Source organism: Kitasatospora sp. NPDC091207, from assembly GCF_044768625.1.
Taxonomy (GTDB): Bacteria; Actinomycetota; Actinomycetes; order Streptomycetales; family Streptomycetaceae; genus Kitasatospora.
The window spans coordinates 55,302-278,640 of the sequence record NZ_JBIVVS010000002.1; the positions used below are offsets into that span (position 1 = coordinate 55,302).

The window sequence follows — 223,339 nt, forward strand, 5'->3', positions numbered from 1 at the left end:
CCGATTTCTCGCCACTGGAATCACAGCTGGCCGCGCACATCCGCGCCCGCCTCGGCGAGCTGCGCGGCTCCGAGGCGCGGGTCGCGCAGGTGGTCCTCGACCGGGGGGCCGACCTGGTGCAGCTGAGCGTGAGCGATGTCGCCGCGCTGGCCGGCACCGCGTCCTCCTCCGTGGTGCGGGCGTGCCAGCGGCTCGGCTTCAAGGGCTACCAGGAGTTGAAGATCGCGGCGGTCCGCCAGGCGCCGGCCCCCTCGCCGGACCTCTCCGCGGCGGCGGACCCGGCGGCCCGCGCGCTGACCGACACCGTGCGCGCCGCCCGGGAGGCACTCGACGGGATCGCCACCACCCTGCCCGCGCAGGGCCTGCGGGCGGCGGCCGAGGTGCTGAACGCGGCCGACCGGGTCGTCCTGGCCGGCGCGGGCCTCTCCGGCGCGGTCGTCCTGGACGCCGCCTACCGGCTGCGCGCCCTCGGCATCCCGGTCGACTCCCCCGCCGACCCGCTCACCGCGCAGCTGGCGGCCGCCGGGCTCCCGCCCACCGGCGCCTGCCTGGCCGTCAGCCACACCGGCGCGACCCCGACCGTGGTCGACACCGCCCGCCGCGCCCGCGACGCCGGCGCGAGCGTCGTCGCGCTCACCAGCTACGCCCGCTCGCCGCTGAGCGAGGTCGCCACCCACACCTTGGTCGCCGGCGGGCAGGACCTCGTCTTCGGCCTCGAAACCACCGCCAGCCGGATCGCCCACCTGGCCGTGGTCGACGCGCTGACGCTGACGTTGCTGGCCCTGCGCGGGGAGGCGGCGGAGCGCGCGCTCAACCTCTCGGCGGACGTGACGGCCGATCACACCTACTGAGGCCGGGGCCCCCGGCGCGGAGGCGGGCGCACAGGGGTGGGGACGGGCGCACGGGGGCGGGGACGGGCGCGGGGCGCCGACGGCGCGCACCCCGGCGTCGGCGTGCACGATCCCGCCGGTGGTCCTCGGGAGCCGGTCCGGGAGCAGCGCCACCAGCGCCCGCGCCACCAGTGCCCGCGCGGCCGACCGCCCCCGAGCGGCTCGCCCCGGAGGCCCTGCGCACCGCCGGGGGCCAGGGCACGGCGACGGTCGCCGAGCGGCTCGGCCGAGACCTCGCGACCGGCGCCGGCCACCGCCCGGCGCCGCGTCCGACGGCGCACCCACACACCGGCCGTCCGGCACTTTCGGGCCTGGTCAGAGGCGGTGTGTAGGCTCGCGTGCATGGTGAGGGTGACGCGGGACGACGTGGCGCGGGCGGCGGGGACGTCGACGGCGGTTGTCAGCTATGTGATCAACGACGGGCCGCGGCCGGTGGCGGCGGCCACCCGGGCCCGCGTCCTGGCGGCGGTCGAGGAGCTGGGCTACCGGCCGAACCGGGTCGCCCAGGCGATGGCCCGGCGGCGGACCAACCTGATCGGCATGGTCGTGCCGGACGCCCGGCAGCCGTTCTTCGCCGGGCTCGCGCACATGGTCGAGCAGGCGGCGGCCGAGCGCGGCCGGCTGCTGCTGATCGGCAACTCCGACTACGCCGACGAGCGGGAGGCGCACTACATCCGGGCCTTCCTCGGGATGCAGGTGGACGGGCTGATCCTGGTGACCCAGGACCCGTCCGTGCCCGGCGTGGCCGGCTTCGAGGCCACCGACGGCACCCCCGTCGTGCTGCTGCACCACCGGGCGGAGACCGAGAGCGGGGTGGCCGTCGTCGCCGACGACGACGGCGGGGCGCGCGAGGTGGTCCGGCACCTGCTGGGCCACGGGCACGCCGAAGTGCACTGCTTCGGCGGGACGTTCGCACTCAGCCCGACCGACCCGGTGACCTCCCGGACCGCCGGCTGGGCGGCCGCCCTGGCCGAGGCCGGCCTGCCCACCGAGGGCCGGCTGACACCCGCGCCGTTCGACCGCGTCCGGGCGCACGCCGAGGCCCTCGCGCTGCTGGCCCGGCCCGACCGGCCGTCGGCGGTGTTCTGCGCCACCGACGACCAGGCGATCGGCCTGCTGCGGGCCGCCGACGACCTGGGCATCCGGGTGCCGGAGGACCTCGCGGTGGCCGCGTTCGACGACATCGCGGAGGCCGTCATCGCCGGGCCGCCGCTCACCACCGTCGCCACCGCGCAGGACGAGATGGCCCGGGCCGCCGTGGACCTCGTGCTGACCGCCAAGGCGAACGAGGAGCCCGTCCCGGCGGGCGCCCGCACCTTCCCCGCCCGCATGGTGATCCGCCGCTCCTGCGGCTGCCCGGGGACGGCCGCGTAGCGAACGCCGACGGCGCCCACCGTCCGGCGAACGTCGTCGGCACCGCCCTGCCTCGCCGGTCAGGCCGTCAGGCCGTCAGGCGACCTTCGGCCGCGGGCCGTCGAGCGGCTCGGCGCCCAGGAAGTCGAGCAGCAGCGCGTTGAGCTCCGCCGGCCGCTCCAGGGCGGGCAGGTGGCCCGCCCAGGGGAGGTCGAGGCGGCGGGCACCGGCGATGCGGTCGGCGAGGTGGTCGGCGATCCGGGTGAAGTCCGGGAAGTCGTGCGCGCCGGTGACGAGCAGGGTGGGCGCCGTGACGGCGGACGGGTCGGTGTCGACCGCGATCTGCCCGAACTCCTCCACGGCCGCCAGCTGGACCTCGAAGGCGTGCCGCTGCATCTGCCGCACCCGCGCCCGGGCCGCGTCGTCCGCGTCGGGGCCCAGCCAGGCCGCCACGTTGAGTTCGGTCGCTCCGGCGATGTCCCCGGCCTCGATCAGCGCGTCCTCGCGGTCGCCGAACGCCCGGAGCGCGGCGCTCGGCCGCTGCCCCGCCAGCGCCGTGCACAGCAGCGCGAGCGCCGTCACCCGCCGCGGCCACCGGGCCGCCACCGCCAGCGCGACCCGGCCCCCGCCGGATGCCCCGACCAGCGCCGCCCGCTCCACGCCGAGGTGGTCCAGGAGGTCCAGGACGTCCTGGGCGTTGTCGTACGGGCGGTCCGGCACGGGCGTCCCGCCGAAGCCCCGGAGGTCGCAGCGGACCACCCGGAGGCCGGCCCCGACCAGGGCGGGCACCTGCCCGTCCCACATCCGCCGGTCACAGACCGTGGAGTGCACCAGGACCACCACTGGGCCGCTTCCGGCCTCGTCATGAGAAAGGATCACCGCGCCACCTTAGGGGCCGACCGCGCGGGGCGCCTCCGGTTATCCCCCGCGGCGCGACACCCGCACCTGGCACGACCTGGGCCGACGCCGGCTCCGCCGGGCTGCGGCGCCCGACCGGCAGTGACCCGGCGCGGGGTGCGGCGTTGAACGGGGCGCGGGTGGAGCGGATCACCCGCTCCGGCCTCACGAAGGGCAGGTTCATGGACACCATCACTGCCAAGCGGCACATCTTCACCATGCTGGACGCGGACGGCGACGGCGTCGTCTCCCGGCAGGAGTACCTCACCCGCCCCGAACGGGCGGCCGCCGCACTCGGCCGGGACGCGGGCGACCCGCTGGTCCGCGCCGCGCGCTCGGCCCACGAGCGCGTGTTCGCGTCGATGGACGCGGACGGCGACGACAGGGTCACCTTCGAGGAGTACGCGGCGTGGGCGGGGGCCGGTGCCTTCGACGAGGTGTGCCGGCAGGCGCTGGGGTCGCTGTTCGACCTCGCCGACGCGGACGCGGACGGGGCCCTGGGGCGTGCGGAGTTCACCCGGCTCCGAGCTGCCCTGGGCAACTCCGCGGACAACGCCGCGAAGGCGTTCGACGCGCTGGACACCGACGGTGACGGGCGGGTCGACCGTGCCGCGTACCTGGCGTCGATCCGCGGGTTCGTCACCGACGGCGCGTCAGCCATGGCGGAGGCACTGCACGACCGCGCCGGCAGCCCCGCCTGAGGCCGGCGGCGGCAGCGGGCCGGCCCGGAGCGGTCCGCGCGGGCGGCCGTGCTCTACTGGTGGCCCGCCCGCCCCGTCACCGGAGGTCGTCCGTGGCCAGGCTCCTGCTCCGTCCCGGCATCGACCCCGACGAGCCGGACGTGCCCGTCGTGACGCTCGTGGTCGACCCGGACGGCCCGCCGGCCGAGCGCGCCGTCGCCCGGCTCGGGGACCACTGCTACGAGGGCGACGGCGTGTTGTACCTGGTGCGGACCGACGGTTGGGCCGAGCGCGCGCTGGACGCCGGCCGCCTGGTGGTCGGCATCGCCGTCTACCCCGTCGTGCTGGGGCAGGCCGGCGCGGACGCCGCGGCGTTCGCCGGCCGCTCGCCCGTCGACCCGGAGGCCGTGCTGGTGCTCCGCGCCGAGGCCCCGGTGGACCCGGAGCTGTACGCGCGGGCGGCGCCCGGGGCCGTGGTGTTCGCGGCAGGCCCCGAGGAGACGCTCGACGACCTGCTCGCCGCCGAGGAGGCGTGGCCGATGGTGGTGGCTCCCCCGCCCGAGCGATGAGGGAGAGCCCACTCCTCGCTGCCGCGGCGTGGGCCCCCGACGACTCCGAGCGACAGCGGACCACTCCCGGGCGCAACTTTCCGGTTGCACCTCGCCGACCCACGTGCAACTCTGGAGTTGCACACACTGGCAGCGACGAAGGAGCCCCTCATGAGCGAGGACCGGATCGAGCGCGAGACCCTGATCGCGGCATCCCCGGAGCGGGTCTGGACCCTGGTGGCCCAGCCCGGCTTCTGGGTGGCCGAGGAGGCGAGCCTGGCCGGCACCGTGGCCCGGGAAGGCGAGTCCACGGTGGCGAAGAACCCCGAGTACGGCGACTTCCCGGTGCGGGTCGAGAAGGTCGAGCCGCCGACCTACCTGGCCTACCGCTGGGCCAGCGCCTTCCCCGGCGAGGAGCTGCGCGAGGACAACAGCACCCTGGTGGAGTTCACCCTGACCCCGGAGGGCGACGGGACGCGGCTGCGCGTCGTCGAGAGCGGATTCGCGGCCCTGGCCGGATCCGAGCAGCTGCGCGACAAGGCGGTCGAGGACAACACCGGCGGGTGGCCGCAGGTGCTCGACGCGTTCCGCAAGCGCGCCGAGCAGCCGTCCGCATGACCGGCGGGGTCCGCGGCGGCGCCGAGCCGGCCGACCACGTCCTCGCCGCCCTCGCCGACCCGACCCGCCGTCACCTGCTGGACCTGCTGGCCGAGCGGGGCGAGGCCACCGCGACCGCGCTCGCCGAACGGCTGCCCGTCTCGCGGCAGGCGGTGGTCAAGCACCTCGCCGTCCTGGACGGCGCCGGACTGGTCACCGCCACCCGGGTCGGCCGCGAAGTGCGGTACGCGGTCCGCCCCGCGGCACTCGACGCGACGGCCCGCTGGATGGCCGCCCTCGCGACCGACTGGGACCGACGCCTGGCGACCGTCAAGCGCCTCGCCGAAGCGGCCGAGCGGGAGGGTCGGTAGGGCGGCGCCGCCCGTCCGCGCACCCGTGCGCCCGGCCCCCGAGGGGTCGGGCGCACGGGTGTCCCGCCACGTCGCGCCCGGCGCGGGTCCGCGACGACGACGTCCCGCCCGCGCGGGTGCGCGGACGGGACGGAGCATGGGGACCGGCGGGTCAGCCGCGGGCGTTCTTCCGGCGGCGGGCGACGAGGACGGCCGCGCCACCGAGGGCGACGGCGGCGGCGCCGGTGACCGCGAGCGGCACGGTGCCGGAGCCGCTACCCGTCGCGGCGAGGTGGCCGCCGGCGGCGGTCGTGGTGCCGCTGCCGGTGGTGCCGGCCGGGACGACACCACCGGTGGAGGTCGCGGACGGCGACGGCGACGCCGAGGCGGTCGGGGAGGCGCTCGCGGTGGGCGAGGTGCTCGTCGACGGCGTGGCGGTGGGCGTGGCGGTCGGCTCGTCGCGGAAGGTGACGCGACTGGTGGACGATCCGGTCAGCCGGTTGCAGGTGTACTTCACATTGGTGGGGCCGACCCCGTACGGGAGCACCTCGGAGCCGCCCGAGACGGTGAGGGTGTAGCCCTCGGCCTTGGCGGCACCGGCGGAGATCCGGAGCACCACGGTGAACATCTCGTGCGAGGGGATCCGGTGCGACCCGAGGGACACCGACCCGGTGGCGGGATCCACCGTGACCGGCGCCCAGACGGCGTCGCCCTGGAACTTCACCCCGGTCTGCGGCGGGACGGCCCCCGTCGCGCTCTTGATCACGGCGGTGATCCGGAAGTCGGTGAGCGTCGTCGAGCTGCTGTTGTAGAAGGAGACGGCCATGTCCCGGGTGGATCCGTCGGTGTCGAGGGTGACGCCGTGGACCGGCATGGCCTCCTCGCGGACGTACATGCAGCCCTGGGGCAGGGTCGGCGTGGCCGTCGGGGTGCCCGTCGGGCTTCCGGTGGGAGACGGCGTAGTGGTGGCCGACGGCGTGTCGGTGGCCGAGGGGGTGGCGCCGGCGGACGGGGTGCCCGTCGGCTCGGCCGACGGGGCGTCCGTCAGTACGGCGGACGACGTGGTGGCGGCAGGTGTCGGCACCGTCGCCGAGGGGCTCGGCAGGGCGTCGTCGGCGAAGGCACCGGTGGCCCCTGAGACCATCGCGCCCGCGGTGAGCACGAACAGGGCGGCGGTGGCCGCCAGACGGGAGGTGCGCACGATCGCGGCTCCGGCTGTGAGAAGTGACGGGATGACGTTCTGATGGGATGACGTACGAATGATGCGAACGGTTGTACGCACCCGTCACCCGGCCCCGGTCCCGGCTAACCGAGTTCGTCCGCCAGCAGGTCCATCAGCAGGTTGTCGTGCCAGGTGCCGTCGGGGCCGCGCTCGTACTGGCGCATGGTGCCCACCGGGCGGAAGCCGACCTTGGCGTAACAGCGGATCGCCGCCGCGTTGTCCGCCGCCGGGTCGATGATCAGACGGTGGTAGTGGTGGTCGGCGACGAGGTGCCGGGCCAGGGTGCGGACGGCGTCGGTACCCAGACCCCGGCCGTGGCGGACGGGATCGAGGTAGATGTCCATGCCCGCGTGCCGGTACTCGTCGTCGTTGTTGGCGTACCACTGGATGGCGCCGGCCACCTGACCGTCGACCAGGACCACCAGGGTCTCGGTGTCCGGCTCCTTGAGCTCGGTGGCGACGGCTTCGGCGAGGTCCTCCCCGCCGCGCCAGCGGGCGTAGACCTCGGGCGTGGCACGGATGGCCGCGAGCGCCGGGATGTCCTCCGCCGTCGCGGGGCGGAGCGTGACGTGGGTGCCGTGCAGGATCGTCCCCATAGAGGGCATGTTTGCACGGAAAAGGGCGTTCGGCGAGCATTTTCCGCATTGCACACACCCCCTCCCACCAGGGATGATTCGCCGCCGTGACACATTTCCTGATCGTTCTCGTGGCCGTCCTCGTCTACTTCGCGGTGAAGAAGTCCCGCGCCACCAAGTCGGCGGAGTGGGCCAAGACCCAGTTCGACCCGGCCGCCTTCGGTCTGGTCCCCCGCGAGCGGCTCGACCCGCGCCGCTCCGGGCCGCCGGTCTCCGACGAGCGGCGTCAGCGGTCGCAGGCGATAGCCGACGCCGCCTGGGGCGGGGACTGGCGTCCCGCCGCCGCCCATGTCGAGGCGGCCGGCCAGGACTGGGAGGAGCGCTGGTCGCGACTGGAGCTGCTGGCGAGCATCGCCAACGAGGGCGACGCCTGGCTGACGGCCTGGCGCGCCGCGGACCCGAACAGCTGCGACGCGGCCACCCTGGAGGCCAAACAGATGGTGCACCGCGCCTGGGCGATCCGGGGGTCCAAGTACGCGCACGATGTGCCGGCCGAGGACATGGCGACGTTCCGCGAGCTGCTGCCCGCCGCGATCGAGGCGGCCCGCCGGGCCACCCTGCTGGCGCCGGCGGATCCGGCTCCGTGGGTGGTCATGGTGACGACGGCGCGCGGCGCGCAGTACTCACCGGAGCAGTTCGAGCCGCTCTGGACCGGCCTGGCCGAGCGCGCGCCGCACCACTACGAGGCGCACTGGCAGGGCATGCAGTACTGGTGCGCCAAGTGGTTCGGCTCCGACAAGAAGATGCTGGCGTTCGCCGAGCGGGCGATGGACCACGCGCCGGCCGGGAGCCCGCTGCCGGGGATCTACCTGCACGCGCTGTCCGAGCTGGAGAAGCGCAAGACGCTCGACGCCACGCTGGCCGGGGAGAAGGCCAAGGAGCGGCTGAAGGCGGTGGCCACGGCGCTGGCCGCGGTCCCGGCCGACGACGAGCGGCTGCCGGCGCTGCGGCACCTGCTCGCGTACTACTGCGGCAAGGCCGAGCTGCACGCGGAGGCGCTGGAGCAGTTCCGGCTGATCGGCCGCTGGTGCGGGGCTCCGGTCTGGGCGGACCAGGGGGACCCGGTGACGGTGTTCGACCTCGCGCGCGGTGTGGCGGTGAAGCTCTCGGAGGCGCAGCCGCTGCCGCCCGAGCTGCGGCCCGCCAAGAGTCTGGATCATCACTACAACGGGTAATCATTTCATTTCGGAGCGTGCTGACCGGCCGTCATTTGGGTGTACCGTGACCGCCAGAAGCGGATCGTCCCCGAAGAATGGGGCGAGCCCGGCAACGTGTTGACGCACGCGGCCGGGCTCTTCATCCGCCGAGTGGTAAAGGCCCCACTGACGATGCTCCTGCATGCTATCGCGCCGTCGCGCGACTTCACCCAGATTGCCAACTCCCTGGTGTGGGACGACGAGTTGTCGGACTCCGCCTTTCGACTGCTTGTGCGAGCCCTGGCGCTGGGCCCCGCGAAAGCCCGCGCCACGACGGTGACCGCTCTGGCCGCCGGACTCTCCGGCGGCCGCATCACCACCGACCGCGCCCGCCGCCAACTCACCCGCGCCGGACTGCTCCACACCACCCGACGACGCGGGACGGCCGGGCAGGTGCGGACCGAATCCCTGGTCTCCAACGTACCGCTGGACACGGCGGAGGCGGAGCGGCTGTTCGACGAGCATTTCGAGCACACGAGTCGGGCGGGGGACGGCGGCCCGCCGGATGCCGGGAAACGCACTCGCGGCCCGTCGACCGTCCGGGCACTCGGCACCGCCCTCCCGGGGGTGACACCCAGGGTGAACACCTCCCCCCTCCCTCCCCCGCCGACACCCGAAGATGCCTCCGGTGCAGCGGAGTTCACCGAGGCCGAGCAGGTCCTGCTGGAACTCCGGCGGGCCGACCACCGACTGACCCTGGGGGCCCGCGAGGTACGGCGGCTGGCGCCGCTGGCCGCCGAGTGGCTGGCCAGGGGCGTGAGTTCGGCCGCCCTGCGTACCGCGCTGACCAGCGGCCTGCCCGAGCAGGTCAAGTCCCCTGCCGCACTGCTGCGGTGGCGCCTGGAGGGCAAGCTGCCCGCCCGGATCGATCCGGGCACGGTGGCGGCACCCGTCCCGTGCGACGGCTGCGACCGGGCCTTCCGCCCGGTGGACGGCGAGCGGCGGTGCGGGAGTTGCCGCACCGAAGCCGCCACGCGCACTGCCGTCGACGCACCGGCCGAACCGAGGCGGGTGGACTGGCGCACCCTCGTCACCCAGGTCGGGGCGACGGCGGGGTAGCGACGCGGCGGGGTAGCGGCACGGCGGGCCTTCACGGCACAAACGAATGGCGGCTCACCTGGACCCTTCGCCAGAATGCCCTCGTGAACGTGAACCCGCGCCTGAAGTCCGTACGGCCACTCCGAGTACGTGCCGAGCATGAGTAGGGTCGCCCCGGGGCATTGCTGGACCTGCGGACGCCCCTCCAGGAGCGTGCCGGCGCAGTTCCTCCGGGACGGAAGGTTCTCCTGGCGGGACACCCGGATCTGTCACGCATGCTCGGACCAGGGCTTCGACGGGATCGGCCCGGACTGGCTCCGGGATGCCGTCCTGCAGACCACCGGCGGTGTCGTTCTCACCCTTGCCGCCGAGCAGCCTGCCCGGGTCCACGTCCTTCGCATCCTCCGGCGGACCTACGGTGGGACGGTCGCCGAGACCGCCGCGATGCTGAGCGACCTGCTGGGCCGGGGCCTGCGGATCACACCGGCCGAGGCCGAGTTCCTGACCGCCGAGTTCTCCGCCCTGGGGCTCCTCGTGAGCCCGGCGGGGCCGCGCTGACCACCTGGGAGAGCTCCGAGGCCGTCAGGAGAGCGATCAACGGACGCGCCCCGCCAGACCCTCGCGGGCGCACGGTCGGCCGGCGGCCACGCCGACTTGACGCCGCGTCGACCCGTCATCGCCCGGCGTCGTCGAGCAGCAGCTTCGCGGCCACCGCCGCTCCGTCGGCACGGAACGCGCCGGCCACGGCGGCCGCCCGCTCGCGGGTCCCGGGCAGCAGCGCCACCTTGAGCGCGGCCGCCAGGGACTCGGCGGTCGGCGTCGGACCGTCGTGCGCCGCGCCGATCCCCAAGTCGGCCACCCGGCCCGCGAAGTACGGCTGGTCCGCCCCCTGAGGGACCACCACCTGGGGCGCGCCGGCCCAGGTGGCCGTCGTGGTCGTGCCCGCGCCACCGTGGTGCACGACGGCGGCCACCCGACGGAACAGCGCCTGGTGGTTGACCTCGCCGACGACGAAGCAGTCGTCGCGGTCGTCGATCAGCGCCAGGTCGGCCCAGCCCCGGGAGAGGACCGCGCGGCGGCCCTGCGCGCGGATCGCCTCGACGACCACCCGGGCGGCGCCCTCCGGATCCCGCATCGGAACACTGCCGAAGCCCACGTACACCGGTGGCGTACCGGTGTCCAGAAACTCCTCCAGGTCGGCGGGGAGCGGGCGTTCGTCCGGCAGGACCCACGCGCCGGTCTGCACCACGGCCAGACCCGCCGGCTCCTCCCACGGGGCCAGGGTCGGGTCGGCGGCCAGCCACGGCAGCTCGGTGAAGACGTGGTCGCGGACGTTGTCCACCGGCGGCAGGCCGATCGACGCCCGGTGGGAGTTGACCGCCTCGCCGAACACCTCCTGCGCGTCCAGGGCGTCCTGCTCCCACAGCAGCGCGTTGTCGGCCACGTCCGCACGGAGCGGCCGGCCCGGCCGGGGAAGCGGCGGGTGGTGCGGCGACGGCAGGGTGACCGGCTGGTAACTCGCGTACACGTACCGGATACCCAGCTTCTCGGCGGCCGCCCGCACCCCGGCCGCGGCCGGCACCAGGCCGGTCGCCACCAGCACCTCACACCCCTCGGCCACGGCGGTGACGTTGGCATAGAACGCGGCGACCAGCTCGGCCGCGCGTCGGGGCACGCCTCCCGGCGTCGGCGGCGTCTTACCGGTCACCAGGTCGCGCACCGACTGCCCGGTCGGCACCAGCTCCACACCGACCGCCGCCAGCCGCTTCGCGAACTCCTCGTCCGGCGGCGCGCACACCCGCACCTCCGCGCCGGATTCCCGCAGCCGCACCGCGAGTCCGACCAGCGGCTCGACGCCACCGCGCGAATCGTAAGCAGACAGCACCACACGCATTCAGTACTCCCGTTTCAATCCCGCACATTCGAGCTTCGAGCGGAGATTCTGCGGCATCACCGGGGCCTTGCCGCAAGGCCCCTCCTGCGCTATATGTTGAGAGTGGAAAGGAGTGGGTACGCCTCTTTCCCCGCCGTTCTTTCCCCGCCGTGGTTCACAGTTGACGGACCGCCCCCTCCTCTCGCCGGCTACCGCACGGCAATCACCCGACCGCACCCCGGCCGGGCAACAGAACGGCACCAAGGCCGCTCTCCCGCCGTGGAGTTGACGGCGGAAGTCGCTAGAGTCCGTGCATCGCCGTCGCCGAACCGGCGACGGCCGGGGCGAGGGGGTGGGCGGATGTCATCGGCCGCAACACGGTGGACGGTCGCGGTACTCGGGTCGGTGGTCGCCTTCGGGGCGCTGTTGGGGGTCGGGCGGCTCGCCGACTTCGGGTGGCTGCCGGACGGGGACGCCGGGTGGGGCGTCCTGAGCGCGCTGGCGGCGGTCGGCGCGGCCGGAGTCCTGGCCGCGCTGGGGTGGTGGGCGAGCCAGACGACGCCGAGCCCTCCTCCAGCGCCCGCGCGGACGGTGGACCAGCAGGCGGCGGCCACCGACCGGGCGCAGGTCGAGCAGGTTGGGGGCAACCGCTCCGCGCCGGGCGCCGGCGGCCCGTCGGGCACCGGCGGTGCCCCGCCCACCACCGTCCGGCAGCACGCCACCGCGAGCGGGGACGCCCGGATCGTGCAGGCGGGCGGTGACCAGCACCAGTGAACAAGGAGGACCCCGACCCCGGCGGCGTCGAACAGCAGGCCACCGCCTCCGGCTCAAGCCGGGTGAACCAGGCCGGGCGCGACCAGTACTTCGGCGGCGTGCACCACCACCATCCCGCCCCACCGGCCGCCGCGGTGAACAACTCGATGAGCGGCGGCGTCGTCAACGGCCTTGTGATCATGGCGCACACCGTCAATGGCGTGCTCCCGGTGGAGACTCCGCCCGCCCGACCCGCCCAGGCGGTGTTCGGTGTGATCCCGCCACCGGCGAGCGCCTTCCAGCCGCGCACCGCCATCCGCGCCGCCATCGACCGGGCCCGGAGCGTGGGCGACACCGTCGTGCTGACCCAACGCACCTCCGGCCTCACCCAGTTGCTCTCCGGCGGCGGCGGGGTCGGCAAGAGCCAGCTGGCCGCCTTCTACGCCCGCGAAGCCGTGGCGGACGGCACGGAGGTGGTGCTCTGGGCCGACGCCACCGAACCCGCGACCGTGACCACCCTCTACGCCCGCGCGGCCGCCGCCGTCGGCGCCCCGGGCGTGAGCGGTGCCCCGACCGCGACCGAGCAGAACGCGGCCTGCTTCCTCACCTGGCTCACCACGACCGACCGCAGCTGGCTCGTCGTCCTCGACAACGTCACCGACTTCACCGACGCCGCCCTGTGGCCGGCCGCCTCCCGGCACGGCACGGGCCGCGTCCTGGCCACCACCCGGCTCCGCACCGCCGCCGGCGGCGCGGGCGGGCGCACCCTCGTCGACGTCGACCGCTACACGCCCGACGAGTCCGCCGCCTACCTGCGCGAGCGCCTCGCCCCGGCCCTCCTGGACGACCGCGCCGCCGAACTCGCCGACGCACTCGGCCATCTGCCGCTGGCCCTCGGGCACGCCGCCGCCTACGTGCTCAACAGGCGTTGCACCACCGGCGAATACCTGGACCTCTTCAACCAGCGCGACCGCACCCTCGACGCCCTGCTCCCCCGGGACGCCGACACCGAGCACTACGGCCGCCCGGTCGCCGCCGCCCTGCTCCTCGCCCTCGACGCCGCCCAGCAGACGGAGCCGGTCGGCCTCGCCGTCCCCGCGATGCGCCTCGCCGCCCTCCTCGACCCGGCCGGGCACCCGCGAGAGTTCTGGACGACGGCCGCCGTCACCCGGTACCTCGGTGAGCAGCGGGCCGGGGCCGAACCCGGCGGGTGGTGGTCACGGCTGCGGAGACGCCGGACCGCAGCCCCGGCCGTCAGCCCGGAGGACGCCCTCGCCGCGCTCGCCGTCCTGCACAACTTCAACCTGCTGACCGACGCCGGCCCGGGCAGCGGCCCACGCGCCGTCACCATCCACGCCCTCACGGCCCGGGCGGCGTACGACACCACACCGGAGGACCGGCGGCCGTACCTCACCGCCGCCGACGCGCTCCTCGCCCTGTGGCCCGAACACGACCACACCGCCCGGGAGCTGACCGCGGCCCTGCGCACGGGCGGGGAGGCGGTGGTCCATCTCGCGGACGACCGGCTGTGGACCTCAGGTGGTGGGCACGGGCTCATCGCCCGAACAGGCACAAGCCTCCTGGATGCCGGCCTACACACTGCCGCCGTCGACCACTGGCACCGCACCGCTGCCCGGGCCGAGGCCGTCCTCGGTCCCCTGCACCGCAGCTCTCTGAGCGCCCGCGCCAACCTCGCCAGCTCCTATGCCGAGGCCGGACGTACCGACGACGCCATCACCATCAACGAGCAGGTCGTCGCCGCCCGCGAACGCACCCTCGCCCCCGACCACCCCCACACCCTCACCACCCGCGCCAACCTCGCAGCCTGCTACTGGCAGGTCGGACGCACCGACGACGCCATCACCATCAACGAACAGGTCGTCGCCGCCCGCGAACGCACCCTCGCCCCCGACCACCCCCACACCCTCACCACCCGCGCCAACCTCGCAGCCTGCTATTGGCAGGTCGGACGCACCGACGACGCCATCACCATCAACGAACAGGTCGTCGCGGACAGCGAACGCATCCTCGGCCCCGACCACCCCGACACCCTCAACGCCCGCGCCAACCTCGCCAGCTCCTACCTGCAAGCCGGACGCACCGACGACGCCATCACCATCAACGAACAGGTCGTCGCGGACAGCGAACGCGTCCTCGGCCCCGACCACCCCCACACCCTGACCGTGCGCGACAACCTCGCCATCGCACGGCGCGGCGGGATCTCCCGGCAGGACGACCACACCACCCCCGACACACCGCCGCCCGCCCCGGCGTGAGGGACGCCGGGGCGGGCGGCCCCTGCTGCACCTCAGGCGTGCGCCGCCTCCCCGCACACCCGGCGCCCGCCCGGCTCCACCTGGAGCGTCGCGTGGGCGATGCCGAAGTGGTCGGCGACGCAGCGGCGCAGGCGGGTGAGGAGGTCGGCGGCCGGGGTGTCGTCGGCGACCACGTGGGCGCTCAGGACGGGCATGCCGGAGGTGATCGTCCAGGCGTGCAGGTCGTGGACCTCGCGGACGCCGTCCTCGGCCAGCAGGTGGGTGCGGAGTTCGGCGAGGTCGACACCCTCGGGAGTGGCCTCCAGCAGGACGCGCAGGGCGTCGCGGCCCAGCAGGTAGGCGCGCGGCAGGATCATCACGCCGATGAGCAGCGAGGCGATCGGGTCGGCGTACTGCCAGCCGGTGAGCTGGATGGCGACGGCGGCCGCGATGGCGGCGACCGAGCCGAGGGCGTCGCCGAGCACCTCCAGGTAGGCGCCGCGCAGGTTGAGGCTGTGCTCCTTGCCGCCGCGCAGCAGCACGACGCCGACCAGGTTGGCGGCGAGGCCGATGAGCGCGACGGTCAGCATCAGGCCGCCCTGGACCTCGACGGGCTCGCCGAACCGGCGGACGGCGCCGTAGGCGACCCAGGCGAAGACGCCGATCAGCAGGACGGCGTTGGCGAGGGCGGCCAGGATCTCCAGCCGGTAGTGGCCGAAGGTGCGGCGCAGGGTGGGCGAGCGCTGGGCGATCTGGACGGCGAGCAGGGCGAGCGTGACGCCGGAGAGGTCGGTGAGCATGTGCCCGGAGTCGGCGAGCAGGGCGAGGCTGCCGGAGAGCAGCCCGCCGATGACCTGCAGGACCAGCACGGCGGCGGTGACGGCGATGGTGAGCAGCATCCGGCGGCGGTAGGCGCCGCTGACGGTGGCCGGGGCGGCGGCAGAGGGGGCGGGGCCGTGGTGCGCACCCATGTCAGTGCTCCTCTCGGGCGGGGTCGTGCGGCAGGACGGCGGCGAGCAGGTCCCGCAGGGCGTGGGCGAGGCGGTCGTCGGCCAGGTGGTAGCGGGTGCGGCGGCCCTCGGGGACGGTCCGCACCAGGCCGCAGTCGCGCAGGCAGGCGAGGTGGTTGGAAACGTTGGCCCTGGTCAGGCCCAGCTCCTCGGCGAGGTCGGCCGGGTAGTGCGGGGCGGCGAGCAGGGCGAGCAGGATCCGGCGCCGGCTGGTGTCGGCGAGGGCCTTGCCGACCCGTTCCATGGCCGCCTCCTGCGCCTCGGCGGGCAGGTGCGGGTTGCGGGGGTTCGCGGCGATCGGTTCCATGCCCTCAACAGTACAGTGATGGCTGAATTCAGCAAGGGATGAACTGTCTGCAGGGCGGATGCGAGCCCGTCGGGCCACTCGCCCTGGCAGCTGCGACGGGGCATCAGACCATTCCTGACCTGCGGTTTTCCTGCCGCTAGGGTGGGTGGCGGCACGATCGGAAACCCTCATTTCCCTGATCGAAAGTACGAGGCACCCCTCATGAGCCTGAGCATCCGCAACCAGCTGCCCGGCACCGTCACCGCCGTCACCACCGGCGAGGTCATGGCCACCGTGAAGGTCCGGCTCACCTCGGGGCAGGAACTCACCGCGGCGGTCACCGTGGACGCCGTCAAGGACCTCGGCCTCAGCGCCGGCAGCACCGTCCGGGCCCTGGTCAAGTCGACCGAGGTGTCACTGGCCACCGGACCGGTCGCCGGGCTGAGCATCCGCAACCAGATCCCGGGCACGGTGGCCGAGGTGGCCACCGGCGGGGCGATGGCCGGAGTGAAGGTCGAGGTCGCGGACGGCGAGCTGACCGCCGCGATCACCGCCGACGCGGCCGCCGACCTGGGCCTGGCGGCCGGCTCGACGGTCGTCGCGCTGATCAAGTCGACCGAGGTCTCGCTCGCCACCGCCTGAGGCCGCGAACGGGCCGGCGACACCCGCCGGCCCCACCCCCGGCCCCGACCCCGGACCGGGTCCGAACGGCCCAGCGCCCCCGGCTCAGTCCGGCGACCCGGTCCCCCGGCTCAACCCGTCGGCTCAGCCCGTCGGCTCGTCCAGCGGGCCGAGCCAGACGGCCGTGACGCCACTGACGTAACGGGCGCCGCAGTGGTCGTCCGGGACGACCAGCTGCGGCCCCGTCTCGTCCAGCGGGGTGCCGTCCATGCTGGTGGCGAGCAGCATCCGCCGGCCGCCGAACTCGGGGTCGATCTCGGCCCAGGAGACGACCGCGCGGTGGCCGTCGGCGCCGCTGACCGAGAGCAGGAAGCGCAGCCGTTGCTTGCGGCCGGTGAAATCGATCCGGGGGCCGGCGGCACGCAGCACGTCCCAGAGGGCGGGGCCCTCGTAGCCGTGCCGCTGCTCGCCCTCGGAGAGGCAGTCGAAGCGCACCCGGACACGGTGCGCGGGCAGGGCCCGCAGTTCCTCGACGGTCAGTTCGACGGGCCGGTCCAGGTGACCGTGCAGCCGGACCTTCGCGGACCCTCCCATGGCTCACGCTCCTCCCGGGCCGCGCCGGTGCACTCCGGTGCGCCCCGGGAGGAAACGTACCCGCGCGGACATCACCGCACTCGCAGATGCGGCCGTGAAAGCAAGAATTCAGTCGCATCTGCGATGGAATGGCACACTTTCAGATGGCATCCGCCGCCTGCGTGACGACCCCGGAGGCGGCCCGGGAGCCCCCGGGGGGGGCGAGACCCGGGGGCCGGGCCCCGTCGCCGTACGCGACGGGGGCTCCGCGCCGAGGGGCGCGCCGGAGGAGACACTGCGGCGCGCCCCGCACCGATTGAACCAGCGCGGCAATGGGGCGGACGACTGGTTCCGAGCACCATCCGCAGGGGTCCGCGCTGGAGGATCCACCAAGAGGGATTACCGGCCTTCTGGCTTGCATTTACGATGCCGGTGCACGGTCCAACCTTGCAGGTGCGAGCCATCTGCCGGGTGCGAGCTGCCGACCGCGCACTGCACGAGGAGCGAGAGATGATCGTCGGAGACCTGCTGGACCTGGACGACCTGGCCATCCGGTTGGCCTGGGGCACACCCGAGCTGCTCGCCCGCCAGGTCGCCGGGATCAGCTCCACCGACCTTCAGGACCCGGCCCGCTACCTCCAGCCCGGCGAACTGGTCCTGACCGGCCTGGTCTGGTGGCAGCCCGCCGACGGGTCGGGCGCGCTGCGCTTCGCCACCGCGCTGCGCAGCGCGGGCGTCGCCGCGCTGCTGGCCGGCGAGGGCACCCACGGCAGCGTCCCGGACAGCCTGGTGGACGCCTGCCGCACGCACGGCATCCCACTGCTGGCCGTCCCCGCCGGGGTCAGCTTCCGTGCCGTCACCGACCGCGTCTACCTGCGGCTCTGGGGGGACCTCCGGGCCGGCGCACAGGACGCGGCCGCGATACCGGACACCGTCCGGCGCGAACTCGCCGAACTGATGCACGCGGGCACCGCGCCCGGGGAGGTGCTGGCGCACGCGGTGGGCCGGCTCGGCGTGCCGGACTGCTCCCTCGTCACGGTCGGCGGGCGGCAGGTCGCCACCACCGCCGTGCCGGTGCCGCCCGCCGCCGGCCGGGGCGACGGCGGACTGGCGGTCGGCCCGCAGGACGGTTCGCCGTTCGACGGGTGGCGGCTGCGCCCGCACCTGCGCGAGGCGTCGGCCGAGCCGCTGCTCCAGGGGCTGGCCGAGCTGCTCGCCCCGCTGGCGGCCCGGGCCCACGCCGAGGCGGCCACCCGGCGGCGGGCGGGCGGGCAGTTGCTCGCCGCCCTGGCCGGGGACGGGCCCGCCGACCTCGCGGAACCGCTCGCCGCCTGCGGGCTGGCGCCGGTCGGCCCTCCGACGGGCCCCGGCCCGCAGACCGGCACCGGCGCCCAGGCCCTGGTCGCGGTGGCCGCGCGGATCGACCACGGCCCCGCCGGCGGGGTGCGGGGCGACGACACCCCGGCCGGGTGGGCGGCGCACGCCCTCGCCGAGGCACTGGACCCGCTGGCCGCCCCGTACACCGCCGGGACGGACCCGGCCGGGCGGGCGGCCGCACTGGTCGCGGCACCCACCGAGGCGGTCGCCGAACGGCTGCGCAAGGCCCGGCCCGCACTCCAGACCCGCCTCACCGGGCGCCGGACCCTGCGGATCGGGGTCGGCCCGGCCGCGCCGCCCGCCGCCGAACCGCTGCGAGCGGCACTGGTGCAGGCCCGCTACCTGCTGGACGGCTCGGCCGGGCCGGTCGCCAGCACCGCGGAGCTGGACTCGCTGGCCGGCCTGCTGCGCGGCATCCCGCCGGAGGTCACCGCCGCGTTCCACGCCCGGCTGCTGGCGCCGCTCACCGCCCACGACCGGGAGAACGGCGTCTCGCTGCTGGGCACCCTCGCGGTCTTCCTGGACCACGACGGGTCCTGGTCCCGCACCGCCGAGTCGCTGCACATCCACGTCAACACCGTCCACTACCGGATCCGCCGCATCGAGGAGCTGACCGGCCGCAACCTCGCCCGCCTCCAGGACCGCCTCGACCTGCGCACCGCCCTGCTCTGCACCCCGGCCCGCTGAGCCGCGAGGTGCACCCCGCCGGGCCGGTGCACCCCGCCGGGACCGGGCCGGCGCCCGCTGCGGTGGCCGCCCCCGGAATCTCCCGAAAGAATTCCGGGGCGGCTGTCGAAACGGCCGCTCCCCGTTCGACGCAGGGGTGAGAGGCGGGGAACAGCCCCGTTCTCCCGACCGAGGAGTCACCATGCCGCGCTTTATGTCGCTCATCCGTATCAACGAGCAGGACGCCCCGGACATGCAGTCGGCGGGCCCGGAGTTCGAGCAGCGGATGGGAGCCCTGTTCGAGGAGATCACCAAGGCCGGGGTGATGCTGGACACCGCCGGGCTGCTGCCGACCGCCGAGGGCACCCGGATCACCTGGGAGGGCGGGCAGCTGAGCCTCGTCGACGGGCCGTTCACCGAGACCAAGGAGGTCGTCGGCGGCTACGCCATCATGCAGTGCAAGGACCGGGCCGAGGCCGTGGAGTGGACCAAGCGGTTCCTGGAGATCCACCCGGTGAGCTGGACGGTCGGCGCCGAGCTGCGCCAGATCGACGGGAACGCCACCCCGCCGGAGGCCTGATACCCGGGGCTCTGTTCACCGGAGCTCCGATCCCCGACACCCGCCCGGCCGCCCCGGCCGCGTTTGCCCCGATCCCGTACGGCTGCTCTGATGGGTGGCCGTGACGGAGAGCAACGCGACCGCGGCGGTCGAGGCCGTGTTCAGGATCGAGTCCGCGCGGATCATCGCCGGCGTCACCCGCATCGTGCGGGACGTCGGCATCGCCGAGGAACTCGCCCAGGACGCGCTGGTCGCGGCGCTGGAGCAGTGGCCCGGGCAGGGCGTCCCGGACCGGCCGGGCGCCTGGCTGATGACCACCGCCAAACACCGCGCGATCGACCTGGTCCGCCGCAAGGAGACCTACGCGCGCAAGCTCGCCGAGGTCGGCCGGACCCTGGAGGACGTGCCGCCGCCGGAGCCGGCCGAACCGGACGACATCGACGACGACCTGCTGCGGCTGATCTTCACCGCCTGTCACCCCGTGCTGTCGGCGAAGGCGCGGATCGCGCTCACCCTGCGGCTGCTGGGCGGGCTCACCACCCAGGAGATCGCCCGGGCGTTCCTCACCACCGAGCCGGCCGTCGCCCAGCGGATCGTCCGGGCCAAGCGGACGCTCGCCACGGCGCGGGTGCCCTTCGAGGTGCCCTACGGCGAGGACCGGTCGGCCCGGCTCTCCTCCGTCCTGGAGGTCGTCTACCTGATCTTCAACGAGGGCTACGCGGCCACGGCCGGCGACGACCTGCTCCGGCCGGCGCTCTGTGAGGACGCGCTGCGGCTGGCCCGGGTGCTCGCCGGGCTGGCCCCGCGGGAGCCCGAGGTGCACGGCCTGGCCGCCCTGCTGGAGTTCCAGGCCTCCCGGACGGCCGCCCGCACCGGGCCCGACGGGCAGCCGGTGCTGCTGGCCGACCAGAACCGGGCCCGCTGGGACCGGCTGCTGATCCGGCGCGGCTTCGCGGCACTGCGGCTGGCCGGCACCGGCCCGTACTCGTTGCAGGCCGCGATCGCCGCCTGCCATGCCCGGGCGGTGCGCTACCAGGACACCGACTGGGCGATGATCGCCACGCTGTACGCGCGGCTGGCGGCGCTGACGCCGTCCCCGGTGGTGGAGCTGAACCGGGCGGTGGCCGTCTCGATGGCCGAGGGACCGGCGGCCGCCCTGGAGTTGGTGGACGCGCTGGCGGCGGAGCCGGCCCTGCGGACGTACCACCTGCTGCCGAGCGTGCGCGGCGACCTGCTGGCACGGCTCGGGCGGACGGCGGAGGCCCGGACGGAGTTCGAACGGGCGGCGGCACTGGCCCGGAACGCGCGGGAGCGCGAGCTGCTGCTGGACCGGGCCGCGGCCGCCGGTGCCCCCGCTACGCCCCGTCGTCGAGGCGCAGCCGGGCACTGACCTCGCCGAGGCCCTCGGCCAGGACGGTGAGCTGCTCGCGGGAGAGCACGTCGATCAGCAGCTCGCGGACCAGGGCGACGTGGCCGGGCGCCGCCTGGCGCAGCATGTCGCGGCCCTGCTCGGTGAGTTCGGCGAAGACCCCGCGCACGTCGCTCGGGCAGGAGCGGCGGCCGACCAGGCCCATCCGCTCCAGCTGGGTGACCTGGTAGGTCAGTCCGCTCTTGGAGGTGACCAGCTTGTCCGCCAGTTCCGTCATCCGCAGCGAGCCGGCCGGGGCGGCGGAGAGGTGGACCAGGATCTCGTACTGGGTGTGCGAGAGGCCCGAGTCCTCCTTGAGCTGGCGTTCCAGCCGGCGGTTCAGGAGGTTGCTCGCGGTGACGAAGCCCCGCCAGGCGGCCATCTCGTCGTGGTCCAGCCAGCGCGGGTCGTTCATGGAGGCCATGGGAGGAAGCGTACTCCTGTTGTTCAAATTCGAACCAGGGTGTACGGTCGATGTGTCGAGGTTCAAAATTGAACTACTTTGGAAGCGCGTGGGCCGCCCGGCCGCACCGGACGCGCCGATCGAACGGAAGCGGGAGAAGCCGTCATGAGCACCGCCACCCCCGGGCGCATGCCCGCCCTCTACCTCTCGCACGGCGCGCCGCCGCTGGCCGACGACGCGCTCTGGCCCGGCCAGCTGGCCGCCTGGTCCGCCGACCTGCCCCGCCCCACGGCCATCCTGATGGTCTCCGCCCACTGGGAGGAGGCACCACTGGCCCTCGGCGCCGTCACCACCGTGCCGCTGGTCTACGACTTCTGGGGCTTCCCCGAGCACTACTACCGGGTCCAGTACGCCGCCCCCGGCGCCCCCGCGCTCGCCGAGCGGGTCCGCAAACTGCTGCGCGCCCCCGGCACGCCCGTCCAGGACATCCCGGACCGCGGCCTGGACCACGGCGCCTACGTCCCGCTGGTGGAGATGTTCCCCGAGGCGGACATCCCCGTCCTCCAGGTCTCCATGCCCACCCTGGACCCGCAGCGGCTGCTGGAGATCGGCCGCCGGCTCGCCCCGCTGCGCGACGAGGGTGTACTGATCGTCGGCAGCGGCTTCTTCACCCACAACCTGCGGGCGCTCAGCTCCGACGGCCGGATCAGCTCGGTGATGGCCGAGTTCGACGACTGGGGCCGCCGCGCCCTGGACGCCGAGGACCTGGACGCGCTGCTCGACTTCGAGGAGAAGGCCCCCGCCGGGCGGCTCGCCCACCCGCGCACCGAGCACTTCGCCCCGCTGTTCGTCACCCTCGGCGCCGGCGAGGCCGACCTGGGCCACCAGCGCAGTGTGATCGACGGCTTCTGGATGGGCCTGGCGAAGCGCTCCATCCAGCTGGGGTAGCGGGCGCGCCCCGGCGAGCCCCGGCCGGGCACCCGGGTCACGGCCGCCGCCGCGGGCGTGACCCGACTCCGCCGCCGGTCTTCGCCCACCTGACCCCGCGCCACCGAGCCCGGGCCCTCGCCGTCGCCCTCGCCCACGGGACCGGACTCGTCGCGCCGGGCGGGTGAGAAACTGCCGTCATGAACGGTGACGACGTCCGGGCCGCGCTCGACGAACTGCTGCGCACCCTGGGCCCGTACGGCGGCGACGACCGGGCCTGGGCGGCGCCGGCCGGGCCGCTGGAGTGGAGCTGCCGGGAGACGGCCGCCCACATCGCGCACGACCTGCTCGCCTACGCCGGCCAGCTCGCCGCCCGGCCCACCGACGGCTATCTGCCACTCGACCTCACCGTGCGGGCCGATGCCGGGCCCGGCGAGATCCTGACGGTGGTGACGGCCTGCGGGCAGTTGCTGGCCACCGCGCTGGATGCCGCGCCGCCCGACCTGCGGGCCTGGCACCACGGGCCCTGCGACCCGTCCGGCTTCGCCGCGATGGGGGTGGCCGAGACCCTGCTGCACACCCACGACATCACCCTCGGCCTCGGCCTGCGCCGGCAACCGCCCGCCGGGCTCTGCGCGGCGGTCCTGGAACGACTCTTCCCCGACGCCCCGGCCGACGAGCCCGCGGCCGTACTGCTCTGGTGCACCGGCCGGGGCGAACTGAACGGCCGCCCACGCAGGGCCTCATGGACCTGGCAGGCGGCCGTACCCGACGGGTGACCGACGGGTGACCGACGGGTGACCGACGGGTGGGGACCCCACTGTTCAGGAGGTGGCGATCCGCTCGGCGGCGCTGCGCTCGACGCAGAACTCGTTTCCCTCGATGTCCGCCATGGTCACCCAGCCCTTGCCGTCCGGGGTCCGGTGGTCGCCCAGGACGGTGGCGCCCAGCGCCAGCAGGCGCTCCACCTCCTCGTCCCGGGTGCGGTCCTGCGGCTGGATGTCCAGGTGGACGCGGTTCTTCGCCGCCTTGCCCTCGGGCACCTGGATGAACAGCAGCGCGGCGCCCGGCGACTCCACCAGGGCCTCCTGGTCCCCCGGGTTGTCGTCCTCGCTCACCGTGCTGTCCAGCACCTTCGCCCAGAACTCGGCGAGTTCGAAGGGGGCGGCGCAGTCGATCGTCACATGTCGTACCAGAGAAGCCATGAGAGCCACTCTGGGCTGCGCCTTTGCCCCCCGTCCAGTCCTTCGGGCCGGACCGGGCCTACGCCCCGCCCCGGCCGGCCGGCGGCGCCGAGCGGCTGTGCAGGTGGCCGTCCAGGGGGTACTCCGGCGGCACGGCCCGCAGCACGCTCCCGAAGCGGTAGCCGGCCTTCTCGGCCACCCGGCAGGAGGCCGCGTTGTCCACCTGGTGGAGCAGGTCGAGCCGGACCAGTCCGTCCGCCGCGAAGGCCGTGAACGCCCAGTGGGTGAGCGCCTCCAGCGCGCGCGGCGCCACGCCCCGGCCGCGGGCGGCGGCGGCCGTCCAGTAGCCCACCTCGGCCGCCGCCGCGCCGGGCTCGCCCCGCTTGAGCACCACGTTGGCGACCAGCGTGGCGGGGCCGTCGCCGCTGCGGCCGTCCTCGGTGCGGTCGGCCCCGGCGGGCCTGTCGTGGGGCTCCAGGACGGCGAAGCTGTACCGCACGCCGTCCGCCCGGCCGCGGCGCTGCAGGTCCAGCCAGTGGGCCGCCTCCGCCAGGTCGGTCACCGGGGTCCGGGTGAAGTGACGCAGCGTCTCGTCCCGGTAGATCTCGACCAGGGCGGCCGCGTCCTCGTCCCGGAACGGGCGCAGCAACAGGCCCGCGGCGACGGGGAGTCCGGAGGCGGGTCCGAAGTTGAGTCCGGTGGTGACCGTCATCGCAGACCCTCCCAGCCCCAGCGCGGCGTCGGGCCCGGGTCACCGAGGTCCTCGCCGACGGGGGCCGCCGACACGTCCTTGGCGATCTTCGTGCCCCAGTCGAAGTACTCCAGCACCCGGCGGCGCAGCAGTTCGTCGTCGGGCAGCTCCCGGCGCACCGCGGCGCCCATCAGCTCCATCCAACGCCCGCGCTGCTCCTCGGTGATGGCGAGGCCGAGGTGCGAGCGGAGCAGCGACTGGTGCCCGCCCAGCTCGGCGGTGAACCGGGCCGGGCCGCCGAAGATCTCGGCCAGCCAGACGGCGACGTGGTCGATGTGGGTGGTGGTGAAGTCCGCGAAGACGGGCTTCAGGACCGGATCGGCCAGGACGCCCTCGTAGAAGGTGTCGCTGAGGCGGCGGAGCGCCTCCATGCCCCCCAGGGCGTCGTACAGGCTCTCGGGCCGTTCGTCGCTCATGTCTCTCTGCTCCCCGTTCGGTTGCGGTGGCACCTTCCTAGCAGCCTCCCCGCCGGCGGCCGCCCGCGGCCCGCGCCTGTTCGCGCCCGGCACAGCAAGCGGAGCCGGACGTTCCCACCCGGGCCCGACCCGGCTCCGGAAGGCGACTTGACCCTGACACTGGCGGCAGGGTCCGAGAGTGGGCCGCATGAACGAGCACACGCAGCAGCCGACGGACCTCCACGTCGTCCTGGTGACCGGCGCCGGGACGGGGATCGGGCAGGCCACCGCGCAGGCCTTCGCGGCGCAGGGTCCGCGGGTCCGGGTGGTGGCGGTCGGGCGACGGGCCGAACCGCTGACGCGGACCGCGCACAGCGCCCCCGGGCGGATCCACCCGCTGGTCGCGGACATCACCGGCGCCGACGCCCCGGAGGCGATCGTGCGCGAGGTCCTGGACCGGTACGGACGGCTGGACGTCCTGGTGAACAACGCCGGGATCGTCCGGGGCGGCGGCCTCGGCGCGCTGACCCCGGACGCGATCGCGACGCAGCTCGCGACCAACCTGACCGCCGCCGTCCTGCTCGGCCAGGCCGCCCTGGCGCCGCTGGAGGCGAGCCGGGGCGTGATCGTCAACGTCACGACCTCCGTCGGCCAACGGGGTTGGCCGGGCAACGCGGTGTACGCGGCGAGCAAGGCCGCGCTGGAGTCGGTCACCCGCAGCTGGGCGGTGGAGCTGGCGCCGCGCGGGGTGCGGGTGGTGGCGGTGGCGCCCGGGGCGATCGGGACCCCGATCGGCGAGCACTCCGGGCTCGACGCCGGGCAGCGGGAGGCCGTCCGGCGGTGGCAGATCGCCCACACCCCGCTCGGGCGGATCGGCCGGCCCGCCGAGGTGGCCTGGGCGATCACGCAACTCGCCTCGCCGCAGGCCTCGTTCGTCACCGGAGTAGTGTTGCCCGTGGACGGCGGCGCCGTCGTCGGGTGAGCCGGGCGCCGGGTCCGGGGGCGAGCCGGGACTCCGGTCCGGGAAGGGGCGGGCGGCGGTGCTGATCGGAGAACTGGCCCGGGCGACCGGCAGCACGGCCCGGGCACTGCGCCACTACGAGCAGGCCGGGTTGATCGTCTCCTCCCGCGCGGCCAACGGCTACCGGGTGTACGACGAATCGACGGCCGTCCGGGTCCGCAACATCCGCTCCCTGCTGGCCGCCGGGTTCACCCTGGAGGATGTCCGGCCCTTCCTGGCCTGCCTGGACGGCGACGTGCTGACCGCACCGGCCTCGGCGCGGGCCCTGCGGATCGCCCGGGAGCGGCTGGCCGTCCTGGAGCGCCGGATCGCCGTCCAGACCGAGGCCCGGGACCGGCTGGCCGCCGCGCTGGCGGCGGCCGGCGGCAGCTGACAGCGGCGGCCCGTCCGGGTGACACCCCCGATCGGGGGTGTGCAGGAAGGGACGGGCGGAGGACAGTGGGCGCATGCAGATTCCACTCTCCGTGATGGACTTCCTCGACCGGGCCGAGCTGGTCTACGGCGACCGGGTCGGCATCGTCGACGAGCCGGCGCAACCCGCCGAATCCTGGGGCGAGCTGAGCTACCGCCGGGTCGCCGAGCTGGCCCGGGCGCAGGCCGCCGGGCTGGACCGGCTGGGCGTCGGGCCGGGCGAACGGGTCGCGATCGTCTCGCACAACTCGGCGCGGCTGATGACCTCGCTCTACGGCGTGAGCGGTCACGGCCGGGTCCTGGTGCCGGTGAACTTCCGGCTGCGGGCGGAGGAGGTCGCGTACATCGTCGAGCAGAGCGGCGCTTCCGTGCTGCTGGTCGACCCCGAACTCGCCGAACCGCTGGCCGGCGTCCACACCCGGCACACCTTCGTGCTCGGCGCGGACAGCGACGCCCTGCTGTACGACTTCGACCGGGCACCGCGGCGCTACGAGATCGGCGAGAACGACACCGCGACGATCAACTACACCAGCGGAACCACCGCCCGCCCCAAGGGAGTTCGGCTCACCCACCGCAACATCTGGCTGAACTCCGTCCTGATGGGGCTGCACTTCGGCGCCAACGACCGGGACGTCTACCTGCACACCCTGCCGATGTTCCACGCCAACGGCTGGGGCCTGCCGTTCGCCCTCACCGGGCTGGGCGCGCGGCACATCGTGCTGCGCAAGGTGGACGGCGCCGAGATCCTGCGCCGGGTCGAGCGGCACGGGGTGACCTTCCTGAGCGGCGCACCCGCGGTGATCCAGATGGTGCTGGACGCGGCGGCCGACTGGGACGGGCCGGTCCCCGGCCGGGACAGGGTGCGGATCATCGTGGCCGGCGCCCCGCCGCCGACCTCGGTGGTGCAGCGGATCGAGTCCGAACTCGGCTGGGAGTTCATGCAGATCTACGGCCTGACCGAGACCTCGCCGGTGGTGACGGTCAACCGCACCCGCGCCGAGTGGGACGAACTGCCCGCCGGGGAGCGGGCGGAGAAGCTGGTGCAGGCGGGCGCACCGGCGCTCGGCAACCAGGTGCGGGTGGACGAGGAGGGTGAGGTGCTCGTCCGCGCCAACGTCGTCATGGACGGCTACTGGGAGCAGCCGAAGGAGACGGCGGAGGCGATCCGGGACGACTGGTTCCACACCGGGGACGGCGGCACCCTCACCGACGGCTACCTGACCATCTCGGACCGCAAGAAGGACGTCATCATCAGCGGCGGGGAGAACGTCTCCTCGATCGAGGTGGAGGACTGCCTCTACGACCACCCCTCGGTGGGCGAGGTCGCGGTGATCGGCGTGCCGGACGAGAAGTGGGGCGAGACGGTCAAGGCGCTGGTCGTGCTCAAGCCCGGGTTCGACGTCCTGGAGGCCGACCTCATCGCGCACTGCAAGCAGCGGCTGGCCGGCTACAAGTCGCCCACCTCGGTGGAGTTCCGGGACGCCCTGCCGCGGACCACCACCGGGAAGCTGCAGAAGTTCCGGCTCCGCGAGCCCTATTGGGCCGACCGGGACCGGCAGGTCAACTGACCAGCCCGGACTCCCGCGCCGCCAACGCGAGTTCGGTCCGGTTGCGGACCCCGAGCTTGTGCATGGCGCTCTTCAGGTAGCCGGTCACGGTGTTGCGGGTGAGGCCCAGCTGGGCCGCGATCTCCGGGTTGGTCCGGCCGGTCGCCGCCCAGCGCAGCACCTCGTGCTCGCGCCTGGTGAGCGGGACCGGCGGGACGGAGGGCGTCGGCGGCCGGGCGGGGTCCGGCCGCCGGGCCGGCGGGCCGCTCCAGGCGGCGGCGCCGGCCAGCGCCCGGGTCGCGGCCGCGGCGAGCCCGGTGACGGCGCCGATCCGGACGTCCCCGAACGGGACGACCGCGCGCAGCGACGCGTACAGCACGCCGTGCACCGCGCCGCCGTGCAGCAGCGGGACGGTGAGCATCGCGTAGAGGTCCTCGGCGGTGACGGCGGCGTCGTAGTGGTGCGAGATGGTGGTGGCGGCCCGGTAGTCGGGCACCCAGCTGGGGGTGCGTTCGGCCAGCGCGCGGCCGCCGAGGCCGGTCCCGGCGGGGACGGCGAGATCGTGCAGCAGCTCGGCCCGGGTGCCGGCCCAGTGGCGCAGCACCATGCGCTCGGGGCCCCGGCTGCGCCGGTCCGGTTCGGGAACGCCGACCAGGCCGACGTCGGCGCCGCACTCGGCCACCACCCGGCGGGCGAGGTCGCCGAGCACGGCGTCCCGGACCAGCTCGGCGGCGCGCGCGGCGAGGGCATCGGCCCCGCTGGGGAGGCCGGCCGGCCGGGCGGGGGTGTCCGCTGCCCTTGTCACCGCGCGATTCTCACACGCCGCGCGGCCGGTGGCGAGAGTCCTGACGTGCGTGTTCCGTGGAGTCCCGGGTGGTGGCGGCGGGCTCGGCGTAGGGTGCGGAACACGGGTTACCGGCGAGTCACAACCGAGGGGAACGGGGACACCCATGACGAAGGACGGTGCGGCGCCGGAGGCCACGGCCGTACTGACCGGCCTGCTCGACGACCTGCGGGCCGAGAGCGAGGGCCTGGACGACCTGGTGGCCGGGCTGGCACCCGGGGAGTGGGCGGCGGACACCCCCGCCCAGGGGTGGACGATCGCGCACCAGATCGCCCACCTGGCCTGGACGGACGACTGGACCGCGCTCTCCGCGCGCGACCCGGAGGCCTTCGTCACCGACTCCGGCCGGGTCTTCGGGGATCTGCTGGCCGCCGGCACGGACCCGGTCGACGAGGGCGCGGCGCGCGGCGCGGCGCAGGCGCCCCCGGTACTGCTGGCACGCTGGCGGGCCGGCCGGGAACGGCTGTGGGCGGCCCTCGCCGCGACCCCGGCCGATCTGCGGCTGCCCTGGTTCGGCCCGCCGATGAAGGCCCCGTCGATGGCGACCGCCCGGCTGATGGAAACCTGGGCGCACGGACAGGACGTCGCGGACACCCTGGGCGCGGTGCGCGAGCCGACCGCCCGACTGCGGCACATCGCCCATCTGGGGGTGCGGACCATGGGGTTCGCCTTCACGCTGCACGGGCGGCCGACGCCGCGGGCCCCGGTCCGGGTCGAACTGACCGCACCGGACGGCGGGTCGTGGACCTGGGGACCGGCGGACGCGACGGACCGGGTGAGCGGCCCGGCCCTGGACTTCTGCCTGCTGGTGACCCAGCGCCGCCACCGGGACGACCTGGCCCTGACCGCCACCGGCCCGACGGCGACGGCCTGGCTGTCGATCGCCCAGGCCTTCGCGGGCGCGCCGGGCAAGGGGCGCCCGGCGGGGTCCGACCTCTAGGTGATCAATCGTCAAATAACAGCGCCGATAGGCTAAACCACTCCTTTCGGCGATATACGGAGTTCGTCGACGAATGATGGAATTCCCCCATGATTCGTGCTGACGCCTTGCGCACCGTTCTGGCCGGCGCCGCCTTCGCCGCCCTCCTGGCGATCGGCGGCCCGGCCGCTCCCGCCCAGGCGGCCCCGGCCCTGCCCACCGATACCCCCGGCTCGTCCCGGGAGGTCCGGGCCGGGACGCCGGCCGCCCATCAGGTGGTCACCTTCGTCGAGGAGTACCGGCGGGCGGTGCTCCGCGAGAGCGGCGAGGCCCCGCGCGCCGTCCGCGACCGCTACCTCGCCCCGCACCTGAACTTCCGCCTCGACGCCTGGGCCGCCGAGCACGACGCCGACCCGGTGTTCCGCGCCCAGAACGTCCCGGCCCGGTGGTCCGGCCAGCAGGTCAAGGAGGAGTACGGCTTCGCCTCGGTACGCCTGACCGAGTACTGGGGCGGCGGCGGCAGCCAGGAGGTCTGGTACACCGTGCGCCTGGGCGATCTGCGGATCGTCGAGCTGAACGACACCCCGGCCTTCTGAACCCGCGCCCGCCCTGCCGTTCCCCCCCCCCCCCCCCCCCCCCCTCCAGCTCCGGCGTGGCGCAGGCGCCCCCACGACTGCGCCACGCCGGTATCCCGACACTCGCACTGTCAGCGGTGTCGGATTGAATCGCGGGATGAACGCACTGCTCGGCCGCCTGCCCTCGATCACCGACCTCCGCGACCGCTGCCGGGCGTTCGCCGTGCTCGACGCCGCCCTCAGCCCGGACGACCGGAACGGCCGGTCCTACTCCTTCGACGCGCACTGGGCGCCCGGCGAGCAGCTGGCCTCGATGCGGGACGGCTGCGGCAACGACTGGTTCCTGGTCTTCTCCCCCGCCGGCGCCTACGGCCGGGGCTTCGACCACGAGGCGCCGAACGCCCCGGAGCTGCTGACGACCGTCCCCGAGGTGTTCCGCCCGTACGCCGAGGAGCCGGCCTTCGCGGAGGCCGACGGCCCGATCGTCACCGTCTGCTTCTGGCGGCGGCCGGACGACGCGGCCTGGACCGTCGCGGCGGCCGCGCGGGGCGGCGAGGGCCTGTTCGAGCTGCTGGCCGACGGCTCGGCGCAGGCCTACCGGGAGTGGGCCGAGGAGTACTACGAGCCCGGGAGCCCGATCGATCCGGCGGCCGTCGCCGAGGTGCTGGCGCTGCGGCCGCTCACTCCGGCGGTGCTGGCGGGGCTCAATCCGGAGGCCGAACTCGCCGAGCTGGCCGAGGACATCGCCGGGATCGGCTACCCGGCCTGAGGGGCCCCCGGCCGGGTGTCCGCCGGGCGGGCCTCGGCGGGCTCGGTCCAGGCGGAGACGCCGAGCCGGCCCGTGGTGCCGAGATCGAGGTCGGCGGGGACGACCACCCGGGGGCGGCCCGGCAGCGGGGCGACCTCCAGGAAGCGCCCGTTGTCGGCCGGCCCCGTCCCCGCGGTGACGGTGTTGCGCCAGACCAGTTGGAAGGCCGCGTACTCGCCGGGGTCGAGCGTCACCGCCTTCGGCGCCGCGTCGAAGCCCTCCAGGGTCGCGATGCCCGCCGAACCGTTGCGGACGGTGATGCCCAGGGGTGCGCGCTCGGCGTCGAGGACACGGACCCCGGGGCGGCCGTTCAAGGTGTAGGGGCGGGAGCCGCAGTTGGTGAGGCGGATGCCCATCACCCGCAGGCCCATCGCGGCGTTCACCTCCTCGGCGGCCAGCGAGACCCCCTCCGGTGTGCAGGCCGCCGGGGGCGGGGCACTCGGGGTGGGGAGGGTGCCGAACGGGGTGACGGAGGCGTCCGGAGTGAAGGCGCCGAGCGTCGGTCCGGGGCGCACCGGCCCTCCCCCGCCCGCCGCCGTGACGTGCGCGCTCCCGCACCCCGCCACCAGGGCGGCGGCCGCACCGAGCAGGGCCACCCGTCCGAGGAGCGGTACCGGGCGGGCCCCGGTCCGCGGCATCGCGTTCATGGGGGCGATCATTGCACGAACGACCCGGCCGGGCCGGTCCCGGATCAGACCCCCAGCCGCAGCGGGGTGAGCCGGGTGGCGATCAGATTGGTGGCACCGCGGTCCCGCTCGATGTGGCCGTGCACCAGCAGGCCGGCCCGGTCGAGGGCGGTACGGCGCTGGGACTCCCAGACCGGGCGGCCGCAGATCACGTTGATCAGGCCGGTCTCGTCCTCCAGGCTGAGGAACAGGACGCCGCCCGCCGTCGGCGGGCGCTGGCGGTGCGTCACCAGGCCGCCGACCACCACCGCCGCGCCCGGTTCCACGTCCGGCAGTTGGGCGGCGGTCAACGCGCCGCCGTGCTCCAGACGAGCGCGCAGGTGCTGGACGGGGTGGCTGGTGGCGGAGGCCCCGGTGGCCCAGAGGTCGGCGATGGTCTCCTCCACCGGGGTCATCCCGGGCAGTGGCGGGGCCTCGGTGCCGGGCGTGGTGCCGGGGATCAGCGCCGCCGACACCCCCGCGAACGCCCCGGCGGCCCAGAGCGCCTGGCGCCTGCCCAGCCCGAAGCAGCCGAACGCGCCCGCCGCGGCGAGGGCCTCCAGGACCGGCGCGGGCAGGGCCGTCCGGCGCGCGAAGTCCTCCAGGTCCGCGTACGGCTGCCCGGCCGCGATCGCCTCGGCCTGCGGGGTGCCGACACCGCGGACGGTGACCAGGCCGAGCCGGATGGCCGGCTGCGGTTTGCCGGCGGTGAGCGGCGGCGCCGGGGTCGGCCCCCGGTACGGCTCCAGGGTCGGCCGGGGCCCGCTGGCGTTGACGTCCACCCCGCGCACCCGCACCCCGTGCCGCCGGGCGTCCGAGATCAGACTGAGCGGCGCGTAGAAGCCCATCGGCTGGTTGGCCAGCAGCGCGCAGGTGAAGGCGGCCGGGTAGTGGTACTTGAGCCAGGCGCTCGCGTACACCAGGTAGGCGAAGCTGATCGCATGGCTCTCCGGGAAGCCGTAGTTGGAGAAGGCCTCGATCTTGGTGTAGACGTCCTCGGCGGTCTCCGGCGGGATGCCGCGCTCGGCCATCCCGCTCAACAGCCGCTCGCGCAGCCGGGCGACCCGCTCGTGCGAGCGCTTGGAGCCCATCGCCTGGCGCAGCAGGTCCGCCTCGGCGGGGGTGAACCCGGCGCAGTCGATGGCCAGTTGCATCATCTGCTCCTGGAACAGCGGCACCCCGAGGGTCTTGCCGAGCGCGTTCTCCATCAACGGGTGCGGACAGCCGGCCGGTTCGGCCCCGGCCCGGCGCCGCAGGTACGGGTGGACCGAACCGCCCTGGATCGGGCCCGGCCGGATCAGCGCCACCTCGACCACCAGGTCGTAGAAGTGGTCCGGCTTGAGGCGGGGCAGGGTCGCCATCTGGGCGCGCGACTCGACCTGGAAGACACCGACCGTGTCGGCCCGGCGCAGCATCGCGTACACGCCCGGGTCGTCGTCCGGGACGGTCGCCAGGTCGTAGCGCGCGCCGTGGTGTTCGGCGATCAGGTCGCAGGTGTCGTGCAGGGCGGAGAGCATGCCGAGCCCGAGCAGGTCGATCTTGACCAACCCGGCCCCGGCCGTGGAGTCCTTGTCCCACTGCAGCACCGACCGCCCCGGCATCCGGGCCCACTCGGTCGGGCAGATCTCGGCGATCGGGTCCCTGGTCAGCACCATGCCGCCCGAGTGGATGCCCAGGTGGCGGGGCAGGCCGTGCAGTTGCCCGGCCAGCGCGAGCACGTCGGCGGGGATGACGGCGTCCGCGCCGGGCGGGGAGCGGAAGTCGCTCTGCCGGCTGAACGCGTCCACCTGGCCCTGCGGGTAGCCGAGCACCCGGGCGGCGTCGCGCAGCGCCAGCCGGGGCCGGTAGGTGATCACGTTGGCGACCTGGGCGGCGTGCTCGCGCCCGTAGCGGCGGTAGACGTACTGGATGACCTCCTCCCGGCGGCGGTGCTCGATGTCCAGGTCGATGTCGGGCGGCCCGTCCCGGGCGGTGGAGAGAAAGCGTTCGAACAGCAGCCGGTAGTGGATCGGGTCGACGGCGGTGATGTCGAGCGCGTAGCAGACCGCCGAGTTGGCCGCCGAGCCCCGGCCCTGGCACCAGATGGACTCGCGACGGCAGAAGTCGACGATGTCGTGGACGATCAGGAAGTACCCGGCCAGGTCCAGGTCCTCGATGACGTCCAGCTCCTTGGCGAGCTGCCGGCGGGCGGCCGCGTTCCCGGGCCCGAACCGGGCCGGGCCGCCGGCGGCGACCAGCGCGCGCAGATGGCTGATCTCGGTGTGGCCGGGCGGGACGGGGAAGCCGGGCAGTTCCGGGTCGAGCCGGGTGAAGTCGAACACGCAGGCCCGGGCCAGCTCGACGGTGGCCTGCCGCACGCCCGGGAAGCGGGCCAGCCGGGCCGCCATCTCGCGGCCCGAGCGCAGGTGCGCGGTGCCGGCCGCCCGCGTCCAGCCCGCCGCGTCCTGGAGCGTCCGGCGCTCGTGCAGGGCGGCCAGGCTCTGCGCCAGCCGGCCCTGGGCCGGGCCCGCGTGATGGGCGTTGGTGGAGGCGACGACGGGGAGGCCGAGCCGGGCCGCCAGTGCGGCGAGGGCGTCGTTGCGCAGGTCGTCGCCGGGCAGCCACTGGTCGATCAGCTCGACGTGGACGTTCTCGCGGCCGAACGCCTCGGTGAGGGTGCGCAGCCGGCGCTCGGCCTCCCGGGTGCCGGCGGCGGAGCCCGCGGCGACACCGGCGGGCCCGGCGGCACCGGCGGCGAGTGCGGCCGGTACCCGGCCGAGGCGGCAGCCGGTGAGCACCGCCCAGTGGCCGTCGTGCGCGTCGGCGAGCGCCGCGAAGTCGTACGCCGGACGGCCCTTGGCCCCGCCCGCCAGCTGGGCGGCCCCGATCGCCGCGGAGAGACGGCGGTAGCCGGCCGGGTCGCGGGCCAGGACGAGCAGGTGCTCCACCTCCTGGTCACGGCCCGGGTCGGGGCGCAGCGTCAGCTCCGCGCCGAACACCGTGCCGACACCCGCCTCGCGGGCCGCCTCGGCGAAGCGGACCGCGCCGTAGAGGCCGTCGTGGTCGGTGAGCGCGAGCGCCTCGACACCCAGCCGGGCGGCCTCCGCCACCAGGTCCTCCGGGTCGCTGGCACCGTCGAGGAAGCTGAAGGCCGAGTGGACGTGCAGTTCCGCCCAGGCCGGGTCACCGGTCGGCCCGGCCGGCCCGGGGCCCCGCTCCTCGGTGCGGCGGCGGATCGGCACCACCTCGCCCACGGCCGGGCCCGGCCGGCCGCCGGTCAGGCGTCGGTGCAGCTCGCTCCAGGGGAGCGTGGGGTGGCTGGTGAATCCCATCGGGGGTTGTCGCCTTCGGTCTCGCTCGTGTGCTGCCTCCCCCCTGTTCCTGCCGTGCCCCCGCCCCCGCCCCGCACGCCCGTGCCCGGCGCCCGTGCCGGTGTCAGTCGTAACCGGCCTCCACGAACCACTCACCGTTCTCCACCGTGAGCAGCAGCGCGCGACCGTCCGCCACCGTGACCTGGAAGCGTGCCCGGCGACGGGCCCGCGACTGGTCCCACCAGTACTCGACCGCCGGCCAGGGCCCGGTCCAGCCCTCCACCACCAGGTCCCGCCCGCGCACCGCGATCCGGGCCGGCCGGGCCGACACCCCCGCCCGGCCGTCCACCACCACCGGCCGCCCGGCCATGTCCAGCACCGCGACCGGCACCGGGGCGCGGTGCACGACCGCCGGCCAGACGTCCCGCAGCCGCCCCGGCCAGGGCGCGTCGGCCGGCGCCACCGGGTCGTACGGCTCGCCCCACGGCACCCGGACCGCCTGCTCGCCCGGCCCCCGCCCGCCGGCGGGCTCGATCCGGCGCAGCCCGGCATGCCCGAGCACCGCCTGGACCCGGGCCACCGCACGCTCCACCCGGTCGTCCGCGACCGCCTGCCCCCAGAGCGCCAACTGCCGCCCCTGGTCGGGCGAGAGGTCGTCGGGGACGAGCCGCAGGGCGGTGAAGCCCGCGTCGTGCGCGGGCCCGCCGTCCGGCACGGCGAACGTCCCCGCGCCCTGCCAGGCCTGGAGCTGCCAGCGGACGCGTTCGGCGAGCGCCGTCGCCGACAGCCGGCCCTCGTGCCGCCAGAGCCGCGAGACGGTCCGCCCGTCCGCGCAGACCACCTCGACGGCGACCCGCTGACAGGTCAGGCCCGCCCCGGCGAGCTGCCGGTGCACCTGCTCGGCCAGGGTGCGGGCGACGAACACCAGCGGTTCGGCGAGCGGCTCCGGCGGGTCGAAACACTGCTCGACGGAGAGGTCCGGACCCTCCGTACGCGGCACCAGCGGGCGCGGTTGCAACCCCCGGGCCAGCCGGTGGGCGGCCGTGCCCGGCGGGCCGAAGCGGTCCGCGACCGCCTCGGCGGGCAGCGCGGCGAACGCCCCGACGGTGGGCAGGCCGAGCCGGTCCAGCAGCTCCGCCAGCCCACCGTCACCGAGCGCGGCCACCGGGTAGGGCGCGAGGAACTCCGCCGTCCGACCGGCCGGCACCAGCACCCCCGCCCGGGCCGCCAGCACGGCGGCGAACAGGCCGTCGGCGACTCCGACCAGGGCCCGGGGAACCGACCGCGCCCCCTCGGGGTGCCCGGCCCCGGCCGACGCCCGCGCCGGGTGCGGCTCGGGCGGGTGCGGCTCGGGCGGGTGCGGCTCGGGCGGGCGGGCGAACCCGCCGGGTGCGCCGTCCCGGGCGGCGGGCGCGGCGGCGAACAGGCCGTCCGCCGCACCGGCCCGCCGCCGCGCCGCCGCACGGTCGGCCTCCGCCGGGTGCCTCCAGGCGGCATGGACGTCGGTGGCGGTGACGGAGTGGGTGTGGGCGTCGGCGCGGGCCCCCGGTGGGTGCGGGCGTCCGGCGGGCTCGGGGTCGGCGGGGTGGGTCTGCTGTTCCGACCCCTTCCCGTCCCGGGCCTCCTCCCCGTCCCGGTCCGCCGCACCGGCCAGGGCCGCCGCCACCGCCCGCTGCACCTTCGCCGTCAGCGCCTCCTCACCACCGAAGTACCGGCTCGGCCCCTTCATCGGGATCGCGCACAGGCCCGGGCGCAGCACCTCCACCCGGGGCGTGAACGCCTCGACGGCCGCGACCACCGGTTCGAACCGCCGGGTCTCCGCCTCCGGGTCGCGCTCCCGCAGCTCCAGCGCGGGGCAGAGCCGCTGGGCCAGCTTGAGCCGCTGCCCCTGCCGGACCCCGGCCGCCCGGGCCGGCTCCGAGCAGGCCAGGATCCGCCCACCGGCGACCACCGCCACCGGGGTGTCGCTCCCGCCGTCCGCCCGACCGCCGTCCGCCCGCCCTTCGACGGCCACGACCGGCCAGTCCGGGCACCAGACCACCAGCACCCGCGGCGTCCCGGGCTCCCCGGTTTCCACGGCCGCCCCGGGCACGCCGGCCGTCCCCGGCGCTCCGGGTACTCCGCTGCCGGTCATCTCACACCACCGCCATACGGTCGAGGCCCGTCCCGGCCCCCGACGTCACGTCCTCCCCCACCCCGGCCGGCTCGACCACCGACCGCACCTCGCCGTGCTCGTCCGGCAGCCAGAGCCGGGCGGTGCGCCCGCGCACCGCCGAACCGCGCCCCTCGGCCACCACCTCCACCTGCCGACCGGTGAGCTGCCCGTGCCCGTCCCCCAGCCCGAACCACCGGCCCGAGCGCACCTCCAGCCGCAGCCCCGCGCCCGGCCAGGGGCCGGCCACCAGCAGCACGCACCCGCTGCGCCGCAGCACGGCCGCCAGCCGGGCGGCCGGCTTCGGCGCCACCGGCCCGTCCGGGCGCAGCATGATCAACTCGACCGCCCCGGCCAGCACCGACACCACCTCGGCCCAGTGTGGCCCGGGGTCGTCCGCGACCAGCAGCCGCCGCAGGTCCAGCCCGTAGCCGGCGGCGGCGGCCAGCCCGAGATCCGGCAGCCCGACCGCCGCCGCCCAGCCGCCGTCCGACTCCCGCGCCCCGGCCGCCAGCGCGAGCAGCAACCCGGTGTCCCCGGCCCCGACCGACACCGTCGTTCCCCGCCGCAGCCCGCCCTCCGGCAGCACCGCCCCCAACGCGGGCAGCACCGGCAGCAGCCCACGCCGACCGCCGACCGCACCGGCACCGAGCGCAGCCGCCGACACCACCGGTCGGAGCGGCTGCCGCTCGGCGGTGGATTCGAAAACAGATTCGAAAACGGGCACACCCCCAGGATCGAACATTCGTTCGCAAAGATTCAAGTCTGCTTAACCCACCCCCGCGGTCACTCTCCGTGTCGACCCCGCCGTACCAAGGCTTTCCACCGACATCCGACGGCCGGCCGACCCAACCGGGAACAGCGCCCGGGAACGACGGCCGCCGGGAACGACGCCCCGGGGTCCGTGCCCCCGGGCCCACCCCGCCGCACGGCAGGAATCACGCGCGGCACGGACCATCCGTGTCACAACTCGCCGGGCTGCTTCGTCCAAGGTGCGCAAGCAACGGACAACGGCCACGGAGCAGATCATGGAAGCCCGCCTGAACCCCTTCACCAACCCCGTCCTGGGCAAGGTCTTCAAGCACATCAGCGCCGCGAACAAGGTCCTTGAGGACTCGACCCTGCCGGCCTCGACCCAGGAGCTGGTGAAACTCCGTGCCAGCCAGATCAACGGCTGCGGCTTCTGCGCCGACATGCACTTCAAGGACGCCGTGCACGCCGGGGAGTCCCCGGAGCGCCTCAACCTGGTCGTGGCCTGGCGCGAGGCCACGGTGTTCACCGAGGCCGAGCGCGCGGCACTGGAACTCGCGGAGGAGGCCACCCGCATCGCCGACGCGGCCGGCGGTGTCCCGGACCGGGTCTGGGCGAACGCCGCCCAGCACTACGACGAGGACCAGCTCGGCGCCCTGGTGGGGGTCATCGCCGTCATCAACGCCTTCAACCGCGGGAACGTCGTACTCCGGACGCCGGCCGGTGACTACCGGCCCGGCCAGTTCCACTGACCGCGAGCAGCACCCGACACGGCCGGGTCCGGCTCCGGACCCGGCCGTCGGGCCACCCGGCCGCGACGACCGGCACCGGCCGTGACAACCGCCACCGGCCGCGGGTGCCGCATGACGGCGGCCATGACGGCCGACATGACGGCCGACATGACGGCCGGGACCGGCCCTGAACCGCTGGGCCTCTGCGTGGTGGCCGATGTCGCCCGGGAGACCACCCACGGCGACGGCGGGCCGGAGATCCGCACCGGACTGCGGCACTTCGCCCCCGGCGCCGAGGTCTGGCTCGCACCGCCGCGATGGGACGGGGGCAGCCCGGACGTGCCCGTCGTCGGCCGCCACCGGGGCAACAGCCGGCGCCGCACCGCGATGGTGATGCCACGCCGGTTCCCGGAGAACTTCCGCGTCCAGGCCGTCCACAGTCCGGCCGCGCCGAACGCGCTCGGCGGCGGCCCGCTCTGGACGGCGGAGCACGCGGAGAGGTACGTGGACTTCCGGGGCGCGCCACGGCCGGCGACACAGCTCGAGGTCGAGGGGCAGGACTGGCCCCGCTACGTCCAGGCGGTCACCGATCCGCCACCGATGGAGCCGGAAAGCGGCGGCGCGACGTACTACTCGGCCCACTTCAACGCCAACCGGGCCCACTACTCGCCGCTGCCACCGCCCGTGGAGGCGCCCGCGCCACCGGCCGGGCCCGCCGGCGCCTGAGCCGCCCGCCGCGGTCGGGCGCACCTCCGCGGCCCCCACTCCGTGGCGCACGTCACACTGACGGACCGTCACATACCGCCGGGGCGGGGCGTCTCCCTGGCGCACGGGAAGAGGACGAAGGACCACTCGACCGAGGAGGACGCCCACCATGGAGACCATGACCGTCGAACGTGTCATCAACGCCCCCATCGACGACGTGTTCGACTGGCTCACCACGACCACCAACTACACGGCTTCGCCGCTGGTCCTGCGCTGCCGCCTCGCCCGGCGCGGCAGCGGGGCGCCCTACGGCGTCGGCGCCGTCCGCGATCACCTGTGGCTCATCGGCTGGTTCAGCGAGCGCGTCACCCACTACGACCCCCCGTACGCCACCGAGTACGTCGTCGACCGGAGTCTGCCGCCGTCCCGTCACGAGCTCGGCCGGATGACCTTCACGGAGGTCGAAGGCGGCACCCGGGTCCAGTGGACCACCCGTGCCGAGGTGAGCGTCCCGCTGATCGGCGGCCCGCTCACCCGCCGGTTCGCCCGGCCGGTGATCACCCGTACGTTCCGGAACATCCTCGACGCCGCCGCCGTCGCGCTGGCCGCCCCCGGCCGGACCGCGCCGCCGCGCTGAGTGCCGGCCGCGGCTCCCGGCCGAAAGGGGCCGGTGGCGCGGGCGTTGCCCCAAAAGCGGTGGACAGGGACCGCCGGAACGACAGACTGATCCACATGACCGGACCAGATGACAAGAAAGATCTTCAGATCTATCTGCAGGACGCCCGTGACGCCCTGCTCTGGAAGCTCGACGGGCTGTCGGAGTACGACCTGCGCCGCCCCATGACCCCGACCGGCACCAACCTGCTGGGGCTGGTCAAGCACGCGACCGGCGCCGAGGCGCTCTACTTCGGCGCCACCTTCGGGCGGCCGTTCGCCGGAACGCCGCTCTGGATCACGGGCGACGCCGAGCCGAACGCGGACCTGTGGGCGACCCCCGACGAGACGCGGGAGCAGATCGTCGGGCGGTACCGCGAGGCGTGGGTCCACGCGGACGCGACGATCGAGTCGCTGCCGCTCGACGCGGTCGGCCGGGTGCCGTGGGGGAACCGGAGCGAACTGACGCTCCACCGCGTGCTCGTCCACATGGTCGCGGAGACCCAGCGGCACGCCGGGCACGCGGACGTCGTCCGGGAACTCCTCGACGGGGTGACGGGGCTGCGGCCCGAGGACGACAACATGGCGCCCGGCGACCGCACTTGGTGGGAGGAGCACCGGAACCGGGTGGAACGGGCCGCCCTGGAGGCCGGGCGGCGCGCCTGACGCCCGCGCGCCGTCAGGCGCGGTCAGGAGCGCCCGGCCGCACCCCGCCGGGTGCGGCGCGGCCGGGCGCGAGGGAGCGGGCCACCCGGAACCCCACGTCGTCGACCCGGAAGCTCGGGTGGCTGCGGCGCCGCGCCGAAGCCCGGCAGCTCCAGTGCTCGTCGAACCAGCCGCCCCCGCGCAGCACCCGGTAGGTGCCGTAGACCTCGGCGTCGTAGACGTCCCAGCACCAGTCCCAGACGTTGCCCAGCATGTCGTGGAAGCCCCACGGGTTGGGCTGCCGGCCGCCCACCTCGTGGATCCGCTCCCGCGAGTTGCCGCGGTACCAGGCGATGTCGTCGAGCGGCCCGTAGTGCGGCCCGCTCGTGCCGGCCCGACAGGCGTGCTCCCATTCGGCCTCGGTCGGCAACCGGTAGCCGTCGGCCGCCGCGTCCCAGGTGACGGCCCCGCCGTCGGCCGCCTCGCCGTCGGTGTCCAGGCCCGCGTCCGCGCCCAGGCGGTAGGCCGCCGTGTACCCGTCGCGCCGGGAGAGGGCGTTGCAGAACCGGACGGCGTCCCACCAGGAGACGCTCTCGACGGGCAGCCGGTCCCCGCGCGCCGTGCCCGGTCGCCCGCCGGTGACCTGCGCGTACAGCGCCCTGGTGACCGGGAACGCCCCGAGCAGGTAGGGCGCGAGCTCGACCGCCCAGCTGCGCTCCGTCCGCCGGTCCGACAGCGTCACCCGCCCCGGCGGGACGGCGATCATCGTATGCCGCACATTCGGGTCCATGATCGGTCGATCCTACCGGGACGCCTGCGGTGGGAGCCCGGTGAGCGTCCGTCAGCCGATCCGGCACGCGCGGAGCGGGGCGCGCGGAGGCCGAAACCGGCTCGCGCCGCGGCGGTCGCGGACGGAAGGATCGCGGATGACCGAGCCGGGAGGGAACAGTGACGGTCGAACAGACGGTACGGATGGCGGGGCGCTGCGACACCTGCGGGGGTGCGACCGTGCGGCAGGTGAACCAGTTCGTCCTGGAGCGGGGGCTCTGGTGGGACGTGGAGGTCTCCTGCGCGGGCTGCGGCATCTCCTGGTGCGAGCACGCGGGGCCGGAACCCACGCCGGAGAGCGTCCGGACGGCGCTGCTCGCCGCGCACGGCCCCACCCGGCTCCGGCTGACCGGGCCGCTGCCGAGCGCGGTGGCGGCGATGAAGGCCTTCCGGGACGGCGCCGGCGTCTCCCTGGCACGGGCCCGGGAACTCGTCACCGAGCTGCGGAGCACCGGGCTGACGGGAACGGCGGCGGAGATGGAGTACTGGCGGCTGCGGCTGCGGGAGGCCGCCGTCCCCGTGGCCGCGCAGGACGGCCACGGGTGACGCACGGCCGGGCCGGGGGGCCGCCGGCCCCGGGCCCGCAGGTACGAACCGCCCGGTCAGACCCGCCCGGTGAGGACCGCGACCCGGACGTGCTCCGGGTACACCGCGGGGCCCGGCGGCAGGGCGGCCCGCAGCCGGGCCGCGAAGGCCGCCCGCTCGGCCGGGGCGGGCAGGGAGGGCGCGGGGACGGCGGAGCAGACGGTGCCGAGGAGCTGGTCGAAGGTCAGCTCGCCCTGGTAGTCGACGACGCTCTCCCGCACCTCGGTGAACCCGGCGGCGGCGAGGGCTCCGGCGTAGCGCTCGCGATCGGTGGCGACGGTGCCGCAGGAGACGGCGGGCGCGTAACCGAAGTACTCCTCCAGCACGGTGCGCAGCGCACGGGACCAGTCGCTGTCCTGGGCCCAGACCGGTGTGCCGTTGGCGATCACCGCGACGCCGCCGCCCGGGCGGGTGGCCGGGCGCAGTGCGGCGAACAGCTCCTCGTGGCGCATCCAGTGGATGGCGTTGCCGATCACCGTGAGGGCGAGCCGGGCGGGCAGCACCTCGGCGAGCGCCGGGACATCGGCGTCCGAGCCGAGCAGCCAGAGCCCGTTGCGGACGCCGTGGCGGGCGGCGGCCGCCCGGGCCCGGTCGAGCATGTCCGGCGCGGGGTCCATGCCGATCACGGTACGGACGTGGGCGGCGAGCGGGAGGGCGAGCTGGCCGGTGCCGCAGCCGAGGTCGAGGGCGAGGTCTCCGGTGGTGGGGTCGGCGTCCAGGGCGAAGGCGGACCGCAGCCCTTCGAGGACAGGCGGCGGGTAACCGCGGCGGAACTCCTCGTAGTAGGCGGCCACCTCACCGGAGAATTCCTGGCCGGGCCGGGGGTGGGCGGGGTCCGTACCGGGCAGGTCCCGGGCGGGCGGGGGTGTCGTCATGACGCTCAGCCTTCCCCGTGGCCGGGCCCGGCGGGCGGGCGATCGCTGCCGGCTGAACCCACCGCCCCGGGGCCCGGGTCGGGGTGCCTTCGACGAGCGGCGCACCACGTGACGAGTGACCCGCCGGCGTGACGAGTGACCCGCCGACGGCCTTCGGACCGAAGGCGCCGCGGGGTGGAGGGCGCCGGCCGCGCCCTTCCGGAGACGCCGCCCGGACCGGGCGGTCCCCGGAGCGGTGGCGATCACCCGAGCCGTGCGTCAGCCGGTGTACCCCGGCACCACCAGACCCGATTCGTACGCGATCACCACCGCGTGGGTCCGGTTCTGCGCACCGAGCTTGGCCAGCACGTTCCCGACGTGCGTCTTCACCGTCTCCAGGCTCACCATGAGCGACCGCGCGATCTCCGGGTTGGACAGACCCTTGGCCATCGACCGCAGCACCTCCTCCTCCCGTTCCGTCAGCGCCGCCTTCGGCAGCGCCTCGGCACCGTCCAGCGGGCGGGCGGCGACCATCCGGCGCAGGGCCGCCGGGAAGAGGATCGCCTCCCCCGCCGCCACCACCCGTACCGCCTCGGCGATCTGCGGGACCGGAAGCCGCTTCAGCACGAACCCGCTGGCCCCGGCGCTGAGCGCCGCGGTGACGTAGCCGTCGTTCTCGAAGGTGGTGATCACCACGACCTTCGGCGGTCCGGCCGACTCGGCGAGCAGCCGCCGGGTGGCCTCGATGCCGTCGCACCGCGGCATCCGGACATCCATCAGGACCACGTCCGGCCGCAGCAGCCGCGCCTGCTCGACGGCCTCGATGCCGTCGGAGGCCTCCCCGGCCACCGCGATCCCCGGCTGCGCCGCGAGCAAGGTGCGCAGACCGCTACGGGTCACCGCGTCGTCGTCCGCGATCAGGAGGGTGACGGGGGCACTGGCCGGGCCGGTGGCGAGGCCGGGACCGGTGGCGGGGCCGGGCAGGACGGCCGGGCTCGCGTCGGAGCCGATCACGCCGACACCCGTACCGGCAGCCGGACCGCCAGCCGCCAGTGCCGCGGCCCGTCCGGGCCCACCTCGATCTCACCGTGCAGCAGCCGCACACGCTCGGCCAGCCCGGGCAGGCCGTGCCCGGACACCGGGAAGGCACCCGCGCCCGTACGGATGCCCGCGCCCACCCCGTTGACCACACCGAGCTCCAGCCGGTCCGGCGCGACCACCACCCGGACCCCGATCGGACCGCCCGTCCCGTGCCGCAACGCGTTGGTCAGCCCTTCCTGCAGGATCCGGTACGCGGCCCGGGAGAGCGTCCCCCGCACCCGCGCCGGCTCGCCCGACAGTTCCACCTCCAGCACCGCGCCCGCGTGCCGCAACCGGTCGAGCAGCTCGGGCAGGTCGGCCAGGGTCCGGGTCGGTACCGTCTCCGCCTTCTCCTCGCGCAGGACGCCCAGGACGTAGTCCAGGTCCTCCAGCGCGGCCCTGGCCGACTCCTCGATGCTGCGCAGCGCGGCCCGCGCCGCTCCCGGGTCGGCGGAGAGCACCTCGCCCGCCACCGCCGCCTGGATCGTGGTCGCGGTCAGCGTGTGCCCGATCGAGTCGTGCAACTCGTGGGCCAACCTGTTGCGTTCGGCCAGCCGCCGCTCCCGCTCGGCCGCCAGCGCGAGCCGCTCGGCCGGCGAAGGACCCAAGAGCCTCGGCGCCAGCCACCGCAGCACGCTCGTCACCACCACGCACACGACCGCCGCCAGCAGCAGGCAGCCGAGCGCCGCCACCCAGCTCTGCCATCCGCCGTCGGACCGCAGCGTCCGGCCGAACAGGCTCAGCCCGGCTTCGGCACCGAGCCAATCCCCGGGGAAGGCGATCCCCAGGAGGATCAGCACACCGCTCGTCAGCGCCCCCGTCCACCCCAGCGCCACGTGCAGCAGCAGCCAGAGCGGGGTCCGCCAACGGCCCGCGCCGGACGGCACGTCAGGGCCCGGCGCGGGAGGAGCCGGCCGGGTGCCGCGGGAGCTCGCGGGCCGGCGTACGGTCACCGGGGCCGGCAACGGCACCCTCAGAAGGTGGCGGGCGAACGCGATCAGCGCCCGCCGCGTGGTGCGGGCCAGCCCGACCAGGCCGATCAGCGCTGCCCAGGCCACGAGGACCAGGGCGACACGCGCTCCGTAGGGAGCGGACGGCCACGCCAGTGTCGGCAGCAGTGCGAAAGGCACCAGTGGAAGGCTCGCCAACGCGCCGCAAAAGGCGAAGAGCATGCCCGAATACGTGGAGCCGCGCAGCAGCGGCCGGAGTCCCCTGATCATCATCAGCCCAGTATGACCAGGCAGTTCACCGACGGCCTCCCCCGATCGAGGGAGCACTTTCTCCCGCCTTCCCGCGATGCCCGCCCGCGCCCCCGGAAGCCAGGATCGTGCCCTGACCAGTCGACCGGAGGACCTCTGATGAACACGCAAGGACTGGAGACGCCGCCGCATCACACGGCATCGACGTGGGCCGCCGAGGCGGACCCGCGTTCCCCCGGCCCTCAGGGCCGCGGCTACGGCCCGCGGCCTCCGGGCGGCGGCAACGGCCTGGCCGGGGCCGCCATGGCGCTGGGGGTCATCGGCTTGAGCACGTCGGTCGTCCTCATCGGCGGCCTGTTCGGCGGCATCGGCCTGGTCCTGGGCGTCGTCGCCCTGACGACGGCCGGGCGGACCGGTACCGGCCGGGGCAAGGCCCTCACCGGCGTGGTGACGTCGGCCGTCGCGATCGTGGTGTCCGTCCTGGTCGCCGCCCTCTTCGTCTGGTACGCCGACCGGACGCAGGAGTGCTACCAGCCCGACAGTTTCCAGGAGTACACGCAGTGCGTCCACCAGCAGCTCAGCGGGAATTGACCGGCGACCGGCGACTTCATTGCCTCGACGGCCACGCCGCCCGTCCCGCCCGTCCCGCCCGGTCGCCGGCGCCGTGGCGGCCCTCCTCTCGGCACCTCCACCTGCGACGGCCCTTTCCGTGCGCGACGCTCAAGGTGCCGCTGGACTACGGCGATCCCGGCGGGACGCCCGGTCGAGCCGCTGCCGGCGGGCTGCCCGTCACGTGGTTCGCCGCCCGTCAGAGGCGCCCCGGGTTCGCCAGGCGGGCGGCGCGCAGGCTGAGGTGGTGGCGCTCCGGCAGACTGGCGGTGCGGCGGGCGGCGGCCCGGTAGTCGGCGACGGCGGCCTCGCGCTCCCCCGCCAGCTCGTGCAGATGGGCGCGGACCGCGTACAGCCGGTGGTGGTCGGCGAGGGCGGCCGGAGCACCGTCGAGGAGGGCGAGACCGGCAGCCGGACCGTCGACCATGGCGACGGCGACCGCCCGATTGAGGGTGATCAGCGGATTGCCGGAGATCCGCTCCAGCACCCCGTACAGGGCGAGGATCTGCGGCCAGTCCGTCTCGGCGGCGGTCGGGGCCTCGTCGTGGACGGCCGCGATCGCCGCCTGCACCTGGTAGGGCCCGACCGGTCCGCGCGGCAGGGCGGCCGTGATCAGCGCGACGCCCTCGGCGATCGCGGCGGCGTCCCAGCGGGTGCGGTCCTGCTCGGCGAGCGGGACGAGGTCGCCGTCCGGGCCGGTGCGGGCCGGGCCGCGGGCGTCGTTGAGCAGCATCAGCGCGAGCAGACCGGCCACCTCGCCGTCGTCCGGGAGCAGCGCGTGGACGGCCCGGGTGAGCCGGATCGCCTCCCGGGACAGCTCGACCCGCCGCAGATCGGGCCCGGCACTGCTGGTGTGGCCCTCGTTGAAGATCAGGTAGAGCACGTGCAGCACCGCGTCGAGGCGGGTCGGCCACTCGGCCGCGTCCGGCATCCGGAACGGCACGCCGGAGGCCTTGATCCGCTGCTTGGCGCGGCTGATCCGCTGGCCCATGGTGGCCTCCGGGACCAGGAACGCGCGGGCGATCTCCCCGGTGCCCAGACCGCCCACCGAGCGGAGGGTGAGCGCGATCGCCGAGGCGGGGGTGAGGGCCGGGTGGCAGCAGAGGAAGAGCAGCGTGAGGGTGTCGTCCCGGGCGGCCGGGTCCTCCTCGTCGGCGGCCGCCGCGACGGAGCGGTCCACCGGGACCCGCGCGGCCACCAGGCCCTCACGCCGGCGGCGGGCCTGCTCGTTGCGGACCAGCTCCGTCATCCGGCGCGCCGCGACCTGGACCAGCCACCCGCGCGGGTTGCCCGGCAGCCCCTCCTCGGGCCACTGGGTGGCGGCGTCCAGCAGGGCCTCCTGGACGGCGTCCTCCGCGGTGGCGAAGTCCCCGTAGCGGCGGGTGAGCACGCCGACGACCTGCGGCGCGAGTGCGCGCAGCAGGTCATCGACGGGCCCGGCGGGTGGTGTCACAGCTCGGCCGGCGGCGCGGACATCACCTGGCGCACCTCGATCGGCATGTTCAGCGGCTCTCCGCCGGGGCCGGGAGCGGCGGAGACACCGGCGGCGATCTCGACCGCCCGCTCGACACCGTCGCAGTCCACGATCCACCAGCCGGCCACCCATTCCTTGGTCTCCGGGAACGGGCCCTCGGTGACCACCGGCGCGCCGCCGCTGTGCGAGCGCACGAGCCGGGCGGTCTCCGGCATGGCCAGGCCCTGGGCGTCGACCAGCTCCCCGGCCTCGGCGAGCCTGCTGTTGGTCTCCTTCATGAACCGGATGTGCGCCGTGATCTCCTCGGGCTTCCACTCCTCGATCTTGGGGAAGCCGGCCGTCTTCTCGCTGAACTGCATCAACAACATGTACTTCATGGTCCTGCGCCTCTTCTCGGCTCGTTGTCCCTCGTCGAGGCCCCTGCTGGGCGCCTCTCACGGGTAGGTAGAAGCACGCCGCGCGATTTCGACATCCCCGGCGGAGAATCTGCGAAGAAGTTAGCGCCGCGGTGGGCGCGGGGCGCGCACCCACGCCCGGCGGCCGTGCCACCCGCCTCGTTGACCCGCCCACGACCGGTCCCTACAGTCGGCCCGTGCAACGATACGACTGGCTGAAGAAGATTCAGAAGCTGGACCCGGAGACCGAGTTCACCGAGATCTACCGGATCAGCAGCTGGTACGAATTCCCGTGGGACACCGTCCAGTCGCTCGGCTTCGCGCTCTACCGCACCTACGCGGTGCCCAGCATCGGCCGGCTGCTCGCGGGGACCGGCGAGTTCACCCGCCGCCCGCAGAAGCGCTACGACGACACCGTGCTGATCCTGGAGGCCGTGGTCGAGCACGGCTTCGACTCGGAGCAGGGCCGGGAGGCGGTCCGGCGGATGAACCGGATGCACCGCCGGTACGACATCTCCGACGACGACTTCCGGTACGTGCTCGCCACCTTCGTCGTGGTGCCCAAGCGCTGGCTGGACGACTACGGCTGGCGCCCGTACTCGGCGCACGAGGTGCGGGCCACCACCAACTACTACCGCGAACTGGGCCGCCGGATGGGCCTGAGCGGCATCCCGGAGACGTACGACGGGTTCGAGCGCCTGCTGGACGACTACGAGCGCGCCCACTTCGGCTACGACCGGGGCGGCCGGGACGTCTCCGACGCGACCCTCGGCCTGATGGCCTCCTGGTACCCGGCCCCGCTGCGGCCCTCCCTGCGGATGTCGTCCGTCTGCCTGCTCGACGACCCGCTGCGCGAGGCCTTCGGCTACCCCAGGCCGCCGGCCGCCCTCCGGCACGCCGTCCGCGCCGGGATGCGGCTGCGCGGCAGGCTCGTCCGCCTCCTGCCGCCGCGCCGCACCCCGCGCCTGGCCCGCGACGGGCGGCAGGTCCGCAGCTACCCGGGCGGCTACCGCGTCGCCGAGCTCGGCACCTTCGAGGACGGCGGCGGCCCGGCCGGCGGCTGTCCCTTCCCGTCCGCCGCGCCCCAGCGGCCCGCCGCCCGCCCGGAGGGCTGACCCCGGGGCCGCCGGGGCGCGGCGGCCCGGCCGGCCCGGCCCCGACGGCCGCCGTGCCGGTGAGCGCCTGCACGTGCTGGCCGGTCCCGGCAACCTCGACCAGGTGCTGGACAACGTGCTCTCCAACGCGCTGGAGGTCTCCCCCGACGGCGCCACCATCACCGTCCGGCTGGAGGTGGCGACCGGCGACGAGGTGGTGCTGGAGGTCCTCGACCAGGGGCCGGGATGTCCGCCGCCGAGCAGTCCCGCGCGTTCGACCGGTTCTGGCGCGGCCAGGGGCTGACCGGCCGGTCCGGCTCGGGCCTCGGGCTCGCCATCGTCAAGCAGTTGGTGACCGACGACGACGGCGCGGTGGCCCTGCGGGACGCGCCCGGCGGCGGGCTCGCGGTGCGGATCGGCCTGCGGACCGACACCCGGCCGGGACCGCGGCCGGCCGCCCGGCGGCCGGCCGGGTTCCGAGCCGCCGGCCGGTCCGGGCTCCACGGCGCAGGCCGGTCCGGCTCCCGTGGCGCGACGCCCCCGCGCACGGCGGGCTCAGCCCTCGGCGGGGAGCACCGAGGAGCGGTGGTTGACGATCAGCCACTTTCCGCCGCGCTTCTCGTACTCGTACGTGTAGCGGGCCTCGACCGCCTTGGTCGCGCCGGTCGCCGGGTCGGTGAGGTGGAAGCGGTAGAGCCCGGCGTCGATCGCCGAGTCGGCGTCCAGGATGTTGACCACCGAACGGATCTTCTCGCCGCGCGCCTTCTTCTGCAGGAAGTGCTCGAAGTAGTCGGTGATCTCCGCGCGGTTGGTGCGGATCTTCGGCGACGCGGTGGGGAGCAGTACCGCGTCCCGGGCGTAGCGGTCGGCGACCTTCGCCGGGTCCCCGGTCTGCAGGGCCGCGTTCCACTGGTCGAAGAGCCCCGCGATCTCGCGCTCGGTGACCTTGCCGCGCCGGCCCTGGTCGTCACCGGCCTGGGCGACCCCGACACCGGCGGTGAAGGTGCCGGCGGCGGCGACGGTGACCGCCGTGGCGATCACGACGCGGGTGCGGATCTTAGGCTTCATCAGGGCTCCTGCTCGGGAGAGTCGGCTGTTCCGGATCTGGATTCACTCTCGCGGCCGACGGGTTAGCACCCGTACAGCGGACGGCAAGGGCGCGGACAAGGCTCTGCCAAGATCGGCGGGCCGCCGGACTTGAAGCTGCCGCAGCGGCAGCTTCTACCGTCCTGTTCAGGGCCGGAGAGACCGGCCCGGTGAGACGAAGGTGTGAGGAGACGGCGATGGCCTGGCCGATCGCGGAGGTCGCACGCATGTCGGGTGTCACGGCCCGCACGCTCCGGCACTACGACGAGATCGAGCTGCTGCCGCCCGCCCGGATCGGCTCCAACGGCCACCGGTACTACGAGGAGGCCCAGTTGCTGCGCCTGCAGCAGATCCTGGTGCTGCGGGCGCTCGGGGTGGGCCTGCCCGAGATCGGCCGCATCCTGGCCTCGCAGGTGGACGAGCTGGCGGCCCTGCGCGGCCACCGGCAGCGGCTGCTCGCCGAACGCGACCGGCTGGACACCCTGGCCGCCACCGTCTCCCGCACGATCGTCGAACTGGAGCAGTCCAGGAAGGACGGCATTCCCATGACCGGTATCAACCGACCGGAGAACCTGTTCGAGGGCGCCCGGCCCGCCGACTACGAGGACACCCTGCGCGACTGGCCGGAGCTGGCCGCACAGGGCCGGCGGGCCACGGCGACGATGAGCGACGCCGAGATCGAGGCCGGGCAGCGCGATCGCACCGCGCTGATGATCCGGCTGGCCGAGCTGATGGCGGCCGGCGCGCCCGCCGACGCCGACGCGGTGCAGGCGGAGATCGACGGGCAGTACCGGGCGCTGACCGCGCTCTCGCCGGTCACCGCCGGGGAGTACCGCGCGATCGGGCGCTCCTGCGTCGAGAACGCGCGGTGGCGCGACGCCTACGAGGCGATCGCACCGGGCCTCGCGGCGTACCAGCGCGATGCCATCGAGGCCTACGCCGCGGCGCGCCTCGCCTGAACCGCCGGCCGCCGCCCCCGCCCCGCCGGGGCCGGGGGGGCGGCCGGCGCCCCCGGGGGGCGCGCCACTCGGGCGCGACCGCCGGGCGCCGCGGGCCGGGGGGGCGCCCCCGCGCGCCCCCTTGGCGCCCCCCGCGGGGGGGCCCCCCCCGCCCCCCGCCGCCCCCCCCCGGGGCGGGGGGGGGGCGGGGGCGGCGCCCGGCTCCCCGGTGGGTCGCGACAGTCGGGCGCGACGGCCGGGCGCGACGGCCGGGCGGGGGCCGCCCGCGCGCGGCCCCGGAGGGGCTCCGCAGGACATCCGCAGGGTCGATTGTCAGGAGCACGACATGAACCCGACGCACGGGTCTCCCCGCCGCTCCGACCGTCATTTAGGCTGGTGACGTGCTCATACTCGTTCGTCGTCTCCACGTGGACCTGCTCCGCGTGACGAGCATGTCCTGTCGACGCTCCGGCTGAACCTCGCGCCTCCCACCCTCACGCGGTCCCCACCGACCGCGTCCCCCCTCCTGGCCCCGGGGCTCCCGCCGCACCAGGCGTGGCCCCGGCGTCCCCGGTCGATCACCGGGAACGGCCAGGACGAGACCCAGCGGATGTCACCCATGACGCAGCAGCACCCCTCCACCTCCCCGTCGGCCGCCGCCCCCGCGGACGCCCTCCCCGTGATCGACCTCTCGCTCGCCGACGGCACCCCCGACGACCGGCTCCGCCTGCACGACGAGCTGCGGGCCGCCGCCACCGGCGTCGGCTTCTTCCAGCTCGTCGGCCACGGCGTCACCCCGGCCGAGACGACCGCCCTGATCGACGCGATGCGGGCGTTCTTCGCCCTCCCGGAGGCCGACCGGCTCGCCGTGAGCAACCTCAACTCCCCGCACTTCCGCGGCTACACCCGCACCGGCGACGAGCTCACCGGCGGCAGCCAGGACTGGCGGGACCAGCTGGACATCGGCGCCGAGCTGCCCCCGCACGTCCCGGGGCGGGGTGAGCCGCCCTACTGGTGGCTGGAGGGCCCGAACCAGTGGCCCGGGACACTGCCGGAGCTGCGGACCGCCGCGCTCGGCTGGATCGACCGCCTCGGCTCTGTCGCCCAGCGGCTGCTGCACGAGCTCCTCACCTCGATCGGCGCCGGCCCCGACTTCTACGACTACGCCTTCGCCGGCCACCCCCACCTGCGCCTGAAGCTGGTCCGCTACCCCGGCACCGCACCCGACGGCGCCGGCCAGGGCGTCGGCGCGCACAAGGACTACGGCTTCATCACGCTCCTGCTCCAGGACACCGTCGGCGGCCTCCAGGTCGAGCGCGCGGACGGCAGCTTCCTGGAGGTCCCGCCGATGGAGGGCGCCTTCGTGGTCAACCTCGGCGAGCTGCTGGAGGTCGCCACCGACGGCTACCTGAAGGCCACCAGCCACCGCGTGGTCAGCCCGGCCGGCGCCCGCGAGCGCTTCTCCGTCCCGTTCTTCTACAACCCCCGCCTGGACGCCCACATCGAGCCGCTCGACTTCCCCCTGGCACACCACGCCCCTGGCGCCACCCAGGACCCGGGAAACCCGCTCTTCGCCGAGTTCGGCCTCAACGAGTGGAAGGGCTACACCCGCGCACACCCCGAGGTCACCCGCCGCCACCACCCGGACCTCGCCGACGCCGGCTCCCGCTGACGACGACCGCTGACGCCGGCCGACCGGTCCACCGGGGCCCCTCCCGCCACCGGTCCGCCGCGCGACACCGGTGGACCGGTCGGCCGGGCACTGTCACACTGCTGCTGTTACAGCACTGGTGCGACAGGGTCGAAGGGGTGGCGGATGGCGGCGCGGGAGGGTGTCGAGATCCGGCTGACGGTCGACGAGCTGGCGGCGCGGGCCGGGGTGACGGTGCGGACCGTCCGTTTCTACGGGACGAAGGGACTGCTGCCGCCGCCCGAACTCGGACCGCGCCGGGTCGGGCTGTACGGCGCGGACCACCTGGACCGCCTCGGGCTGATCGAGGAGCTCCAGCGCCAGGGGCTCACCCTGGCGGCGATCGAGCGCTACCTGGCGTCACTGCCGCAGGACAGCACGCCGCTGGACCTGGCGATCCACCGGGCCCTGGTGGCCTCCTGGACCCCGGAGGCGGCGGAGGAGCTGAGCCGGGGGCAGTTGGAGCGGCGGGCCGGGCGGGGGCTCTCGCCGGAGCAACTGGCGCGGCTGGCGGCGATGGGCGCGCTGGAGCGGACGGCGGACCCGGAGGTCTTCCGGGTGGATCCGGGGCTGCTCCCGCTCGGGGTGCGGATCCTGGACGTGCCGATCCCGCTGGAGACCCTGCGGGCGGCGCGGGCGGTGGTCCTGGAGCACAGCCGGGCGACGGCCCACGAGCTGCAGCGGCTGTTCCGCGAGACGGTCTGGAAGCCCTACCGGGAGAGCGAACCGGCGCCGGCGGAGCTGGAACGGATGAAGGAACTGACGGACCACATCCAGCCGATGGTCGCGCAGGCGCTGGTGACGGCGTTCCAGCGGTCGCTGCGGGAGGAGCTGGGCGAGGCGGCGCGCTCGGTGGAGGCCGCCGACCCGCCCAGCCGTCCGGCCGTCAGTCGGTGAAGGTCCGGCCCTCGGCGGCGATCCGCTCCAGCAGGGCCGGCGGCGCGAACCGCTCGCCGTAGCCGGCGGCGAGCTCGCGGGCACGGGCCGCGAAACCGGCCGGGCCGCCCTCGTACCCGTTGATGTACTGGAAGACCCCGCCCGTCCAGGCCGGGAAGCCGATGCCGAGGATGGAGCCCACGTTGGCGTCGGCGACCGAGGTCAGCACGCCCTCCTCCAGACAACGGACCGCGTCCAGCGCCTCGCTGAAGAGCATCCGCTCCTTGAGGTCCTCGAACGGGACGGCGGCCCCGGCCGGGGTGAAGTGCTCGCGCAGGCCCGGCCAGAGCCGGCCGCGCCGGCCGTCCTCGCCGTACTCGTAGAAGCCGGCGCCGCCGCTGCGCCCGGGGCGGCCGAACTCGTCGACCATCCGGTCCACCACCGCGTCCGCCGGGTGGGCGGTCCAGGTGCCGCCGGCCTCCTCGACCGCGCGCCGGTACTCGTCGCGGATCTTGCGCGGCAGGGTGAGCGTCAGCTCGTCGAGCAGCGAGAGCACCTTGGCGGGGTAGCCGGCCTGGGCGGCGGCCTGCTCGACGGAGGACGGGTCGACGCCCTCGCCGACCATCGCCACGCCCTCGTTGATGAACTGGCCGATCACCCGGGAGGTGAAGAAGCCGCGCGAGTCGTTGACCACGATCGGCGTCCGGTCGATCTGGCGGACCAGGTCGAAGGCGCGGGCGAGCGCCTCGTCGCCGGTCCGCGGGCCGCGGATGATCTCCACCAGCCGCATCTTGTCGACCGGCGAGAAGAAGTGCAGGCCGATGAAGTCGGCGGTGCGCCCGACGCCCTCGGCGAGCAGGCCGATCGGCAGGGTGGAGGTGTTGGAGCAGAGCAGCGCGTCCGGCGCCACCACGTCCTCGATCTCCTGGAACACCTTCTGCTTGAGCTCGGGATTCTCGAAGACGGCCTCGATCACCACGTCGCAGCCGGCCAGATCGGCGGCCTCGGCGGTGGGGGTGATCCGGGCGAGCAGTTCGTCGCGCTGCTCGCCGGTGCTGCGGCCGCGTGCCACCGCCTTGTCCAGCAGGGCGGCGGAGTGGGCCTTCCCGCGCTCGGCCGCCTCGACGGTGACGTCCTTCAGCACCACCTCGATGCCGGCCTTGGCGCAGGTGTGGGCGATGCCCGCGCCCATCATGCCGGCGCCGAGCACGGCGACCCTGCGCACCGTCCGCTTCTCGACGCCCTGCGGCCGTCCGGCCCCGGAGTTGACCGCCTGCATGTCGAAGAACAGCGCCTGGATCATGTTCTTGGCGGTCTGCCCGCAGACCAGCTCGGTGAAGTAGCGGGCCTCGATCACCATCGCGGTGTCGACGTCCACCTGGGCGCCCTCGACCGCCGCCGCCAGCACGTTGCGCGGCGCCGGGTAGGGCGCGCCGGCCAGCTGCTTGCGCAGGTTGGACGGAAAGGCGGGCAGGTTGGCGGCGAGCGCCGGGGTGGCCGGGGTGCCGCCGGGGATCTTGTACCCCTTGACGTCCCAGGGCTGGACGGCGCTCGGGTTGGCCTCGATCCAGGCGCGCGCCCGGGCGGTCAGCTCCTCCGGGGTGTCGGCCAGTTCGTGCACCAGGCCGTGCTGGAGCGCCTGCTCCGGGCGGTACTGGCGGCCCTGGAGGAGCACGTTCAGCAGCGCGTCGGTGATGCCGAAGAGCCGCACCGTGCGGACGACTCCGCCGCCACCGGGCAGCAGGCCGAGGGTGACCTCGGGCAGGCCGATCCGGGCGGCGGGCGTGTTCAGGGCGATCCGGTGGTGGCAGGCCAGCGCGATCTCCAGGCCGCCGCCGAGCGCGCTGCCGTTGACGGCGGCGACCACCGGCTTGCCGAGCGTCTCCAGCCGGCGCAGCGCGCGCTTGATCCGCATCGACTTCTCGAAGACGGCGGCGGCGTCCTCGGGGCGGGCGGCGGAGAGCATCCGGAGGTCGCCGCCGGCGAAGAAGGTCTTCTTCGCCGAGGTGATCACGACGCCGCGCAGCTCGTCGCCGAGGGCGGCGAGGCGCTCGACGGTGGCGTCGAAGTCGGCCGTGAAGGCGTCGTTCATGGTGTTCACGGACTGGGCGGGGTCGTCGAGGACGAGGGTGACCACGCCGTCCTGGTCCTGCTCCCAGCGGATGGTGGTGGTGTCGCTCATGGGTTCGGGGTCTCCTGTGAGGGCCGGGACAAGGGGGGCGCCGCGCGTACCGCGCCGCTGGAGGGGGCGGCGGCGGGCGACCGGAGGCTCAGACGCGCTCGACGACGGTGGCGATGCCCATGCCGCCGCCGACGCAGAGGGTGACCAGGCCGAACTGCAGGTCGCGGCGCTCCAGCTCGTCGACCACGGTGCCGAGGAGCATCGCGCCGGTGGCGCCGAGCGGGTGCCCGAGGGCGATCGCGCCGCCGTTGACGTTCACCTGGTCCGGGCGGAAGCCGAGCTCGCGGACGAAGCGCAGGGCGACGGCGGCGAAGGCCTCGTTGATCTCGACCAGGTCGATGTCGGCGGCGGTCAGCCCGGCCTTGGCGAGCGCCTTGCGGGTGGCGGGGGCCGGTCCGGTGAGCATGATCGTGGGCTCGGACCCGGAGACCGCGGCGGAGACGATCCGGGCGCGCGGGCGCAGGCCGTACCGCTCGCCGATGCCCCGGTTGCCGATCGCGACCAGGGCGGCGCCGTCCACGATGCCGGAGGAGTTGCCGGCGTGGTGGACGTGGTCGACGGCCTCCACCCAGTGGTACTTCTGCAGGGCGACGGCGTCGAAGCCGCCGGCCTCGCCGATGCCGGCGAAGGAGGGCTTGAGGCCGGCCAGGGTCTCCACGGTGGTGCCGGGCCGGATGAACTCGTCGCGCTCCAGCACGACCAGGCCGTTGCGGTCGCGGACCGGGACGACCGAGCGGTCGAAGAGGCCGTCGGCCTGCGCCTTGGCCGCACGGGCCTGCGACTCGGCGGCGAAGGCGTCCACGTCGGTGCGGGAGAAGCCCTCGATGGTGGCGATCAGGTCGGCGCCGATGCCCTGCGGGACGAAGTGGTTCTCGTAGTTGGTCATCGGGTCCATCGCCCAGGCGCCGCCGTCGGAGCCCATCTTCACCCGGGACATCGACTCGACGCCGCCGGCCAGGATGAGGTCCTCCCAGCCCGAACGGACCTTGGCGGCGGCCAGGTTGACCGCTTCCAGGCCGGAGGCGCAGAAGCGGTTCTCCTGGACGCCGGCCACCGAGTCGGGCAGGCCGGCCGTGATGGCGGCGATCCGGGCGATGTCGGAGCCCTGGTCGCCGAGCGGGCTGACCACGCCGAGCACGATGTCGTCGACGGCCGCCGGGTCCAGCTCCGGGAAGCGGCGGCGCAGTTCGTGGATCAGGCCGACCACCAGGTCGATCGGCTTGGTGCCGTGCAGTGAGCCGTTGGCCTTGCCCCGGCCGCGCGGGGTGCGGATCGCGTCGTAGACGTACGCTTCGGTGGTCACGGTGGAGAGCCTTTCGGGGGTCTGACCGGGCGAGGGGGTGTCCGGGCGAGGAGGGTGTCCGGGCGAGGGGTGTTCGGGGCGCAGGCCGGTCGGCGAGGGGCGGACGACCGGCCGCGGCGGGAGCGGCGTCAGCCCAGCAGGGAGCGTCCGACGATCTCCTTCATGATCTCGGTGGTCCCGCCGTAGATGGTCTGGATGCGGCCGTCGGTGAACGCGCGGGCGACCGGGTACTCGCTCATGTACCCGTACCCGCCGTGGAGTTGGAGGCAGCGGTCGGCGGTGCGCTTCTGCAGTTCGGTGGCCCACCACTTGGCCATCGAGGCGTCGGCCGGGGTGAGCGCGTAGCGGTTGTGCTCGGTGATGCAGCGGTCCACGAAGGCGCGGGTCACCGCGCACTCGGTGGCCATCTCGGCGATCTCGAAGCGGATGTGCTGGAGCTTGGCGAGCGGCCGGCCGAAGGCCTCGCGCTGCTTCACGTACTCGGTGGTGATCTCGACCAGGTACTCGGCCCCGGCGATCGCGGCGGCCGCGATGGTGAGCCGCTCCTGCGCGAGGTTCTGCATCAGGTAGTGGAAGCCCCGGTGCTCCTCGCCCAGCAGGTTCGTCTTCGGGACGCGGACGTCCTCGAAGAACAACTCGGCGGTGTCCTGGGCCTTCTGGCCGATCTTGTCGAGGTTGCGGCCGCGCTCGAAACCGGGCATCCCGCGCTCGACCACCAGCAGGCTCAGACCGCGCGCGCCGCCCTCGGGGGTGGTGCGGGCGACCACCACGACCAGATCGGCCAGGATGCCGTTGGAGATGAAGGTCTTGGCGCCGTTGAGCAGGTAGTGGTCGCCCTGGTCGACGGCGTGGGTGCGGATGCCCTGGAGGTCGGACCCGGTGCCGGGCTCGGTCATCGCGATGGCGGTGATCAGTTCGCCGCCGCAGAACCCGGGCAGCCAGCGGCGCTTCTGCTCGTCGGTGGCGAGCGCGGTGAGGTACGGGCCGATGATGTCGTTGTGCAGGCCGATCGCCAGACCGGAGGCACCCGCGCGGGCGAACTCCTCGGCCAGCACGGCGGCGTAGCGGAAGTCGGCGGCGCCCCCGCCGCCGTACTCCTCGGGGACGGCGAGCCCGAGCAGGCCCTGCCGGCCGGCGGCGAGCCAGGCGGACCGGTCCACGATGCCGGCCCGCTCCCAGCGGTCGTAGTGCGGCAGCACCTCCTTGGCGAGGAAGGACCGGACGGTCGCCCGGTAGTCCTCGTGCTCCTCGGTGTAGATGTCGCGTTCCACGGCAAGCTCCTTATCGGGCCTCGGCGTCCGGGGTGGTCCGGGCGTCCGGGGTGGTCCGGGCGTCCGGGGTGGTCCGGGCGTCCGGGGGCAGCAGGGCGGGCACGCCCCAGTCGCGGGCCACCGCCGCGGTGTCGGCGCCCGGCCGGGCCGGCGGCCGGCGCAGCGTGCCGGGGGTGGCGGAGAACCGGGGCGCGGGGGCGGGCTGGGTCACGCCGTCCGCCTCGACGTACGTGCCGCGGGCCACCAGGTGGTCGTACGAAGCGGCCTGACGGAGCGTCAGGACCGGTTCCACGCAGGCGTCGGAGCCGGCGAAGACGGCCTCCCACTCGGCGCGGGTCCGGGTGGCGAAGCGGGCCGCGATCAGCTCCCGCAGTTCGGGCCAGCGGGCCACGTCGTACTGTCCGGGCGCGTCCGGTCCGAGCCCCAGCAGCCGGGCGAACTCGGCGTAGAACCGCGGCTCCAGCGCGCCGACGGCGAGGTCGCCGCCGTCCTTGGCCCGGTAGACCGCGTAGCAGGGCGCGCCGCCGTCGAGCAGGTTGACGCCCCGGCGGTCCTGCCAGCGGCCGGCCGCGAGCAGGCCCCAGAGCACGGTGGTGAGGTGGGCGGCGCCGTCCACGATGGCCGCGTCGACGACCTGGCCGGTGCCGGTCGCGCCGGCGTGGTGGAGGGCGGCGAGCAGACCGACGACCAGGTAGAGCGAGCCGCCGGCGTAGTCGCCGAGCAGGTTGGCGGGGACGGCGGGCGGCTGTTCGGGGGATCCGATCAGGCCGAGCACCCCGGCCACGGCCGCGTACCCGATGTCGTGACCGGCCCGGGCGGCCAGCGGGCCGTCCTGGCCCCAGCCGGTCATCCGGCCGTAGACCAGGGCGGGGTTGCGGGCCAGGCAGGCGTCCGGGCCGACGCCGAGGCGTTCGGCGACGCCGGGCCGGTAGCCCTCGATCAGCAGGTGGGCGCGCTCGACGAGGTCGAGCACCTGGCCGGGCCCCCCGGGGGACTTCAGGTCGACCAGCACCGAGCGCTTGTTGCGGTTGGTGACGTCGTAGGCCGGATCCTGGGCCAGCGGCGAGGGGTCGGGCCGGTCCACCCGGACCACGTCGGCCCCGAGGTCGGCCAGCAACATGCCCGCGAAGGGGCCCGGGCCGATCCCCGCGAGCTCGACCACCCGGACGCCGGCCAGCGGGCCGGGGCTGCTCGGGCCACGCACGGGCCACCACCCCTTCGGGGTTTGACAGTAAAGCTGTAACACTCGCGATGATAGGGATGCGACCCGCCGGTAACAAGACCCTTCGCCCGCCGACACGGCCCTGGCGCTTCCTTGGCGCGGACCGTGCAACCGGGGTGACGGAGGGTGCGTCGGTACACCTACGGGGCGGGCCGGTACGGTCGTCCTGCTGTCAAAGGGGTTCTGACCTCTCGTCGGAGGAAAGGAAAGAAGACGCACATGGTTTCCCCAGGGTTCACCACCGGGCCGGTCCAGCCGGCCTCCCCGCCGGGCGCACCTCGCAACCCGTCGCCGGACACCATCATCCCGATCTCGGCACCGGGCACGTCCCCGTTCGCGGCCGGGCCCACCCCGAATCCCGCCCCCGGCCCGCCGCCGTCCGCCCCCACCACCCGGCTGGACCGGCCGCACGAGCTCAACGCCTCGGCCGGCATCGCCCGGCAGATCGCCACCGACCTGGACAGCGCCAACGGCAAGGGCGGCAACAACCTCGCCGAGCACGCGAGCACCGCCGCCACCAGGATCCGCGGCTTCTCCTTCGGCGGCGCCCTCACCGGCTCCACCGAACGCTGGCTGCAGCAGTGCAAGAGCCTGCACGACAAGCTGACCGCCACCGCCGACAACCTCGACACCACCCAGCGCACCTACCAGGCCAACGAGCACGCCACCGCCGGCCAGTTCGGCCACTGAGCCCCCGGCCCCGAGAACCGAGAACTGACAGAGGAGCCCCAGAGGCATGGTGTCCTTCAAGGAACTGCACGAGGCCGACTTCTCCGGCGTCACCGAGACGGCCGAGGCCTGGACCAACATGGCCAAGGCGCTCACATCGCTCGACACCCGGGTCGGCACGGACCTCACCAACACCCCGCAGCGGGCGGGCTGGCAGGGCGCGGCCGCCGACGACGCGGGCCGCACGCTCAAGACCATCGACACCGACTTCACCCAGGCCTCCGGCGTCGCCACCGCCCTCGCGGCGATCATCCGCGACGCGGCCTCGGACTTCACCGCCGCCCGCAAGGACCTGGACGCGGCGCTCCACGACGCGGAGGGGCAGAAGCTCGCGGTGGCCGCCGACGGCACGGTCAGCTGGCCGCCGATGCCGACCGACTCCACCTCGCACAACGACCCCGACTTCCAAGAGGCCCAGCGCCAGTACCAGGGCGACATGAAGGGCAAGGCCCAGGGGATATCCGACCGGCTGACCAGGGCCGTCGAGAAGGCCACCGCGGCCGACCAGCGCGCCTCGTCCGCCCTGCAGACCGATGTCGGCACCAGCACGACCGCCTTCAACGCCAGCCCCTACGGCGGCGGCGACGTGGCCGACGCGAAGCGCGCCACCGACCTGCTGAGCAAGGCCGGCAGCCTCTCCGACGAGGAGCGCCAACGGCTGCAGAACCTGATGGCCGCCAACTCCGGCTCCAAGGACTTCTCCACCACCCTGCTCAACGGCCTCAAGGCGGGCGACAAGACCGGCCCGGACGCGCTGCTGGTGTACGCCAAGACCTACGGTGACCTCGCCCACGGCGACCGCAACGCCAAGGACTACCAGGACATCTACGGCAACCTCTCCCAGGTGCTCGCCACCGCCACCAAGGACGGCGGCATGGGCAAGGAGTGGCAGGACAACCTGCTCAAGGCCGCCCGCAAGCCCGGCGGTTCGGCCGCCGGGTTCAACGACAGCTACCCGGCCCTGACCGAACTGATGGGCGCGAAGGGCGACTACGACAAGGCGTTCCTGGAGAAGGTCGGCAACGACCTGGTCGACTACGAGAAGAACAGCAAGACCAAGGGCGAGCAGTTGTGGGGCCCGCTCTACAGCGGGGTGATGGACAAGCAGGGCGACCCGATGGGCGGCCTGATGCGGGCGATGAGCCGCAACCCGGAGGCGTCCAAGGAATTCCTCGACCCGGGCGCCAACAAGAACCTCGACTACCTGCTCAAGGACCGCACGTGGCCCAATCAGGGCTACGAGGACAAGCAGCTCGACAGCATCGCGCGCAACACCTCCCGCGGCGCCTTCGGCGACGCCCTGGAGGCCGCCGCCACCGGCCGTGACCCGCACGGCAACCAGCCGCCCGCCCGGCCCCACGACGAGGCGATGGCTCGGATCATGTCCGACACCATCACGCATCTCGGCGGTGACAAGGCCGGCCACGAGAACGAGCTGCCCGCAGGCCTGCGGCGCCCGCTCGGCAACATGATTGCCGACTACGCACCCGACACGTACGAAATTCTGGGCAAGAACGTCGGGGGCACCTCGGAGACAAGCAAGCTGACCATCGACCGTGATCAACTGATCCGGACCATCCGGGGAGTGGCCGAGGACCCCGAAGCGTTCAAGGCCATCCACTACGCGGAGACCCAGGAAGTCGCCCGTCGACTCGACACCTACCCGGCCGAGGCGTTCAGGCCTGACAGCACCGGCCGTCCGAATCACACGATCGAGGGATTCACCCAGGAGGCCGGTCAGGTCATGGGCGTACTCAGCGGTACCCGGTCGGATGTCATCACCGACCACCGCGACGACGAGGTCTTCAAGAACAATTGGCGCGCCAAGCTCGACTATCACGTCATTGGAACCCCTCTTACCGCCATACCCGTCGCCGGCGACCTGATCCAGCGACTCGTCGACGTCGGCACCTCCGACTACGCGAACGGGCTGAACGCCGAGGCCGACCTGAAGACCCAGGAAGAGCTGTCGAAGACGTTCTCGGGGGGCTACAACCAGCTTGATGCCATGATCCGGGAGCGGGCGAGCATCGCCGGGCTCTCGGACCAGGAGATCAAGGCCACGGGCGGCGTCACACAGTCCCTGCTCCATCAGACCGACCTCAGCTACCACACCGGGGTCAACGAGACCTACCGTAATGCACTGGGCCGGAGCTGAGATGAAGCACGCGGATCACCACGACGACCCGTCCGTCGACTGCGGGCAGGGCGAAACGCAAGGAGTCGGCACTCGGCTGGACACTGCGCTGACAGCCCGCGGCTTCACCACCCGGCGGCTGCGCCTTCGGGCGGCGGCCGTGATCGTGGCGATCACGGCCGGCGTCTCGGGGGTGCTGCTGTACAACCTGACGAACGTGCTGGGACCGGACAGCGTGTGCGGCGGTGCCGCGACGGCGGACGAGGTGCACGCGGCCCTGGGCCCCGGACGGATCAGCGAGGAGAAGAGCGACGGCTGGTCGCCCAGCACCTACGACGGGCCGGGATCGTGCGTAGCAACGGTCAGCTCCGGTCTGTTCGGAAAGTCAGAACGGTCCGCGTCCTTCCACATCGCTTTCGACGCGAAGACCGCAGACGGCCCGGCGGCGCCGGACGCGCGTCTGTTCTCCGGCGACGCGGTCGGTGGTGTGACCGGTTCCAAGGCCTGGGCGGTGCTTCCCGAGGGTTGTACCAAGGGGTTGCGGGCCGAGGTGGGCCTCAGCGACGACAGCGACAGGGTCGAAGGCCTCGCCCGGCTGGCCGTGGTGTTCGCGAACACGGCCGCCAAGGAGAGGAACTGCGGGGACGGAAGGACACTCGCGGTGAAGAGCCTGTCGGCACAGGGCGCCCGGATGCCCGTCGACTTCGCCGGGCTCTGCGGGCTCCCCGGTATGGCCCCGGCCAAGGCTCCCGACGCGAAGAACACCTACCGACAGCAGGCGACCACCGCGTTCACCCCGGTCTGGTCGTGCGCGATCACCAGCGACGAGACGTCCCGCCCGGTCGAGACCTTCTCGATCACCACCGAGCCCAGGGTCACCGGCGACCGCCCTGAGTACAGCATCGAGGCACCCGGGTTCGGGCGGGCGCGCTGGACTGCCGACCGCGCGAGCCGCGCGCTGGTCGTGACCTGCCAGGGCAAGCCGGTCTACTTCTCCATGGGCGACGGCTTCGCACCGGGGGTGGCGACGCACTACCTGTTCCCCGACCGGACCGACCTCTGGAAGCAGTTCCTCACCGCCGGCGGCACGGCGATCGGCTGCGAGCCGATCATTCCCTAGCCCGTCGCGGCCACCCGGCCCGGGTCTCCAGGGAGGAGACCCGGGCCGGCGGCTCCCCCCGGCGGGGGAGGCGGATCGTCGCCGGGACGGACGTCCCCGGCCGGCGCCGGGCGATGCCCGGACTGCTCACCCTGGTGCAGTCCGTCCAGGTGGTGGCCGGGCTGCTGGTGCTGGTGGTGGGCACCCTCGCCCTGGTCGAGCGGGCGGCGGCAAGCCCCTCGGGGGCCAAGGCCGCTGACGTAGAGTCGGCCCGGTGAACACGGGGGCGGGCACGGGACGGTGGGGGCCGCGGCGCGCCGGGAGCGCGCTGGCCGGCCGGCGGGCACGGCTGCGCTGGGTGCACCTGGTGCTCGGCGGCGCGCTGCTGATGCCCTACTGGATGCTGTCGACCGTGCTGCTCGGCGCGCTGAACCCGGCGCACGGTCCGGTGGTCCAGCTGCTCCTCTACTTCGCCGCGCTCGGCCTCTCGCTGCCGATGGCCGCCGTCACCGCCCTGGTCCCGACCGTCCGGGCGCTGGAGGGGGCGGCGGCCCGGGCGCTCTGCGCGCCGCACCGGGCCGAGGAGGTCGCCACCGGACCGGCCCGCTCGTGGGCGGCCCGGCGCCGGACCGCCGTCTGGTACGTGCTGCACGTGCTGTTCGGCGGGGTGGTCAGCGGGATGACGCTGGCCGGGACGCCGTTCGCGGTGGTGCTGGTGATCTCCCCACTGGGCGGGCCCGCGACGGACGACGTGGTGCGTTTCTGGCAGGACCGCGGGTTTCCGTCCTGGCTGCCCGGACCGCTGCTGGGCCTGTCGCTCCTGCTGCTGATCCTCGCCGTCAGCGCCGGGCTCGGCGCCCTGCTCGCCCGGTGGGCGCCCGTGCTGCTCGGCCCGGCCCCGGAGGAGCGGCTGGCCGCCGCCGAACGCCGGGCCACCGTCCTCGCCCAGCGCAACCGGCTCGCCCGCGAGCTGCACGACTCGGTCGGCCACGCGCTCAGCGCGGTCGGCATCCAGGCCTCGGCGGCCGCCCGGGTGCTGCGGTCCGACCCGGACTTCGCCGCCGAGGCGCTGCGGGCGATCGGCGAGACCGCACGGGCGGCCGTCGCCGAGCTGGACGCCGTGCTCGGCCTGCTGCGCGAGGAGGACCGGACGGACGCGGAGCCCGCCGGGCCGACCCTGGCCGGGCTGGACGACCTGCTGCGCCAGCTCGCCCGCACCGGCGTCGCGGTCGATGCCGAGCTGGCCCCCGGCCTGGACCGGCTGCCCGCCGCCCTGTCCCGCGACGCCTACCGGATCGTCCAGGAGGGGCTGACCAACGTGCTGCGGCACGCCGGGCCGGCGCCCGCCGGACTGCGGGTGGGGCGGGCGGCCGACCGGCTGGAGATCGAGCTGACCAACCCGCTGGGCCCGGCCCGCCCCAGCCGCCCCGGCGGCGGCCGGGGACTGCGCGGGATCGGCGAGCGGACGGCGGTGCTGCGCGGCGGGTACGCGGCCGGTCCGACGGACGACGGCACGAACTGGCGGCTGGCCGTCTGGCTGCCACTGGAAGGGGATCGATGAACGACACGACCGGAGCCGTCCGCGTGGTCATCGCGGACGACGAACGACTGGTGCGGACCGGCCTGCGGGTGGTGATCGACGCGGAGCCGGACCTCACCGTGGTCGGCGAGGCGGCCGACGGCGCCGAGGTCGTCCCGCTGACCCGCGCGCTGCGCCCGGACGTGGTGCTGATGGACGTCCGGATGCCCGGCATCGACGGCATCCGGGCCACCGAGCAGTTGGTCGGCGGGATGGCCGAGCCGCCCAAGGTCCTGGTGGTCACCACCTTCGAGCACGACGACCACGTGTACGACGCGCTGCGGGCCGGCGCCGCCGGGTTCCTGCTCAAGCGGGCCAGCGCGGAGGAGATGGTGCAGGCGGTGCGGCTGGTCGCGCGCGGGGACTCGCTGCTCTTCCCGGCCGCCGTGCGTGAGCTCGCGCTGCGCCAGGTGCCGGCCGGGCGGCGGACGGCCGGCGCCGGGCGCGGGCCGATCGACCGGCTCACCGAGCGGGAGGGCCAGGTCCTGCGGCTGATGGCCGCCGGGCTGAGCAACGGGGAGGTCGCCGGGCGGCTGGTGCTCAGCCCGGAGACGGTCAAGACGCACGTCGGCAGCGTGCTGGCCAAGCTCGGGGCCCGCGACCGCACCCAGGCGGTGATCGCCGCGTACGAGTCGGGTTTCGTCCTGCCGGGGTGACGGCCGAGGCCGGTGGCGGGCGCGCGGGCGGGCCGGCAGGCCGGCGGCTGAGCAGGCGGCAGGCGGGCAGGGCCGGTGGCGGGCGGGCAGGCGCCCACCACCTGCGGTGACGTTTCTTCCGTCCCGGCCCTACCAGCGAGTAGAGTGCGACCTTCCCCCCTCCACCGCCCGATACCTCCCGTATCGCCTGAAACGAACTGGTGACCGCATGTCAGTCCGGACCAGCCCCGCGCTCTGGTGGCGCATGGGCATCGTGCTCTCGGCGGGCCTCGGCCTGACCCTCCAGACCGCCCCGCTGGTCTACTTCACCGTCCAGAGCAACGTGATCGTGCTCGGCTACTTCATCGGCGCGGTCTACTGGATGGTCAAGCGCGGCACGGTGGACGCGCCCGCCCCCCGGCTGCGCGGGGCCGCCACGCTCTACATCCTGATCACCGGACTGGTCTCGCACATCCTGCTGGAGCACGGCGCCAACCCGCTGCCCGGGCTCTTCGACGGACCGGACAAGCTGCAGCACTGGTCGTCCTTCTTCCTCCACTACGTCACGCCGGTGATGGTGATCATCGACTGGCTGACCCTGAAGCCGCGCAACGCCTCCGCCTGGCGTGACGTCCCGCTCTGGCTGGCCTTCCCGCTCGGCTACGCGGCGATCGTGCTCGCCCGCAACGCGCTGTTCTCCAACTACCCGATGCCCTACCCCTACTTCTTCTTCGACCCGACGACCAAGGGCTACGGCTACGTCTGGGGCCAGATCGCGCTGCTGACCGTGGAGTTCGTCGTCCTCGCGGCGACGGTGATCGGCCTGGACCGGCTCGGCACGCTGGTCGCCGGCAAGCTGCGGCCGGCGACGGAGCCCAGCGGCGCCTGACCCCGCCCGGCCGGAAAGCCGGGTTGAGCCCCGGCCGAACCGGCCGAACCGGACCAGCCCGAACCGACCGAGCCGGCTCGAACCGAAACGGCCCGGACCGGCCCGGACCGGCCAGAAAGCCGGACCGGACACCGCAGCCACCACGGCTACATCGGCTCCACCGGCCGCAGTTCGCCGTCCAGCTCCAGCCAGCGGGTGATCCCGAGGCCGCGCAGGAACGGCAGATCGTGGCTGGCGACGATCAGCGCCCCCTGATAGGCGGCGAGCGCCTGGGTGAGCTGGCGGACGCTGGCCAGGTCGAGGTTGTTGGTCGGCTCGTCGAGCAGCAGGAGCTGCGGCGGCGGGTCGGCCAGCAGCAGGGCGGCCAGCGTGGCGCGGAACCGCTCGCCGCCGGAGAGGGTGGCGGCGAGCTGGTCGGCCCGGCCGCCGCGGAACAGGAAGCGGGCCAGCCGGGCCCGGATCGCGTTGTCCCCCGCCGAAGGGGCGAACAGCTTGACGTTCCCCGCGACGGTGAGCCCGTCGTCCAGCAGGTCGAGCCGCTGCGGCAGGTGGCGCAGCGGCACCGGGGTGGTGATCTCCCCCTCCAGCGGAGCGAGTTCGCCCGCGATGGTGCGCAGCAGGGTGCTCTTGCCCGCGCCGTTGCGACCGGTCAGGGCGATCCGCTCGGGCCCGCGCAGATCGAGGTCGGCGGTGGTGCCGTACGCCAGCCGGACCTTCTGCAGGGTGAGCACGGTGCGCCCGGCCGGCACCGCGGTGCGCGGGAGGTCGATCCGGATCTCGGCGTCGTCCCGGACGGCCTCCTCGGCGGCGGTGAGCCGCTGTTTGGCGTCCTCCAGCCGTTCGGTGTGCATGCCCTGGAGCCGCCCCGCCGTCTCCTGGCCCTGGCGTTTCAGCTTGCCGGCGACGATGTGCGGGTCGTTGCGGGTGACGGAGCGCTTCCTGCCGTAGCTGGCGCTGCGGTCCAGCTTGCTGCGGGCGTCGACCAAGTCCCGCTTCTGGCGCTGGACATCGGCCTCGGCATGGCGCAGCAGCCGCTCGGCGGTCTCCTGCTGCGCCGCGACGGTGTGCTCGTAGTCGGCGAAGTTGCCGCCGTACCAGCTGACTTCACCGTCCCTGAGGTCGGCGATCTGGTCCACGTGCTGCAGCAGCTCGCGGTCGTGGCTGACGATCACCATCACGCCGCTCCAACCGGCCACCGTCTCGTACAGCCGCTCGCGGGCGGACCGGTCGAGGTTGTTGGTCGGCTCGTCGAGCAGCAGGACGTCGGGGCGGCGTACCAGCAGGGCGGCCAGCCGCAGCAGGACGGCCTCTCCGCCGGAGAGTTCGCCGGTGGTGCGGTCGAGGGCCAGCCGTTGCAGGCCGAGCCGGTCGAGGGTGGCGCGGGCGCGCTCCTCGACGTCCCAGTCGTCGCCGACGGCGTCGAAGTGGCGCTGGTCGGTGTCGCCGGACTCGATGGCGTGCAGGGCCTCGCGGGTGGCCCGGATGCCGAGCGCCTCGTCGACCCTCAGCCCGGTGTCGAGGGTCAGGCCCTGCGGCAGGTAGCCGAGTTCGCCGCCGACCTTGACGGTGCCGGCGGTCGGGGTGAGCTCCCCGGCGACGAGGCGCAGCAGGGTGGACTTGCCCGCGCCGTTGAGCCCGATCAGGCCCGTCCGGCCGGGGCCGACGGCGAGGTGGAAGCCGTCGAGCACGGTCGTGCCGTCGGGCCATTCGAAGCCGAGGTCGGTGCAGAGGACAGCGGTGCTGGGTTGTGCCATGGAGGCCTCCCGGGTGGTTGCGAACGATCTGGGGAGCAACACGGGAGACACCGCGGGCGGTACGCGGGGAGCCTGGAGGGGGCCGGGGGCCTTCGAGGGAATCGGGCGAAGGGACGCCGGGCCGGCTCACCACTGAGATCGCGCACTCGCACACGCACACACCGCGCGCAGCAGGGCTGCGGGGCGGCGGGGGGCGGTGTCTCGGGACCTCAGTAGAGCAACGGCCTTCTCCTGTTCTGGCGGGTGACTCGGATCACGCTACGGAGGCCTCCGGGCCCTCGCAACCGATTAATTCGGTGCGGATCACGTGCCGATCCCGTGACAGCTCCGTTCCGGTCCGGTCCGCGGGCGGGGTCGCCTTTGCCCGCGTGGCAGACTCCTCACCTGCCACGCCTGCGGTTCGGGCGGTACGGCGTGTATCCACAGGGGGAACTGAACTCATGTCACCGATATCCCGGACGACGCGTGCCGCGCTGGGCGCCTCCGTCGTCGCGCTGACGATGGTGGTCGCGACCGCGTGCGGTCCGGACAACAGCGACGCCACCGGGGCCCAGACGGCGGCGCCGACCACCGCCGTGACCAGCGCCGCCGGTACGCCGGGCGCCGCACCGGTCAAGCTGCCCACCCTCGACGAGCTGAAGAAGTGGAAGTTCGAGGACTGGGACAAGTGGGCCCAGCAGAACGTGATCACCCCGGCCGTGCAGGGCTTCTGGGACCTCCAGAAGATCCTGAAGGCCAAGCCGGTCAAGCCCGGTCCGGGCGACTCGCCCACCGGCCGGCCGACGGCCCAGCCGACCGGGGCGGCGCCGAGCGGACCGGCCTCCCAGCCGCCGGCGGACAACGGCAACGACCCGTTGCCGAAGGTGGTCCAGGAGAAGCCCGTCCCGCACCCGTACGCGAAGAACTACCACGTGAACGGCAAGCTGTTCTTCCAGGACGGCAACCAGGACTACGTCTGCTCCGGCACCGTGGTCTCCGACCCGGCCAACCCCGGCAAGAGCAATCTGGTGTGGACCGCCAGCCACTGCCTGCACGGCGGCAAGGGCGGCAAGTCGCACACCAACATCACCTTCGCCCCGGCGTTCAACAGCACCGGCGCGGTGAGCGGCGGCAAGCAGGCCGCGCTGCCGCTGGCCGAGCCGTACGGCGAGTGGGGCGCGGTGGCCGGCATCGTCTCCCCGACCTGGGCCGACGAGGCCGACCCGGAGTACGGCGGCCCGTGGAGCCAGTACGACTTCGGCATCATCCGGGTGGCCAACCCGGACGGCAGCAACAAGTCGCTGGAGGAGGTCGTCGGCGGCTCCGTGCCGGTCTGGTTCAACGCCCCGCGCGACCAGATCACCGGCGTGAGCAGCTTCGGCTACCCGGCCGGCAAGCCGTTCGACGGCATGGAGCTGGAGCACTGCGACAGCGGCAAGCCGGTCCGCCACACGATCGACCCGAGCCGCCCGGCGATGCTGACCATCGGCTGCAACGGCACCGGCGGTGACAGCGGCGGCGGCTGGTTCGCGGCCAAGGACGGCAAGCAGGTGCTGGTCTCGGACACCTCGATCGGCGGCAACGACAACACCTGGGAGGCCGGCCCGTACCTGGACGACGTCGCCCAGCACGCGCTGGAGTACATGTCCAAGCGGAAGTGACCCCGGTCACGTCCTGGCCGGCCCGGCGGGCCGGCCGGCTCGTGACCCGGGCGGCCCGCCGGACGGGGTCCGCGGCCCGCGCGACCGCCGTCCGGACCCCCGGGGCCCGCGGCCTTCCCGCCGCGGGCCCCGGGGCGCTCTCCCGCTCTCCTAGAATCGGAGACATCATGAGCGCCACACTCGTAGTCAAGGACCTCGTCGCCGGCCACGGCGACCGTACTCTCTTCTCCGGCCTGGACCTGGTCGTCGCCCCCGGTGACGTGATCGGGCTCGTCGGGGCGAACGGCGCCGGCAAGTCGACGCTGCTGCGGCTGCTGGCCGGGCTGGACACCCCCGAGGGCGGTTCGCTGCGGCTCAGCCCGGCGGGCGCCAACATCGGCCACCTGCCGCAGGAGCCGGAGCGGCGCGAGGGCGAGTCGGTCCGGGACTTCCTGGCCCGGCGCACCGGCGTGGCGGCCGCGCAGGCGGCGCTGGACGAGGCCACCGAGGGCCTGGTCGAGAGCCGCCCCGGCGCCGACGACGCCTACGCGGCGAGCCTGGACCGCTGGCTGGACCTCGGCGGCGCCGATCTGGAGGAGCGGGCCGAGGAGGTCGCCGACTCGCTCGGGCTGAAGGTCTCGCTGGATCTGCCGATGACCGCGCTCTCCGGCGGCCAGGCCGCCCGGGCCGGCCTCGCCTCGCTGCTGCTGTCCCGCTACGACGTCTTCCTGCTGGACGAGCCGACCAACGACCTCGACCTGGACGGCCTGGAGCGCCTGGAGTCCTTCGTCAAGGGCCTGCGCGCGGGCACCGTGCTGATCAGCCACGACCGCGAGTTCCTGGCCCGGACGGTCACCCGGGTGCTGGAGCTGGACCTCGCCCAGCAGCAGGTCAACCTGTACGGCGGCGGCTACGAGGCGTACCTGGAGGAGCGCGCGACGGCCCGCCGGCACGCCCGCGAGGACTACGAGGAGTACGCCGACACCAAGTCGGGCCTGGAGGCCCGGGCGCGGATGCAGCGCGGCTGGATGGAACACGGGGTGCGCAACGCGCGCCGGAAGTCCTCCGACAACGACAAGATCGGCCGGGCGATGCGGACCGAGTCGACCGAGAAGCAGGCCTCCAAGGCCCGGCAGACCCAGCGGATGATCGAGCGGCTGGACGTGGTCGACGAGCCGCGCAAGGAGTGGGAGCTGCGGATGGAGATCGCCACCGCGCCGCGCTCCGGCTCCGTGGTCGCCACCCTGCGCTCGGCCACCGTGCGTCGCGGCGACTTCGCGTTCGGCCCGGTGGACCTGCAGATCGACTGGGCCGACCGGGTCGCGATCACCGGCGCCAACGGCGCGGGCAAGTCCACGCTGCTGGCCGCGCTGCTCGGCCGGCTCGAACTCGACGGCGGCAACGCCGTCCTGGGCTCGGGCGTGGTGGTCGGCGAGGTGGACCAGGCCCGCGGCCTCTTCCTGGGCGGGGAGCCGCTGTCGGACGCGTTCGCGGCCGCCGTACCGGAGTTGACGCCGGAGGAGGTGCGGACCCTGCTGGCCAAGTTCGGGCTGAAGGCGGCGCACGTCCTGCGGCCGGCCGCCACCCTCTCCCCCGGCGAGCGCACCCGGGCGGCGCTGGCGCTGCTCCAGGCCCGCGGGGTGAACCTGCTGGTGCTGGACGAGCCCACCAACCACCTGGACCTGCCGGCCATCGAGCAGTTGGAGTCCGCGCTGGCCTCGTACACCGGCACGCTGCTGCTGGTCACGCACGACCGGCGGATGCTGGACACGGTGTCGGTCAACCGGCGGATCGAGGTCCGCGGCGGGCGCGTCCACGAGAGCTGAGTGGTCTGGTCCATTCGGGCGGTCCGGACCCTTCCCGGACCGCCCGTCATGTGCTGTGCTGTCGGCCATGGTTGACAGTGCAGAGGCAGGGACGCCGTACCCGACCGTCCCGCTGACCCCGATGACGGTGCCCGCCCACGAGGCCGAGGCACGCAGCAGGTCCTTCCACGACGTGATGGCCCGGCGCCGGACCGTCCGCGACTACGCGACCCGCCCGATCCCGGACGGCGTCGTCGAATGGGCGGTCCGCACCGCGAACACCGCGCCCAGCGGCGCGCACGTCCAGCCCTGGCGGTTCGTGGTGATCACCGATCCGGAGCGCAAGCGGCGGCTGCGCGAGGCCGCCGAGGCCGAGGAGCGCGAGTTCTACGCGCACCGGGCCTCCGAGGAGTGGCTGGCCGCGCTGGCGCCGATCGGCACCGACTGGCAGAAGCCGTTCCTGGAGGACGCGCCCGCCGTGATCGTCGTCTTCGAGGTGCACAAGGGCCCGGGGTCGCCGCGCCCCTACTACACCAAGGAGTCCGTCGGCATCGCCGTCGGCCTGCTGCTCGCCACCCTGCACCAGGCGGGCCTGGCCACCCTGACCCACACCCCGAGCCCGATGAAGTTCCTCAACGAGGTGTGCGAACGGCCGGCCGAGGAGCGGGCCGCCTACGTCATCCCGGTGGGCTACCCGGCGGAGGGGGCGCGCGTCCCCGACCTGCGGCGCAAGGAGCTCGACGACGTCCTGGTACGCCTCTGACACGCCCCGGGGCGGCGCCGGCGCCCCGGCGGTTCGCCGGTGGTCGGCGCTCCGGGGCGCGCCCATAATCGCTGTCATGACACACGTCACGCCACCACCCAGCGAGGACGTCCGCCACCCCGGCCCCGCCACCCGACGGCGCGGGCCGGCCCCGGGCGAGATCTCCACCGGCCGGCCGCCGGAACTGCTGCGGCTGGCCGGCGGGATCTCCCTGCACCGCCGCTCAACCGCCTACGCGCGTGCGCTCAACGCCGCCGTCCGGAGCGATCTGGAGCACCTGCGGCCCTGGCTGGAGTGGGCGGCCGAGGCCCCCACCCTGGCGCAGACCACCGAGCTGGCCCGGGCCGGCGCGGCCGCCTGGGACGCGGGCACCGATTTCCTCTATCTGGTCGGCCTGGACGCCGAACCCGGCAGCGTGATCGGCTCGTTCGGCCTGCACGGCCGGATCGGACCGGGCGCGCTGGAGATCGGCTACTGGGTGGGTTCGCGGCACGGCGGCCGCGGCATCGCCACCACCGCCGCCGGGGCGCTGGCCGGGGCCGCGCTCGCCCTGCCCGGGGTCGGACGGGTGGAGATCCGCTGCGACCAGGCCAACGCCGCCAGCGCCGCCGTGCCCCGCAAGCTCGGCTTCCGGCTGGACCGGATCGCCGACGCGGTGGTGCGGGCACCCGGCGAGACCGGCCGGCAGCTGGTCTGGGTCAAGGAGGGCTGAGCGGGTCGAGCACGGCGGAGCGGGGGCCGAGGAGGGCGGAGCGGGGGGCCGCGCCGGTGCGGCCCGCCCGCCCCCGCCGGGCGGTCAGTGGCGCCGGACCGTCAGTAGCGCCCGCCGGTCGGCGCCGGCAGCGCGTCCAGCTCGGCCAGGTCGGCCGCCGGGAGCAGCACGTCGGCCGCCCCGGCGTTGTCCGCCAGGTAGCGCGGCGTCTTGGTGCCCGGGATCGGGAAGACGTACCGCCCCTGGGCCAGCACCCAGGCCAGCGCGACCTGCGCGGGCGTCGCGCCGACCCGTCCGGCGACCTCCCGCACCTTCTCCACCAGGGCCAGGTTGGCCTGCAGCGCCTCCTGCTGGAAGCGCGGCAGCGAGCGCCGGAAGTCGTCCGCCGGCAGCTCGTCCGCAGAGGAGATGCTGCCGGTCAGGAAGCCCCGGCCGAGCGGCGAGAACGGCAGGAAGGCGATGCCCTCGGCCTCGGTGTACGGCAGCACCTCGGCCAGCGCGTCCCGGGTCCACAGCGACAGCTCGGACTGCACGGACGCCACCGGGTGCACCGCCTGCGCCCGCTTGATCTCCTCGACGGTCACCTCGGAGAGCCCGATCCGCCGCGCCTTGCCGGCCGCGACGGCCTCGGCGAGCGCGCCCCAGGTCTCCTCGATCGGCACCTGCGGGTCGACCCGGTGCAACTGGTACAGGTCGACGTGGTCGGTGCCGAGGCGGCGCAGGCTCTCGTCAATCGAGCGCCGCACGTGCTCCGGCCGCCCGTCGTTGCCCACCCGCCGGTCGCCGGTGCCCGGCACCAGGCCGACCTTGGTGGCCAGCACCGCGCGCTCCCGGTACGGGCCGGCCAGGGCGGCGCCGACCACCTCCTCGTTGCTGTACGGGCCGTAGATGTCGGCGGTGTCGATCAGGGTGACGCCGAGGTCCAGCGCCTCCCGGATCACCCGGACCGAGGTCTCGTCGTCGCGGTTGCCCGGGTCGTAGGCCCAGGTCATCCCCATGCAGCCGAGCCCGACCACTCCGACCTCGGGGCCCTGCTGACCAAACGTGGCGGTACGCATCTTCCGGTGCTCCTTCGTGTCGTCGATCAACGGCACCAGCCTCTCCCTTCGAGTGCGCTCAAGGTCAAGCCCACTCGCCGCCCACCCACCCGGGCCAGCCGCCGGACAGCACGAGCCCGGCGAGGAACCGGTAGCCGGCGGCGCCCGGATGCGCCCCGTCGCCCGCCAGCGCCTCGGCCGCCCAGCCCGGGTGCGCGGCGACCGCGGCGGTCACGTCGACGAACGGCACACCGCGCCCGGCGCACAGTGCCGCGAGCTGCCCGGCGAGGTCCAGCAGGCGCTCCAGATGCTCCTCCCCCCAGCCGACCACCGGCGGCGGTCCGACCACCAGCACGCCGAGCCCGCGCTCCCGGGCTCCGTCCAGCACCGCGGTCAGGTTCGCCAGACAGCGCTCCGGCACCACGCGGGGCGCGCCGTCCTCCAGCGTGGCGTCGTTGCTGCCGACCGAGACCACCAGCCGGTTGTCCGCGTCCGGCCGGGTCCGCGCGTCGACCTCCGGCCAGATCCGGCGCAGCACGTCCGAGGAGGTGTTGCGCCGGACGCCCAGGTTGAAGGCGGTGAGCCCGGCGGGCTGCGCCAGGCCGGTCTCCTGGAGCACCCGGCCGACCCAGCCGCGGAACTCCGGATCCCCGATGCCCTGGGTGAAGGAGTCCCCGATGAAACAGATACGCAGGTCCTTGGTCATCGGGTCACCGTAGGGAGCCGCCGGGCGGCGGCGCGGACCTTTTCACAGGGCGGACAGCTCCGGCAGGCACGCGGACCGCGCCGCCGACGGGGAGCGTACGAAGCGGGACCGGGGCGCGCGGATGGATCGTGTGCAACGGCGGTCCGGCGCGGCCGCCCGCCCCGACGGCCCGCCGCACGCCGCCGCGCGGCGGGTCGTCCGTCCGGGCGCGGGGCGAAGCTCCTGGCCAGGGGCCCGGACGGGCGCGGCCGCGGGCCCGCGCCGGGCGGCGGCCCGGCAAACCGGCGCGCGAAAGCTCACCCGCCTCGCCCCGCACCACGAGGCGCCCGCGCCCCAGCCTGGCCCCGCCTCGCCGGGGGCCCCGACGATGAGCGCTGTCGGGCCCGGTCCGGGCTCCGCCACCGCTTCCACCCGGGAGGTCCCCATGTCGGTCCCGCGCACCCGCACCGCCGCCGTCGTCGCCGTCCTGCTCCTCGGCGGCGTCGCCGCCTCGACGGTCCCCGCCCAGGCCGCCGGCACCGCCGACCGCGCGGCGGCCCAGACCCGGGCCCTGAGCCGTTTCGACGACGGCAGCTTCGAGACCCCGAAGATCGCGGCGAACACCTTCGTCGACCTCACGGCCGGACAGTCGATCGGCCCGTGGCGCGTCACGACGGGGAGCGTCGACCTGATCGGCGCCGGCTTCTGGCAGGCCGCCGAGGGCGACCAGTCCGTCGACCTGAACGGCGGCGGCCCGGGCGCCGTCGCCCAGACCTTCACCACCACGCCGGGCGCCACCTACTCGGTGACGTACTCGCTGGCGGCCAACCCCGAGGGCGGACCGGCGGTCAAGACCGGCCGGGCCCTCGTCGACGGCCAGGACTTCCAGGACTTCTCCTTCGACAGCACCGGCAAGTCGCGGGCCGCCATGGGGTACGTGGGGCGCCAGTTCACCTTCGTGGCCGCCAACGCCTCCACCACGCTCGGCTTCGCCAGCACCACCGCCACCGGCTCCTACGGCCCGGTGGTCGACAACGTCCAGGTCCAGGAGTGCAAGCCCTGTCCCACCTGCTGAGCGGGGCGCGGGGCCCGGCGGCCCGGCAGGCCCCGGGCCGCCGGGCACGCGCGCGAGGAGGGCCCCGCTGTCCGGTCCGGGTGACGTCGAGCGGATGTCCGGTCGCGGCGGCCCGGGCGGCGGCGACTTCTAGGATCTGTGCATGGCAACACGACTTGTGCAGATCAATATGAAGGCCCTGGACGACTCGGCGCTCGGCCGGTTCTGGGCGGAGGCACTGGGCTGGGGCGTCGACAGCGAGGGACCGGGCGTGACCAACCTCGAACCCGTGGGCTTCGCCTACCCCGACCCCGTGGCCGTCTGCATCGACATCATCGCCCGCCCGGAACCCAAGACGGTGAAGAACCGGGTGCACCTCGACCTGGCCACCACCTCGACCGCCCATCAGGCGGAGTTGGTCACGCGCCTGAAGGACCTCGGCGCGACGCTCGCCGACGTGGGTCAGGGCGACGTCCCCTGGACGGTCATGGCCGACCCGGAGGGCAACGAGTTCTGCGTCCTGGAGCCCCGTCCGATCTACCGGGACACCGGACCGATCGCCGCGGTGGTCGTCGACTGCGCCGACCCGCGAGGGATGGCCCGGTTCTGGGACGAGGCGATGGACTGGACGCTGCACGAGGTCGCCGACGACCACGCGACCATGCGTTCCGCCCAAGGCGTCGGCCCCTACCTGGAGTTCGTCCGTACCCCCGACACCAAGAGCGGGTGGAACCGCGTCCACCTCGACGTCCGCCCCTACCCCGGTGACGACCTGGCAGAAGAGGAAGCCCGACTGCGCGCCCTGGGCGCCCACGACCCCGGTATCGACCGGTCCGCGATCTCCTGGACGGTTCTGGCCGACCCGGAGGGCAACGAGTTCTGCCTCCTGAGCCCTCGCTGAGCCCTCGCTGACCCTGCGCCATGGCTCCGGCCGCAGCGCAGGCTCCCCACCTCCACGTCCGTGACCGGGAGCCGGCGCCGCGGAAGACGCACGCGCGGACCGGACACCCGCCCGGGAGGAGGGCCCGCCTTAAACCGTTCCTAAAACCTTCCCCGCAGCCGCCTCTGATGTGCCGAAGGTGCTTGACGTGCACAGCTGGTCTAGTCCAGTTTGAAGCTGCACCGCGCACCTCCCCGCACCGGACCACGCCCCCACCGCCCCCACCGCACGCCCGCGCTCCCCCTCGCGTGGCGAGCCGCGGGGGCACCGTCCCGAGAGGCACCCCCATGCCACGCGCGCCCCACGACGCTCCCGCGCCCGACGCCCCCGCCCGGCACCGCCGCCCCGCCGGCCGGGTCAAGCTCCTCAGCCTCGCCGCCGCCACCGTGCTGGCCGCCGGTGGGCTCGCCACCCTCGCCGGGAACGCCGGCGCGGCCGACGGCAACCTGCTCGCCAACGCCGGCCTGGAGAGCGGCTCGGCGAGCCCCTGGAGCTGTTCCGGCACGACCGGCAGCATCGTCAACACCGGCGCGCACAGCGGCTCGTACGCGCTGAAGGGCGCCGTGAGCAGCAGCGACACCGCGCAGTGCGGGCAGACGGTCGCCGTCCAGCCCAACACCAAGTACACGCTGAGCGCCTGGGTCCAGGGCCAGTACGTCTACCTCGGCGCCACCGGCAGCGGGGTCACCGACCCGGCCGTCTGGACGCCCGGCGGAGCCTCCTGGCAGCAGCTCGCCACCACCTTCACCACCGGCGCGGCCACCACCAGCGTGACGGTCTACCTGCACGGCTGGTACGGGCAGGGCGCCTACCTGGCCGACGACATCACGCTCACCGGCCCCGGCGGCAACCCGACCACCCCGCCGCCGACTTCGGCCACCCCGACGGCGACCCCCACCCCGACCGCCACGGCGACGTCCACCACCCCGCCGCCGAACACCGCCGTCCCGGTGGCCCCGTACATCGACATGGGCGCCTGGCCGACCCCGTCGATGCCCGCGATGGCCCGGGCCGGCAACCTGAAGTCCTTCACCATGGGCTTCGTCACCGGCGTCGGCTGCAAGGCCAGCTGGTTCAACGCCTACGACCCGCGCACCGGTTGGGCCAAGGACCAGGTGGACGCGCTGCGGGCGGCCGGCGGTGACGTCAAGGTCTCCTTCGGCGGCGCCAGCGGCACCGAACTCGCCGCCGCCTGCACCACGGTGGACTCGCTGTTCGCCGAGTACGACGCCGTGGTCAAGGCCTACAACCTGCGCTACGTCGACTTCGACATCGAGGGCGCCGCGATCGCCGACACCGCCGCCAACGACCGCCGCTCCGCCGCGCTCGCCAAGCTGCAGAAGGCCAACCCGGGCCTGAAGGTGTCGTTCACCCTGCCGGTGCTGCCCGAGGGGCTCACCGCCGAGGGCGTGGCCATCGTCCGCTCCGCCCGGGACGCGGGCGTGAACGTCGACCTGGTGAACGCCATGGCGATGGACTACTACCGCGTCGGGGCCGACTACGGCGACGCGGCCGTGCAGGCGGCCCAGGGCCTCTACGGCCAGCTCAAGGCGCTCTACCCGGCGAAGAGCGACGCCCAGCTCTGGGCCGCGGTCGGCATCACCCCGATGATCGGGGAGAACGACGACCACCAGATCTACGACCAGGCCGACGCCCGGCAGTTGGTGGCCTTCGCCCAGCAGCACCACCTCGGCGAGCTGGCCTTCTGGGACGCCACCCGGGACGCCAACGCCTGCACGGGCGCGCTCTTCAAGTGCACCAACATCGCGCAGCAGCCGTACGAGTTCGCGAAGATCTTCGCCCAGTACGGCGGCTGAGCCCCCGTTCCGGCGGCTCCCCGAGGTGCTCAGGCCCCCGGGGAGCCGCCACCACCACAGCGGCAGCCGACCCCGACCCACCCCGCACAACCCACCGGCGCCCCCTGCCCGACCCGCAGTGACCGAGCACCCGGACCCCGGGGTCCTGCCCGCACAAAACCTCCCCGCCCGGCCGGCCCGACCAGCGCCCGGTCACCCTGGTCGGGCCCCCTCAGGTCGCCAATAATGTGATCCCACTTCTCCGGCGCAGTCGGTACAGTCCCCAGGCATCGCAGCACAGCGCACGAGGGGGCGGACATGACGGTCCGGAGCAACGACCACATCGCGGCCGACGAGGTCACCGCCGACGAACTGGCCGCCTTCAGCCGCACCCTCGGACGCCTGCGCGCCCTCCCCGCCGACAGCCGCGCCCGGCTGCACGCCGAGCGGCAGCTGAAGTCCTTCGTCAACGAGAGCCGCAAGCGCCGCCGCCAGGGCGCCAAGGACGAGGCCCGGCAGGCCGACGCCGACCTGCTCGCCGCGACCGCCACCGGGGCCCGCGACCGCCGCGAGGACGCGCCGCTGGCCGACGCCCCGGCCGGGCCGCTCGGCGAACTCCGGCTCGGCCGCCGCTGCTACGTCTGCAAACAGCGCTACCACCAGGTGGGCGCCTTCTACCACATGCTCTGCCCCGGCTGCGCCGCCGACAACACCACCCGTCGCGCCCTCGCCACCGACCTGCGCGGGCGCCGCGCGCTGCTCACCGGCGGCCGGGTGAAGATCGGTTTCCAGCTCGCCCTGATGATGCTGCGCGACGGTGCCGAGCTGATCGTCACCAGCCGCTTCCCGCACGACACCGTCCGCCGCTTCCACGCCGCCGCCGGCAGTGCGGAGTGGCGCGACCGCCTCACCGTGGTCGGCATCGACCTGCGCGACCCCCGCCAGGTACTCGGCCTCGCCGAGCGGCTCCGCTCCGACGGACGCCCGTTGGACATCCTGGTCAACAACGCCGCGCAGACCCTGCGCCGCCCGCCCGGGTCCTACGCGCTGCTGGCCGCCGGCGAGCGGGCCGCGCTGCCCGCCGCGTCCACGGCGGTCGTCCACGCCCCCGGCTTCCGCCCGATGCCCGCCCTCTCCGCCGCCTGGCCCGCCGCCGAACTCGCCACCACCGCCGATCCGTCGGCGTGCGGCCCGCTGCCGGAGCGGGCCGACGAGGCGGGTCTGCTGCCCGACCTCGCGCCGGCCAACTCCTGGTCCGCCCGGCTCGGCGCGCTGGACCCGGCCGAGGTGCTGGAGACCCAGCTGGTCAACGCGCTCGCGCCCGCGCTGCTCTGCGACCGCCTGCTGCCCCTGCTGCTGGCCTCGCCGCACCCCCGCCGCTACATCGTCAACGTCACCGCGGTGGAGGGCCGGTTCGCCGTCCGCAACAAGACCGCCGGCCACCCGCACACCAACATGGCCAAGGCCGCGCTCAACATGCTCACCCGCACCAGCGCCGACGAACTCGCCGCCCAGGGCGTCCACATGTGCGCGGTCGACACCGGCTGGATCACCGACGAGAACCCGGCCCCCAAGAAGACCCGGCTGGCCGCCGACGGCTTCCGCACCCCGCTCGACATCGTCGACGGCGCCGCCCGGGTCTACGACCCGATCGTCCGCGGCGAGGCGGGCGCGCCGGTGTCGGGCGTCTTCCTCAAGGACTACCGCGAGGCGGCCTGGTGAGGCCGGGCGCCGCCACCGGGTCCGGCACCGGGTCCACGCCGGGGCGCCGCGGGTCTGGGCAGGACGGGCCGGTCTCCTCACAATGAGCATGCCGGTGTCGTGCACCGGCCCACCACACCCGACGGGGGTACCCGACCGTGTCCGTGACCACGCGCACCCCGAACACCCGGGAACCGGCCGCGCCCACGCCGGCCGGGCAGCCGCCGATGAGCCGGCGCGCCTTCACCCGGACCGCCCTGCTGGGCGCCCTCACCGTGGCCGGCCTCGGGGCGACCGCACCCCGGGCGTCGGCGCTCGGCGTCCCGGCGGGGGCGGACTGGCTGGCCGCCGTCGACGCCCGGGCCCCGCTCGCCCGGCTCACCCTGCCCGGCACCCACGACAGCTGCGCCCGGTACGGCGGTGCGCTGGCCCAGACCCAGACGCTCGCCCTGCCGGACCAGTTCGCGGCCGGTGTGCGCTTCCTGGACATCCGCTGCCGCGCCGTCGACGGCGTGCTCGCGATCCATCACGGACCGGTCTTCCAGCAGACCTTCTTCGGCGACGTCCTCAACCAGTGCCTGGCCTTCCTCGGCGCGCACCCGGACGAGACCCTGGTGATGCGGGTCAAGCAGGAGTACTCCACGGTCTCCGACACCGAGTTCGGCGCGCTCTTCGCCGGCTACCAGGGGCGCTGGCCGGGCCTGTTCTGGACCGAGGACCGGCTCCCCCGGCTGGGCGAGGTCCGCGGCCGGGTGGTACTGCTGGCCGACAACTCCGGCCTGCCCGGCCTGCGCTGGGGCGGGCCCCGGACGGACGTCGAGGACGACTACGACATCGGCACCGTCTTCGAGATCGACTCCCGCAAGTGGCCCGAGGTCTCCGCCCACCTGGACGCCGCCCGCGCCGCCGGTGACCCGGGGCGGCTGTTCCTCACCTTCACCTCCAGCTCCGGCTGGGGCCTGTGGCCGCGCCAGGCCGCCGACGCGATCACCCCGAAGCTGCGCTCCTACCTCGGCGCCCTGGACCGCGCCGCGCGCCCGGTCCTCGGCACCGTCCCGCTGGACTTCGTGACCCCGGACCTCGCGCGCTCGCTGTACGCGCTCAACTTCGGCTCCTCACCCGGTGCCTGACCCGGCGCCCCCGGCCGGCCCGGTGCGGCGCCGCGCGCACGGGCCGGGCCCGCCACTCCGCCGCCGCGCGCGGGTCAGGCCCGCCCCTCCCGCCGCGAGCGCGCGCCGGCCCGGGCGAGCGGGCCCGCGAGCAGGCCGATCCCCGCGCCGAGGGCGAGCCCGGCCAGGTTGTCCCGGACGTCCCGGGCGTCGCAGGCCCGGCCGATCGCGGGCACCGCGTACTGGGCGAGTTCGACCGCGAAGGGCAGCGCCGCCGCGCCCAGCAGGACGACCGCCGCCCGGCGCCGGGTGCCGGCCAGCGCGGCGGCGAGGCCGACCGGGACGAACAGCGCGACGTTCAGGTCGGTGTGCCGCGAGGTCAGCCGGCCACCCGGCGCGCGCAGCCCGGCGCCGTCGAGGGCGCAGTGCCGGACGGCCGCCCGGGAGAGTTCCCGCACCGGCCCCTGGGCGTCGGGCAGCAGGGTCAGCGTCAGCACTCCACCGAGGGCCAGCAGCAGCAGGAACGCGACCGCCCAGTGCGCGCGCAGCAGGCGCCCCACCGGCTGGTTCAGCAGCGCGGCCGGCACCAGCGAGCAGAACAGCCCGGTCCAGAACATCGGCACGGAGCCGAGGACAGCTTTGATCACGCCTGAACGGACGCCTCGAACGCCCGCCCGGTTCTGGCCCGGCCGCCCCAACCCCCGGCCGCCCCCGGCCGCCACGGGGGCCGCCTTCTCCCGGCTCGGCCGGAGGCGCCAACTCCCGTATTTCGCATGACAATCATCTATCTCGCTCGATCGAGCGAACTATCTGCCTTATCCACATTTCCGCCTCCTGGTGGGGGAACATCAGCACGTCCGCGCCCGAACGATCCCCGGTCGGGCGGCACCAGCTCCGGCCTTTTGGATAATCCCGTGACTACCTCCGCCCCCGTGTGGGACTGCCCCTTCAACCACACCGAAGGCCTGGAGTTCGACCCCCTCCTCAAGCAGTTGCTCACCGAGGACCCGGTCGCCAGGATCCGGCTGCCGCACGGCGAGGGCGAGGCCTGGCTGGCCACCCGCTACGAGGACGTCCGTGTCGTCACCACCGACCGCCGCTTCAGCCGCGCCGCCGGCATCGGCCGCGACCTGCCCCGGATGACGCCCGCCCCGATCGCCCAGGTCGAGGCGATCAACCTGATGGACCCGCCGGCCCACAACCGGCTGCGCCGGCTGGTCGCCAAGGGGTTCACCAACCGCCAGGTCGAGCAGCTGCGGCCGAAGACCCAGCGGATCGTCGACGGCTTCCTGGACGACATGGAGGAGCACGGCTCGCCCGCCGACTTCGTGCACCACCTCGCGAGCCGGCTCCCGCTCGTCACCATCTGCGAGCTGCTGGACATCCCCGAGGAGGACCGCGCGGAGCTGCGCGGCCACGCCGTCGCGATGATGGCGATGGGCCCCGGCAGCGGAGCCGGCCAGGTCGACGCCAAGGCCGCGCTGCGCGCCTACTTCTCCGAGCTGACCGCCGCCCGCCGCCGCTCCCCCGGCGAGGACCTGATCAGCGCCCTGGCCACCGCCCGGGACGAGGAGGAGCTGCTGGACGACCAGGAGCTCGCCGTGATGGCCATGGTCCTGCTGGTCACCGGGCACGACACCAGCACCTACCAGCTGAGCAACATCACCTACACCCTGCTGACCCACCCCGAGCAGCTCGCCAAGCTCCGCGCCCAGCCGGAGCTGCTGCCGCGCGCCGTCGAGGAGTCGCTCCGCTTCATCCCGTTCCGCCAGGGCGTCGGCATCGCCCGGGTCGCCACCGAGGACGTCGAACTCGGCGGCGTACTGATCAGGGCCGGCGAGGCCGTCCACGTCTCCTACCTCGCCGCCAACCGCGACCCGGCGATGTTCGAGCGGCCCGACGAGCTGGACCTCGACCGCGGCTCGGCCAACCACATGGCCTTCGGCTACGGGACGCACCACTGCGCCGGCGCCCACCTGGCCCGGATGGAGCTCCAGGTGGCCATCGGCACCCTGCTGCGCCGCTTCCCGGACCTCCGGCTCGCCGTGCCGGCCGCCGAGCTGGACTGGCGGACGGGCTCGATCTGGCGCTACCCGCGCACCCTGCCGGTCGCCTGGTGACCACCTCCCCGCCGCGCCGGCCCGGCGCCCGTCCGACGCATCCGTAGGCCCTCCAGGGGAGACCCGTACCCATGGCAACACTCTGCCGACCCGCCATCGCCGTCCCCGAACACGTCATCACCCTGGAAGAGACCCTCGACCTGGCCCGCGACCTGCACGCCGAACACCCGCAACTCGGCCTGGCACTGCGCCTGATCGAGAACACCGGGGTCAGGACCAGGCATCTGGTCCAGCCCATCGAGGAGACCTTGCGCCACCCCGGCTTCACCACCCGCAACGCGGTCTACGAGCGCGAGGCCAAGGAGCGCGTGCCCGAGGTGGTCGAACGCGCCCTCGGGTACGCCGAGCTGTCCGCGCGCGAGGTCGACCTGATCATCTACGTGTCCTGCACCGGCTTCATGATGCCCTCGCTGACCGCCTGGCTGATCAACCGCATGGGCTTCCGCTCCGACACCCGCCAGGTGCCGATCGCCCAGCTCGGCTGTGCGGCGGGCGGCGCGGCCGTCAACCGGGCGCACGACTTCTGCCGCGCCTACCCGGGCGCCAACGTCCTCATCGTGGCCTGCGAGTTCTGCTCGCTCTGCTACCAGCCGACCGACCTCGGGGTCGGCTCGCTGCTCTCCAACGGCCTGTTCGGGGACGCCGTCGCCGCCGTCGTGATGCGCGGCCGCGGCGGCACCGGCGTGCACATCGAGCGCAACGGCTCGCACCTCGTCCCGCACACCGAGGACTGGATCTCGTACGGCGTCAAGGACACCGGCTTCCACTTCCAGCTCGACAAGCGCGTCCCCGGCACCATGGAGATGCTCGCCCCCGCGCTGCGCACGCTGGCCACCGAACACAGCTGGGACATCTCGGGCCTGGGCTTCTACATCGTGCACGCCGGTGGCCCGCGGATCCTCGACGACCTCTGCCACTTCCTCAACCTGGAGCCCGCCGCCTTCCGTTTCAGCCGCGCGACCCTCACCGAGCGCGGCAACATCGCCAGCGCGGTCGTCTTCGACGCCCTCGCCCGGCTCTTCGAGGAGGGCGGCGTCCCGGACGGCACTCACGGGCTGATCGCGGGCTTCGGTCCGGGCATCACCGCCGAGATGTCGCTGGGCAGTTGGGTCGGCGTCCCACTTGAGGCGACCATCCCGCGCCGCCCCCGGGCAATCGACGCGGCCGACCTCGCACTCGTCCAGGCGACCACGCCCCTGCTGCGTCCGGCCGGGACTACGATCACCGAATGACCGATACCACGGACCGGCCGGACATCTCCGACAGAGCGGCCCAACTGGCCGCACGCTTCCCCGCGTTGCACGCTCCGCAGTACTGGACGTGGGGCCGCTACGACGCCCAGTTCTCCACCGCGATGCCGCCGGACGAGCTCATCACCAACATCCACCTGGTGGGCTTCTCCGACGGGCTGGTAGTGCTCTGCCGGGACGACCGCGACCACTGGTTCCTGCCGGGCGGCACGCGGGAGAGCGGCGAGTCGATCGAGTCCTGCCTGGTCCGTGAGCTGCGCGAGGAGGCGGGCGCGCGCCTGCTCGGCGAGCCGTCCTGGCTCGGGGCCCACCGCTGTGTGACGGACAACCCGGAGCCCTACCGGCCGTGGCAGCCGCACCCCGAGAAGGCCTGGCTCTGGGGCTGGGCGGAGGTCTCGGTGGACTCCTCCCCGACCAACCCCGACGACGGCGAGCAGGTGGTCGAGGTCCGGGCGATGGAGCCGGCCGAGGCCCGGCGGCTGCTGGTCGGCGGCCATGAGGAGTGGTGGGGCGAGCTGATCGGCCTCGCCGTGGAGCTGCGCGGGCGATCGTCCACCGGCTGAGGGCGGGCCCCGGCTCCACGCGCCGGGCCGGCCCCGGGGGGATCTCCCTGACCGGAGGACGACAGCCGGAGCACGACCACCGGGGCACGACAGCCGTACGGCGGGCGGTGGACCACGTGTCCACCGCCCGCCGTACTGCTGTCACCGCCCTCGGCGGCCCGTTCCGCCGCTCAGCGGCGCCCGGAGCGACGGCCGCCCTCGGAGCCGGACCCGCCGGCCAGGCCGGCCCGGCGCAGCGCGTCCGCCATGGCGCCGTTGCCCAGCGGGGCCTGGCCGCCCGAGCCGGACCCGCCGCCGGAGCCCGCAGCGGAGCCGCCACCCGGGCCGCGCCGGTCCTGGCGCGGCGGACGCGCCTGCCGCCCGCCCCGGTCCCCACCGCGCTCGCCACCGCGGTCCCCGCCCCGGTCCCCGCCGCGCTCCGCGCCGACCTCGTCGTCCAGCCGCAGGGTCAGCCCGATCCGCTTGCGCGGCACGTCCACCGTGGTCACCCGCACGGTGACGATGTCACCCGGCTTGACCACCTCGCGCGGGTCCTTGACGAAGTTCTTCGACAGCGCCGAGACGTGCACCAGACCGTCCTGGTGGACGCCCACGTCCACGAAGGCGCCGAAGGCCGCGACATTGGTCACCACGCCCTCCAGCACCATGCCGGCCTCCAGGTCCCCGATCTTGTCGACGCCCTCCTTGAAGGTGGCCGTCCGGAAGGCCGGGCGCGGGTCGCGGCCCGGCTTGTCCAGCTCGCCGAGGATGTCGGTCACGGTCGGGATGCCGAAGGTGTCGTCGGCGTAGTCCCCCGGCCGCAGCGCCCGCAGCGCGGCGCTGTTGCCGATCAGCCCACGCAGCTCCCCGCCGGTGCCGGCGAGGATCCGGCGCACCACCGGGTACGCCTCCGGGTGCACGCCGGAGGCGTCCAGCGGGTCGTCGCCGTCCGGGATCCGCAGGAAGCCCGCGCACTGCTCGAACGCCTTCGGGCCGAGCCGGGCGACGTCCTTGAGCGCCTTGCGGGTCCGGAACGGGCCGTTGGCGTCGCGGTGCGCGACGATGTTGTCCGCGAGCGTGCCGGTGATGCCGGACACCCGGGTGAGCAGTGGCGCGGAGGCGGTGTTGACGTCCACGCCGACCGCGTTGACGCAGTCCTCGACCACCGCGTCCAGCGAGCGGGACAGCTTCACCTCGCTCAGGTCGTGCTGGTACTGGCCGACGCCGATCGACTTGGGGTCGATCTTGACCAGCTCGGCGAGCGGGTCCTGGAGGCGGCGGGCGATGGAGACCGCGCCGCGGATCGACACGTCCAGCTCGGGCAGCTCCTGCGAGGCGAACGCGGAGGCCGAGTAGACCGAGGCGCCGGCCTCGCTGACCATCGCCCGGGTGAGCTTCAGCTCCGGGTGACGCTTGATCAGGTCCTCGGCGAGCTTGTCGGTCTCGCGGGACGCGGTGCCGTTGCCGATCGCCACCAGGTCGACGCCGTGCTTCTTCGCCAGCGCCGCCAGCGTGGCCAGGGCGGCGTCCCACTTGTTGGCCGGCTGGTGCGGGTAGATCGTGTCGTACGCGAGGACCTTCCCGGTGGCGTCCACGATCGCGACCTTCACACCGGTCCGGAAGCCCGGGTCCAGACCCATCGTGGCGCGGGTGCCCGCCGGGGCGGCGAGCAGCAGGTCGCGCAGGTTGGCGGCGAAGACGCGCACCGCCTCGTCCTCGGCCTCCTGGCGCAGCCGGCCGCGCAGGTCGATGCCGAGCCGTACCAGGACGCGGGTGCGCCAGGCCCAGCGGACGGTGTCGCCGAGCCACTTGTCGCCCGGGCGGCCGTGGTCGGCGATGCCGAAGCGGGCGGCGATCCGCTGCTCGTAGTCGCTCTCGCCGGGGAGGTCGCCGCGCTCCTCACCGTCGAACGGGGAGAGGTCGAGGTCCAGCACCTCCTCCTTCTCGCCGCGCAGCATCGCCAGGATCCGGTGCGAGGGGAGCTTGGTGTACGGCTCGGCGAAGTCGAAGTAGTCGGCGAACTTGGCGCCGTCCTGCTCCTTGCCCGCGCGGACGGTGGCGACCAGCCGGCCCCGCGTCCACATCCGCTCGCGCAGCGAGCCCACCAGGTCGGCGTCCTCGCCGAACCGCTCGACCAGGATGGCCCGCGCGCCCTCCAGCGCGGCGGCCCGGTCGGCCACCGTGTCGTTCAGGTAGGCGTCCGCCACGGTCGCCGGATCCCGGGTCGGGTCGGCGAGCAGGGTGTCGGCGAGCGGCTCCAGACCGGCCTCACGGGCGATCTGCGCCTTGGTGCGCCGCTTCGGCTTGTAGGGGAGGTAGATGTCCTCCAGGCGCGCCTTGGAGTCGGCGGCGAGGATCTGCCCGCGCAGCACGTCGTCCAGCTTGCCCTGCGCCTCGATCGACTCCAGGACGGCTGCGCGCCGCTCCTCCAGCTCCCGCAGGTAGCGCAGCCGCTCCTCCAGGGTGCGCAGCTGGGTGTCGTCGAGCGAGCCGGTGGCCTCCTTGCGGTAGCGGGCCACGAACGGCACGGTCGCGCCGCCGTCGAGCAGGTCGACGGCGGCCTTCACCTGCCCGCCGCGGACGCCCAGTTCCTCGGCGATCTTCCGCTCGATCGCCTGCTGGGCCTGCTGGGCCACCTGTTCGTCTGGCGTGCTCACGAAGCCGGTCACCTTCTCCAGAGTTGCTTTCCCCGTACCCCCGCATTCTGGCACTGCGCGGCGACACCGCCCGGCTGCCCCCGCCGGGAGGTGAGGTGATGGCGGGGTCGAGCAGTCGGCCGACGGCCGTCCCGGCCTCAGAAGGCGTCGACGACCGTCCGCTCCGGCCGGCCGTCGGCGCGGACGCGGATCAGATGGGACTCGTGGTCCGTCACCAGGCGGAGTTGGTCGGGGCCGGCCCAGCTGATCTCCCTGAGCGAGTTCCAGTCGCCGTTGACGAAGGCGACCGGCCAGCGGCGCGTGCCCAGGCCCGCACCCTCGTCGACGTAGACCCACCAGAGCGGGTCGATCAACGCGGCGCCCTCCTTGACCACCAGCCGGCGGTCCGTCCGGCCGGGCGCCGCCTCGGTGCGCGTCGTCACCGGATCGTCCGCGAAGATCCAGAGCGGCACGGTGCCCAGGCCGAGGGTCAGCACCACGGTGCCGAGCACACTGCGAATCCAGATCCTCCAGGGAACGAACACCAGCGCCACGAAGAGCAGGACGAGGATCGAGGTCCCGAGCAGCAGCGGCTCGTCGAACCACTCCTGCAGGACCACCAGCCCACCCGGCCTCCGGCCGACGCGGCCGGCCATCGCGGCGGCCATGAGTGCGGCCACGCCCCCTAGCGCCCCCCACACGACCCAACGCTCCCACGAAGTCCTCACGGCCCCACCCTAGTGTTCGAAATACCGCAGAAGGCCGGGGAGCCCGGGAGTACAGTGCCGGGCATGTGCGCTGCCGCTCGGATGCACGACCGCCTGCACGACGACGAACCGGACATCGACACCGCCCTGGTACGGCGGCTGCTCGCGGCCCAGTTCCCGCAGTGGAAGGGGCTGCCCCTCGAACGCGTCGCCGGGGCGGGGACGGACAACGCGATGTTCCGGCTCGGCCCCGAACTCGCCGTCCGGCTGCCCCGGGTGGGCTGGGCGGCCGAGAGCGTCGGGCGCGAGCACCGGTGGCTGCCGCAGCTGGCCCCGCAGCTGCCACTGCCCGTGCCCGCCCCGCTCGCGCTGGGCCGGCCGACCGCCGGCTACCCGTGGGAGTGGTCGGTGCTGCGCTGGCTGGACGGCGCCAACCCGGTCGTCGGGGCGACCACCGCTCCCTTCCAACTCGCCCAGGACCTGGCCGGGTTCGTGACCGCGCTCCGCACGGTCGACCCCACCGGCGGCCCGCCGGCCCCCCGGGGCGTGCCGCTGGCCGCGCGCGACGCCTCCACCCGGGCGGCGATCGGCCGGCTCCGCGGCGCGATCGACACCGAGGCGGCAACGGCCGTGTGGGAAAAGGCACTTCGGCTGCCGGACCACGTCGGAGGGCCCACCTGGATGCACGGCGACCTCTCGCCCGGCAACGTCCTGCTCAGCCGTCAACACCTCACCGCGGTGATCGACTTCGGCCTGATGGGCGTCGGCGACCCGACCGTCGACCTGATCGTCGCCTGGAACCTGCTCCCCGCCACCGCCCGCCCGGTCTTCCGGGCCGCCCTCACCGCCGACGACGCCGCCTGGGAGCGCGGCCGTGCCTGGGCGCTGTCCATCGCCCTGATCCAACTCCCCTACTACCGCACCACCAACCCGGCCCTGGCCGCCAACGCCCGCCATGTGATCCGGGAGGTCCTGGCCGACCGCAGCGCGTGAGCACGCTGCCGCGCACCTCCGACCGCGACCGCCAAGGGCCTTTCCCCGCAGGGCTTCCGGCACGGCTATATTCCCCGCTGTGACTGACGATCTCGGGCAGGTACTGGCAGGGCGGTACCGGTTGACCGGCGCGCTGGGACAGGGCGGCATGGGAGCGGTCTGGCGCGCCCACGACCACCGACTGGCCCGCGACGTCGCGGTCAAGGAACTCCGCTTGCCGGCCCACCTCACCGACGGCGAACGCGCCAACTGGGTCGCCCGGCTGGACCGCGAAGCGCGCGCCGCCGCCCGGCTGAAGCATCCGGGCATCATCACCGTCCACGATCTGATCACCGACGAGGACGGCCGCCCCTGGATCGTCATGGAGCTGGTGCACGGCCGGTCCCTCGACGACCTCCTGAGGGAGAACGGTCCGCTGCCCCTCGACCAGGTGGTCCACATCGGACTCCAGGTGCTCGACGCGCTGCGAGCCGCACATCGGGCGGGCATCACCCATCGGGACATCAAACCCGCCAACATCCTTCTGGAACGGAACCGGGTCGTCCTGACCGACTTCGGCATCGCCACGCTCGAAGGCGACGCGACCCTGACGGCCTCGGGTCTGCTGATCGGCACCCCTGCCTTCATGGCGCCCGAGCAGGCCCGGGGCCTGCCCGCCACGGCCGAGTCCGACCTCTGGTCGCTCGGTGCCACGCTCTACACCGCGACCGAGGCGCGTCCCCCGTTCGTCGGCACCAATCCGGGCGCGGTGCTCGTCGCGGTCGCGACGGAGGAACCCGCCCCAGCCCGACGTGCCGGCCCGTTGGAACCGGTACTCGCCGGTCTGCTCCGCAAGGACCCGGCCGAGCGACCGACCGCCGACCGCCTTCATGTCCTCCTGACCCGACTCGCCGACGCCCTGCCGCCCCCCGCCACCGTGCCCGAGCGTCCCGCCCGGTCCGAGAGACACGATCCGCCGACTGCCGACGCCCTCCCGCCGCCCTCGGCCGCGCGACCGGACGACGCGCCGCCCACGCCACGGCGCGGCAGGCCCGGCCGGCTCGCCCTGACCGCAGCCGCCGTCCTCGCCCTCGCGGTGGGCGCGTGGACGGGCGGCGGCGCCCTGTACGACCGCGGGACGGCCGACGGCAAGGCAGCCGTTCGCAAGGACGACCCGGCCGGATCCGACGCCGCGGCCTACCCGGCCAACCTCCTGGCCGCCCGGGAGTTCGGGACGCCGTTCGGCTTCGCGCGGACATCCGAGGCCAAGGGCGGCGACGGGAGGGCCGTCATGACCTACGCGTCACCCGACACGTGCGTCAACGGCTGCCCGGACAAGGTCAACATCGTGGTGAGGTGGCTCCGGGAACAGGTCGGCGTCGCCGGCGTCCTCGCCCCTTCGACACCCAGCTTCGACGGCTGCACGGTCATGACGACGTGCCGACTCGACGTCACTCCCGCCCGTCGGCCGGCGATCATCGACGCGCGCATCTACGTGGACGGGACGCGCCCCTTCCTCCAGGTCGACGTCGGCTGAGCCCAGCCGGACGAGACACCTCAGAGCGCGCCACGCGCCTCGTCGATCGCGTCCAGGACGGCCTTCGCCCCGGCGGACGCGGCGAGTTCGGCGGCCTCGTCGAGCAGCGCGCGCGCGTCGCCGGGGCGGCCCTCGGCGACGGCGATGTACCCGAGGCCGACCAGATTGGCGGCCACACCGTCCGGGAAGGCGAGTGCGCGGCGCAGCCGGGTCGACTCCTCCAGCAGCGCGCGGGCGGCGGGCAGTCGGCCCGCCTTGTGCTCGGCGATGCCGAGGTGGCGCAGGGCGTAGGAGAGCGTGAGGTCGTCGCCGGCGGCGGTGGCGAGCTCGCGGGAGCGCTGGAGGGCGGGCAGCGCGGCGTCGTCGTCAGCCTGGACGACCTGGTGATAGATGCCGATCCAGAACTGCGCCTCGGCCTCGCCGCGCCCGTCCCCGAGGCTCCGGTAGAGGTGGGACGCGTGCTGGAAGAGCTCCAACTCGCGCTCGTCCGAAATGCGCTGCTCCAGGAAGCGGGCGTGCAGGATCCGGCCGCGGATCAGCGTGAGGTCGGCCTCGACGGCGTCCAACTCGCGGTCGGCGACGGGCAGGACGTCCGTCTCACCCCCGAACACCGCCTGGTGGCAGAGACGTCGCGCGTGCTCGATTCGTTCGTCCATGGACCTGACCCTATGCGGCGGGGCCCGGCGGCGGGTCGAGCTGCGCCCAGACGAGGCTGGTGGTGAGTTCGCCCTCGCTCACCTGCTCGCCCCAGGCGGAGCAGAACTCCCGGACGAGCCCGAGCCCGGTTCCCGCCTCCGCGCCGCCTCTTGGGCGCCGGCCCGGGTCGGCACGCCCGATGTCGTGCACCTCGATCCGCAGCCCGGAGGGGACGGCGTACTCGAACAGCACGTCGATGAGCAGGTGTTCGGGCACCCGCGGACGCCGCACGGTGTGCGCGACCAGCTCCGTCACGATCAAATCGGCCGCCTCGGCGTAGCGTTCACCGTCCTTGAGGTCGGACAGGAAGCCCCGCAGGACGATCCGCGCGGCGGAGGCGGAGGAAGGATGACGCGGGAGCGAGCAGAGCTGGTCACTCGGGGTGCTGTCAAGCGGTTCGGGCATGGCGGGGCCACCTTCTGATGCATGGGGGGGTTCCGTGCGCGGGCAGGGCGCTTCGTGCACTCACCGAAGGCGAGCGCCTGCCTCATTCCCTCCACAAGCATCGTTCATTGCAGCTAGCGTGACGAGAACTCAGCTGTTTCCAAGGCACGTTCTGGCACGAGGGGAAACACACCATGTCCCAGAGGAAGTCGACCAGCACAAACCTCCGAGCGAGCGCCGGAGCCGTGTTTGGCGCCGTCTTGCGGCGGCATCGGCTGAGCAAGCAGATGTCGCAGGACGATCTGGCGGAACTGGTGCCCTGCAGCCGCTCCCAGGTCTCCCGAATCGAGTCCGGTACTCGCACCCCCCAGGAAGACTTCGTCACCGCTGCGGACAGGTGGCTGGAGACCGGTGGCGAGTTGATGGAGCTCTGGCGAGAGATCGACTGGTACACCAAGGTCGACCACCCCGACTGGTTCCGTCGCTACGCGCAGATGGAGGCGAAGGCGGTCAAGGTCCAGGAGTATTGCGCCACCTGGATCTCCGGCCTGCTTCAAACCGAGGAGTACGCCAGAGTCCTGTTCGAGAACGGAGACGCGAAGGGAAACCAGGAAGAGGTCGAGGACCGCCTTGTCGCCCGACTGAGTCGGCAGCAGCGGTTCCTGGAGCCGGGTGGTCCGTTGCTGGTCAACCTGCTCTCCGAAGCCTCGCTACACATCAAAGTCGGAGGTGCCGCAGTGATGCACAGGCAACTGGATCACCTTTTCGAACTGACCCGGCACCCGAACATGTTGATTCATGTCGTTCCCTACGCACTCGGCGAACGGATCCCCTTCAGCACCGCGATCACCCTTATCACAACCCCGGACGGAAGGGTGCGCGCATACTCCGAAAGTGCTAACCACGGGAACTTCATGGAAGACCCGCGCGAGGTTCGCCGCCTATCCCGGGACTATGATCTGCTCCAGGCTGGCGCGCTCTCGGTTCGCGAGAGCGCTTCCCTGATCCGCAGGTTGAGGGAGAGGTATCTCAATGACCACCACGAAAGCCGCCTTCTCCAACATCAGCTGGCGCAAGTCCAGCTACAGCGGCGCCAACGGCGGTCAGTGCATCGAGGTGGCTGACCTCGCGCCCGGCCACCTCGTCCGCGACTCCAAGGACCCCGGGGGCCCCGTCCTCTCCTTCCCCTCCGCCGCCTGGCAGGCCTTCGTCGACGCCGTCCGCGCCGACGCGTTCCCGGCCCCCGGCTGCTGAACCGCCACCCCCGAACTCCCCTCCCCGGCCGGCCGGGGAGGGGATCTCCGCATGCCCCGCACCGCTCGCTAGGGTGCGTCCATGACACGGCACATCGCCTTCGACTCCCTGCACAACTTCCGCGACCTGGGCGGCTACCGGACCTCTGACGGACGGTCGGTCCACTGGCGCCTGCTCTACCGGTCGGATTCGCTCGGCAAGCTCTCCTCGCCCGCCGACCTCACGGTGTTCCGGGACCTCGGCATCGGCACCGTGATCGACCTGCGCTACCCCTGGGAGATCGCCGCCAAGGGGCGGATACCCGTGCTCGACGGGGTGGCCTACCACAACCTCTCGATCGAGCACCGGCCGTACGACCAGGCGGAGATCGACCCGGACGTCGACCCCTGGCGCTACCTGGCCGACCGGTTCGCCGAGGTGACCGAGGACGGGGTGGTGGAGATCCGCCGGGTGCTCGAACTCATCGCGACGGCGGACCGCCCGCTGGTGTTCCACTGCGCCTCCGGCAAGGACCGCACCGGGCTGATCGCCGCCCTCGTCCTCGCCCTGCTCGGTGTCCCCGAGGCCGACATCGCGGCCGACTTCGCACTGACCGAGCTGGCCACCCCGCACCTCGTCGCCGACTGGCACGCCGCCAACCCCGGGCGCGCGCTGCGGTGGCCCGGGTACGGGCGCGCGCCGGAGGACGTGATCCGGCACGTGCTCGCCGACCTCACCGCCGCGCACGGCTCGGTGCGTGCCTATGCCACCGGCACACTCGGTGTCGACGAGGAGTTGATCGGCTCGCTGCGCGCCCGGCTGCTCTCCGCCTAGCCGATCAAGGACGGAAATCGGCCAGGCCCCAAGCGGACTGACTATCCCACTGAATCAGATCCAAACAGTTCGCCGGTCACCAGTGGACATCTCCGAAAGGGCCGTGCCGATTCTCCTTCCGTCACGTACATAATTGACCACTTGGAATCACCGGCTTGCCAAGCCATGGCCTCACCACACCACCCTCCGAATGGCCGGAAATAATAGTTCTGGCCGGCTGTTCGTGCACGCTAAGGTCATTCCCGCGGCGGCTCGTCCGATCGGGTGATCATGGCCGATGGCAGTCGAACCTCCGCTCGCTTCTTTTTGCCTGCATGACGCCCGCGTGGCGTCACCGAAAAGATCGGACGGGATATGCACGCAAAGCACCGCACCCTCGTGCGCGGCATTCTGGTGGCCGCCGCACTGCTCGGATTCGCCGGCGCGACGCCGGCCCTCGCGGAGGGCTCCTGGACCTCCCACATCAACAACTGGGGCCCCGGCTCGGAGTCCCGCCGGTGGGCGGACAACGACCGCGACGACACCCTGACGACGGTGTCCTTCAAGGGCTGCACCACCGACACCAACGACTTCAAGAACGCCGACCTCCAGCTCTACAAGGACGTCTTCGGCCCCGACAAGTCCTACGGCTACCGGCTGAACCGGTGCGACACCTCGGTCTGGGGCGATCAGAGCTCCGGCGATTACTACTTCGCGCTGGAGGGCGTGCGCTCCGGCGGCAAGCTCTGGGTCGACTCGGTGACCACCCAGTACTGAGCCCGGCCCGCACCCGGTCCGCGTCAGGCCCGCACCCCGCGTTCCCGGTGTGCCGGAGGCCCCCGCTCCGGCACACCGCTCTCCACCGCATCCTCCCTCCGCATCGCCCCCGCACCCACCGAGCGAAATGCGTCGACCCCGCCATGACCCTTGAATTCCACGGCATCGATTTCCAGTACACCCGGAAAGCCGGACTCTTCACCGGCTTCGGTCTGCGGATCGACAATCCGGCCACCGTCCTGCTCGGCCCCAACGGTGCCGGGAAGTCCACCCTGATGGCGCTGGCGGCCTCCCAGCTCGCCCCGCGCCAGGGCTCGGTCTCCTGGCGCGGGCGCACCCCGGCCGGGCCCGGGGGCCGGGCGGCCTACCGGCGGGCGGTGGCATGGCTGCCGCAACAGGTCACCCCGGTGCCGGGGCTCAGCGTGCGCGAACAGGTCGCCTACTGCGGGTGGTTGAAAGGGATGTCGCGCGCCGAGGCCTGGCAGGCGTCGGCCGGGGCGCTGGAACGGGTCGGGCTGGCGCCACTCGCCGACCGCCGGAGCCACCGGCTCTCCGGCGGGCAGCTGCGCCGGCTCGGCATCGCCGGCTGCCTGGCCCACCGCAGCGAACTGATCCTGATGGACGAGCCGACCGCCGGGCTCGACCCGGCCCAGCGCGGCATGTTCCGCACCCTCGTCGAGGACCTGACCGACGAGGTGAGCGTGCTCGTCTCCACCCACCAGACCGAGGACCTCGCCGCGGTCTACCGGCACGTGGTGGTGCTGGACCAGGGCCGGGTCCGCTTCCAGGGCGGCATCGAGGAGTTCCACGCCCTCGCCGACGGCCTCGGCTCCGGCGCCGAGGCCGCCTACTCGCGCCTGGTCGAGCGGGAGGCCTGACGTGCTCCTGGCCACCGTTCTGCGCATCTCCGCCGGCCTGCGGGCCCTGCCGTTCCTGCTCGGCTTCGTCCTGGTCGCGCTCGGGGACGAGCTCACCGCCTGGGTCACCCCCGCCTACGGCCTCTCCGCCGCCGGGCACGCCGGCCTCGCGCTGCCGTTCGTCTGCGCCGCCTGCGCGGCCGCCGGGGCCTGGGAGGGTGCCCGGCTGCACCGGGGCCGGGTCTTCGACCGTTCACCGGTCCGGTCACCGCTGGCGATCACCGCGCCCGTCCTGCTCCCGGTGGCGGTGATGGGCGGGCTCGGCATGGTCACCGCCCTCGGCGTCACCGCCCTGGCCGGTGGCACGGTGACCGGCGTTCCGCAGCCGGGCGTGTTCGCCGTCTGGGCCGGGCTGCTGCTCGCCAACACCCTGGTCGGCTCCATCGTCGGGCGGGTCCTGGCACCGGTGGTCGCGGTGCCGCTGGCCCTGGTCAGCAGCTTCGTCCTCAACGCCTACCCGGCCTCCTTCGACGCCTACTGGCTGCGGCACCTGGTCGGCGGCGGACTCTCCGACTGCTGCGCCGTGGACCAAGTCCTGGACCACCGGGCCGTTCTGAGCTCCCTGGCGTTCTCCGGCGCGGTGTGCGCGGCAGCCGTCCTGGTGATCCGGTACCGGGGCGCGCCGGCCGCGCTCGCCGCCGGACTGGCGGTCACGGCCGGCGGCGTGGCGCTCGCCGCCCTGCCGGCCCGGGGGCTCGGCCCGGAACCCGTGGCGGACCGGTCCGCCACGGCGCTGGTCTGCGACCACGGCCGGCCGAGGGTCTGCCTCTGGCCGGAGCTGGGCACCACCCGCGCCGGCCTGATCCGTGAGGAGGCCGGGCGGGTCGTCAACACCCTCGCCGGGAACGGCGTTCCGGTCCCGGCGACCCTCACCATGGCGGCCCGACCGGGGCCGGGCGAGGCGAAGCTGGGCCTCCCCACCACGGCCCGCGTCCGGGACGTGACACCCGGCGTGGTCTCCGGACTGCTCCCCCGCACCCCGGACTGCGCCCGCACCGGCGCCCCCTACCCGGCGGGCGCCGCCACCGGGGCGGTGACCGCCTGGCTCACCGCGAAGGCCTCGCCGGCCGGGGCGGCACCCCGCGCCCGAGGGAGGTTCGGCACCGAGGACGCGGCGGTCGCCGAGCAGGTGCTGCGGCTGCCCCAGGAGGCCCAACTCGACTGGTACCGGGCCGTGACCGAGGCCCTGCGCCACTGCGACACCCCCGCACCGGCACCCGCACCCGCACCTCCCACGGGCGGTGCCGGGTGATCTGGTGGTGCAAGGCCCGCGCGGTGCCCGTCGTCCTCACCGCCCTCGCCGCGACCTTCGCGCTGGGCCTGCTCATCGGCGACGGCGAACTACCGGTACCCGCACTGCGCGGTCACGCCGGCCACTTCCTGGTGGCACACGTCGTCACGCTGCTCCCCGCGGTGTTCCTGCTGCACGGCCTCGGCCGGGGCGACCTGCGGTCCGAGGCGGTCGCCGGACGATTCCTGCGCGGGCTGGACACCGGACTCGTCTGGGCCGTCGCCGCGGCGGGCGCAGCGGCGGGTCTGCTCGCCCACGCGACCGGCCAGAGCGACCTCGCCCTCGTCCTCGCCCGCAACATCGCCGGCTACCTCGGCACGGCGTTGCTGCTCCACCCCCTGATCGGCCACCGCCCGGCCGCCGCCGTGATCGCGGCCGTCCCGCTGCTCTGCTCGGCGGCCGGCTGGCACCCCGACGGCCGCCCCCAACCCTGGGCCTGGCCCCTCCACCCCGCGTCCTCCCCACCCGCCCTCGCCGCGGTGGCCCTCACCCTCCTCGCCGGCACCACCTGCGCCCTGCTCCGCCACCGCCCACCGGTAGACCTGCACGTCCTGACCTGACCACCCGTACGTGGGAAGTCGGCGGGCCCGACTTCCCACGCGGCGATCCCTGCTGAGGCGAAACGTTCCTCCACCTCACCAAGACACAACACGTACCACCCCCGCATAGGAAGTCGGCCCATCCGACTCCCTACGCACGACCGAACAACACACACCCTCCCCAACCCCGTGCCATCGCCACCACCCCACCCCCGCACCGGAAATCGGCGCACCCCGACTTCCCGCGCAAGGAGCCCAGCCGAGGCGAAACGTTCCTCCACCTCACCGAAGCGCAACACCTACCAACCCCGCGTAGGAAGTCGGCCTGCCCGACTTCCTACGCTGCCACGACGGCTCGGGCGGTTGGCGCAGTTGGCCATCGCCGGGGCTGACGCATCGGTCAATCCGCACCAGAAGTCGGCCTGCCCGACTTCCTGCGCGGGGCCGTAGCAGCGACCGGTAACTGACCGCGTGTCGGCGGCGGGTGGCGCGATCGCCTCGGAAACCGATGAAGAGCAGACCGCGCGACCGTACATCTCAGCCGGTTGGTGACCACGGGTCACAGAGTTCGGCTCGCGGAGACGTGATCAGTAGGGTGTTCCCGGCCTCGCACCACACGAATGTTCGGCGGAGCCTCTGCCCGCGCTGTCCGAGAGAGGCGTTGCCGATGCACCCGAGTGTTGCCCGGTTGGCCGGGATTCTGCCGCCGCATTCCGGGGCCGGCGATCTCGTCGACTGGGGCGAGGTGGCCCACCGGTGGGTCACTCCGCTTCCGGCGGACTACCGCGACTTCGTCTCGGTCTACGGTGGCGGGTCGATCAACAGCTCGTTCTCCATAGCCCTGCCACTGAAGGTCGCCTCCCCCGACCCCCTGGAATTCGAGGCGTTGCTGGACTTCGAGGCGGTGATCGAGTGCGGGTACGAGTTGCTCGACCTGGACCCCGCCGACGGCCCGGCGCTGGCGGGGAGGATCTCGTGGGCCGTGGATTGCAGCGCGAGTCAGGCGTTCTGGGACACCACGGATCCGGATCCGGACCGGTGGACCACCCTCGTACTCACCCGCGACGGTGACTGGGTCGCGTACGACTGCGGCATGGCCGACTTCCTCGTCGGGTTCCTGACCGGCGAGATCCGTCCTCAACCCATGGGCATGTTCTCCCCGGAGCAGCCGGTCTTCCTGAACTGGCGGGAGGAACGACGTCTCCGGGAGACGGGCATCGATCCCTGGCCCCACCTCTGACCGTCCGAACCGACCAGGCCAGGCCAGGCGAGGGTCAGCCGCGGTCAGCCGCGGCGCGGTCGGCCGCCCGGGCCGCCCGAGCGGCCGGAGCGGGGCTTGCGCGGCCCCCGGCGTTCGGCGGCCGCCGGGGCGCCGGTGGCCGAGGCGACCGGGGCGGCCGTGGTGGCCCAGTGGCCGGGGCGGGTGAGGGCGGGAGGCAGCTTGGCGGCGGCGTCGCCGCGGGCCGCGTTGAGCTGGGCCTGGGTGAGGAAGAGCGCCCCGGTGAGGTCGGCGCCCGCCAGGTTCGCGTCCCGGAGGTCGGCGCCGATCAGGTCGGCCATCCGCAGGTCGGCGCCGGAGAGGTCGGCCGCGACGAGCAGCGCGCCGCGCAGGTTGGCGCCCCGCAGGTCCGCGCCGCGCAGGCGGGCGCCGAACAGGTCAGCGCCCCGGTGCTCCTTGCGGCGCGGGACGGCGGCCCGGACCAGCTCGCTCGCCTTCAGCAGCAGTTCGCTCACCTCCTGGCGGTGGGCGGGCACGTCCACCGCCAGGATCTCCGCCGGGGTGCCGGCCGCGAGCCGGTCGGTCTCCGCCCGGGCCCGGCTCAGCTCGGCGTGGACCGGGCGGGCGGGCTCGTAGGAGAGCGCCTCGGTGAGGTACCAGAGAAGTTCGTGCAGCTGGCGCACCACCGGGAACACGTCGGCCATCCGCCGGGTGTCCTCCGGTGCCTCGCGCCAGCTCCGGCCGCCGAAGGTGACCTGGGAGACGCGCTGGCCGGCTCCGAAGCAGTCGTAGACCGTGCAGCCCGGGAAGCCGCTGTCGCGCAGCCGGGCGTGGATGCCGCAGCCGAAGTCGGCCTGGAGGTTGCGGCACGGGGTACCGGCCGGCTTGTCGACGGCGAAGTCGGCACCGGCCGCGAACGGCAGCGCGACGCAGCACAGCCCGAAGCAGCTCCCGCAGTCGGAGAGCAGGCTGATCGGGGCGGGCGTGGGCTCGGTCACTGTGCTGGTGATCCTCCGTACGGGGGCGCCCGGGCGGTCCGGGCCCACGGGGTGGCAGGGGCAGCAAGGGTTGCCGGGGCTGCCGGGGGCTCGTGAAGGGCCTGCCGTAGAGCGTACCGACACCATCACCGGGCCCGGGGCCGCCCGGGAACCGGGAGACCGGGAACGGCAGTCCGTTAGTGTGGTCGGCCGGTGTCGGTTCGGGGTCCGTACGAATCGGGGGCACCGCAGGCACCGAGGCAACCGAACAGTGGAGGAAGCAGGCATGTCCCGGCACGACGTGACGGCGTACCCGGACACCGAGGGCGGCGAGGATGCCGGGAGCGCCTCGGCGGCGCCCGCGGACGGCGCGGCCCCTCCGGAGGCCGGGGCCCCGCGCTTCCCCCGCCGCGCCCGCACCGCCGCCCTCACCCTGCTCTGCTTCGCCGTCTGCCTCGCGATCGGCGCCCAGCAGTGGGCGACCGCCCAGCTGGGCGGCTTCGACCTCGGCATCTTCGACCAGGGGGTGCGCGGGTACGCGCACTTCGGCCTACCGGTGTCGACGCTGAAGAGCTTCCACCACGAGTTCCCCCCGGATTTCTCCCTCCTCGGCGACCACTTCTCCCCGGTGATCGCGCTGTTGGCGCCGCTGTACTGGCTCTGGGACGACCCGCGCTCGCTCCTCGTCGGCCAGGCGCTGCTGTTCGCGGCCGGGGTGCCGCTGATCCGCCGGATCGCCGACCGCTGCTTCGCGGACGCCGACCCGCGCACCGCCCGCCGGGCCGCCGACCTCGCCGCGCTCGCCTACGGGCTGGGCTGGCCGCTGCTGGTGGCCTCGCGCGGCGGCTTCCACGAGGTCGCCTTCGCCGTCCCGCTCACCCTGCTGATGCTGGAGCGCGGACTGGCCCGCCGCTACGGCACGGCGGCGCTGGCCGGTCTGCTGCTGTGCTGCACCAAGGAGGACCTGGGGCTGGCGGTCGGCGCGTACGGGCTGGTGCTGCTGCTGCGGGCCCGCCGGGACGAGGACCGCGACCGGCGCCGGCAGACCGCCCGCTGGGGCGTCGGCTTCCTGCTCGGCGGACCGCTCGCCTCGGTGCTGGCGATCGCCTGGCTGGTACCGGCGATGGGCGGGGTGCCGGGCTACTACTGGAACTACGCCGCACTGGGCGAGGACGGCGGCGACGCGGTCTCCCACGTGCTCGGCAACCCCACCCTGCTGGTCTCGACCCTCTTCGACGCGCCGCTGAAGCCGCTGCTGCTGCTCTGGCTCTTCGGCACCCTCTTCCTTCTGCCGCTGCGCTCCGCGACGGTGCTCTGCGCCCTGCCGCTGCTGGCCGAGCGGGTGCTCTCCAGCAACCCGAACCACTGGTCGATCGCCCGCCACTACGACGCGTTCCTGTGGCCGATCCTGCTGGTCGCGGCGCTGGAGGTACTGGGCCGACGACACGACGTCGCGCGCACCCGGCGGCTCGGCGTGGCGGCCGCCGCCCTGACGGTCGCGGTCGCGCTGCCGCTCGGGGCGGCCAACCTGTTCGTCCCCGCCTACTGGCAGCCGAAGCCCAGCGAGGCCGCGCTGATCCGGGGCGCCGGGAAGATCCCGGACGGCGCCTCGGTCGAGGCCGACAACCAGGCCGCGCCCCGGCTGACCGCCCGCACCGACGTGGTGCTGGTGGACGGCACCCCGCGCGGGCGCGAGTACGTGCTGATCCGCTCCGACAAGCGCGCCTTCCCGTTCAAGACCGACCGCGAGCAGGCGGCCCGGATCGAGCTGCTGCTGGCGCACGGCTACCGCCAGATCTGGGCCGAGGACGGCGTCGTCCTGCTGCACCGGGAGAGCACCGAGCCGATCCCGGGCGAGCACGTGCCCGGGCCCGACAGCACGGGGTACCAGGACGAGGTGCCGTCCGACGTCGGCCACAACCTCTTCCGGGGCTGACCCGGGGGCAGGGTTCCGGACGCCGGGCCTGCCCAGTCGGTGCCGCGCCCGCCCGTCGGGCGGTACGCGGGCGTTCGGGTGGCGCCGGCCGCCTTGCGGGACGACCCGACGGCGGCGGGTGACCCGTACGCGGGTGACCTGCGGGCCGGCCACGGGTCACCCGGAGTCCGGAGGTCTCACGCGAAACCCCCGCGCCGGCACACCGGCCCCGAAGAGCGTCTCGGACCCAGCCGGCCGTCCGCCCCTCCTCCAGAAGGGCCGGCACGAATCCGTCGCACCGGCACACCCGCCCCCGGAGAGCGCCCCCGACCCGGCCGGCCGCCCCTCCCCCCAGGAGGACCGGTAGCGGCCGAACTCTCCGGTGTACCCCGCCCGGTCCGCTCAGCCCTCGTAGGGCAGCAGCTCGGCGCGCTTCGGCGGCCGGCCGTCGCCGGAGGAGCGGCCGGTGAGGCGGCGGCCGACCCAGGGGCCGAGGTGGGTCCGGGCCCACCGGGCGTCGGCGGCCAGTTTCTCCGCCCGGCGCGGCGGGGCGGCGGCCGTCAGCGGGGCGCGCCAGTCGAAGGCCGCGGGGCGGCCGAGCGCCTCCAGGACGGCTTCGGCGACCCGGCGGTGCCCCTCGGGGGCGAGGTGCAGGCGGTCCTCGGCCCAGAGGCGGCGGTCGTCGAAGCAGGGGGCGGAGAAGAGGTCGACCACCGCGATGCCCGGGGCCCGGCCGAGCTCGTGCACGAAGGCCTTCATCCGCAGGATGGCGGGGAGCAGCCGGGCACTGCCGGCCATCCGGCGGGTGGGGTCGGTGCTGGTGAACATCACCACGGTGGCGCCGGTGGCGCGCAGCGCGGTGGCGGCGCGGCCGAGCAGGTCCTCGACCTGGGCGATGTCGCAGCGCGGCCGCAGCACGTCGTTGAGTCCGCCGGCCAGGGTGACGAGGTCGGCGCGCATCGCGGCGGCGGTGGTCAGCTGCTCCTCGTGGATCTGGCCGATCAGCTTGCCCCGGACGGCGAGGTTGGCGTACCGGAAGGTGCCGGTCGGCTGCTCGGCGGCGAGCCGGTCGGCGACCCGGTCGGCCCAGCCGCGGTAGTGGCCGTCGGGCAGCAGGTCGTCGCACATGCCCTCGGTGAAGGAGTCCCCGACGGCGACGTAACTGGTGTACCCGGTGGGCTCGGTGGGCGCGCTCTGCTCCGTTGTTCTCTCCATGGCCCGACGATCGTACGCGCAGCTCCGGTCGGCCGCCGGGGACACCCCCGGCGTCTCCGGTCCGCCCGGCGGGGGCCGCCGGGCCCGGATCAACGGCGGCGGCAACAGAACGGCGACCGGTCGTTTATCGGCCTGCGGCACAGTGGGTCGGGCCGGGAGGGGACGCCCGGCGAGCACCGCCCACCGGGGTACGGCACCCGGGCGGCGCCGGCGGTCGTCGGCCGCGCACCGTCGCGACCACGCCCTCCGGGCCGCCCGGCGACCGGCGCGGACCGACGACCAGCAACGGGGGAGCTGGTCGCCGGAGTCCGGGTCGGAGCCGTCGCCGGTACGGAGGGGTCCGCGCGGTTCTCCGGGGAGAGCCGCGCGGACCCGCTCCGCAGCGGACAGCCGTGCGGGACAGCCGTGCGGGACAAACCTGCCGAAGAGCCCTGCCGAACAGCCCTGCCCGACAACCCTGCCGCAGCACCGGGGCCGCCGCCCGTGCTCAGGCGGTCGGCGGCTCGTACGCCTGCCGCATCGTGAACGCCTCCGCCGTCGGGCCCTGCGCGCGCAGCAGGGTGAGCCGCTGCTCGGCCTCCTGCGGGGTGGGGCGGTGGCCGGCCGGCACCCACCACAGGACGGTCATCGCCTCGACCGGCCGGCTGAACCACTCCCGCCGCCGGCGCATCACGGCCCGGTGCTCGGGGTGGAGGACGAAGGCGTCGAGAGCCTTCGGGTCGCGCCAGACCGAGAGGTTGACCAGCAGCCACTCGTCGTCGAAGATCCGGAACCCGGTGGCGTAACCGCCCTCCTCCTTCAGCCGCCAGACGAAACCGTCCGCCTCGTCGGCGAGCGCGTTGACGGGTCCGAGGGCGGCGACGAAGTCCGCGAGCAGCGGGCTGTCGATCGGTTCGAGCATCCGCGAGATGTTCACCTGGGCGAGTTCGTAGGAGGTCATCCGCCGGACTCTAGCCCGTCAACACGGCTTCGTCCGACGGGTTTTCGAACCGGTCCGCCACCTCGGAGACATCATCGGGAGCGCCCTCGGGGCTGCCCCCGGGAACGCCCCCGGCCGCGCCGGCCGGCCCGGTGACCCAGTGCTCCCGCACGGCGTCCGTCGGCCGCTGGTCGCCGAGCAGGCCGAGGCCCCAGGCGCCCAGTGCGTCGACCACCCCGCTCAGCGTCGCGCCCTGCGCGGTGAGCTCGTACACGGTGGCGTTGGCGGGCCGCTCCAGCCGTCGGCGCAGCACCAGGCCCTCGCCCTCCAGCTGCTTGAGCCGGGTGGCGAGGATGTCGGTGGAGACGCCGGGCAGGTCGGCGTGCAGGTCGGTGTAGCGGCGCGGGCCGGCGAGGAGTTCACGGACGATCAGGAGACTCCAGCGCTCCCCCACCGCGTCCAGGGCGCGGGCGACGGCGCAGTACTGGTCGTAGCTTCGGCGTGACATGTGGATCAGCATAGCCAAAAGGTTGGACTTTCCAAGTGCTTACTTGGTAGAACAAAGCAACCAGAACGTGCGGGGTGACCGGTCGGGAGGCCTCAGATGGAGTTTCGGCAGTCCAGCAAGCTGCAGGACGTGTGCTACGAGATCCGCGGCCCGGTGGTCGACCGGGCCAACGCGCTGGAGGAGGCCGGGCACAGCGTGCTGCGGCTGAACACCGGCAATCCGGCCACGTTCGGCTTCGAGGCGCCGGAGGAGATCCTCCAGGACATCATCCGCAACCTGCCCAACGCGCACGGCTACAGCGACTCGCGCGGCATCCTGCCGGCCCGCCGCGCGGTGGTGCAGTACTACCAGCAGCGCGGTGTGGCCGGAGTGACCGTCAACGACGTCTACCTCGGCAACGGGGTCTCCGAGCTGATCCAGATGGCCGTCACGGCCCTGGTCGACAACGGCGACGAGGTCCTCGTCCCGATGCCCGACTACCCGCTCTGGACGGCCGTGGTCCGGCTGGCCGGCGGCAAGGCCGTCCACTACGCCTGCGACGAGCAGGCCGAGTGGTACCCCGACCTCGACGACATCGCGGCCAAGATCACCCACCGCACCAAGGCCATCGTCGTCATCAACCCCAACAACCCGACCGGCGCGGTCTATCCGAAGGAACTGCTGGAGGGCATCCTCGACCTCGCCCGGCGGCACCAGCTGATGGTGCTGGCCGACGAGATCTACGACAAGATCCTCTACGACGGCACCGAGCACCACTGCCTGGCCGCGCTCGCCGAGGACGTGCTGACCCTCACCTTCAACGGCCTCTCCAAGTCCTACCGGGTGGCCGGCTTCCGCAGCGGCTGGCTGGTCGTCTCCGGGCCCAAGCAGCACGCCACCGACTACCTGGAGGGCCTGACCATGCTCTCCGGCATGCGTCTGTGCCCCAACGTCCCGGCCCAGTACGCCGTCCAGGCGGCGCTCGGCGGCCACCAGTCCATCAACGACCTCGTCCTGCCCACCGGCCGGCTCGCCGAGCAGCGCGACGTCGCGTACAAGGCGCTGAACGAGATCCCCGGCGTCAGCTGCGTGAAGCCCAAGGGCGCGCTGTACGCGTTCGCCAAGCTGGACCCGGCGGTGCACCGGATCGTCGACGACGAGCAGTTCGTGCTGGACCTGCTGCTGCGCGAGAAGATCCACGTCGTCCAGGGCACCGGCTTCAACTGGCCGCGCCCGGACCACTTCCGCTTCGTCACCCTCCCCCGGGCCGACGACCTGGAGACGGCGATCAACCGGATCGGACGGTTCCTCACCACCTACCGGCAGGCCTGACGCCCCCTCGCCCCCCTGAGCCCCCGTGGCCCCCGTGACCCTGCGGGGCCCCACCGGGCCCACGCGGCCCCGGCATACCATCGACCCGTTACCGGATCGAGGGGGACGACCGTGGACACCCACGACTGCACCGAAGTCACCGACGCCGCCGAACTGCGCGCCCTGCTCGGCGGACCGAGCGCCCGCGACGCCGCCAAGGAGCGCCGCACCCTGCACGAGCACGACCGGGCCTTCATCGCCGCCGCGCCGTTCTGCGTGATGGCCACCGCCGGGGCGGACGGCACCTGCGACGCCTCGCCGAAGGGGGACCCGGCCGGCTTCACCCTCGTGCTGGACGAGCGCACCATCGCCGTGCCGGAACGGCCGGGCAACCGGCGGGCGGACGGCTTCCACAACATCCTGGCCAACCCGCACGTCGGACTGCTGTACCTGGTCCCGGGCCGCGGCGACACCCTGCGGGTCAACGGCCGGGCGAGGCTGGTGCGCGACGCGCCGTTCTTCGACCGGCTGGCCGTCGAGGGGCACCGCCCGCGGCTCGCCGTCGTGGTCGAGATCGAGGCGGTCTACTACCACTGCTCCAAGGCCTTCCTGCGCTCCGCCCTCTGGAAGCCGGAGACCTGGAACCCGGACGCCGCGCCCTCCCGCGCCCGGATCGCCAAGAGCCTGGAGCGCCAGGACGAGCCGCTGGCCGCCCTGGAGGAGTACTACGGCCCGTCCTACGGGGGCGACCTCTACGGCTCGTAGGCTTGCCGACCATGACCGTCCTGCGCTCCGCCGCCCTGTTCGCCCTCGCCGCCCTCGCCGAGATCGGCGGCTGCTGGCTGATCTGGCAGAGCGTGCGCGAGGCACGGCCGTGGTGGCTGGCCGGCCTGGGCGTGGTACTGCTCGGCGGGTACGGCTTCGTCGCCGCGCTCCAGCCGGACAGCTCCTTCGGCCGGGTGCTGGCCGCGTACGGCGGGGTCTTCGTGGCGGGTTCGCTGCTCTGGGGCATGGCGGTGGACGGTTTCCGGCCCACCCGCTACGACGTGGCCGGGGCGCTGGTCTGCCTGGCCGGGGTCGCCGTGATCATGTACGGGCCCCGGCGCTGAGCGACCGCCCCGAGCCACCGTCCCGGGGCGGCCCCGGGAGGGCCGCCCCGGGCGCGCGCTATTTGACGCCGGCCGCCTCGCAGGCCTCCGCGAACGGCGCGGCGCAGATCTCGGACGCCTTGTACAGGCCGCCGCCGACCACGGTGGCCTGCACCTTCGCCCTGGTCACCACGATCGGGGTGAGCAGCAGCGAGGGGATCCGCTGCCCGCCGCTGTCGACGCCCGCGTTGGCCGCCGCGTTGATGTCCATCCCCTTCAGCAGCTGGACGGCGATGCTCCCGGCCGCGTCCGCCTCCGGCTTGTACGGCTTGTAGACGGTGTAGGTCTGCTCACCGGTGAGCACCCGGCGCACCGCGTCGATGGAGGCGTCCTGGCCGCCGACCGGGACGTTCTTGATCCCGGACGCCTTCAGCGCCTCGATGACCGAGGCGGCCATGCCGTCGTTGGCCGCGTACACGGCCTGGAAGCCGTCCTTGCCGAGGGTCTTGATGGCCTCGTTGGTCTTCGCCAGGGCCACCTCCGGCTTCCACTCGCCGGACTGCTCGTAGGCGATCTTCTTGACCCGCCCGTCGAGGGCCCGGTGCGCGCCGGCCTTGAACATCGCGGCGTTGGGGTCGGACTCGGCTCCGTTGATCATCACGACCGTCGCGGCGGCGGCCTTCGGACCGAGCGCGTCCAGCAGGGCCTGGCCCTGGATCTCGCCGGTGCGCTGGTTGTCGAAGGAGACGTACGCGGCGACCTTGCCCTCGGCCAGCCGGTCGTAGGCGACGACCTTCACGCCCTTGGCGGCGGCGGCCTCCACCCAGGAGGCCGTGATCTTGGCGTTCACCGGGTCGAGCAGGACGACCTTGACGCCCTTGGCCAGCAGGTCGTCGAACTGCTGCTTCTGGCGGGTCTCGTCGCCGTCCGCGTTGGCGTAGTCGACGACGCACCCGGTGCAGAGGGAGGCCACCGTGGACTCGATCAGCGGCTTGTCGAAGGCCTCGTACCGGGTGGAGGAGGTCTTCTCGGGCAGCAGCAGACCGATGGTCGTACTCCCGACACCGCCCGACTGCGGCGCTCCGTCGCTCTGACCGCAGGCTGCGAGGGTGAGGGACAGCGCCAGCGCGCCGGTGCCCGCGGCGGCGCGCCGGGTCGTTCTGTTCATGGTGGGTGGTGCCTCCTGACTGCGCCGCGGCATTGCGGCAGAGGACGGAGTAAAGCCCGCGCCGACGATTCCGTCAATAACTGAAGGGAAACTCGGAGTGTCACTGCTTGATTCGTTATGAAGTGAAGAGCTTGCGTGCATTCCTGCACGACGTCCGCGAAGTCTCCGAAGATCGGCATCAACTCTTCAACGACAAAGGAGCGGCAACCTCCCGGCCACCGTGCCCGGGCATAGGGTGGCGGCGACCGCGCCACCCACCCGAAGGATCGGACAACGATGGCGAAACCACCCGAAGTCGGCTCCCCCGCCCCTGAGTTCACCCTGCCCGGTCTGCTGCTCGACGAGGAGGCCGACACCGCCGAACGCCGCGAGTACCGCCTCACCGAGGCCAAGGGCAGCCCGCTGGTCCTGGTCTTCTACCCCGGCGACGACACCCCCGTCTGCACCAAGCAGCTCTGCTCGTACAGCTCCGACCTGGACCGCTTCCGCGGACTCGGCGCCACCGTGTGGGGCATCAGCCCGCAGGGCCTGGACAGCCACGAGCGGTTCGCCCGCAAGCACCACCTGGGCTTCCCCCTGCTCGCCGACCCGGACCGGACCGTCGTCCGCGCCTACGGCATCGCCGTTCCCGGGCTCGGGCTGCGCCGTTCGGTGTTCGTCCTGGACGGCGACGGCACGGTCCGCTGGAAGCACGTCGCCCTCGCCGGGCTGACCTTCCAGCACAGCGACACCCTCGCGGCGCAGCTGGCCGCACTCGGCTAGACCCGCCGCCGCAACCCCGCCGCAGCAGCCCCGCCCCGACCGGCCCGCCCCGACCGGTCGGGCCCGGACACGCCGGTGGCCCGGCCGGGGACTCCCCGGCCGGGCCACCCGAGCGTGGCGGAGCGGACTACCAGCCCCAGCCGCCGCCCTCGCCGTCGTCGTCGGTCGCGCTGTCCCAGCCCTCGCCGACCTTCCGCACGATGGTGTAGTGGTCGACCTGCGTGCCGTTCTCGGCGAGCGCGGTCACCTTCATCGAGGACTTCTGGCCCAGGTGCGCCGGGGTGACGTCGACCTTGATGAAGGAGTAGCCGGTGTACCGGACCCGGGACCACTCGACCGTCTCGGTCACCTTCACGCCGCCCTTGGCGAAGTGGTAGGTGTTCACCGAGTCGAGGTGGTTCTCGTGACCCTCGTAGGTGTCCGGGGCGTCGAAGCTGTACAGGCTGCGGCCGGCCGCGCCCGCCGTCACGTACACCACGCCGTCGGTGGCCGGCTCGACGGTGGCACCGCTCGGCACCGCCTTGGAGACCTTGTTCCCGAGGATCGCGTCGGTGCGCTCGTAGACGTGGTTGTGACCGTTGATCACCAGGTCCACCCGGTACTTCTCGAACAGCGGCACCCACGCCTCGCGCACCCCGCCCTCGGAGGCGTGCTGGTGGGTGGTGGAGAAGGCGCAGTGGTGGAAGAAGACCACGACGAAGTCGACGGTCTCGTCGTTGCGGAAGTCCTTCAGCGTGCGCTGCAGCCACTTGGTCTGCTTGCCCGCCGAGATGCCCAGGTTGGCCGGGATCTCGTAGGAGACGTCGTTGGCGTCCAGCGAGATGACGCCGACGTTCTTGTAGCGGAAGCTGTAGACGCCGGGGACGGTCCGCGGGTCCGGGCCGTTGTCCGGCAGGTAGAAGCGGTTGTTCTCGCCGCCGTACCCGTTGTGCGAGTACCAGGCCTCCATGTCGTGGTTGCCGTAGGAGACCATCCACGGGACCTTCGAGGCCACCGTCTCGGTCTGCGCCAGGAAGGCGTCCCAGGTCTTGGCGTTGTACGAGGTCCTGTCGGCGTCCTGGCCGGAGCCGGCCGGGTCGGCGTAGCAGATGTCGCCGGCGTGCAGGTGGAAGGCCGGGTTCTGGGCCAGGATGACGCTGTCGTTGCCGGCCGCGTGGGCGCTGACGCCCTGGTCACCGAAGGCGGTGAAGGTGAACGGCTCGTACACCTTGCCCCAGCGGTGGTCGCGCGAGGGCGCGGTGCGGAAGGTGCTCAGGGCGGAGACCGCCTGCTGCGAGGCCGGGTCGAAGCCCTGGTGGCCGACGCCGTAGTAGTACGTGGTGTCGGGCTGGAGGTCCTCCAGCGCGACGTGCAGGTAGTACTGGTCCACCGGCTGGCCGGTCGGCGTCAGCGCGGGGGTGTGCAGGGTGCGCACCTCGGCCTGGACCTTGTGGCTGAGGTCCCACGGCTGCTTGCCGTAGCGCAGGAACGGCTTCTTCACCGGCGCCGGGACCTGCCAGGAGACCCGGAACTGGGTGTCCGGCTCGGGACCGAAGGCGAGGTGCCGGCCGATCGGGGCGACGAGCGCGCCGTCGATGCCGTCGGTGACCCCGCCGGCCAGCAGCTGCGGGGAGGCGGGCGCGGCGCTCGCGGTGCCGCTGCCCAGCGCACCGCCCACCGCCAGGGCACCGACGGTGACGGCGCCGGAGCGCAGCATCCGGCGGCGGGAGAAGCGGGCCCGCAGGTACTCGTGCTGCTCGGCCATGCTCATGCGGTCGGCGAGCTTCGCGGGCACGCCCATGTTGGGGATATCCATGGGCGGGACTCTTCCAGCGAAGCGTTGACCGCACACGGACGCCCGGTGAACGCGCACCGGCGTGCCGGTCAGTCGAACGCCAATGTTCGACCATGTCTCGGCAAAGCCGCTCCGGGCACCCGGGGACCGCGGGGATCATCCGCCCCGGGCCGCCGGGTCCTGACGCACTGCCGCCGTCCGAAGGAACGGCACTCGGCTGAGCGGGACTCAGACAGCGGGCCACAGCGGGGCGGGGCGCTCAGCGGGGCGGCGGGGCGATCTCGTCCCAGCTGGACGGGGCGCGGTTGCCGGTGCCGTCGCAGGTGCGGCAGACCTCGTCACGGTAGGCGTGCTTGGCGCCGGCCGCGTCGACCCGGTAGCGGACGTAGACACCGGTGCCGTCGCAGAGGAAGCAGTTGCCGCCACCGCCGCCGACCTCGGTGGTGCCGGTGCCCTGGCAGGTGCGGCAGCTGAGACCGGCGGTGCGGCCGGTGCCCGCGCAGATGCGGCAGACCGTGGTCACGTCGTGATTCCTCCCAAGCCGGGGCGCCCGGTAAATGGTAGTGCCCCGGCCCGCCCCGCGGACCGCCCCGGCGGAGGGCGCTCCGCGGGCCCGGCTCCCGAAGGCCTCAGCCCGGCAGGCCGTCGCGGACCCGGCGGGAGACGGTGACCTGCTGGAGGTCGAGCAGCCCGGGCGGCTCGGCCAGGCCGGGGCCGCCGGCGTGCACCCACTCGGCTATCTCCTCGACCATGTCGTCCGCCAGGACCCAGCCCAGCCAGACCGGGCGGCCGCCCGCCGCCCGGCCCTCGCTCGACGGGCCGACCACCACGACGTTGGAGTGCGCGCAGGCGTCCAGGCACTTGACCGCCCGGACCTTGCCCGCCGCGCCGACGGCCTCGCGCAGCCGCTCGTACTGGCCCGCGTGGTCGACGTCCGGGTGCTTCTCCCGGGTGCCGCAGCAGCAGCCCCGGCAGACGGTGACGGTCACCGGGGCCGCGGCCCCCTTGGTGCCACCGCGCTCACGGTCTCGACGGCTCATCGGCTCAGCACTCCTCGTGGTTCGCGGCCCCGCCGTTCGGGGCTTCCTGTCGGAGGGCCCGCAGCCACGCCCGTTCGCGCAGCAGCCGCAGCCCGTTGAGGCCGACGATCACGGTGGAGCCCTCGTGCCCGGCGACACCGAGCGGCAGGGGCAGCGTACCGGCCAGGTCCCAGAGCACCAGGACGGTGATGAAGGTCCCGGCGATCACCAGGTTCTGCACGACCAGCCGGCGGGCCCGCCGGGACAGCGCCACCACGGCCGGGACGGCGGTCAGTTCGTCGCGCACCACCACCGCGTCCGCGGTCTCCAGGGCGAGGTCGGAGCCGGCCCGGCCCATCGCGACCCCGCTGTGCGCGGCGGCCAGCGCGGGGGCGTCGTTGACGCCGTCGCCGACCATCAGCACCCGGTGCCCGCGGTCGGCCAGGTCACGGACCGCCGCCACCTTGTCCTGGGGCAGCAGCCCGCCCCGGACGTCGGTCAGGCCGACCTCCCGGGCGAGGTGCTCGGCGGCGAGCCGGTTGTCGCCGGTGAGCAGCACCGGCGGGCGGGCGGTGAGCGCGGCCAGACCCCGGACTGCGGCCGCGGCCTGCTCGCGCGGGCGGTCCGCGAGGCCCAGCACGCCGACGGGTTCGCCGTCGCGCAGCACCAGGACGGCGGTACGGCCGGCCTCCTCCAGCGCGGTGACGGCGGGGTGCGCGCGGTACGGGCCGGGGGCGCCCACCGCGACGACCGCGCCGCCGACCACGGCCCGCACGCCGATCCCCGGGGTGGCGGTGAAGTCGGTGGCGGCGGGCGGCGTCAGGCCGCGCTCGCGGGCGGCGGCGACCACCGCGCGGGCCAGCGGGTGCTCACTCGGGTGTTCGGCGGCGGCCGCGAGGGCCAGCAACTCGCCCTCGGTGACGCCCAGCGGGCGCAGCTCGACCACCCTCGGCGTGCCCTCGGTGAGGGTGCCGGTCTTGTCCAGGGCGACGGCGTCCACCTGGCCGAGCCGCTCCATCACCACGGCGGACTTGACCAGCACGCCGTGCCGGCCGGCGTTGGCGATGGCGGAGAGCAGCGGCGGCATGGTGGCCAGCACCACGGCGCACGGCGAGGCGACGATCATGAACGTCATGGCGCGCAGCAGGGTGCCGGTCAGCTCGGCGCCCAGCGCGAGCGGGACGGCGAACAGCAGCAGGGTGGCGGCCACCAGGCCGGCGGCGTAGCGCTGTTCGACCTTCTCGACGAACAGCTGGGTGGGGGCCTTGGTCTCGGAGGCCTCCTGCACCATGGCGACGATCCGGGCGATCACCGAGTCGGCGGCGTCGCGTTCGACCCGGATCCGCAGCGCGCCGGAGCCGTTGAGCGTGCCCGCGTACACCTCGTCGCCGACGGACCGGGCGACGGGCAGCGGCTCGCCGGTGATGGTGGCCTGGTCGACGTCGCTGCGGCCGTCGAGGACCCGGCCGTCGGCACCGATCCGCTCACCGGGGCGGACCAGCACGGTGTCGCCGACGGCGAGCGCGGCGGTGGGGACGCTCTCCTCCCGGCCGTCGGCGGTGAGCCGGCAGGCGGTGGCGGGGGCGAGGTCGAGCAGGCCCCGGACGGAGTCGGCGGTGCGGGCGGTGGCCAGCGCCTCCAGGGCGCCGCTGGTCGCGAAGATCACGATCAGCAGGGCGCCGTCCAGCACCTGGCCGATGGCGGCGGCGCCGACCGCGGCGACCACCATCAGCAGGTCGACGTCGAGGGTCCGCTCGCGCAGTGCCCGCAGCCCGGCCAGGGCGGGCTCCCAGCCGCCGGCCAGGTAGGCGGCCGCGTAGAGCGTGCCGCGGGCCCAGCCGGGGCCGTCGAGCAACTGGAGGGCGAGTGCGGCCAGGAAGGCCGCGGTGGCGGCGGCCGCCCAGCGGGCCTCGGGCAGGGCGAGCACCCGGGTGCGGCGGGGCGGTGCCGTCGCGGGGGCGGCGGCGGCCGCCGGCCGGGTGAGCAGGGCACTGGAGACGGGCGTCGCGGACATGGCCGTCACCATACAGGAACACATGAACAAGCTTTCATCCATCGGCGGCGGCTGCCCGTAGGATGCCCCCATGGGACACGCAGCCGCCGAGAACACCGTGCCGCAGATGCGCCTCGACGCGTCCAACGCGGCCAAGGTGGCGAGCACCCTCCAGGCCCTGGCCACCCCCTCCCGCCTGCTGATACTCGCCCAGCTGCGGGAGGGCCCGCGGGGCGCCACCGAACTCGCCGACGCCGTCGGCATGGAGCAGTCCGCCTGCTCCCACCAGCTCCGCCTGCTGCGCAACCTCGGCCTGGTCGTCGGCGAACGCCGGGGCCGCTCGGTGGTCTACTCGCTCCACGACCACCACGTCGCCGCCCTGCTCGACCAGGCCGTCTACCACGTCGATCACCTGCGCCTCGGCCTCACCGACGACAACTAGGGTCCGGCCGGCCCCGTCCCGGCACCCACTCGACCAGCCCCGTCCCGACACCCGCCGGATCCGCCGACGGCGCCGCGCCCTAAGGTGTGGCCCGTCCCAATGGATCAAGGAAGGACGGTTGACGATGGCGGGTCCGAAGCGGTGGCCACTGTGGACGTCGGTCGGAGTGGGGGTGGCGGGTCTGCTGACGGCCGCCTTCGGATGCGCCCTGCTGGCGTTCGGCTACTCCGTACACAACCTGCCGAGCCAGGCGATGGCCCCGACCCTGGTGCAGGGCGGCCAGATCATCACCGAGAAGGTGCGCGGCGACGAGGTGCGGCGGGGCGACGTCGTCCTGGTCGACAGTCCCTGGGGCCTGCGGGGCATGGTCGCCAAACGCGTCGTCGGCCTCGGCGGCGACCACCTCGCCTGCTGCCCGCAGGGAGGCCTCACCCTCAACGGGCAGCCGCTCGCCGAGCCCTACACCTACCAGGGTTCGCCGAACGGCACCTTCGCGCAGTACGACGCCGTCGTCCCCGCGGGGCGGCTCTTCCTGCTCGGCGACAACCGCGTCGACTCGCTCGACTCCCGGATGTACCTGACCGACCAGCAGGGCAGCGTCGACGCCTCGGCCGTCCGCGAGCGGGTGGTCTGGCACAACGGCGCGGACTCGGCCGCCCTCCCGGGGAGGCTGCTCGGCGCCCTGGCCGCGATCGGCGGGGGCGGGCTGCTGTTCCTCGCCGGGGCGATCGGCGCGATCGTCGCCGCCGTCGTCGGGGCCCGCCGCCGGCGACGGGCGCCACTCCCGGCCTGACCGGGGGTCGGACCCACTCCCCCAGCGCCTCCAAGCTGGGCAGCAGGGTGCGACCCGGCGGAGTCAGGGCATACTCGACACGCGGCGGAGCCTGCGGATAACTACGGCGCTCCACCGGACCGTTGAACTCCAACCGGCACAACGTCCCGCCCACGGACGCCGCCCCGGCACGACCGGAGGTCAGCCCCGCTCCAGCGCCCGGTCCTGGGCCTCCAACACCGCGTCGCCGTGCCGGAAGCCCCACTCCCCCAGCGCCTCCAGACTGGGCAGCAACGTGCGGCCGAGCGGAGTCAGGGCATACTCGACACGCGGCGGGACCTGCGGATAACTACGGCGCTCCACCAGACCGTTGAACTCCAGCCGGCGCAGCGTCTCGGTGAGGACCTTGGCGCTGATGCCGCCGATCCGCGCGCGCAGCTCGCCGGGGCGCTCGGGGGCGTCGCGCAGGGCCCAGAGCACCACCGAGTTCCAGGTGTTGGCCAGCAGATCGAAGGCCAGCCGGGCCCGGCAGTCCGCCAGGAACACCCCGCCCCCGACACCCGCACCCGCACCCGCACCCGCACCCGCACCCATCACACCGTCCGCCGTCATCGACGCCCCCATTCTCTCCGGCCCGGCACGCACCGATCGGTAACCATCGCCGTTCCTAGAGTCATCCCGAACCGGCCGACCGGGCCGGCGCAGGAGGGGATCTCAGATGCGGGTCGGCATCATCGGAGCGGGCAGTATGGCGCGGGCGCTCGGCGGGCAGTGGGCCCGGGCCGGGCACGAGGTGGCGTTCGGCGCCCGCGACGCCACCCGCGCCGCGGCGGCGGCGCGGCAGCTGGGCGAGGGCGCGCGGGCCCTGGAAGACCCGGCGGCGGCCGCGGAGTTCGGCGAGGCGGTGCTGCTCGCCGTACCGGCCGACCAGGTGGAGCGGGTGGTCGCCCGGGCGGCCCCGCCGGCCGGGCGGGTGCTGATCGACTGCACCAACCCGATCGCCGGCGGCACGCTCACCCTCACCACGGCCGGCGGGCCGTCGATGGCCGAGCGGATCGCCGCCGCCGCGCCCGGCACGCACGTGGTGAAGGCGTTCAACCTCTGCCACGAGAGCGTCTGGCGGCGCACCCCGCCGGTCTTCGACGGGCGCCCGCTGGCCGTCCCGCTCTGCGGGGACGACCGGGCCGCGGTGGCCCTGGTCGGCCGGCTGGCCGCCCACCTCGGAGCCGATCCGGTGCCGGCCGGCGGCCTGGACCGCGCCGGGCTGCTGGAGGCGACGACCGCCTTCATGATCGGCCTCTGGTTCGCCGGCCGGGACGCCCAGGCCGTCCTCCCGCCGCTGGCGTACGCGGGCGGGGCGGGCTGAACGGGGCCCGGGATCAGGGCATCCGCCACTCCTGGTACTTGTTGCCCGGAGTGCAGGCGGTCATGGTGACCTGCTTGCCCGCGCCGTTGTCGGTCAGACAGGTCGACCCCATGTAGTCCTTGAGGTAGTAGGCGCCCGAGGTGCTCGCGCCGACCACCGACCAGTTGTTCATGAAGCTGAACCCCGGTGAGAGCAGCACCTTCTGGCTCACCTGGTTCGAGAAGTCGACGTCCTGGACGAGGGCCGGGCCGCTCAGGCTGCACGGGTAGATCTCGTACCAGCCGCCGGGGTTCGGCGCCGAGCGGACCCAGCCGTAGGCGGTCGTCCCGCCCATGACGGCCGCGGCGCCGGGCGCCGGGCTGTCGGTGGACAGGCCGAGCTTCTGGCCGTCGGCCACATTGACGATGGCACCCCAGTTGGCGCCGCCGCACCCGGCGGGCACGGCCGGCGCGGGCGGAGTCGACGGGGTCGGCTTGGGCGCGGGCTGGTCGGGCGCGGGCACCGACGGCGCGGGCTGATTGGGCACCGGGGCCGGCTGGTTGGGCGCCGGGGCCGGCGGCGCCGGCTGGTTGGGTGCGGACGCCGCCCCGCCACCGCTACCGCCGCCGCTACCGCTACCCGCCTTCGGCGGAGTGGCGGCGGACCCACCGGACGAACCGCCCGACGAACCGCCCGACGAACCGCCCGACGAACCACCGGACGAACCACCCGACGACCCGGTGCCGCCCGTCGTCGCCCCGCCGGCGGGGTTCGGCGCCGGGGCCGCGGGCTGCCCGCCGGTGGTCGGCGCGGGGGTGGCCCCGGGCTGGTCCGGCGGCGGGGTGCCGGGCGTCGTCTCCGCGCCCGACGGCGTGGTCGGGACGGGCTCGGCCGTCGGCGTGCCGGCCGTCGGCGGGTCGGTGATCACGGTGGCGGACACCGAGACGGCGGGCTGTGCCCCGGGGGTCTGCCCCTGCGCCTGGAACGGGCTCCGGTCGACCAGCAGGACCGTGGCGGCGCCGGTGGTGATGATCACCGGGACGACGACGGGCACCAGGAAGCGGCGCCAGGTCCGGCGCGCGGGGGGCTCGGGCGTGGTCCGGGGCGTCACCCGGGCGACCTCGACCGCCGGGCCCGCCGGCACGACGGGGGGAACGGCCCGCACCACCGCGGCGACCGGCGCGGACCGGTCGCCGACGGCCGCCCTGGCCGCGGCCGCCATCGCGGCGGCGTCGGCGAACCGGTCCCCCGGCTGCTTGGCCAGTGCCCGCGCCACGAACTCCCGTACCGCCGGCGGGAACTCCTCCGGCAGTTCCGGTGCGGGCTGCTGGACGTGCTTGAGCGCGACCTCGACCACACTCTCGCCGGTGAACGGCGGTAGGCCGGTGAGCAGTTCGTAGCAGACCACGCCGAGCGAGTAGAGGTCCGAGGCCGGTGTGACGCCCCCGCCGCCGGCCTGCTCGGGCGCCATGTACAGCGCGGTGCCGATCACCACGTTGGTCGCCGTGAGCGTGGTGCTCACGAGCGCCCGGGCGATGCCGAAGTCCGTCACCGTCACCCGGCCGTCGGCTCCGACCATCAGGTTCGACGGCTTGACGTCCCGGTGCACGATCTCCTGCCGGTGCGCGGCGTGCAGCGCGTCGAGCGCCGTGGCGAGCATGCTCAGCACCCGCTCGGGCGGCATCGGCCCGTCCTCGGCGAGGACCTTGTCCAGCGGCCGCCCGTCGACGAGTTCCATCACGATGTACGCGATCCGCTCGCCCTCGGCGCCGCCCTCGCCGCCGCTCTCCCCGTAGTCGTAGACGTCCACGATGCCCGGGTGGCTGATCGCGGCGAGCAACTGGGCCTCGCGCCGGAAGCGCCGGGCGAACGTCCCCTCCTCCAGCAGGCCCGCGTGCAGCACCTTGACCGCCACCTGCCGCTCCAGCACCCCGTCGTCGGCACGCCAGACGGCGCCCATGCCGCCGCCACCGATCCACTCGGTCAGCGTGTAGCGACCTCCGAGTACGGCCCCCCGACCAGTCATGCCCTGCCCTCTCGCGATGCGTCACGCCGACGGGTTGTCGACCACCCGTCAGATCCTGCCCCCAGTCTTCCTCACCGGCCGCCCCGTCGGTACCGGTCGCACCGGTCACATCGGGCGGCTCGGGCCGCGGCGGGCCGCCCCGCGTCCGGGCACCCGTCACCGCCGACCCCTCCGGCCCGCGCGGAACCGAGGAGCCTCGCCGGACCAGGGCGCTCCTTCCGGCCCGGCTGCAGGCCGCCGCGCGAGCCCGCCCCCTACCGCCGCGCGAGGGCCCGCCCGCTACGCCGTCGCGGCCGCCGCCGCCCGGCCCGCCGTGCGGCCGGAGAAGAGGCAGCCGCCGAGGAAGGTGCCCTCCAGCGAGCGGTAGCCGTGCACGCCGCCGCCGCCGAAGCCGGCCGCCTCGCCGGCCGCGTACACGCCCTCCAGTACCTCGCCGCCGGGCCGCAGCACCCGGGCGGAGAGGTCGGTCTCCAGCCCGCCGAGCGACTTGCGGGTCAGGATGCTCAGCCGGACGGCGATCAGCGGGGCGGCGGCCGGGTCGAGGATCCGGTGCGGCGCGGCCGTGCGGATCAGCTTGTCGCCCAGGTAGCGGCGGGCCCCGTGGATGGCGGTGACCTGGAGGTCCTTGGCGAACGGGTTGGCCAGCTGGCGGTCCCGGGCCTCGACGGTGCGCCGCAGCTCGTCCGGGTCGATCAGGGCCTCACGGGTCCGGGCGTTCATGCCGCGCGCGAGGTCCGGCAGGTTGCCGGCGACCACGAAGTCGGGGCCGTGCCGCAGGTGGGCCCGGACCGGGCCGGGGGCGCCCGGCAGGGCCCGGCCGAGGACACCGCGCAGCGAACGGCCGGTCAGGTCGGGGTTCTGCTCGGAGCCGGAGAGGGTGAACTCCTTCTCGATGATCTTCTGGCTGAGCACGAACCAGGTGTGGTCGTACCCGGTGGTCCGCAGGTGTTCGAGGGTGCCGAGGGTGTCGAACCCGGGGAAGAGCGGGACGGGCAGCCGGCGGCCGCGGGCGTCCAGCCAGAGCGAGGACGGGCCGGGCAGGATGCGGATGCCGTGCCGGGCCCAGATCGGGTCCCAGTTCTCGATGCCCTCGGTGTAGTGCCACATCCGGTCGCCGTTGATCAGGTTGGCGCCGGCCTCGCCGGTGATCCCCAGCATCAGTCCGTCGACGTGCGCGGGCACCCCGGAGAGCATCCGGTCGGGCGGGGTGCCGAGCCGGGCCGGCCAGGCCTTGCGGACCAGGTCGTGGTTGCCGCCGATGCCGCCGGAGGTGACGATCACGGCCTGGGCGCGGAGTTCGAAGTGACCGGCGACCTCGCGCGAACTGGCCGTGCCGCGGGCCGCGCCGCTGGGCACCAGCACCTCGCCGGCGACCGTGTCGGTGACGCCGGCGTGCGCGGACAGCCCGGTGACCCGGTGGCGGAACCGCAGGTCGACCAGGCCGCGTTCGGCGGCGGCCCGGACCCGGCGGACGAAGGGTTCGAGCAGACCGGGCCCGGTGCCCCAGGTGATGTGGAAGCGGGGGACGGAGTTGCCGGGCCCGTCGGCCAGCAGCCCGCCGCGCTCGGCCCAGCCGACGACCGGGAAGAACCGCACGCCCTGGGCGCGCAGCCAGGCCCGCTTCTCCCCCGCCGCGAAGTCGACGTACGCCTCGGCCCAGCGGCGCGGCCAGGCGTCCTCGGGGCGGTCGAAGCCGGCGGTGCCGTGCCAGTCCTGCAGGGCGAGCGCGTGCGAGTCGCGGATCCGCATCCGGCGCTGCTCGGGCGAGTCGACCAGGAAGAGGCCGCCGAAGGACCAGTGCGCCTGCCCGCCGAGCGAGGCCGCCGGTTCCTGGTCGAGCAGGATCACCCGCCGTCCGGCGTCGGCGAGTTCGGCGGTCGCGGCGAGGCCCGCGAGGCCGGCTCCGATGACGATGACATCGGCGTCCAGGGCCATGCGCTCTCCTCCATCAGTGATCCGGCGGTGCGGCCGGTGATCCGGCGGTGCGGCGTGCGCCCGATACTGCGGCCTGCGGCGGGGCGCGTCAACCGGTGGGTAACAAGCTACTGCGGGAATTCCGCTCCGGGGCGTTTCGGAAATACCTTCGATACACGGTGGAGCGTTATTCCGAAATGCTTCTGACGGTTTTTCGGGAATTTCCGCGCCGCGCATGGACGGATTCGAAACCTGGCAGTAACTTACCTGTCGGTAGTAAAGCTGTGGCCCGGCTCGCACGACCCCCACTCGTTCTCTCTCCCCCAGGAGGAACCCGTGCTCAGCCCTGCCCGGAATCGCCGCACGACCCGCACCTCCCGGAAGTCCGCCCTGCTCGGCGCCGCGGCGCTGGGCGCGGTCCTCGCCCTGACCTCCACCAGCGCGCAGGCCGCCACCCCCGCCCCCCGGCACTACGTGGCCCTCGGCGACTCCTACGCCGCCGGGGCCGGGGTACCCGGCCAGTCGGCCGGCCTCTGCCTGCGCTCCGACCGCAACTACGGCCACCTGGTGGCCGCCGCCCTCCAGGCCAAGGCGTACACCGACGTCACCTGCTCCGCCGCCAAGGTGAGTGCGATGACGCAGCCCCAGTACCCCGGCCTGCCGTGGGGCGGCGCCGCCCAGCTGGACGCCGTCACCGCCGACACCGACCTGGTGACCCTCGGCATCGGCGGCAACGACCTCGGCGTCACCCCGCTCGGGATCGCCGAGGTGATCGCCACCTGCATCGGCGGCGCCGTGGTCAACCCGCTCGGCACGCCCTGCAAGGACGTCTACAACCACGGCCACTGGGACTGGTCGAGCTGGTCCTGGCAGTACGGCAGCGACGACCTCACCGACCGGATCAACGGCGCCGCGCCGCAGCTCGCCGACGTTCTGCGGCAGATCCACGCCAAGGCCCCCAAGGCCCGCGTGCTGGTGGTGGGTTACCCGTCCGTGCTGCCCGCCGACGGCTCGGACTGTTTCCTCGCCCAGCCGGTCACCTCCGGCGACGTCGAGTACCTGCACGGCGTGCTCGGCAAGCTCAACGGGATGCTCAAGGCCACCGCCGCCGCGGGCGGCGCCACCTACGTGGACACCGCCACCCCGACCAGGGGTCACGACGTCTGCTCGGCCGACCGCTGGATCGAGGGCGCGCTGCCCGGCACGCCGGCCGTCCCGTTCCACCCCAACGCCACCGGCGAGAAGGTGATGGCGGACGCGGTGCTCGCCGCCCTCAAGTAGCCGCGCGACCCCGAGGGGGCGGTGACCGGACACCCGGTCACCGCCCCCTCGGTCGTACCGCGGGCCCTACGGCTTGATACGGACCACCTGCGGGTCGTGGTCGCTCGCCTGGACGGCGAACTCGCTGTTGATGTGCACCACGTCGTACTTGGCGTACCCGACCTCGGGGCTGACCAGGATGTGGTCCAGCACCTGCGAGTTGCCCTGGTAGACGTAGGAGTACTGCTCCGTCTCCGGCAGCTCGTTCACCAGGTCGCGCAGCACGCCGTCCTTGGTGAGCGCGGCCAGCGCGGGCGAGAACTGGTAGTCGTTGAAGTCGCCGAGCGAGACCACCTTGGCCTCCTTGTCGGCGGCCAGCAGCTTCGCGACGAAGGCCTGCTCCAGCGTGGCCTGCTTGGTCCGCTGCACCTCGGAGCTGCGGGCCGGGGCCTGGAACCGGCTGTCGATGCCCTGGTCGCCGCCCTTGCTGTTGAAGTGGTTGGCGATGACGAAGACCTTCTTGCCGCGGAAGGAGAACTGGCCCACCAGCGGCTTGCGGCTGTTCGCCCAGGCCTCGTCGGCCGGGGCGATCCGGCCGGGCGAGGCGGTCAGCGCGGTGGCCGCGCCGCTGCCGGCCACGTCCACGGCGGTGGTGGCGCTGCCGCCGGGGATGTCCGTGAAGGAGACCCGCAGCGGGTTGAAGAGGAAGCCCTGGCGGATGTTGCCGCCGGGCTCGCCGCCGTCCTTGCCGTCCTGCGGGTCGATCGAGCGCCACTCGTACGCCGGGCCGCCGGCCGCCTTGATGGCCGCGACGAACTTGGCGACGGTCTGGCTCGCGTCCACCGTGCCGTCGTTCTTGGCGCCGTTGTTGTCCTGGATCTCCTCCAGGGCGAGGACGTCGGGCGAGCGCAGGTTGGTGACCACGGCCTGGGCCAGCTCGGCGAACTTGGCGTCCGGGTTGCCGGGCGCCAGGTTCTCCACGTTGTAGGTGGCGATGGTCAGCTCGCGGTCGGCCGGCTGGGCCGTGACCTCGCGCTGCAGGTGGTTGTCCTGGAGCGCGCCCAGGGTGCCGGCGACCAGGGTGTAACCGCCGAAGCTGTTGTAGTCCAGCGGGCCGTCGGTGGTGCCGGTCAGCACGTCGCCGACGTTGGCGACCGGGAACGGCTGCTGGGTGACCGGCGCCTGCTGCTGCACCATCAGCCGGCCGACGTTGGGCTCCTGGTAGGACTCGTACAGCACGCCGCCGCGCCGGCTCTTCTGGTCCTGCTTGTCGGCCGCGACCCAGAGCTCGTTGTACTTGTCGGTCGCCTGGATCACCCGGACGTCCTTGACCTGGACGCGCATGCCCTCCAGCGACTCGTAGAAGTCCAGGGTGTACTTCTCCGGCTGGAGCGGCAGGGCTTCGATGGTGCCGCCGGCCGGGGCCTGCGGGGTGTAGGTGCCGGGGATGTTGCGGGTGTCGACCACGACCGCCGCCGGCAGCGGGTTGCCGGCGGAGAGCACGGTGACGGCCGGGTTGGTGAGCTGGGTGAGCGACTGCGAGCCGCCGTTGAAGTTCGGGTAGTACTCCGTCACCTTGCCGGTGACCAGCACCGAGTCGCCGACCTTGACGGTCGGGGTGGCGCTGCCGGTGTAGACGAAGACGCCCTCGCTGGTGGCCGGGTCGGCGTCCGGGTTCGGGTCCTGGATCCAGAAGCCCTTGGAGCCGTAGCCGCGTACGCCGGTGACGATGCCGGGCACGCCCGCGACCGTCGTGCCGGTCCGGGCCGAGACCCGGGTAGTGCCCTGGATGTCGTGGATCCGGACGGTGCCCGGCTCGGTCGGGCCGGTCGGGGTGGAGCCCTCGGCGACCTCGCCCTTGCCGTTGGTCGGGGTCGGGGCGCCCGCGGTGAGGTCCGCCGCGTTGTCGTCGGTGTCGGCGAGACCCGCCTTGCGGGCCACCGAGGCGGTGTTGGAGGCGCCGGCGGCGGAGGCCGAGCCCTCGTGGACGACGGCGGTGCCGAAGCCGACCAGGTCCCGCACCCGCGGGTCGGCGGCGCAGTCGGCGGCGGTCCTGCAGGTCAGCGGGTCGGTGCCGCGGACCAGGGCGACGGTGCCGCTGGTGCCCGACAGGGCCAGCGCGCCGGCCGCGTCCGGGGTCGGCAGCTCGACGGTGCCGGCCGCACCGGCCGCCTCGGCGACCAGGTAGCGCGCACCGGGCGCGACCGCGCCGGTCAGCGGGGTGACGCCCCACTGGGAGGTGGCACCGGGCGTGCCGGATATGTACTGCACGCTCCAGCCGTCCAGGCCGAAGGCGGCGCCGCCCTTGTTGGCCAGCTCGATGAAGTCGTTCTTCAGCGTGGCACCCGAGTTGCCACCGCCGCCGTACACCTCGGCGATCACCGCGTCGGCCGAGGGCGCGGCCACCGCGGCCGGCAGCGGGACGAGCACCAGCGAGGCGGCCAGACCGGCCGGGAGGAGGGTCGCGCGGAGCAGGGCGCGGCGCGAACGCGGGCGGGGAGCGGGGGAGGTGGTCACCTGGACGGGACTCCTTGGTCTGTCGTGGCGCACGGCGGCACGGCAACGGGGGCGGCACGTTTCGTCCGGCGGTCGTGGGGCCGCCGGGACGTGAGGGTGGGTCAGGCAGGCGCGGACCGCGCGCTACCCGCGTAGAAGTGCAGGTGCGAGGATCCGGAACAGCCCCCGCAGCGCCTTAAGATACGCGCGTAGAAAATGACGCGACAAGCCCCCGGCGGTGAACAATCCGGTACCGGTGGGGAGATCGCACCCGAAGCTGTGACGCGCGCTACAGACTCGGCGCCGACGGGCGGACGGCGGCCGGGTCGGCGGACCGGGCAACGGACCCGACGCGGACCGGACCCGGACCGGACGGCGGACGTGTCGGCGGACCGGCCGGCCGGCCCAGGGCGCCGGCCCGCCCTACAGCCAGCCCCGCTGAGCCGCTTTCAGGCCCGCCTCGAACCGGCTGCCCGCGTCCAGCCGCTCCATCAACGCGGCCATCTGCCGGCGCACCGTCCGCACCGACACGCCGAGCCGCTTGGCCGCCGCGTCGTCGGTGAGCCCCGTGGACAGCAGCCGCAGCAGCTCGCGCTCGCCGGCGCTCAGGCCCGTCCCGGCGTCCTCGGCCCGCTGGGTGCCGAGCGGGGCGGCCGTCTCCCAGGTCTGCTCGAAGAGCGCGACCAGCGAGGCGACGATGCCCGGCTCCTCGGTGCACAGCGCGCCGAGCCGGGTGTTCTCCGGGTCGATCGGCACCACGGCGGTGGACCGGTCGAACACCAGCATCCGGGGCGGCAGCACCGGCGCGGTGCGCACCCTGCCGCCGAGCCCGGTCATCCACTGCGCGTACCCGAGGGTCTCCGGGTCGTTGCGGACGCTGTCCTGGTAGATGGTGCGCAGGCTCACCCCGCGCACCAGGGCGTCCTCGTCCAGCGGCCGGGAGGCGGCCAGGCTGGCCGCGGACTGCGCGCCGCCGGGCATCACGGCGAGGCACTCGGAGGTCAGCCGGGCGGTCAGCACCTCCAGCTTGGCCTGGATGGCGTCCAGCCCGACCAGCCGCTCACCGCCGTCCACCAGGGTGCTCGCGCGCAGCGTCGCGTACTCGGCCACCGCCCGTGCCACCGCCGCCTTGGAGACGGCCAGCTCCTGCTGGCGCCGGGCGAGGTCCTCCTCCTGACGGCGCAGCAGCAGCTCCAGGCCGCGCTCCGGGCTGACCGGCCAGAACGCCCCGGGGCGGTCGCGGGAGGCGCGCAGCAGGGTGAGGTCGGCGAGCCGGTCCAGGGCCTCCCGGACGGCGCGCTCGGGGAGGCGGAGCCGCTCGCAGAGCTCGGCGACGCCACCCTCGGGGTCGGCCAGCATCTCGCGGTAGACGGCCTCCGCGGTGGTGTCGAGCCCCAGCAGTTCCAGCACTTCCACGACCCCTGATCGTCGCAATGGGATTATCGGGCGATCCGCGGCTCGATCCTTGCGCCGCGACACCGGCGTCACAAGGCATGATCCGGTCAAGCGGCCCGGGTGTACACCGGCCCGCCCCGGGGAACCACGCCGACAGCCGCGCGGGAGCGCCGGCCGGGCGAGCGGCGGGCGCCGACGCAGCACCACCGGCAGCCGCCCTGGCGAGCGGCCCCGGCCGCCGGTCCCGCTGCCGTACCGGCGGGCCCGCGGGCCGGCCCGGCCGGCGGTCCCCGACCGGGCCGGCAGGCGCACCCGCGGCCGTTCCGCCAGCCGGTTGCAGCTTGCTGCCTGTCCTGTTGCTGCCCCCGGCCGCCCCTCCCGCCACAGGGCCGCCACCGGCAGGATTCCCCGTGCGTGCACCCTCCCCACGGTCACCGCCCCCGTGCTCGTCCACCGCCCCGCGCTCCGCCCCTTCGCGCCCTGAACCACTGTGCCCAGAACAGGACCCGCCGTGCCCAAGACCGTCCGGCTGCTCGCCGCCGCCGCCCTCGCACTCTCCCTCGCCACCGCCGCAGCACCCGCCTTCGCCGCCCAGCCGCCCACCACCGCCGTCACCGCCACCGCGGCCGGCGTGGCCGCCGGGAGCGGTATCGGCTGGGACTTCGCGCAGCCGGGTGCGATCGGCTGGGACAACCCCACCGGCACCCCGGGCATCGGCTGGGACTGACCAGTCGGTGTTCTCCGTCCACCTGACCCTTCTGGAGGTCTCCGCCGCGCCGACGGGCGAGGCGGGGGCCGCCGACGTCCAGGCAGCTCTGTGGGGGTGCGCGGGGCCGGGCGACGGACTGGAGCACGTCCGGGCCTGCGCCGTCCCGGGGGGCGTCGGCCTGGTGCTGTACGTCCGCGCCCCGGACCAGGGGGTGGCCGAGTTACGGGCGCTGGCCCTGCTCGACCGCACCCTGGCGGCCGGCCCGACCGGCCGCTTCGCGCCCGCGATGCCCTGACCGCGGCGGCCGGGCCGCTTTCCGGCCTTCCGTAGGGGTTTCCACCGATCCCCACCCTTCGCAACTTTGGCCGATTCCGGACGCTCGCCCGACCGGTCGGGCGGATTCCGGACGCCCGCCCCACCGGAGGGGCGTCACGACCGGGCCACCGCGGGGCGCCGCGGCACCGCCCGGGGAGACGACCCCGGGCCCGGCCGGGGGGGACGGCCGGACACCAGGCGGTCGGACAACCCCGGACCACCGGAACGGCGGGCCGGCCCGGGGCTCGCACCCCGGGCCGGCCCGCCGTTCGACTGTTCGGGCGCTCCGCTCACCGGCCCTTCGACTACTCGGCCTTCTCGGCCGCGGCCGCCAGGCCCGCCGACCACTTCTCCTCGACCCGGCCGAGCTTCCAGTAGGCGAACGCCGCCACCCAGGTGAGCACGAAGAGGCCGACGATCGCGTAGCCGACGAAGTTGAGGTCCAGCTCGCCGATCCAGGCGATCGGCCCGCTGGTGATGTCCAGCTTCTCGCCGAGCAGCCCGAGCAGCTCGATCGAGCCGATGACGAGCGCGACCAGCACCGAGAGACCGGTGACGGTCAGGTTGTAGTAGATCTTGCGGACGGGCTTCGAGAACGCCCACTCGTAGGCGAAGTTCATGAACGAGCCGTCGATGGTGTCCAGCAGGCTCATGCCCGCCGCGAACAGCACCGGCAGCACCAGCAGCGCGTACCAGGGCAGCTGGAACGCGGCCGCGCCGCCCGCCAGGACCAGCAGCGAGACCTCGGTCGCGGTGTCGAAGCCGAGTCCGAAGAGCAGACCGACCGGGTACATGTGCCAGGGCTTGGTGACGGCCCTGGTCACCCGGCCCAGGATGCGGTTCATGAAGCCGCGCTTGTCGAGCTGCTCCTCCAGCTCGGCCTCGTCGAACTCGCCCTCGCGCATCTTGCGGAACACCTTGAGGATGCCGTTGAAGGCGCCCAGGTTGATCAGGCCGATGAGCAGCAGGAACGTTCCGGAGACGGTGACGCCGATCAGCCCGGTCGTGTCGTGCAGGGTGGAGTCGTCGGACTCGACCTGCCCGGCCAGGGACTGGATGCCGAAGGCGAGCAGCGCGCAGAGGCCGAAGACGATCGAGGAGTGGCCCAGCGAGAACCAGAAGCCGACCGAGAGCGGGCGCTTGCCCTGGCCCATCAGCTTGCGGGTGGTGTTGTCGATGGCCGCGATGTGGTCCGCGTCGAAGGCGTGCCGCATGCCCAGGGTGTAGGCGGTGAGGCCCATACCGGCGCCGAACACCTGGCCGCCGACGTCGTAGTGCTCGGGTGCGATGACCGCGAGGAGGGTGAACCAGCCGATCACGTGCAGCGCGAGGATGAAGCCGCCCATGCCGGCCAGGCGGACCCACTCCTCACGGGTGAGCCGGTCGCGCCATCTGACGGCGGTGGCACCTGCGGCGGGGCTGGACATCGTGTCGTCCTTTCGGGGGAGCGTGCGGAGCTGGGCCATCTTTCCCTCGGGGAGGAAGTACTTGCAAGTCATGCGCAGGTACTGGTGGGGGGGCGGTCGAATACCCGACGGCGCACGAGGGGCGCGTTCCGGAAGCGCCCGGGTCCTCCCAAAGATCGTCATGCACCGTACAAAATCTCGTAACCTCCGGAGGCTTTCACCGCCCCCTCCTCCGCGCGGATACTCACGTTCTACGCGCGAATACTCGGGCGCCGAAACCTCAACTCCCCACGGAGGAACGGCATATGATCCGCATCAGAACGGCTGCCGCACTGGCCGCCGCGGCCCTCCTCACGGCCGGCGTGACCGCGCTGACCCCCACTGCCTCGGCGTCCCCCGCCGTCGCTCCCGCCGTCCCCGCGGCGAGCGCCGCCCCCCACCGGGTGCTGTTCGACAACAGCAAGGCCGAGACCGCCGGCAACGCCGACTGGATCATCTCCACCAGCCAGCCCGACCCGCTGGCCCAGAACGCCAACCCCAGCACCGAGAAGAGCTGGACGGGCGCGCTCTCCGCCTGGGGCGTCGCCCTGCAGAAGACCGGCCAGTACAGCCTCAAGACCCTCCCGGCCGGCTCCACCATCAGCTACGGCACCGGGTCGGCGCTCGACCTCGCCAACTTCGACACCTTCGTGGTCCCCGAGCCGAACATCCGCTTCAGCACCGCCGAGAAGGCCGCCCTGATCCGCTTCGTGCAGAACGGCGGCGGGCTCTTCCTCATCTCCGACCACACCCAGAGCGACCGCAACAACGACGGCTGGGACTCCCCCGCGATCATCAACGACCTGCTCACCAACAACGGGGTGAACAACAACGACCCCTTCGGCTTCAGCGTCGACGTCAAGAACATCTCCACCGACAACCCGCGCGCCGTCAACGACGCCGCCGACCCCGTCCTGCACGGCCCGTTCGGCACCGTCACCGGCTCGATCCTGCGCTCCGGCACCACCTTCACGCTGAAGCCCGCCGACAACCCCGCCGTCAAGGGCCTGCTCTACCGGACCGGCTACAGCGGCACCACCGGCGCCTTCTTCGTCACCAGCGGCTACGGCAGCGGCCGGGTCGCGATCTGGGGCGACAGCTCCCCGGCCGACGACGGCACCGGACAGTCCGGCAACACCCTCTTCGACGGCTGGAACGACCCGGCGGGCACCAACGCCGCCCTCGCCCTCAACGCCACCGCCTGGCTCAGCAAGGCGTGACCCCGGGGTCTCCCGGCGCTCACCAGGACATGGACGGCATCCTCCCCTAGGGTCGGACTGCTGACGCCCGCGGCGCGGGCGGGCCCCCGGGCCCGCCCCGCACCGTGGCCCGCCGAGCGGGAACCCCCGCCCCCGGGGCCCCGCCGATCCGGGACTCGATGGGAGCGGCCCATGCCCTCGCACTCCTACCGCACCGTCCGCGAGGACGCGCGCGTCCCACTCGCCGACGGCACCGAGCTGTACGCCCGGCTCTGGCGCCCGGTGACCGACGACCCCGTCCCCGTGCTGCTGGAGTACTCCACCGGACGCCTCACCGACCGGACGGCCTCCGACGACGCCCGCCGCCACCCCTGGTACGCGGGCCACGGCTACGCCGCGGTCCGGGTCGACGCCCGCGGCCACGGCAACTCCGGCGGCCGGCCCGGCGAGTTCCCGATCGCCGGGAACGACGGCCGGCCCGGCGACCGGGAACTCGCCGACGGCGCCGACCTCCTGCGCCGGTTCGCCGCCGAGCCCTGGTGCAGCGGCCGGATCGGGCTGCTCGGCACCGGCCCGGCCGGTGCCACCGCGCTGCGGCTCGCCGCCCACGCCCCGGAGGCCGTGCACGCCGTGGTCACCGCCTGCCCCGACGGCGGGCACCGCCTCGGTGGCGCCGCCCTCGCCGCCGACCTGCACACCCGCGCCACCGCGCGACTCGCCGACGCCGCCCTCCCGCCGGACCCGCAGTACGTCGGCGACGACTGGCGGGCGCTGTGGCGGGAGCGGCTCGACGCCCTGGAGCCGGACTTCCCCGCCCGGTTCGCCACCGGGTGGGGCGGCCTGCCGGACACCGCCGCCGCCCCCACCCTCGCCGTCGCCGGCTGGGGCGACCCGTCCTGCGCGGCGGTCCTGCGCCTGCTCGCGGGCGGCACCGCCGCCGTCCCCGTCCGCGCCGTCCTCGGCCCCTGGCCGCACGGGCTGCCGGACGACGTCCTGTCCGAGACGCTGCGCTGGTGGGACCACTGGCTCAAGGACACCGACACCGGCGCCCTGCGGACCCCGGCCCTGCGCAGCTGGATCAGCGGCCGCTGGACCGCCGACGACCCCTGGCCCTCGCCCGACGTCCGCGCCGTCCGCTACGGCCTCGACGGCCCGCTGCGCACCGCCGGCACCGCCTCCGACGACCGCCACGTCCACATCCGCTCCCCGCAGCACACCGGCCTCAACGCCGGCGCGTACGTCCCGCTCGACCGCCCCGCCGACCGGCCGCCGGACCAGCGGGAGGAGGACGGGCGCTCGGTCTGCTTCGACTCCCAGCCCCTGCCCGAACCGCTCGAACTCCTCGGTGCCCCGTCCCTGCGCCTGCGGCTCCGGCCCCCGGCCGACGACGGCGCCGACACCGGCGCCGGCCCGATCGTGGCCCGCCTCTGCGCCGTCGCCCCCGACGGCACGTCCACCCTGCTCACCCGGGGCGCCCTGCTCACCTCCGCCGCGGAGCCGGACGTCACCGTCGAACTCGCCGCCGCCGGCCTCACCGTCCCGCCCGGCCACCGCCTCCGGCTCGCCCTCTCCTCCACCTACTGGCCCTGGCTCTGGCCCGGCCCCGAGCCCGCCGGCTTCGGCCTCGACCCCTCCCGCAGCACCCTGACGCTCCCCGTCCGCCACCTCGCCGCCGACGTCGGCGCCGACCCCGTCGTCTTCGCCTCCCCCACCCTCCCGCTCCCGCCGCCCCTCCACCTGACCGAGCCGCTCACCGCCCGCCCCGAGCGCCTCACCGTCCACGACATCGCCCGCCACGAGTGGCGCACCGAGCTCTCCCCCGCCACCGACGGCACCCGTACCCACCCCGACGGCCTGGTCCGCGACGAGCACACCGTCACCGCCTACCGGATCCTCACCGCCGCCCCCACCAGCGCCCAGGCCCGCAGCGACCGCACCGTCCGCCTGGAACGCCCCGCCCTCGGCTGGGACGTCACCGTCCAGATCCGCACCGAACTGCGCTGCACCCCCACCCACTTCCTCGCCCGCACCCGCCTGACCGCGCTCGAAACGGGCAGTGTGGTCTTCACCCGCGACTGGCAGCAGCGGATCCCCCGCGACGCGGTGTGATCCGGGGGATCCGGCCCCACCGGACCAGACATCCGAGCGCCCGCGGGCCGGGCGCGGTCGGGCCCCGCGCCGCCGTCCCCGGTGCGGCGGCGCGGGGCCCGGGGGTCAGGACCGCCAGGCGGGGTCGGTGACGATCGCCTTGAGCTGGTCGAGGCTCAGCGCGGGCGTGCCGGGCCGGGCGGTATAGCCGTTCTCGCCGTTCTGCTCGGAGATCGACACCTGCCGGCCGTCCGGGAAGTACGCCGTGGCCACCCAGTGCAGGACCGGGTCGACGGCGGTCTTGCCGTTGCCGAACCGGTTGACCACCACCAGCGTCCCGTCGGCCAGCAGCTCGTGGACCTCCAGCGGCGTCGGGAGGCCCTCCTCCACGGCCTTCCGCTCCGCCAGCCCCCGCGCACCGGGCGGCTCCGCGAACACCGAGAGCAGGCTGCCGCGCTCCTCGAAGGCCACCAGCAGGTTGGCGCCCTGACCGCCCGGCACCACGGTGTGCGTGGCGCCCGGCGGGAGCAGCGGGGCCACTCGGGCGATCAACTCGGCTGCCGAAGGCCCCTGTTCGACACTCGGTGACGCGGCAGGGCTCGGCGGCTCGGGCGGGTTGGCCCGCGCGGGAAGCGCGTCCAGGACCCGCTCCCAGGCCGGCGCGGTCACCAGCGCGCGCAGCTGCTCGGCGTCCAGCGGCGGGTTCTCCCGGGTGGACGCGGACGGCTGGCCGTTGTGCTCGATGATCTGGACCCGGCGGCCGTCCGCCGCCGCCCAGGTCGCCCGCCACTCCCGGTGGCCCTCGCGGGTCTGGTCCCGGAGCTTGTCGATCACCACCGCGGACCCGTCGGGGGCCTCGGTGCGCTCGCAGGAGTCCTGCGGCATGCCGAACGGGTCCATGCAGACGGCGCCGGCGGCCGGCATCAGCTCGGTGCGGTCGACGGTGTAGGAGATCCAGCTCTCCCCCTTGCCGTCGTCGAAGGTGAGCGTGCCGTCGGTCCGGTACCGGTCGCCGGTCCCCCCGGGCACGCCGGGTGTCCCCGCGTACATCACCTTGACCGAGCCGGGCGGCAGCAGACCGCTCACCAGCTGCACCACCTCCTCGGAGGACATGTGCACCGCCGGCTCCGCCGGCCCGGCCGCGTCCGACCCTCCGGCGCCCACCACGAAGCCCCCGGTGGCCAGGACCAGCACCGCCAGCCCGCCGGCCAGTACCGACCGCCGCCGGTTCCGCCGCTGCCGGCCGCGCCGCTCGGCGCCCACCGCGAGCAGGTAGAGCGCCGGCTCCGGCGCCAGGGCGGCCGCACCGCGCAGCGCACGGGCGAAGTCGTCCCCGGAGGTGTCCGTGCGGCCGCCCTCGAACTCGTCGTCAACTGGCATGGCGAAGCACCGCCTTCTCGGTGGTGGGGCCCGGTTCGCCCGGCCCCGGGCGAACGGCGGCGAAGTCGTCGCCGAGCGTGTCGCGCATCCGGGCCAGCGCCCGGCTGCTCCGGGAGCGCACGGCCGTACTGCTCAGTCGCAGCGCGGCCGCCGTCTCCTCGACGCTGCGGTCCTCCCAGAACCGCAGCACCAGCACGGCCCGGTCCGGGGCCGACAGCTCCCCCAGGGCCCGCAGCAGCGTCAGCCGCAGCGCCGGGTCCGGTTCGTCGACGGCGATCTCGGGGACGGCGTCCACGACCCGCTCGGAGCTGCTGCGCCGGCGCCGGTGCGAGAGGAAGGTGTTGACCAGCACGGTCTGGGCGTAGCCGCTCGGGTTGTCGAGCCGGGCTATCCGGCGCCACTTCACGAAGATCCGGCCGAGCGCCTCCTGGACGAGGTCCTCGGCCAGGTGCGCGTCGCCGCCGGTGAGCAGGAAGGCGGTGCGCAGCAGGTGCCGTCCCCGGGACACGACGAAGTCCGGGAACTCGGGTGGCGCCGCCTTGGCCGCGGTGTCCGCGCTCGGTGTTTGGTCCATGCCCTTCTAACGCCGTTGACCCCTCGTCATGTGGCAGCCGCCGGGCGACCGCCTTCGGGGGCTGCCCGGCCGCACCACGCGGCCGGGCCCTCCGCCGGACGGCTGCGGAGCGGCGATGCCCGGCAGGCGACGGCGCGGGCTCCACGTGCACGACGGCTGTGTTCGAAACCGGCTGGACCGGTGGCGAACCACCGGAATCCACCCCACCGGAAAGCCCGCCGCCCGACGGGAGGAATCGGCCGAAAGACGGCCGGAACAGATCGATCGCCCAGGTAGTACGACTCGGCCGCGGTGGCTGGAACTCTTCCTTTCCGGCCGCCGACAGGCCGTGGTACGAATGATCGACACGTTCACGTCACAGAGGTCGCTCCGCCGTTCGGCCCGGGAATCGGGGCCGGTGGCCGTCCTCTCTCCATCGCCGACGCCGGGGGGCCGAGGCCGGTACGCCGTGTTCCGGCCACGCTTTTCCGTGTCACGCGGGTGTTCCACAAACGGGGGGATGAATCACCATGGGGGAATTCTCCGGATCGGGCCCGACGGGCGCGCCGGCAGTTCCGCTGCCGTCGCCGCTCCTGCCGGCCACCGGCACCGACCGACCCGCGCCGTTCGAGACGAACGCGCGGCGGAACCGACCCTCTGCCGCGTCTCCGCACCTCCTCGATCGTCAAAGGTAGGCACCATCATGTCTCTTTCGCGTCCACGCGCCGCATGGCTGACCGCGCTGTTCACCGCCACCGCCACCGGTGGGCTGCTGGCCGCGCCCACCCAGGCCGGCGCCGTCGTCGGCGACGCGGCGCCGAACGGCTCCTACGCGTTCACCGCCAAGATCGACATCGGCAACGGCCAACGCGCCTGTACCGGCGCCCTGGTCGACCAGTTCTGGGTGCTCACCGCCGCCAGCTGCTTCGCCGACAACCCGGAACAGCCGTCCAGCGTCCCGGCCGGCAAGCCCGCGCTGGCGACCACCGTCACCGTCGGCCGCACCGACCTCACCACGACCGCGGGCCAGGTCCGCGACGTGGTCGAGCTCGTCCCCCGGCCCGACCGCGACCTCGTCCTCGCCCGCCTGGTCAACCCCGTCACCGACATCACCCCGCTCGCCGTCTCCAGCACCGCACCCGCCCTCGGCGAGGAGCTCCAGGTGCCCGGCTACGGCCGCACCGCCACCGAGTGGCTGCCCGACCAGCTGCACAGCGCCGCCTTCACCGTCGCCGCCGTCAAGCCGACCGGCCTCGACATCGCTCCCAAGGCCGGCACCGCGGCCGCCCTCTGCAAGGGCGACACCGGCAGCCCGGCGGTCCGCACGGTCAACGGCAAGGCGGAGCTGGCCGGTGTCACCAGCCGCTCCTGGCAGAACGGCTGCTTCGGCAGCACCGAGACCGCGCACAGCGGCGCCGCCGACGTCCGCGTCGACGATCTCGGCGGCTGGATCCAGCAGGTCCGCGCGACCGACTGGAAGACCCCGCTGGTCAACACCAACAGCGGCAAGTGCCTGGAGATCGACAACTCGCAGCTGGTCAACGGCGCCCGCGCCCAGCAGTGGACCTGCTACGACATGCCCACCTCGCGCTGGATCTTCCACTGGGCCGGCGACGGCTGGGAGGTCGTCAACTCCAACAGCGGCAAGGCCCTGGAGATCGCGGACTCGCTGAAGACCGACGGCGCGCCCGCCCAGCAGTGGACCTACGCCGGCATCGCCACCCAGAAGTGGGACCTGGTCAAGGGCACGACCGGCTACGCCCTGAAGAACCGCAACAGCGGCAAGGCGCTGGAGATCGACAACTCGCTGAAGACCGACGGCGCCCTCGCCCAGCAGTGGACCTACTACGGCATCCCGACCCAGCAGTGGGCCTTCTCCTCCTGACATCGTTTGACGCCGTGTGCCCCGAGGCCGCCCCGGTCCCCGACCGGGGCGGCTCCGGCTACGGCCAACCCGTCGGCTTCTCCGTCATGGTGGCCCTGGCCTCGTCGATCGAGACGCAGACCCGCTTCACCTCCGTAGTGACCCAGCCCGACGGCAGCGGCCCCTGCGCCCTGAGGGCGGCGGCCCGGCGCTGGAGCTCGCGGAGCGCACCGCCCTGGGCACTGGACAGGCCCATCTCCTGGTAGTCCCCGAGGTCGCTGCCGCCGTCGAGGGACGTCTGCAACCAGGGCGTGATGCTCAGGACGCAGTCCGCCACGGGGCTCACCTCGGGCGGGCCGGCCGAGGGTCGGCCCGCCGAGGACGGGCCGGCCGTCGGTGGCGATGCCGTCGTGACGGCCGCTCCGCCGCACCCCGACACCGCCGCCACCACCACGACCAGACCGGCCACGAGCCTCATCCGCATGCCCGCAGTGTGGGCCCGGTCGGCCCGCCGCACCAGAGGCCGGACCGGCCCGGGCCCGCCACCGTAGACTCCCCCGATGAACGACAACCCCCTGGACACCGCCGCCGCGGAGGCGGCCGCGTGAGGCTTCCGCGGCTGGTCCACGACGCACAGCCGGAGCTGACCGCACGGTGGCGAAGCCGATGGCCCGCCGCCCCGCCGATCGGCCACCAGGTCAGCGACCCGTACGCGGAGGTGTGGGTGCGCTTCCACAGCCTCCCGGAGTCGAAGCGCTACCCCGACGACGAGGGCGAGTACGCGATCATCCTGGAGCGGTACAACACGGTGCTGGACGAGCTGTTCGCGGGGCAGGACGTCCACCTGGTCACGTCCGCGTGGACGACCGGACCGGACCTGCCACGGCGCCGACCGCGCGCGGACCACTGGCAGACGCTGCTGGTGACGGACGACCCCGATCCCAGGTTCCGCACCCACCAGCACCTCTTCGTCACCCGACGCACCTGGCAACGCGGCTGCCTCGACCGGCTGTTGCGCGCGGTCGCCGACGACGCGGTCGCCGATGTGCTGATCACGGACACCCGGATGCGACGCGTCCACCATCCCTACGACGGCGGCGCCGACGTCCTGCTCACCGGCCCCGAGGAACGCGACCGGCTCCGCGAACGGCACGCCGACTGGCTCTCCCGGCACCCGGACGGCTTCTGACGGGCGCGATCGGCCACGAGCCGCCCGGGGCCGAGGCCCGGGCGGCTCCGACGGCGTGCTCAGACCGGCACACCACGGGTCGGGCGACGTTCCTGCTCGGCACTCGGGCCGGCCGGGGGTTCGTGACCCTCCGAGCGGTGGGGCATCCGCAGGGTGGCGATCACGGACAGGGCTTGATCACACCTTCCGGTAGTCCCGCCACGCGTGCGCGGCGGCAACCATCCGGGCCGTCCAGGGGTCGGGGTTCTGCCCGCCGATCTCGTCCCAGACGTTGGCATTGGCGTTGGCGAACGCCGTGATCCCGTCGACGGGGGCGTACTGCCACGCGGGGACGCGCGAGGCCCAGTGTTCGGCCGATGCGGGTTCGTGCCCACCGGACCCGATCAGCCAGATCACCCAGTACCCGGCGTCCAGCCACGGGGCGCCCTTCGTAGCCCAGGCCCAGTCAACGACGTAAGCCCGTTCACCCCTCACGAGCACGTTCGTGTTGTTCCAGTCGGCTCCTTGGGGCGTTCCACATATCGTTCCAGGCGCTGCTCCGCCTGCCTCAGCTCGATTGGCGGGCAAGGGATTCGCCCCAGGCGGTGAAGCACGTCAACGACCTTCGGCAGGTCGGACGAGTCGGGCCGGTAGTCAGCGTGGTGGCCGTCGACCACTTCGAAGATCAGAAGGTCCCACCCGCTGGATTCGACGCGGGCGATCAGGGCGGGCGTGACCCCCGGACGTAGGGGTTCACTTCCGCTTCACGCCGCTGAGTCCAGACACGGCGGTGGTCAGCCCGGAGTCCCTTCACGTAGTACTCGCCGGTCTGAGAGACGAGCCGGGCGGCGATCGCGCTGTTGTATCCCTCGCTCGCCGACTCGACCTTCAGGACAGGACCGGTGTGCGATTCGACCGCCGCTCGCACGGTGGCCGGCAGCTCCGCGTAGGGGATTCGGGTGGTGGTCACAGTTGTCCGTTCGCTCTGTCGTGACGGGCCCCGGAAGGGCCCCTGTCTGAACGCGGCAGATCCGTCCGGGGCACGGTCACGCTGCCGGGTTACTGGTACGGGTTGTCGTCGCCGCAGCCCGGGACGGTGGCGACGCCGAAGGCGTCCATGTCGTCGATGAACGAGATCTCGTCGTCCTCCTCCGTACGGGTGGCGGTCATCTCGACCATGACAGCGGTCATGCTGCACTTCCCTTCTGTCCGTGCCGGCAGTAACTCCTGAGTAGTGCCTTCGCCTCCTGGTAGCGCTGAGCAAGCGGCCGGCACACCGAGCACTTCTCGGAGAGCAAACAGCCCGTGCAGCCACCGGTGCGAAGCATGAGCCGGTCAGCGATAGCGCCGAGCCGGGAAAGCCCGCGGGCTCCTTCGGTCATCAGGTTGATCTGTTCGTCCCTGCCGACCTTGCAGATACTTGCCAGGGCGTGCGGGTCGACGGGCAGAAACGTGTGACCGGCGTTGCAGCCCTTGAAGGGCTCGCGGGTGGTCAGGTGCTCGACCGACTGAGAGGTCAACGATTCAGCGCCGTCGTCGATGGTCGGCGACATGTGGGCGTACTCCTTGTCGCGGTGCGTGACAGCAAGAACCCGTCCGGCCCCGCGCTGGCCTTCACCGCTGCGGCCCACACGGCCTTCGTCACTGCTGTCACCGCCGGCGAGTTCGACTTCGACCTCCTCTGACAACGCCCCGACAGAAACGGTCCGGCGCGCCCGAGGCGCGCCGGACCGTCTGTGCGCCGGCCGCCGGGAGGGGCTCCGGGCGGCCGGCGGTCAACTACCGCCGACTCAGCTGGTCTGCACCGACGTGTCGTCGATGACGAAGCTGGTCTGCAGCGAGGCGTCCTCGGTGCCCGCGAACTTCACGGTGACCGACTGGCCCGCGTAGGAGGAGAGGTCGAACGTCCGCAGCTGGTAGCCCGCCGCCGCGTCCACGTTGGAGTAGGTCTTCAGCGCGGTGCCGTTCACGGTCAGGGCCAGCTTGTCGTACGCCGTGGAGCCGGTCTCCGCGGTGTCCACGTGCAGGTAGAAGCTCAGCGTCGCCTTGCAGCCGGCCGGGATGGTCACGGTCTGCGAGAGGTTGTCCGAGTGGGTGGAGCCGTAGCCGTTCAGCCAGGACTTCCACGACCCGCCGTGCGCGGCCTGCGAGGCGCTGTTGTCGACGACCCCGCTGGACGCCGTCCACGGCGCGGCGGTGCCGGTCTCGAAGCCGGCGTTGCCGAGCAGCTGCGCCGGGGTGCAGGTGCCGCCCCCGCCGCCGGAGACCGTCCAGGTGAAGCTCGCGGTGCCGGTCTTGTTGGCCGCGTCCTTCGCGGTCACGGTGACGTTGTAGGTGCCGGCGGTGGTCGCGGTGCCGGTGACGGCGCCGCCGGAGCCGATGGACAGCCCGGTGGGCAGGCCGGTGGCCGAGAAGGTCAGCGGGGCGGTGCCGCCGGAGGCGGAGATCTGCAGGTTCACCGAGCCGTTCAGCGCGGTGGTCTGGTTGCCCGGGTTGGTGACCGAGACGCTGCTGCCGGCCGGCTTGGTGAGCAGGCAGCCGCTGACGTTGAGGTCGATGGCCCGGCCGGTGCCGAGGCAGGTGGTGAACCAGTACGTCTCCTCGCCGTAGCTCTGGCCCTTGGTCACCTTGGTGGTGCCGTCGGCCGCCACCTCGCACGGGTTGTTGAGGGTGCACATCGCACCGTCGTCGTTACCGGTGTTGTTGATGCCGACGATCTTCTTCGAGGCGGCGTCGACGATCGGCGAACCGGAGGTGCCGTGCGTGGTGTTGCAGCCGGCGCTGTAGCGGAGCGAGTCGTGCCAGGTCCACTCGTCCTCGCGCAGGGTGTCGACGAACCCGTTGATCGAGCAGTTCCACACCTGCTTCCAGTAGGACGAGGGTATGTACATCGACGAACCGTCGACCGGGTGCGTGTCACTGATCGTCAGCGCCGTCGCGCTGAACTTCGAGGTGATGGACGCGAAGGTGTCGGTCAGCTGGTACAGGGCGACGTCGGTGCCGGTCATGGTCGCGTAGAGCACCTTGTCCGCCTGGACGGTGCCGAGCGAGCCGCCGGACGCGTTGAGCAGCGTGCCGCTGCGGCTGACGCTCTGGTTCTGGATGACCTGTCCGGCCGAGGGCATGGTCGGCAGGCAGTGGCCGTTGGTGAGCATCAGGGCCCGGTCGGTGTCGACCGAGGAGGGGTAACGCACCAGCGAGGCGGAGCAGTTGCTCAGCGCGATGGTGGAGGTCAGGTCACCGGCCTGGACCGCCTGGGCGGGTGAGGCGGCGAGGGTCAGCCCACCCGCGACGACCGCGCTCGCGCCGGCGATGGCGGCAAGTCTCTTGAACATGCTTCTCCTTGTGGGGGATTGCGGGGCGTACGACCGGTCGCGGACGCCCGCGCCGCACGAAAGTGCCATGGCCACTTCAACAAGGTCAACCGTGCCGACAGAACTCGCGCCATCGATTCCGCGCCGACCGGCCTCCCCCGCCGCCGTGTTCGCCGCGGCCGCGGTCCATCACCCGAGGTCGCGGCCGTGTGCCGCCCTGCGGCACCCCCCTCACGGCCGACGGGAGACCTGCGCCACACACTCACGCTCCGGCCTGGAGGCCGCGGCGGCGCGAGAAGCACCCTGGGCGGCACGGCAGCTGACGGTCCGCCGCGTGCGGCCGACGGCCCGTCACTTTGCAGGGCCAGTAACTCTTGACCGCCATGTACTTTGCGATGCAAAGTGAATGAGGCGCCGGGGGCGCCGGCCGTCCCGACAACGGCACGGCGCGACACGCAGGAGGACGACCATGGGGACGCTCGCACCGAACACCACCGCGCCCGGAAGCCCGTCAGGGCCCGCAGGGCTACTGGCCGACACGGAGGGCCTGCGCAGCCGGACCCGCACCCGTCTGGGGGGCTCCGGGGTGCCGCTGCTGAGCTTCGGTCTGCTCGCCCTGGCCGCCGTACCGTTCGCCCGGGAGGCCTTCAACTTCGGCGCCCACGGACGCAGCGTCGCCTCCTACCCGGTCTTCGCCTACACCGAGTTGACCGGTTCCTGCGTGTCGCACGCACCGGAGGTGGCCTGCCTGGCGGGCGAGTTCGACGGGGCCGTGCCGCGCTTCCTGGCGTGGGGGGTGTGGTTCGCACTGCTCCCGCTGGCCTGGCTCGCCCTGGCCGCCTGGTACCGGCGGCGCGGCGAGGCGCGGGGGATCGTGCCCCGCCGCGCCGCCTGGCTCGGCGCCGGCCTCGGCGCGGCGGTCCTGGTGACCGCCGTCCTGCTCGCCCTGTTGCTCGCCCGGCGGCAGGCCGCCGCGCTCGACGTCCTGGCGAACGCCTACGCCTCGCCCTGGTACGTGGTCGGCATCGGGCTGCTGGTGCTCGGCCTGGTCGAACGCAGCTGGACCGTCGTGGGCGCCGCCCTCGCCCACATCGCGCTGCTCACCGCCTACCTCGGGGCGTCCTGGGGCAGCGGCTGGATCCCGTGGGCGGAGTCGGACGGCGCCGGCTGGGCCGACGGCCCGCGGCTGAAGGCGTTCCTGCTCGCGGCGATCCTGCTGGGGACCGGGCTGGCGCAGTGGACGACCGACCGCCGACGGGCCGCTGCGGGCCCGGCCGCGTCCAGTACGGTCGCCTGATGAGCACGGCAGAGGCACCCGAGGAGCCGGACGGCGGCGCGCCGGACGAGAGCGACGGACCGCACCCCACGCAGGACCTGGACGACACCGTCCACCAGCGGGTGCGGCTCGGGGTGCTGACCGTCGCCCGGGAGGCCGACCGCGTCGAGTTCGGCTTCCTGAAGGGCCAGCTCGGGGTGACCGACGGCAACCTGTCCCGCCATCTGAAGGTCCTGGAGGAGTCCGGCCTGGTCGCGGTGGCCAAGGGCTACGCCGGCCGCCGGCCGCGGACCTGGATCAGCCTGACCCCGCAGGGCGCGCGGGCGCTGGACCGCGAGCTGCGGGCCCTGCGCGAGCTCGTCCGGCGGCTGGACTCCTACCGGCCGCCGACGGAGCCGCCGACAGCGTGACGAGCCGGGGCCGACGGCGGCGCGACGGTCCGGCCCCGGACCGGCCGGGACGACGCCTACGGCTGCGGGAAGGCCTCCTCGTCCACGTCGGTGGTCTTGGCGTTGCCGCCGACCGCCGGCTGGAGGGTGATGGACCACGAGGTGTAGGTGCGGCCGGTCTCGAAGGCCATCGAGTCGTCGAACTTGCTGAAGTCGCAGCTCTGGGTGAACGCCTTCAGGGTCGGGTCCCAGTCGACGCCGCCGGCGAAGAAGACGTCGTAGGTGCCGTCCTCGACGCCCTCGATGGACGCCTTCTTCCCCTTGCCGACGTAGACCGAGTGGATCGACTTGCCGTTCTGGGCGAGCGAGACCACCGCGTCGGCGCTGCCGCCGTTGTCGACGTTGAGGACGCCGTCGCCCTTGAGGCGGCCCGAGCGGACCATGGTGCCGCTGTCCAGGGACCGGGTCTGGAGCGGCGGCGTCTGGGGGGCGGCGAAGGTGGTGGGGTACCCGGCGGCGGTCATCTGGGCGAGGGCGGCGGGCAGCGCCTTGAGGCCCTCGGAGAGGCCCACCTCGGCGAAGGCCGAGGTGGTGGCGCAGACGTTCTTCGCCTTGATGTCGCTGCGGATCTTGGTCAGGTCGGTGGAGAGCTGGCCGAGGGCCGTCACCAGCTGGCGCCGCGCCGTCGTGACGGTGGCCGGCTCGCTCGCGAGGCCGAGACCGCTGCCCGCCGAGGACGCGGCGGTGGCCGCCTCCTGGAGGACGGTGGCGAAGGCGTCCAGGCTCGCGGAGGCGTTGAGCTTGGCGAGCGCGGCGTTGACCGGGTCGATGTAGCTCACCAGCACCGGGCCGTACGGCGGCTTGGTGGGCGTCGGGGTCGGGGTCGGTGTGGGGGTCGGCCTCGGGCTCGGGCTGGCGCTCGCGGACGGCGGGGAGCTCGTGCCCGGCCCCAGGCCGAAGGCGTCCGCTCCCCCCGATCCTCCACCGCTGGAGCACGCTGCCAGCAGCAGCGTCGCGCCCGCCGCCAGGCCCGCCTTGACGAAGGACTTCATGCCGTTCCCCTGGTGATCTCCCGTGCACGCTCCGTGCACTCCCCGCGGACATGATCCCGAGCCCGACGGACGCGGTCAACAGGGCGCACAAGAGGCGTATTGAGGCGCAGCCGGGGCGTAGAAGGGGGCGCACAAGGCGCCCCGTACGGTCAACTACGATCGGGCACGTGCTCAGGCTTACGGGACTCCCCCTCCAGATCATCGCCTCCGTCCTCGCGATCGGCGTCTTCGCCGCCACGATGTGGCTCTGGCCGAGATTCGGCGGGCGTAGCTGGAAGGCCTGGCTCGGACGGGTCGGCGCCTTCCTCGCCACCCAGATCTCGGTCCTGGTCGCGATGGGGCTGATCGCCAACGGCTACTTCGGCTTCTACAGCTCCTGGACCGACCTCCTGGGCACCAACGGCGGACCGGGCACGGTGGTCGACCACCAGCCGAACGCCTCCGTCGCCATCACCGGCGAGCAGAAGTTCTACGCCCAGCAGGGTTCCAACCCCGAGCGCGTCGGCCTGATCCACGACGTCTCGGTCAAAGGAGCCGGTAGCGGGCTGAGCACCGACGGGTTCGTCTACCTGCCGCCGCAGTACTTCCAGCCGGAGTTCGCGCAGCGGAAGTTCCCGATGGCACTGGTGCTGGCCGGCTACCCCGGCACCCCGGAGAAGCTCATCTCGCTGATGCAGTACCCGGCCTCCGCCCTGGAGGCGATCGACCAGAAGAAGCTCCCGCCGACCATCCTGGTGATGATGCGGCCGACCCTGGTCAACAACCGGGACACCGAGTGCGTGGACGTCCCGAACGGCCCGCAGGTCGAGACCTTCTTCACCAGCGACCTGCCCAAGGCGCTCGGCACCACCTACCGGATCGGCACCGACCCGACCAACCGGGCCGTGATCGGCAACTCCACCGGCGGCTACTGCGCGCTGAAGTTCGCGCTGCGCAAGCCCGACGCGTACCGGGCCGCCGTCTCCCTCTCCGGCTACTACACCGCGCCGATCGACGAGACCACCGGTGACCTCTTCGGCGGCAACGGCCAGTTGAAGCAGGAGAACGACCTGCTGTGGCGGCTGCAGAACCAGCCGGCCGCACCCGTCTCACTGCTCCTGGCCACCGCCCACGACGAGAACAACTACGCCGCCACCCAGGACATGGTGAAGGCCTTCAAGGCGCCGACCAAGCTCTCCACCATCACCCTGGACACCGGTGGGCACAACTTCCACACCTGGACGCGGGAGATCCCGCCGGCGCTGGAGTGGCTGGGCAAGCACCTGACGATGCCCCAGGCCGCCTAGGGTCCCGCCGGGCACCCGCGCCCACACCCGCACCCGGCGCGGCCCCCGAAGGCCGGGGTGGGCCGTCCGGGCGGTTTCCACCGGCTCCACCAGGATTAGAGGCGGCTCACAGCCCGGTCTCACGGTCCTCTCAGCCGGGCGGCCGAGCGTAGCGCCCATGACCACGACCAGCTACTCCCCTCCGGCCGGCGAACCGTGGCCCGAGGCCGCGAACTACCCGCCGCCGGAGGCGCCGCGGCCGGCCCCCGCCGCTCCCGGACCGGCAGCGGGCCCCGCGGCGGCCGACGCGCTCTTCCCCGAGTGCCCGCCGCCCGCCGCCGGCCCCAAGGGCCCGGCGTCCGGGGCCGGCCGGCTGCGCAGCCTGCCGGCCCGTTCATGGCGCGGCCGCGCCGACGACCCGCGCTGGGTACGGCCCGCGCTGCTGGCCCTGCTGGCCGCCACCGCCGTGCTCTACCTCTGGGGCCTGAGCGCCTCCGGCTGGGCCAACTCCTTCTACTCGGCGGCCGCCCAGGCCGGCAGCCAGAGCTGGAAGGCCTTCTTCTACGGCTCCTCGGACGCCGGGAACTTCATCACCGTCGACAAGCCGCCGCTCGCGCTCTGGCCGATGGCGCTCTCGGCCCGCGTCTTCGGCCTCTCCTCCTGGTCGGTGCTGGCCCCGCAGGCGCTGATGGCGGTCGCCACCGTGGCGACCCTCTACGCGACGGTGCGCCGTCGCTTCTCGCCGCTCGGCGGCCTGCTGGCCGGCGGCGCGCTGGCGCTGACCCCGGTGGCGGCGCTGATGTTCCGCTTCAACAACCCCGACGCGCTGCTGGTACTGCTGCTCACGCTGGCCGCGTACGGCCTGCTGCGGGCCGTCGAGGCGGCGGGCACCCGGTGGCTGGTGTTCACCGGGGTGATGTTCGGGCTGGCCTTCCTCACCAAGACGCTCCAGGCCTTCCTCGTCCTGCCCGCCTTCGCGCTGGTCTACCTGGTGGCCGCGCCCACCGGCCTCTGGCGGCGGGTGCGGCAACTGCTGGCCGCCGGGCTGGCCATGGTGGTCGCGGGCGGCTGGTGGGTGGCGGTGGTCGAGCTGGTGCCGGCCTCGGCCCGGCCGTACATCGGCGGTTCGCAGGACAACAGCTTCCTCTCGCTCACCTTCGGCTACAACGGCCTCGGCCGGCTCAACGGCAATGAGACCGGCAGCGTCGGCGGCGGCAGGCTCCCCGCCGGAATGGAGGCCCCGCCCGGCGGCGGCCGCGCGATGGGCGGCGGCTGGGGCGAGACCGGCATCACCCGGCTCTTCGACGGCGACATCGGCGGGCAGATCGCCTGGCTGATGCCGGCCGCGCTGATCCTGCTGCTGCTCGGCCTCTGGGCCACCCGCCGCTACGCCCGGACGGACAGCGCCCGCGCCGCCTTCCTGGTCTGGGGCGGCTGGCTCGTCTGCACCGCGCTGACCTTCAGCTTCATGTCCGGGATCTTCCACCAGTACTACACGGTGGCGCTGGCTCCGGCGGTCGCGGCCCTGGTCGGCATGGGCGTCGACGGGCTCTGGCGGGTCCGGCACCGGCTGCCGTACGCGGCGGTGCTGGGCGCCACCCTGGCGGTGACGGCGGTCTGGGCGTACGTCCTGCTCGGGCGCAGCGCGGACTTCCTGCCGTGGCTGCGCTGGGCGGTCCTGGTCGGCGGGCTCGCGGCCGGGGCGGCGCTGCTGCTGGCCGGACGGCTGGCGGCCCGGCTCGCCACGACCGTCGGGCTGGTGGGCCTGGCGGCGGCGCTGGGCGGTCCGGCGGCCTACGCGGTCGACACCGTGAACACCGCGCACACCGGCTCGATCGTGACGGCCGGTCCGGCGGTCGCGGGCGGCCGGGGCATGGGGCCGGGCGGGATGCGGGGCATGCCGCCGGGCGCCGACGGCCGGTTCTTCGTCAACGGCCGGCAGGTCTCCCCCGGTCAGGGCGGTCCTGGCCAGGGCGGTACCGGTCAGGGCGGTACCGGTCAGGGCGGTACCGGTCAGCTGCCCGGCGGCGTTCCCGGCGGCGCCCAGGGCGGCGGGGCAGGCACGAACGGCACCGGCGGACGCGGCGGGTTCGGCGGAGCCGGCGGGTTCGGCGGCGGAACGGGCGGCGGGGCCCCCGGCGGCATGGGCGGGCTGCTGAACGGCGCCACGGTGAGCGACGAGGCCGCCGCCGCACTGAAGCAGGACGCCGACCGCTACACCTGGGCCGCCGCGACCAGCGGCTCGCAGAACGCCGCCAGTTACCAACTCGCTTCCGGCGTACCGGTGATGGCCCTCGGCGGCTTCAACAGCAGCGACCCGTCGCTCAGCCTGGACGCCTTCCAGCGGTACGTCCGGGAGGGCAAGGTGCACTGGTTCATCGGCGGCGGCTCGCGCCGCGCGTTCGGCGCCGGCACCGGCACCGACACCGAGGCGGGCACGGGCGCGGGTACCACCGCGCGCGCCGACGGCGGGGCCCAGGAGTCGCAGACGGCGCAGATCGAGGCCTGGGTGGAGAGCCACTTCACCGCCAGGACGGTGGGCGGCACCACGTTCTACGACCTGACCCAGGCGCCCGGTTCCTGAGCCGGCGCAGGGCGGCGCACCGCACGGAGGGGACGCACCGCGAGCCTGCGGCGCGTCCCCTCCGTGCGGTGCGGCACGGATCAGTCGGTCAGGCACCGCGTCCCGGCGGCCGGCGGGATGCCGTCGGTCAGGAAGGTGTCGACCGAGGCGCGGATGCACGCGCTCCGGCTGTAGGCGGTGTGGCCCTCGCCCTCGCGGGTGAGCAGGACGGCCTTGCCGAGCTGGGCGGTGAGGTTCTCGGCCCAGGCGTAGGGCGTCACCGTGTCACCGGTCGAGCCGACCACGACGATGGTGGCCCCGCTCGTCGTCGTGATCGGGCCCGGCCGCTCGGCCGGCCGGAACGGCCAGGCCCGGCAGTCGGGGTCGAACAGCGCCAGGCTCGGGTCGTGCCGGCTGATCAGCGGGGCCCCGGCCGCCATCTCGGCGTAGGCGGCCCGAAGTGCCTCGCCGGTCGGCGCGCCGGCGTCGCCGTCGGCGCAGTGGATGGCGGCGTAGGCGTCGGCCGAGACGTCGTAGTGGCCTTCGCTGTCGCGGTGGTTGTACCCGTCGGCGCGCGCGAGCAGGTTGTCGCCCTCGCCCCGGGCCATCGCCAGGCCGAGGTCGTCGCGCAGGGAGTCCCGGGCCTTCTCGTCGCCGTAGAGGCTGTCGATGACGCCGGCCCAGCCCGCGTTGGCGGTGAGATCGCGCCCGCTCGCGGTGGTGAGCGGCTTCTGCTTGAGCCCGTCGAGGAAGTCGGCGAGCTTGTCGGCGGCCGCGGCCTGGTCCCTGCCGAGCGGACACTGGTCCTGTTCCGCGCAGTACGCGGCGAAGGCCTGGAGCGCGCGCTCGAACTCGGCGTACTGCTCGATGTTCTGCTGGACGAGCGGCACGGACGGGTCGACCGCGCCGTCCAGCACCAGCCGGCCGACCCGGTCGGGGAACTCCTCGGCGTAGAGGCTGCCGAGGTAGGTGCCGTAGGACAGGCCGAGGTAGTTGAGCTTCTCGTCGCCCACCACCGCCCGCAGGACGTCCATGTCGCGGGCGGTGTTGCGGGTGCCGATGAAGGGCAGCACCTTGGCGTACTTGGCCTGGCAGGCGTCGGCGAGCACCTTGCCCCGTTCGGCTCCCGGCGCGTCGGCGGTGACCCACGCGTCACGGTCCTTGTCGTCCAGGCAGTTCACCGCGGTGGTGAGGCCGACGCCGCGCGGGTCGAAGCCGATCGTGTCGAAGCGGTCGTGGAGCGGGCCGTCGAACTGCCCGGGGTCGTTCCTGATCATGTCGACGCCGGAGCCGCCGGGCCCGCCGGGGTTGACGAGCAGGGAGCCGATCCGCTGGTCCCGCTTGCCGGCGGGGTTGCGGACGACGGCCACGTCCAGGGTGTCGTCGGCCGGGTTCGCGTAGTCCAGCGGGACCTTGAGCGTGCCGCACTGGATCACCGGTTCGTCGACCGCGTCGGACTTCGGGCCGTCGGCGCAGGGGGCCCAGTCGATCCGCTGACCGTAGAACGGCCTGAGCGCCGGGTCCACCGCGGCGGTCGGGGCCGGCCCCGGGGTGGCCTCGGAGGCCGGGGTCACGGGGCGGGTCGGCGCCGCGGCCCCGCCCCGGGAGGACGTGCCGCGGGCCGCGTCGCCGGATCCGGTCGAACTGGTGCAGCCGGCCAGGAGCGCGGCGGTGACGGCGACCGGCAGGGCGCCCCGTGAGAACCGGGTGATCATCGAGTGCACCACACACGCATATCACCCGGTCCTGACACGGGTCACATCGTTGCCGCCACAGCGGGGGTGAATGGGGACAAAGGCAGACGAAACGTTTCCTCAGCCGTCGCACTGCTGCAGCATGGCCTTCTTGTCGGCCTCGGTGACGGGCAGTTGGTACTTCAGCGAGACCTGGGCGAAGCGCACCGCGTACGAGCAGCGGATCGTGGTGTTGGCCGGGAGCCAGGTGGCCGGGCCGGAGTCACCCTTGGAGGCGTTCTGCGAGCCGTCCGCCGGGATGAGGTTGAGCGGGTCGTTGGCGATCTGGACGCGCTTGGCCTTGTCCCACTTCGACGCGCCCATCTGCCAGTCGTAGGAGAGCGGCATCACATGGTCGATCTGGATCTTCGAGGCCTGCTGCTTGCTCCACCGGACGGTCTTGCCGGTGTACGGGTCGTCGATGGTCATCGCGGTGACGGTGCAGTTCGACCCGTCCTTGTGCTCGACCGCCCGGCCGTCCCGGGCCAGCAGGTCGTTGCGGGTGTCGCAGTTGTTGTGACCGCCGGGAACGCCGTCCACGTTGTCCGTCCAGGCCGGGCCGAACTCGTTGCGGTCGTAGCCGTCCTTGGGGCCGGCGGCGGCGGTGGCGACCCTCGCGATGACGGCCCGCCCGGCCCTCCGGTCCTCGGGCGAGGTCAGCGGCGCGAGGCCGGGCCGGGTGCCGTCGGGGTTCTGCAGCGGGCTGGTGCCCCCGCCGGCCGGCCCGGCCGCGTCGGCGGCCGGCTTGCCGGCACCCCCGGAGCAACCGGCCAGCGCCAGGGTGGATATCAGGAAGACGACGGCGGCGGACAGGGCGGTGCGGCGGGCGGGCACGGAGACTCCCGGGCTGGGGGGTGGTTGACGGCGACCCAGCAGACCAGCCGCCCCACACACCGTCAAGGCGGCGCAGCGCGGAGCGTTCGAGCATGTCGAAGCTCACACTCCGGCGCCCGCCCGCCGCCGGTCAGCGCCGCAGTGCGCGCGCCGTCTCCTCGACCACCTGGTCGAGCGGTGTCCGGGAGACGCCCAGCGCGCGCTCCGTCCGCGCCGAGTCGAGCAGCAGCGGGCGGTACAACAGGTAGTCCATCTCGACCACTTCGGCCAGGATCCGGTCGTCCTCGCCGAGCCGGGCCAGCTCCTGGGACGAGACCGCGGTCAGCCGGGGCCCGGCCGCGCCCGCCGCCCTCGCCAGCCGCCCGGCCAGCTCCCGGGCGGACACCTCGCCGGTGCTGGGCACGTGCCAGGCCCGGCCCCAGGCGGTGTCGCCGCGGGCGGCGGCGACCAGGGTGGCCGCCACGTCACCGAGGTAGCTCCAGCTGTGCGGCGCGTCCAGGTCGGCCGGGTAGCGGGCCGGCTCACCGGCCACCACCGCCGGGGCCGTCATCAGCTGGAACAGGGATCCGGCGCCCGCCCCCAGGAAGTCGCTGGCCCGGACCTCGGTGGCCCGGATCCGGCCGGCCCGGTGCGCGGCCAGCGCGTCGGCCCAGATCCCGGCCCGCAGCGCGCCCTTGCGACTGGTCGGGGCCGCCGGGCGGTCCTCCTCGATGCGACCGTCCACCGGGCCGTAGCCGTAGACGTTGCCCAGCAGGACCAGGCCGGCGCCGGTGCGTTCGGCGGTGGTGAGCAGCGCGGCCGCGAGCGGCGGGAACTCCTCCGGCCAGCGGTGGTACGGCGGGGCGGCGCAGTTGACCAGGGAGGCGGCGCCCTCGGTGAGCGCGGTGAGCCGGTCGGCGTCGGTGGCGTCGGCGGCGATCCGCTCGATGCCGGGATGCTCGGGGCCGGTGCCGCGCCGGGTGACCAGGCGGACCGCCCCGCCCGATTCGGCGAGCCGGCGGGCGGTCGCGGTGCCGGTGGGGCCCGCGCCGACGACGACGTGGAAGTCCATGGGATGCTCCGGAGTTGCCAGGGGTGGTGTCGCGGCGTCAGAGGCGCGCCGCCGTGATCCACTCTGCGGCCGGGCGGGGTGGGGGAACAGGGACCCGGCTGCCGAGCTTCCGGAGGTTCTGGCCATGCCGTCACCGTCGTCGCAGGTGCCGCCGTCGTCCCGGGTGCTGCCCGTGACGGAGTCCGAGCGGCCGGTGACGCGGCCGGGGCCGCACCGGATCGCGGTGGTCGCCGTGCCGCCGGTGACCGCCTTCGACCTCTCCATCCCCGAACTCGTCTTCGGCGCCGCCGAGCTGGACGGCCGGCCCGCCTACGAGGTGCGGATCTGCACCCCCGACCCCGGCCCGGTGGCGACCACCGGCAGCCTCCAGGTGGTCGTCCCGCACGGCCTGGACGCGCTGGAGGAGGCGGACACCGTCATGGTCACCGGCTCCGGCGCCCGCACCGAGGCGGACGAACGGGTCCTGGAGGCGCTGCGCGCGGCGGCCCGGCGCGGTGCCCGCCTCGCGTCCATCTGCACCGGCGCGTTCGTGCTGGCCCAGGCCGGTCTGCTGGACGGGCGCAGCGCCACCACGTACTGGGTGCAGGCCGGCGCGCTCGGGCACCGCTTCCCGTCCGTCCGGGTCCGCCCGCGGGCCCTGTTCGTCGAGGACGGCCCGGTCCTGACCTCGGCCGGGCTGACCGCCGGCATCGACCTCTGCCTGCACATGGTCCGCACCGACCACGGCGCGGCGGTGGCCAACGCGGTGGCCCGGCTCGCGGTGGTCTCGGCCGTCCGGGACGGCGGCCAGGACCAGGCCCTGCCGTCCCCGGTGTCGGCGGCGGACGGCAGTTCGCTGACCGCCACCCGCGCCTGGGCGCTGGAACGGCTGGACGCGCCGCTGACGCTGAGTGCCCTGGCCGCCCACGCCGGTGTCAGCGTCCGCACCCTCAACCGCCGTTTCCGGGCCGAGGTCGGCGCCACGCCGCTCCAGTGGCTGCTGACCCAACGGATCGAGCGGGCCCGCGAACTGCTGGAGTCCACCGGGCTCCCGGTCGACCTGGTCGCCGGCCGCGCGGGCTTCGGCACCGCCGACTCGCTGCGCCGCCACCTGCTCCAGCGGATCGGCATGACGCCGCGCACCTACCGCACGCACTTCGCCCGTCCGGCACGGTGACCCGCCCGGGCGGTACGCGGTCGGAGCGGCCGCCGGGGTCACCCCCCGATCGCGGACATCGGCCGGTCCGGCTGGACGAAGCCGGCCGAATTGATCGCGTGGCCCGGGCCCTTGCGGGCGATGGTGGCCCGCCAGGCCGCCTCGATCCGGTCGTCGTCGGCGCCGCCGCGCAGCAGCGCGCGCAGGTCGGACTCCTCGGTGGCGAACAGGCAGTTGCGCAACTGGCCGTCGGCGGTGAGCCGGACGCGGTCGCAGCCGCCGCAGAACGGGCGGGTGACGGAGGCGATCACACCGACCACGGTGTCGGTGCCGGCGATCCGCCACTCCTCGGCCGGCGCGTTCCCGTGCCGGCCGACCGGGACGAGGTCCCAGCGGGTGCCGAGGACGGCCAGGATCTCGTCGGCGGTGACCATCGTCGCCCGGTCCCAGGCGCCCTGCGCGTCCAGCGGCATGGATTCGATGAACCGCATCCGGTAGCCGTGCCCGGCGGCGAACTCGACCAGGTCGAGGATCTCGTCGTCGTTGACACCGCGCACCGGCACCGCGTTGACCTTCACCGGCGCGAGGCCGGCGGCCTGCGCGGCGGCCAGGCCGGCGAGGACGTCGGCGATCCGGTCCCGGCGGGTGATCGCGGCGTACCGCTCGGGGCGCAGGGTGTCCAGGCTGACGTTCACCCGGTGCAGCCCGGCCTGGTGCAGCGCCCCGGCGGTGCGGGCCAGACCGATGCCGTTGGTGGTCAGCGAGACCTCGGGGCCGAGGGCGGTGATCCGCCCGATCAGCTCCGGCAGGCCGCGGCGCAGCAACGGTTCGCCCCCGGTCAGCCGGATCGTGCCGATGCCCAGCCGCCCGACCGCGATCCGCGCCAGCCGGACCACCTCGTCGTCGCTCAGCACCTCGGCCTTCGGGAGCCAGGCGAGGCCCTCGGCCGGCATGCAGTAGGTGCAGCGCAGGTTGCAGCGGTCGGTGAGCGAGACCCGCAGGTCGGTGTGGACCCTGCCGAAGCGGTCCAGCAGCGGGCGCGGTGCGGTGTTCATCGGCCCAGTACAGGGGCAGCCGGGCGGAGAAACCAGCGGCCGAACCACCGGGGAGCTGCCCCGACCTGCGGGTTCTCCTTGTGCATTCGTACAACTGTGGCTTCCTCCTGCTGCGCGCGGGCCCCCGGACGGGCAGGCTGGGCCCATGCGCGACAGCACGGGGACCAGTGGCCGGACGGGTGGTGAACGGCCGGTCGCCGCCCTGGTGCTGGCCGCCGGGGGCGGGCGGCGGCTCGGCGGCCGGCCGAAGGCGCTGATCCGGTACCGGGGGCGGCCGCTGGTGGAGCACGCGGTGGCGGTGGTCCGGGCCGGCGGCTGCGCGTCGGTGACGGTGGTGCTGGGCGCGGCCGGCGAGCAGGTGCGGTCCACCGCCCACCTGCCGGAGTGCCGGCTGGTGGCCAATCCGGACTGGGCCGGCGGGATGGGCTCCTCGCTGCGTGCCGGCCTGGACGCGCTGGCGCCCGAGGCCTCGGCCGTCCTGGTGATGCTGGTGGACACCCCCGGGGTCACCGCGGCGGCGGTGGGCCGGCTGCTGGCCGCCCACCGGGCCGGTGCCGAACTGGCGGCGGCGGCCTACGAGGGGCGGCGCGGGCACCCGGTCCTGATCGGCGCCCGGCACTTCGCCGAGGCGGCGGCGGGCGCGACCGGGGACTCCGGCGCACGCGCCCTGCTGGCGGCGCACGCCGACGGGATCACGCTGGTCGAGTGCGCCGACATCGCCGTCCCCGACGACCTGGACACCCCTGCCGACCTCGCCCGATGGGCGGCCGGGTGATCATCCTCCGGTCCGGACGGGCACCCGGTCCCCCTGCGGGGTGGCACGGGCTCCTCCTCTCCGACGAGGGATCGACCGCACACCCCTGATCTGTCCCTGAGGATTGCCCCATTCCGCGCCGCGGCCCCCGGGTTTCGGGGAGCATGGGACACGTCCTTCCCCTCGATTCGAACGGACGGTGCCCCGCGATGTCCGGACTGCCCGACGACTTCACCGGACGCGACCCCGCGCAGCACGGGCCGGTGGCGGGCGGTGGCGCCCGGGCGATCCGCTGCCCCGCCTGTCGGCGCGAGCACCTCTACGAGCCGCCGTCGCTGCCCTGCCCGTGCGGCGCCTCGCTCAAGGTGCCGCTGCTGCGCGGCGGCGTTCCGGTACAGGTGCGGTTCCGGTCCTGGGAGGACTCCTGGCTGAACATGCGCTGCCCGCACTGCGGCCGCTCCGACCAGTGGCCGCAGCCCGAGTTCACCTGCAACTGCGGCGCCACCGTCCGGCTGCCGGTGGACCGCACCACCCGCCTCGGCGGCAGCGCGACCACCGGCCGGCTCGGCACCGCCGGCCCGCCGAGCTCCCGCCCGCACCCGGCCCACCCGTTGAACACGCCCGTCCCCGCCCCGCCCGGCGGGTCCGGCGCCTCGGCCACGCCCTGGCGGCGGCGCGCGCCGTTCCGCCCGCACCCGGTGCGCACCTCGCAGGACGCGGTGTTCACCGCCGCCCGCTACCTGGAGTGGCTGGGCTTCGACGACCTGGAGCTGACCGAGGCCCAGGAGCGGGACGGGGTCACCCTGCTGGGCAGCCGGATGGTCGCCCAGGTGGACACCTGGACCGAGCCGGCCGACGTGAAGTCGGTGGAGTGCCTCTGGCTGCAGACCCTGCACGCCGAGGAGATGGCCGCCGCGATGTTCACCCTGGCCGGCTACTCGCACCAGGCCACCGTGCGCGGCGAGCAGTTGCTGGTCGCCCTGTTCAGTCTGGACCTGGCCGGAGTGCCCCAGCCCGCGAACGGCGCCGCCGAGGCCCTGATGGAGACCGGCTGGACGTCCTGACCCGCCCTGCCCCGCCCCGTTCTCCCTGATCCCCCTGAGCCGCCCCGCGCCGCCCCGCCCGACCCCGCGCCGGCCCCGCCCGACCCGGCGCCGCCCCGCCCCGACGACCCCGGCCGCCCCGTCCGCCCCGTCCGCCCCGGGAGCGACCGACACGGGACCGGGTCCGCGCGCAACAACCTGCGCTCGTGATCTGGTGCACAAGCTCACCCCCGTGTTGAATTGCCGCCACAACGCGGGCCTTGGGGGTAGAGGCCGGCGTCCTGCTGGATGGCGCGCACAAGGAGGTGGCGTTGTCGGAGCACGGATGGGGCCCGAGTGGCCGGGACGGGCGGGACGAGCGGGACGCGCGGGGGCGGGCGGCGCCCGGAGAGCCGGGGGACACCGTATGGCGGCTGCGGTCCCGGGCCTGCTGGCAGGAGGCCGCGGAGCTGTTACGCCCGGCCGCCGAGCGTGACCCCGAGGCCGCGCTCGGGCGGGCCGAACTCCTCATCGAGCAATGCCTGTTCACCGCCGCCAACTGGACCCAGGCGGAGCAGGCACTGCGCCTCGCCGAGGCGCTGGTGACCAGCACCGAACAGCGCGCGGGCGCCTCCTGCGCCCGCGGGTTCCTGGCGTACGTCTCCAGCGTGCTCGGCGCACGCGACCGGCTGGACGAAGCACAGGCGGCGCTCGGACGCACCTCCGCGCTGCTGCCGCCGGACGCCCCCGGGCGGCCGCTGCTGGACTTCCGCCGGGGGCTGGTCGCCGAGAACCTGCTGCGCGACCGGACGGCGGCCTGGATCGCCTACCGCCGGGCGCACGAGGGAGCCGCCGAACGCGGGGACGAACTGCTGCGCTCCTACACCTGGCGGCACCTGGCCGCGCTGGCCCAGGCCGCCGGGGACCAGGACCGGGCGCGGGAGGGCTTCGACGCCTCGCTGCGGCTGCGCGAGCAGCTCGGCTTCACGGTCGGGGTGGCGCCCGCGCTGGCGGCGTTGGCCGAGGTCTCCGGACCGGACGAGGCGGTCCGGCTGCGGGCCGAGGCGGCCAGGCTGGTCCAGGCGCTCGGGGGCGTGCCGGTCTGGCTCGCGCGCCAGCTGAGCGCGGTGCGCGCGCCGGGCGCTCCCCCGGACGGACGCATCGAACGCGAACCTCGGGGAACTATCAGCTAAGGTGAGCCTAACCTGGCCGGGGTGAGCAGTACTCCGGCCAGGTTCGCCTTGCCGTTCCCGGGCTCCGCCAGGCCCCGGCCGGCCGGGGCCCGGCCACCGTCGAACCGGCCGGGCACGGGCCGGACGGTCCGGCACGGGTTCCGGTCGACCCGATAGGGCCCGCCCCATGACCGCGAGCAGCACCCGGCCCGGCCCCGCGCCGCACGCCCCCCGCACCACCCCCGCGCACGCCGTCACCCCCACGCCGGCCGCACCCCCGGCGGCACCCTGCACCGCCAGCTACCGCAGACTCGGCCTGCTCTTCCCCGCGCTGCGGGTGCACAGCGCGGCACCCCGCGCCGGCGACGGCTGGATCTCCGGCGCCGACCTCCTGACCGGCCCGGACGCGCTGGGCGAACTGATCGCCCACGACGCCCGGCAGGGGCTGACCCGGTACGGCCGGCCGCTGCGCCCCGACGTCGCGGCCGGCTTCGGCCTGCACCGCTTCACCTGGCCGGCCGCGCTGCTCTTCACCCTGCCCTGGTTCCTGGAGCGCCGGGTCCCCCTGCTCGCCCCCGCGGACGTCTCGATCCGCCGCGCCACCGGTGAACTCACCGCCCGCCCGGGGGCTTTCGTCTGCCTGCCCGACGACCCGGCCGCCGGGTGGCCCGACGCCCGCACGGTGGCCGACGAGGCGGCACTGGCCGCCGAACTGCGCGCGGCCCTGGCCGGCTTCCTGGCACCGGTGCTGACCGCCTTCCGCCCCGCGGTGCGCCGCAGCCCGCGGATGCTCTGGGCGATGGCGACCGACGCGGTGGTGGAGGGGCTCTGGTACGTCGGCGGGCTGCTCGGCGAGGAGGAACGGGCCCGGGCCGAACTCTCCGACCTGCTCGCACCGGCCCCGGCCGCACCGCACGGGCCGTCCACACCCTCGACACCGTCCGCATCGAGCGCACCGTACGCATCGAGCGCCCCAGCGCCCCGGGCGTGCACGCCCGGCGCGTCCGCACCCTGCTTCACCCCCGGCGCGGGCTTCGCGACCGGCAGTGCTTCGGGCACCGACCGTGCCCGGGCCAGTTGCTGCCTCGTCTACACCGTGCAGCCCGAGGAGATGTGCGGCGGCTGCCCCCGCGTCACGCGGGGTTGACGGCACCGGCCTCCGGACCGCGCCGGGAAAGCCCGGAATTCCGGGCAACAGCGCCCCTTTATTAATACGACAATGCGACTTCTCCCACGTCAGAAATCCCTCTCCTCAGCGCATTGACGGCGAATCAGCCATTCTCGGGCCGAGCATCCGCCATGATGGTCCCCGCCATCACGACGCAGGAAAGCGAGGCTGGTCCAGGCGATGAAATTGTCCGACATACCGCTCGGTTGGGCCGTCACCGGCGTGGCGGCGCTGCTGGTCACCGCCCTGCTGGTGGCCCTGGCCCGAAATCGGGGATCCGCCGCCGGCCCGGGCGGCTCGGATTCCTGGGAGCGTTCCGAGGAACGCCGCCGCCGCAAGGAATCCCTGTACGGCGGGGCCTCGTACACGCTGCTGTTCTGCTGCGCCGCCGTCGCGGCCGCGCTCTCCTTCCACGGCCTGGTCGGTTTCGGGGTGCAGAACCTCAACCTCTCCGGCGGCTGGGAGTACCTCGTCCCGTTCGGCCTGGACGGGGCGGCGATGTTCTGCTCCGTGCTCGCCGTCCGCGAGGCCAGCCACGGTGACGCCGCGTTCGGCTCGCGCCTGCTGGTCTGGCTGTTCGCCGGCGCGTCCGCCTGGTTCAACTGGGTGCACGCCCCGCGCGGTTTCGGCCACGCCGGTGCCCCGCAGTTCTTCGCGGGGATGTCGCTCTCGGCCGCCGTGCTGTTCGACCGGGCGCTCAAGCAGACCCGCCGGGCCGCGCTGCGCGAGCAGGGCCTCGTCCCGCGCCCGCTGCCGCAGATCCGGATCGTCCGCTGGATGCGCGCTCCGCGCGAGACCTACGCGGCCTGGTCGCTGATGCTGCTGGAGGGCGTCCGCAGCCTGGACGAGGCGGTGGACGAGGTCCGCGAGGACAAGCGGGAGAAGGTCGTGGAGAAGGAGCGCCGCCGGCTGGCCGGGCGCCGCGAGCGGGCCGAGATCCGGGCCATCAACCGCTCCAACAGTGCCTGGCGCACCCGTGGCACGGCCCGGCAGCTGGAGTCCGGCCAGGAGTCCGCCATAACCGGCGGGCCCTCGGCGGACCGGCCCGCCGTCGAGCCGCCCGCGTCGGCCGCCGAGGGCCCGGCGGCGCAGCCCGGCCTGCCGGCCCGTCCGGAACGACGCACCATCGACCTCACCCTGGAGGAGGACACCGTCGCGCTGCCCCGGCTGGATTCGCTGGAGCGCAAGCTGAAGGACCTGGAGCAGCAGTTCGGCTGAGGCGCCGGGGCCGGGGCCCGGCCCGAGCGGGCCGAGCGGCTCCGCCCGGTGGGTCCGACCGGAGCCGGTCGGACCCACCGGGACCGGCCCGGTCAGGCCGCCGGCGTGGCGGTGAGCTCGAACCACATCCGCTTGCCCGAGCCGCGCGGCTCCACGCCCCAGGCGTCCGCCAGGGCCTCGACCAGCATCAGCCCGCGCCCGGAGGAGGCCTGCTCCCCCGGCGTCCGGCGGGTCGGCCAGAGGTCGGACTCGTCCTCCACCTCGACCCGCAGCCGGGCCCGGCCCCCGTCCGCCGCCGACTCGCGGTAGAGCCGGGCGGTGAACATGGCGTCCCGGTCGGTGTGCCGGATCGCGTTGGTGACCAGCTCGGAGGCGAGCAGTTCGGCGGTGTCCACCAGCTCCGCCACGCCCCAGCGGCGCAGCGCGTCGCGCAGCTCGGCCCGCACCTCGGAGATCCGGGCGAGGTCCGCCTGCCCGATCCGGCGGCGCAGCTGCTGGGCGGCCAGGCCGCCCTCCGGGCCGTCCCAGCGCAGCAGCAGGAGCGCTATGTCGTCCTCGCGCTCGCTGGAGTCGGCGACCTGGGAGGAGATCCGGTCGGCCAGCTCCTCCAGCGGGTCGACCGGGCCCTCGTCACGGCGGGCCAGCGGACCGGCGAGCACCTCGGCCAGCCGGGCGATGCCGTCGTCGAGGTCCATCCCGCGTGCCTCGACCAGGCCGTCGGTGCAGAGCAGCACCGTCTCCCCCGGGTCCAGGCTGAACCGGGTGACCCGGTACTCCTCGTCCGGCGCGATGCCCAGCGGCAGCCCGCCGGCGACCTGGACCACGGTGGCGGTGCCGTCGGCCCGGCGGACCAGCGGGTCGAGGTGGCCGGCCCGGACGGCGTAGACGACGCCGTAGTCGACGTTCACCTCGGCGTAGGTACAGGTGGCGAAGTGGTCGGTGTCCAGGTCCGCGAGGAAGCGGGAGGCCCGGGCCATCACGGCGGCCGGCGGGTGGCCCTCGGCCGCGTACGCGCGCAGCGCGATCCGCAGCTGGCCCATGATCCCGGCGGCGTGCACGTCGTGTCCCTGGACGTCGCCGATCACCAGCCCGACGTGTCCGCCGGGCAGCGGGACGACGTCGTACCAGTCGCCGCCGATCTGCAGGCCGGAGCCGGCCGCCAGGTACCGGACGGCGGTGGTCACACCGGGCACCGACGGCACGTTGCGCGGCAGCATCACCCGCTGCAGGCCGGCCGCCAGCTCGTGCTCGGCGTCGTGCAGCCGGGCCCGGGCCAGCGACTGGGCGACCAGGCCGCCGAGGGTCGAGAGCAGGGTGCGCTCGTCGGCGTCCAGCTGGCGGTCGTCGTCGAAGCTGACCAGGCAGACCCCGATCGGCCGGCCGCTGGCGACCAGCGGCAGGAACGCCCAGGAACTGCGGCCGGTCCGGCTGGTCGGCGTCCACACCTTCGCGTAGCGCTCCAGGAACTCCTCGCGGCTGGCGATGAAGACCGGTGCCCGGGTGCGCAGCGCCTCGGCCGCCGGGTGGTCGGCCGGCAGCACCGAGCGGTCCCAGAAGGACAGCTCCTCCGGCCGGTAGCCGGAGGCGCCGAGGATCTGCACCCGGCCGGACTCGAAGGAGGCCAGGACCAGGCCGTCCGGCGGCAGCCCGGGCAGCGGGAGCTCGGTGAAGACGCGGGCCACGTCGCGGACGGTGACGGCCTCGGAGAGCGCGCGGGCGGCCTCCTTGATGAACCGCGAGCGGTCCTCCCGCAGCAGGGCCATCCGGTCGGCGCGGTCGCGCTTGCGCAGTTCGACGGTGGCGTCCCAGATGAAGCCGACCATCCGCGAGGCCCGGCCGAAGGCGTCGGCGAGGACCCGGCCGCGGAACCGCACGGCGCGCATCGACCCGCTCGGCCCGACGGTGCGGTAGTAGGCGCCGCACTGGCCGAGCTCGGCGACCGCGCGCTCGACCCGGCGGCGCACCACGGGCGCGTCCTCGGGGTGCAGCAGGGACAGGAAGGAGGCGGAGGTGCGGTCGAAACGGTCCCGCGCGGCCGAGTCCAGGCCCATGATCGCGCAGGCCCGCTGGTCACCCTCCAGGACGTCGCGGCGGATGTCCCAGTCGAAGGAGCCGATGCCGTTGGCGGCCATCGCGGGCTCCAGCCAGTCCGGCGTGGAGTCCCCCGAGGCGACGGGCAGGCCACCCGAGAGCATCGGCGCCAGCCGGCCCGCGGCCAGCCCGGGCGCCGTTCGCAACGCGTGCCTGCGCACCGCCTGGGCGGGTGGTCTCGCCCGCCCCGACCCGGCCGTGGACTGGCCGGGAGGAAGCGCCGGCCCCGGTGACTCGGGCTCAGTGGGCATGCTGCTCCTGCCGCCGCCGTGACGAGCCGCGCCGACTGTCCGGGCTGGCCTCATGGCGGTGTGAGTGGGTGGTGCTCGATCGGACCGTGCCGCCGGGCGGCGGCCAGTCGAGGTGAGGTCTCCCCGCTGTTTGCCGCACGTGGACACACATTCCCACCATCCTGGCCAATGTTCGGCCGAGCGGCAATGGCACCGGGCCGGGAATCTTCGGCTCGGCCTTCGCCGGGGGGTGTCGTTCGGCGGCGAACGACCTGGTTCTCCCCGTTCGGACGCCCGGCGCGGCCGGGGTCCGGAGACTGCTCCGAACGGATGGGTCGGGGCCACCGGCCGGCGCCGGCGGCAGTGCGGACGGCACCACGACGGGCGGGGCGCGGGGAGTGGCGAGGGGCAGCGGCGGCCAAGGGCGGAGCGGAAAGGAGGGGAGGGGACGGCTCCGGAGGTCAGGCGGTGACCAACTCGAACCAGGTGACCTTGCCGTCCCCGCGCAGCTGAACCCCCCAGGAGTCCGCCAGCGCCTCGACCAGCATCAGCCCGCGCCCCGAGGTGGCGTACTCGGCGTCCGGATCGCGACGGCGGCCGGGCAGCCGGGTGACGCCGTCGTGGACCTCGATCCGCAGCCGGAGGTCCGCGGTGAGCACCGCGTCGAAGACCGCGCCCTGCCCGGTGTGCAGCAGCGCGTTGGTGACCAGCTCGGAGGAGAGCAGCTCCGCGGTGTCGGCCAGCTCGGGCACCCCCCAGTGGCCGAGTGCGGAGCGCAGCCGCCGGCGGACCGCGGCGACCGCGACCAGATCGGCCGCCTCGACCGCCAGATGCAGCCGGCGGTTCAGCGCGCACCCCGGTGCCGGGGTGCGCGGCAGCGCCTGGCCCGCCGTGCCGGTGACCCCGGACGCGCCCGGTGCGCCGCCCTGAGGCCTGGACCGGAAGGCGTCCCCCGAGCCCGTCCGCTGCCGCGGGAATCGCGACTGACCGTCCATCACCACTTGCCCCCGCCCTCAATCCGGGCACCCGCTCCCGGATCCCCCGCCGGTCGGGTGGCCGCCTCGTTCTGACCACCATCCTCATGCCCAGCTTTCGGCGTTTGGAACAGTGTGCGTCCGATCACCTGGGGTGAAAGGGGCACGGCGCGGTCCTCGTGATCCAACCGCCCGTGCCGGACAGGTTTGCGATGCGTACGAGGCGTTTTCGGGCAAGGCTGGACAGAGCGGCCGGGTCCGGGTTCAATGGCCCGGGATGTTTGAACGCCGTTCTAACTCCACCCCCGGCACCCACCGGCACTCCCCGGCGACCGCGAGCGAGGAACCGTGCGACTGACTCCCACCGAGCGGGACCGGCTGCTGATCTTCACAGCAGCCGAGCTGGCCCGCGCCCGGCGCGCCCGAGGGGTACGCCTCAACATTCCCGAGGCGCACGCCCTGATCGCCGACGCCGTCTGCGAGGCCGCCCGCGACGGCCGGCGCCTCGCCGAGGCCATCGAGGCCGGACGCAGCGTGCTCACCGCCGCCGATGTGCTCCCCGGCGTCCCGGACGTGGTGACCGTGGTCCAGGTCGAGGCGGTGTTCGACGACGGCACCCGGCTGGCCGTGGTGAACGACCCGTTCAAGGGCGCCGGCTCGCTCGGCGACGACGCCCCCGGCGGCGCGCTGCCCGGCACGGGCGCGGGCTACGACCCCGTCGAGGAGACGGTGCTGCTGCCCGTCCACAACACCTCCGGGGTGCCGATCTCGGTCACCTCGCACTTCCACTTCTTCGAGGCCAACCCGCGGCTGGCCTTCGACCGCGCCGCCGCCTACGGCACCCACCTCGCGGTGCCGGCCGGCTCCTCGGTGCGCTTCGACCCGGGCGCCACCGTCGAGGTCGGCCTGGCGCCGATCGGCGGCGCGCGGGTCGCGATCGGCTTCGCCGGGCTGGTGGACGGCCCGCTGGACGCTCCCGGCGCCAAGGAGGCCGCCCTGGCCAAGGCCCGCGCCACCGGCTACCTGACCAGCTTCGACGACGCCGAGGTGGAATCGTGAGCGCCATCACCCCGCACGACTACATCGCGGTGCACGGCCCGCGGGCCGGGGACCGGATCCGCCTCGGCGACTCCGGTCTGATCGTCCGGGTCGAGTCCGACTCCCAGACGCCCGGCGAGGAGTTCCTGGCCGGCTTCGGCAAGACGGCCCGCGACGGCCTGCACCTCAAGGCCGCCGCCGTCCGCGACACCTGCGACGTCGTGATCAGCAACGTCCTGGTGATCGACGCGGTGCAGGGCATCCGGAAGACCTCGATCGGCCTGATCGACGGCCGGATCGCCGCCATCGGGCGGGCCGGCAACCCCGACACCCTGGACGGCGTGGACGTCGTCGTCGGCACCGGGACGACGATCGTCTCGGGCGAGGGCATGATCGCCACCGCCGGCGCCGTCGACACCCACGTCCACCTGCTCTCGCCGCGGATCATGGAGGCCTCGCTCGCCTCCGGCGTCACCACGATCATCGGCCAGGAGTTCGGCCCGGTCTGGGGGGTGGGCGTGAACTCCCCCTGGGCGCTGCGGCACGCCTTCAACGCCTTCGACGCCTGGCCGGTCAACATCGGCTTCCTCGGCCGCGGCTCCTCCTCCGACCCGGCCCCCCTGGTCGAGGCCCTCGCCGAGGGCGGCGCCTCCGGCTTCAAGGTCCACGAGGACATGGGCGCCCACACCCGCGCCCTGGACACCGCCCTGCGGGTCGCCGAGGAGTACGACGTCCAGGTCGCCCTGCACACCGACGGCCTCAACGAGTGCCTCTCCGTCGAGGACACCCTCAAGGTGCTCGACGGCCGAACCATCCACGCCTTCCACATCGAGGGCTGCGGCGGCGGCCACGTCCCCAACGTGCTCAAGATGGCCGGCGTCGAGAACGTCATCGGCTCCTCCACCAACCCCACCCTGCCGTTCGGCCGCGACGCCCTCGGCGAGCACTTCGGCATGATCGTCTCCGCCCACGACCTCAAGGTCGACCTCCCCGGCGACGCCGCCATGGCCCGCGACCGCATCCGCGCCGGCACCATGGGCGCCGAGGACGTCCTGCACGACCTCGGCGTCATCGGCATCACCTCCTCCGACGCCCAGGGCATGGGCCGGGCCGGCGAGACGGTGCGTCGCACCTTCGCCATGGCCGGCAAGATGAAGGCCGAGCTCGGCCCCCTCGACGGCACCGGCTCCTACGGCACCGCCGAGGGCGGCGACGACAACGAGCGCGTGCTGCGCTACATCGCCAAGCTCACCATCAACCCCGCCATCGCCCACGGCCTCGCCCACGAGGTCGGCTCGATCGAGATCGGCAAGCTCGCCGACATCGTCCTGTGGCGCCCCGACCACTTCGGCGCCAAGCCCCAACTGGTCCTGAAGGCCGGGTTCCCCGCCTACGGCGTGGTCGGCGACCCCAACGCCTCCACCGACCGGTGCGAACCCCTCGTCCTGGGCCCCCAGTTCGGCGCCCACGGCGCCACCGCCGCCGACCTCTCCGTCGCCTTCGTCGCCCAGGCCGCGGCCGACGGCGCCTACCTGGACCGGGCGGCCGACGGCATGCCGACCCGACGCCGCCGGGTCGGCGTCCGGAACACCCGCGGCATCGGCCCGCGCGACATGGTCCGCAACGCCCGGATCGGCGACGTCCAGGTCAGCGAGACCGGCCTGGTCTCGCTGGACGGCTCGCCGCTGCGCTCCGAGCCCGCCGACAGCGTCTCGCTCAGCCGCCTCTACTTCCTCTGACCCACCATCACTTTCTTTCCTAGGACGCGAAGATGACCCCCACCCCCGCCTCGCTCGGTTACCGGATGCCCGCCGAGTGGCACCCGCACGACCGCACCTGGATGGCCTTCCCCACCGCCAACCCGACCTTCGACACCCCGGAGAACCTGCACTCCGGGCGCGAGGCCTGGGCCGCGGTGGCCAACACCGTCGTCCGGTACGAGCCGGTGACACTGGTGGTCAACACCGGCGAGACCGAGGAGGCGCGCAAGTACGTCGCCCCCGAGGTCGAGATCGTCGAGCGCCCGCTGGACGACGCCTGGATGCGCGACATCGGCCCGTCCTTCCTGATCGACGGCGAGGGCTCGCTGGCCGCCGCCGACTGGATCTTCAACGGCTGGGGCGCGCAGTCCTGGGCCCGCTGGGACAACGACCAGCACATCGCCGAGCACATCAGCGAACTGACGGGTGTTCAGCGCTTCGCCTCCCGGCTGATCAACGAGGGCGGCGGCATCCACGTCGACGGCGAGGGCACCGTGCTCGTCACCGACACCGTGCAGCTCGGCGAGGGACGCAACGCCGACTGGACCCGCGAGGAGGTCGAGGCCGAGCTGCACGCCCACCTCGGCACCACCAAGGCGGTCTGGCTGCCGCGCGGACTCACCCGCGACTACGACGAGTTCGGCACCCGCGGCCACATCGACATCGTCGCCTCCTTCGTCCGCCCCGGCGTCGTGGTCGCCCACGTCCAGCCGGACCCGGCCCACCCCGACCACGAGGTGTGCCAGGAGCTGGTGGCGATCCTGCGCGCGTCCACCGACGCCCGGGGCCGCGCCCTGGAGGTCATCGAACTGCCCGCGCCCACCGTCCTGACGGACGAGGACGGCGAGCCGGTCGACTACTCGTACATCAACCACTACGTGGCCAACGGCGCCGTGGTGCTCTGCGCCTTCGACGACCCGCGCGACCAGGAGGCCGCCGAGATCCTCGGCCGCGCCTACCCCGGCCGGACCATCGAACTCGTCGACGCCCGCGAGATCTTCGCCAACGGCGGCGGCATCCACTGCATCACCCAGCAGCAGCCCAAGGCGGGCTAGTTCCGGGACGGGCGAGCGAGCGGCCGCGGGCCCGGCGAGTGGTCACTCGCCGGGCCCGCGGGGGTTTCCGGGAGCCTCCAGCGCGTCGAGCCACCCGAGCAGGCGGGCACCTTCACGGGTCATGATCTCCGGCTCGCGCAGGGCGTTGGCCAGCAGCGACATACCCTGGTAGCCGGCGACGAGGGTGACGGCGAGGCCGTCCGGGTCGGGCAGGCCGAGGGCGCGGAACTGGTGTCCGGCCCAGTCGAGCAGCCGCCGGATCACCGCGCCGGCCTCCGCGTCCAGGATCCCGTCCGCGCGCTTGTCGACCTCGACGGCCAGCGTGCCGGTGGGGCAGCCGTAGCGGACGGCGGTCTCGCGCCGGCCCACCCAGGCTTCGACCAGGGCCTTGAGACGGTCCCGCGGGTCGGGCAACTCGTCCAGGCCGCCGGTGAGTTCGTCCAGATGAGCGCTGTGCTCGGACAGCGCGGCGCGGACCAGTTCGTCCTTGGTCTTGAAGTAGTAGTAGACGTTTCCGACGGGCACGTCGGCCACCCGCGCGATGTCGGCGAGGGTGGTCCGTTCGACCCCCTGCTGGTGCAGGACCTGGGCCGCCGCGGCCGTGAGCCGTCGGCGCTTGTCGCTCGCCCGCCCCCGGGGCTTCACTGAGTCAGTCACCTGACCAACTATAGACAGCGCCCGGGACGGCCGTGCTAGGGTCCAACCAAGTCAGCCAACTAACTTACTTGGGGGATCCAGATGATCGTCGTGACGGGTGCGACCGGGAACATCGGGCGGACGCTGGTGCCGCTGCTGGCCGGGGCGGGCGAGGAGGTCGTGGCCGTCTCGCGGCAGCCGCGGCCCGCCGGCCTTCCGGCGGGTGCCCGGCATGCCCGGGCCGACGTCGGGGACGCCGCGGGCATGCGGCCGGTCCTGGACGGCGCCGACGCCTTTTTCATCCTGCTGGGCGGCGAACTCAACGGCCACGGCGAGAGCCCGAAGGCCCTGCTGGACGTGGCCGGGGCCGCCGGGGTCGAGCGGGTCGTGCTGCTCTCCTCCCAGATCAACTCCACCCGCCCCCAGGCCGCTTCGCATGCCCGCCTGCGTGAGTTCGAGGCCGCCGTGCGCGAGTCCGGCCTGGACTTCACCGTCCTGCGCCCGGGCGGTTTCGCCTCCAACGCCTTCGCCTGGGCCGAGTCGGTCCGCACCGAGCGCACGGTCTTCGCCCCGTTCGCCGAGGTGGCACTGCCCGTCATCGACCCGGCGGACATCGCCGAGGTCGCCGCCGCCGTCCTGCGCGAGGGCGGCCACGCGGGCCGCACGTACGAACTGACCGGTCCCGAGGCCGTCAGCCCGCGCCGCCAGGCCGCGGTGATCGCCGAGGCGCTGGGCGAGGAGGTGACCTTCGTGGAACTCTCCCGCGAGCAGGCCCACACCCACCTGGCGCGGTTCATGCCCGAGGAGGTCATCGGCGGCACCCTGGACGTCCTCGGCGTCCCCGTTCCGGCGGAGCAGGAGATCAGCCCCGACGTGGCGACCGTCCTGCGCCGCCCGGCGCGCCCCTTCGGCGACTGGGTCGCGCGCAACCTGCCGGCCTTCCGGTAGCGCCCGTCCCGGGCGCGCGGAGCACGGCGCGCGCCCGGGACGGCTTCCGGGTCACCGGTGATGACGGCCGAGGTCGTCGGTGGTCAGGCCGTGGGTGCTGTGCATGGCGATCGAGCTGTAGGAGGAGCGCAGGGCCCGCAGCTGGGCGAGCCGCCGCCGCTCGGCGAGGACACCGTCGAGGTTCTCGGTGGGGCCGTCGTGGCGGCGGTGCAGATGGACCGCCAGCCCGGTCACACAGACGGCCAGGGCCGCGAACAGGGCGATCAGCGTGGCCATGGGGGCCACCCCCTCGGGTTCGGGGTCGTCGGTACCCGTGCGATGCGCCGCCGCGGTGCGCACCGCCCGGTAGTCGGTACGTACCCGCAGGAGCGTGGTGCCGAACCGGTCGGCCTCCCGCTCCGTGGCCCTTCGGGCACGGCCAGTATCGTGGGGCCGGCGCGGCGCGGCCGCGGCGGCACAGAGGAGAGCAGCACATGGCGGACGCCCGCCCGCGCCGGCCGGCGCGCCCCCGCGAGGAGGTCTTCGCCACCGCGCGGACCGCCATCGCCGAGCACGGGCTCGCCAAACTGACCATGGCCGGTCTCGGCAAACAGCTCCAGATGAGCGCCGGGCACCTGCTCTACTACTTCGGCAGCAAGGACCAGCTGCTGCTGGAGACACTGCGCTGGAGCGAGGAGCAGCTCGGCGCCCGCCGCCGCACCGCCCTGGCCGACGGCGGACGGGACGTCTGGGAGCGGCTGGGCGAGTACATCCGGCTGTACCTGCCCGAGGGGCCCGGCGACCCGCGCTGGATCCTCTGGGTCGAGGTGTGGGGGCGCTCCCCCGCCAGCGAGGAGCTCCGCCAGGGGCAGCTGGAGATCGAGGCCCCCTGGGACGCCGACCTCGTCGCCCTGCTCGACGAGGGGACCGCCCGTGGTTCCTTCACCGCCGGACCGGCCGGGGTCGGTGGGGCGGACGGATCCGCTGCCACCGAGCGCGCCGCCCAGATCCGCGCCCTGCTCGACGGTCTCGCCGTGCCGCTCGCGCTCGGCCTGCCCGGCGCGCACCGCACCCGGGCGCTGCACCTGGCGGAGTCGGCCTTCCGAACCCTGCTGGCACCCGCCTGACACCGGCGGGGCCCGGCCCCGTCACTCCGTCCAGATCGCGGCCGCCGTGCGGTCGTCGGCATAGCCCCTGGCACGCACCTGCACCTGGCGCAGGAAGTCGACGGTGCCCGGCGGGTGGAGGTGCGCCCAGTGCGCCGCCAGGAAGTGCGCGACGGCCGGCTCGTCGGAGACCGGCCGGGCCAGGCCCGGGGTGCAGAGCAGCAGGATGTCGCCCGGGGTCGCCGGGACCATCCGGAACCGGAACGGTCGCGGATCCGGCACCGGGCTCTCCGGCAGCACCGGCGGCTGCCCGTCCGGGTGGTGCAGCAGCCGGGCCGCGTAGGCGTCGATCCAGTGGCCGGAGCGCAACAGGTAGAGCCCGCCCGGGCCGACCCCGAAGGCCGCCCGGTAGGAGGCCGCCGGGTCGAGCGAGAGCAGCAGGCAGTGCAGCGAAGCCTGCGGGGCCGGGTCGTCGCCCGCGCCCCGGGGGGTGAGGGCGCGCAGCGGGGCGGCGGCGGCCGTGGCGAGCCGCTGGAGGCCGTAGCGGAGACGGTCGCGGGCGCCGTCGCGCAGGTCGGCGGCGAGACCGGCCCGGCTGCGGCCGACCGCGGCGGCGAGCTGGCGGCAGGCCTCGGCGGCGGCGGTCGCGACCGCCTCGGCGGCGACGTCGACATCGTCCGACGTGTCGGAGGCACCCGCGCCGCTGCGGTCGAACCCGCCGAGTACGGCGAGCAGCAGGCCGTCCGTGCCCTCGCCGAACCGGGTGACCAGCAGCGCGTCCCGGCGGGGCTCGCCGCGGTAGCGGGCGGAGTCGCCCCGGACCGAGACGGCGCGCAGGGTGGCGGCGCCGTACTGGGCCCCCTCCAGGACGGTGTCCGGCACGACGGCGCCGAGCGTGCCCGGATCCGCCTCCGGGACGGCGGTCGGCTCGGGCCCGTACGTGGGCGGGCGCTCGCCGACATGGGGGACGGCGGGCCCGGCGCCGGCCGGCACCGGGCGGGTGGCGGGACGGGCCACGACCACGGCCGGCGCGGGCGCGGGCGCGGGGTCCGGTACCTCCGCGGCGGGCTCGGGCTCGGATACGGACACGGGCTCCGGCTCCGCTCCCGCCTCCGGTACGGCCGGCGGCTCCGGGTCACTCACCGCGGCGGGCTCCGGGCTCTTCCGAAGGACGGGCGCCGGCTCGGGCACCGGTCCCGCCGGTTCCGGCTCGGCCACCGCCACCACGACCGCCACCACGACCGCCTCCGCGGCGACCTCCGGCTCCGGCTCCGGCTCCGCGACGGCCGCCGGCCCGGGGGTGGCCGCCCAGGCCGGGGCCTGGAACTTGTGCGTCTCCTCCGGCCCGCGCTGCTGGCCGATCACCCCGACCGCGGTGTCGAACCAGTCGTCGATACTGTCCCGCTCCGCCGCCTCGGGCTCGGGTCCGGGCCCAGACTCGGGCACGGGCTCCGGCCGCACCGCCGGCTCCGCCCCGGCGGCCGGCCCACCCGTGCGCTGCGGCCCGATCAGCCCCGCCGCCGTCTCGAACCAGTCGTCGACGCTTCCCTCCCCCGGGACCGCGCCCGGGGTGTCGGGGAGAGTGCCCGCCGGCCCTTCGTAGACCGTTTCCCACCAACCGTCGTCCGGCCGGTGCTGCTGTGCGGGTGCACCCTCTTTGCTCATCTGGCGGCTCCTGGTCGGTGCGTGGTCGCGCCGCCCCCGGCGGGGCCGGACTCGACGTCATTGTCTCCGAGTGCAACGACGCTGTCCGGGTTTCGGCGACAACCGCACACTGATCGGATGATCCCTATCACCGGGTTCGCCCCATGTTTCGTTTCCGTTCCGTCCGCGCTTGCCGGAACTGCCCCGAGCAGGTCGTTTCCGGGGCATTCGGTACGTTCGGGCGCCGAAAATGGGGGTCGAGGAGGGGCATCGCTTCACTCGTTCGGCTGATTAAATGTGCGCATGACCGCGTCGGCCCCCAGATCGCCCCGACCGGGGAGGGCCGTAGTCGCAGGCCGCCCGGTGGGTGCCCTGTGGTTCCTCCTGCTGGTCGGACTGCTGACGGCGCTCCCGTGCGCGGGCCAGGCCCGGGCGGTTTCGACGGAGCGGTCCACCGAGGCCGCGGTCCTTCCGGAGAGCACCGTCGTCGGCCCGGTCGTCGCGGACGCCCCGGCGACCGGCGCACGGCGGGCACCCCGGACGGAGCACGCGGCCCCGCGCACCGGGGCCCCGCGTACCGGCCCGGCCGCCACCCTCTCCGACCGGCTGCACACCGACGAGCAGCGGCACTGGACGTGGTGCACCGCCGACGGCGAGCCGCCGCACCGCAACAACGGCTGCTCCGGTCACCCGTACTGCGGCCAGGACGCCCAGCTGCCCAACCCGCCGCCGCAGCCGATGCCTTCCCTGGCGCCCCGCCCGGAGCTTCCCGAGGCCCAGCCCCGGGTGGTGCCCAGCGGGCTCCTGGACGGTCCGCGCCCGGCACCCGACCTGCACGAGCTCCAAGTTCACCGGTCCTGAGCGGAACCCACCGCCGGCCCTCCCGCCTGCCCGTCCGAACGGACGGCGAAGGGGGCGTGGCCGACGGATCCGCCCCTCCGCCCTCTCATCAGACCGCCGCGCCCCAAGCGCGCGGCGGGGACAAGGACACCTCATGGGTTCCGCCTCGAAGCAGTCCAACAAGCCGACCGGCAAGCAGGCCGGTCTCGACCGTCGCGCCCGGATAGCCGAGCTGCGCGCCGTCGAGCAGCGCCGCGACCGCCGGAACAAGATCATCGCCTCGGTGGTCGCCGGCACCCTGGTGATCGCCGCGATCGCCACCGGCACCTGGATCGTGGTCGACGCCAACCAGGACAAGAAGGCCAAGGAGGCCGCCGCCGCAGCGCCGATCGACGGTGTCCAGACCTTCGGTGAGCTGAGCCGCAACCACGTCAAGGAGAAGGTCACCTACCCGCAGACCCCGCCGGTCGGCGGTGACCACAACGCGATCTGGCTGGACTGCATGGGCCACGTCTACGACCAGCCGGTCGAGAACGAGCGCGCCGTCCACTCGCTGGAGCACGGCGCGGTCTGGGTGACGTACAACGGCAAGGCCACGCCGGACGACATCAAGTCCCTCTCCGACAAGGTGAAGGCCACCCCGTACTCGCTGATGAGCCCCTACCCGGACGAGAAGGGCACCATCACCCTGAGCGCCTGGAGCACCCAGCTGGTCGTGGACAGCGCCAACGACCCCCGGGTGGGCGAGTTCTTCACCAAGTACGTGCAGGGCAAGCAGACCCAGGAGCCGGGCGCGTCCTGCAGCATGGGGGCGATGTGACCGCCGAGGCGGCGGCACCCGGGGCACACGACGACGGCCGGGACGACGGCCACGACGACGCCTTCGACGACAGCGCGGCCACCGGTCCCGCCCCCGGCCGCCGGCGGCTCTGGTGGCCGGCGGCGCTGGCCGCCTCGCTCGCCCTCGCGCTCGGGATACCCGCGCTCGTGGCGAGCGGGACCTCGGCCTCCGGCTCGTCCTCGCTCACGGCCCCGGCGGACGACTCCCCCGAGGCCGGCTTCGCCCGCGACATGGCGACCCACCACCAGCAGGCCGTCGACCTGTCGTTCGCCGTCCGTGACCGGACGGACGACGCGGCGGTCCGCACCCTCGCCTTCGACATCATCAACACCCAGGCCAACCAGCGCGGGATGATGATGGGCTGGCTCGACCAGTGGGGGCTCCCGCAGCACTCGGGGGCCAAGCCGATGACGTGGATGCGGATGAACCACGGCTACGAGGCGCACGACGGCTCGCTGATGCCGGGCATGGCCACCAACACCCAGCTCGCCAGGTTGCGCTCGCTCAGCGGGCGCGACGCCGAGGTGTACTACCTGCAGCTGATGCTGGAGCACCACAAGGGCGGGGTGGAGATGGCCCAGGGCTACGTCGACATGGCGAAGAACGAGACCGAGAAGCGGCTCGCGCAGTCGATGGTGGTCGGGCAGACCTCGGAGATCCAGCTGATCACCGACATGCTCGCCGAGCGCGGCGCCGCCCCTGGTGTCCCCGCCTCCTGACCGACCCGCACCACCCGGCCGGGGGGGGGGGACGGACACTCCGTCCCCCGCCCCCGGCCGTTCCGGTCCCGGCCGCTCGGGGCACCGTCAGACGGCGGGCCGGCCCGGTCGCCCCGCCCGCCCGGTCGGGCGGACCAGTGCCACCGCGAGGACGGCGACGGCGGCGAGCGCCAGCAGCACCGTCCGGCCGCCGGACACCGCGCCCGCCAGGTGGACACCCAGCACGGGCACGGCGGTGCCGAGCGCCGTACCGAGACTGCGGGCCATGTTGACCATGCCACCGCCGACCGCCGAGCACTCCGCCGGTATCGCCCGCATCACCAGCGCGTTGTTGGCGGGCAACAGCAGGCCCAGCCCGTACCCGGCGACCAGCAGCGGGGCGGCCGCCCAGGCGACGCCCACCGGCAGCAGCGCGAAGAGCAGGAGCCCGGCCCCCGCGACGGCCGCGCCGAACCGGCACCGGGTGACGTCCGACCAGCCCCGGGGCAGCAGGGCGCCGCCGACGGTCGCGGCGACCGCGAAGGCCGCCGGGAGCAGGGTGATCACCAGGCCCGCCCGGAGCACGGGGGCGCCGGCCTCGGTGAGCAGCACCGGCCCGAGCACCAGGGGGCAGAACAGCAGCAGGTAGCCGATCAGCGCGACGGCCAGGCCGGGCCGCACGCCCGGGGTGTTGACCAGGCCGGGTGCCAGGATCGGCCGGGCGGTCCGCCGCTCCTGACGGACCAGGCCCAGCGCCAGCAGCACCGCGAGGAGCAGCAGGCCGGCCGCGGCCCAGCCGGGCAGCGGCAGGCCCGAGGCGGTGGAGAGGGCGAGCAGCAGCGCGGTGGTCGCGCCGGTGAGCAGCAGGAGCCCGGGCAGGTCGAACCGGCCGTCGCCGCCACCGACGCGCGGGGCCCACGGCTCGGCGCGGGTGCGGGGCAGCAGGAACCAGCCGGCCAGGATGCCGACCAGGCCGACCGGCACATTGATCCAGAACACCCAGCGCCAGGAGGCGTGTTCGACCAGCAGCCCGCCGAGGCTCGGGCCGAGCGCCAGGCCGAGCCCCTGGGCGGCCGCCTGGATGCCCAGGGCCCGCCGCATCGCGTGTCCGGGAACGCCGCGCGCCACCAGGGCGACGCTGTTGGCCTGCATCATCGCTCCCCCGACCGCCTGGACGGCCCGGCAGGCCACCAGGACCCCGAGGCCGCCGGCGAATCCGGCGCCGAGCGAGGCCAGCGCGAAGACGGCGAACCCGCCGAGGTACATGGTCTTGCGGCCGACCAGGTCGGAGAGCCGGCCGACCGGGGCCAGCAGGGCCACCAGCACCAGCAGGTAGGCGAGCGCGACCCATTCGACGGCGGCGTAGTCGGTGCGGAAGTGCTGCCCGAGGGCCGGGAGGACGAGGGCGGTGATGCCCGCGGTCAGCTGCCCGAGGAAGGCGCCGAGGCAGACGGTGCCGACGGCCAGCCAGTGGGCGTGCCGCCACCCGGCGATGCCGCGCGGCCGGGGCCGCTCGGTGAGCAGCCTGGTGGCGAGGGCGGTGGCGTTCATACGGCGAAATATATCGGATGCAGATATGTTCTCTCTACGAGCTGGTCGGTGGGCGATCCTCGACCGGCACCGGCCCCGATCCACCGGCCCCGATCCGCAGGTCGCGGACCCGACGGTCGCGGTCCACCGGCCCCGATCCGCAGGTCGCGGACCCGACGGTCGGTGCGCGAGCGGTGCGTGCCCAGTGCGCGATCGGCCCGGCGGAGCGGCCGCCACCAGGCGCTACGCTGTCCGCCATGCCGTCGTCACCCCCCGTTCCCGACCCCGCCGCCGTACCGGCCGAAGCCCTGGCCGCCCCCGGAACTCCCACCGCCCCGGAGGCGCGGACCGGCGCCCCGGTCGGCCCCGGCGCCCCGGCGGAGCTGCCCGCTCCGGTCGAGCCCCCCGCTCCGGCGATCGAACGTGCCCGACGGCTGACCGACGTGGTGACCCGGCTGCGGCGCGCCCTGCGCAGCAGCATCCGCACCGACTACCCGTGGGAGTCCCTGCCGATGGCGCAGGTCGAACTCCTCCAGACGCTCGCGGCCGCGCCGCTGCGGGTCGGCGAACTGGCCGCCCGCCAACGGCTGGCCCCGAACACCGTCAGCGGTCTGGTCGGCAAGCTGCTGGACGCCGGCTTCGTCGACCGCCAGGCCGACCCCGGCGACCGCCGGACCGCCCGGATCGCGCTCACCCCGGCCGGTCTGCGCCAGCTGGACGACTGGCAGCACGCCCACGAGCGCCGCATCGCCACCGCCCTCGGCACGCTCACCGCCGCCGACCGCGAGGCCGTCATGCAGGCGCTCCCCGCCCTCGACCGGCTCGCCCGCGCCCTGGCCTCGCCGGACCAGCAGCACCGGCCCGAGTGACGCCGGTCGAAAACCCGGGAGCCGCCACCGGCAGGATCGGCTAGCGTCCCCGCATGGAAGCCTCACCCTCGGACGCCGCCCGGCTGCGGATCGAGCCCTGGACGGACGCCGACCTCGCGCTGCTCCGCCGGGTCAACACCCCGGAGATGAAGAAGCACGTCGGCGGCCCGGAGGACGAGCGGCAGCTCCTCACCCGGCACCGCCGCTACCTGGACTTCGTCCCCTCGGGTCTCGGCTGCATGTACCGGATCGTCCTGCTCCCCGGCGGCGAGCCCGTCGGCACCGTCGGCTACGGCACCCGGACCTGGCAGGGCGAGACGGTCCACGAGATGGGCTGGAACGTCCTACCGCCCCACCAGGGCCGGGGCATCGCCGTCGCCGCCACCCGGGCCGCCGTCGCCGCGGCCCGCGCCGGGGCCCGCCACCGTTACCTGCACGCGTTCCCGGACGTGGACAATCCCGCCTCCAACGCCGTCTGCCGCAAAGCCGGCTTCACCCTGCTCGGCGAGACCGACTTCGAGTTCCCGCCCGGGCGCCACATGCGCAGCAACGACTGGCGGGTGGACCTGCGCGCCGTCACCGGCCGGGCCGACACCGGCCGGCCCGGCCGGTGACGAGCCGCCCGCCGGTGGCACCGGCGGGCGGCTCAACGGCCCTGCGGCCGGCGGGCGGCTCAGAACAGCGTGCCGCTCTCCAGTTCCAGCAGCCAGCGCTTGCGGTCCACCCCGGCGGCGAAGCCGGTGAGGGAGCCGCCGGCGCCGATCACGCGGTGGCAGGGCCGGACGATGAGCAGCGGGTTGGCGCCCACGGCGCCGCCCACCGCCCGGACGGCCTTCGGTGAGGCACCGGCCAGCTCGGCGAGCCGGCCGTAGGTGACCGTCTCGCCGTAGGGGATGTCGTCCAGCGCGGCCCAGACGCTGCGGCGGAACTCGGTGCCGACCGGGGCCAGCGGAAGGTCGAAGGTGGTGCGCTCGCCGGCGAAGTAGGCCGTGAGCTGGGCGACCGGCTCGGCGAGCGCGTCCGGGTCGTGGACCCAGTCGTCGGCGGGTTCGGCGAGGGCGTACTTCTGGCCGGGGACGGTGACGGTGGCCAGGGCGGCCGGTCCGCCGTCCGCCGGCAGCACACCGCTGAGCAGCAGCCGGCCGAACGGGCTCGCCATGAAGGTGAAGACGGTGGTGCTCATGCTCGGGTGTTCTCCGTTCCAGTGCTGGTGTCATGCGCGGCGCCGGCCCAGAGCCGGTGGACGGCGTAGGAACGCCAGGGGGCCCAGGCCTCGGCGGCGCGGTCGGCGGACTTCGGGTCGCCGGGGGCGCCGAGCCGGGTGAGGCCGTGGCGGACCCCGACGTCGCCCGGCAGGAAGACGTCCGGGTCGGCGAGGGCCCGCATCCGCAGGTAGCCGACGGTCCACGGGCCGATCCCGGGGAGGGCGAGCAGCTGCGCCGCCGCCTCCTCCCGGTCGACGCCGCCGTCGAGCCGGACGACGCCCTCGGCCAGCGCGGCGCAGAGGCCGGTGAGCGCCCGGCGGCGGGCCGCCGGCATCGCGAAGTCCCCGGGGTCGGCCACCGCCAGCGCGCCGGCGGTCGGGAAGAGCAGCCGCAGCCCGCCGCTCGGCTCCGGCAGCGCGGTGCCGTACTTCTCGGCGAGCCGGCCGGCCAGGGTGCGGGCGGCGCCGACGGTGACCTGCTGGCCGAGGACGGCGCGGACGGCCAGCTCGTGCGGGTCGACGTGGCCGGGCGAGCGCAGACCGGGCCGGGCGCGGACGAGTGCGCCGAGCACCGGATCGGTGCCGAGCCGGCCGTCCACCGCGTCCGGGTCGGCGTCCAGGTCGAACAGGATCCGCAGCCGCTGGACGGCGGTCGGCAGGTCCCGCAGGTCGGCCAGGAAGAGGCGGCAGTCCAGCCAGCCGCGGGTCCGGTCCTCGGGGGCGAGCCCGTCCACCTCGGCGATGCCGTGGCCGTACGGGAGCGCGAGGGTCCGGCGGTAGGCGCGGACGCCGGGGCGCGGGCCGGGGACGACCTCCTCCACGCCGGGGACGGCGCGCAGGGCCAGGAAGTCGATCAGGTGGTCGCTGTCCAGCGCGCCCCGGTAGGCCAGCCGCAGGGTGAGCCCGCCGGCCGGGGTCGCGGTGCGCCGCCCCGCCGTGACCTCGGCGCGCAGCCCGCTGGGCGTGCGGTCGTAGACCTCGCGGACGGTGTCGTTGAACTGGCGGACGGACGCGAACCCGGCGGCGAAGGCGATCTCGGTGACCGGCAGCTCGGTGGTCTGCAGCAGCAGCCGGGCGGTCTGGGCACGGCGGGCCCGGGCCAGCGCGATCGGCCCGGCGCCGAGCTCGGCGGTGAGCTGGCGCTGGAGCTGGCGGGAGCTGTAGCCGAGACGCTGGGCCAGGCCGGCGACGCCCTCGCGGTCCACGATGCCGTCGCCGATCAGCCGCATCGCCCGGCCGACCAGGTCGGCGCGGTGGTTCCACTCGGGTGAGCCCGGCACCGCGTCGGGGCGGCAGCGGCGGCAGGCCCGGAAGCCGGCGCCCTGCGCGGCGGCGGCGCTGGGGTAGAAGGTGCAGTTGACGCGTTTGGGGGTCACGGCGGGGCAGCTCGGTCGGCAGTAGATGCCGGTCGAGGTGACGGCCGTGAAGAAGACGCCGTCGAAGCGGGCGTCCCGGCTGTCCACGGCCCGGTATCGGATGTCGTCGTCGATCACGCTGTCCAGTCTGCGGCACCCGGCGGGGCATGACTGGCGGAAATCGGACCTGGGCGTGACGGGCCGCCCGGCGCGGCCGGCACCGGTCGGCACCGGTCGCGGGCGGGCGGTGGCGGGCACGGGCCTTACCGGGCACGGACGGAGGCCGGCACGGACCCGCGGGCGGAAAACCGCGAGCCGCCCGCCCGGGCCGCGGCTACGCTGGCCGGGGCCGGCGCGGGGTGACCTTCCGCGCCCGCCCCCACCGCTGCCCCGCGGCCCCGCCCACCCGGCGGCCCCGCCCACCCGGCGACAAGGAGCCCCCGTGACCGAGCAGCCGTACACCGGCCCCGACGACCCTCGGGTCGCCGCACTGCGGGTGGCGGAGTTCGCCTTCCCCGGACCGCTCCGCGACCAGCTGGTCGCGGCCGTCCTCAACGGCGCCAAGACCAGCACCACCGGTCTGGTCGCCGACTACGAGCACGAGAACGAGCCGCTGCCCCGGGTAGGCGTCCGCTCCGCGGTGATCGACTCGGCCGGCCGACCGGTGGCGGTGACCGAGACGACGGACGTCCGGGTCGTCCCGCTGGCGGAGGTCGACCTGCGGCACGCCGTGGACGAGGGCGAGGGCTTCACCACGGTGGCCGAGTGGCGCTCCGTCCACGAGGGCTTCTGGCACGGCGAGGAGATGCGGGCCGCCCTGGGCGATCCCGGCTTCACCGTGGACGACACCACCCCGGTCGTACTGGAGCGCTTCCGCGTGGTGGCCGACCTCCGCTGACCGACCGCGCCCCGCGCCCGTCCACGACCGGCTCACGCCGCACGATCCCGGCGCGTCACGCCGGCCGGTCGCCACCCGTCAACCGCCGCAGGGCCCGGTCGAGCCGGGCCTGCCGGGTCTGCGGGGTGAGCGCCTGGAGCAGCGGCAGGAGGAGCTGGTAGCGCCCCGTCCGGTCGAGTGCCTCGAACGCCCGCCGCGCCCGCGGGTCGGCGTCGAGCGCCGCCGCGAACTCGGGCGGTACCGTCGCCGCCCGCTGCGACGCGTACGCCGCCGCCCACCGGCCGTCCGCCCGGGCACGACGCACCTCGGCGAGGCCGGGCTCGCGCATCCGGCCCTCGGCCGTCAGCGCCGCCACCCGGTCGACGTTCACCTGCGACCAGAGGCTCCTGGGCCGGCGCGGTACGTACTTCTGCAGGTAGTACCGCGCGTCCAGGGAGCGGCGCTGCCCGGAGATCCAGCCGTAGCAGAGCCCGATGTCGACGAGTTCGTCGTCGGTGACCGACGCGATGCCGGACGTCCGCTTGGCCATCCTGATCCACACGCCCTCGTGGCGCGGGTGGTTGTCGGCCAGCCAGTCCTCGAAGGCGCGGGCGTCCGCGAAGCCGACGACCTCCACCCCGTCGATCCGGTCGATCCCGTCCACGCCGTCCACGCCGTCGATCCCGTCCACGCCGCCGAGCGTAGCGGCCGCCCCGGACGCCGGCCGCGCGGCGGGGCGGCGGGCCGCCGCACCGCGCGCCCGCCGCCCCGCCGGCGTCACCGCTTCACGGTGCCCCGCGCGCGCACGGACTTGGTGATGACCTTCCACTTCTTCAGCCGGGCCGAGGCCAGCCGGGCGTCGGACCGGGAGGCGATCCACTCGCTCTCGCGCTGGAGCTTGAGGTAGCTGTCCATCCGCCGCTGCGGGAGCGTGCCGTCGTCCAGCGCGGCCCGCACGGCACAACCGGGCTCGGCGTGGTGGCCGCAGTCGTGGAAACGGCAGTCCTCCGCCAGCTCCTCGATGTCGGAGAAGGCCATCGCCACGCCCTCGCCGCCGTAGAGGCCGACCTCGCGCAGGCCGGGCGTGTCGATCAGCACGCCGCCGCCGGGCAGTGGGATCAGCTCACGGGTGGTCGTCGTGTGGCGGCCCTTCTGGTCGACCGCGCGGGCCTGCTGAACGGTCATCACCTCGGCGCCGGCCAGCACGTTGGTCAGGGTGGACTTGCCGACGCCGGACTGTCCGATCACGGCGGTGGTACCGGGCGTGCAGGCGCGCAGCACGTCCACCCCCTCGCCGGTCTCGGCGCTGACCACCAGCACCGTGACGCCGGGCGCGATGGACTCGACATCGGCGCGGATGAACTCGGCGTCGTCCACCAGGTCGGCCTTGGTGAGCACGACCACCGGCTCGGCGCCGGACTCCCAGGCCAGCGCGAGGAAGCGCTCGATCCGGCCGAGGTCGGGCTCGGCGGCGAGCGAGGAGGCGATCAGCACGGTGTCGACGTTGGCCGCCAGCACCTGGCCGTCCGAACGCTTGCCGGCCACCTTGCGGATGATCGCGGTGGAACGCGGCAGCAGGGCCGCGACGGCCGGCATCGGCTCGGCCGCGAGGTCCACGGCCGCCCAGTCACCGGTGCAGGGGCAGTTGATCATGTCGGCGTCGCCGACCGCCCGGGTGTCGGCGCGGACGGTGCGCGGCTCGCCGGTCGCCGGGTCGGCCACGACGACGTCGCACTGGCCCCGGTCGACCCGGACGATCCGGGCGGGGGTCAGCCCGGCCTCGGCGAGCGGGGCGAAGTCCTCCTCGGACGCGGCCGTCCAGCCGTAGCCGGCCAGCGGGAGGTCGGAGGAGTCGGGGGAATCGGAAGAGAAGAGGGAGAACGACGGAACGGAGGCAGCGTTGAACAACGCAGTGGGCCCTTCGGGAGGAAAGCGATCCCGCCGGGCTACGGCTGCGCGCGCGAAGGCGACGTCAGCCGGCGGCCGGGAGGGAGAGGTGGGGTATGCGAGCGCTGCCCAGGGCAGCCGTGACGGCAATGACAGTCACCGGGCTCACCTCCTGCTTCTCCATGGGCCGGCAAAGCGGCCCCCGAACCGAACTGCTCACACCGTAGCGGCCGCCTCCGACCCTGCCAACAGGTTTTTCACCTGCGCCGACCGGCCGTTCCCGGCACCTGTCCGCTGCAGCGGCCGGCCGGCGGCAGCCCCCCGGACCACGACGGGTCAGCGCTGGTCCCACGGCGGCCGCGGCGGCCGGCTGGGCAGCGTGCGCTCGGGGGGCGGCGCGGTCGGCCGGTCGCTGTCCGGCGGCGGCGGGGCCGGCCGGTGGTGCGGGCCGCCCCGGGTGGTGAGCCGGGCCCGGACGTTGTCGGCGGCCAGGACGTCGGCCCAGCGCTCGGGGTACTCGGAGGGCACGTCGATGTCCTCGCCGTCCTCGGCGTACTCCTCCTCGGCGCCCTCGGCGAGGCCGAGTTCGCGTGCCCGCCGGGCCCGCTCGACGGCGCGCCGGGCGGCCACCTCGCGGACCACGGCGGCGGCGGCCTCCTCCTGCGCGCGCTCGTTCTCGGCACGGGCGTCGGCGGTCTCCAGGGTCGGCCAGCGGCGGTCTATGGCCGCGTTCATCGCGGCGCCGATCAGCACCGCGAGCGCGACCACGAAGATCCAGAGCAGCACGGCCACCGGCGCGGCCAGCGAGCCGTAGACCGAGGGGCCCTCGACCGAGCTGACCAGGTAGAGCCGCAGCGCCACGCTGCAGAAGACCAGCACCACCAGCGCGACCAGCGCGCCCGGGATGTCCTCCCGCCAGGGCGTGGAGACGGGGACGGCGAGGTGGTACAGGGTGGTCAGGAAGACGATCAGCAGCAGGATCGCCACCGGCCAGTAGGCGGCGTTGACCAGCGTCGCGAGGTCCGGCACGGCGTTCTGCACCAGCCCGGGGCCGGCCATCAGCAGCGGCAGCACCAGCGAACCGATCACCAGGGCGCCGAGGTAGAGGCCGAGCGACATCAGCCTGGTCTTGACGATGCCGCGCTTGCCGTCGAGCCCGTACATCACCGTGATGGTGTCGATGAAGATGTAGAGCGCCCGGGAGCCGGACCAGAGCGACAGCAGGAAGCCGATCGAGATCAGGTCGGGCCGGGTGTGGTCGAAGACGTCGTTCAGCAGCGGCACCACGACCTGCTTGATCGACGAGTCCGAGAGCACCGTCCCGGCTGCCGAGACGATGTCCGACTTCAGCTTGTCGATCGTGCCGGCGCCGAGGAACTCGTCCAGGTAGCCGAGGGTGCCGGCCAGGCAGAGCAGCAGTGGCGGAATGGACAGCAGGGTGAAGAACGCCGCCTCCGCCGCGAGACCGGTGACCCGGTACTCGACACAGGTGTTGGTGGTGTCCCTGACCAGCGCCCAGGCCGTACTGCGCCAGGTGACCTGCTTGGCCGCCCGCCGTGAGCCCTTGCCCCGACGACGGGAGGGCCGCTCCGGGTTCGGTCTCGTCGTTTCGCCTGCTGCTTGCACAGGGCTAACGGTATCGGGCCGGGGCGGGTCCGTTGATCTCCCGTGTCGCGGTCCGCCCGCCGCGGGTCCGATCCGGGGAGCGGCGGGAACGCCGTGGCATCTCGGAATGCGAAACCTTTGCGTCCACAATACGGACGTTAGTGGACCTCGTGTCGTGCGCCGTGCGAATCTCTTGCCATGCCTAGCGCCGGAACCACCCTAGTAGGTCGACTCCACGTCGATCTCCTTCGCGTGTCCAGCGCCATCTGTCCGGTGATCTGAGCCCAACCCCGCCGCCACCCACCGCACCCGGCGCCACCACCTCGCCATCCACGCCGAAGAGGATGCGCAGGCGCCCGCCCGGCCACGGCCACTGCTCTCCCGGCCTTGAGAAACCCGCAGGTCACAGCAGTGCACCCGGCCGAGCACGCCCAGCGACCCACCAGGCGTCAGAGCCACCTGCCCCGAAGGATTTCACCATGGCCACCACCCCCGAGACCGCCGAGCCCACGGCCGACCGCGCCGAGGCGCGCCGCCCCGCCGCGCCTCGCAAGGTGACCCGCCATCGCGGTGAGGGCCAGTGGGGCATGGGCCACTTCACTCCTCTGAACGCCAACGAGCAGTTCAAGAAGGATGACGACGGTCTCAATGTGCGGACACGTATTGAGACGATCTACGCGCAGCGCGGCTTCGACTCGATCGACCCCGCCGACCTGCGCGGCCGGATGCGCTGGTGGGGCCTCTACACCCAGCGCAAGGAAGGCATCGACGGCGGCAAGACCGCGATCCTGGACCCGCACGAGCTGGACGCCGAGTACTTCATGCTCCGGGTCCGCATCGACGGCGGCCGGCTGACGGTCGCCCAGCTCAAGGCGATCGCCGAGGTCTCCGAGCTGTACGGCCGCGACACCGCCGACCTGACCGACCGGCAGAACGTCCAGTACCACTGGATCCGGATCGAGGACGTCCCCGCGATCTGGCAGAAGCTGGAGGCCGTCGGCCTGTCCACCACCGAGGCCTGCGGCGACACCCCGCGCGTCATCCTCGGCTCCCCGGTGGCCGGCATCGCCGAGGACGAGATCATCGACGGCACCCCCGCCATCGACGAGATCCAGCGCCGGTTCATCGGCAACAAGGACTTCTCCAACCTGCCGCGCAAGTTCAAGTCCGCCGTCTCCGGCTCCCCGCTGCTGGACGTCGCGCACGAGATCAACGACATCGCCTTCGTCGGGGTCGAGCACCCCGAGCACGGCCCGGGCTTCGACCTCTGGGTCGGCGGCGGCCTCTCCACCAACCCCAAGCTCGGCGTCCGCCTGGGTGCCTGGGTCCCGCTGGACGAGGTCGCGGACGTCTACGGCGGCGTCATCGGCATCTTCCGCGACTACGGCTACCGCCGGCTGCGCAACCGCGCCCGGCTGAAGTTCCTGGTCGCCGACTGGGGCGTGGCGAAGTTCCGCCAGGTGCTGGAGGACGAGTACCTCAAGTACCAGCTGGTCGACGGCCCCGCGCCGAAGGAGCCCAGCGGCCGCTGGCGCGACCACGTCGGTGTGCACCGGCAGAAGGACGGCAACTACTACGTCGGCTTCGCGCCGCGGGTCGGCCGGGTGAACGGCGCACTGCTCGGGCAGATCGCCGACCTCGCCGCCGCCCACGGCAGCGACCGGCTGCGCACCACCGCCGAGCAGAAGATGATCGTCCTCGACATCGCCGAGGACCGGGTCGAGTCGCTGGTGGCCGGCCTGGAGGCACTGGACCTGCGGGTCACCCCCTCGCCCTTCCGCCGCGGCACCATGGCCTGCACCGGCATCGAGTACTGCAAGCTCGCCATCGTCGAGACCAAGGAGCGCGGCCGCACGCTCATCGACGAGCTGGAGAAGCGCCTGCCGGACTTCGAGGAGCCGCTGACCATCAACATCAACGGCTGCCCGAACGCCTGCGCCCGCATCCAGGTCGCCGACATCGGCCTCAAGGGCCAGCTGGTGACCGACGAGAACGGCGAGCAGGTCGAGGGCTACCAGGTCCACCTGGGCGGCGCGCTCGGGCTGGAGGCCGGCTTCGGCCGCAAGGTCCGTGGCCTCAAGGTCACCAAGGACGGCCTGCCGGACTACGTCGAGCGCGTGCTGACCCGCTACCGGGCCGACCGCGCCGAGGGCGAGCGCTTCGCCCAGTGGGCCGCCCGGGCGGACGAGGAGCAGCTCTCGTGACCGCGGCGGGCACCGGGCGGCGGCCCGTCGGGCGGCACGGCCGCCGGGCAGAGCGGAGCAGGCGATGAGCGAGCGCGCGGCACCCTTCTTCTGCCCCTACTGCGGCGACGAGGACCTGCGTCCGTCCGAGGCCGGACACGGCGCCTGGGAGTGCCACGGCTGCCGCCGGGCCTTCCAGTTGAAGTTCCTCGGCCTGCTGTCGACGGCCCATGGAAGTACGGCGACTCACGGGGGTACCACGCATGACCGGCACGACGACTGACTACGAGGCGATCGCGACCGCCGCCGGCCGTGAGCTGGAGGAGGCGACCGCGCAGGAGGTCCTGACCTGGGCCGCCGACACCTTCGGCAAGCGGTTCTGCGTCACCTCCTCGATGGAGGACGCGGTCGTCGCCCACCTCGCCTCCTCGGTCTTCCCCGGCGTCGACGTGGTGTTCCTGGACACCGGCTACCACTTCCCGGAGACCATCGGCACCCGGGACGCGGTGGCCGCGGTGATGCCGGTCAACCTCATCACCCTCAAGCCGCTGCAGACGGTGGCCGAGCAGGACGCCCAGTACGGGCCCGCCCTGCACGACCGCGACCCGGACCTCTGCTGCTCGCTGCGGAAGGTCGAACCGCTGGGTCGCGGCCTGGCCGGCTACGACGCCTGGGCCACCGGGCTGCGCCGCGACGAGTCGCCCACCCGGGCCGGCACCCCGGTGGTCTCCTGGGACCCCAAGCGCCGCAAGGTCAAGATCGCCCCGATCGCCCGCTGGACGCAGGAGGACGTGGACGCCTACGTCAACGCCAACGGCGTCCTGCTCAACCCGCTGCTGTGGGAGGGCTACACGTCGGTCGGCTGCTCACCGCTGTCGTGCACCCGCAAGCCCGCGGAGGGCGAGGACGCCCGGGCCGGCCGCTGGTCCGGTTCCGGCAAGACCGAGTGCGGCATCCACCTCTGATCCGCCGTCCCACCCGTTCGAACATCACTACCCGTCTGGAGACCCCACCGTGAGCACAGCCACCACCCTGGCCGCCGGCGGAGCCGCAGAGGCGGCCCCCCAGGCCGCCCCCTGCGAGCGCGGCGCCACCGTGTGGCTGACCGGGCTGCCGAGCGCCGGCAAGACCACGCTCGCCCTCGCGCTGGCCGAGCGGCTGCGCGCCGAGGGCCACAAGGTCGAGGTCCTGGACGGCGACGAGATCCGCGAGTTCCTCTCCAAGGGCCTCGGCTTCACCCGCGAGGACCGGCACACCAACGTCACCCGGATCGGCTTCGTCGCCGAGAAGCTCGCCGCCAACGGCGTCAAGGTGCTCGCCCCGGTGATCGCGCCGTACGCGGACTCCCGCGCGGCGGTCCGCGAGCGGCACACCGCGCACGGCACCGACTTCCTGGAGATCCACGTCGCCACCCCCGTCGAGCTCTGCGCCGAGCGCGACGTCAAGGGGCTGTACGCCAAGCAGGCGGCCGGTGAGATCTCCGGCCTGACCGGCGTCGACGACCCCTACGAGGCCCCCGCGGACCCGGAGCTGCGCCTGCAGACCCGGGGTCGCGAGGTGGCCGAGAGCGCCGCCGAACTCCACGCCTTCCTGACCGAGAGGGGCCTCGCGTGACCACCGCGACCAACAGCCTGGTCCACACCGACGACCCCGACCGGTCGGGGGGACCCTTCGCGCTGTCCCACCTGGACGCGCTGGAGGCCGAGTCGGTGCACATCTTCCGCGAGGTCGCGGGGGAGTTCGAGCGCCCGGTGATCCTGTTCTCCGGCGGCAAGGACTCCATCGTCATGCTGCACCTGGCGCTCAAGGCCTTCTGGCCGGCCGCGGTGCCGTTCTCGCTGCTGCACGTCGACACCGGCCACAACTTCCCCGAGGTCATCGAGTACCGCGACCGGGTGGCGGCCGAGCACAACCTGCGCCTGCACGTGGCCCACGTCCAGGACTTCATCGACGACGGCCGGCTGCGCGAGCGCCCGGACGGCACCCGCAACCCGCTGCAGACCGTCCCGCTGCTGGACGCCATCGAGCGCAACCGCTTCGACGCCGTCTTCGGCGGAGGCCGCCGCGACGAGGAGAAGGCCCGCGCCAAGGAGCGCGTCTTCTCCCTGCGCGACGAGTTCGGCGCCTGGGACCCGCGCCGCCAGCGCCCCGAGCTCTGGTCGCTGTACAACGGCCGGCACGCGGTCGGCGAGCACGTACGCGTCTTCCCGCTCTCCAACTGGACCGAGCTGGACGTCTGGCAGTACATCGAGCGCGAGGGCATCGAGCTCCCGGAGATCTACTACGCGCACGAGCGCGACGTCTTCTCCCGCGGCGGCATGTGGCTGACCGCCGGCGCGTGGGGCGGCCCCAAGGAGCACGAGCCGGTCGAGCGCCGCCTGATCCGCTACCGCACGGTCGGCGACATGTCCTGCACCGGTGCCGTCGACTCCGACGCCGCCGACATCCAGGCCGTCATCACCGAGATCGCCGCCAGCCGCCTCACCGAACGCGGCGCCACCCGGGCCGACGACAAGCTCTCCGAGGCCGCGATGGAAGACCGCAAGCGCGAGGGATACTTCTAAATGAGCACCACGACCGAGAACAGCGCCACCTCCCTGCTGCGCTTCGCCACCGCCGGCTCCGTCGACGACGGCAAGTCCACCCTGGTCGGCCGCCTGCTGCACGACTCCAAGTCGGTGCTCGCCGACCAGTTGGAGGCCGTCGAGCGCGCCTCCCTGAGCCGCGGCCAGGAGGCACCCGACCTCGCGCTGCTCACCGACGGCCTGCGCGCCGAGCGCGAGCAGGGCATCACCATCGATGTCGCGTACCGCTACTTCGCCACCCCCCGCCGGCGGTTCATCCTCGCCGACACCCCCGGGCACGTGCAGTACACCCGCAACATGGTGACCGGTGCCTCCACCGCCGAACTCGCCGTCGTCCTGGTGGACGCCCGCAACGGTGTGGTCGAGCAGACCCGCCGGCACGCCGCCGTCGCCGCGCTGCTGCGCGTGCCGCACGTGGTGCTGGCCGTCAACAAGATGGACCTCGTCGAGTACGCCGAGCCCGTCTTCGCGGCCATCGCCGAGGAGTTCACCGCCTACGCGGCCTCGCTCGGGGTCCGGGACGTGGTCGCGGTGCCGATCTCGGCCCTCGCCGGCGACAACGTGGTCGAGCCGTCCGCCCACATGGACTGGTACGGCGGCCCGACCCTGCTGGAGCACCTGGAGACCGTGCCGGTCGGCACCGACCCGAGCGACCGGCCCGCCCGCTTCCCGGTCCAGTACGTGATCCGCCCGCAGAGCGACGAGCACCCCGACTACCGCGGCTACGCGGGGCAGTTGGCCTCCGGCGTGCTGCGGGTCGGCGACCCGGTGACCGTGCTGCCCTCCGGCCACACCACCACCGTCGCCGGCATCGACGCGCTCGGCCGGGAGACGGACCTCGCGTGGGCCCCGCAGTCGGTCACCGTCCGCCTCGCCGACGACATCGACATCTCCCGCGGCGACCTGATCGCGGCCGGACCGGTCCCGGTGCCCACCAAGGACATCGAGGCCACGGTCAGCCACCTCAGCGAGCGCCCGCTGCGCGCCGGTGACAAGGTGCTGCTCAAGCACACCACCCGCACCGTGCGCGCGCTGGTCAAGGAGATCTCCTACCGGATCGACATCACGTCGCCGATCAGCGAGGGCGGCCTCCAACAGCGCTCCGGCGCCGAGGGGTTGAACGTCAACGACATCGGCCACGTGGTGCTGCGCACCGCCGAGCCGCTGGCGCTCGACGGCTACAGCGAGAACCGCCGGACCGGCTCGTTCCTGCTGATCGACCCGGCCGACGGCACCACCCTCACCGCCGGCATGGCGGGCGAGGCCTTCGACACCGTACGCACCGACGCACCCGGCGTCCCCGAAGAGGAGGACTGGGTCTGATGCCCAGCGAGGCGTTCTCGGGCATGGACAAGGAAGGCGGCCGCATCGGCAGCGGCGTCCTCGGCAGTGGCCAGGGCGGCCTGACCCGATGTGCGGGCCGACAGGGCTGACCCCAGCCCTGTCACCGGGCCGGTCGCTGTCCCACCCCACAGCTGGTGCAGCACACCGACCCGGCTTGCCCGGCATCCCCCGATGCCGCAAGCGCAACCGACCGACTTCCCGCCCGGGACCGCCTTCCTGACGGTCCGTCCGTGAACAGGACTTCGCCCATGGCACCGCACCAGGCACTTCCGCACTCGCCCGTCGCGCATAGCCCCGCACATCCCGCCGCCGGCCGGATCAGACGCTCCGCCGCGGCCGCGCTCGCCGGCCTCACCGCCGTGGCACTGCTCTCCGCCTGCGGCTACGGCTCGAAGAGCGACGACAACAAGACCAACACCCCGCCGGTGGCCGGTGACGCCGCCTCCGGACCGAAGCTCTCCGCCGACACGGTCAAGATCGGCTACTTCGCCAACCTGACCCACGGCACCCCGCTGGTCGGCCTCCAGGAGGGGCTCTTCCAGAAGGAGTTGGGCGCCACCCAGATCAAGACCCAGGTCTTCAACGCGGGCCCGGCCGAGATCGAGGCGCTGAACGCCGGCTCCATCGACATCGGCTGGATCGGCCCCTCCCCCGCGATCAACGGCTTCACCCAGTCGAACGGCGAGTCGCTGAAGATCATCAGCGGCTCGGCCTCCGGCGGCGTCAAGCTGGTGGTCAACCCCGAGAAGATCCAGAGCCTGGACGACCTCAAGGGCAAGAAGATCGCCACCCCGCAGCGCGGCAACACCCAGGACGTGGCACTGCTCAACTACCTGGCGGTCAAGGGCCTGAAGGTCAACCCCGACACCGGCGCCGGCGACGTCTCCGTCGTCCGGACCGACAACAAGGTCACCCCGGACGCGTACAGCTCCGGCTCGATCGACGGTGCCTGGGTGCCGGAGCCGACCGCCTCCAAGCTGGTCACGCTCGGCGCGAAGGTCCTGCTCAACGAGAAGGACGTCTGGCCGGACAAGAAGTTCGTGATCACCAACATCATCGTCTCGCAGAAGTTCCTCAAGGAGCACGCCGACGTGGTGGAGGCCGTGCTGCGCGGCTCGGTGAACGCCAACGCCTTCATCAAGGCCAACCCGGACAAGGCCAAGGCCGACGCCAACGAGGCCATCAAGAAGGAGGCCGGCAACGCGCTGCCGCCCGCCATCCTCGACCCGGCCTGGGCCGACATCGACTTCCTGGACGACCCGCTGGCCAACACGCTGCAGGCCGAGGCCGACCACGCCGTCACCGCCGGTCTGCTCAAGAAGCCGAACCTGGCCGGGATCTACGACCTGACGCTGCTCAACAAGGTGCTCAAGGAGAAGGGCCAGAGCCCCGTGGCGGACGCCGGACTCGGCGCCAAGTAGACCGCCACGCGGCACCGCGCCCACCCCGGCGCCCCGCCGCGGCAAGCCCCGCCGCACCCAAGCCCCGCGGTCCGGCCCCCCGCCCTCCCGGTCGATGCCCGATCGATGCCCCATTTCACGGGACGGGCGGGGCCGGACCCCGGCCCCGAACCTTCGCCACCCCTCCCTCCTCGCCCGTCCACCGGCAGGAGGGGCCGTGACCGCCTCCAGCCCCGGCTGGGCGGTGCCCCCAGATGCAGGAGGTGCCCGGATGACCCCGGCACTGACCACCTCGGACGACGCCGTCGGCGTCGACACCCGCGGCGGCTCGCCCGCCGTCCGGATCTCGCACGTGCACAAGTCCTTCGGCCGCCCGGGCGCCCAGACGCACGTCCTGGACGACATCACCCTCGATGTCGCGCCCGGCGAGTTCGTCACGCTGCTCGGTGCCTCGGGCTGCGGCAAGTCCACCCTGCTCAACCTGGTCGCCGGTCTCGACAAGCCCACCGCGGGCTCGATCGAGGTGGCCGGGGGTCGCCCCGCGCTGATGTTCCAGGAGCACGCGCTGTTCCCCTGGCTCACCGCCGGCAAGAACATCGAACTCGCGCTCAAGCTCGCCGGGGTGGCCCGCCCCGAGCGCCGGCCGGAGGCCGAGCGGCTGCTCGAACTCGTCCGCCTCGGCGGCTCCTACGGCAAGCGCGTGCACGAGCTCTCCGGCGGCATGCGCCAGCGCGTCGCGCTGGCGCGCGCGCTCGCCCAGGGCGGCTCGGTGCTGCTGATGGACGAGCCGTTCGCCGCGCTCGACGCCATCACCCGGGACGTGCTGCACGACGAGATCACCCGGATCTGGGCCGAGCGGAAGCTCTCCGTCCTGTTCGTCACGCACAACGTGCGGGAGGCCGTCCGGCTCGCCCAGCGCGTGGTGCTGCTCTCCTCCCGCCCCGGGCGGGTCGCCCGTGAGTGGCGGATCGACCTGCCGCAGCCGCGTCGGATCGAGTCCTCCGGTGTGGCCGACCTGTCCATCGAGATCACCGAAGAACTGCGTGGGGAGATCCGCCGCCATGGCCAGCACTGACAGCACCATCACCCTGGCCAAGGACCGGCCGGGGGACATCGCCGACGTCGGCGCCGGGCTGGACGCGCTGGACGCCGTCCAGGTCCGGCGCGTGCCGCTCGGCGAGATCCTGCGGACCAAGGCACTGCCTCCGCTGCTGGGGCTGCTCCTCGTGCTGGCGGCCTGGCAGGGCGCCTACAGCCTCGAACTGACCTCCTCCTACAAGCTGCCCAGCCCGGCCGACGTCTGGGACGCGCTGGTCGGCCTCTGGGAGGCCGGGACGCTCTTCAGCATCGTCTGGACGAGTGTCTGGCGCGGCATATCGGGCTTCCTGATCGCGGTCGTGATCGGCACCCCGATCGGCCTGCTGGTCGCCCGGGTCAAGCCGGTCCGGGCCGCGCTCGGCCCGGTGCTCTCCGGTCTGCAGTCGCTGCCCTCGGTCGCCTGGGTGCCGGCCGCCGTCATCTGGCTCGGCATCAACGACTCGATGATGTACGCCGTCATCCTGCTCGGCGCCGTCCCCTCCATCGCCAACGGCCTGGTGGCCGGCATCGACCAGGTGCCGCCGCTGTTTCTCCGGGCCGGCCGCACCCTGGGTGCCACCGGCCTGTCGAACGCCCGCCACATCCTGCTGCCGGCCGCCCTCCCCGGCTACCTGGCCGGCCTCAAGCAGGGCTGGGCGTTCTCCTGGCGCTCGCTGATGGCAGCCGAGCTCGTCGCCTCCTCCCCCGACCTGGGCCTGGGCCTGGGCCGGTTCCTGGAGAACCAGCGGGAGTCGGCCAGCATGTCCGGCGTCCTCCTCGGCATCATCCTCATCCTGTTCGTCGGCATCGCGATCGACCTCCTGCTCTTCGCTCCGCTGGAGCGCCGGGTGCTGCGCAACCGCGGCCTGATGGGCACCGCCCGCTAGGCCCCGGCGCCCACCGCACGCCCGCCCGCGGCCCCAAGCCCTGGCAGTCGAGAATTCCCGACTGCCAGGGCTTTCGCATTCCCGCTCCCGGAGGCGATTCGTACAAGTACGTGCACCCCTGACGGATGTGTACGGACAAATCGGAGCGGACCCACGGCAAACCCGCCGGATATGGAATACAGAATCGAGCCAGACATTGGCCGGAATCATGACGTTCATTGAACCTTTCATTCCCTGGATATAAGTTCGTACAAGTCAACCGAAAGGAATGGTCATGATTTCGTTCCGCACCAGGGCCCTGGCCACCGGCGTAATGGCGGCGGCCCTCCTGCTGGGTTCCGCACCGCTCGCCTCGGCCGACACGAGCCCCAAGGCTTCCTGCAGCTCCGGCCTCGGCTCCCCCGGAAATGACGCGACCTTCTCCGGCTACGCGCAGTACTTCGTGGTCAACAGCACGACGATCAACAATGTCTCGTACTCGCTCGCCACCAACAGCCAGGGCCAGTACAGCAACTACAACAACAACAACTTCCAGGCCTACCTGCTGGACGGCGGTGGCAACAAGGGCTGGTACGAGGCCGACCACCTCGGCTACACGCTGGACGACATCTGGGGCCCGACCCTGGGCACCGGTGTTCAGACCAAGCGCGGCCAGACGAAGCTCACGGTCGCCGCCCGATTCCTCGACTCATTCGCCTGCAAGGGCACCACCTGGTCCTTCTGATTCCCCCTTCGAGAAACCCCGGGTGACGCCCCCTCGAAACAGCGGGAGGATCCCGGGCATTCAGGCCCGTAAAGGTGGGGCGGCGGATTCCGCCGCCCCACCTCCTGCCCACCCGGGAGACACCGCTCATGCGCCGGACCACCCGTCTGGTCGTCACGCTCGCCCTCGCCGCCCTCGCCGCCGGCTGCGCCGGCCAGGGCGCGTCCGCCCCGGCCGAGCCCACCGGTCCGCGCCCGTACCTGGCCGACGCCGACGCCGACGGCTACCTCACCTACGACCCGCGGACCCAGGCCCTGGCCGGCTACACCCGCGACGGGACCCGGCGATGGCAGCGGGAATCCATCGACCCGTACGAGGTGCACTGCGTCCTGACCTGCCCCGATGCCGTGATCAGCCTGCGGCCGAAGGACCCCGGCGAGGCCGGCGCGTCCGGCACCCCGACCGCCGCCGAGGCCGGTGCCCCGGCCGCCGACAGCACCGGAACGCCTGGTGTCCTCTGGATCGCCGGCACCGCGGCGACCCCGGCCGGCGGCGCCGACACGAAGATCCACTGGGCCGCCTCCCGGGAGGACTGGATCGGCTCCACCCCCACCGAACTCCTGATCTCGAACCGGGGGAACATCACCAGGACACCCCTGAAGAACTCCGCCTCGGCGCTGTTCCGGCTCTCCCCCGACGGCTCCTCCGCCATGTTCTCGACCCCGGCCGGCGCGACCCCGGAAAGCGGCTGGTCCGGCCAGTCCCTGGAGATCGGCAAGGACGGTCCCAAACTGGGCCGGGCCATCGCCTCCATTCCCGGGCCGATCGGCTGCTGGAGCCCCGACGGCACGCGCATGGTGACCCTGGGAAAGAATCCATCGGTGGTCTCCGCCAGTGACGGCGCACCGGAAACCGGCCTTTCCGCCGAGTTCGCCAGTGAATGCAGCTCGGGACCATCCGGAATCACCGTCGGCGAATACCGGCCGGGTTTGGACGGGAATACCGGGCAGGTCACCCTGTTCGACGGGAGCTCGTTCCGCCGGACGAGTACGTCGAACCGTCTCACCGACGCCGCCGGATTCAAATCGGCCGGCCCCTGCGTGACCTTCACCCAGCACGGCAGGGTCGGCTTCATGAATCCGGCGGACGGTTCCGTGAAATCCTCCAAAATCCAGGGCATCGACACCTGGAAGGTCGGCACAGGTGAGCTCTGGGCGCTGCGCCCGGACGGCCGGGCGGAGCTCGTCCCGGTCGGCCCGAAGAACTGCCCGCCGGCCGGCTGACCGGCCGCCGCGCACCGGGTGTGGCGCATATCCCAGCAGTCGGACGGGGCTTTCCCGGCGATTCCCCGGCTGCTAGGGTCGGCATTCCACCCGATTCTTCCCGCACGCCGAGGCCTCGTGTGATCATGCCCGCACCCGCCCGACCGTTTCTGCTGATCGCCCACGGCAGCCGCGACCCCCGGCACGCCGCCACGGTGGCCGCGCTGGTCGAGCAGGTCCGCGCGCTCCGCCCGGGGCTGGAGATCGCCACCGCGTACCTGGACCACTGCGCGCCGCGGATCCCGCAGGTGGCCGGCCGGCTCACCGGCGCCGTGGCCGTCCCGCTGCTGCTCAACCGGGCCTTCCACGCCAAGCACGACATCCCGGCGGCGCTGCGCGCGGCCGGCGCCGACCTCCCGGTCGCCCGGGTCCTCGGCCCCTCCCCGCTGCTGCTCGCCGCGCTGGAGCGCCGGCTGGCCGAGAGCGGGCTCGACACCTCCTCACCCCTGGTGCGGGCCCGCACCGGCGTGGTGCTGGCCGCCGCCGGCTCCTCCGACCCCGCGGCCGATGCCGCCACCCGCGCCCTGGCCGCCGGCTGGCGCGAGGCCGGGGGCTGGGCCGGCGTCGAGGTCGCCTACGCCTCCGCCGGCGGGCCCCGGGTCCCCGAAGCCGTCGCGGCGCTGCGCTCGGCGGGCGCACGGCAGGTGGCGGTCGCCCCGTACCTGCTGGCACCCGGGCTGCTGCCCGACCGGATCGCGGCGGCCGCCGGGGACGCCGACGTCCTCGCCCCCGTCCTCGGCGCCTCCCCCGAGATCGCCGGGCTGCTGCTGCGGCGCTACGACGAGGCCTGCCGCGCGGCCCTCGGCGCGCCGGCGCTCAGCGCCACCGCCTGACCGGGCCGAGCCCACCGCGGGCGGCCCGGGGCCCTGGTCCCAACGCGACGAACTCCGGCGAACCCCGACCCGCCCATGCGAACGGCCCGGCTCCCCCGTCGTGGGGGAACCGGGCCGTTCGTCAGTTCGTCACTTCGTCCGGGCAGCCTCAGTCGGCCTTGCGGCGCTGGCGACCGGTGCCGTAGTTGCCGCCGGTCTTGGAGCCGGAGCCGGGCTGCGGGCGGCCGGAGGACCGGCCGATGAAGCCGGCGGCCTGGCGGCTGTTGCCGCCGCCGCCCTGGCCACCGCCCGCACCGCCGAGGCGCTGCTTCGGGCGGGGACGGCGCGGGTTGCCGTTCATGTCGACGTCGGTGGGCAGGCCGGAGCGCTTGCCCGGACGGCGGCGGGGTGCGCCGGCCTTGGCCTCGGCGGCCGGAGCGGCGGCCGGGGCCGGGACGACCGCGGCGACAGGCACGCCACTGGGCGTGCGGGCGCCGGTGATCCGGGTGAGCTCGGCGTCGCCCGGGCGGATCTTCGTCGTGGTCGGGCGGATGCCGGCGACCGTCATCAGCCGGTTGACCTCGCGCCGCTGGTCGGGCAGGACCAGGGTGACGACCGTGCCGGACTCGCCCGCGCGGGCGGTGCGGCCGCCGCGGTGCAGGTAGTCCTTGTGGTCGATCGGCGGGTCCACGTTGACGACCAGGTCGAGGCCCTCGATGTGGATGCCCCGGGCGGCGACGTTGGTGGCGATCAGCGCGGTCACCAGACCGTCGCGGAACTGGTCGAGCACCCGGTTGCGCTGGGGCTGGGACTTGCCGCCGTGCAGGGCCGCCGCCTTCACGCCGTTGGCCAGCAGCTGCTTGGCCAGGCGGTCGGCGCCGTGCTTGGTGTGCACGAACATGATCACGCGCCCGTCGCGGGAGGCGATGTGCGCGGTGGCGGAGGCCTTGTCGGCCGCCTCCAGCTGGAGCACGTGGTGGTCCATGGTGGTCACCGCGCCGGCCGACGGGTCGACCGAGTGGGTCACCGGGTCGGTCAGGAAGCGCTTGACCAGCCGGTCCACGTTGCGGTCCAGGGTGGCGGAGAACAGCATCCGCTGCCCGCCCTCGGCGACCTGCTCCAGCAGCTTGGTGACCTGCGGCAGGAAGCCCATGTCGGCCATCTGGTCGGCCTCGTCGAGGACGGTGATGGCCACGTCGTCCAGCCGGACGTCGCCGCGGTTGATCAGGTCGTCCAGCCGGCCCGGGGTGGCGACCAGGACCTCGGCGCCCCGGCGCACGGCGTTGGCCTGCCGGGTGATCGACATACCGCCGACGACGGTGGTGATCCGCAGGTTGACGGCGGTGGCGTACGGGGTGAGCGCGTCGGTGACCTGCTGGGCCAGCTCACGGGTGGGCACCAGGACGAGGGCCAGCGGGTGCCGGGAGTCGGCGCGCTTGCCGGCCGTACGGGCCAGCAGCGGCAGGCCGAAGGCGAGCGTCTTGCCGGAGCCGGTGCGGCCGCGGCCGAGCACGTCGCGGCCCGCGATCGAGTCCGGCAGGGTGGCGCCCTGGATCGGGAACGGCTCGGTGACGCCCTCGCGGGTCAGCGCGCTGAGGATGCCCTTGGGCAGCTCCAGCTCGGCGAAGGTCGCCGCCGGGGGCCGGGGCGGGGTGCCCTGGACGACGGTGAAGTCGGCGGGTGCCTGGGCGGCGCGCGGGGCGCTGTTGCGGGGGGCGCCGCCACGGGAGGCGCGGGGGGCGCCGCCGTTACGGGCGCCGCCGCCGGTGCGGGGCTTGCGCGAGCGGTCGCCGCCGCGGTCGTTGGTGCGGTCGCCGTCACGGGGCGAGCGGGCAGGGGTGGTCACGGATTCTCCATCCGATGGGAGGCACAGCCCGGTCGGGCTGGTCGGCCGTCGGAAAGGAGTTCGCCGCCCCGGCCGTTCGGCGGCATGCACGAGGGCCCGCACCGTGCGGTACGGGCCCTCGCTACGCGAGATCGCGAGTCAGCTCGGAAGCTGGACTCAGATGACGCGGATGTTCTCGGCCTGCGGGCCCTTCTGGCCCTGCGTGACGTCGAACTCGACCTTCTGGCCCTCGACGAGCTCACGGAAGCCCTGAGCCGAGATGTTCGAGTAGTGGGCGAACACGTCAGCGCCGCCACCATCCTGCTCGATGAAGCCGAAGCCCTTTTCGCTGTTGAACCACTTCACGGTGCCGGTAGCCATAACCGTCTCCTCAAAAAACTGGGGCATCAGAGCCCACACTTCGTGGACCCCAAGTAGCCGCGATCCCCATCCGGAGACTGAAACACCGGACAAAACAAATGCGCCTGTTGGGTTGAACCAGCAGGCGCACACAAACGTTCATGGGAACCAAAACTGCAACTGAGTCGACTGTAGCACGGCGACACCCCGATTGACCGGGGACTTTTTGCCTGACACGTCACGTTTGCCGTCGCCCGGGAACGGGCAAGCGGCGCCCGCCGAAGCGGACGCCGCCTGCCTGCCGTGCACCGGACGCGGTCAGCGCCGTCCGGCCGGCTCCGGCACACCGTGGCCACCGGCCACCGGGGCCGGGCCGGAGTGGTGCTCGTCGTCCGCGCCGTGACCGGGCCACCAGGCGGCACGGCCGATCAGCGCGGTGAGCGCCGGGGTGAAGAAGAGTGCCATCACGAAGGCCGCCAGGGCGATGCCGAAGGCCATCGCGAAGCCGAACTCCAGCATGAAGACGTTGCCCGCGAGCATGAAGGTCGCGAAGGAGGCCGCCAGGATGAACCCGGCCGCCGCGACCGTCGGGCCGCCGTGGCGCAGCGCCTCACGGGCTGCCTCACGCGGGTTGCGGCCCGCGCGGGCCTCCTCCCGCAGACGGGCGATGATCAGGATGTTGTAGTCCGTACCGATCGCCACCACGAAGAGGTAGATGAGGATCGGCAGCATGAACATCAGACCGGTCTCGCTGCCGAGCTTCTGGAAGAGCAGCGTCGCGGAACCGAGGGTGGCCGTGAAGCCGAGGCCGACCGAGACCATCAGGTACCACGGGGCGACCACACTGCGCAGCTGCAGGCCGAGGATGAGCAGGATCAGCAGACCCGCGATCGGGAAGACCAACTTGTAGTCGTGGGTCATCGCGAGGTTGATGTCCTTGTAGACGGCGGTCAGACCGCCGACCTTCGCCTCGGTGCCGCTCGGCGCCTGGCTGTGCGCGACGTCCCGCAGGTCGGTGAGCGAGGCGATCGCGGCGTTGCTGGACGGCTCGTTGTCGAGCAGGACGGTGAAGTCGGCCGTCGCGCCGTCCTCACTGAGCTGCGGCTTCGCCGCGACCGGGGACACCCCGGACACCGTGCTGAGCTTGGCCGCGTAGCTCTCGAACGCGGCCGGGTCGAGCTTGGTGCCGGCGGTGCTGGTCAGGTAGACGTGGCTCGGGTCGGCGGCGCCGGCCGAGAAGCCGTTCATCAGCTTGTCCTGGACGACCATCGACTCCTTGTCCTTGGGCATGGAGCTGCCCGCCAGGTCGAAGGTGCCGTTGTAGCCCAGGGCGCCGGCCGACAGCGCCACCAGCACGCCGCCGGAGGCCAGGGCCACCAGGGCGGGGCGCTTCTCCACCATGCGACCGAGCGCGGCGAACCGTGCGTTGCTCGGCTCGTTCTTCCACTTCTTGCCCGGCCAGAACACGCCGCGGGCCGGGATGACGGCGAGCACGGCGGGAGCCAGCGTGAGCGAGGCGAACGCGGTGACGACCACCGCGATGGCCAGGGCGGGGCCGAGGGCCTTGAACATGCCGAGGCTGGAGAGCACCAGCACCGCGAAGGCGACGGTGACCGCGCCGGCCGCCGAGGCGATCGCCTCGCCCACCCGGCCGACGGCGTTGGCCACGGCCTCCTTGCGGTCGTCACCGGCCCGCAGCCGCTCGCGGTAGCGGAAGGCCAGGAAGAGGAAGTAGTCGGTGCCGACACCGAGCACGACGACGATCAGGATCGCCGAGAGCACCGGGGTGCTCTCCAGGTTGAACGCCTTGGTCGCGTAGGCGATCACGCCGTTGGCGGTCGGCATGGCGACCATCAGCGATATCAGGACCGGCAGGATGCCGGCCAGGATGCTGCGGAAGATGATTCCGACGATGATCGCGACCAGGAGGACCGTGGACAGCGCGATGAGGGCGTCGGCCGAGCCGGAGGACTCCTTCTGGTCCAGCGCCTGGGCGGCGGCGCCACCGAGCTGGAACTTCAGGTCGGTCCCCGAGGCGAGCGACTTGCCCTCCTCACGGAGGTGCTTGGCGGCCTCGCCGAAGTCCTCAGACTGCTGCTTCGCCTTGTCGATGGCGATCGGCGCGAGCGCGTACTTGGCGTCCTTGGAGGTCGTCTGCTCGCTGACCGGGATGATCTTCTCGACGTCCGCGATCTTCTTGTCCGTGAGACCCTGGACGATCTTGGCCATGGCGGCCTTGTCGGCGTCGTTCATCGCGCCGCCGTCGTTGCGCTCGAAGAGCGCCAGCGCGGAGGGCGTGAAGCTGGCCGGGAAGGCCTTCTCCTGGAGCGCCGAGGCCTGGATGGACTCGTAGTGCTTGGGGAGGAACGAGGCCTCGTCGGTCTGGGCGGTGATCTTCGGCGCGCCGGCCACGATCGCGATCATCGCGATGACCCATGCCGCGATCACCCACCAGGCGCGGCGGACGACGAAGTGTCCAAGTCGGTGGAACATGCTCGTGATGCCTCCTGGGCATGGTTCACCGCAGCCCTCGGGGGACGGGACGTCGGGCGACGGAGGACCGGCAGGGCATGGCGACGAGGCCCGCCCCTAGCCGGTCGGCAGGTAAGTGAGATGAGGACATCATCCTACGAGAACTTGCTTGCCGCCCGGCAAGTTGCCCCCGTAATCCAACCCCCTCGGAGACGCCGAACAGCGGCCCCGCACTATCTTCACCCGACGACCGGGCCGCTCACCTCGTGCTCCGGGTGGAGACAGCTCCCCCTCAGGGTGGAGTTCGCACCCACCCCGAGGGAGGAGAAGTCAGGGTTCCCCGGTAGGGATAACCCCACCCCCGAGCCCGTGGCAGACCCCCGGCACAACTCCCCCGCCACCCGGATACCCGCTCAACGGCCGCTTCCCTACTGTCGATTGCGACGCCGGACCCGCAGCCGGCGCCCGATCCCGGCGGCCGGCACCCGGCCCCGCGCTCACCCGGCGACGACCGCCGCTCTCCCAGGGGGAATCCGTGAAGACCAAGCTCGGCATGGCTGCCGCGATGGGCGCCTGGAGCGCCCGGCACAGAAAGGCGGCCGTCTTCGGCTGGCTGCTGTTCGTCGTCCTCTCCGCCTTCCTCGGCGGACTGCACGGCAGTACGGAGGTCGCCGACTCCGAGGCGATGCCCGGCCAGGTCTCCCGCGCCGCGCGGATCCTCGACGAAGCCGGGCTCACCGCCCCCGCGAGCGAGACCGTCCTGGTCCAGAGCGCCACCCTGACCGCCGACGCCCCGACCTTCCGCACCGCCGTCGACCAGGTGGTGGCCGGGGTGAACGGCACCGGCCGGGCCACCGACGTCCGCTCCCCGTACGACACCGGGGCGGTCTCGGCGGACCGGCACTCCGTCCTGGTCCAACTCGACGTCAAGGGCGAGCGGAAGGAGGCGGTGGCGAACGTCACAGCCGTCCTGGACGCCGTCGCCGCCGTCCAGGCGCGGCACCCGGACCTCACCGTGGCCGAACTCGGCGACGCCAGCTCCGGCAAGTGGATCGACGAGCAGTTCTCCAGCGACTTCACCCGCGCCGAGTGGACGGCCGTCCCGCTCGCGCTGGGCATCCTGCTGATCGCCTTCGGCGCGCTGGTCGCCGCCCTCCTGCCGGTCGTCCTCGCCGTCACCGCCTTCGTCGCGGCCGGCGGACTGGTCGCGCTCAGCAGCGGCGTCCTGCACACCACGGACAGCGCCGGCTCGGTGATGCTGCTGGTCGGCCTGGCCGTCGGCGTCGACTACTGCCTCTTCTACCTGCGCCGCGAGCGGGAGGAGCGGGCCGCCGGGCGGGACCGGGAGACCGCCCTGAAGGTCGCCGCCGCCACCAGCGGCCGGGCCGTCCTGGTCTCCGGTGTCACCGTGGTGGTCGCCATGGCCGGCATGTTCCTCACCGGTATCGCCGAGTTCCGGGCCATGGCCTTCGCCACCATCCTGGTCGTCGTCACCGCCGTGCTCGGCTCGCTCACCGTGCTGCCCGCCCTGCTGTCCATGCTGGGCGACCGCGTCGAGAAGGGCCGCGTCCCCCTGCTCGGCCGGCTGCGCCGCCGCGACACCGCCACCACCGGCGGCCGGTTCTGGAACGCCGTCCTCACCCCGGTGCTGCGCCGCCCGCTGGCCGCCACCCTGCTCGCCTGCGCCGTGCTGCTCGGCCTGGCCGCGCCGCTGCTGACCATGCACACCGCCAACCTCACCTTCCGCCAGCAACTGCCCGCGGGCAACGCGCTGGTCGCCGTCTCGGAGAAGATCGAAGCGGCGTTCCCCGGCAGCCCCGCCCCGGCCTCGGTGGTGATCAAGGCCGCCGACATCGACTCCCCGGCGATGACCGCCGCGATCGCCGACCTCCGCGCCAGGGCCCTGGCCGGCGGGCGGATGCACGGGCCGGTGAACGTCACCGTGCATCCCGGGCAGAACGTCGCCACCGTCGACATCCCGCTCAACGGCAGCGGCAACGACGCCACCAGCACCGCCGCGCTGAAGAGCCTGCGCGAGGAGCTGGTGCCCGCCACCGTGCTCAGGGTGCCCGGCACCGAGGCGCCGGTCACCGGACGGACCGCCGGCTCGCACGACTTCAACGCGAAGATGACCGGCTCGATGCCGCTGGTCTTCGGCTTCGTGGTGGCCTTCGCCTTCCTGCTGATGCTGACCACCTTCCGCTCCCTGGCCGTCGCCGCCACGGCCGTGCTGCTCAACCTGCTCTCGGTCGGCGCCGCGTACGGGGTGCTGACACTGGTCTTCCAGCACGGCGTGGGCGCCTCGCTGCTGGGCACCGCCGGGGTCGGCGCGGTCGAGTCCTGGGTACCGCTGTTCCTCTTCGTGATCCTCTTCGGCCTCTCGATGGACTACCACGTCTTCGTGGTCTCCCGGATCAAGGAGGGGCGCGACCAGGGCCTGTCGACCCGGGCCGCCGTCGCGCACGGGATCCGCTCCACCGCCGGGGTGGTCACCAGCGCGGCAGTGATCATGGTCGCGGTGTTCGCGGTCTTCGGCACCCTCTCCATGCAGGCGATGAAGCAGATGGGCGTCGGCCTCGCGGTCGCCGTGCTGATCGACGCGACGGTGATCCGCGCGGTGCTGCTGCCCGCGGTGATGACCCTGCTGGACGAGCGCAACTGGTACCTCCCCCGCTGGCTGCGGTGGCTGCCCGACCTCTCGCACGGCGGGAGCGTCCCGCCGACCGGCACCGGCCCGGCGGCGCGGGGCGTCGACCCGACGGCACAGGACGCCGGCCCGGCCGTCTCCGAGCGGGCCCGGCACCGCCGGATCGGGGTCTGACACCCCGCGCGCCCCGGCCGTCCACCGGCCCGTCCCGCACCCGTCTCCCACCCGTCACCGACCCCGGCCGGGCCCCGCGTCACACGGGGCCCGGCCCGCGTGCGTCATGATGATCACCGTCCTGGCGTCCCCGCGGAACGGAGCAGCCCCCATGATCCCCTTCGACGAGGGCCGTGCCCGGCAGCTGCTGGCCCGGGCCTGCGCGTCCGCCGGCCTGCCCGAGCCCGGCGGCGCCCGGCTGCTCGCCCTGGGCGAGAACGCCGTCTTCGACCTCGGCGACCCCGCCGTGGTGGCCAAGGTCGGCCGCGGCCCCGAGCTGTCCGACCGGGCCGGGCGGGAACTCGCCGTCGCCCACTGGCTGGCCGACCGGGGCATCCCGGTGGTCCGCCCCTACGCCGCCGCCCCGCCCGGGCCGCAGGTCGCCGACGGACACCCCGTCACCTTCTGGCACCGGCTCGCGCCCGCCGGGCGGCCGGCCCGGCCGGCGGACCTCGCGCCGCTGCTGCGCGCCCTGCACCGGCTGCCGCCGCCGCCCTTCGAGCTCGCCCGGCGCGACCTGCTGGCGCCCGTCGAACGCTGGCTGGCCTCCGCCGAGGGCCATGTCGACCCGGCCGACGTCGCCTTCCTCCGGGACCGCCGCGACGGCTTCGCCACCGCGCTGCCCGGCCTGCCCGCGCACCTGCCGCCCGGCTTCATCCACGGCGACGCGCTGCCGCGCAACGTCCATGTCGGGCCGGACGGGCCGGTCCTGCTCGACCTGGAGTACGCCTCGCACGATCTGCGCGAGCACGACCTGGTGGTGCTGGCGCTCAGCCACGACCGGTACGGCGTCCCGGCCGAGGAGTACCGGGCGTTCACCGAGGCGTACGGCTGGGACGTCCGGGAGTGGTCCGGCTTCGCGGTGCTGCGCGGGGCCCGCGAGACGGCGAGCGCCTCCTGGGTGGCGCAGCAGGCGCCGGGCAACCCGGCCGCGCTGGCGGAGTTCCGCCGGCGGGTCGACTCGCTGCGCGAGGGCGCCACCGAGGTCCGCTGGTACCCGTTCTGACCTTGCCCCGGGCGGGTCCCGGGCCCGCCCGGCAGCGCCCCGTGGCCCGTGCCCCGTGGCCGGCACGCAACCGGGAACGGTCCGATCGGCGTCCTGCCGGACAGTCGCCCTGACCGAGGATCGGTACCCGCCCAGTACCTCAGGAGCCGCCGCCATGCCGGAGCACACCACCTCGCCGCGTCCCCCGTCCTCCGCCCGACGCCGCCGACGACTGGTCGCCGGCTGCGTCGCGGTGGCCGCCTCGCTGGCCCTGGCCGCCTGCGGCACCGCCAACGGCGCGCTCCGGCCGGAACCGAGCACCACCGTGTCGGACACCGCCCCGCCCGCTCCGCCCGCTTCGTCGGCCGGGCCGTCGTCCGCTTCGTCGGCCGGGGCGCCCACCGGGGCGCCGTCGGGCGGCGCTCCCGCCTCCGTCGGGCCGAGCGGCCCGGGCCCGGCGTCGAAGCCCGCCACCCCGCGGTCCGGCACCCCGCAGCCCAGCACCCCGCGGTCCACCGCGCCGTCGCCCGCCACCCCTCGGTCCGGCACGCCCAAGCCACCGCCGCCCGCCAGCACACCGACCCCGGCGCCGGCCGCCACGACGCCCGGCCCGCCCGGCCCGCCCGCGAGCGGCGTGTCCACCGCGGTCGTCCACTCCACCGCCTCCGGCGGTCGGACGGTGGCGCTCACCTTCGACGACGGACCGGGCCGCGCCACCGGCGAGATCCTGGACCTGCTGGCCCGGTACGGCGTCAAGGCGACGTTCTGCCAGATCGGCCGCCAGGCGGCCGCCGACCCCGCCGTGGTCAAGCGGATCCGGGCCGCCGGCCACCGGCTCTGCGACCACAGCGTGAACCACCCGCAGCCCTTCGCCTCGCTCACGCACGAGAAGGCGGTGTACGAGATCTCCGCCGCCAGGGACATGATCGTCCAGGCCGGCGGTCCGGGCACCGAGGTCACCTGGTTCCGCGCCCCCGGCGGCGGGTTCACCGCCGACAACCAGCGCATCGCCGCCGACCACGGTCTGCGCCCGCTCGGCTGGTCGGTCGACCCGCGCGACTGGTCCCGGCCGGGCGTCGCCTCGATCGTCTCCACCGTGCAGAGCCAGCTCAGGCCCGGTGGCGTGATCCTGCTCCACGACGGCGGCGGCGACCGAGGCCAGACCGTCGCCGCGCTGAAGCAACTGCTCCCCTGGCTGGTCGCCCAGGGCTACCGCTTCGACTTCCCGGCCCGCTGAGCCCCCGCCCACCGGCCCCGGCCGACGCCGTGGCGGACCGGCATCCGTCGGACAGCGTCGACCGGTGGCCCGGCGCGGACGGGCTCGCCGACCTCCGACCAGGTCTCCACAACGCACTGTCCGCCACGGCCGCTCTCCCCGGAGGAGGGCCGGCCCGGCGCCGCCCAGCTGGTCGAGGTCGAGCACATCACCGACCGCTGCCCCCGGGCGCTCAGCGCAGCGGCCAGCGCGGGTCGATGACGGCCTGCGGGTCCTTGGCGCGGCGGAGCCAGGCCTCCAGGCTCTCCGCCCAGGCACGGTGCCAGTCGATCTGACGAGCGTGCAGCACGGCGAGCGGGACGTCCCCGACCTCGGCCGGGTAGCGCTCGGCGAGGGCGACGGCGACCCGGACGGCGGCGAGGGCGTCGCTGCCGGCCTCATGGGCGTCGGTCAGCTCGACCCCGTACACCTCGCAGACCCGCTGGAGGGTGCGCGAGCCCTTCCGGTACTTGTCGACGGCCCGGTCGATGACCAGGGCGTCGAGGACCGGCGCGACCGGGCCGCCCAGCCGCTCGGCCAGCGGGGCCAGGCCGTGGCGGTGCAGCTCGGCGTCGAGCAGCGAGAGGTCGAAGGGGGCGTTGAAGGCGACCACCGGGCGGCCGGCGGCGAGCCGCTCGCACAGGGCGCCGGCTATCTCCTCCACCGCCTCCTTGGCCGGGCGGCCCTTGCTGCGGGCGAGGTCGTCGCCGATGCCGTGGATCGCCGCGGCCTCGGCGGGGATCGGGACGCCCGGGTCGAGCAGCCAGCCGGTGGCGCTCAGCCGGCGGGCTCCGACGGTGTCCACGAGGGCGGCCGTGACGATGCGGTCCACGGCCGGGTCGGTGCCCGTGGTCTCCAGGTCGAAGCCGACCAGTGGCTGCTGCCACCAGCTCATAGGGGTGTGTCCTTCCGTCCTGCTGGTCGAAACAGCCCCTATCATCGCCCGCCCCACCGACAACGCGGCCGGTGGGGCGGACGGGCACCGGGCTCGGCCCGCCGCGAGCAGGCTCCGCCCCAGCCGGTCGGTGGCGTCCTGGACACCGGGGAGGACGTAGAAGCAGCCGCCTCCGGTGGGGCGCGGGAAGCGGGCCGGCGGCTCGGCGGCGAGGCGGGTCTGAACGGCCTCGAACCGGCGGACGACGTCCTGCCGGTAGCAGCAGAAGGCCAGGCCGAGCTCGGGTTCGCCCTGGTCGTCGAGACCGCGGTCGTAGGTGAAGGCGCGGCGCAGGACGCGCTCGGCGCGGGTGGCGTCGGTCCGCGGGTCGGCCAGCCGGATGTGCGCGTCGAGGGCGATCACGGCACCGTCCGGGTCGTGCCCGAAGTCGGGGGTGTCGGTCTCCCCGGTGCGGCCGAGCGGGGCGCCGTCGGCCTTGCACCGGCCGATGATCCGCTCCTGCCGCTGGAGCGCGACCTCGCCCCAGGGGCCGACCTGGGTGCGGATGGCACGGATCACCTGGTAGCTGCCGCCGGCGGCCCGGCGCGGTTCGCCAGTGGTCTCGCCGACCCAGACCAGCTCGTCCAGCTCGCGGGCGGACCCGGTGTCGGGGTTCTCGATGCCGTCCTTGAAGCCGAGCGGGTTGCGGGCGGCTCCGGTGGGGCGGGCGCGGCTCTGAGAATGTCGGGTGGCCGCCGTGATCCGTGAGTGACGGGCTCCGACCGCACGTTCTGGCACGGATCTGGCACGGGTCCACGGCGTGCGGTCCAACTAACGGATGACTGGTCCCTTCCCGGCTCGCCAGTCGTTGATCCGCTTGCGGATGCTCGGGACCATGGGCAAGCCGTCCACGTCGGCCGGATCGAACCATGCGACCTCGAACGACTCGTCAGACACACGGAGGTCGCCGCCCACGGGTCGGGCCAGCAGGCAGATGGAGAACTCCTGCCGTACTTCGCCGTCGTCGTAGGCGAAGACGTGGCCAGGGTTGGTGTAGGTCCCCACGATGCCCGTGATCTCCGCCTGGATGCCAGTCTCTTCGAAGGTCTCCCGGATGCCGCACCCCGCGAGTGACTCGCCCAGCTCCATCGTCCCTCCCGGCAGGGCCCACATCCGGTTGTCCGTCCGCCGCTGGAGCAGGATGCGGCCTGACTCGTCCACGACGACCACCGAGGCGGCTGGAACGAGGCTGTTGGGCTTCGGTGCGTTCGGATCGTCCTCGTAGTCACGCCTTGCCATGCTTTTCTGCCTCCCAGATGTTGCGCCCGCGACTCCAGAGCTCTTCAGCGTGATCGGCGTCCTGCTCACGTTCCCCCTGACTCTCGCACTCTCCTACGGCCGCACCCAGCTTCCCGGCACGCCTCCGGAAGTAGCCCCGGCGAGACCTGCAAGGGCTGACGCGTGTGGAGGCCAGCGCCGCCGGGCTCCAGATCGAGCGCCTGGATCGCGTCACTCACCAGCTCGGAACCGGGCGTAACCGAGTCCCTGGCCGCCCCCGGGATGAGGCCGCCGATCCGCATCGCCGCGGCCTCGCCTCAAGCTGTTGACGGCCGGCAGCCCGCTGGCAGGTGAAGCCCGCCGGCGACGATGCGGCAGTCGCCTACTACTACCGATCAGAAACGGTTCAGACTCTCGTCAGCAGGAGAGGTCTTCACCAAGGTCGCCCGATCCACCTCGATGATCCTGGCGGCCTCTGCTGCTTCCCGGAAGGTGACGACCGCCTCGCCGTTCTCCCGTGCCCATGCAGTGAGCATTCTGATGGGCTCCTCCAGGGTTCGCCCGAGATCGGTCAGGCAGTACTCCACGCGCGGCGGCGCCTCGGCGTACGCGTGCCGCTCGACGAGCCCGTTGGCTTGGAGTCGGCGCAGCGTCTGGGTCAGTACCTTGCGCGAGATGCCACCGCTCAGCTCGACCAACTCGCCGTGGCGCAAAGGGCCTTCGGTCAGCGCGAAGAGCATGACCATGGACCACTTGCTGGCGATGATCTCCATGGCCAGGAGAGCGGGGCAGTCGGCGAGGAAGGAAATTCCGGGTCGCAGGCTCATGCTCGAAGGTTACCTAGAGGTACCTATCGGCCGCCTATCGTCATCGAGGTGCGCACTCCCCTCTACTCGCATCTCGCATGATTGAGGTTTCAGCCGTGTTCGTCTCCCTTGCCGTCGTCACCGTGGTCATGTCAGCGCTTCTCCTGATATCGGCCGGGGCCAAGTCTCTGCGGACGCGACACATCACCGAGCAGATGACCACCCTCGGAGTGCCGCAGAGCATGATGGCTTTCCTGATCGGCGCTCAGGTCGCCGGCGCGGCCGGTGCGATCGTCGGCCTCTGGTGGGGACCCGTCGGAATCGCCGCCGCGATCGGCCTGACGCTCTATTTCGCCGGGGCGGTCGCCTTCCACCTGCGCGTCGGCGACCGTAAGGGCGCGTCTCCGGCCGTGGTCCTCACCCTGGCCTCCATCGCCCTGATCGTGCTGCACGCTGCCACCCCGGCCTAGTGCCGCATCAGGCAATGTTTGCCCCGACTTGGCCTCTACCGTCCGGTTGCCGTGGTGGGCGGCACCGACCTGGTGACCGGACTATGCCGAACGGCACCGCGATGAGGCGGTCGCCCTGGTGGTGCAATGGCGGAGTGGTCAGTTCGTGTTGCCGAGGACATCACCGGCTGCCGTGCGGAAGCCCTTCACGGCCTGGTAGAGGGCGCGCTCTCGCTCGGCGGCGAGAGCGGTGTCCGCCGCCTTCTGGGAGGAGTCTCCCGCATGGGCGTTCTTCACCATCCGCCGCATCACGTTGGAGAGGTCGCCGGATGCGTGAGCCACACGGTCGGCTGCTTCCACTATCGAAGGCGGACCTTCAAGGATGACGACTTCAACGGCACGGTGGACCTCCCGAGCCAGTGCGAGGAAATGGTGGACCTTCTCGTCCACATCCCGCAGGTCAGGAGTCTCCGGCTGGAGTGCGCCCAACACGGCGTCCATGGTGATGTCTCGGTCGTGAAGAGCATCGAGGTAGTTCGCGTAGGCGTCCCTGCGGTGCTGCCTGCGCCACTGGCCGAACTGCGAGCGTGCGGTCGCGCGCCCGTTCACCATCGCCGCGCCGATGGTGGCGAGGGAGCCTACGGTGGCGCCGAGCAGTGCGGCGAGTCCAGCATCCATGCTCTCATTTTGCCTTTCCCTTTTGATTCGTCAGCAGCCAGGTCTGCGGCCTGCCGTGGTCTGGAACTGGGCGGTCAGAATGATCACGTGGCTGAACGTGTGCGGGTTCGTGAGATCGACGACGACGAGGGGCGACGACTGCTGCGGATCGTTCGCAGGGGGACTGGGGCGGTGGTGACCTGGCGGCGGGCCCAGATGGTGCTGCTGTCGGCTCAGCGCATGGATGTGGCGAAGATCGCGGAGGTGACGTTCACCAGCGCGGACCGGGTCCGGGACGTGATCCACAACTTCAACGCCGTCGGCTTCGACTCGCTCTACCCGACGTACAAGGGTGGACGGCCCAGGACCTTCACCCTGCCCGAGCGGCGCGAGATCAAGAAGATCGCTAAGTCCAAGCCGGCCGAGCACGGGCTGTCCTTTTCGACCTGGAGCCTGGCCAAGCTGGCCGACTTTCTGGTCGCCGAGGGGGTGGTCGACGACATCAGCCACGAGGGCCTTCGGGCCCTGCTCCGTGAGGAGGGCGTCTCCTTTCAACGCGTGAAGACCTGGAAGACCTCCCGCGACCCCGACTACGCGGCCAAGAAGGCGAGAGTCGAGCACCTCTACGCGATCGCCGACGGCGAGGTCATACCCGAGGAAGGCGAACCCGAAGTCGTCTTCTGCATGGACGAGTTCGGGCCGCTCAACCTCCAACCCCACCCCGGGAAGCAGTGGGCGGAACGCGGCGGCAGGCACAAGGACCCCGACCGCGAGCCGAGACCCCGCCGCCGGGCGACCTACACCCGCCCGCACGGCGTCCGGCACCTGTTCGCCGCCTACGACCTCGCCAAGGACCAGCTCTACGGTCACATCAAGAAGACCAAGAACCGGTCGAAGTTCCTGGAGTTCTGCCGCTACCTGCGCTCGCTGCACCCGGCGGACGTGCGCATCGCGATCGTCTGCGACAACCCCTGACCACCAGGCGGTGCCAGCGGGTCGGGACCTGGGCTGCGGCGAACAACGTGGAGATCGCCTACACCCCGACCAACAGCTCCTGGCTCAACCGCATCGAGGCTCAGTTCACCGCCCTGCGCTACTTCGCGCTCGACGGCACCGACCATCCCAGCCACAAGGCCCAGGGCAGCATGATCCGCCGCTACATCATCTGGCGGAACAAGCACGCCGCCGACGAACGCCTACGAGAAGTCGTCACCAGGGCAAACGTTGCCTGATGCGGCACTAGGGTCCGTCGTCGTGCCGTAGGGTCTCCCGTCGTTCGTCCGGAGGCCCTACGGCACGACGAGCGCGACGGGCGCGGTGTGCGCGGTCAGCCGGCGGGCCTCGGCCCACACCTCGGCGTCGAGCTCCCCCTCCGTCCGCTGGTCGTACCCCAGGGTGTCGTACGCGTCGTCGAGGAGGGCGAGCGCTTCGGCCGGCTCGAACCCGTGCCCGTGGCGCCGGTGGGCCACGTGGGCCAGCTCCCGCGGCGTCAGCCCGCCCGCCAGCAGCCGGGCCGCCAGCGCCACCAGCCCCGCTGCCTCGCCGGAGCGGCCGCCGAGCGGGTGGAAGACCAGACCGAGCTCCGCCAGCGCGGGCGGCAGCAGGTCGGCGACGAAGGCGTCCGCCTCGCCGTAGGTGCAGGCGGCGAGGGTGCGCAGGGCCGGGGAGTCCAGCCCGGCGACCAGCGCCTCGCAGGCCGCCTCCACCACCTCACGGGCCCGCAGCTCGCCGATGCTCCACAGCAGGGCGTGCTCCTGCAGCCGGGCGGCGGCGCGCGAGGCGACCGGCCGGCGGAGCAGACGGACGTCGATCGGGTCCTCGGACTCCAGGGTGAAGCCGTGCCGCTCGTAGAGGCGGCGGGCGGGGCTGCCCTGGAGCACGTCGAGCCGCACGGTCTCACCGGCGGCGTCGGCCTCCGCCAGGACGCGGCGCAGCACGGCCGAGCCGAGCCCCCGGCCCTGGTGCCGCGGGGCGAGGTAGAAGTGCTCCAGCAGCAGGCCGCCCCGCTCGGCGGGGCGGACGGTGACGGAGCCGGCGAAGGCGCCGTCGACCAGGACGATCGAGGTCCAGCGGGTGGAGAACGAGTCGCGCAGCCGCCGCCGGACGCGGTGTTCGTCGTAGCGGCCGAGTCGCTCCAGGTCGGGGCGCAGTACCACGGCGCGCAGCTCGGCCACGGGTTCGACGTCGGCGGCCTCGGCCGCGCGCAAGGTCCAGGCGGGGGTGTTCACCCGGGCAGTCTTCCAGCGGCCCGGACGGTCGGACCAGGGGTTTTCGGCAGACCGCCCGCCCCGGCCCGGCCCGCAGGCTCAGGAGACCGGGCGGGAGTCCCCCCAGATGCCCTCGAACTCCTCGCGGTAGACCTCCAGCAGCCCGACGTCGGTGCCGCCCGGCTGCTGGCCGGCGCCGCCGCGCAGCACCAGCGCGGGCGACTCCATGCCCCGGGCCCGGCGCAGGTAGGGCTGGACGACGCCGAGGTCCCGGGTCTGCCGGCGGGGGCCGCCGGTCTGGCCCGCCGGGCGCGGCCCCTCGACCAGGTAGGCGGTGAAGCGCGGGGTCTCGTCGAAGACCCGGATCTCGAACCCGCCCTGGTCGCGCAGCCGGGCCCGGACCCGGCGCACGTGCATGATGTTCATCTCGATCGAGCGGGCCAGTTCGCCGCGCCCCAGGCCCAGTTCGCGCTCCCGGCGGCGGACGGCGCTGCTCGCCGGGTTGAGGAAGAGCAGCCGGACCCGGCAGCCGTCGGTGGCGAGCCGGACCAGGCGCTTGCCGGTGTAGTTCTGGCAGAGCATGCCGAGCCCGATGCCGAGCGCGTCCAGCCGCCGGGCGCCGTCCAGCAGGTCCTCCACCGGCAGGTCGCGCTGGAGCCGGACCCGGTCGGCGTGCACCGCGACCACGTCCGCGTACCGGCCGGCCACGAGGGATTCGACGACGTCGGCGGGCACGCCGCCGGTGCCGCCGTCCAGCAGGGCGAGCAGCCGGGCGGCGGCGCGTTCGGTCTGGGCGAGCACGGTCTGGGTCAGCACACGGTTGCGGGAGACGACGTGCCGGGCGACCTCCAGCTCGTCCAGCGCCAGCTCGATCTCCCGGCGGTCGGCCAGGTAGGGCTCGAAGCACGGCCAGTGCTGGACCATCAGCTCGCGCAGCTGGGGCAGCGTGAGGAAGACCAGCGGGTCGTCGTCGGCCGGGTCGAGCAGGTAGCCCTTGCGGCGGCTGACCTCGCGGACGGCGCCGGCCCGGTGGGCCCATTCCTCGCCGGCCGGGCCGGCCGCGGCGGTGACCCAGTCCTCGCCGTGGGCGGGCGCGTAGATGGGGTAGAGCACCTCGTCGACGAGGGAGCGCAGCCGCTGCTCGACCAGGTTGAGCCAGACGTACGCCCGCCCGGTCAGCCGGACCCGCTGGTAGGCGTCCTCCCACTCGGCGCCGGACCACGCGAGGGCGGGTATCTCGACCGGTCCGCCCTGGGCGGGCACCACGGCCCGGCCGGTCAGGGTGGGGCGCATGACGACCGTCGGAGCCTCGCTGCGGGCGCCGCCCCGGTCGGGGGCGCCGGGCCCACCGCCACGGCCGCCGGCGGGGTACACCATGCGCCACCTCACCTGGTTGCTGCCGGAGCCGGTGCGTCTGCCGGATCGTCGGTCGGGTCTTCGGTCGGGTCTTCGGGTCGGTCGGTCTTCGGTCGGTCTTGGATCGCGTCGTCGGTCGGCCGAGTCACCGGTCGGGCCCGCCGGTCCCGCCGCCGGTGCGCCCCCTGATGGATCGCCACGACGCCGGAGCGGCCGGACGATCAAGGATACTGCCCGCCGCGAGGCGCCCGCAGCCGGTTGGCCGAGGGGAGCGCGCGCACCCCGGCCGCCCCGCGCGGCCCCGGCGGCCCCGGGAGCACCCGCCGGACACCCGTTCGGGCGAACACAAGGCGAATGGCCCCGCAGTCGGGGACGGCGTCGGGGAGTATGCGGACTGTGCCGTGCGTCACGGTGCCCGACCGCCGCACATGCCCGGCCACCCGGCCGGGAAGAGAGCGTCGGGGTCCGGGCTGATAGTCGGACTACCTGTCAGTTTCCCTTCTAGCCAAGGACGTTGAGGACTCATGCAGGTCTGGCCAGGGAAGCCCTACCCCCTCGGTGCCACCTTCGACGGGGCCGGCACCAACTTCGCGGTGTTCTCCGAGAGCGCCGACCGGATCGAGCTCTGCCTGCTCGACGAGGACGGGTCGGAGACGGCCGTCGAGCTGCGCGAGACGGACGCCTTCGTCCGGCACGCCTACCTCCCCGGGGTCCAGCCCGGCCGGCGGTACGGCTTCCGCGTCCACGGACCGTACAACCCCGGGCTCGGCCAGCGGCACAACAGCGCCAAACTGCTGCTGGACCCGTACGCCAAGGCGATGAGCGGGACCATCGACTGGGACGAGTCGGTCTACGGCTACCACTTCGGCGCCCCCGAACGGCGCAACGACCTGGACTCCGCCCCGCACACGATGCACTCGGTGGTCGTCAATCCGTACTTCGACTGGGGCACCGACCGGCCGCCGCGCACCGACTACCACCGCACCGTGGTCTACGAGGCCCATGTGAAGGGCCTCACCAAGCTCCACCCGGGCATCCCCGAGGAGATCCGCGGCACCTACGCGGGCCTGGCGCACCCCGCGGTGATCGAGCACCTGGCCAAACTCGGCGTCACCGCGATCGAGCTGATGCCGGTGCACCAGTTCGTCCGCGACCACCGGCTGCGCGACCTCGGCCTGTCCAACTACTGGGGCTACAACACCGTCGGCTTCTTCGCCCCGCACTCCTCCTACTCCTCCACCGGGGACAGGGGCCAGCAGGTGCAGGAGTTCAAGTCGATGGTGAAGGCGCTGCACGCGGCCGGCATCGAGGTGATCCTGGACGTCGTCTACAACCACACCGCCGAGGGCAACCACCTCGGCCCGACCCTCTCGCTGCGCGGGCTGGACAACGTCTCCTACTACCGGCTCGCCCAGGACCAGCGGTTCTACGAGGACACCACCGGCACCGGCAACAGCCTGCTGATGCGCAGCCCGCACGTGCTCCAGCTGATCATGGACTCGCTGCGCTACTGGGTCACCGAGATGCACGTCGACGGCTTCCGCTTCGACCTCGCCGCCACCCTGGCCCGGCAGTTCCACGAGGTGGACCGGCTCTCCTCGTTCTTCGACCTGGTCCAGCAGGACCCGGTGGTCTCCCAGGCCAAGCTGATCGCCGAACCCTGGGACCTCGGCGAGGGCGGCTACCAGGTGGGCAACTTCCCACCGCTGTGGACGGAGTGGAACGGCATGTACCGGGACACCGTCCGCGACCTGTGGCGCGGCGAGAACGCCACGCTCGCCGAGTTCGGCTCCCGGCTCACCGGCTCCTCCGACCTCTACCAGGACGACGGCCGCCGCCCGATCGCCTCGATCAACTTCGTCACCTGCCACGACGGCTTCACCCTGCGCGACCTGGTCTCCTACAACGACAAGCACAACGCGGCCAACGGCGAGGACAACCGGGACGGCGAATCCTTCAACCGCTCCTGGAACTGCGGCACCGAGGGGCCCAGCACCGACCCGGCCGTCGAGGAGCTGCGCGCCCGCCAGCAACGGAACCTGATCGCCACCCTGCTGCTCTCCCAGGGCGTGCCGATGCTCTCGCACGGCGACGAGCTCGGCCGCACCCAGGAGGGCAACAACAACGCCTACTGCCAGGACAACGAGCTCGCCTGGGTGCACTGGCCCGAGGGGGACGGACCGGAGGCCCGACTGCTGGAGTTCACCCAGGGCATGATCTGGCTGCGCCGCGACCACCCCGTCTTCCGGCGGCGCCGCTTCTTCCACGGCCGCCCGGTCTCCGGCCGGCCCGCCGGGCACTACGAGGACCTCACCGACATCGCCTGGTTCACCCCCAGCGGGGAGGAGATGACCAAGCGCAACTGGGGCGCCAGCTACGCCAAGTCGCTCACCGTCTTCCTCAACGGCTACGCCATCTCGGAGCCGGACCGGCGCGGCGGGCGGATCGTCGACGACTCCTTCCTGCTGATGTTCAACGCCCACTTCGAGCAGCTGGAGTTCACCGTCCCGGCCGATCACGGGCAGGAGTGGCAGGTCGTGGTCGACACCGCCCAGCCCCGGCTGCCCGCCCCGGGCGCCGGCCCCCGGGTCAAGGCCGGGGACGCGCTCTGGCTCACCGACCGCTCGTTGATGGTGCTCCAGCGGCCGGCCTAGCCGTGCCGCGCCCGGCGCGTTCACCCGTTCGGATCAGCAACGGGTCTTGGCCGCGGGCTCGCACGGGTACTCATGGACACATGACCTACGCCGCCGAGCCCGCGCAGCCCCGCCCGGCCGCAGTACCGTCCGCCAGCTACCGGCTCCAGCTCCAACCCGGCTTCACCCTGCGCGACGCCACCGCCGCCGTGCCCTACCTCGCCGCCCTCGGTGTCTCGCACCTGCACCTCTCCCCGCTGCTGGAGGCCGCCCCCGGCTCCACCCACGGCTACGACACCGTCGACCACGGCCGGATCAGCGCCCAGCTCGGCGGCGAGCCGGCGCTGCGCGCGCTGGCCGCCGAGGCCCACCGGCACGACCTGCGGCTGATCGCCGACGTGGTGCCCAACCACATGGCCGTGCCCGTCCCCGAGCGGCTCAACCGGCCGCTCTGGCACGTCCTGCGGGACGGCCCGGACTCGCCGTACGCGCCCTGGTTCGACATCGACTGGGCCGCCCAGCCGGGGCCGTCGGACGCCCCCGGACGCGGCCGGGTGCTGCTGCCGCTGCTCGGCGACCGGCTCGGGGCCGTCCTCGGCGACCTCGTCGTCGACGGCGAGGAGCTGCGCTACCACGACCACGCCCTCCCGCTGCGGCCCGGCACCGCCGGCCTCCCGCTCACGGAGCTGCTCGCCCGGCAGTGGTACCGGCTCGCCTGGTGGCGGCTGGCCCGCACCGAGCTGAACTACCGGCGGTTCTTCACCGTCAACGAGCTGATCGCCGTCCGGGTCGAGGTCCCCGAGGTGTTCGAGGCGACCCACGGCGTGCTGCTGCGGCTGCACCGCGAGGGCGTCCTGGACGGGTTCCGGATCGACCACCCGGACGGCCTGGCCGACCCGCGCGGCTATCTGCGCCGGCTCGCCGGGGCCACCGGCGGCGCGTACACGGTGGTGGAGAAGATCCTCACCGGCGAGGAGCGCCTCCCCGGGGACTGGCCGTGCGCCGGGACCACCGGGTACGACGCGCTGCGCCGCATCGACGGCGTGCTCACCGACCACGCCGGCGCCGGCCGGCTGGCCGGCGCCTACGAGCGCGCCGTCGCCGGGGGCGGCGCCGACGGGGCCGGTCCCGCCGGGGAGCCGTGCGCCGACCCGCACCCGGCCGTCGCGGCCGCCCGGCGCGGGCGGGCCGACATGACCGATCCGCACGGCGAGCTGGCCGCCGAGGTCGAACGCCTGGTCCGGCTCGCCGTGCGGATCGGCGCCGCCGAGCCCGCCCACGCCGACCACGCGCCCTGGCAGCTGCGGGACGCCCTGCGGCGGGTGCTCACCGGCTACCCGGCGTACCGCCCGTACGTGCGGCCCGGCGAGCCCGCCCCGGAGGTGGCCGAGCAGCAGGTCCGGGCCGCGCTCGACGGCTCCGCGCCCGACGGCTCGGCGGACGCCGGCGGGGACGCCGGCGGGGACGCCGGCGGGGACGCCGCCGAGGACGCCACCGGGCGGCTGGTCGCCGACCTCGCCCTCGGGCGGCTGGGGAGCGGCCCCGAGAAGGACGAGTTCTGCGAGCGCTTCGCGCAGACCGCCGCCGCCGTCGCCGCCAAGGGCGTCGAGGACACCGCCTTCTACCGGTGGAACGCGCTGCTCGCCCTGAACGAGGTCGGCGGCGAACCGGCCCGGCCGGGGCTCCCGCCCGCCGCTTTCCACGACTGGTGCCGCTACGTCGAGGCGCACTGGCCGGCCACCATGACCGTGCTCTCCACCCACGACACCAAGCGCAGCGCCGACGCCCGCGCCCGCCTCGCGGTGCTGGCCGAACAGCCGGACGCCTGGGCCGCCGAGGCCGCCGCCTGGTCCACCGCCGCCGGCCCCGGGGGCGACCCGAACAGCGACTGGCTGCTCTGGCAGACCCTGGTCGCGGCCTGGCCGATCACCCCGGAGCGGCTCGTCCCCGCCCTGCTCAAGGCCGCCCGCGAGGCCAAGGCGCGGACCTCCTGGACGTCCCCCGACGCCCGCTTCGAGCAGGCCCTCGCCGACCGCGCCCGGTCCGTCCACGGCAACCCGGGGCTGCTCCCCCGGATCGAGGGGATGGTGCGGTCGCTGGCACCGCACGCCCGGGTCAACACCCTCTCCGCCGCCCTGCTGCACCTGACCGTGCCCGGCGTGCCGGACCTCTACCAGGGCAGCGAGGAGCCGCTGTACACCCTGGTCGACCCGGACAACCGGGGTGTGGTGGACCTCGGCGCGCTCGCCGCCCGGCTGACCGACTCGGCCACCGCGCGGGCGGGCGACCTCGCCCGGGAGAAGCTGCACCTGACCACCACGGCGCTGCACCTGCGCCGCCACCGGCCGCTGGGCGACTACCGGCCGCTGGCCGCCCGGGGCCGCGCCACCGACCACCTGCTGGCCTTCGCGCGCGGCGACGACGTGATCACGGCGGTCACCCGGCTGCCCTACGGGCTCGCCCGGTCCGGCGGCTGGCAGGACACCGCGCTGGACCTGCCGGCCGGCGGGGCGTGGACGGAGGAGCTGACCGGGCGCCGGTTCACGGCGGGCCCGGTACCGGTGGCGGAGCTGCTGGCGGCACAGCCGGTGGCACTGCTGACCAGGAGGGGCGAGGCGTGACGACGCGCGAGGTCCGAAGCTACGAGGTGTGGGCCCCGGCCGCCGCCGAACGGGTCGAGGTGGAGGTCGACGGCACGCGGCACCCGCTGACCCGGGACGACGGCCGGGCCGGCTGGTGGCACGGGCGGGCACCGGCCGGGGACTACGCGTTCCGGCTGGACGGCGGCCGCCCGCTGCCCGACCCGCGCTCCCCCCGGCAGCCGCACGGACCGGACGGGCCCAGCCGGGCCGTCGACCACGCGGCGTTCCGCTGGTCACAACCCCTCCGGCCCGGCCGCCCGCTGCCCGGAGCCGTCCTGTACGAGCTGCACATCGGCACCTTCACGGCCGCCGGCACCTTCGACGCCGCCGCCGACCACCTGGACCACCTGGCCGAGTTGGGCGTGGACTTCGTGGAGCTGCTGCCGGTCTGCCCGTTCCCCGGCCGGCACGGCTGGGGCTACGACGGCGTCTCGCTCTGGGCCGTGCACGAGCCCTACGGCGGCCCGGAGGGGCTGAAGCGCTTCGTGGACGCCGCGCACCGCAAGGGCCTCGGCGTCGTCCTCGACGTGGTGCACAACCACCTCGGCCCGTCCGGCAACTACCTGCCCGCCTTCGGCCCGTACTTCACCGACCGCCACCACACGCCGTGGGGCTCGGCGGTCAACCTGGACGCCCCCGGCTCGGACGAGGTGCGCCGCTACCTGATCGGCAGCGCGCTGGCCTGGCTGCGCGACTACCGGATCGACGGCCTGCGCCTGGACGCCGTGCACGCCCTCGCGGACGACCGGGCCGTCCACTTCCTGGAGGAACTCTCCCGCGAGGTCGACAGGTTGGCGATCGCCACCAACCGGCCGCTGTTCCTGGTCGCCGAGTCCGACCTCAACTCCCCCCGCACCACGACCCCGCGCGAGGCCGGCGGCCAGGGCCTGACCGCCCAGTGGAGCGACGACTTCCACCACGCGCTGCACACCGCGCTCACCGGTGAATCCCAGGGCTACTACGGCGACTTCGCCCGCGCACCGCTGGCCGCCGTGGCCAGGACGCTCACCCGCGGCTTCTTCCACGACGGCGGCTGGTCGTCGTTCCGGGGCCGCGGCCACGGCCGCCCCTTCCCGCCCGCCCACGGTCACCGGCTGCTCGGCTACCTGCAGACCCACGACCAGGTCGGCAACCGGGCGCTCGGCGACCGGCTCTCCCCCGGCCTCTCCCCCGGCCGGCTCGCCTGCGGGGCGGCCCTGGTACTCACCTCGCCGTTCACCCCGATGCTGTTCATGGGCGAGGAGTGGGGCGCGGCCACCCCCTGGCAGTACTTCACCGACCACACCGACCCGAACCTCGCCGAGGCCGTCCGCCAGGGCCGACGGCGGGAGTTCGCCGAGCACGGCTGGCGGGCGGACGCGGTGCCGGACCCCCAGGAACCGGCCACCGTCCTGCGCTCCGTCCTCGACTGGACCGAGCCGAGGCGCGCCCCGCACACCGAACTGCTCGCCTGGTACCGGACGTTGATCCGGCTGCGGCGCACCCGGCCGGAGCTCACCGACCCGGACCTCGCGGCCGTCCGGGTCGAGTACGACGAGGCGGCCGGCTGGCTGCTGCTGCACCGGGGTGACCTCCGGGTGGCCGTCAACCTGGGCGACCGGGCCGTCGAACCGCCCCTCGGGGCGGTGGATCCGGAGCCACTGGCATCCTTCGGGGAGTGCTCGCTCGACGGCGCGACACTGCGCCTGGGGCCGGACTCCGTCGCGATCGTCCGGCTCTGATCCGGCACGCGGGCGGCCCGGCACCCCGCGCGCCGGCTCACCAGAGGAAGGTGCCGATCCGCTCCCGCAGCCCGGCCGCGTCGAGGCCGTAGGCGGCCAGGTGCTCGGCGATCGAGCCGTAGTGCCGGTGCTCCTCGCGCGGCACCCCGAGGCCCAGCACCCGGTGCGGCCGGTCCGCCAGTGCCGCGTGCGCCTCCCCGGCGGACGTCCCGGCCAGGTAGGGCTCGACCAGCACCACGTCCGCGCGCCCACCCACCGCCGCCCGCAGCCCCGCCGCGTCGAACGGCCGCACGGTGGCCGCGTACAGCACGGACGCGTCCAGCCCCTCGGTGGCCGCCAGCACCGCGTCCAGCATCGGGCCGACCGCGAGCACCACGCCCTTCGAGCCCCGCCGCACGACGGTGAACCGGCCCGCCTCGACGGGCACCGCCGTCGCGTTCCGGTGTTCGGACAGGCGCAGGTAGACGTTGCGGTCGCCGTCGGCCACCGCGTGCCGCAGCAGCCGCTCCGCCTCGTCCGGGTGGCCCGGCACATGGACCGTCCAGTCCGGCAGGGTGTCCAGCAGCGCGACATCGCCCGGCGACATGTGGGTACGGCCGCCGGCCGGCCAGTCGTAGGAGCCGGCCGCGCTCACCAGCACCGCGCCCACCCCCTGGTGCACGAGGTCCAACTTGACCTGCTCGAAGGGCCGTTCGATCAGGAAGCTGGCGAAGGTGTGGGCGATCGGCCGCATCCCGGTGAGCGCCAGACCACCGGCCGCGCCGATCAGCAGCTGCTCGCGGATCCCCACGTTCACCACCCGGTCGGGGTGGCGTGCGGCGGCGGGGGCGAAACCGGCGGCGCTGATGTCGGCCAGCACCAGGGCCAGCCGGGGGTCGTCGTCGAGCAGCCGGGTGGTCACGTCGAGGAAGCGCTCGCGCATGGTGTCCATGGGGGTGAAGTCCCTTACTGGTCAGAGGTCTTGGCGGAATCGTGGGCGGCGGGGCCGGGACGGACGCGGGGGTCAGTTCCCCTTCGGCTCCACCCGGGCGACCACCACCCGCGGGCGCCCCGGGTGCTCGGCGGTGAATGCCGCGTACAGCGCCTCGTGATCGCGCCCGTCCACGGTCTCGGCCGACCAGCCCTCGGCGGCGAAGCGCGCCGCGATGCCGCCCTGCCAGCCGTGCGTGGCCGAGGAGTTGTCGATGACCACGACGTGCAGCCGGTCCAGCCCGTAGGCCCCGGCGAAGGCCACCGCCTCGTGGTTCGAGCCCTCGTCGAACTCGGCGTCGCCGAGCAGCACCCACACCGCCGGGCCGGCGAGCCCCTGGGCCCGCAGCCCGAGCGCGGAGCCGACCGCCAGCGGCAGACCGTGCCCGAGCGAGCCGGAGGCGATCTCCACCCCGGGGATCAGCGTGCGGTCCGGGTGGTGGCCGAGCGGCGAGTCGTAGGCGCCGAAACTCGGGAGGAGCGCCGGATCGATGAATCCCTTGGCCGCGAGCACCGCGTAGTACGCCATCGGACCGTGGCCCTTGGAGAGCAGGAACCGGTCGCGGTCCTGGTCCTCCGCGGTGGCCGGGGTGACGCGCAGGACGCGGTCGTAGAGCACCCACAGCACGTCCAGGGTGGAGGTGGCGGCGGGGCCGTGCTTCTCGGCGCCGGTCATCAGGCCCATCAGGTCCGTGAGCTGCTCGAAGCCGGTGGCGGTACGGGTGTTCGTCGTCATGCCCACGATGGTGCAACCTGAAGTCAGCTTGAAGTCAAGCGGCTACAGTGAGCGGCATGACCGCTCCCGCATCCGCCGGCGGCGAGGCCGCCGGGGCCTCCACCGGACCGAGCCGGCACGACCTGCTCACCATCGGCCAGCTCTCCGAACGCAGCGGCCTCGCCACCTCCGCGCTGCGCTACTACGAGAAGCTCGACCTGATCCACGCCACCCGCACCACCGGCGGCCAGCGCCGCTACACCCGCGGCACGCTGCGCCGGGTCGCCTTCGTCCGCGCCGCCCAGCGGGTCGGCCTCTCCCTCGACGAGGCCAAGGTCGCCCTGGACCGCCTCCCCGAGCACCGCGCCCCCACCGGCGCCGAGTGGGACGGCGTCGCCCGGTCCTGGCAGAGCCGGATCGACGAGCAGATCGCCGAGCTGGAGCGGCTGAAGGCCAAGCTCACCGGCTGCATCGGCTGCGGCTGCCTCTCGCTCTCCCGCTGCACCCTGTACAACGCCGCCGACCGCGCCGGCGCCGCCGGCCCCGGCGCGCGCTACCTGCTCACCCGCGACCCGGCCACCGGCCCCGAGCCGGCCCCCGGCGAGGCGCGGGCCGACGGCCACTGACCGTCACCGGGGCGCCCGGCGGACGCCCCCGCGCGGGCCGGACGGGACAGCGCGGGACCCGGTCGTCCTCCCGTCCCCGCCCCCTACCATGATCACCATGACCGAGACCGCCGCCCGCCCCGAACGACCCGGACGGCTCGCTCCCGCCGGGCGGTCGGCGATCGCGCTCGCGGCCCTCTGGGCGGCGAGCGCGCTCTGCTGGGGCCTCTTCGCCCTGACCTACGGCCCCTCCGCGCGGGAGGCCGCCGGGAGCGACAGCGACGACCTCATCGGCTACACCTTCGCGAAACTCCTCGCCGGCGCCCTCGTGGCCGCCGGTGCCGCCCTGGCGACACTCTGGCTGACGGCCTTTCTGCGGATCCGCCGGGGCCGCCCGGGCGACGGCCACGCCTGGGCCGCCGCCGTACTGTCGATCGTGAGCGTCGCCCTGTGGCTCCCGATGATCCTGGTCGCGCCCCTGCCCTGGGACACGCTGTTCATCCTCTTCCTCGGCACCACCGTCGCCGGCGGCCTGCGCGCCGCGGGCCGGGCGGACGACCTGCCCTGAGGCCGTGCGGCCCGCTCCGGCCGCCGGAGCCGGCCCGACGTCGCGGATCCGCCGACGCCGTCACGCGCAAGTGCGTGCCGTCGCACGACTCTTGTGATCACCGAGCGGGGTGGCAGACTGTAGTTCGACGTCGACCGAGAGGGAGCCACCAGAGTGGACAGTCCGACCGTCCTGCGGCGCAGGCTCGGCTCCGAGCTGCGACGACTGCGAGAGCGGGCCGGGCTCCAGGCGAAGTCCGCGGCCGACACCCTGCGGTTCAGCGCGACCAAGATCTCGCGCATCGAGTCGGGCCGGACCACACTGAAGGAATCGGACGTCCGCGCGCTGCTCGCCCTCTACGGCGTCACCGACGAGGCCGAGCTGCGGCAGTTCATCTCCCTCACCCGCCGTAGCACGCAACGGGGTTGGTGGCACGACTACGGGGACACCCTCCCCGAGTGGTTCCAGACCTACGTCGGCATGGAATCCGATGCCGAACGCATCCGTGCCTACGAGACCGAGCTGATCCCCGGCATCTTCCAGACGGCGGACTACGCGCGGGCCACGTTCCGCACCTCCCTGTCCGGACGGCACCCGGACATCGAGCCCATCGTCGACCGGCGGGCCGAACTGCGCATGCGGCGGCAGGAGGTCTTCGCCCGCCCGACCCCGCCGACGGTCTGGGCGGTCCTCAACGAAGCGGTACTGCGCCGCTCGGTCGGCGGCCCCCGCGTCATGCGGGAGCAGGTGGCCCACCTGGTCCGGCTCGCCCAGCGGCCGACGGTGCGGATCCAGCTGCTCCCCTTCAGCGCCGGGGCCCATCCGGCGATGAGCATGGCCTTCCACATCCTCTCCTTCGCCGACGTGCCGGACCGGATCGTCTACATCGAGGCGCTGACGAGCAGTCAGTACCTGGAGCGGGAACCGGATGTCGCCCGTCACGAGTTCATCTTCGAACAGCTTGCGGAATCCGCGATGAGCCCCGAGGATTCGCTGTCCTGGATGAGCGAACTCGTAGCAGAGGGGTACGGACATGACGGCTGACCTCATGTGGCGCAAGAGCACCTTCAGCGGCGGAGAGGGCGGCAACTGCGTCGAGGTCGCGTCCGGCGACCCCGGTGCGGTACCGGTCCGGGACAGCAAGGACCCGAAGGGACCCGCCCTGAGCTTCACCGCCGACGCCTGGCGGTCCTTCCTCGCCGCCCTCCGCGCCGGCGACCTCCCCGCCCACCCCTGACGCCGGCCGCCCCCGCCCCGGCATCCACGGCCGGGGGCGGGAGCTGGGACGGGAGCCGGGGCGGGCCCCGCCCAACCCTTCGGACCCGGAGGCCCGTTGTGGTCTACTGCCGGTCATGCCGCTGCTGATGCTGGATCTCGACAACACCCTGATCGACCGTGACGCCGCCTTCCTGGCCTCCGTCCGGGCCTTCCTGGCGGAACACCGGCTGCCCGGCGGCGATCTCGGCTGGTTCGCGGAACTCGACGCGAGCGGGTACACGCCCGACGACCGGATGGCCGCCGCGATCGCCGCGCGGTACGGGAGTTCGGTGTCCGCGAGCGCCGTCGACGCCCTGCTCGACAACGGCGGCGCCGATCTCGTGGTGCTCGCCGAGTCCACCCGCCGGGCCCTGGCCCGGGCGCGGGCCGACGGGTGGACGTGCGTCATCGTCACCAACGGCGCCACCGTGCAGCAGGAGGCGAAGATCCGCCGCACCGGGCTCGACCGGCTCGTCCAGGGCTGGGTGGTCTCCGAGGCCGTGGGCCACAAGAAGCCCGGGTCGGAGATCTTCCGCGCCGCGGCCGAGGCGGTCGGGCACCCCCTGCCCGGCGCCTGGATGATCGGCGACTCGGCGCACGCCGACATCGCGGGCGCGCACGCGCTCGGCCTGCGCAGCGTCTGGGTGTCGGCCGGCCGGCCGTGGACGGCGGACGCGTACCGGCCCACCCTGGTCGCCGAGGACGTCGCCACCGCGATCGGCCACGCCGTCGGCGGCGCGACCGCCGCTTCGTGACGGCCCGGAAAGCTTTACCTCCTGCTGGGGAACGCCGCCCCCCGCCGACGCCCCGAACGCCCGCCCGACGGCCCCCGAAGGCCGCTCCGCCGGGCGGACGTACCGGGGCCGGTGGGTGGCCTCCCACGCCGTCCGACAGGGCGCGGGCGGCACTCCCACGGGCTTCCGACCCGCCCCCGGCCGGCTCATCGCATAGCCTCTGACCAGCCACTTTTCCCTCTGCGGCGACTAATGTTCAGGAGAGCGCGGACGGCTTGGCGTCCGCCCGTGGAGAGGACTCGATTGCACCGCGACATCCGCACCACCGACGACGTCCTGCGCATGCTGGACCGGCTCTTCCTCCCCGACGCCGACCGGTGGACGGAGGACGCCGCCGACTGGTGGGACCGGTTCTACGCGGACCGTTCCGCGCAGCGCCCCTTCTTCGTCCCCAAGCCCGACGAGAACCTGGTCTCCTACCTGGACCGCGGCCTGCTCACCCCCGGCCGCGCCCTCGACCTCGGCGCCGGCCCCGGACGCAACGCCATCCACCTCGCCTCGCGCGGCTTCGAGGTGGACGCCGTCGACCTCTCCCCCACCGCCGTCGCCTGGGCCGAGGAACGGGCCCGCGAGGCCGGTGTCGACGTCCGCTTCCACCGCGGCAACATCTTCGAGGTCGAGCTGCCGACCGGGCAGTACGACGTGGTGTACGACTCCGGCTGCCTGCACCACCTCCCGCCGCACCGGCGGATCAGCTATCTCGCCCTCCTGGAGCGCGTGTTGAAGCCCGGCGGCCACCTCGTCGTGAACGCCTTCGCGGCCGGCGCCATGGGCTCCGAGCTCCCCGACGAGGAGCTCTACCGCAACGGCCGGCTCGACGGCGGCCTCGCCTACACGCCCGACGAACTTCGGTACCTGTTCTCGGAGTTCACCGAGATCGAGATCCGCCCGATGGAGCCCCAGGGCCCCGACGCACCGCTCTTCGGCATCCCGGTGCTGCTGAGCGCGCTGTTCCGCCGCCCGGTCCGGTAGCCGGGCCGGGCCGACGACGTGCGCCGAAGTGGCCTGCCGCCGACCCCCGTTGGCAGCAGGCCGCTTCGGTCTACCGCTGCGGCACCGGGGCCGGGGCGGCACTCGCCGCCGACGCGATCAGGAGCGTCGGGGTGCCCCCGCTCCAGCGCGGCCCCGGATCCGTTTGTCGGTGGACGGCGGTCATAGGGCCTCTCCCGTCTCCGTGACGGACCACGGCACGTCCCACATCGAGAGGTCCCCGGCCTGCTCGCCCAGTGGGGCGCCGAGGGCGTCGGCACCGGTGGACAGCCTGGCGTAGCGCGCGTCCCAGTCATCGAGCACGTCGGCCCCCTCCCCCCGCGGGCCCAGCGGCCGCTCCCCCCGCAGCGGCGCGAAGTCCTGCATATGTGCTTCCCTTCCCAAATATCGCTACCGGCTACCGGCACCCGCGTGCTCGCGTATTCCCGCACGCGAGCACGCGGGTGCCGGTCTTCGAGGCTCTGGCCCCGACTTGGGTCCGCGGGCCGGCCGGCGGGCCGGGCCGCGGACCCTGGACGCGGGTCAGTGGCGAGCGGGCCGGCGGGTCAACTCTCCCTGCGGGGCAGCGGGACCGGCGCGGTCCGGGCCTTCTCGTCCGCCCGCCTCAACTCGCGCGAGACGGTGGACGCGGAGATCCGGAGCGCCTCGGCGATCTCCACCCCCGTCCACAGCCAGATGTGGCGCAGTTCCCAGATTCTGGCCCGCCGGTCGTCGCCGATCTCCTTCCGGACGATCAACAGCATCTCCTCGAACTCCAGGCGCGCACCGGGGTTGGCGGCGTCCGGGTCGGGCTCCCGGGCCGCCGCGTGCCGGCTCCCCTCGGGGATCACGGCCACCGGCTCCTCGCGGCGGACGGCGGCCGACCGCCAGTGGTCGATGGCCATCCGCCGTGCCACGGTGGTGGCGTAGGCGATCACCGGCTTGTGGAACACCGTCCCCTTGCGCACCTCGTTGATGACGACCATGCAGGTCCTCGCCGCGATGTTCTCGGCGACCTGTTCGTCGGGTGTGATCTCGCGGAGACTGGTCACCAGACGCGGCTGGAGCTCGCGGACCAGCTCCTTGAGCCGCGCCTC

208 protein-coding genes and 6 pseudogenes (2 of these 214 only partly in view) are annotated in these 223,339 nt (G+C 74.0%); 127 read left to right on the forward strand and 87 right to left on the reverse strand.

The window, feature by feature from the left end:
* Together ACIQTO_RS04850 and ACIQTO_RS04855 are read left to right on the forward strand one after the other, a co-directional pair.
* A protein-coding gene (locus tag ACIQTO_RS04850) for a MurR/RpiR family transcriptional regulator (protein WP_402382920.1) crosses the window boundary here: on the forward strand, nt 1-851 show its 3' portion. 13 nt of this gene lie to the left of the window's left edge; only the last 851 of its 864 coding nucleotides appear in the window; its start codon lies off the left edge, out of view; it ends in the stop codon at nt 849-851.
* Nucleotides 852-1,232: 381 nt separating this feature from the next.
* The gene (locus ACIQTO_RS04855) at nt 1,233-2,264 is read left to right on the forward strand and encodes a LacI family DNA-binding transcriptional regulator (RefSeq protein WP_402382923.1); all 1,032 of its coding nucleotides are present in this window, start codon (nt 1,233-1,235) and stop codon (nt 2,262-2,264) included.
* Nucleotides 2,265-2,339: 75 nt separating this feature from the next.
* Here ACIQTO_RS04855 and ACIQTO_RS04860 read toward each other — a convergent pair whose 3' ends face one another.
* A complete protein-coding gene (locus ACIQTO_RS04860) occupies nt 2,340-3,122 on the reverse strand; it encodes an alpha/beta fold hydrolase (RefSeq protein WP_402382925.1) in 783 nt (260 codons plus the stop codon).
* Nucleotides 3,123-3,322: 200 nt separating this feature from the next.
* Between ACIQTO_RS04860 and ACIQTO_RS04865 the strand changes: the two genes are divergently transcribed.
* From ACIQTO_RS04865 to ACIQTO_RS04880, 4 genes are all read left to right on the forward strand, one after another.
* Nucleotides 3,323-3,841: an EF-hand domain-containing protein gene (locus ACIQTO_RS04865; RefSeq protein WP_402382928.1), complete on the forward strand. Its 519-nt coding sequence runs from the start codon at nt 3,323-3,325 to the stop codon at nt 3,839-3,841.
* A 92-nt stretch (nt 3,842-3,933) separates the two neighbouring features.
* On the forward strand, nt 3,934-4,389 hold the full coding sequence (locus tag ACIQTO_RS04870; RefSeq protein WP_402382931.1) for a hypothetical protein: 456 nt from the start codon (nt 3,934-3,936) through the stop codon (nt 4,387-4,389).
* Nucleotides 4,390-4,539: 150 nt separating this feature from the next.
* Nucleotides 4,540-4,986 carry an SRPBCC domain-containing protein gene (locus ACIQTO_RS04875; RefSeq protein ID WP_402382934.1) on the forward strand — a complete coding sequence of 149 codons (447 nt, stop codon included), beginning with the start codon at nt 4,540-4,542 and terminating at the stop codon, nt 4,984-4,986.
* Nucleotides 4,983-5,336 carry an ArsR/SmtB family transcription factor gene (locus ACIQTO_RS04880; protein ID WP_402382937.1) on the forward strand — a complete coding sequence of 118 codons (354 nt, stop codon included), beginning with the start codon at nt 4,983-4,985 and terminating at the stop codon, nt 5,334-5,336. The genes ACIQTO_RS04875 and ACIQTO_RS04880 overlap by 4 nt, the downstream gene beginning before the upstream one ends.
* Nucleotides 5,337-5,487: 151 nt before the next feature.
* On the opposite strand, the gene ACIQTO_RS04885 is transcribed toward ACIQTO_RS04880, so the two are convergent.
* The gene (locus ACIQTO_RS04885; protein ID WP_402382940.1) at nt 5,488-6,516 is read right to left on the reverse strand and encodes an LPXTG cell wall anchor domain-containing protein; all 1,029 of its coding nucleotides are present in this window, start codon (nt 6,514-6,516) and stop codon (nt 5,488-5,490) included.
* Between the two features lie 104 nt (nt 6,517-6,620).
* Nucleotides 6,621-7,133: a GNAT family N-acetyltransferase gene (locus tag ACIQTO_RS04890; protein WP_402382943.1), complete on the reverse strand. Its 513-nt coding sequence runs from the start codon at nt 7,131-7,133 to the stop codon at nt 6,621-6,623.
* Between the two features lie 86 nt (nt 7,134-7,219).
* Here ACIQTO_RS04890 and ACIQTO_RS04895 point away from each other — a divergent pair, with 86 nt between their 5' ends.
* The 3 genes from ACIQTO_RS04895 to ACIQTO_RS04905 all read left to right on the forward strand — a co-directional run bounded on the left by ACIQTO_RS04895 (nt 7,220) and on the right by ACIQTO_RS04905 (nt 9,964).
* Nucleotides 7,220-8,347: a hypothetical protein gene (locus ACIQTO_RS04895; protein WP_402382946.1), complete on the forward strand. Its 1,128-nt coding sequence runs from the start codon at nt 7,220-7,222 to the stop codon at nt 8,345-8,347.
* 153 nt (nt 8,348-8,500) lie between these two features.
* The gene (locus tag ACIQTO_RS04900) at nt 8,501-9,427 is read left to right on the forward strand and encodes a hypothetical protein (protein WP_402382948.1); all 927 of its coding nucleotides are present in this window, start codon (nt 8,501-8,503) and stop codon (nt 9,425-9,427) included.
* A gap of 192 nt (nt 9,428-9,619) precedes the next feature.
* Nucleotides 9,620-9,964, forward strand: coding sequence for a hypothetical protein (locus ACIQTO_RS04905; protein ID WP_402382951.1), 345 nt, complete (start codon nt 9,620-9,622; stop codon nt 9,962-9,964).
* Between the two features lie 115 nt (nt 9,965-10,079).
* On the opposite strand, the gene ACIQTO_RS04910 is transcribed toward ACIQTO_RS04905, so the two are convergent.
* Nucleotides 10,080-11,300 carry a glycosyltransferase gene (locus ACIQTO_RS04910; protein ID WP_402382954.1) on the reverse strand — a complete coding sequence of 407 codons (1,221 nt, stop codon included), beginning with the start codon at nt 11,298-11,300 and terminating at the stop codon, nt 10,080-10,082.
* Nucleotides 11,301-11,639: 339 nt separating this feature from the next.
* Here ACIQTO_RS04910 and ACIQTO_RS04915 point away from each other — a divergent pair, with 339 nt between their 5' ends.
* Together ACIQTO_RS04915 and ACIQTO_RS04920 are read left to right on the forward strand one after the other, a co-directional pair.
* Nucleotides 11,640-12,053 (forward strand): hypothetical protein, encoded by a 414-nt coding sequence (locus tag ACIQTO_RS04915; RefSeq protein WP_402382957.1) that lies wholly within the window; start codon nt 11,640-11,642, stop codon nt 12,051-12,053.
* The gene (locus ACIQTO_RS04920) at nt 12,050-14,308 is read left to right on the forward strand and encodes a tetratricopeptide repeat protein (protein WP_402382960.1); all 2,259 of its coding nucleotides are present in this window, start codon (nt 12,050-12,052) and stop codon (nt 14,306-14,308) included. The genes ACIQTO_RS04915 and ACIQTO_RS04920 overlap by 4 nt, the downstream gene beginning before the upstream one ends.
* Before the next feature lie 32 nt (nt 14,309-14,340).
* Here ACIQTO_RS04920 and ACIQTO_RS04925 read toward each other — a convergent pair whose 3' ends face one another.
* Together ACIQTO_RS04925 and ACIQTO_RS04930 are read right to left on the reverse strand one after the other, a co-directional pair.
* Nucleotides 14,341-15,258, reverse strand: coding sequence for a cation diffusion facilitator family transporter (locus tag ACIQTO_RS04925; RefSeq protein WP_402382963.1), 918 nt, complete (start codon nt 15,256-15,258; stop codon nt 14,341-14,343).
* 1 nt (nt 15,259) lies between these two features.
* Nucleotides 15,260-15,541, reverse strand: coding sequence for an ArsR/SmtB family transcription factor (locus ACIQTO_RS04930; protein ID WP_402384217.1), 282 nt, complete (start codon nt 15,539-15,541; stop codon nt 15,260-15,262).
* 264 nt (nt 15,542-15,805) lie between these two features.
* On the opposite strand from ACIQTO_RS04930, the gene ACIQTO_RS04935 reads away from it, so the two are divergent.
* Nucleotides 15,806-16,225 (forward strand): TOBE domain-containing protein, encoded by a 420-nt coding sequence (locus tag ACIQTO_RS04935; protein WP_402382966.1) that lies wholly within the window; start codon nt 15,806-15,808, stop codon nt 16,223-16,225.
* A gap of 123 nt (nt 16,226-16,348) precedes the next feature.
* Here ACIQTO_RS04935 and ACIQTO_RS04940 read toward each other — a convergent pair whose 3' ends face one another.
* Complete coding sequence (locus tag ACIQTO_RS04940; protein WP_402382969.1) at nt 16,349-16,798, reverse strand: molybdopterin-dependent oxidoreductase; 450 nt, start codon at nt 16,796-16,798, stop codon at nt 16,349-16,351.
* Between the two features lie 489 nt (nt 16,799-17,287).
* On the opposite strand from ACIQTO_RS04940, the gene ACIQTO_RS04945 reads away from it, so the two are divergent.
* From ACIQTO_RS04945 to ACIQTO_RS04955, 3 genes are all read left to right on the forward strand, one after another.
* The gene (locus ACIQTO_RS04945; protein ID WP_402382972.1) at nt 17,288-18,841 is read left to right on the forward strand and encodes a PucR family transcriptional regulator; all 1,554 of its coding nucleotides are present in this window, start codon (nt 17,288-17,290) and stop codon (nt 18,839-18,841) included.
* Nucleotides 18,842-19,022: 181 nt separating this feature from the next.
* A complete protein-coding gene (locus ACIQTO_RS04950) occupies nt 19,023-19,400 on the forward strand; it encodes a YciI family protein (RefSeq protein ID WP_402382975.1) in 378 nt (125 codons plus the stop codon).
* Nucleotides 19,401-19,494: 94 nt separating this feature from the next.
* Nucleotides 19,495-20,769, forward strand: coding sequence for an RNA polymerase sigma factor (locus ACIQTO_RS04955; RefSeq protein ID WP_402382976.1), 1,275 nt, complete (start codon nt 19,495-19,497; stop codon nt 20,767-20,769).
* On the opposite strand, the gene ACIQTO_RS04960 is transcribed toward ACIQTO_RS04955, so the two are convergent.
* A complete protein-coding gene (locus ACIQTO_RS04960; RefSeq protein ID WP_402384219.1) occupies nt 20,735-21,202 on the reverse strand; it encodes a MarR family winged helix-turn-helix transcriptional regulator in 468 nt (155 codons plus the stop codon). The two genes, ACIQTO_RS04955 and ACIQTO_RS04960, sit on opposite strands and share 35 nt — an antisense overlap.
* Before the next feature lie 153 nt (nt 21,203-21,355).
* Between ACIQTO_RS04960 and ACIQTO_RS04965 the strand changes: the two genes are divergently transcribed.
* Nucleotides 21,356-22,138: a dioxygenase gene (locus ACIQTO_RS04965; protein WP_402382978.1), complete on the forward strand. Its 783-nt coding sequence runs from the start codon at nt 21,356-21,358 to the stop codon at nt 22,136-22,138.
* Nucleotides 22,139-22,317: 179 nt separating this feature from the next.
* Nucleotides 22,318-22,896 (forward strand): maleylpyruvate isomerase N-terminal domain-containing protein, encoded by a 579-nt coding sequence (locus ACIQTO_RS04970; RefSeq protein WP_402382981.1) that lies wholly within the window; start codon nt 22,318-22,320, stop codon nt 22,894-22,896.
* 45 nt (nt 22,897-22,941) lie between these two features.
* Here the strand turns inward: ACIQTO_RS04970 and ACIQTO_RS04975 are convergent, their stop codons facing one another.
* The 3 genes from ACIQTO_RS04975 to ACIQTO_RS04985 are packed head-to-tail and all read right to left on the reverse strand — an operon-like array spanning nt 22,942 to nt 24,468.
* A complete protein-coding gene (locus ACIQTO_RS04975) occupies nt 22,942-23,322 on the reverse strand; it encodes a VOC family protein (protein ID WP_402382983.1) in 381 nt (126 codons plus the stop codon).
* 58 nt (nt 23,323-23,380) lie between these two features.
* Nucleotides 23,381-24,013 carry a GNAT family N-acetyltransferase gene (locus ACIQTO_RS04980; RefSeq protein WP_402382986.1) on the reverse strand — a complete coding sequence of 211 codons (633 nt, stop codon included), beginning with the start codon at nt 24,011-24,013 and terminating at the stop codon, nt 23,381-23,383.
* A complete protein-coding gene (locus ACIQTO_RS04985; protein ID WP_402382989.1) occupies nt 24,010-24,468 on the reverse strand; it encodes a group II truncated hemoglobin in 459 nt (152 codons plus the stop codon). The genes ACIQTO_RS04980 and ACIQTO_RS04985 overlap by 4 nt, the downstream gene beginning before the upstream one ends.
* Nucleotides 24,469-24,655: 187 nt before the next feature.
* Here ACIQTO_RS04985 and ACIQTO_RS04990 point away from each other — a divergent pair, with 187 nt between their 5' ends.
* The 3 genes from ACIQTO_RS04990 to ACIQTO_RS05000 all read left to right on the forward strand — a co-directional run bounded on the left by ACIQTO_RS04990 (nt 24,656) and on the right by ACIQTO_RS05000 (nt 27,447).
* The gene (locus tag ACIQTO_RS04990) at nt 24,656-25,429 is read left to right on the forward strand and encodes an SDR family NAD(P)-dependent oxidoreductase (RefSeq protein ID WP_402382992.1); all 774 of its coding nucleotides are present in this window, start codon (nt 24,656-24,658) and stop codon (nt 25,427-25,429) included.
* A gap of 58 nt (nt 25,430-25,487) precedes the next feature.
* Nucleotides 25,488-25,841 (forward strand): MerR family transcriptional regulator, encoded by a 354-nt coding sequence (locus tag ACIQTO_RS04995; RefSeq protein WP_402382995.1) that lies wholly within the window; start codon nt 25,488-25,490, stop codon nt 25,839-25,841.
* Between the two features lie 73 nt (nt 25,842-25,914).
* Entirely contained in the window at nt 25,915-27,447 is a 1,533-nt protein-coding gene (locus ACIQTO_RS05000; protein ID WP_402382998.1) for an AMP-binding protein, read from the forward strand.
* Here the strand turns inward: ACIQTO_RS05000 and ACIQTO_RS05005 are convergent.
* Nucleotides 27,440-28,231: a LuxR C-terminal-related transcriptional regulator gene (locus ACIQTO_RS05005; protein WP_402383001.1), complete on the reverse strand. Its 792-nt coding sequence runs from the start codon at nt 28,229-28,231 to the stop codon at nt 27,440-27,442. The genes ACIQTO_RS05000 and ACIQTO_RS05005 overlap by 8 nt on opposite strands.
* A gap of 145 nt (nt 28,232-28,376) precedes the next feature.
* Between ACIQTO_RS05005 and ACIQTO_RS05010 the strand changes: the two genes are divergently transcribed.
* The 3 genes from ACIQTO_RS05010 to ACIQTO_RS05020 all read left to right on the forward strand — a co-directional run bounded on the left by ACIQTO_RS05010 (nt 28,377) and on the right by ACIQTO_RS05020 (nt 30,533).
* Entirely contained in the window at nt 28,377-29,210 is an 834-nt protein-coding gene (locus tag ACIQTO_RS05010) for a TIGR03084 family metal-binding protein (protein ID WP_402383003.1), read from the forward strand.
* Between the two features lie 89 nt (nt 29,211-29,299).
* A complete protein-coding gene (locus tag ACIQTO_RS05015; RefSeq protein WP_402383006.1) occupies nt 29,300-29,785 on the forward strand; it encodes a hypothetical protein in 486 nt (161 codons plus the stop codon).
* Nucleotides 29,786-29,921: 136 nt separating this feature from the next.
* Nucleotides 29,922-30,533 carry a hypothetical protein gene (locus tag ACIQTO_RS05020; protein ID WP_402383009.1) on the forward strand — a complete coding sequence of 204 codons (612 nt, stop codon included), beginning with the start codon at nt 29,922-29,924 and terminating at the stop codon, nt 30,531-30,533.
* Here ACIQTO_RS05020 and ACIQTO_RS05025 read toward each other — a convergent pair.
* From ACIQTO_RS05025 to ACIQTO_RS05040, 4 genes are all read right to left on the reverse strand, one after another.
* Complete coding sequence (locus ACIQTO_RS05025) at nt 30,521-31,219, reverse strand: DUF4232 domain-containing protein (RefSeq protein ID WP_402383011.1); 699 nt, start codon at nt 31,217-31,219, stop codon at nt 30,521-30,523. The genes ACIQTO_RS05020 and ACIQTO_RS05025 overlap by 13 nt on opposite strands.
* Nucleotides 31,220-31,263: 44 nt before the next feature.
* Entirely contained in the window at nt 31,264-34,548 is a 3,285-nt protein-coding gene (locus tag ACIQTO_RS05030) for an error-prone DNA polymerase (RefSeq protein WP_402383013.1), read from the reverse strand.
* 103 nt (nt 34,549-34,651) lie between these two features.
* Nucleotides 34,652-36,661 carry a hypothetical protein gene (locus ACIQTO_RS05035; protein ID WP_402383016.1) on the reverse strand — a complete coding sequence of 670 codons (2,010 nt, stop codon included), beginning with the start codon at nt 36,659-36,661 and terminating at the stop codon, nt 34,652-34,654.
* 1 nt (nt 36,662) lies between these two features.
* Nucleotides 36,663-37,406, reverse strand: a complete 744-nt coding sequence (locus ACIQTO_RS05040) for a hypothetical protein (protein WP_402383018.1) — start codon at nt 37,404-37,406, stop codon at nt 36,663-36,665.
* A gap of 301 nt (nt 37,407-37,707) precedes the next feature.
* On the opposite strand from ACIQTO_RS05040, the gene ACIQTO_RS05045 reads away from it, so the two are divergent.
* From ACIQTO_RS05045 to ACIQTO_RS05060, 4 genes are all read left to right on the forward strand, one after another.
* Nucleotides 37,708-38,181, forward strand: a complete 474-nt coding sequence (locus tag ACIQTO_RS05045) for a carboxymuconolactone decarboxylase family protein (protein ID WP_402383021.1) — start codon at nt 37,708-37,710, stop codon at nt 38,179-38,181.
* A 123-nt stretch (nt 38,182-38,304) separates the two neighbouring features.
* Entirely contained in the window at nt 38,305-38,886 is a 582-nt protein-coding gene (locus tag ACIQTO_RS05050) for a hypothetical protein (RefSeq protein WP_402383024.1), read from the forward strand.
* Between the two features lie 148 nt (nt 38,887-39,034).
* Nucleotides 39,035-39,502 (forward strand): SRPBCC family protein, encoded by a 468-nt coding sequence (locus ACIQTO_RS05055; RefSeq protein ID WP_402383027.1) that lies wholly within the window; start codon nt 39,035-39,037, stop codon nt 39,500-39,502.
* Between the two features lie 95 nt (nt 39,503-39,597).
* Nucleotides 39,598-40,185 (forward strand): DinB family protein, encoded by a 588-nt coding sequence (locus ACIQTO_RS05060; RefSeq protein WP_402383030.1) that lies wholly within the window; start codon nt 39,598-39,600, stop codon nt 40,183-40,185.
* A 13-nt stretch (nt 40,186-40,198) separates the two neighbouring features.
* Here ACIQTO_RS05060 and ACIQTO_RS05065 read toward each other — a convergent pair whose 3' ends face one another.
* Nucleotides 40,199-40,954, reverse strand: a complete 756-nt coding sequence (locus ACIQTO_RS05065) for a formylglycine-generating enzyme family protein (RefSeq protein ID WP_402383033.1) — start codon at nt 40,952-40,954, stop codon at nt 40,199-40,201.
* 227 nt (nt 40,955-41,181) lie between these two features.
* Here ACIQTO_RS05065 and ACIQTO_RS05070 point away from each other — a divergent pair, with 227 nt between their 5' ends.
* Entirely contained in the window at nt 41,182-41,538 is a 357-nt protein-coding gene (locus tag ACIQTO_RS05070) for a hypothetical protein (RefSeq protein ID WP_402383036.1), read from the forward strand.
* Nucleotides 41,539-41,594: 56 nt separating this feature from the next.
* Here the strand turns inward: ACIQTO_RS05070 and ACIQTO_RS05075 are convergent, their stop codons facing one another.
* From ACIQTO_RS05075 to ACIQTO_RS05085, 3 genes are all read right to left on the reverse strand, one after another.
* Nucleotides 41,595-42,452, reverse strand: a complete 858-nt coding sequence (locus ACIQTO_RS05075) for a class I SAM-dependent methyltransferase (protein WP_402383039.1) — start codon at nt 42,450-42,452, stop codon at nt 41,595-41,597.
* Nucleotides 42,453-42,710: 258 nt separating this feature from the next.
* Nucleotides 42,711-43,415: a response regulator gene (locus ACIQTO_RS05080; protein ID WP_402384221.1), complete on the reverse strand. Its 705-nt coding sequence runs from the start codon at nt 43,413-43,415 to the stop codon at nt 42,711-42,713.
* Between the two features lie 26 nt (nt 43,416-43,441).
* Nucleotides 43,442-44,734, reverse strand: a complete 1,293-nt coding sequence (locus ACIQTO_RS05085) for a histidine kinase (RefSeq protein WP_402383041.1) — start codon at nt 44,732-44,734, stop codon at nt 43,442-43,444.
* A gap of 135 nt (nt 44,735-44,869) precedes the next feature.
* Here ACIQTO_RS05085 and ACIQTO_RS05090 point away from each other — a divergent pair, with 135 nt between their 5' ends.
* Nucleotides 44,870-45,301, forward strand: coding sequence for a DUF4190 domain-containing protein (locus ACIQTO_RS05090; RefSeq protein ID WP_402383044.1), 432 nt, complete (start codon nt 44,870-44,872; stop codon nt 45,299-45,301).
* 217 nt (nt 45,302-45,518) lie between these two features.
* Here the strand turns inward: ACIQTO_RS05090 and ACIQTO_RS05095 are convergent, their stop codons facing one another.
* Together ACIQTO_RS05095 and ACIQTO_RS05100 are read right to left on the reverse strand one after the other, a co-directional pair.
* Entirely contained in the window at nt 45,519-46,772 is a 1,254-nt protein-coding gene (locus ACIQTO_RS05095) for an RNA polymerase sigma factor (RefSeq protein WP_402383047.1), read from the reverse strand.
* A complete protein-coding gene (locus ACIQTO_RS05100) occupies nt 46,769-47,170 on the reverse strand; it encodes a YciI family protein (RefSeq protein WP_402383050.1) in 402 nt (133 codons plus the stop codon). Before ACIQTO_RS05100 ends, ACIQTO_RS05095 begins: the two co-directional genes overlap by 4 nt.
* A gap of 215 nt (nt 47,171-47,385) precedes the next feature.
* On the opposite strand from ACIQTO_RS05100, the gene ACIQTO_RS05105 reads away from it, so the two are divergent.
* Together ACIQTO_RS05105 and ACIQTO_RS05110 are read left to right on the forward strand one after the other, a co-directional pair.
* Entirely contained in the window at nt 47,386-48,303 is a 918-nt protein-coding gene (locus ACIQTO_RS05105) for an oxygenase MpaB family protein (protein ID WP_402383053.1), read from the forward strand.
* Nucleotides 48,304-48,367: 64 nt separating this feature from the next.
* Nucleotides 48,368-48,726, forward strand: a pseudogene (locus ACIQTO_RS05110) (sensor histidine kinase); the annotation flags it as partial.
* A gap of 111 nt (nt 48,727-48,837) precedes the next feature.
* Here the strand turns inward: ACIQTO_RS05110 and ACIQTO_RS05115 are convergent.
* Entirely contained in the window at nt 48,838-49,350 is a 513-nt protein-coding gene (locus tag ACIQTO_RS05115; RefSeq protein WP_402383055.1) for an SgcJ/EcaC family oxidoreductase, read from the reverse strand.
* A 215-nt stretch (nt 49,351-49,565) separates the two neighbouring features.
* Between ACIQTO_RS05115 and ACIQTO_RS05120 the strand changes: the two genes are divergently transcribed.
* From ACIQTO_RS05120 to ACIQTO_RS05130, 3 genes are all read left to right on the forward strand, one after another.
* The gene (locus ACIQTO_RS05120; RefSeq protein ID WP_402383058.1) at nt 49,566-50,327 is read left to right on the forward strand and encodes a MerR family transcriptional regulator; all 762 of its coding nucleotides are present in this window, start codon (nt 49,566-49,568) and stop codon (nt 50,325-50,327) included.
* Nucleotides 50,328-50,925: 598 nt separating this feature from the next.
* On the forward strand, nt 50,926-51,978 hold the full coding sequence (locus tag ACIQTO_RS05125) for an isopenicillin N synthase family dioxygenase (protein WP_402383061.1): 1,053 nt from the start codon (nt 50,926-50,928) through the stop codon (nt 51,976-51,978).
* A 144-nt stretch (nt 51,979-52,122) separates the two neighbouring features.
* On the forward strand, nt 52,123-52,893 hold the full coding sequence (locus ACIQTO_RS05130; protein ID WP_402383063.1) for a MerR family transcriptional regulator: 771 nt from the start codon (nt 52,123-52,125) through the stop codon (nt 52,891-52,893).
* Here the strand turns inward: ACIQTO_RS05130 and ACIQTO_RS05135 are convergent.
* The 4 genes from ACIQTO_RS05135 to ACIQTO_RS05150 form a co-directional block, all read right to left on the reverse strand.
* On the reverse strand, nt 52,883-55,054 hold the full coding sequence (locus ACIQTO_RS05135; RefSeq protein ID WP_402383066.1) for a 3-hydroxyacyl-CoA dehydrogenase NAD-binding domain-containing protein: 2,172 nt from the start codon (nt 55,052-55,054) through the stop codon (nt 52,883-52,885). The genes ACIQTO_RS05130 and ACIQTO_RS05135 overlap by 11 nt on opposite strands.
* Before the next feature lie 88 nt (nt 55,055-55,142).
* Nucleotides 55,143-56,357 (reverse strand): acetyl-CoA C-acetyltransferase, encoded by a 1,215-nt coding sequence (locus ACIQTO_RS05140; RefSeq protein WP_402383069.1) that lies wholly within the window; start codon nt 56,355-56,357, stop codon nt 55,143-55,145.
* A 128-nt stretch (nt 56,358-56,485) separates the two neighbouring features.
* Nucleotides 56,486-57,628, reverse strand: coding sequence for an acyl-CoA dehydrogenase family protein (locus tag ACIQTO_RS05145; RefSeq protein WP_402383071.1), 1,143 nt, complete (start codon nt 57,626-57,628; stop codon nt 56,486-56,488).
* A gap of 10 nt (nt 57,629-57,638) precedes the next feature.
* Entirely contained in the window at nt 57,639-58,832 is a 1,194-nt protein-coding gene (locus ACIQTO_RS05150) for a CaiB/BaiF CoA transferase family protein (RefSeq protein WP_402383074.1), read from the reverse strand.
* Nucleotides 58,833-59,069: 237 nt separating this feature from the next.
* Here ACIQTO_RS05150 and ACIQTO_RS05155 point away from each other — a divergent pair, with 237 nt between their 5' ends.
* The 7 genes from ACIQTO_RS05155 to ACIQTO_RS05185 all read left to right on the forward strand — a co-directional run bounded on the left by ACIQTO_RS05155 (nt 59,070) and on the right by ACIQTO_RS05185 (nt 65,918).
* Nucleotides 59,070-59,540: a hypothetical protein gene (locus tag ACIQTO_RS05155; RefSeq protein WP_402383077.1), complete on the forward strand. Its 471-nt coding sequence runs from the start codon at nt 59,070-59,072 to the stop codon at nt 59,538-59,540.
* A 46-nt stretch (nt 59,541-59,586) separates the two neighbouring features.
* Nucleotides 59,587-61,737, forward strand: coding sequence for a DUF6571 family protein (locus tag ACIQTO_RS05160; protein ID WP_402383080.1), 2,151 nt, complete (start codon nt 59,587-59,589; stop codon nt 61,735-61,737).
* A gap of 1 nt (nt 61,738) precedes the next feature.
* Complete coding sequence (locus ACIQTO_RS05165; protein WP_402383082.1) at nt 61,739-62,836, forward strand: hypothetical protein; 1,098 nt, start codon at nt 61,739-61,741, stop codon at nt 62,834-62,836.
* Between the two features lie 113 nt (nt 62,837-62,949).
* Nucleotides 62,950-63,093, forward strand: a complete 144-nt coding sequence (locus tag ACIQTO_RS05170) for a hypothetical protein (RefSeq protein WP_402383085.1) — start codon at nt 62,950-62,952, stop codon at nt 63,091-63,093.
* Entirely contained in the window at nt 63,090-64,376 is a 1,287-nt protein-coding gene (locus tag ACIQTO_RS05175) for a sensor histidine kinase (RefSeq protein ID WP_402383088.1), read from the forward strand. Before ACIQTO_RS05170 ends, ACIQTO_RS05175 begins: the two co-directional genes overlap by 4 nt.
* Nucleotides 64,373-65,050 carry a response regulator gene (locus tag ACIQTO_RS05180; RefSeq protein ID WP_402383091.1) on the forward strand — a complete coding sequence of 226 codons (678 nt, stop codon included), beginning with the start codon at nt 64,373-64,375 and terminating at the stop codon, nt 65,048-65,050. The genes ACIQTO_RS05175 and ACIQTO_RS05180 overlap by 4 nt, the downstream gene beginning before the upstream one ends.
* A gap of 208 nt (nt 65,051-65,258) precedes the next feature.
* Nucleotides 65,259-65,918, forward strand: coding sequence for a Pr6Pr family membrane protein (locus ACIQTO_RS05185; RefSeq protein WP_402383092.1), 660 nt, complete (start codon nt 65,259-65,261; stop codon nt 65,916-65,918).
* 146 nt (nt 65,919-66,064) lie between these two features.
* Here ACIQTO_RS05185 and ACIQTO_RS05190 read toward each other — a convergent pair whose 3' ends face one another.
* Nucleotides 66,065-67,672 (reverse strand): ABC-F family ATP-binding cassette domain-containing protein, encoded by a 1,608-nt coding sequence (locus tag ACIQTO_RS05190; RefSeq protein ID WP_402383095.1) that lies wholly within the window; start codon nt 67,670-67,672, stop codon nt 66,065-66,067.
* A 440-nt stretch (nt 67,673-68,112) separates the two neighbouring features.
* Between ACIQTO_RS05190 and ACIQTO_RS05195 the strand changes: the two genes are divergently transcribed.
* From ACIQTO_RS05195 to ACIQTO_RS05210, 4 genes are all read left to right on the forward strand, one after another.
* Complete coding sequence (locus ACIQTO_RS05195; protein ID WP_402383097.1) at nt 68,113-69,312, forward strand: hypothetical protein; 1,200 nt, start codon at nt 68,113-68,115, stop codon at nt 69,310-69,312.
* Between the two features lie 167 nt (nt 69,313-69,479).
* Complete coding sequence (locus ACIQTO_RS05200; protein ID WP_402383099.1) at nt 69,480-71,117, forward strand: ABC-F family ATP-binding cassette domain-containing protein; 1,638 nt, start codon at nt 69,480-69,482, stop codon at nt 71,115-71,117.
* Between the two features lie 67 nt (nt 71,118-71,184).
* On the forward strand, nt 71,185-71,859 hold the full coding sequence (locus ACIQTO_RS05205; protein WP_402383102.1) for a nitroreductase family protein: 675 nt from the start codon (nt 71,185-71,187) through the stop codon (nt 71,857-71,859).
* A 76-nt stretch (nt 71,860-71,935) separates the two neighbouring features.
* On the forward strand, nt 71,936-72,571 hold the full coding sequence (locus tag ACIQTO_RS05210; protein WP_402383104.1) for a GNAT family N-acetyltransferase: 636 nt from the start codon (nt 71,936-71,938) through the stop codon (nt 72,569-72,571).
* Between the two features lie 101 nt (nt 72,572-72,672).
* On the opposite strand, the gene ACIQTO_RS05215 is transcribed toward ACIQTO_RS05210, so the two are convergent.
* Together ACIQTO_RS05215 and ACIQTO_RS05220 are read right to left on the reverse strand one after the other, a co-directional pair.
* The gene (locus ACIQTO_RS05215) at nt 72,673-73,629 is read right to left on the reverse strand and encodes an aldo/keto reductase (RefSeq protein ID WP_402383107.1); all 957 of its coding nucleotides are present in this window, start codon (nt 73,627-73,629) and stop codon (nt 72,673-72,675) included.
* 64 nt (nt 73,630-73,693) lie between these two features.
* On the reverse strand, nt 73,694-74,314 hold the full coding sequence (locus tag ACIQTO_RS05220) for a GDSL-type esterase/lipase family protein (RefSeq protein ID WP_402383110.1): 621 nt from the start codon (nt 74,312-74,314) through the stop codon (nt 73,694-73,696).
* Nucleotides 74,315-74,738: 424 nt separating this feature from the next.
* Between ACIQTO_RS05220 and ACIQTO_RS05225 the strand changes: the two genes are divergently transcribed.
* From ACIQTO_RS05225 to ACIQTO_RS05245, 5 genes are all read left to right on the forward strand, one after another.
* Nucleotides 74,739-75,368, forward strand: coding sequence for a choice-of-anchor C family protein (locus ACIQTO_RS05225; protein ID WP_402383112.1), 630 nt, complete (start codon nt 74,739-74,741; stop codon nt 75,366-75,368).
* Nucleotides 75,369-75,510: 142 nt separating this feature from the next.
* Nucleotides 75,511-76,248: a VOC family protein gene (locus tag ACIQTO_RS05230; protein WP_402383115.1), complete on the forward strand. Its 738-nt coding sequence runs from the start codon at nt 75,511-75,513 to the stop codon at nt 76,246-76,248.
* Nucleotides 76,249-76,574: 326 nt separating this feature from the next.
* Nucleotides 76,575-78,104, forward strand: coding sequence for a carbohydrate binding domain-containing protein (locus ACIQTO_RS05235; RefSeq protein ID WP_402383118.1), 1,530 nt, complete (start codon nt 76,575-76,577; stop codon nt 78,102-78,104).
* A gap of 297 nt (nt 78,105-78,401) precedes the next feature.
* Entirely contained in the window at nt 78,402-79,805 is a 1,404-nt protein-coding gene (locus ACIQTO_RS05240; RefSeq protein ID WP_402383121.1) for an SDR family oxidoreductase, read from the forward strand.
* Nucleotides 79,806-79,948: 143 nt separating this feature from the next.
* Nucleotides 79,949-80,914: a phosphatidylinositol-specific phospholipase C gene (locus ACIQTO_RS05245; RefSeq protein ID WP_402383123.1), complete on the forward strand. Its 966-nt coding sequence runs from the start codon at nt 79,949-79,951 to the stop codon at nt 80,912-80,914.
* Nucleotides 80,915-80,988: 74 nt separating this feature from the next.
* Here ACIQTO_RS05245 and ACIQTO_RS05250 read toward each other — a convergent pair whose 3' ends face one another.
* Nucleotides 80,989-81,540 carry a VanZ family protein gene (locus tag ACIQTO_RS05250; RefSeq protein ID WP_402383126.1) on the reverse strand — a complete coding sequence of 184 codons (552 nt, stop codon included), beginning with the start codon at nt 81,538-81,540 and terminating at the stop codon, nt 80,989-80,991.
* A gap of 267 nt (nt 81,541-81,807) precedes the next feature.
* Here ACIQTO_RS05250 and ACIQTO_RS05255 point away from each other — a divergent pair, with 267 nt between their 5' ends.
* From ACIQTO_RS05255 to ACIQTO_RS05265, 3 genes are all read left to right on the forward strand, one after another.
* A complete protein-coding gene (locus tag ACIQTO_RS05255; RefSeq protein WP_402383129.1) occupies nt 81,808-83,013 on the forward strand; it encodes a cytochrome P450 in 1,206 nt (401 codons plus the stop codon).
* A 71-nt stretch (nt 83,014-83,084) separates the two neighbouring features.
* Nucleotides 83,085-84,245: a type III polyketide synthase gene (locus ACIQTO_RS05260; protein WP_402383131.1), complete on the forward strand. Its 1,161-nt coding sequence runs from the start codon at nt 83,085-83,087 to the stop codon at nt 84,243-84,245.
* Entirely contained in the window at nt 84,242-84,826 is a 585-nt protein-coding gene (locus ACIQTO_RS05265) for an NUDIX hydrolase (RefSeq protein ID WP_402383133.1), read from the forward strand. The genes ACIQTO_RS05260 and ACIQTO_RS05265 overlap by 4 nt, the downstream gene beginning before the upstream one ends.
* A 170-nt stretch (nt 84,827-84,996) precedes the next feature.
* Here the strand turns inward: ACIQTO_RS05265 and ACIQTO_RS05270 are convergent, their stop codons facing one another.
* Nucleotides 84,997-87,462 carry a Tex family protein gene (locus ACIQTO_RS05270; protein WP_402383136.1) on the reverse strand — a complete coding sequence of 822 codons (2,466 nt, stop codon included), beginning with the start codon at nt 87,460-87,462 and terminating at the stop codon, nt 84,997-84,999.
* Nucleotides 87,463-87,599: 137 nt separating this feature from the next.
* On the reverse strand, nt 87,600-88,121 hold the full coding sequence (locus ACIQTO_RS05275; RefSeq protein WP_402383137.1) for a hypothetical protein: 522 nt from the start codon (nt 88,119-88,121) through the stop codon (nt 87,600-87,602).
* A gap of 111 nt (nt 88,122-88,232) precedes the next feature.
* Between ACIQTO_RS05275 and ACIQTO_RS05280 the strand changes: the two genes are divergently transcribed.
* Both ACIQTO_RS05280 and ACIQTO_RS05285 read left to right on the forward strand, forming a co-directional pair.
* Nucleotides 88,233-89,141 (forward strand): aminoglycoside phosphotransferase family protein, encoded by a 909-nt coding sequence (locus tag ACIQTO_RS05280; protein WP_402383139.1) that lies wholly within the window; start codon nt 88,233-88,235, stop codon nt 89,139-89,141.
* Between the two features lie 79 nt (nt 89,142-89,220).
* Nucleotides 89,221-90,657 (forward strand): protein kinase, encoded by a 1,437-nt coding sequence (locus ACIQTO_RS05285; RefSeq protein WP_402383141.1) that lies wholly within the window; start codon nt 89,221-89,223, stop codon nt 90,655-90,657.
* A gap of 20 nt (nt 90,658-90,677) precedes the next feature.
* Here the strand turns inward: ACIQTO_RS05285 and ACIQTO_RS05290 are convergent, their stop codons facing one another.
* Both ACIQTO_RS05290 and ACIQTO_RS05295 read right to left on the reverse strand, forming a co-directional pair.
* A complete protein-coding gene (locus tag ACIQTO_RS05290; RefSeq protein ID WP_402383143.1) occupies nt 90,678-91,313 on the reverse strand; it encodes a tetratricopeptide repeat protein in 636 nt (211 codons plus the stop codon).
* A 10-nt stretch (nt 91,314-91,323) separates the two neighbouring features.
* Entirely contained in the window at nt 91,324-91,758 is a 435-nt protein-coding gene (locus ACIQTO_RS05295; protein ID WP_402383145.1) for an ATP-binding protein, read from the reverse strand.
* Nucleotides 91,759-91,931: 173 nt separating this feature from the next.
* On the opposite strand from ACIQTO_RS05295, the gene ACIQTO_RS05300 reads away from it, so the two are divergent.
* The 8 genes from ACIQTO_RS05300 to ACIQTO_RS05335 all read left to right on the forward strand — a co-directional run bounded on the left by ACIQTO_RS05300 (nt 91,932) and on the right by ACIQTO_RS05335 (nt 98,547).
* Entirely contained in the window at nt 91,932-92,861 is a 930-nt protein-coding gene (locus tag ACIQTO_RS05300; RefSeq protein WP_402383147.1) for a helix-turn-helix domain-containing protein, read from the forward strand.
* The gene (locus ACIQTO_RS05305) at nt 92,854-92,991 is read left to right on the forward strand and encodes a DUF397 domain-containing protein (protein ID WP_402383148.1); all 138 of its coding nucleotides are present in this window, start codon (nt 92,854-92,856) and stop codon (nt 92,989-92,991) included. The genes ACIQTO_RS05300 and ACIQTO_RS05305 overlap by 8 nt, the downstream gene beginning before the upstream one ends.
* Before the next feature lie 81 nt (nt 92,992-93,072).
* Nucleotides 93,073-93,804, forward strand: coding sequence for a tyrosine-protein phosphatase (locus ACIQTO_RS05310; protein ID WP_402383151.1), 732 nt, complete (start codon nt 93,073-93,075; stop codon nt 93,802-93,804).
* Between the two features lie 354 nt (nt 93,805-94,158).
* The gene (locus tag ACIQTO_RS05315; protein WP_402383154.1) at nt 94,159-94,560 is read left to right on the forward strand and encodes a hypothetical protein; all 402 of its coding nucleotides are present in this window, start codon (nt 94,159-94,161) and stop codon (nt 94,558-94,560) included.
* A 143-nt stretch (nt 94,561-94,703) separates the two neighbouring features.
* Entirely contained in the window at nt 94,704-95,438 is a 735-nt protein-coding gene (locus tag ACIQTO_RS05320; protein ID WP_402383156.1) for an ATP-binding cassette domain-containing protein, read from the forward strand.
* Between the two features lies 1 nt (nt 95,439).
* Nucleotides 95,440-96,729, forward strand: a complete 1,290-nt coding sequence (locus ACIQTO_RS05325; RefSeq protein ID WP_402383158.1) for a hypothetical protein — start codon at nt 95,440-95,442, stop codon at nt 96,727-96,729.
* Between the two features lie 23 nt (nt 96,730-96,752).
* Entirely contained in the window at nt 96,753-97,328 is a 576-nt protein-coding gene (locus tag ACIQTO_RS05330; RefSeq protein ID WP_402383161.1) for a hypothetical protein, read from the forward strand.
* 646 nt (nt 97,329-97,974) lie between these two features.
* A complete protein-coding gene (locus tag ACIQTO_RS05335) occupies nt 97,975-98,547 on the forward strand; it encodes a hypothetical protein (protein WP_402383164.1) in 573 nt (190 codons plus the stop codon).
* Nucleotides 98,548-98,591: 44 nt separating this feature from the next.
* Here the strand turns inward: ACIQTO_RS05335 and ACIQTO_RS05340 are convergent, their stop codons facing one another.
* Entirely contained in the window at nt 98,592-99,524 is a 933-nt protein-coding gene (locus ACIQTO_RS05340; RefSeq protein ID WP_402383167.1) for a pentapeptide repeat-containing protein, read from the reverse strand.
* 265 nt (nt 99,525-99,789) lie between these two features.
* Between ACIQTO_RS05340 and ACIQTO_RS05345 the strand changes: the two genes are divergently transcribed.
* The gene (locus tag ACIQTO_RS05345) at nt 99,790-101,439 is read left to right on the forward strand and encodes a DUF2079 domain-containing protein (RefSeq protein WP_402383169.1); all 1,650 of its coding nucleotides are present in this window, start codon (nt 99,790-99,792) and stop codon (nt 101,437-101,439) included.
* Between the two features lie 381 nt (nt 101,440-101,820).
* Here ACIQTO_RS05345 and ACIQTO_RS05350 read toward each other — a convergent pair whose 3' ends face one another.
* From ACIQTO_RS05350 to ACIQTO_RS05360, 3 genes and pseudogenes are all read right to left on the reverse strand, one after another.
* The gene (locus ACIQTO_RS05350) at nt 101,821-102,633 is read right to left on the reverse strand and encodes an SGNH/GDSL hydrolase family protein (RefSeq protein WP_402383172.1); all 813 of its coding nucleotides are present in this window, start codon (nt 102,631-102,633) and stop codon (nt 101,821-101,823) included.
* Nucleotides 102,634-103,120: 487 nt separating this feature from the next.
* A complete protein-coding gene (locus ACIQTO_RS05355; protein WP_402383174.1) occupies nt 103,121-103,573 on the reverse strand; it encodes a DUF3291 domain-containing protein in 453 nt (150 codons plus the stop codon).
* A 103-nt stretch (nt 103,574-103,676) separates the two neighbouring features.
* Nucleotides 103,677-104,060: pseudogene (locus ACIQTO_RS05360) on the reverse strand (winged helix-turn-helix transcriptional regulator); the annotation flags it as partial.
* Between the two features lie 96 nt (nt 104,061-104,156).
* Between ACIQTO_RS05360 and ACIQTO_RS05365 the strand changes: the two are divergent.
* The 3 genes from ACIQTO_RS05365 to ACIQTO_RS05375 all read left to right on the forward strand — a co-directional run bounded on the left by ACIQTO_RS05365 (nt 104,157) and on the right by ACIQTO_RS05375 (nt 106,459).
* On the forward strand, nt 104,157-105,371 hold the full coding sequence (locus ACIQTO_RS05365; RefSeq protein WP_402383176.1) for a pyridoxal phosphate-dependent aminotransferase: 1,215 nt from the start codon (nt 104,157-104,159) through the stop codon (nt 105,369-105,371).
* 111 nt (nt 105,372-105,482) lie between these two features.
* Nucleotides 105,483-106,115, forward strand: coding sequence for a pyridoxamine 5'-phosphate oxidase family protein (locus tag ACIQTO_RS05370; RefSeq protein ID WP_402383179.1), 633 nt, complete (start codon nt 105,483-105,485; stop codon nt 106,113-106,115).
* Nucleotides 106,116-106,126: 11 nt separating this feature from the next.
* Nucleotides 106,127-106,459 (forward strand): YnfA family protein, encoded by a 333-nt coding sequence (locus ACIQTO_RS05375; RefSeq protein ID WP_402383181.1) that lies wholly within the window; start codon nt 106,127-106,129, stop codon nt 106,457-106,459.
* Nucleotides 106,460-106,517: 58 nt separating this feature from the next.
* Here ACIQTO_RS05375 and ACIQTO_RS05380 read toward each other — a convergent pair whose 3' ends face one another.
* Nucleotides 106,518-107,606, reverse strand: a complete 1,089-nt coding sequence (locus tag ACIQTO_RS05380; protein ID WP_402383183.1) for a sugar ABC transporter substrate-binding protein — start codon at nt 107,604-107,606, stop codon at nt 106,518-106,520.
* Nucleotides 107,607-107,882: 276 nt separating this feature from the next.
* On the opposite strand from ACIQTO_RS05380, the gene ACIQTO_RS05385 reads away from it, so the two are divergent.
* A complete protein-coding gene (locus ACIQTO_RS05385; RefSeq protein WP_402383185.1) occupies nt 107,883-108,368 on the forward strand; it encodes a peroxiredoxin in 486 nt (161 codons plus the stop codon).
* A gap of 127 nt (nt 108,369-108,495) precedes the next feature.
* Here the strand turns inward: ACIQTO_RS05385 and ACIQTO_RS05390 are convergent, their stop codons facing one another.
* From ACIQTO_RS05390 to ACIQTO_RS05405, 4 genes are all read right to left on the reverse strand, one after another.
* A complete protein-coding gene (locus ACIQTO_RS05390) occupies nt 108,496-110,163 on the reverse strand; it encodes a fibronectin type III domain-containing protein (protein ID WP_402383187.1) in 1,668 nt (555 codons plus the stop codon).
* Between the two features lie 238 nt (nt 110,164-110,401).
* The gene (locus ACIQTO_RS05395; RefSeq protein WP_360629539.1) at nt 110,402-110,665 is read right to left on the reverse strand and encodes a hypothetical protein; all 264 of its coding nucleotides are present in this window, start codon (nt 110,663-110,665) and stop codon (nt 110,402-110,404) included.
* Between the two features lie 106 nt (nt 110,666-110,771).
* Nucleotides 110,772-111,182: a (2Fe-2S) ferredoxin domain-containing protein gene (locus tag ACIQTO_RS05400; RefSeq protein WP_402383190.1), complete on the reverse strand. Its 411-nt coding sequence runs from the start codon at nt 111,180-111,182 to the stop codon at nt 110,772-110,774.
* Nucleotides 111,183-111,186: 4 nt separating this feature from the next.
* The gene (locus ACIQTO_RS05405; protein ID WP_402383193.1) at nt 111,187-113,175 is read right to left on the reverse strand and encodes a heavy metal translocating P-type ATPase; all 1,989 of its coding nucleotides are present in this window, start codon (nt 113,173-113,175) and stop codon (nt 111,187-111,189) included.
* 70 nt (nt 113,176-113,245) lie between these two features.
* Between ACIQTO_RS05405 and ACIQTO_RS05410 the strand changes: the two genes are divergently transcribed.
* Nucleotides 113,246-113,596: an ArsR/SmtB family transcription factor gene (locus ACIQTO_RS05410; protein ID WP_402383196.1), complete on the forward strand. Its 351-nt coding sequence runs from the start codon at nt 113,246-113,248 to the stop codon at nt 113,594-113,596.
* Nucleotides 113,597-113,720: 124 nt separating this feature from the next.
* Nucleotides 113,721-114,389, forward strand: coding sequence for a signal peptidase I (gene lepB / locus ACIQTO_RS05415; RefSeq protein WP_402383199.1), 669 nt, complete (start codon nt 113,721-113,723; stop codon nt 114,387-114,389).
* Nucleotides 114,390-114,408: 19 nt separating this feature from the next.
* Here the strand turns inward: lepB and ACIQTO_RS05420 are convergent.
* Nucleotides 114,409-114,633: pseudogene (locus tag ACIQTO_RS05420) on the reverse strand (winged helix-turn-helix transcriptional regulator); the annotation flags it as partial.
* Nucleotides 114,570-114,962, reverse strand: coding sequence for a winged helix-turn-helix transcriptional regulator (locus ACIQTO_RS05425; RefSeq protein ID WP_402384224.1), 393 nt, complete (start codon nt 114,960-114,962; stop codon nt 114,570-114,572). The gene ACIQTO_RS05425 and the pseudogene ACIQTO_RS05420, both read right to left, overlap by 64 nt.
* 124 nt (nt 114,963-115,086) lie before the next feature.
* Between ACIQTO_RS05425 and ACIQTO_RS05430 the strand changes: the two genes are divergently transcribed.
* Complete coding sequence (locus tag ACIQTO_RS05430; protein WP_402383201.1) at nt 115,087-115,734, forward strand: NADPH-dependent F420 reductase; 648 nt, start codon at nt 115,087-115,089, stop codon at nt 115,732-115,734.
* Between the two features lie 13 nt (nt 115,735-115,747).
* Here the strand turns inward: ACIQTO_RS05430 and ACIQTO_RS05435 are convergent, their stop codons facing one another.
* Nucleotides 115,748-117,739, reverse strand: a complete 1,992-nt coding sequence (locus tag ACIQTO_RS05435) for a protein kinase (RefSeq protein WP_402383204.1) — start codon at nt 117,737-117,739, stop codon at nt 115,748-115,750.
* Between the two features lie 279 nt (nt 117,740-118,018).
* Nucleotides 118,019-119,674, reverse strand: a complete 1,656-nt coding sequence (locus ACIQTO_RS05440; protein ID WP_402383207.1) for an FAD-binding dehydrogenase — start codon at nt 119,672-119,674, stop codon at nt 118,019-118,021.
* A 315-nt stretch (nt 119,675-119,989) separates the two neighbouring features.
* Between ACIQTO_RS05440 and ACIQTO_RS05445 the strand changes: the two genes are divergently transcribed.
* Complete coding sequence (locus tag ACIQTO_RS05445) at nt 119,990-120,934, forward strand: SGNH/GDSL hydrolase family protein (protein WP_402383210.1); 945 nt, start codon at nt 119,990-119,992, stop codon at nt 120,932-120,934.
* A 66-nt stretch (nt 120,935-121,000) separates the two neighbouring features.
* Here ACIQTO_RS05445 and ACIQTO_RS05450 read toward each other — a convergent pair whose 3' ends face one another.
* Together ACIQTO_RS05450 and ACIQTO_RS05455 are read right to left on the reverse strand one after the other, a co-directional pair.
* Entirely contained in the window at nt 121,001-123,430 is a 2,430-nt protein-coding gene (locus tag ACIQTO_RS05450; protein ID WP_402383213.1) for an endonuclease/exonuclease/phosphatase family protein, read from the reverse strand.
* A 402-nt stretch (nt 123,431-123,832) separates the two neighbouring features.
* Complete coding sequence (locus ACIQTO_RS05455; RefSeq protein WP_380573043.1) at nt 123,833-124,819, reverse strand: LuxR C-terminal-related transcriptional regulator; 987 nt, start codon at nt 124,817-124,819, stop codon at nt 123,833-123,835.
* Nucleotides 124,820-125,315: 496 nt separating this feature from the next.
* Between ACIQTO_RS05455 and ACIQTO_RS05460 the strand changes: the two genes are divergently transcribed.
* The gene (locus ACIQTO_RS05460; RefSeq protein WP_402383215.1) at nt 125,316-125,531 is read left to right on the forward strand and encodes a hypothetical protein; all 216 of its coding nucleotides are present in this window, start codon (nt 125,316-125,318) and stop codon (nt 125,529-125,531) included.
* A 7-nt stretch (nt 125,532-125,538) separates the two neighbouring features.
* Nucleotides 125,539-125,808: a hypothetical protein gene (locus ACIQTO_RS05465; RefSeq protein ID WP_380572889.1), complete on the forward strand. Its 270-nt coding sequence runs from the start codon at nt 125,539-125,541 to the stop codon at nt 125,806-125,808.
* 325 nt (nt 125,809-126,133) lie between these two features.
* Here ACIQTO_RS05465 and ACIQTO_RS05470 read toward each other — a convergent pair whose 3' ends face one another.
* Nucleotides 126,134-127,255 (reverse strand): HoxN/HupN/NixA family nickel/cobalt transporter, encoded by a 1,122-nt coding sequence (locus tag ACIQTO_RS05470; RefSeq protein WP_402384226.1) that lies wholly within the window; start codon nt 127,253-127,255, stop codon nt 126,134-126,136.
* A 284-nt stretch (nt 127,256-127,539) separates the two neighbouring features.
* On the opposite strand from ACIQTO_RS05470, the pseudogene ACIQTO_RS05475 reads away from it, so the two are divergent.
* Both ACIQTO_RS05475 and ACIQTO_RS05480 read left to right on the forward strand, forming a co-directional pair.
* Nucleotides 127,540-128,490: pseudogene (locus ACIQTO_RS05475) on the forward strand (hydrolase); the annotation flags it as partial.
* Nucleotides 128,491-128,664: 174 nt separating this feature from the next.
* Complete coding sequence (locus ACIQTO_RS05480; RefSeq protein WP_402383218.1) at nt 128,665-130,581, forward strand: CocE/NonD family hydrolase; 1,917 nt, start codon at nt 128,665-128,667, stop codon at nt 130,579-130,581.
* Nucleotides 130,582-130,686: 105 nt separating this feature from the next.
* On the opposite strand, the gene ACIQTO_RS05485 is transcribed toward ACIQTO_RS05480, so the two are convergent.
* Together ACIQTO_RS05485 and ACIQTO_RS05490 are read right to left on the reverse strand one after the other, a co-directional pair.
* A complete protein-coding gene (locus ACIQTO_RS05485; RefSeq protein WP_402383221.1) occupies nt 130,687-131,940 on the reverse strand; it encodes a hypothetical protein in 1,254 nt (417 codons plus the stop codon).
* A complete protein-coding gene (locus ACIQTO_RS05490) occupies nt 131,930-132,514 on the reverse strand; it encodes a SigE family RNA polymerase sigma factor (protein WP_402383224.1) in 585 nt (194 codons plus the stop codon). The genes ACIQTO_RS05485 and ACIQTO_RS05490 overlap by 11 nt, the downstream gene beginning before the upstream one ends.
* Nucleotides 132,515-133,196: 682 nt before the next feature.
* Here ACIQTO_RS05490 and ACIQTO_RS05495 point away from each other — a divergent pair.
* Nucleotides 133,197-134,378: an RICIN domain-containing protein gene (locus tag ACIQTO_RS05495; protein ID WP_402383227.1), complete on the forward strand. Its 1,182-nt coding sequence runs from the start codon at nt 133,197-133,199 to the stop codon at nt 134,376-134,378.
* Nucleotides 134,379-134,436: 58 nt separating this feature from the next.
* Here the strand turns inward: ACIQTO_RS05495 and ACIQTO_RS05500 are convergent, their stop codons facing one another.
* Nucleotides 134,437-134,841: a hypothetical protein gene (locus ACIQTO_RS05500; RefSeq protein WP_402383230.1), complete on the reverse strand. Its 405-nt coding sequence runs from the start codon at nt 134,839-134,841 to the stop codon at nt 134,437-134,439.
* Nucleotides 134,842-134,961: 120 nt separating this feature from the next.
* On the opposite strand from ACIQTO_RS05500, the gene ACIQTO_RS05505 reads away from it, so the two are divergent.
* Nucleotides 134,962-135,546 (forward strand): hypothetical protein, encoded by a 585-nt coding sequence (locus ACIQTO_RS05505; protein WP_402383233.1) that lies wholly within the window; start codon nt 134,962-134,964, stop codon nt 135,544-135,546.
* 177 nt (nt 135,547-135,723) lie between these two features.
* On the opposite strand, the gene ACIQTO_RS05510 is transcribed toward ACIQTO_RS05505, so the two are convergent.
* From ACIQTO_RS05510 to ACIQTO_RS05520, 3 genes are all read right to left on the reverse strand, one after another.
* Entirely contained in the window at nt 135,724-136,026 is a 303-nt protein-coding gene (locus tag ACIQTO_RS05510) for a hypothetical protein (protein ID WP_402383235.1), read from the reverse strand.
* A 558-nt stretch (nt 136,027-136,584) separates the two neighbouring features.
* The gene (locus ACIQTO_RS05515; RefSeq protein WP_380582427.1) at nt 136,585-136,716 is read right to left on the reverse strand and encodes a hypothetical protein; all 132 of its coding nucleotides are present in this window, start codon (nt 136,714-136,716) and stop codon (nt 136,585-136,587) included.
* Nucleotides 136,713-137,078 (reverse strand): hypothetical protein, encoded by a 366-nt coding sequence (locus ACIQTO_RS05520; RefSeq protein WP_402383238.1) that lies wholly within the window; start codon nt 137,076-137,078, stop codon nt 136,713-136,715. Before ACIQTO_RS05520 ends, ACIQTO_RS05515 begins: the two co-directional genes overlap by 4 nt.
* A gap of 21 nt (nt 137,079-137,099) precedes the next feature.
* On the opposite strand from ACIQTO_RS05520, the gene ACIQTO_RS05525 reads away from it, so the two are divergent.
* The gene (locus tag ACIQTO_RS05525; RefSeq protein ID WP_402383241.1) at nt 137,100-137,210 is read left to right on the forward strand and encodes a DUF397 domain-containing protein; all 111 of its coding nucleotides are present in this window, start codon (nt 137,100-137,102) and stop codon (nt 137,208-137,210) included.
* Nucleotides 137,211-137,315: 105 nt separating this feature from the next.
* Here the strand turns inward: ACIQTO_RS05525 and ACIQTO_RS05530 are convergent, their stop codons facing one another.
* Nucleotides 137,316-138,860: a putative Ig domain-containing protein gene (locus ACIQTO_RS05530; protein ID WP_402383243.1), complete on the reverse strand. Its 1,545-nt coding sequence runs from the start codon at nt 138,858-138,860 to the stop codon at nt 137,316-137,318.
* 448 nt (nt 138,861-139,308) lie between these two features.
* Between ACIQTO_RS05530 and ACIQTO_RS05535 the strand changes: the two genes are divergently transcribed.
* Both ACIQTO_RS05535 and ACIQTO_RS05540 read left to right on the forward strand, forming a co-directional pair.
* A complete protein-coding gene (locus ACIQTO_RS05535) occupies nt 139,309-140,136 on the forward strand; it encodes a hypothetical protein (RefSeq protein ID WP_402383246.1) in 828 nt (275 codons plus the stop codon).
* Complete coding sequence (locus tag ACIQTO_RS05540) at nt 140,136-140,525, forward strand: winged helix-turn-helix domain-containing protein (protein ID WP_402383248.1); 390 nt, start codon at nt 140,136-140,138, stop codon at nt 140,523-140,525. Before ACIQTO_RS05535 ends, ACIQTO_RS05540 begins: the two co-directional genes overlap by 1 nt.
* 56 nt (nt 140,526-140,581) lie before the next feature.
* Here ACIQTO_RS05540 and ACIQTO_RS05545 read toward each other — a convergent pair whose 3' ends face one another.
* Nucleotides 140,582-141,556, reverse strand: a complete 975-nt coding sequence (locus tag ACIQTO_RS05545) for a hypothetical protein (RefSeq protein WP_402383251.1) — start codon at nt 141,554-141,556, stop codon at nt 140,582-140,584.
* 167 nt (nt 141,557-141,723) lie between these two features.
* Here ACIQTO_RS05545 and ACIQTO_RS05550 point away from each other — a divergent pair, with 167 nt between their 5' ends.
* Together ACIQTO_RS05550 and ACIQTO_RS05555 are read left to right on the forward strand one after the other, a co-directional pair.
* Nucleotides 141,724-142,842, forward strand: coding sequence for an alpha/beta hydrolase (locus ACIQTO_RS05550; protein ID WP_402383253.1), 1,119 nt, complete (start codon nt 141,724-141,726; stop codon nt 142,840-142,842).
* A gap of 157 nt (nt 142,843-142,999) precedes the next feature.
* Nucleotides 143,000-145,405 (forward strand): glycosyltransferase family 39 protein, encoded by a 2,406-nt coding sequence (locus ACIQTO_RS05555; protein WP_402383256.1) that lies wholly within the window; start codon nt 143,000-143,002, stop codon nt 145,403-145,405.
* A gap of 80 nt (nt 145,406-145,485) precedes the next feature.
* Here the strand turns inward: ACIQTO_RS05555 and ACIQTO_RS05560 are convergent, their stop codons facing one another.
* The 3 genes from ACIQTO_RS05560 to ACIQTO_RS05570 form a co-directional block, all read right to left on the reverse strand.
* Complete coding sequence (locus tag ACIQTO_RS05560) at nt 145,486-147,099, reverse strand: alpha/beta hydrolase (protein ID WP_402383259.1); 1,614 nt, start codon at nt 147,097-147,099, stop codon at nt 145,486-145,488.
* A 99-nt stretch (nt 147,100-147,198) separates the two neighbouring features.
* Nucleotides 147,199-147,951: an HNH endonuclease family protein gene (locus ACIQTO_RS05565; RefSeq protein ID WP_402383260.1), complete on the reverse strand. Its 753-nt coding sequence runs from the start codon at nt 147,949-147,951 to the stop codon at nt 147,199-147,201.
* Nucleotides 147,952-148,081: 130 nt separating this feature from the next.
* On the reverse strand, nt 148,082-149,002 hold the full coding sequence (locus ACIQTO_RS05570; protein ID WP_402383262.1) for an NAD-dependent epimerase/dehydratase family protein: 921 nt from the start codon (nt 149,000-149,002) through the stop codon (nt 148,082-148,084).
* Between the two features lie 124 nt (nt 149,003-149,126).
* On the opposite strand from ACIQTO_RS05570, the gene ACIQTO_RS05575 reads away from it, so the two are divergent.
* Nucleotides 149,127-150,158 carry a GlxA family transcriptional regulator gene (locus ACIQTO_RS05575; RefSeq protein WP_402383265.1) on the forward strand — a complete coding sequence of 344 codons (1,032 nt, stop codon included), beginning with the start codon at nt 149,127-149,129 and terminating at the stop codon, nt 150,156-150,158.
* Nucleotides 150,159-150,196: 38 nt separating this feature from the next.
* Here ACIQTO_RS05575 and moaA read toward each other — a convergent pair whose 3' ends face one another.
* Nucleotides 150,197-151,192, reverse strand: coding sequence for a GTP 3',8-cyclase MoaA (gene moaA, locus ACIQTO_RS05580; protein WP_402383267.1), 996 nt, complete (start codon nt 151,190-151,192; stop codon nt 150,197-150,199).
* A 145-nt stretch (nt 151,193-151,337) separates the two neighbouring features.
* Here moaA and ACIQTO_RS05585 point away from each other — a divergent pair, with 145 nt between their 5' ends.
* The 5 genes from ACIQTO_RS05585 to ACIQTO_RS05605 all read left to right on the forward strand — a co-directional run bounded on the left by ACIQTO_RS05585 (nt 151,338) and on the right by ACIQTO_RS05605 (nt 156,526).
* Nucleotides 151,338-151,967, forward strand: coding sequence for an NTP transferase domain-containing protein (locus ACIQTO_RS05585; RefSeq protein ID WP_402383270.1), 630 nt, complete (start codon nt 151,338-151,340; stop codon nt 151,965-151,967).
* A 188-nt stretch (nt 151,968-152,155) separates the two neighbouring features.
* Nucleotides 152,156-153,010: a hypothetical protein gene (locus ACIQTO_RS05590; protein ID WP_402383272.1), complete on the forward strand. Its 855-nt coding sequence runs from the start codon at nt 152,156-152,158 to the stop codon at nt 153,008-153,010.
* A gap of 290 nt (nt 153,011-153,300) precedes the next feature.
* On the forward strand, nt 153,301-154,161 hold the full coding sequence (locus ACIQTO_RS05595) for a hypothetical protein (protein ID WP_402383274.1): 861 nt from the start codon (nt 153,301-153,303) through the stop codon (nt 154,159-154,161).
* A 166-nt stretch (nt 154,162-154,327) separates the two neighbouring features.
* The gene (locus ACIQTO_RS05600) at nt 154,328-155,287 is read left to right on the forward strand and encodes a (2Fe-2S)-binding protein (RefSeq protein WP_402383276.1); all 960 of its coding nucleotides are present in this window, start codon (nt 154,328-154,330) and stop codon (nt 155,285-155,287) included.
* 201 nt (nt 155,288-155,488) lie between these two features.
* Nucleotides 155,489-156,526: a DUF2637 domain-containing protein gene (locus ACIQTO_RS05605; protein ID WP_402383279.1), complete on the forward strand. Its 1,038-nt coding sequence runs from the start codon at nt 155,489-155,491 to the stop codon at nt 156,524-156,526.
* Nucleotides 156,527-156,618: 92 nt separating this feature from the next.
* Here ACIQTO_RS05605 and ACIQTO_RS05610 read toward each other — a convergent pair whose 3' ends face one another.
* Nucleotides 156,619-158,868, reverse strand: coding sequence for a SpoIIE family protein phosphatase (locus ACIQTO_RS05610; protein WP_402383282.1), 2,250 nt, complete (start codon nt 158,866-158,868; stop codon nt 156,619-156,621).
* 440 nt (nt 158,869-159,308) lie between these two features.
* The gene (locus ACIQTO_RS05615; protein WP_402383284.1) at nt 159,309-159,842 is read right to left on the reverse strand and encodes an ATP-binding protein; all 534 of its coding nucleotides are present in this window, start codon (nt 159,840-159,842) and stop codon (nt 159,309-159,311) included.
* A 327-nt stretch (nt 159,843-160,169) separates the two neighbouring features.
* On the opposite strand from ACIQTO_RS05615, the gene ureA reads away from it, so the two are divergent.
* From ureA to ACIQTO_RS05630, 3 genes are read left to right on the forward strand one after another with little or no spacing between them, the layout of a single operon-like run.
* Nucleotides 160,170-160,880 carry an urease subunit gamma gene (gene ureA / locus ACIQTO_RS05620; RefSeq protein WP_402383287.1) on the forward strand — a complete coding sequence of 237 codons (711 nt, stop codon included), beginning with the start codon at nt 160,170-160,172 and terminating at the stop codon, nt 160,878-160,880.
* Entirely contained in the window at nt 160,877-162,598 is a 1,722-nt protein-coding gene (locus tag ACIQTO_RS05625; RefSeq protein WP_402383289.1) for an urease subunit alpha, read from the forward strand. The genes ureA and ACIQTO_RS05625 overlap by 4 nt, the downstream gene beginning before the upstream one ends.
* 32 nt (nt 162,599-162,630) lie before the next feature.
* A complete protein-coding gene (locus ACIQTO_RS05630; protein ID WP_402383292.1) occupies nt 162,631-163,674 on the forward strand; it encodes an agmatine/peptidylarginine deiminase in 1,044 nt (347 codons plus the stop codon).
* Between the two features lie 42 nt (nt 163,675-163,716).
* Here ACIQTO_RS05630 and ACIQTO_RS05635 read toward each other — a convergent pair whose 3' ends face one another.
* Nucleotides 163,717-164,331, reverse strand: coding sequence for a TetR/AcrR family transcriptional regulator (locus ACIQTO_RS05635; RefSeq protein WP_402383294.1), 615 nt, complete (start codon nt 164,329-164,331; stop codon nt 163,717-163,719).
* 81 nt (nt 164,332-164,412) lie between these two features.
* On the opposite strand from ACIQTO_RS05635, the gene ACIQTO_RS05640 reads away from it, so the two are divergent.
* Entirely contained in the window at nt 164,413-165,258 is an 846-nt protein-coding gene (locus ACIQTO_RS05640) for an SDR family oxidoreductase (RefSeq protein ID WP_402383296.1), read from the forward strand.
* A 51-nt stretch (nt 165,259-165,309) separates the two neighbouring features.
* On the opposite strand, the gene ACIQTO_RS05645 is transcribed toward ACIQTO_RS05640, so the two are convergent.
* Complete coding sequence (locus ACIQTO_RS05645) at nt 165,310-165,534, reverse strand: hypothetical protein (RefSeq protein WP_402383299.1); 225 nt, start codon at nt 165,532-165,534, stop codon at nt 165,310-165,312.
* Nucleotides 165,535-165,731: 197 nt separating this feature from the next.
* Between ACIQTO_RS05645 and ACIQTO_RS05650 the strand changes: the two genes are divergently transcribed.
* Nucleotides 165,732-166,364 (forward strand): TetR/AcrR family transcriptional regulator, encoded by a 633-nt coding sequence (locus tag ACIQTO_RS05650; RefSeq protein WP_402383302.1) that lies wholly within the window; start codon nt 165,732-165,734, stop codon nt 166,362-166,364.
* 21 nt (nt 166,365-166,385) lie between these two features.
* On the opposite strand, the gene ACIQTO_RS05655 is transcribed toward ACIQTO_RS05650, so the two are convergent.
* The gene (locus ACIQTO_RS05655; RefSeq protein ID WP_402383304.1) at nt 166,386-168,008 is read right to left on the reverse strand and encodes a protein phosphatase 2C domain-containing protein; all 1,623 of its coding nucleotides are present in this window, start codon (nt 168,006-168,008) and stop codon (nt 166,386-166,388) included.
* 342 nt (nt 168,009-168,350) lie between these two features.
* Between ACIQTO_RS05655 and ACIQTO_RS05660 the strand changes: the two genes are divergently transcribed.
* The 3 genes from ACIQTO_RS05660 to ACIQTO_RS05670 all read left to right on the forward strand — a co-directional run bounded on the left by ACIQTO_RS05660 (nt 168,351) and on the right by ACIQTO_RS05670 (nt 170,387).
* Nucleotides 168,351-168,848 carry a hypothetical protein gene (locus tag ACIQTO_RS05660; protein ID WP_402383307.1) on the forward strand — a complete coding sequence of 166 codons (498 nt, stop codon included), beginning with the start codon at nt 168,351-168,353 and terminating at the stop codon, nt 168,846-168,848.
* Between the two features lie 133 nt (nt 168,849-168,981).
* Nucleotides 168,982-169,647: a DUF3105 domain-containing protein gene (locus ACIQTO_RS05665; RefSeq protein WP_402383309.1), complete on the forward strand. Its 666-nt coding sequence runs from the start codon at nt 168,982-168,984 to the stop codon at nt 169,645-169,647.
* On the forward strand, nt 169,644-170,387 hold the full coding sequence (locus ACIQTO_RS05670; RefSeq protein ID WP_402383311.1) for a DUF305 domain-containing protein: 744 nt from the start codon (nt 169,644-169,646) through the stop codon (nt 170,385-170,387). Before ACIQTO_RS05665 ends, ACIQTO_RS05670 begins: the two co-directional genes overlap by 4 nt.
* A gap of 87 nt (nt 170,388-170,474) precedes the next feature.
* Here the strand turns inward: ACIQTO_RS05670 and ACIQTO_RS05675 are convergent, their stop codons facing one another.
* Nucleotides 170,475-171,917 carry an MFS transporter gene (locus tag ACIQTO_RS05675; RefSeq protein ID WP_402383313.1) on the reverse strand — a complete coding sequence of 481 codons (1,443 nt, stop codon included), beginning with the start codon at nt 171,915-171,917 and terminating at the stop codon, nt 170,475-170,477.
* Nucleotides 171,918-172,153: 236 nt separating this feature from the next.
* Between ACIQTO_RS05675 and ACIQTO_RS05680 the strand changes: the two genes are divergently transcribed.
* The gene (locus tag ACIQTO_RS05680) at nt 172,154-172,765 is read left to right on the forward strand and encodes a MarR family winged helix-turn-helix transcriptional regulator (protein ID WP_402383315.1); all 612 of its coding nucleotides are present in this window, start codon (nt 172,154-172,156) and stop codon (nt 172,763-172,765) included.
* Between the two features lie 53 nt (nt 172,766-172,818).
* Nucleotides 172,819-173,379: a GNAT family N-acetyltransferase gene (locus tag ACIQTO_RS05685; protein WP_402383318.1), complete on the forward strand. Its 561-nt coding sequence runs from the start codon at nt 172,819-172,821 to the stop codon at nt 173,377-173,379.
* Between the two features lie 59 nt (nt 173,380-173,438).
* Here the strand turns inward: ACIQTO_RS05685 and ACIQTO_RS05690 are convergent, their stop codons facing one another.
* On the reverse strand, nt 173,439-173,948 hold the full coding sequence (locus ACIQTO_RS05690; RefSeq protein ID WP_402383320.1) for a methylated-DNA--[protein]-cysteine S-methyltransferase: 510 nt from the start codon (nt 173,946-173,948) through the stop codon (nt 173,439-173,441).
* Nucleotides 173,945-175,462, reverse strand: a complete 1,518-nt coding sequence (locus tag ACIQTO_RS05695) for a DNA-3-methyladenine glycosylase 2 family protein (RefSeq protein ID WP_402383322.1) — start codon at nt 175,460-175,462, stop codon at nt 173,945-173,947. Before ACIQTO_RS05695 ends, ACIQTO_RS05690 begins: the two co-directional genes overlap by 4 nt.
* Before the next feature lie 304 nt (nt 175,463-175,766).
* Here ACIQTO_RS05695 and ACIQTO_RS05700 point away from each other — a divergent pair, with 304 nt between their 5' ends.
* Nucleotides 175,767-176,222, forward strand: a complete 456-nt coding sequence (locus ACIQTO_RS05700) for an ASCH domain-containing protein (RefSeq protein ID WP_402383325.1) — start codon at nt 175,767-175,769, stop codon at nt 176,220-176,222.
* Nucleotides 176,223-176,277: 55 nt separating this feature from the next.
* Here ACIQTO_RS05700 and ACIQTO_RS05705 read toward each other — a convergent pair whose 3' ends face one another.
* The 3 genes from ACIQTO_RS05705 to ACIQTO_RS05715 all read right to left on the reverse strand — a co-directional run bounded on the left by ACIQTO_RS05705 (nt 176,278) and on the right by ACIQTO_RS05715 (nt 179,714).
* Nucleotides 176,278-176,883, reverse strand: coding sequence for a YdeI family protein (locus tag ACIQTO_RS05705; protein ID WP_402384228.1), 606 nt, complete (start codon nt 176,881-176,883; stop codon nt 176,278-176,280).
* Between the two features lie 95 nt (nt 176,884-176,978).
* Nucleotides 176,979-178,109, reverse strand: coding sequence for a ribosome small subunit-dependent GTPase A (gene rsgA / locus ACIQTO_RS05710; RefSeq protein ID WP_402383328.1), 1,131 nt, complete (start codon nt 178,107-178,109; stop codon nt 176,979-176,981).
* A 315-nt stretch (nt 178,110-178,424) separates the two neighbouring features.
* On the reverse strand, nt 178,425-179,714 hold the full coding sequence (locus ACIQTO_RS05715; RefSeq protein WP_402383331.1) for a YihY/virulence factor BrkB family protein: 1,290 nt from the start codon (nt 179,712-179,714) through the stop codon (nt 178,425-178,427).
* 177 nt (nt 179,715-179,891) lie between these two features.
* Between ACIQTO_RS05715 and ACIQTO_RS05720 the strand changes: the two genes are divergently transcribed.
* From ACIQTO_RS05720 to ACIQTO_RS05780, 13 genes are all read left to right on the forward strand, one after another.
* The gene (locus ACIQTO_RS05720) at nt 179,892-179,975 is read left to right on the forward strand and encodes a putative leader peptide (RefSeq protein WP_329492070.1); all 84 of its coding nucleotides are present in this window, start codon (nt 179,892-179,894) and stop codon (nt 179,973-179,975) included.
* A 197-nt stretch (nt 179,976-180,172) separates the two neighbouring features.
* A complete protein-coding gene (locus ACIQTO_RS05725; protein WP_402383333.1) occupies nt 180,173-181,897 on the forward strand; it encodes a nitrite/sulfite reductase in 1,725 nt (574 codons plus the stop codon).
* A 64-nt stretch (nt 181,898-181,961) separates the two neighbouring features.
* A complete protein-coding gene (locus tag ACIQTO_RS05730; RefSeq protein ID WP_402383335.1) occupies nt 181,962-182,159 on the forward strand; it encodes a hypothetical protein in 198 nt (65 codons plus the stop codon).
* Entirely contained in the window at nt 182,140-182,841 is a 702-nt protein-coding gene (locus ACIQTO_RS05735; RefSeq protein WP_402383338.1) for a phosphoadenylyl-sulfate reductase, read from the forward strand. Before ACIQTO_RS05730 ends, ACIQTO_RS05735 begins: the two co-directional genes overlap by 20 nt.
* Nucleotides 182,842-182,908: 67 nt before the next feature.
* Nucleotides 182,909-183,490: an adenylyl-sulfate kinase gene (gene cysC, locus ACIQTO_RS05740; RefSeq protein WP_402384231.1), complete on the forward strand. Its 582-nt coding sequence runs from the start codon at nt 182,909-182,911 to the stop codon at nt 183,488-183,490.
* A gap of 17 nt (nt 183,491-183,507) precedes the next feature.
* Nucleotides 183,508-184,440: a sulfate adenylyltransferase subunit CysD gene (cysD, locus tag ACIQTO_RS05745; protein ID WP_402384232.1), complete on the forward strand. Its 933-nt coding sequence runs from the start codon at nt 183,508-183,510 to the stop codon at nt 184,438-184,440.
* Nucleotides 184,441-185,784: a sulfate adenylyltransferase subunit 1 gene (locus ACIQTO_RS05750; protein WP_402383341.1), complete on the forward strand. Its 1,344-nt coding sequence runs from the start codon at nt 184,441-184,443 to the stop codon at nt 185,782-185,784.
* A gap of 269 nt (nt 185,785-186,053) precedes the next feature.
* Entirely contained in the window at nt 186,054-187,226 is a 1,173-nt protein-coding gene (locus tag ACIQTO_RS05755; RefSeq protein ID WP_402383344.1) for an aliphatic sulfonate ABC transporter substrate-binding protein, read from the forward strand.
* Between the two features lie 250 nt (nt 187,227-187,476).
* A complete protein-coding gene (locus tag ACIQTO_RS05760) occupies nt 187,477-188,280 on the forward strand; it encodes an ABC transporter ATP-binding protein (protein WP_402383347.1) in 804 nt (267 codons plus the stop codon).
* Nucleotides 188,267-189,169 carry an ABC transporter permease gene (locus tag ACIQTO_RS05765; protein WP_402383350.1) on the forward strand — a complete coding sequence of 301 codons (903 nt, stop codon included), beginning with the start codon at nt 188,267-188,269 and terminating at the stop codon, nt 189,167-189,169. The genes ACIQTO_RS05760 and ACIQTO_RS05765 overlap by 14 nt, the downstream gene beginning before the upstream one ends.
* Nucleotides 189,170-189,443: 274 nt before the next feature.
* Nucleotides 189,444-189,893 carry a hypothetical protein gene (locus tag ACIQTO_RS05770; RefSeq protein WP_402383352.1) on the forward strand — a complete coding sequence of 150 codons (450 nt, stop codon included), beginning with the start codon at nt 189,444-189,446 and terminating at the stop codon, nt 189,891-189,893.
* A gap of 128 nt (nt 189,894-190,021) precedes the next feature.
* Nucleotides 190,022-191,155 carry a hypothetical protein gene (locus tag ACIQTO_RS05775; RefSeq protein WP_402383355.1) on the forward strand — a complete coding sequence of 378 codons (1,134 nt, stop codon included), beginning with the start codon at nt 190,022-190,024 and terminating at the stop codon, nt 191,153-191,155.
* A gap of 125 nt (nt 191,156-191,280) precedes the next feature.
* Nucleotides 191,281-192,027: a sirohydrochlorin chelatase gene (locus ACIQTO_RS05780; RefSeq protein WP_402383358.1), complete on the forward strand. Its 747-nt coding sequence runs from the start codon at nt 191,281-191,283 to the stop codon at nt 192,025-192,027.
* Nucleotides 192,028-192,175: 148 nt separating this feature from the next.
* On the opposite strand, the gene ACIQTO_RS05785 is transcribed toward ACIQTO_RS05780, so the two are convergent.
* The 3 genes from ACIQTO_RS05785 to ACIQTO_RS05795 all read right to left on the reverse strand — a co-directional run bounded on the left by ACIQTO_RS05785 (nt 192,176) and on the right by ACIQTO_RS05795 (nt 196,684).
* Complete coding sequence (locus ACIQTO_RS05785; RefSeq protein WP_402383359.1) at nt 192,176-193,852, reverse strand: DEAD/DEAH box helicase; 1,677 nt, start codon at nt 193,850-193,852, stop codon at nt 192,176-192,178.
* Nucleotides 193,853-194,008: 156 nt separating this feature from the next.
* A complete protein-coding gene (locus ACIQTO_RS05790) occupies nt 194,009-194,212 on the reverse strand; it encodes a cold-shock protein (RefSeq protein WP_329487154.1) in 204 nt (67 codons plus the stop codon).
* 297 nt (nt 194,213-194,509) lie between these two features.
* Nucleotides 194,510-196,684 carry an MMPL family transporter gene (locus tag ACIQTO_RS05795; RefSeq protein WP_402383362.1) on the reverse strand — a complete coding sequence of 725 codons (2,175 nt, stop codon included), beginning with the start codon at nt 196,682-196,684 and terminating at the stop codon, nt 194,510-194,512.
* A gap of 532 nt (nt 196,685-197,216) precedes the next feature.
* Between ACIQTO_RS05795 and ACIQTO_RS05800 the strand changes: the two genes are divergently transcribed.
* The 3 genes from ACIQTO_RS05800 to ACIQTO_RS05810 all read left to right on the forward strand — a co-directional run bounded on the left by ACIQTO_RS05800 (nt 197,217) and on the right by ACIQTO_RS05810 (nt 201,745).
* Nucleotides 197,217-199,484, forward strand: coding sequence for an MMPL family transporter (locus tag ACIQTO_RS05800; RefSeq protein ID WP_402384235.1), 2,268 nt, complete (start codon nt 197,217-197,219; stop codon nt 199,482-199,484).
* Nucleotides 199,485-199,635: 151 nt separating this feature from the next.
* Entirely contained in the window at nt 199,636-200,529 is an 894-nt protein-coding gene (locus tag ACIQTO_RS05805; protein WP_402383365.1) for a phosphotransferase enzyme family protein, read from the forward strand.
* Between the two features lie 154 nt (nt 200,530-200,683).
* Nucleotides 200,684-201,745 carry a polysaccharide deacetylase family protein gene (locus ACIQTO_RS05810; protein WP_402383368.1) on the forward strand — a complete coding sequence of 354 codons (1,062 nt, stop codon included), beginning with the start codon at nt 200,684-200,686 and terminating at the stop codon, nt 201,743-201,745.
* A 211-nt stretch (nt 201,746-201,956) separates the two neighbouring features.
* Here ACIQTO_RS05810 and ACIQTO_RS05815 read toward each other — a convergent pair whose 3' ends face one another.
* The 3 genes from ACIQTO_RS05815 to ACIQTO_RS05825 form a co-directional block, all read right to left on the reverse strand.
* On the reverse strand, nt 201,957-203,435 hold the full coding sequence (locus ACIQTO_RS05815) for a Dyp-type peroxidase (protein ID WP_402383370.1): 1,479 nt from the start codon (nt 203,433-203,435) through the stop codon (nt 201,957-201,959).
* Between the two features lie 33 nt (nt 203,436-203,468).
* Nucleotides 203,469-203,936, reverse strand: a complete 468-nt coding sequence (locus ACIQTO_RS05820; RefSeq protein WP_402384237.1) for an NUDIX domain-containing protein — start codon at nt 203,934-203,936, stop codon at nt 203,469-203,471.
* A gap of 374 nt (nt 203,937-204,310) precedes the next feature.
* Nucleotides 204,311-204,742 carry a winged helix-turn-helix transcriptional regulator gene (locus tag ACIQTO_RS05825; protein ID WP_402383373.1) on the reverse strand — a complete coding sequence of 144 codons (432 nt, stop codon included), beginning with the start codon at nt 204,740-204,742 and terminating at the stop codon, nt 204,311-204,313.
* Nucleotides 204,743-204,819: 77 nt separating this feature from the next.
* On the opposite strand from ACIQTO_RS05825, the gene ACIQTO_RS05830 reads away from it, so the two are divergent.
* A complete protein-coding gene (locus ACIQTO_RS05830; RefSeq protein ID WP_402383376.1) occupies nt 204,820-205,191 on the forward strand; it encodes a DoxX family protein in 372 nt (123 codons plus the stop codon).
* A 138-nt stretch (nt 205,192-205,329) separates the two neighbouring features.
* Here ACIQTO_RS05830 and ACIQTO_RS05835 read toward each other — a convergent pair whose 3' ends face one another.
* Nucleotides 205,330-205,848, reverse strand: a complete 519-nt coding sequence (locus ACIQTO_RS05835; protein WP_402383379.1) for a proline dehydrogenase — start codon at nt 205,846-205,848, stop codon at nt 205,330-205,332.
* Nucleotides 205,849-205,935: 87 nt separating this feature from the next.
* Here ACIQTO_RS05835 and ACIQTO_RS05840 point away from each other — a divergent pair.
* Nucleotides 205,936-207,059 (forward strand): annotated as a pseudogene (locus ACIQTO_RS05840) (IS630 family transposase).
* A gap of 552 nt (nt 207,060-207,611) precedes the next feature.
* Here ACIQTO_RS05840 and ACIQTO_RS05845 read toward each other — a convergent pair.
* Nucleotides 207,612-208,034: pseudogene (locus ACIQTO_RS05845) on the reverse strand (GNAT family N-acetyltransferase); the annotation flags it as partial.
* Nucleotides 208,035-208,133: 99 nt separating this feature from the next.
* Complete coding sequence (locus ACIQTO_RS05850) at nt 208,134-209,411, reverse strand: SAV2148 family HEPN domain-containing protein (RefSeq protein ID WP_402383381.1); 1,278 nt, start codon at nt 209,409-209,411, stop codon at nt 208,134-208,136.
* A gap of 503 nt (nt 209,412-209,914) precedes the next feature.
* On the opposite strand from ACIQTO_RS05850, the gene glgX reads away from it, so the two are divergent.
* The 3 genes from glgX (at nt 209,915) to treZ (ending at nt 216,386) form a co-directional block, all read left to right on the forward strand.
* Nucleotides 209,915-212,044: a glycogen debranching protein GlgX gene (gene glgX, locus ACIQTO_RS05855; RefSeq protein ID WP_402383384.1), complete on the forward strand. Its 2,130-nt coding sequence runs from the start codon at nt 209,915-209,917 to the stop codon at nt 212,042-212,044.
* A gap of 80 nt (nt 212,045-212,124) precedes the next feature.
* A complete protein-coding gene (treY, locus tag ACIQTO_RS05860) occupies nt 212,125-214,644 on the forward strand; it encodes a malto-oligosyltrehalose synthase (protein ID WP_402383386.1) in 2,520 nt (839 codons plus the stop codon).
* Nucleotides 214,641-216,386: a malto-oligosyltrehalose trehalohydrolase gene (gene treZ, locus ACIQTO_RS05865; protein WP_402383389.1), complete on the forward strand. Its 1,746-nt coding sequence runs from the start codon at nt 214,641-214,643 to the stop codon at nt 216,384-216,386. The genes treY and treZ overlap by 4 nt, the downstream gene beginning before the upstream one ends.
* 37 nt (nt 216,387-216,423) lie before the next feature.
* Here treZ and ACIQTO_RS05870 read toward each other — a convergent pair whose 3' ends face one another.
* Complete coding sequence (locus ACIQTO_RS05870) at nt 216,424-217,317, reverse strand: transketolase family protein (RefSeq protein ID WP_402383392.1); 894 nt, start codon at nt 217,315-217,317, stop codon at nt 216,424-216,426.
* Between the two features lie 72 nt (nt 217,318-217,389).
* The gene (locus ACIQTO_RS05875) at nt 217,390-218,091 is read right to left on the reverse strand and encodes a transketolase (protein ID WP_402383394.1); all 702 of its coding nucleotides are present in this window, start codon (nt 218,089-218,091) and stop codon (nt 217,390-217,392) included.
* 56 nt (nt 218,092-218,147) lie between these two features.
* On the opposite strand from ACIQTO_RS05875, the gene soxR reads away from it, so the two are divergent.
* The 6 genes from soxR to ACIQTO_RS05905 all read left to right on the forward strand — a co-directional run bounded on the left by soxR (nt 218,148) and on the right by ACIQTO_RS05905 (nt 222,245).
* Complete coding sequence (gene soxR, locus ACIQTO_RS05880; protein WP_402383396.1) at nt 218,148-218,696, forward strand: redox-sensitive transcriptional activator SoxR; 549 nt, start codon at nt 218,148-218,150, stop codon at nt 218,694-218,696.
* Between the two features lie 97 nt (nt 218,697-218,793).
* Nucleotides 218,794-219,243 carry a hypothetical protein gene (locus tag ACIQTO_RS05885; protein WP_402383399.1) on the forward strand — a complete coding sequence of 150 codons (450 nt, stop codon included), beginning with the start codon at nt 218,794-218,796 and terminating at the stop codon, nt 219,241-219,243.
* A 153-nt stretch (nt 219,244-219,396) separates the two neighbouring features.
* Nucleotides 219,397-220,266, forward strand: coding sequence for a helix-turn-helix domain-containing protein (locus ACIQTO_RS05890; protein WP_402383401.1), 870 nt, complete (start codon nt 219,397-219,399; stop codon nt 220,264-220,266).
* The gene (locus tag ACIQTO_RS05895; protein ID WP_402383404.1) at nt 220,256-220,459 is read left to right on the forward strand and encodes a DUF397 domain-containing protein; all 204 of its coding nucleotides are present in this window, start codon (nt 220,256-220,258) and stop codon (nt 220,457-220,459) included. The genes ACIQTO_RS05890 and ACIQTO_RS05895 overlap by 11 nt, the downstream gene beginning before the upstream one ends.
* A gap of 115 nt (nt 220,460-220,574) precedes the next feature.
* Nucleotides 220,575-221,234, forward strand: coding sequence for an HAD family hydrolase (locus tag ACIQTO_RS05900; RefSeq protein WP_402383406.1), 660 nt, complete (start codon nt 220,575-220,577; stop codon nt 221,232-221,234).
* Between the two features lie 282 nt (nt 221,235-221,516).
* Entirely contained in the window at nt 221,517-222,245 is a 729-nt protein-coding gene (locus ACIQTO_RS05905; protein WP_402384239.1) for a class I SAM-dependent methyltransferase, read from the forward strand.
* A 180-nt stretch (nt 222,246-222,425) separates the two neighbouring features.
* Here ACIQTO_RS05905 and ACIQTO_RS05910 read toward each other — a convergent pair whose 3' ends face one another.
* Together ACIQTO_RS05910 and ACIQTO_RS05915 are read right to left on the reverse strand one after the other, a co-directional pair.
* Nucleotides 222,426-222,629, reverse strand: a complete 204-nt coding sequence (locus ACIQTO_RS05910; protein WP_402383408.1) for a hypothetical protein — start codon at nt 222,627-222,629, stop codon at nt 222,426-222,428.
* Nucleotides 222,630-222,808: 179 nt separating this feature from the next.
* A protein-coding gene (locus tag ACIQTO_RS05915) for an RNA polymerase sigma factor (RefSeq protein WP_402383410.1) crosses the window boundary here: on the reverse strand, nt 222,809-223,339 show its 3' portion. Its footprint extends 57 nt past the window's final position; only the last 531 of its 588 coding nucleotides appear in the window; its start codon lies beyond the right edge, outside the window; its stop codon occupies nt 222,809-222,811.

Coding starts and splice junctions, on each gene's coding strand:
- ACIQTO_RS05910 (WP_402383408.1), bottom strand. CDS start 222,629: ATGCAGGACTTCGCGCCGCTGCGGGGGGAGCGGCCGCTGGGCCCGCGG.
- ACIQTO_RS05115 (WP_402383055.1), bottom strand. CDS start 49,350: ATGAAGCCTAAGATCCGCACCCGCGTCGTGATCGCCACGGCGGTCACC.
- ACIQTO_RS05640 (WP_402383296.1), top strand. CDS start 164,413: ATGATCGTCGTGACGGGTGCGACCGGGAACATCGGGCGGACGCTGGTG.
- ACIQTO_RS04910 (WP_402382954.1), bottom strand. CDS start 11,300: ATGCGTGTGGTGCTGTCTGCTTACGATTCGCGCGGTGGCGTCGAGCCG.
- ACIQTO_RS05490 (WP_402383224.1), bottom strand. CDS start 132,514: ATGGACCAAACACCGAGCGCGGACACCGCGGCCAAGGCGGCGCCACCC.
- moaA (WP_402383267.1), bottom strand. CDS start 151,192: ATGAACACCGCACCGCGCCCGCTGCTGGACCGCTTCGGCAGGGTCCAC.
- ACIQTO_RS05800 (WP_402384235.1), top strand. CDS start 197,217: ATGGCTGCCGCGATGGGCGCCTGGAGCGCCCGGCACAGAAAGGCGGCC.
- ACIQTO_RS04980 (WP_402382986.1), bottom strand. CDS start 24,013: ATGACGGTCACCACCGGACTCAACTTCGGACCCGCCTCCGGACTCCCC.
- ACIQTO_RS05130 (WP_402383063.1), top strand. CDS start 52,123: ATGGCGGCGCGGGAGGGTGTCGAGATCCGGCTGACGGTCGACGAGCTG.
- ACIQTO_RS05320 (WP_402383156.1), top strand. CDS start 94,704: ATGACCCTTGAATTCCACGGCATCGATTTCCAGTACACCCGGAAAGCC.
- ACIQTO_RS05555 (WP_402383256.1), top strand. CDS start 143,000: ATGACCACGACCAGCTACTCCCCTCCGGCCGGCGAACCGTGGCCCGAG.
- ACIQTO_RS04900 (WP_402382948.1), top strand. CDS start 8,501: ATGCTCCTGCATGCTATCGCGCCGTCGCGCGACTTCACCCAGATTGCC.
- ACIQTO_RS05430 (WP_402383201.1), top strand. CDS start 115,087: ATGCGGGTCGGCATCATCGGAGCGGGCAGTATGGCGCGGGCGCTCGGC.
- ACIQTO_RS04945 (WP_402382972.1), top strand. CDS start 17,288: ATGATCGTCGGAGACCTGCTGGACCTGGACGACCTGGCCATCCGGTTG.
- ACIQTO_RS05900 (WP_402383406.1), top strand. CDS start 220,575: ATGCCGCTGCTGATGCTGGATCTCGACAACACCCTGATCGACCGTGAC.
- ACIQTO_RS04960 (WP_402384219.1), bottom strand. CDS start 21,202: ATGAACGACCCGCGCTGGCTGGACCACGACGAGATGGCCGCCTGGCGG.
- ACIQTO_RS05895 (WP_402383404.1), top strand. CDS start 220,256: ATGACGGCTGACCTCATGTGGCGCAAGAGCACCTTCAGCGGCGGAGAG.
- ACIQTO_RS05010 (WP_402383003.1), top strand. CDS start 28,377: ATGACGAAGGACGGTGCGGCGCCGGAGGCCACGGCCGTACTGACCGGC.
- ACIQTO_RS05350 (WP_402383172.1), bottom strand. CDS start 102,633: ATGGAGAGAACAACGGAGCAGAGCGCGCCCACCGAGCCCACCGGGTAC.
- ACIQTO_RS05535 (WP_402383246.1), top strand. CDS start 139,309: ATGGGGACGCTCGCACCGAACACCACCGCGCCCGGAAGCCCGTCAGGG.
- ACIQTO_RS05380 (WP_402383183.1), bottom strand. CDS start 107,606: ATGAACAGAACGACCCGGCGCGCCGCCGCGGGCACCGGCGCGCTGGCG.
- ACIQTO_RS05210 (WP_402383104.1), top strand. CDS start 71,936: ATGACACACGTCACGCCACCACCCAGCGAGGACGTCCGCCACCCCGGC.
- ACIQTO_RS05610 (WP_402383282.1), bottom strand. CDS start 158,868: ATGCCCACTGAGCCCGAGTCACCGGGGCCGGCGCTTCCTCCCGGCCAG.
- ACIQTO_RS05500 (WP_402383230.1), bottom strand. CDS start 134,841: ATGCGGATGAGGCTCGTGGCCGGTCTGGTCGTGGTGGTGGCGGCGGTG.
- ACIQTO_RS05100 (WP_402383050.1), bottom strand. CDS start 47,170: ATGAAGTACATGTTGTTGATGCAGTTCAGCGAGAAGACGGCCGGCTTC.
- ACIQTO_RS04950 (WP_402382975.1), top strand. CDS start 19,023: ATGCCGCGCTTTATGTCGCTCATCCGTATCAACGAGCAGGACGCCCCG.
- ACIQTO_RS04990 (WP_402382992.1), top strand. CDS start 24,656: ATGAACGAGCACACGCAGCAGCCGACGGACCTCCACGTCGTCCTGGTG.
- ACIQTO_RS05820 (WP_402384237.1), bottom strand. CDS start 203,936: ATGGCAAGGCGTGACTACGAGGACGATCCGAACGCACCGAAGCCCAAC.
- ACIQTO_RS05600 (WP_402383276.1), top strand. CDS start 154,328: ATGACCGCGAGCAGCACCCGGCCCGGCCCCGCGCCGCACGCCCCCCGC.
- ACIQTO_RS05530 (WP_402383243.1), bottom strand. CDS start 138,860: ATGTTCAAGAGACTTGCCGCCATCGCCGGCGCGAGCGCGGTCGTCGCG.
- ACIQTO_RS05735 (WP_402383338.1), top strand. CDS start 182,140: ATGACCGGCACGACGACTGACTACGAGGCGATCGCGACCGCCGCCGGC.
- ACIQTO_RS05220 (WP_402383110.1), bottom strand. CDS start 74,314: ATGACCAAGGACCTGCGTATCTGTTTCATCGGGGACTCCTTCACCCAG.
- ACIQTO_RS05215 (WP_402383107.1), bottom strand. CDS start 73,629: ATGCGTACCGCCACGTTTGGTCAGCAGGGCCCCGAGGTCGGAGTGGTC.
- ACIQTO_RS05165 (WP_402383082.1), top strand. CDS start 61,739: ATGAAGCACGCGGATCACCACGACGACCCGTCCGTCGACTGCGGGCAG.
- ACIQTO_RS05775 (WP_402383355.1), top strand. CDS start 190,022: ATGCGCCGGACCACCCGTCTGGTCGTCACGCTCGCCCTCGCCGCCCTC.
- ACIQTO_RS05755 (WP_402383344.1), top strand. CDS start 186,054: ATGGCACCGCACCAGGCACTTCCGCACTCGCCCGTCGCGCATAGCCCC.
- ACIQTO_RS04890 (WP_402382943.1), bottom strand. CDS start 7,133: ATGGGGACGATCCTGCACGGCACCCACGTCACGCTCCGCCCCGCGACG.
- ACIQTO_RS05015 (WP_402383006.1), top strand. CDS start 29,300: ATGATTCGTGCTGACGCCTTGCGCACCGTTCTGGCCGGCGCCGCCTTC.
- ACIQTO_RS05680 (WP_402383315.1), top strand. CDS start 172,154: ATGCCGTCGTCACCCCCCGTTCCCGACCCCGCCGCCGTACCGGCCGAA.
- ACIQTO_RS05315 (WP_402383154.1), top strand. CDS start 94,159: ATGCACGCAAAGCACCGCACCCTCGTGCGCGGCATTCTGGTGGCCGCC.
- ACIQTO_RS05870 (WP_402383392.1), bottom strand. CDS start 217,317: ATGGACACCATGCGCGAGCGCTTCCTCGACGTGACCACCCGGCTGCTC.
- ACIQTO_RS05050 (WP_402383024.1), top strand. CDS start 38,305: ATGACGGCCGACATGACGGCCGACATGACGGCCGGGACCGGCCCTGAA.
- ACIQTO_RS05055 (WP_402383027.1), top strand. CDS start 39,035: ATGGAGACCATGACCGTCGAACGTGTCATCAACGCCCCCATCGACGAC.
- ACIQTO_RS05830 (WP_402383376.1), top strand. CDS start 204,820: ATGATTGAGGTTTCAGCCGTGTTCGTCTCCCTTGCCGTCGTCACCGTG.
- ACIQTO_RS05780 (WP_402383358.1), top strand. CDS start 191,281: ATGCCCGCACCCGCCCGACCGTTTCTGCTGATCGCCCACGGCAGCCGC.
- ACIQTO_RS05795 (WP_402383362.1), bottom strand. CDS start 196,684: ATGTTCCACCGACTTGGACACTTCGTCGTCCGCCGCGCCTGGTGGGTG.
- ACIQTO_RS04975 (WP_402382983.1), bottom strand. CDS start 23,322: ATGGCTTCTCTGGTACGACATGTGACGATCGACTGCGCCGCCCCCTTC.
- ACIQTO_RS05545 (WP_402383251.1), bottom strand. CDS start 141,556: ATGAAGTCCTTCGTCAAGGCGGGCCTGGCGGCGGGCGCGACGCTGCTG.
- ACIQTO_RS04935 (WP_402382966.1), top strand. CDS start 15,806: ATGAGCCTGAGCATCCGCAACCAGCTGCCCGGCACCGTCACCGCCGTC.
- ACIQTO_RS05605 (WP_402383279.1), top strand. CDS start 155,489: ATGAAATTGTCCGACATACCGCTCGGTTGGGCCGTCACCGGCGTGGCG.
- ACIQTO_RS05440 (WP_402383207.1), bottom strand. CDS start 119,674: ATGGCCCTGGACGCCGATGTCATCGTCATCGGAGCCGGCCTCGCGGGC.
- ACIQTO_RS05470 (WP_402384226.1), bottom strand. CDS start 127,255: ATGTCCAGCCCCGCCGCAGGTGCCACCGCCGTCAGATGGCGCGACCGG.
- ACIQTO_RS05225 (WP_402383112.1), top strand. CDS start 74,739: ATGTCGGTCCCGCGCACCCGCACCGCCGCCGTCGTCGCCGTCCTGCTC.
- lepB (WP_402383199.1), top strand. CDS start 113,721: ATGGCGGGTCCGAAGCGGTGGCCACTGTGGACGTCGGTCGGAGTGGGG.
- ACIQTO_RS05425 (WP_402384224.1), bottom strand. CDS start 114,962: ATGGGTGCGGGTGCGGGTGCGGGTGCGGGTGCGGGTGTCGGGGGCGGG.
- ACIQTO_RS05205 (WP_402383102.1), top strand. CDS start 71,185: ATGGTTGACAGTGCAGAGGCAGGGACGCCGTACCCGACCGTCCCGCTG.
- ACIQTO_RS05575 (WP_402383265.1), top strand. CDS start 149,127: ATGCCGTCACCGTCGTCGCAGGTGCCGCCGTCGTCCCGGGTGCTGCCC.
- ACIQTO_RS05190 (WP_402383095.1), bottom strand. CDS start 67,672: ATGGCACAACCCAGCACCGCTGTCCTCTGCACCGACCTCGGCTTCGAA.
- ACIQTO_RS05825 (WP_402383373.1), bottom strand. CDS start 204,742: ATGAGCCTGCGACCCGGAATTTCCTTCCTCGCCGACTGCCCCGCTCTC.
- ACIQTO_RS04965 (WP_402382978.1), top strand. CDS start 21,356: ATGAGCACCGCCACCCCCGGGCGCATGCCCGCCCTCTACCTCTCGCAC.
- ACIQTO_RS05385 (WP_402383185.1), top strand. CDS start 107,883: ATGGCGAAACCACCCGAAGTCGGCTCCCCCGCCCCTGAGTTCACCCTG.
- ACIQTO_RS05260 (WP_402383131.1), top strand. CDS start 83,085: ATGGCAACACTCTGCCGACCCGCCATCGCCGTCCCCGAACACGTCATC.
- ACIQTO_RS05750 (WP_402383341.1), top strand. CDS start 184,441: ATGAGCACCACGACCGAGAACAGCGCCACCTCCCTGCTGCGCTTCGCC.
- ACIQTO_RS05240 (WP_402383121.1), top strand. CDS start 78,402: ATGACGGTCCGGAGCAACGACCACATCGCGGCCGACGAGGTCACCGCC.
- ACIQTO_RS05655 (WP_402383304.1), bottom strand. CDS start 168,008: ATGAGCAAAGAGGGTGCACCCGCACAGCAGCACCGGCCGGACGACGGT.
- glgX (WP_402383384.1), top strand. CDS start 209,915: ATGCAGGTCTGGCCAGGGAAGCCCTACCCCCTCGGTGCCACCTTCGAC.
- ACIQTO_RS04875 (WP_402382934.1), top strand. CDS start 4,540: ATGAGCGAGGACCGGATCGAGCGCGAGACCCTGATCGCGGCATCCCCG.
- ACIQTO_RS05195 (WP_402383097.1), top strand. CDS start 68,113: ATGTCACCGATATCCCGGACGACGCGTGCCGCGCTGGGCGCCTCCGTC.
- ACIQTO_RS05135 (WP_402383066.1), bottom strand. CDS start 55,054: ATGAGCGACACCACCACCATCCGCTGGGAGCAGGACCAGGACGGCGTG.
- ACIQTO_RS05560 (WP_402383259.1), bottom strand. CDS start 147,099: ATGATCACCCGGTTCTCACGGGGCGCCCTGCCGGTCGCCGTCACCGCC.
- ACIQTO_RS05180 (WP_402383091.1), top strand. CDS start 64,373: ATGAACGACACGACCGGAGCCGTCCGCGTGGTCATCGCGGACGACGAA.
- ACIQTO_RS05075 (WP_402383039.1), bottom strand. CDS start 42,452: ATGACGACACCCCCGCCCGCCCGGGACCTGCCCGGTACGGACCCCGCC.
- ACIQTO_RS05355 (WP_402383174.1), bottom strand. CDS start 103,573: ATGACCTCCTACGAACTCGCCCAGGTGAACATCTCGCGGATGCTCGAA.
- ACIQTO_RS05410 (WP_402383196.1), top strand. CDS start 113,246: ATGGGACACGCAGCCGCCGAGAACACCGTGCCGCAGATGCGCCTCGAC.
- ACIQTO_RS05025 (WP_402383011.1), bottom strand. CDS start 31,219: ATGAACGCGATGCCGCGGACCGGGGCCCGCCCGGTACCGCTCCTCGGA.
- ACIQTO_RS05265 (WP_402383133.1), top strand. CDS start 84,242: ATGACCGATACCACGGACCGGCCGGACATCTCCGACAGAGCGGCCCAA.
- ACIQTO_RS05650 (WP_402383302.1), top strand. CDS start 165,732: ATGGCGGACGCCCGCCCGCGCCGGCCGGCGCGCCCCCGCGAGGAGGTC.
- ACIQTO_RS05690 (WP_402383320.1), bottom strand. CDS start 173,948: ATGAGCACCACCGTCTTCACCTTCATGGCGAGCCCGTTCGGCCGGCTG.
- ACIQTO_RS04930 (WP_402384217.1), bottom strand. CDS start 15,541: ATGGAACGGGTCGGCAAGGCCCTCGCCGACACCAGCCGGCGCCGGATC.
- ACIQTO_RS05480 (WP_402383218.1), top strand. CDS start 128,665: ATGCCCTCGCACTCCTACCGCACCGTCCGCGAGGACGCGCGCGTCCCA.
- ACIQTO_RS05675 (WP_402383313.1), bottom strand. CDS start 171,917: ATGAACGCCACCGCCCTCGCCACCAGGCTGCTCACCGAGCGGCCCCGG.
- ACIQTO_RS05200 (WP_402383099.1), top strand. CDS start 69,480: ATGAGCGCCACACTCGTAGTCAAGGACCTCGTCGCCGGCCACGGCGAC.
- ACIQTO_RS05310 (WP_402383151.1), top strand. CDS start 93,073: ATGACACGGCACATCGCCTTCGACTCCCTGCACAACTTCCGCGACCTG.
- ACIQTO_RS05235 (WP_402383118.1), top strand. CDS start 76,575: ATGCCACGCGCGCCCCACGACGCTCCCGCGCCCGACGCCCCCGCCCGG.
- ACIQTO_RS05160 (WP_402383080.1), top strand. CDS start 59,587: ATGGTGTCCTTCAAGGAACTGCACGAGGCCGACTTCTCCGGCGTCACC.
- ACIQTO_RS05590 (WP_402383272.1), top strand. CDS start 152,156: ATGTCCGGACTGCCCGACGACTTCACCGGACGCGACCCCGCGCAGCAC.
- ACIQTO_RS05295 (WP_402383145.1), bottom strand. CDS start 91,758: ATGCCCGAACCGCTTGACAGCACCCCGAGTGACCAGCTCTGCTCGCTC.
- ACIQTO_RS05520 (WP_402383238.1), bottom strand. CDS start 137,078: ATGTCGCCGACCATCGACGACGGCGCTGAATCGTTGACCTCTCAGTCG.
- ACIQTO_RS05030 (WP_402383013.1), bottom strand. CDS start 34,548: ATGGGATTCACCAGCCACCCCACGCTCCCCTGGAGCGAGCTGCACCGA.
- ACIQTO_RS05725 (WP_402383333.1), top strand. CDS start 180,173: ATGGCCACCACCCCCGAGACCGCCGAGCCCACGGCCGACCGCGCCGAG.
- ACIQTO_RS05615 (WP_402383284.1), bottom strand. CDS start 159,842: ATGGACGGTCAGTCGCGATTCCCGCGGCAGCGGACGGGCTCGGGGGAC.
- ACIQTO_RS05495 (WP_402383227.1), top strand. CDS start 133,197: ATGTCTCTTTCGCGTCCACGCGCCGCATGGCTGACCGCGCTGTTCACC.
- ACIQTO_RS05300 (WP_402383147.1), top strand. CDS start 91,932: ATGTCCCAGAGGAAGTCGACCAGCACAAACCTCCGAGCGAGCGCCGGA.
- ACIQTO_RS05570 (WP_402383262.1), bottom strand. CDS start 149,002: ATGGACTTCCACGTCGTCGTCGGCGCGGGCCCCACCGGCACCGCGACC.
- ACIQTO_RS05375 (WP_402383181.1), top strand. CDS start 106,127: ATGACCGTCCTGCGCTCCGCCGCCCTGTTCGCCCTCGCCGCCCTCGCC.
- ACIQTO_RS05045 (WP_402383021.1), top strand. CDS start 37,708: ATGGAAGCCCGCCTGAACCCCTTCACCAACCCCGTCCTGGGCAAGGTC.
- ACIQTO_RS05000 (WP_402382998.1), top strand. CDS start 25,915: ATGCAGATTCCACTCTCCGTGATGGACTTCCTCGACCGGGCCGAGCTG.
- ACIQTO_RS05630 (WP_402383292.1), top strand. CDS start 162,631: ATGACCCCCACCCCCGCCTCGCTCGGTTACCGGATGCCCGCCGAGTGG.
- ACIQTO_RS04940 (WP_402382969.1), bottom strand. CDS start 16,798: ATGGGAGGGTCCGCGAAGGTCCGGCTGCACGGTCACCTGGACCGGCCC.
- ACIQTO_RS05085 (WP_402383041.1), bottom strand. CDS start 44,734: ATGATGATCAGGGGACTCCGGCCGCTGCTGCGCGGCTCCACGTATTCG.
- ACIQTO_RS04925 (WP_402382963.1), bottom strand. CDS start 15,258: ATGGGTGCGCACCACGGCCCCGCCCCCTCTGCCGCCGCCCCGGCCACC.
- ACIQTO_RS04985 (WP_402382989.1), bottom strand. CDS start 24,468: ATGAGCGACGAACGGCCCGAGAGCCTGTACGACGCCCTGGGGGGCATG.
- soxR (WP_402383396.1), top strand. CDS start 218,148: ATGACCGCTCCCGCATCCGCCGGCGGCGAGGCCGCCGGGGCCTCCACC.
- ACIQTO_RS05405 (WP_402383193.1), bottom strand. CDS start 113,175: ATGTCCGCGACGCCCGTCTCCAGTGCCCTGCTCACCCGGCCGGCGGCC.
- ACIQTO_RS05060 (WP_402383030.1), top strand. CDS start 39,598: ATGACCGGACCAGATGACAAGAAAGATCTTCAGATCTATCTGCAGGAC.
- ACIQTO_RS05790 (WP_329487154.1), bottom strand. CDS start 194,212: ATGGCTACCGGCACCGTGAAGTGGTTCAACAGCGAAAAGGGCTTCGGC.
- ACIQTO_RS05485 (WP_402383221.1), bottom strand. CDS start 131,940: ATGCCAGTTGACGACGAGTTCGAGGGCGGCCGCACGGACACCTCCGGG.
- ACIQTO_RS04915 (WP_402382957.1), top strand. CDS start 11,640: ATGTCATCGGCCGCAACACGGTGGACGGTCGCGGTACTCGGGTCGGTG.
- ACIQTO_RS05645 (WP_402383299.1), bottom strand. CDS start 165,534: ATGGCCACGCTGATCGCCCTGTTCGCGGCCCTGGCCGTCTGTGTGACC.
- ACIQTO_RS05585 (WP_402383270.1), top strand. CDS start 151,338: ATGCGCGACAGCACGGGGACCAGTGGCCGGACGGGTGGTGAACGGCCG.
- ACIQTO_RS05805 (WP_402383365.1), top strand. CDS start 199,636: ATGATCCCCTTCGACGAGGGCCGTGCCCGGCAGCTGCTGGCCCGGGCC.
- ACIQTO_RS05435 (WP_402383204.1), bottom strand. CDS start 117,739: ATGACTGGTCGGGGGGCCGTACTCGGAGGTCGCTACACGCTGACCGAG.
- ACIQTO_RS05720 (WP_329492070.1), top strand. CDS start 179,892: ATGCCTAGCGCCGGAACCACCCTAGTAGGTCGACTCCACGTCGATCTC.
- ACIQTO_RS04855 (WP_402382923.1), top strand. CDS start 1,233: ATGGTGAGGGTGACGCGGGACGACGTGGCGCGGGCGGCGGGGACGTCG.
- ACIQTO_RS05290 (WP_402383143.1), bottom strand. CDS start 91,313: ATGGACGAACGAATCGAGCACGCGCGACGTCTCTGCCACCAGGCGGTG.
- ACIQTO_RS05515 (WP_380582427.1), bottom strand. CDS start 136,716: ATGACCGCTGTCATGGTCGAGATGACCGCCACCCGTACGGAGGAGGAC.
- ACIQTO_RS05345 (WP_402383169.1), top strand. CDS start 99,790: ATGTCCCGGCACGACGTGACGGCGTACCCGGACACCGAGGGCGGCGAG.
- ACIQTO_RS05280 (WP_402383139.1), top strand. CDS start 88,233: ATGTGCGCTGCCGCTCGGATGCACGACCGCCTGCACGACGACGAACCG.
- ACIQTO_RS05170 (WP_402383085.1), top strand. CDS start 62,950: ATGCCCGGACTGCTCACCCTGGTGCAGTCCGTCCAGGTGGTGGCCGGG.
- ACIQTO_RS05390 (WP_402383187.1), bottom strand. CDS start 110,163: ATGGATATCCCCAACATGGGCGTGCCCGCGAAGCTCGCCGACCGCATG.
- ACIQTO_RS05770 (WP_402383352.1), top strand. CDS start 189,444: ATGATTTCGTTCCGCACCAGGGCCCTGGCCACCGGCGTAATGGCGGCG.
- ACIQTO_RS05835 (WP_402383379.1), bottom strand. CDS start 205,848: ATGGATGCTGGACTCGCCGCACTGCTCGGCGCCACCGTAGGCTCCCTC.
- ACIQTO_RS05230 (WP_402383115.1), top strand. CDS start 75,511: ATGGCAACACGACTTGTGCAGATCAATATGAAGGCCCTGGACGACTCG.
- ACIQTO_RS05065 (WP_402383033.1), bottom strand. CDS start 40,954: ATGGACCCGAATGTGCGGCATACGATGATCGCCGTCCCGCCGGGGCGG.
- ACIQTO_RS05665 (WP_402383309.1), top strand. CDS start 168,982: ATGGGTTCCGCCTCGAAGCAGTCCAACAAGCCGACCGGCAAGCAGGCC.
- ACIQTO_RS05400 (WP_402383190.1), bottom strand. CDS start 111,182: ATGAGCCGTCGAGACCGTGAGCGCGGTGGCACCAAGGGGGCCGCGGCC.
- ACIQTO_RS05020 (WP_402383009.1), top strand. CDS start 29,922: ATGAACGCACTGCTCGGCCGCCTGCCCTCGATCACCGACCTCCGCGAC.
- ACIQTO_RS05120 (WP_402383058.1), top strand. CDS start 49,566: ATGGCCTGGCCGATCGCGGAGGTCGCACGCATGTCGGGTGTCACGGCC.
- ACIQTO_RS05365 (WP_402383176.1), top strand. CDS start 104,157: ATGGAGTTTCGGCAGTCCAGCAAGCTGCAGGACGTGTGCTACGAGATC.
- ACIQTO_RS05685 (WP_402383318.1), top strand. CDS start 172,819: ATGGAAGCCTCACCCTCGGACGCCGCCCGGCTGCGGATCGAGCCCTGG.
- ACIQTO_RS04970 (WP_402382981.1), top strand. CDS start 22,318: ATGAACGGTGACGACGTCCGGGCCGCGCTCGACGAACTGCTGCGCACC.
- ACIQTO_RS05540 (WP_402383248.1), top strand. CDS start 140,136: ATGAGCACGGCAGAGGCACCCGAGGAGCCGGACGGCGGCGCGCCGGAC.
- ACIQTO_RS04865 (WP_402382928.1), top strand. CDS start 3,323: ATGGACACCATCACTGCCAAGCGGCACATCTTCACCATGCTGGACGCG.
- ACIQTO_RS05090 (WP_402383044.1), top strand. CDS start 44,870: ATGAACACGCAAGGACTGGAGACGCCGCCGCATCACACGGCATCGACG.
- ACIQTO_RS05850 (WP_402383381.1), bottom strand. CDS start 209,411: ATGGTGTACCCCGCCGGCGGCCGTGGCGGTGGGCCCGGCGCCCCCGAC.
- ACIQTO_RS04880 (WP_402382937.1), top strand. CDS start 4,983: ATGACCGGCGGGGTCCGCGGCGGCGCCGAGCCGGCCGACCACGTCCTC.
- ACIQTO_RS05765 (WP_402383350.1), top strand. CDS start 188,267: ATGGCCAGCACTGACAGCACCATCACCCTGGCCAAGGACCGGCCGGGG.
- ACIQTO_RS05730 (WP_402383335.1), top strand. CDS start 181,962: ATGAGCGAGCGCGCGGCACCCTTCTTCTGCCCCTACTGCGGCGACGAG.
- ACIQTO_RS05155 (WP_402383077.1), top strand. CDS start 59,070: ATGGTTTCCCCAGGGTTCACCACCGGGCCGGTCCAGCCGGCCTCCCCG.
- ACIQTO_RS05185 (WP_402383092.1), top strand. CDS start 65,259: ATGTCAGTCCGGACCAGCCCCGCGCTCTGGTGGCGCATGGGCATCGTG.
- ACIQTO_RS05875 (WP_402383394.1), bottom strand. CDS start 218,091: ATGACGACGAACACCCGTACCGCCACCGGCTTCGAGCAGCTCACGGAC.
- ACIQTO_RS05760 (WP_402383347.1), top strand. CDS start 187,477: ATGACCCCGGCACTGACCACCTCGGACGACGCCGTCGGCGTCGACACC.
- ACIQTO_RS05335 (WP_402383164.1), top strand. CDS start 97,975: ATGCACCCGAGTGTTGCCCGGTTGGCCGGGATTCTGCCGCCGCATTCC.
- ACIQTO_RS05035 (WP_402383016.1), bottom strand. CDS start 36,661: ATGACCGGCAGCGGAGTACCCGGAGCGCCGGGGACGGCCGGCGTGCCC.
- ACIQTO_RS05125 (WP_402383061.1), top strand. CDS start 50,926: ATGACGCAGCAGCACCCCTCCACCTCCCCGTCGGCCGCCGCCCCCGCG.
- treY (WP_402383386.1), top strand. CDS start 212,125: ATGACCTACGCCGCCGAGCCCGCGCAGCCCCGCCCGGCCGCAGTACCG.
- ACIQTO_RS05810 (WP_402383368.1), top strand. CDS start 200,684: ATGCCGGAGCACACCACCTCGCCGCGTCCCCCGTCCTCCGCCCGACGC.
- ACIQTO_RS05885 (WP_402383399.1), top strand. CDS start 218,794: ATGACCGAGACCGCCGCCCGCCCCGAACGACCCGGACGGCTCGCTCCC.